Annotated in this window: 204 protein-coding genes and 1 pseudogene; 100 read left to right on the plus strand and 105 right to left on the minus strand. The window is 72.8% G+C overall.

Translation table 11 applies throughout. The features are described from left to right. Window positions 1-164: 164 nt before the first annotated feature. Window positions 165-1436, plus strand: coding sequence for an AMP-binding protein (locus ACIBTU_RS18965; protein WP_399127406.1), 1272 nt, complete (start codon window positions 165-167; stop codon window positions 1434-1436). A gap of 24 nt (window positions 1437-1460) precedes the next feature. Here the strand turns inward: ACIBTU_RS18965 and ACIBTU_RS18970 are convergent, their stop codons facing one another. Together ACIBTU_RS18970 and ACIBTU_RS18975 are read right to left on the minus strand one after the other, a co-directional pair. Further along, window positions 1461-2513, minus strand: coding sequence for an isopenicillin N synthase family dioxygenase (locus ACIBTU_RS18970; protein WP_399127407.1), 1053 nt, complete (start codon window positions 2511-2513; stop codon window positions 1461-1463). Window positions 2514-2841: 328 nt separating this feature from the next. After that, on the minus strand, window positions 2842-3426 hold the full coding sequence (locus ACIBTU_RS18975; protein WP_399127408.1) for a TetR family transcriptional regulator: 585 nt from the start codon (window positions 3424-3426) through the stop codon (window positions 2842-2844). Window positions 3427-3671: 245 nt separating this feature from the next. On the opposite strand from ACIBTU_RS18975, the gene pucL reads away from it, so the two are divergent. Then, window positions 3672-4592 (plus strand): factor-independent urate hydroxylase, encoded by a 921-nt coding sequence (pucL, locus tag ACIBTU_RS18980; RefSeq protein ID WP_399127409.1) that lies wholly within the window; start codon window positions 3672-3674, stop codon window positions 4590-4592. Between the two features lie 123 nt (window positions 4593-4715). Then, entirely contained in the window at window positions 4716-5921 is a 1206-nt protein-coding gene (locus ACIBTU_RS18985) for an MFS transporter (RefSeq protein ID WP_399127410.1), read from the plus strand. Window positions 5922-5997: 76 nt separating this feature from the next. On the opposite strand, the gene ACIBTU_RS18990 is transcribed toward ACIBTU_RS18985, so the two are convergent. The 6 genes from ACIBTU_RS18990 to ACIBTU_RS19015 are packed head-to-tail and all read right to left on the minus strand — an operon-like array spanning window position 5998 to window position 12481. Next, on the minus strand, window positions 5998-6837 hold the full coding sequence (locus ACIBTU_RS18990) for an ABC transporter ATP-binding protein (RefSeq protein ID WP_399127411.1): 840 nt from the start codon (window positions 6835-6837) through the stop codon (window positions 5998-6000). Continuing rightward, window positions 6831-7883: an ABC transporter ATP-binding protein gene (locus tag ACIBTU_RS18995; protein ID WP_399127412.1), complete on the minus strand. Its 1053-nt coding sequence runs from the start codon at window positions 7881-7883 to the stop codon at window positions 6831-6833. The genes ACIBTU_RS18990 and ACIBTU_RS18995 overlap by 7 nt, the downstream gene beginning before the upstream one ends. Next, on the minus strand, window positions 7880-8719 hold the full coding sequence (locus ACIBTU_RS19000; protein WP_399127413.1) for an ABC transporter permease: 840 nt from the start codon (window positions 8717-8719) through the stop codon (window positions 7880-7882). Before ACIBTU_RS19000 ends, ACIBTU_RS18995 begins: the two co-directional genes overlap by 4 nt. Next, entirely contained in the window at window positions 8716-9636 is a 921-nt protein-coding gene (locus tag ACIBTU_RS19005; protein ID WP_399127414.1) for an ABC transporter permease, read from the minus strand. Before ACIBTU_RS19005 ends, ACIBTU_RS19000 begins: the two co-directional genes overlap by 4 nt. A gap of 26 nt (window positions 9637-9662) precedes the next feature. After that, window positions 9663-11288 (minus strand): ABC transporter substrate-binding protein, encoded by a 1626-nt coding sequence (locus ACIBTU_RS19010; protein ID WP_399127415.1) that lies wholly within the window; start codon window positions 11286-11288, stop codon window positions 9663-9665. Further along, a complete protein-coding gene (locus tag ACIBTU_RS19015) occupies window positions 11285-12481 on the minus strand; it encodes an amidohydrolase (RefSeq protein ID WP_399127416.1) in 1197 nt (398 codons plus the stop codon). The genes ACIBTU_RS19010 and ACIBTU_RS19015 overlap by 4 nt, the downstream gene beginning before the upstream one ends. 195 nt (window positions 12482-12676) lie before the next feature. Between ACIBTU_RS19015 and ACIBTU_RS19020 the strand changes: the two genes are divergently transcribed. Next, a complete protein-coding gene (locus tag ACIBTU_RS19020) occupies window positions 12677-13318 on the plus strand; it encodes a FadR/GntR family transcriptional regulator (protein ID WP_399127417.1) in 642 nt (213 codons plus the stop codon). Between the two features lie 740 nt (window positions 13319-14058). Here the strand turns inward: ACIBTU_RS19020 and ACIBTU_RS19025 are convergent. Further along, window positions 14059-14925 (minus strand): maleylpyruvate isomerase N-terminal domain-containing protein, encoded by an 867-nt coding sequence (locus ACIBTU_RS19025; RefSeq protein WP_399127418.1) that lies wholly within the window; start codon window positions 14923-14925, stop codon window positions 14059-14061. Window positions 14926-15055: 130 nt separating this feature from the next. Between ACIBTU_RS19025 and ACIBTU_RS19030 the strand changes: the two genes are divergently transcribed. After that, window positions 15056-15553: a nuclear transport factor 2 family protein gene (locus tag ACIBTU_RS19030; protein ID WP_399127419.1), complete on the plus strand. Its 498-nt coding sequence runs from the start codon at window positions 15056-15058 to the stop codon at window positions 15551-15553. A gap of 13 nt (window positions 15554-15566) precedes the next feature. Here the strand turns inward: ACIBTU_RS19030 and ACIBTU_RS19035 are convergent, their stop codons facing one another. Continuing rightward, on the minus strand, window positions 15567-16415 hold the full coding sequence (locus ACIBTU_RS19035) for a TetR family transcriptional regulator C-terminal domain-containing protein (RefSeq protein ID WP_399127420.1): 849 nt from the start codon (window positions 16413-16415) through the stop codon (window positions 15567-15569). Between the two features lie 14 nt (window positions 16416-16429). Beyond that, window positions 16430-17845: a flavin monoamine oxidase family protein gene (locus ACIBTU_RS19040; protein WP_399127421.1), complete on the minus strand. Its 1416-nt coding sequence runs from the start codon at window positions 17843-17845 to the stop codon at window positions 16430-16432. 194 nt (window positions 17846-18039) lie between these two features. Here ACIBTU_RS19040 and ACIBTU_RS19045 point away from each other — a divergent pair, with 194 nt between their 5' ends. From ACIBTU_RS19045 to ACIBTU_RS19070, 6 genes are all read left to right on the plus strand, one after another. Beyond that, complete coding sequence (locus ACIBTU_RS19045) at window positions 18040-19608, plus strand: APC family permease (RefSeq protein ID WP_399127422.1); 1569 nt, start codon at window positions 18040-18042, stop codon at window positions 19606-19608. A gap of 47 nt (window positions 19609-19655) precedes the next feature. Then, complete coding sequence (locus tag ACIBTU_RS19050) at window positions 19656-20822, plus strand: acyl-CoA dehydrogenase family protein (RefSeq protein ID WP_399127423.1); 1167 nt, start codon at window positions 19656-19658, stop codon at window positions 20820-20822. Then, the gene (locus tag ACIBTU_RS19055) at window positions 20819-22933 is read left to right on the plus strand and encodes an acetate--CoA ligase family protein (RefSeq protein WP_399127424.1); all 2115 of its coding nucleotides are present in this window, start codon (window positions 20819-20821) and stop codon (window positions 22931-22933) included. The genes ACIBTU_RS19050 and ACIBTU_RS19055 overlap by 4 nt, the downstream gene beginning before the upstream one ends. A 63-nt stretch (window positions 22934-22996) precedes the next feature. Next, window positions 22997-23218 (plus strand): hypothetical protein, encoded by a 222-nt coding sequence (locus ACIBTU_RS19060; protein ID WP_399127425.1) that lies wholly within the window; start codon window positions 22997-22999, stop codon window positions 23216-23218. Beyond that, a complete protein-coding gene (locus ACIBTU_RS19065; protein ID WP_399127426.1) occupies window positions 23208-23966 on the plus strand; it encodes a 2-phosphosulfolactate phosphatase in 759 nt (252 codons plus the stop codon). Before ACIBTU_RS19060 ends, ACIBTU_RS19065 begins: the two co-directional genes overlap by 11 nt. 31 nt (window positions 23967-23997) lie before the next feature. Further along, window positions 23998-24459, plus strand: a complete 462-nt coding sequence (locus ACIBTU_RS19070) for a nuclear transport factor 2 family protein (RefSeq protein ID WP_399127427.1) — start codon at window positions 23998-24000, stop codon at window positions 24457-24459. A 24-nt stretch (window positions 24460-24483) separates the two neighbouring features. Here the strand turns inward: ACIBTU_RS19070 and ACIBTU_RS19075 are convergent, their stop codons facing one another. The 6 genes from ACIBTU_RS19075 to ACIBTU_RS19100 all read right to left on the minus strand — a co-directional run bounded on the left by ACIBTU_RS19075 (window position 24484) and on the right by ACIBTU_RS19100 (window position 28290). Next, entirely contained in the window at window positions 24484-24834 is a 351-nt protein-coding gene (locus tag ACIBTU_RS19075; RefSeq protein ID WP_399127428.1) for an ArsR/SmtB family transcription factor, read from the minus strand. 112 nt (window positions 24835-24946) lie between these two features. Further along, window positions 24947-25339, minus strand: coding sequence for an STAS domain-containing protein (locus tag ACIBTU_RS19080; RefSeq protein ID WP_399127718.1), 393 nt, complete (start codon window positions 25337-25339; stop codon window positions 24947-24949). 56 nt (window positions 25340-25395) lie between these two features. Further along, complete coding sequence (locus ACIBTU_RS19085; protein ID WP_399127719.1) at window positions 25396-25800, minus strand: ATP-binding protein; 405 nt, start codon at window positions 25798-25800, stop codon at window positions 25396-25398. A gap of 17 nt (window positions 25801-25817) precedes the next feature. Continuing rightward, window positions 25818-26234 (minus strand): pyridoxamine 5'-phosphate oxidase family protein, encoded by a 417-nt coding sequence (locus ACIBTU_RS19090; RefSeq protein ID WP_399127429.1) that lies wholly within the window; start codon window positions 26232-26234, stop codon window positions 25818-25820. Further along, window positions 26231-27952, minus strand: coding sequence for a SulP family inorganic anion transporter (locus ACIBTU_RS19095; protein ID WP_399127430.1), 1722 nt, complete (start codon window positions 27950-27952; stop codon window positions 26231-26233). The genes ACIBTU_RS19090 and ACIBTU_RS19095 overlap by 4 nt, the downstream gene beginning before the upstream one ends. Further along, entirely contained in the window at window positions 27949-28290 is a 342-nt protein-coding gene (locus tag ACIBTU_RS19100; RefSeq protein ID WP_188340635.1) for a metalloregulator ArsR/SmtB family transcription factor, read from the minus strand. The genes ACIBTU_RS19095 and ACIBTU_RS19100 overlap by 4 nt, the downstream gene beginning before the upstream one ends. Before the next feature lie 148 nt (window positions 28291-28438). Between ACIBTU_RS19100 and ACIBTU_RS19105 the strand changes: the two genes are divergently transcribed. From ACIBTU_RS19105 to ACIBTU_RS19120, 4 genes are all read left to right on the plus strand, one after another. Further along, window positions 28439-28801, plus strand: coding sequence for a zinc ribbon domain-containing protein YjdM (locus ACIBTU_RS19105; protein ID WP_399127431.1), 363 nt, complete (start codon window positions 28439-28441; stop codon window positions 28799-28801). 18 nt (window positions 28802-28819) lie between these two features. Continuing rightward, the gene (locus tag ACIBTU_RS19110; RefSeq protein ID WP_399127432.1) at window positions 28820-29635 is read left to right on the plus strand and encodes an alpha/beta hydrolase; all 816 of its coding nucleotides are present in this window, start codon (window positions 28820-28822) and stop codon (window positions 29633-29635) included. Between the two features lie 22 nt (window positions 29636-29657). Further along, a complete protein-coding gene (locus tag ACIBTU_RS19115) occupies window positions 29658-31085 on the plus strand; it encodes a PLP-dependent aminotransferase family protein (RefSeq protein ID WP_399127433.1) in 1428 nt (475 codons plus the stop codon). 74 nt (window positions 31086-31159) lie between these two features. Beyond that, the gene (locus tag ACIBTU_RS19120) at window positions 31160-32521 is read left to right on the plus strand and encodes a choice-of-anchor A family protein (protein WP_399127434.1); all 1362 of its coding nucleotides are present in this window, start codon (window positions 31160-31162) and stop codon (window positions 32519-32521) included. 16 nt (window positions 32522-32537) lie between these two features. Here the strand turns inward: ACIBTU_RS19120 and ACIBTU_RS19125 are convergent, their stop codons facing one another. After that, complete coding sequence (locus ACIBTU_RS19125) at window positions 32538-33428, minus strand: oxygenase MpaB family protein (protein WP_399127435.1); 891 nt, start codon at window positions 33426-33428, stop codon at window positions 32538-32540. Between the two features lie 139 nt (window positions 33429-33567). On the opposite strand from ACIBTU_RS19125, the gene ACIBTU_RS19130 reads away from it, so the two are divergent. Further along, window positions 33568-33939, plus strand: a complete 372-nt coding sequence (locus ACIBTU_RS19130) for a VOC family protein (RefSeq protein ID WP_399127436.1) — start codon at window positions 33568-33570, stop codon at window positions 33937-33939. On the opposite strand, the gene ACIBTU_RS19135 is transcribed toward ACIBTU_RS19130, so the two are convergent. Continuing rightward, window positions 33936-34997 (minus strand): enoyl-CoA hydratase/isomerase family protein, encoded by a 1062-nt coding sequence (locus ACIBTU_RS19135; RefSeq protein WP_399127437.1) that lies wholly within the window; start codon window positions 34995-34997, stop codon window positions 33936-33938. The two genes, ACIBTU_RS19130 and ACIBTU_RS19135, sit on opposite strands and share 4 nt — an antisense overlap. 194 nt (window positions 34998-35191) lie before the next feature. Between ACIBTU_RS19135 and ACIBTU_RS19140 the strand changes: the two genes are divergently transcribed. After that, complete coding sequence (locus ACIBTU_RS19140; RefSeq protein WP_399127438.1) at window positions 35192-35788, plus strand: hypothetical protein; 597 nt, start codon at window positions 35192-35194, stop codon at window positions 35786-35788. Window positions 35789-35854: 66 nt separating this feature from the next. Continuing rightward, window positions 35855-38131 carry a protein translocase subunit SecD gene (secD, locus tag ACIBTU_RS19145; protein ID WP_399127439.1) on the plus strand — a complete coding sequence of 759 codons (2277 nt, stop codon included), beginning with the start codon at window positions 35855-35857 and terminating at the stop codon, window positions 38129-38131. 265 nt (window positions 38132-38396) lie between these two features. On the opposite strand, the gene ACIBTU_RS19150 is transcribed toward secD, so the two are convergent. Further along, window positions 38397-39410: an NAD-dependent epimerase/dehydratase family protein gene (locus tag ACIBTU_RS19150; RefSeq protein ID WP_399127440.1), complete on the minus strand. Its 1014-nt coding sequence runs from the start codon at window positions 39408-39410 to the stop codon at window positions 38397-38399. 133 nt (window positions 39411-39543) lie between these two features. Then, window positions 39544-40005 (minus strand): hypothetical protein, encoded by a 462-nt coding sequence (locus ACIBTU_RS19155; RefSeq protein ID WP_399127441.1) that lies wholly within the window; start codon window positions 40003-40005, stop codon window positions 39544-39546. Window positions 40006-40212: 207 nt separating this feature from the next. Between ACIBTU_RS19155 and ACIBTU_RS19160 the strand changes: the two genes are divergently transcribed. Continuing rightward, the gene (locus ACIBTU_RS19160; protein WP_399127442.1) at window positions 40213-41895 is read left to right on the plus strand and encodes a translation initiation factor 2; all 1683 of its coding nucleotides are present in this window, start codon (window positions 40213-40215) and stop codon (window positions 41893-41895) included. A gap of 6 nt (window positions 41896-41901) precedes the next feature. Here the strand turns inward: ACIBTU_RS19160 and ACIBTU_RS19165 are convergent, their stop codons facing one another. The 3 genes from ACIBTU_RS19165 to ACIBTU_RS19175 form a co-directional block, all read right to left on the minus strand. Then, a complete protein-coding gene (locus ACIBTU_RS19165; protein WP_399127443.1) occupies window positions 41902-42552 on the minus strand; it encodes a dihydrofolate reductase family protein in 651 nt (216 codons plus the stop codon). 83 nt (window positions 42553-42635) lie between these two features. Then, a complete protein-coding gene (locus tag ACIBTU_RS19170; RefSeq protein WP_399127444.1) occupies window positions 42636-44651 on the minus strand; it encodes a tetratricopeptide repeat protein in 2016 nt (671 codons plus the stop codon). Window positions 44652-44815: 164 nt separating this feature from the next. Further along, window positions 44816-46504, minus strand: coding sequence for an amidohydrolase (locus ACIBTU_RS19175; protein ID WP_399127445.1), 1689 nt, complete (start codon window positions 46502-46504; stop codon window positions 44816-44818). A 164-nt stretch (window positions 46505-46668) separates the two neighbouring features. Between ACIBTU_RS19175 and ACIBTU_RS19180 the strand changes: the two genes are divergently transcribed. After that, complete coding sequence (locus ACIBTU_RS19180) at window positions 46669-47274, plus strand: TetR family transcriptional regulator C-terminal domain-containing protein (RefSeq protein ID WP_399127446.1); 606 nt, start codon at window positions 46669-46671, stop codon at window positions 47272-47274. Window positions 47275-47470: 196 nt separating this feature from the next. After that, on the plus strand, window positions 47471-47836 hold the full coding sequence (locus ACIBTU_RS19185; RefSeq protein ID WP_399127447.1) for an anti-sigma factor antagonist: 366 nt from the start codon (window positions 47471-47473) through the stop codon (window positions 47834-47836). Between the two features lie 516 nt (window positions 47837-48352). On the opposite strand, the gene ACIBTU_RS19190 is transcribed toward ACIBTU_RS19185, so the two are convergent. Then, window positions 48353-48613 carry a hypothetical protein gene (locus ACIBTU_RS19190; RefSeq protein WP_399127448.1) on the minus strand — a complete coding sequence of 87 codons (261 nt, stop codon included), beginning with the start codon at window positions 48611-48613 and terminating at the stop codon, window positions 48353-48355. Window positions 48614-48702: 89 nt separating this feature from the next. Between ACIBTU_RS19190 and ACIBTU_RS19195 the strand changes: the two genes are divergently transcribed. After that, on the plus strand, window positions 48703-49572 hold the full coding sequence (locus ACIBTU_RS19195) for a hypothetical protein (protein ID WP_399127449.1): 870 nt from the start codon (window positions 48703-48705) through the stop codon (window positions 49570-49572). Window positions 49573-49588: 16 nt separating this feature from the next. Here the strand turns inward: ACIBTU_RS19195 and ACIBTU_RS19200 are convergent, their stop codons facing one another. The 4 genes from ACIBTU_RS19200 to ligA form a co-directional block, all read right to left on the minus strand. Further along, entirely contained in the window at window positions 49589-50041 is a 453-nt protein-coding gene (locus tag ACIBTU_RS19200) for an iron chaperone (RefSeq protein WP_399127450.1), read from the minus strand. Between the two features lie 64 nt (window positions 50042-50105). Continuing rightward, window positions 50106-50447, minus strand: a complete 342-nt coding sequence (locus ACIBTU_RS19205; protein ID WP_399127451.1) for a helix-turn-helix domain-containing protein — start codon at window positions 50445-50447, stop codon at window positions 50106-50108. A 26-nt stretch (window positions 50448-50473) separates the two neighbouring features. Then, window positions 50474-50884, minus strand: a complete 411-nt coding sequence (locus ACIBTU_RS19210) for a VOC family protein (RefSeq protein ID WP_399127452.1) — start codon at window positions 50882-50884, stop codon at window positions 50474-50476. Between the two features lie 109 nt (window positions 50885-50993). After that, a complete protein-coding gene (gene ligA, locus ACIBTU_RS19215) occupies window positions 50994-53087 on the minus strand; it encodes an NAD-dependent DNA ligase LigA (protein WP_399127453.1) in 2094 nt (697 codons plus the stop codon). A gap of 68 nt (window positions 53088-53155) precedes the next feature. On the opposite strand from ligA, the gene ACIBTU_RS19220 reads away from it, so the two are divergent. The 3 genes from ACIBTU_RS19220 (at window position 53156) to ACIBTU_RS19230 (ending at window position 55591) form a co-directional block, all read left to right on the plus strand. Continuing rightward, window positions 53156-53611 (plus strand): GNAT family N-acetyltransferase, encoded by a 456-nt coding sequence (locus tag ACIBTU_RS19220; RefSeq protein ID WP_399127454.1) that lies wholly within the window; start codon window positions 53156-53158, stop codon window positions 53609-53611. A gap of 201 nt (window positions 53612-53812) precedes the next feature. Further along, window positions 53813-54418, plus strand: a complete 606-nt coding sequence (locus ACIBTU_RS19225) for a hypothetical protein (protein WP_399127455.1) — start codon at window positions 53813-53815, stop codon at window positions 54416-54418. 150 nt (window positions 54419-54568) lie between these two features. Then, entirely contained in the window at window positions 54569-55591 is a 1023-nt protein-coding gene (locus ACIBTU_RS19230) for a metallophosphoesterase family protein (RefSeq protein WP_399127456.1), read from the plus strand. Window positions 55592-55626: 35 nt separating this feature from the next. Here the strand turns inward: ACIBTU_RS19230 and ACIBTU_RS19235 are convergent, their stop codons facing one another. From ACIBTU_RS19235 to ACIBTU_RS19245, 3 genes are read right to left on the minus strand one after another with little or no spacing between them, the layout of a single operon-like run. After that, window positions 55627-56730 carry a C45 family autoproteolytic acyltransferase/hydolase gene (locus ACIBTU_RS19235; protein WP_399127457.1) on the minus strand — a complete coding sequence of 368 codons (1104 nt, stop codon included), beginning with the start codon at window positions 56728-56730 and terminating at the stop codon, window positions 55627-55629. Window positions 56731-56782: 52 nt separating this feature from the next. Continuing rightward, window positions 56783-58390 carry an amidohydrolase gene (locus tag ACIBTU_RS19240; RefSeq protein WP_399127458.1) on the minus strand — a complete coding sequence of 536 codons (1608 nt, stop codon included), beginning with the start codon at window positions 58388-58390 and terminating at the stop codon, window positions 56783-56785. 44 nt (window positions 58391-58434) lie between these two features. Next, window positions 58435-59880 carry a purine-cytosine permease family protein gene (locus tag ACIBTU_RS19245; RefSeq protein WP_399127459.1) on the minus strand — a complete coding sequence of 482 codons (1446 nt, stop codon included), beginning with the start codon at window positions 59878-59880 and terminating at the stop codon, window positions 58435-58437. Between the two features lie 88 nt (window positions 59881-59968). On the opposite strand from ACIBTU_RS19245, the gene ACIBTU_RS19250 reads away from it, so the two are divergent. The 3 genes from ACIBTU_RS19250 to ACIBTU_RS19260 are packed head-to-tail and all read left to right on the plus strand — an operon-like array spanning window position 59969 to window position 62398. Continuing rightward, window positions 59969-60637 (plus strand): TetR/AcrR family transcriptional regulator, encoded by a 669-nt coding sequence (locus ACIBTU_RS19250; protein ID WP_399127460.1) that lies wholly within the window; start codon window positions 59969-59971, stop codon window positions 60635-60637. 58 nt (window positions 60638-60695) lie between these two features. Beyond that, complete coding sequence (locus tag ACIBTU_RS19255; RefSeq protein WP_399127461.1) at window positions 60696-61721, plus strand: endonuclease/exonuclease/phosphatase family protein; 1026 nt, start codon at window positions 60696-60698, stop codon at window positions 61719-61721. 11 nt (window positions 61722-61732) lie between these two features. Next, complete coding sequence (locus ACIBTU_RS19260) at window positions 61733-62398, plus strand: class I SAM-dependent DNA methyltransferase (RefSeq protein ID WP_399127462.1); 666 nt, start codon at window positions 61733-61735, stop codon at window positions 62396-62398. A 118-nt stretch (window positions 62399-62516) separates the two neighbouring features. Here the strand turns inward: ACIBTU_RS19260 and ACIBTU_RS19265 are convergent, their stop codons facing one another. Then, complete coding sequence (locus tag ACIBTU_RS19265; RefSeq protein WP_399127463.1) at window positions 62517-64442, minus strand: choice-of-anchor P family protein; 1926 nt, start codon at window positions 64440-64442, stop codon at window positions 62517-62519. Between the two features lie 593 nt (window positions 64443-65035). On the opposite strand from ACIBTU_RS19265, the gene ACIBTU_RS19270 reads away from it, so the two are divergent. Further along, window positions 65036-66844: a serine/threonine-protein kinase gene (locus ACIBTU_RS19270; protein WP_399127464.1), complete on the plus strand. Its 1809-nt coding sequence runs from the start codon at window positions 65036-65038 to the stop codon at window positions 66842-66844. Window positions 66845-66846: 2 nt separating this feature from the next. On the opposite strand, the gene ACIBTU_RS19275 is transcribed toward ACIBTU_RS19270, so the two are convergent. Beyond that, window positions 66847-68130: a low temperature requirement protein A gene (locus ACIBTU_RS19275; protein ID WP_399127465.1), complete on the minus strand. Its 1284-nt coding sequence runs from the start codon at window positions 68128-68130 to the stop codon at window positions 66847-66849. A 152-nt stretch (window positions 68131-68282) separates the two neighbouring features. Between ACIBTU_RS19275 and sph the strand changes: the two genes are divergently transcribed. From sph to gap, 3 genes are all read left to right on the plus strand, one after another. Next, entirely contained in the window at window positions 68283-69266 is a 984-nt protein-coding gene (gene sph, locus ACIBTU_RS19280) for a sphingomyelin phosphodiesterase (RefSeq protein ID WP_399127466.1), read from the plus strand. A 51-nt stretch (window positions 69267-69317) separates the two neighbouring features. Beyond that, window positions 69318-70280, plus strand: coding sequence for a GlxA family transcriptional regulator (locus ACIBTU_RS19285; protein WP_399127467.1), 963 nt, complete (start codon window positions 69318-69320; stop codon window positions 70278-70280). Between the two features lie 121 nt (window positions 70281-70401). Continuing rightward, a complete protein-coding gene (gap, locus tag ACIBTU_RS19290; protein WP_399127468.1) occupies window positions 70402-71400 on the plus strand; it encodes a type I glyceraldehyde-3-phosphate dehydrogenase in 999 nt (332 codons plus the stop codon). Window positions 71401-71436: 36 nt separating this feature from the next. On the opposite strand, the gene ACIBTU_RS19295 is transcribed toward gap, so the two are convergent. After that, window positions 71437-71796 (minus strand): hypothetical protein, encoded by a 360-nt coding sequence (locus ACIBTU_RS19295; RefSeq protein WP_399127469.1) that lies wholly within the window; start codon window positions 71794-71796, stop codon window positions 71437-71439. 171 nt (window positions 71797-71967) lie between these two features. Between ACIBTU_RS19295 and ACIBTU_RS19300 the strand changes: the two genes are divergently transcribed. Continuing rightward, complete coding sequence (locus tag ACIBTU_RS19300) at window positions 71968-72654, plus strand: SsgA family sporulation/cell division regulator (RefSeq protein ID WP_399127470.1); 687 nt, start codon at window positions 71968-71970, stop codon at window positions 72652-72654. A gap of 199 nt (window positions 72655-72853) precedes the next feature. Here the strand turns inward: ACIBTU_RS19300 and ACIBTU_RS19305 are convergent, their stop codons facing one another. Then, on the minus strand, window positions 72854-74896 hold the full coding sequence (locus ACIBTU_RS19305) for a SpoIIE family protein phosphatase (protein ID WP_399127471.1): 2043 nt from the start codon (window positions 74894-74896) through the stop codon (window positions 72854-72856). Between the two features lie 132 nt (window positions 74897-75028). On the opposite strand from ACIBTU_RS19305, the gene ACIBTU_RS19310 reads away from it, so the two are divergent. From ACIBTU_RS19310 to ACIBTU_RS19325, 4 genes are all read left to right on the plus strand, one after another. Next, entirely contained in the window at window positions 75029-77128 is a 2100-nt protein-coding gene (locus ACIBTU_RS19310) for a SpoIIE family protein phosphatase (protein ID WP_399127472.1), read from the plus strand. A 184-nt stretch (window positions 77129-77312) separates the two neighbouring features. After that, window positions 77313-79289: an ATP-binding protein gene (locus ACIBTU_RS19315; RefSeq protein WP_399127473.1), complete on the plus strand. Its 1977-nt coding sequence runs from the start codon at window positions 77313-77315 to the stop codon at window positions 79287-79289. Window positions 79290-79302: 13 nt separating this feature from the next. Then, window positions 79303-80088 (plus strand): sigma factor-like helix-turn-helix DNA-binding protein, encoded by a 786-nt coding sequence (locus ACIBTU_RS19320; RefSeq protein WP_399127474.1) that lies wholly within the window; start codon window positions 79303-79305, stop codon window positions 80086-80088. 38 nt (window positions 80089-80126) lie between these two features. After that, window positions 80127-80612, plus strand: a complete 486-nt coding sequence (locus ACIBTU_RS19325) for a nucleoside deaminase (protein ID WP_399127720.1) — start codon at window positions 80127-80129, stop codon at window positions 80610-80612. Between the two features lie 81 nt (window positions 80613-80693). Here the strand turns inward: ACIBTU_RS19325 and ACIBTU_RS19330 are convergent, their stop codons facing one another. The 4 genes from ACIBTU_RS19330 to ACIBTU_RS19345 are packed head-to-tail and all read right to left on the minus strand — an operon-like array spanning window position 80694 to window position 86038. Beyond that, the gene (locus ACIBTU_RS19330; RefSeq protein ID WP_399127475.1) at window positions 80694-82049 is read right to left on the minus strand and encodes a cytosine permease; all 1356 of its coding nucleotides are present in this window, start codon (window positions 82047-82049) and stop codon (window positions 80694-80696) included. Between the two features lie 34 nt (window positions 82050-82083). Then, entirely contained in the window at window positions 82084-83541 is a 1458-nt protein-coding gene (locus tag ACIBTU_RS19335; protein WP_399127476.1) for a DUF1116 domain-containing protein, read from the minus strand. Continuing rightward, window positions 83538-85088: an acyl-CoA synthetase FdrA gene (fdrA, locus tag ACIBTU_RS19340; protein WP_399127477.1), complete on the minus strand. Its 1551-nt coding sequence runs from the start codon at window positions 85086-85088 to the stop codon at window positions 83538-83540. Before fdrA ends, ACIBTU_RS19335 begins: the two co-directional genes overlap by 4 nt. Beyond that, window positions 85085-86038 (minus strand): DUF2877 domain-containing protein, encoded by a 954-nt coding sequence (locus tag ACIBTU_RS19345; protein WP_399127478.1) that lies wholly within the window; start codon window positions 86036-86038, stop codon window positions 85085-85087. Before ACIBTU_RS19345 ends, fdrA begins: the two co-directional genes overlap by 4 nt. A 115-nt stretch (window positions 86039-86153) precedes the next feature. Between ACIBTU_RS19345 and ACIBTU_RS19350 the strand changes: the two genes are divergently transcribed. Together ACIBTU_RS19350 and ACIBTU_RS19355 are read left to right on the plus strand one after the other, a co-directional pair. Continuing rightward, entirely contained in the window at window positions 86154-87083 is a 930-nt protein-coding gene (locus tag ACIBTU_RS19350; protein ID WP_399127479.1) for a carbamate kinase, read from the plus strand. 116 nt (window positions 87084-87199) lie between these two features. Continuing rightward, entirely contained in the window at window positions 87200-88471 is a 1272-nt protein-coding gene (locus ACIBTU_RS19355) for an MFS transporter (RefSeq protein ID WP_399127480.1), read from the plus strand. A gap of 26 nt (window positions 88472-88497) precedes the next feature. Here the strand turns inward: ACIBTU_RS19355 and ACIBTU_RS19360 are convergent, their stop codons facing one another. Then, window positions 88498-89163, minus strand: a complete 666-nt coding sequence (locus ACIBTU_RS19360) for a GntR family transcriptional regulator (RefSeq protein WP_399127481.1) — start codon at window positions 89161-89163, stop codon at window positions 88498-88500. A 264-nt stretch (window positions 89164-89427) separates the two neighbouring features. Here ACIBTU_RS19360 and ACIBTU_RS19365 point away from each other — a divergent pair, with 264 nt between their 5' ends. After that, window positions 89428-90633, plus strand: coding sequence for an amidohydrolase family protein (locus ACIBTU_RS19365; protein WP_399127482.1), 1206 nt, complete (start codon window positions 89428-89430; stop codon window positions 90631-90633). Between the two features lie 83 nt (window positions 90634-90716). On the opposite strand, the gene ACIBTU_RS19370 is transcribed toward ACIBTU_RS19365, so the two are convergent. The 7 genes from ACIBTU_RS19370 to glsA form a co-directional block, all read right to left on the minus strand. Continuing rightward, window positions 90717-91706: an ABC transporter ATP-binding protein gene (locus ACIBTU_RS19370; RefSeq protein ID WP_399127483.1), complete on the minus strand. Its 990-nt coding sequence runs from the start codon at window positions 91704-91706 to the stop codon at window positions 90717-90719. Further along, on the minus strand, window positions 91703-92755 hold the full coding sequence (locus ACIBTU_RS19375; RefSeq protein WP_399127484.1) for an ABC transporter ATP-binding protein: 1053 nt from the start codon (window positions 92753-92755) through the stop codon (window positions 91703-91705). Before ACIBTU_RS19375 ends, ACIBTU_RS19370 begins: the two co-directional genes overlap by 4 nt. Further along, window positions 92752-93645: an ABC transporter permease gene (locus ACIBTU_RS19380; protein WP_399127485.1), complete on the minus strand. Its 894-nt coding sequence runs from the start codon at window positions 93643-93645 to the stop codon at window positions 92752-92754. Before ACIBTU_RS19380 ends, ACIBTU_RS19375 begins: the two co-directional genes overlap by 4 nt. Continuing rightward, window positions 93642-94616, minus strand: a complete 975-nt coding sequence (locus tag ACIBTU_RS19385) for an ABC transporter permease (protein WP_399127486.1) — start codon at window positions 94614-94616, stop codon at window positions 93642-93644. Before ACIBTU_RS19385 ends, ACIBTU_RS19380 begins: the two co-directional genes overlap by 4 nt. Next, entirely contained in the window at window positions 94616-96229 is a 1614-nt protein-coding gene (locus ACIBTU_RS19390) for an ABC transporter substrate-binding protein (RefSeq protein ID WP_399127487.1), read from the minus strand. Before ACIBTU_RS19390 ends, ACIBTU_RS19385 begins: the two co-directional genes overlap by 1 nt. Window positions 96230-96457: 228 nt before the next feature. Next, window positions 96458-97693 carry a 4-hydroxybenzoate 3-monooxygenase gene (locus ACIBTU_RS19395; protein ID WP_399127488.1) on the minus strand — a complete coding sequence of 412 codons (1236 nt, stop codon included), beginning with the start codon at window positions 97691-97693 and terminating at the stop codon, window positions 96458-96460. 25 nt (window positions 97694-97718) lie between these two features. Next, window positions 97719-99512 (minus strand): glutaminase A, encoded by a 1794-nt coding sequence (glsA, locus tag ACIBTU_RS19400; protein ID WP_399127489.1) that lies wholly within the window; start codon window positions 99510-99512, stop codon window positions 97719-97721. Window positions 99513-99646: 134 nt separating this feature from the next. Here glsA and ACIBTU_RS19405 point away from each other — a divergent pair, with 134 nt between their 5' ends. After that, a complete protein-coding gene (locus ACIBTU_RS19405; protein ID WP_399127490.1) occupies window positions 99647-100234 on the plus strand; it encodes a DinB family protein in 588 nt (195 codons plus the stop codon). Between the two features lie 26 nt (window positions 100235-100260). Here ACIBTU_RS19405 and ACIBTU_RS19410 read toward each other — a convergent pair whose 3' ends face one another. After that, complete coding sequence (locus ACIBTU_RS19410) at window positions 100261-102288, minus strand: hypothetical protein (protein ID WP_399127491.1); 2028 nt, start codon at window positions 102286-102288, stop codon at window positions 100261-100263. A gap of 374 nt (window positions 102289-102662) precedes the next feature. On the opposite strand from ACIBTU_RS19410, the gene ACIBTU_RS19415 reads away from it, so the two are divergent. Next, on the plus strand, window positions 102663-102833 hold the full coding sequence (locus ACIBTU_RS19415) for a hypothetical protein (protein WP_188340582.1): 171 nt from the start codon (window positions 102663-102665) through the stop codon (window positions 102831-102833). Here ACIBTU_RS19415 and ACIBTU_RS19420 read toward each other — a convergent pair. After that, on the minus strand, window positions 102822-103304 hold the full coding sequence (locus tag ACIBTU_RS19420) for a hypothetical protein (protein WP_399127492.1): 483 nt from the start codon (window positions 103302-103304) through the stop codon (window positions 102822-102824). The two genes, ACIBTU_RS19415 and ACIBTU_RS19420, sit on opposite strands and share 12 nt — an antisense overlap. Window positions 103305-103599: 295 nt before the next feature. Here ACIBTU_RS19420 and ACIBTU_RS19425 point away from each other — a divergent pair, with 295 nt between their 5' ends. From ACIBTU_RS19425 to ACIBTU_RS19440, 4 genes are all read left to right on the plus strand, one after another. Then, window positions 103600-103998, plus strand: coding sequence for a Ser-Thr-rich GPI-anchored membrane family protein (locus tag ACIBTU_RS19425; protein ID WP_399127493.1), 399 nt, complete (start codon window positions 103600-103602; stop codon window positions 103996-103998). Window positions 103999-104035: 37 nt separating this feature from the next. Further along, a complete protein-coding gene (locus tag ACIBTU_RS19430) occupies window positions 104036-104692 on the plus strand; it encodes a DUF6629 family protein (RefSeq protein ID WP_399127494.1) in 657 nt (218 codons plus the stop codon). A gap of 73 nt (window positions 104693-104765) precedes the next feature. Continuing rightward, window positions 104766-106319, plus strand: a complete 1554-nt coding sequence (locus tag ACIBTU_RS19435) for a substrate-binding domain-containing protein (RefSeq protein ID WP_399127495.1) — start codon at window positions 104766-104768, stop codon at window positions 106317-106319. Window positions 106320-106418: 99 nt separating this feature from the next. After that, complete coding sequence (locus ACIBTU_RS19440; protein WP_399127496.1) at window positions 106419-107240, plus strand: LppX_LprAFG lipoprotein; 822 nt, start codon at window positions 106419-106421, stop codon at window positions 107238-107240. A gap of 16 nt (window positions 107241-107256) precedes the next feature. Here ACIBTU_RS19440 and ACIBTU_RS19445 read toward each other — a convergent pair whose 3' ends face one another. After that, entirely contained in the window at window positions 107257-107814 is a 558-nt protein-coding gene (locus ACIBTU_RS19445; protein ID WP_399127497.1) for a helix-turn-helix domain-containing protein, read from the minus strand. Window positions 107815-107961: 147 nt separating this feature from the next. On the opposite strand from ACIBTU_RS19445, the gene ACIBTU_RS19450 reads away from it, so the two are divergent. Next, entirely contained in the window at window positions 107962-109209 is a 1248-nt protein-coding gene (locus ACIBTU_RS19450; protein WP_399127498.1) for a benzoate/H(+) symporter BenE family transporter, read from the plus strand. On the opposite strand, the gene ACIBTU_RS19455 is transcribed toward ACIBTU_RS19450, so the two are convergent. Continuing rightward, window positions 109204-109947 (minus strand): type 1 glutamine amidotransferase, encoded by a 744-nt coding sequence (locus tag ACIBTU_RS19455; RefSeq protein ID WP_399127499.1) that lies wholly within the window; start codon window positions 109945-109947, stop codon window positions 109204-109206. The genes ACIBTU_RS19450 and ACIBTU_RS19455 overlap by 6 nt on opposite strands. Before the next feature lie 104 nt (window positions 109948-110051). On the opposite strand from ACIBTU_RS19455, the gene ACIBTU_RS19460 reads away from it, so the two are divergent. Beyond that, window positions 110052-111134, plus strand: coding sequence for a dihydrodipicolinate reductase (locus ACIBTU_RS19460; protein WP_399127500.1), 1083 nt, complete (start codon window positions 110052-110054; stop codon window positions 111132-111134). Beyond that, window positions 111131-111610, plus strand: coding sequence for a carboxymuconolactone decarboxylase family protein (locus ACIBTU_RS19465; RefSeq protein ID WP_399127501.1), 480 nt, complete (start codon window positions 111131-111133; stop codon window positions 111608-111610). Before ACIBTU_RS19460 ends, ACIBTU_RS19465 begins: the two co-directional genes overlap by 4 nt. A gap of 51 nt (window positions 111611-111661) precedes the next feature. Here the strand turns inward: ACIBTU_RS19465 and ACIBTU_RS19470 are convergent, their stop codons facing one another. After that, entirely contained in the window at window positions 111662-113305 is a 1644-nt protein-coding gene (locus tag ACIBTU_RS19470; protein ID WP_399127502.1) for a GMC oxidoreductase, read from the minus strand. A 269-nt stretch (window positions 113306-113574) separates the two neighbouring features. Here ACIBTU_RS19470 and ACIBTU_RS19475 point away from each other — a divergent pair, with 269 nt between their 5' ends. Then, entirely contained in the window at window positions 113575-113832 is a 258-nt protein-coding gene (locus ACIBTU_RS19475) for a Rho termination factor N-terminal domain-containing protein (protein ID WP_399127503.1), read from the plus strand. Between the two features lie 77 nt (window positions 113833-113909). Here the strand turns inward: ACIBTU_RS19475 and ACIBTU_RS19480 are convergent, their stop codons facing one another. Both ACIBTU_RS19480 and ACIBTU_RS19485 read right to left on the minus strand, forming a co-directional pair. Beyond that, window positions 113910-114626, minus strand: a complete 717-nt coding sequence (locus tag ACIBTU_RS19480) for a ribonuclease H (RefSeq protein ID WP_399127504.1) — start codon at window positions 114624-114626, stop codon at window positions 113910-113912. An 81-nt stretch (window positions 114627-114707) separates the two neighbouring features. Next, entirely contained in the window at window positions 114708-115100 is a 393-nt protein-coding gene (locus tag ACIBTU_RS19485; protein ID WP_399127505.1) for a nitroreductase/quinone reductase family protein, read from the minus strand. 305 nt (window positions 115101-115405) lie between these two features. Between ACIBTU_RS19485 and ACIBTU_RS19490 the strand changes: the two genes are divergently transcribed. Beyond that, complete coding sequence (locus tag ACIBTU_RS19490) at window positions 115406-116239, plus strand: endo alpha-1,4 polygalactosaminidase (protein WP_399127506.1); 834 nt, start codon at window positions 115406-115408, stop codon at window positions 116237-116239. Between the two features lie 12 nt (window positions 116240-116251). Beyond that, entirely contained in the window at window positions 116252-116560 is a 309-nt protein-coding gene (locus tag ACIBTU_RS19495; RefSeq protein ID WP_399127507.1) for a hypothetical protein, read from the plus strand. A 27-nt stretch (window positions 116561-116587) separates the two neighbouring features. Here the strand turns inward: ACIBTU_RS19495 and ACIBTU_RS19500 are convergent, their stop codons facing one another. Continuing rightward, window positions 116588-117508: an SDR family oxidoreductase gene (locus ACIBTU_RS19500; protein WP_399127508.1), complete on the minus strand. Its 921-nt coding sequence runs from the start codon at window positions 117506-117508 to the stop codon at window positions 116588-116590. A 196-nt stretch (window positions 117509-117704) separates the two neighbouring features. Here ACIBTU_RS19500 and ACIBTU_RS19505 point away from each other — a divergent pair, with 196 nt between their 5' ends. Both ACIBTU_RS19505 and ACIBTU_RS19510 read left to right on the plus strand, forming a co-directional pair. Further along, window positions 117705-118271: a rhodanese-like domain-containing protein gene (locus tag ACIBTU_RS19505; RefSeq protein ID WP_399127509.1), complete on the plus strand. Its 567-nt coding sequence runs from the start codon at window positions 117705-117707 to the stop codon at window positions 118269-118271. After that, complete coding sequence (locus ACIBTU_RS19510; RefSeq protein WP_188340563.1) at window positions 118268-118540, plus strand: metal-sensitive transcriptional regulator; 273 nt, start codon at window positions 118268-118270, stop codon at window positions 118538-118540. Before ACIBTU_RS19505 ends, ACIBTU_RS19510 begins: the two co-directional genes overlap by 4 nt. Window positions 118541-118626: 86 nt before the next feature. On the opposite strand, the gene ACIBTU_RS19515 is transcribed toward ACIBTU_RS19510, so the two are convergent. Continuing rightward, window positions 118627-119283 carry a maleylpyruvate isomerase N-terminal domain-containing protein gene (locus tag ACIBTU_RS19515; RefSeq protein WP_399127510.1) on the minus strand — a complete coding sequence of 219 codons (657 nt, stop codon included), beginning with the start codon at window positions 119281-119283 and terminating at the stop codon, window positions 118627-118629. Between the two features lie 69 nt (window positions 119284-119352). On the opposite strand from ACIBTU_RS19515, the gene ACIBTU_RS19520 reads away from it, so the two are divergent. Both ACIBTU_RS19520 and ACIBTU_RS19525 read left to right on the plus strand, forming a co-directional pair. Next, window positions 119353-119874: a GNAT family N-acetyltransferase gene (locus ACIBTU_RS19520; RefSeq protein WP_399127511.1), complete on the plus strand. Its 522-nt coding sequence runs from the start codon at window positions 119353-119355 to the stop codon at window positions 119872-119874. Continuing rightward, a complete protein-coding gene (locus ACIBTU_RS19525) occupies window positions 119871-120341 on the plus strand; it encodes a pyridoxamine 5'-phosphate oxidase family protein (RefSeq protein WP_399127512.1) in 471 nt (156 codons plus the stop codon). Before ACIBTU_RS19520 ends, ACIBTU_RS19525 begins: the two co-directional genes overlap by 4 nt. A 92-nt stretch (window positions 120342-120433) precedes the next feature. On the opposite strand, the gene ACIBTU_RS19530 is transcribed toward ACIBTU_RS19525, so the two are convergent. The 3 genes from ACIBTU_RS19530 to ACIBTU_RS19540 all read right to left on the minus strand — a co-directional run bounded on the left by ACIBTU_RS19530 (window position 120434) and on the right by ACIBTU_RS19540 (window position 123652). Then, window positions 120434-122044 carry an MDR family MFS transporter gene (locus ACIBTU_RS19530; protein ID WP_399127513.1) on the minus strand — a complete coding sequence of 537 codons (1611 nt, stop codon included), beginning with the start codon at window positions 122042-122044 and terminating at the stop codon, window positions 120434-120436. Between the two features lie 92 nt (window positions 122045-122136). Continuing rightward, the gene (locus ACIBTU_RS19535; RefSeq protein WP_399127514.1) at window positions 122137-122775 is read right to left on the minus strand and encodes a TetR/AcrR family transcriptional regulator; all 639 of its coding nucleotides are present in this window, start codon (window positions 122773-122775) and stop codon (window positions 122137-122139) included. Between the two features lie 82 nt (window positions 122776-122857). Beyond that, a complete protein-coding gene (locus ACIBTU_RS19540; protein ID WP_399127515.1) occupies window positions 122858-123652 on the minus strand; it encodes a TetR/AcrR family transcriptional regulator in 795 nt (264 codons plus the stop codon). Window positions 123653-124068: 416 nt separating this feature from the next. On the opposite strand from ACIBTU_RS19540, the gene ACIBTU_RS19545 reads away from it, so the two are divergent. From ACIBTU_RS19545 to ACIBTU_RS19565, 5 genes are all read left to right on the plus strand, one after another. Beyond that, window positions 124069-124449, plus strand: coding sequence for a hypothetical protein (locus ACIBTU_RS19545; RefSeq protein ID WP_399127516.1), 381 nt, complete (start codon window positions 124069-124071; stop codon window positions 124447-124449). Window positions 124450-124454: 5 nt separating this feature from the next. Further along, complete coding sequence (gene galE / locus ACIBTU_RS19550; RefSeq protein WP_399127517.1) at window positions 124455-125549, plus strand: UDP-glucose 4-epimerase GalE; 1095 nt, start codon at window positions 124455-124457, stop codon at window positions 125547-125549. Continuing rightward, window positions 125540-126868, plus strand: coding sequence for a UDP-glucose dehydrogenase family protein (locus tag ACIBTU_RS19555; protein ID WP_399127518.1), 1329 nt, complete (start codon window positions 125540-125542; stop codon window positions 126866-126868). Before galE ends, ACIBTU_RS19555 begins: the two co-directional genes overlap by 10 nt. Then, window positions 126865-127842, plus strand: a complete 978-nt coding sequence (locus tag ACIBTU_RS19560; protein WP_399127519.1) for an NAD-dependent epimerase/dehydratase family protein — start codon at window positions 126865-126867, stop codon at window positions 127840-127842. Before ACIBTU_RS19555 ends, ACIBTU_RS19560 begins: the two co-directional genes overlap by 4 nt. 189 nt (window positions 127843-128031) lie before the next feature. After that, entirely contained in the window at window positions 128032-131055 is a 3024-nt protein-coding gene (locus tag ACIBTU_RS19565) for a putative bifunctional diguanylate cyclase/phosphodiesterase (protein ID WP_399127520.1), read from the plus strand. On the opposite strand, the gene ACIBTU_RS19570 is transcribed toward ACIBTU_RS19565, so the two are convergent. Beyond that, complete coding sequence (locus tag ACIBTU_RS19570; RefSeq protein ID WP_399127521.1) at window positions 131007-132734, minus strand: glycoside hydrolase family 15 protein; 1728 nt, start codon at window positions 132732-132734, stop codon at window positions 131007-131009. The genes ACIBTU_RS19565 and ACIBTU_RS19570 overlap by 49 nt on opposite strands. Window positions 132735-132848: 114 nt before the next feature. Here ACIBTU_RS19570 and ACIBTU_RS19575 point away from each other — a divergent pair, with 114 nt between their 5' ends. Beyond that, window positions 132849-133409 carry a DUF4232 domain-containing protein gene (locus tag ACIBTU_RS19575; protein WP_399127522.1) on the plus strand — a complete coding sequence of 187 codons (561 nt, stop codon included), beginning with the start codon at window positions 132849-132851 and terminating at the stop codon, window positions 133407-133409. A 35-nt stretch (window positions 133410-133444) separates the two neighbouring features. Here the strand turns inward: ACIBTU_RS19575 and ACIBTU_RS19580 are convergent, their stop codons facing one another. Further along, window positions 133445-134668, minus strand: a complete 1224-nt coding sequence (locus ACIBTU_RS19580; protein ID WP_399127523.1) for an MFS transporter — start codon at window positions 134666-134668, stop codon at window positions 133445-133447. 80 nt (window positions 134669-134748) lie between these two features. On the opposite strand from ACIBTU_RS19580, the gene ACIBTU_RS19585 reads away from it, so the two are divergent. Continuing rightward, window positions 134749-135636: a LysR family transcriptional regulator gene (locus ACIBTU_RS19585; protein ID WP_399127524.1), complete on the plus strand. Its 888-nt coding sequence runs from the start codon at window positions 134749-134751 to the stop codon at window positions 135634-135636. Between the two features lie 126 nt (window positions 135637-135762). Beyond that, window positions 135763-138174 carry an ATP-binding protein gene (locus tag ACIBTU_RS19590; RefSeq protein ID WP_399127525.1) on the plus strand — a complete coding sequence of 804 codons (2412 nt, stop codon included), beginning with the start codon at window positions 135763-135765 and terminating at the stop codon, window positions 138172-138174. 495 nt (window positions 138175-138669) lie between these two features. On the opposite strand, the gene ACIBTU_RS19595 is transcribed toward ACIBTU_RS19590, so the two are convergent. After that, entirely contained in the window at window positions 138670-140115 is a 1446-nt protein-coding gene (locus ACIBTU_RS19595) for an MFS transporter (RefSeq protein ID WP_399127526.1), read from the minus strand. A 99-nt stretch (window positions 140116-140214) separates the two neighbouring features. Here ACIBTU_RS19595 and ACIBTU_RS19600 point away from each other — a divergent pair, with 99 nt between their 5' ends. Further along, entirely contained in the window at window positions 140215-141117 is a 903-nt protein-coding gene (locus tag ACIBTU_RS19600; RefSeq protein ID WP_399127527.1) for a TIGR03619 family F420-dependent LLM class oxidoreductase, read from the plus strand. 281 nt (window positions 141118-141398) lie between these two features. Continuing rightward, window positions 141399-142796 (plus strand): SpoIIE family protein phosphatase, encoded by a 1398-nt coding sequence (locus ACIBTU_RS19605; RefSeq protein WP_399127528.1) that lies wholly within the window; start codon window positions 141399-141401, stop codon window positions 142794-142796. A gap of 61 nt (window positions 142797-142857) precedes the next feature. Here ACIBTU_RS19605 and ACIBTU_RS19610 read toward each other — a convergent pair whose 3' ends face one another. Next, complete coding sequence (locus tag ACIBTU_RS19610; RefSeq protein WP_399127529.1) at window positions 142858-144348, minus strand: hypothetical protein; 1491 nt, start codon at window positions 144346-144348, stop codon at window positions 142858-142860. A 232-nt stretch (window positions 144349-144580) separates the two neighbouring features. Between ACIBTU_RS19610 and ACIBTU_RS19615 the strand changes: the two genes are divergently transcribed. Together ACIBTU_RS19615 and ACIBTU_RS19620 are read left to right on the plus strand one after the other, a co-directional pair. Beyond that, a complete protein-coding gene (locus ACIBTU_RS19615; protein WP_399127530.1) occupies window positions 144581-145732 on the plus strand; it encodes an aminoglycoside phosphotransferase family protein in 1152 nt (383 codons plus the stop codon). Between the two features lie 423 nt (window positions 145733-146155). Further along, window positions 146156-148135, plus strand: coding sequence for an N-acetylmuramoyl-L-alanine amidase (locus ACIBTU_RS19620; RefSeq protein ID WP_399127531.1), 1980 nt, complete (start codon window positions 146156-146158; stop codon window positions 148133-148135). A gap of 80 nt (window positions 148136-148215) precedes the next feature. Here the strand turns inward: ACIBTU_RS19620 and ACIBTU_RS19625 are convergent, their stop codons facing one another. Next, window positions 148216-148713: a hypothetical protein gene (locus ACIBTU_RS19625; protein ID WP_399127532.1), complete on the minus strand. Its 498-nt coding sequence runs from the start codon at window positions 148711-148713 to the stop codon at window positions 148216-148218. 45 nt (window positions 148714-148758) lie between these two features. Further along, window positions 148759-149400: a CGNR zinc finger domain-containing protein gene (locus ACIBTU_RS19630; RefSeq protein WP_399127533.1), complete on the minus strand. Its 642-nt coding sequence runs from the start codon at window positions 149398-149400 to the stop codon at window positions 148759-148761. An 80-nt stretch (window positions 149401-149480) separates the two neighbouring features. Here ACIBTU_RS19630 and ACIBTU_RS19635 point away from each other — a divergent pair, with 80 nt between their 5' ends. Beyond that, window positions 149481-150209 carry a leucine-rich repeat domain-containing protein gene (locus tag ACIBTU_RS19635; RefSeq protein ID WP_399127534.1) on the plus strand — a complete coding sequence of 243 codons (729 nt, stop codon included), beginning with the start codon at window positions 149481-149483 and terminating at the stop codon, window positions 150207-150209. Between the two features lie 6 nt (window positions 150210-150215). Here the strand turns inward: ACIBTU_RS19635 and ACIBTU_RS19640 are convergent, their stop codons facing one another. The 6 genes from ACIBTU_RS19640 to ACIBTU_RS19665 all read right to left on the minus strand — a co-directional run bounded on the left by ACIBTU_RS19640 (window position 150216) and on the right by ACIBTU_RS19665 (window position 155830). Further along, window positions 150216-151142, minus strand: a complete 927-nt coding sequence (locus tag ACIBTU_RS19640; RefSeq protein WP_399127535.1) for a universal stress protein — start codon at window positions 151140-151142, stop codon at window positions 150216-150218. A 151-nt stretch (window positions 151143-151293) separates the two neighbouring features. Next, window positions 151294-151536 carry a DUF397 domain-containing protein gene (locus ACIBTU_RS19645; RefSeq protein ID WP_399127536.1) on the minus strand — a complete coding sequence of 81 codons (243 nt, stop codon included), beginning with the start codon at window positions 151534-151536 and terminating at the stop codon, window positions 151294-151296. A gap of 84 nt (window positions 151537-151620) precedes the next feature. Continuing rightward, window positions 151621-152799, minus strand: coding sequence for a thiolase domain-containing protein (locus ACIBTU_RS19650; protein ID WP_399127537.1), 1179 nt, complete (start codon window positions 152797-152799; stop codon window positions 151621-151623). Continuing rightward, window positions 152796-153860 carry a thiolase domain-containing protein gene (locus ACIBTU_RS19655; protein WP_399127538.1) on the minus strand — a complete coding sequence of 355 codons (1065 nt, stop codon included), beginning with the start codon at window positions 153858-153860 and terminating at the stop codon, window positions 152796-152798. The genes ACIBTU_RS19650 and ACIBTU_RS19655 overlap by 4 nt, the downstream gene beginning before the upstream one ends. 1 nt (window position 153861) lies before the next feature. After that, the gene (locus ACIBTU_RS19660) at window positions 153862-154824 is read right to left on the minus strand and encodes an OB-fold domain-containing protein (protein ID WP_399127539.1); all 963 of its coding nucleotides are present in this window, start codon (window positions 154822-154824) and stop codon (window positions 153862-153864) included. Window positions 154825-155029: 205 nt separating this feature from the next. Continuing rightward, on the minus strand, window positions 155030-155830 hold the full coding sequence (locus ACIBTU_RS19665) for a crotonase/enoyl-CoA hydratase family protein (protein WP_399127540.1): 801 nt from the start codon (window positions 155828-155830) through the stop codon (window positions 155030-155032). A gap of 191 nt (window positions 155831-156021) precedes the next feature. Here ACIBTU_RS19665 and ACIBTU_RS19670 point away from each other — a divergent pair, with 191 nt between their 5' ends. The 3 genes from ACIBTU_RS19670 (at window position 156022) to paaK (ending at window position 159883) form a co-directional block, all read left to right on the plus strand. Further along, on the plus strand, window positions 156022-157644 hold the full coding sequence (locus ACIBTU_RS19670; RefSeq protein ID WP_399127541.1) for an acyl-CoA synthetase: 1623 nt from the start codon (window positions 156022-156024) through the stop codon (window positions 157642-157644). A gap of 50 nt (window positions 157645-157694) precedes the next feature. Beyond that, entirely contained in the window at window positions 157695-158498 is an 804-nt protein-coding gene (locus tag ACIBTU_RS19675; protein WP_399127542.1) for a GNAT family N-acetyltransferase, read from the plus strand. A gap of 77 nt (window positions 158499-158575) precedes the next feature. After that, the gene (gene paaK, locus ACIBTU_RS19680; protein ID WP_399127543.1) at window positions 158576-159883 is read left to right on the plus strand and encodes a phenylacetate--CoA ligase PaaK; all 1308 of its coding nucleotides are present in this window, start codon (window positions 158576-158578) and stop codon (window positions 159881-159883) included. A gap of 30 nt (window positions 159884-159913) precedes the next feature. On the opposite strand, the pseudogene ACIBTU_RS19685 reads toward paaK, so the two are convergent. Beyond that, window positions 159914-161420: pseudogene (locus ACIBTU_RS19685) on the minus strand (acyl-CoA synthetase). A 117-nt stretch (window positions 161421-161537) separates the two neighbouring features. Between ACIBTU_RS19685 and ACIBTU_RS19690 the strand changes: the two are divergent. After that, window positions 161538-163952 (plus strand): penicillin acylase family protein, encoded by a 2415-nt coding sequence (locus tag ACIBTU_RS19690; protein WP_399127544.1) that lies wholly within the window; start codon window positions 161538-161540, stop codon window positions 163950-163952. Window positions 163953-164029: 77 nt separating this feature from the next. Here ACIBTU_RS19690 and ACIBTU_RS19695 read toward each other — a convergent pair whose 3' ends face one another. After that, the gene (locus ACIBTU_RS19695) at window positions 164030-165595 is read right to left on the minus strand and encodes an acyl-CoA synthetase (RefSeq protein ID WP_399127545.1); all 1566 of its coding nucleotides are present in this window, start codon (window positions 165593-165595) and stop codon (window positions 164030-164032) included. 243 nt (window positions 165596-165838) lie between these two features. Beyond that, window positions 165839-166939 carry an NAD(P)H-dependent flavin oxidoreductase gene (locus ACIBTU_RS19700; RefSeq protein ID WP_399127546.1) on the minus strand — a complete coding sequence of 367 codons (1101 nt, stop codon included), beginning with the start codon at window positions 166937-166939 and terminating at the stop codon, window positions 165839-165841. 178 nt (window positions 166940-167117) lie between these two features. Here ACIBTU_RS19700 and ACIBTU_RS19705 point away from each other — a divergent pair, with 178 nt between their 5' ends. Further along, window positions 167118-168914 (plus strand): serine hydrolase, encoded by a 1797-nt coding sequence (locus ACIBTU_RS19705; RefSeq protein WP_399127547.1) that lies wholly within the window; start codon window positions 167118-167120, stop codon window positions 168912-168914. Between the two features lie 114 nt (window positions 168915-169028). Further along, on the plus strand, window positions 169029-170270 hold the full coding sequence (locus ACIBTU_RS19710; RefSeq protein WP_399127548.1) for an FAD-dependent oxidoreductase: 1242 nt from the start codon (window positions 169029-169031) through the stop codon (window positions 170268-170270). A 48-nt stretch (window positions 170271-170318) separates the two neighbouring features. On the opposite strand, the gene ACIBTU_RS19715 is transcribed toward ACIBTU_RS19710, so the two are convergent. Further along, window positions 170319-170933, minus strand: coding sequence for a TetR/AcrR family transcriptional regulator (locus tag ACIBTU_RS19715; RefSeq protein ID WP_399127549.1), 615 nt, complete (start codon window positions 170931-170933; stop codon window positions 170319-170321). Window positions 170934-171037: 104 nt separating this feature from the next. Further along, window positions 171038-172090, minus strand: a complete 1053-nt coding sequence (locus tag ACIBTU_RS19720; protein WP_399127550.1) for a LacI family DNA-binding transcriptional regulator — start codon at window positions 172088-172090, stop codon at window positions 171038-171040. 263 nt (window positions 172091-172353) lie between these two features. Here ACIBTU_RS19720 and ACIBTU_RS19725 point away from each other — a divergent pair, with 263 nt between their 5' ends. Genes ACIBTU_RS19725 through ACIBTU_RS19770 form a run of 10 tightly spaced genes read left to right on the plus strand, consistent with a single transcriptional unit; the run spans window position 172354 to window position 185198 of the window. Beyond that, complete coding sequence (locus ACIBTU_RS19725) at window positions 172354-173625, plus strand: extracellular solute-binding protein (RefSeq protein ID WP_399127551.1); 1272 nt, start codon at window positions 172354-172356, stop codon at window positions 173623-173625. A gap of 11 nt (window positions 173626-173636) precedes the next feature. Further along, window positions 173637-174593: a carbohydrate ABC transporter permease gene (locus tag ACIBTU_RS19730; protein WP_399127552.1), complete on the plus strand. Its 957-nt coding sequence runs from the start codon at window positions 173637-173639 to the stop codon at window positions 174591-174593. Continuing rightward, the gene (locus ACIBTU_RS19735) at window positions 174580-175488 is read left to right on the plus strand and encodes a carbohydrate ABC transporter permease (RefSeq protein ID WP_399127553.1); all 909 of its coding nucleotides are present in this window, start codon (window positions 174580-174582) and stop codon (window positions 175486-175488) included. The genes ACIBTU_RS19730 and ACIBTU_RS19735 overlap by 14 nt, the downstream gene beginning before the upstream one ends. 54 nt (window positions 175489-175542) lie before the next feature. Further along, complete coding sequence (locus ACIBTU_RS19740; RefSeq protein WP_399127554.1) at window positions 175543-176307, plus strand: SDR family NAD(P)-dependent oxidoreductase; 765 nt, start codon at window positions 175543-175545, stop codon at window positions 176305-176307. Beyond that, entirely contained in the window at window positions 176295-178094 is a 1800-nt protein-coding gene (locus tag ACIBTU_RS19745) for a heparinase II/III family protein (RefSeq protein ID WP_399127555.1), read from the plus strand. Before ACIBTU_RS19740 ends, ACIBTU_RS19745 begins: the two co-directional genes overlap by 13 nt. A 1-nt stretch (window position 178095) precedes the next feature. Further along, entirely contained in the window at window positions 178096-180105 is a 2010-nt protein-coding gene (locus ACIBTU_RS19750; protein WP_399127556.1) for a hypothetical protein, read from the plus strand. Further along, window positions 180102-180716 carry a DUF624 domain-containing protein gene (locus ACIBTU_RS19755; RefSeq protein ID WP_399127557.1) on the plus strand — a complete coding sequence of 205 codons (615 nt, stop codon included), beginning with the start codon at window positions 180102-180104 and terminating at the stop codon, window positions 180714-180716. Before ACIBTU_RS19750 ends, ACIBTU_RS19755 begins: the two co-directional genes overlap by 4 nt. Next, window positions 180716-181831, plus strand: a complete 1116-nt coding sequence (locus tag ACIBTU_RS19760) for a DUF1565 domain-containing protein (RefSeq protein ID WP_399127558.1) — start codon at window positions 180716-180718, stop codon at window positions 181829-181831. The genes ACIBTU_RS19755 and ACIBTU_RS19760 overlap by 1 nt, the downstream gene beginning before the upstream one ends. Next, window positions 181828-184221, plus strand: coding sequence for a polysaccharide lyase 8 family protein (locus tag ACIBTU_RS19765; protein ID WP_399127559.1), 2394 nt, complete (start codon window positions 181828-181830; stop codon window positions 184219-184221). Before ACIBTU_RS19760 ends, ACIBTU_RS19765 begins: the two co-directional genes overlap by 4 nt. A gap of 2 nt (window positions 184222-184223) precedes the next feature. Beyond that, entirely contained in the window at window positions 184224-185198 is a 975-nt protein-coding gene (locus tag ACIBTU_RS19770; protein ID WP_399127560.1) for an acetylxylan esterase, read from the plus strand. Window positions 185199-185231: 33 nt separating this feature from the next. Here ACIBTU_RS19770 and ACIBTU_RS19775 read toward each other — a convergent pair whose 3' ends face one another. The 5 genes from ACIBTU_RS19775 to ACIBTU_RS19795 all read right to left on the minus strand — a co-directional run bounded on the left by ACIBTU_RS19775 (window position 185232) and on the right by ACIBTU_RS19795 (window position 190697). Then, a complete protein-coding gene (locus ACIBTU_RS19775) occupies window positions 185232-187460 on the minus strand; it encodes a tetratricopeptide repeat protein (RefSeq protein WP_399127561.1) in 2229 nt (742 codons plus the stop codon). A gap of 18 nt (window positions 187461-187478) precedes the next feature. After that, entirely contained in the window at window positions 187479-188381 is a 903-nt protein-coding gene (locus ACIBTU_RS19780; protein WP_399127562.1) for an oxygenase MpaB family protein, read from the minus strand. Window positions 188382-188447: 66 nt separating this feature from the next. Beyond that, complete coding sequence (locus ACIBTU_RS19785; RefSeq protein WP_399127563.1) at window positions 188448-189008, minus strand: hypothetical protein; 561 nt, start codon at window positions 189006-189008, stop codon at window positions 188448-188450. A gap of 180 nt (window positions 189009-189188) precedes the next feature. Continuing rightward, entirely contained in the window at window positions 189189-190367 is a 1179-nt protein-coding gene (locus ACIBTU_RS19790) for an acyl-CoA dehydrogenase family protein (protein ID WP_399127564.1), read from the minus strand. A gap of 159 nt (window positions 190368-190526) precedes the next feature. Beyond that, entirely contained in the window at window positions 190527-190697 is a 171-nt protein-coding gene (locus tag ACIBTU_RS19795) for a hydrophobic protein (protein WP_399127565.1), read from the minus strand. 180 nt (window positions 190698-190877) lie between these two features. On the opposite strand from ACIBTU_RS19795, the gene ACIBTU_RS19800 reads away from it, so the two are divergent. Then, on the plus strand, window positions 190878-192011 hold the full coding sequence (locus ACIBTU_RS19800) for a hypothetical protein (protein ID WP_399127566.1): 1134 nt from the start codon (window positions 190878-190880) through the stop codon (window positions 192009-192011). Between the two features lie 79 nt (window positions 192012-192090). Here ACIBTU_RS19800 and ACIBTU_RS19805 read toward each other — a convergent pair whose 3' ends face one another. Beyond that, window positions 192091-192726 (minus strand): HdeD family acid-resistance protein, encoded by a 636-nt coding sequence (locus ACIBTU_RS19805; RefSeq protein ID WP_399127567.1) that lies wholly within the window; start codon window positions 192724-192726, stop codon window positions 192091-192093. A 128-nt stretch (window positions 192727-192854) separates the two neighbouring features. Between ACIBTU_RS19805 and ACIBTU_RS19810 the strand changes: the two genes are divergently transcribed. Then, window positions 192855-193247, plus strand: coding sequence for a DUF488 domain-containing protein (locus ACIBTU_RS19810; RefSeq protein WP_399127568.1), 393 nt, complete (start codon window positions 192855-192857; stop codon window positions 193245-193247). Window positions 193248-193262: 15 nt separating this feature from the next. Here the strand turns inward: ACIBTU_RS19810 and ACIBTU_RS19815 are convergent, their stop codons facing one another. The 7 genes from ACIBTU_RS19815 to ACIBTU_RS19845 form a co-directional block, all read right to left on the minus strand. After that, entirely contained in the window at window positions 193263-193673 is a 411-nt protein-coding gene (locus ACIBTU_RS19815; RefSeq protein ID WP_399127569.1) for a helix-turn-helix domain-containing protein, read from the minus strand. An 82-nt stretch (window positions 193674-193755) separates the two neighbouring features. Continuing rightward, window positions 193756-194331, minus strand: a complete 576-nt coding sequence (locus ACIBTU_RS19820; protein ID WP_399127570.1) for a dihydrofolate reductase family protein — start codon at window positions 194329-194331, stop codon at window positions 193756-193758. A gap of 98 nt (window positions 194332-194429) precedes the next feature. Next, window positions 194430-194798, minus strand: a complete 369-nt coding sequence (locus tag ACIBTU_RS19825; RefSeq protein ID WP_399127571.1) for a luciferase family protein — start codon at window positions 194796-194798, stop codon at window positions 194430-194432. A gap of 42 nt (window positions 194799-194840) precedes the next feature. Beyond that, a complete protein-coding gene (locus tag ACIBTU_RS19830; protein ID WP_399127572.1) occupies window positions 194841-195641 on the minus strand; it encodes an SDR family oxidoreductase in 801 nt (266 codons plus the stop codon). Further along, window positions 195638-196858, minus strand: a complete 1221-nt coding sequence (locus tag ACIBTU_RS19835) for an acyl-CoA dehydrogenase family protein (RefSeq protein WP_399127573.1) — start codon at window positions 196856-196858, stop codon at window positions 195638-195640. The genes ACIBTU_RS19830 and ACIBTU_RS19835 overlap by 4 nt, the downstream gene beginning before the upstream one ends. Before the next feature lie 31 nt (window positions 196859-196889). Continuing rightward, window positions 196890-197528, minus strand: coding sequence for an HAD family hydrolase (locus ACIBTU_RS19840; protein ID WP_399127574.1), 639 nt, complete (start codon window positions 197526-197528; stop codon window positions 196890-196892). Then, a complete protein-coding gene (locus ACIBTU_RS19845; RefSeq protein ID WP_399127575.1) occupies window positions 197525-198337 on the minus strand; it encodes an SDR family oxidoreductase in 813 nt (270 codons plus the stop codon). Before ACIBTU_RS19845 ends, ACIBTU_RS19840 begins: the two co-directional genes overlap by 4 nt. A 190-nt stretch (window positions 198338-198527) precedes the next feature. Here ACIBTU_RS19845 and ACIBTU_RS19850 point away from each other — a divergent pair, with 190 nt between their 5' ends. Together ACIBTU_RS19850 and ACIBTU_RS19855 are read left to right on the plus strand one after the other, a co-directional pair. Then, window positions 198528-199469 carry an alpha/beta fold hydrolase gene (locus ACIBTU_RS19850; protein ID WP_399127576.1) on the plus strand — a complete coding sequence of 314 codons (942 nt, stop codon included), beginning with the start codon at window positions 198528-198530 and terminating at the stop codon, window positions 199467-199469. Between the two features lie 149 nt (window positions 199470-199618). Continuing rightward, the gene (locus tag ACIBTU_RS19855; RefSeq protein ID WP_399127577.1) at window positions 199619-200284 is read left to right on the plus strand and encodes a TetR/AcrR family transcriptional regulator; all 666 of its coding nucleotides are present in this window, start codon (window positions 199619-199621) and stop codon (window positions 200282-200284) included. Here the strand turns inward: ACIBTU_RS19855 and ACIBTU_RS19860 are convergent. Beyond that, window positions 200245-200844 (minus strand): PadR family transcriptional regulator, encoded by a 600-nt coding sequence (locus ACIBTU_RS19860; protein WP_399127578.1) that lies wholly within the window; start codon window positions 200842-200844, stop codon window positions 200245-200247. The genes ACIBTU_RS19855 and ACIBTU_RS19860 overlap by 40 nt on opposite strands. A gap of 80 nt (window positions 200845-200924) precedes the next feature. Between ACIBTU_RS19860 and ACIBTU_RS19865 the strand changes: the two genes are divergently transcribed. Then, complete coding sequence (locus ACIBTU_RS19865) at window positions 200925-201320, plus strand: nuclear transport factor 2 family protein (protein ID WP_399127579.1); 396 nt, start codon at window positions 200925-200927, stop codon at window positions 201318-201320. Between the two features lie 11 nt (window positions 201321-201331). On the opposite strand, the gene ACIBTU_RS19870 is transcribed toward ACIBTU_RS19865, so the two are convergent. Both ACIBTU_RS19870 and ACIBTU_RS19875 read right to left on the minus strand, forming a co-directional pair. Next, window positions 201332-201700 carry a Zn-ribbon domain-containing OB-fold protein gene (locus ACIBTU_RS19870; protein WP_399127580.1) on the minus strand — a complete coding sequence of 123 codons (369 nt, stop codon included), beginning with the start codon at window positions 201698-201700 and terminating at the stop codon, window positions 201332-201334. Window positions 201701-201875: 175 nt separating this feature from the next. Then, window positions 201876-202550, minus strand: a complete 675-nt coding sequence (locus tag ACIBTU_RS19875; protein WP_399127721.1) for a TetR family transcriptional regulator — start codon at window positions 202548-202550, stop codon at window positions 201876-201878. Between the two features lie 180 nt (window positions 202551-202730). On the opposite strand from ACIBTU_RS19875, the gene ACIBTU_RS19880 reads away from it, so the two are divergent. From ACIBTU_RS19880 to ACIBTU_RS19910, 7 genes are all read left to right on the plus strand, one after another. Further along, window positions 202731-203513 (plus strand): electron transfer flavoprotein subunit beta/FixA family protein, encoded by a 783-nt coding sequence (locus ACIBTU_RS19880; protein WP_399127581.1) that lies wholly within the window; start codon window positions 202731-202733, stop codon window positions 203511-203513. A 23-nt stretch (window positions 203514-203536) separates the two neighbouring features. Next, complete coding sequence (locus ACIBTU_RS19885) at window positions 203537-204499, plus strand: electron transfer flavoprotein subunit alpha/FixB family protein (protein WP_399127582.1); 963 nt, start codon at window positions 203537-203539, stop codon at window positions 204497-204499. 173 nt (window positions 204500-204672) lie between these two features. Beyond that, complete coding sequence (locus tag ACIBTU_RS19890; RefSeq protein WP_399127583.1) at window positions 204673-205857, plus strand: acyl-CoA dehydrogenase family protein; 1185 nt, start codon at window positions 204673-204675, stop codon at window positions 205855-205857. A 63-nt stretch (window positions 205858-205920) separates the two neighbouring features. Then, window positions 205921-207117, plus strand: a complete 1197-nt coding sequence (locus ACIBTU_RS19895) for an acetyl-CoA C-acetyltransferase (protein ID WP_399127584.1) — start codon at window positions 205921-205923, stop codon at window positions 207115-207117. A 34-nt stretch (window positions 207118-207151) separates the two neighbouring features. Next, window positions 207152-207607 carry a MaoC family dehydratase gene (locus tag ACIBTU_RS19900; protein ID WP_399127585.1) on the plus strand — a complete coding sequence of 152 codons (456 nt, stop codon included), beginning with the start codon at window positions 207152-207154 and terminating at the stop codon, window positions 207605-207607. Window positions 207608-207682: 75 nt separating this feature from the next. After that, complete coding sequence (locus ACIBTU_RS19905) at window positions 207683-208453, plus strand: SDR family oxidoreductase (RefSeq protein WP_399127586.1); 771 nt, start codon at window positions 207683-207685, stop codon at window positions 208451-208453. A 45-nt stretch (window positions 208454-208498) separates the two neighbouring features. Beyond that, complete coding sequence (locus ACIBTU_RS19910) at window positions 208499-208882, plus strand: hypothetical protein (RefSeq protein ID WP_399127587.1); 384 nt, start codon at window positions 208499-208501, stop codon at window positions 208880-208882. Between the two features lie 169 nt (window positions 208883-209051). On the opposite strand, the gene ACIBTU_RS19915 is transcribed toward ACIBTU_RS19910, so the two are convergent. Both ACIBTU_RS19915 and ACIBTU_RS19920 read right to left on the minus strand, forming a co-directional pair. Further along, window positions 209052-209669, minus strand: coding sequence for a TetR/AcrR family transcriptional regulator (locus tag ACIBTU_RS19915; protein ID WP_399127588.1), 618 nt, complete (start codon window positions 209667-209669; stop codon window positions 209052-209054). A 126-nt stretch (window positions 209670-209795) separates the two neighbouring features. Further along, window positions 209796-210401 (minus strand): TetR/AcrR family transcriptional regulator, encoded by a 606-nt coding sequence (locus tag ACIBTU_RS19920; protein WP_399127589.1) that lies wholly within the window; start codon window positions 210399-210401, stop codon window positions 209796-209798. Window positions 210402-210717: 316 nt separating this feature from the next. Here ACIBTU_RS19920 and ACIBTU_RS19925 point away from each other — a divergent pair, with 316 nt between their 5' ends. Next, on the plus strand, window positions 210718-212373 hold the full coding sequence (locus ACIBTU_RS19925) for an amidohydrolase (RefSeq protein ID WP_399127590.1): 1656 nt from the start codon (window positions 210718-210720) through the stop codon (window positions 212371-212373). A 95-nt stretch (window positions 212374-212468) separates the two neighbouring features. Next, on the plus strand, window positions 212469-213938 hold the full coding sequence (locus ACIBTU_RS19930) for a purine-cytosine permease family protein (protein ID WP_399127591.1): 1470 nt from the start codon (window positions 212469-212471) through the stop codon (window positions 213936-213938). Window positions 213939-214760: 822 nt separating this feature from the next. On the opposite strand, the gene ACIBTU_RS19935 is transcribed toward ACIBTU_RS19930, so the two are convergent. From ACIBTU_RS19935 to ACIBTU_RS19960, 6 genes are all read right to left on the minus strand, one after another. Further along, a complete protein-coding gene (locus ACIBTU_RS19935; protein ID WP_399127592.1) occupies window positions 214761-215546 on the minus strand; it encodes an enoyl-CoA hydratase/isomerase family protein in 786 nt (261 codons plus the stop codon). Window positions 215547-215672: 126 nt separating this feature from the next. Further along, window positions 215673-217319, minus strand: a complete 1647-nt coding sequence (locus ACIBTU_RS19940; protein WP_399127593.1) for a class I adenylate-forming enzyme family protein — start codon at window positions 217317-217319, stop codon at window positions 215673-215675. Then, the gene (locus ACIBTU_RS19945) at window positions 217316-218470 is read right to left on the minus strand and encodes a CaiB/BaiF CoA transferase family protein (protein ID WP_399127594.1); all 1155 of its coding nucleotides are present in this window, start codon (window positions 218468-218470) and stop codon (window positions 217316-217318) included. The genes ACIBTU_RS19940 and ACIBTU_RS19945 overlap by 4 nt, the downstream gene beginning before the upstream one ends. Beyond that, complete coding sequence (locus ACIBTU_RS19950; RefSeq protein WP_399127595.1) at window positions 218467-218727, minus strand: hypothetical protein; 261 nt, start codon at window positions 218725-218727, stop codon at window positions 218467-218469. Before ACIBTU_RS19950 ends, ACIBTU_RS19945 begins: the two co-directional genes overlap by 4 nt. 321 nt (window positions 218728-219048) lie before the next feature. Further along, window positions 219049-221211 (minus strand): acetate--CoA ligase family protein, encoded by a 2163-nt coding sequence (locus ACIBTU_RS19955; protein WP_399127596.1) that lies wholly within the window; start codon window positions 221209-221211, stop codon window positions 219049-219051. A gap of 46 nt (window positions 221212-221257) precedes the next feature. Beyond that, window positions 221258-222601 (minus strand): MFS transporter, encoded by a 1344-nt coding sequence (locus tag ACIBTU_RS19960; RefSeq protein ID WP_399127597.1) that lies wholly within the window; start codon window positions 222599-222601, stop codon window positions 221258-221260. 304 nt (window positions 222602-222905) lie between these two features. Here ACIBTU_RS19960 and ACIBTU_RS19965 point away from each other — a divergent pair, with 304 nt between their 5' ends. Further along, complete coding sequence (locus ACIBTU_RS19965; protein WP_399127598.1) at window positions 222906-223817, plus strand: LysR family transcriptional regulator; 912 nt, start codon at window positions 222906-222908, stop codon at window positions 223815-223817. Window positions 223818-223879: 62 nt separating this feature from the next. On the opposite strand, the gene ACIBTU_RS19970 is transcribed toward ACIBTU_RS19965, so the two are convergent. The 4 genes from ACIBTU_RS19970 to ACIBTU_RS19985 form a co-directional block, all read right to left on the minus strand. Then, the gene (locus ACIBTU_RS19970) at window positions 223880-224089 is read right to left on the minus strand and encodes a hypothetical protein (protein WP_399127599.1); all 210 of its coding nucleotides are present in this window, start codon (window positions 224087-224089) and stop codon (window positions 223880-223882) included. A gap of 363 nt (window positions 224090-224452) precedes the next feature. Then, window positions 224453-225445, minus strand: coding sequence for an NAD(P)H-dependent flavin oxidoreductase (locus tag ACIBTU_RS19975; RefSeq protein WP_399127600.1), 993 nt, complete (start codon window positions 225443-225445; stop codon window positions 224453-224455). A gap of 82 nt (window positions 225446-225527) precedes the next feature. Continuing rightward, complete coding sequence (locus tag ACIBTU_RS19980; protein ID WP_399127722.1) at window positions 225528-225731, minus strand: hypothetical protein; 204 nt, start codon at window positions 225729-225731, stop codon at window positions 225528-225530. A gap of 4 nt (window positions 225732-225735) precedes the next feature. Next, window positions 225736-225927: a hypothetical protein gene (locus ACIBTU_RS19985; RefSeq protein ID WP_399127601.1), complete on the minus strand. Its 192-nt coding sequence runs from the start codon at window positions 225925-225927 to the stop codon at window positions 225736-225738. Window positions 225928-226249 lie beyond the last annotated feature (322 nt).

Genomic DNA, 226249 nt, shown 5'->3' on the forward strand with positions numbered 1-226249 from the left:
CCCCCCCCCCCCCCCCCCCCCCCCCCCCCCCCCCCCCCCCCCCGCCCCCCCCCCCCCCGCCCCCCCCCCCCCCCCCCCCCCCCCCCCCCGCCCTCGTGGGAACGGCGGCTTGCGCGCCCTCGTGCCGACGGCTTGGACTGCCGGGGTCACGAGGGAGGAAGCGCATGACACCCATGCTCGACGGTTGCACGCCCTGGCCCGAGGAGTTCGTCGACCGGTACTGGTCCGTCGGGCACTGGCGCGGCGTCACGCTCGACAACCTGCTGGGCGACACGGCACGGCGGCAGCCGGCGCGCACGGCACTGGTGCACGATGCGACGCGGCTCACGTACGGACTGCTGAACCGGCGGGTGGAGCGCACGGCCGCCGGATTCCGGCTGCGCGGGCTGCGGCCGGGACAGCGGGTCGTGCTGCGGCTGCCGAACGTGCCGGAGGCCGTGATCACCCTGTTCGCGCTGCTGCGGGTGGGCGCGGTGCCGGTGGTGTGCCCGGTCGCGCTCGGCGGCCGGGAGCTGGCACACGTGGTCCGGGTCAGCGAGGCGGCCGGTCATGTCGGCACGGCCGCGCACCGGGCCGAGGTCGCGGCGATCGCGGCCGAAGGGCCGTTCCTGCGGCGGGCGTTCACCTACGAGCCGCCCGGCGAGGCATCCCCGTACGGTGGCATGTCGATCGATTCCTCGGGGTGTCACTTCTTTCCGCTCGGGTCGGTGGACGCGGCGCCCGAGCCGGCTCCGGTGCGCGGCGCGGGCGAGGTGGCGTTCCTGCTCGTCTCCCCGGGCCCCGACGGGACGCCCCGGCTCGTGCCGCGCACCCACGACGCGTACGCGTACCAGGTGCGGGCCTCCGGTGCGGCGGTGCGGTCGGGCGCGGAGGACGTCCATCTCGCGGCGCTCCCTGCGGAGTCGCTGCTCGCGTCCGGCTGCCCGGGGATCGTGGGCACGCTGCTGTCCGGCGGCACGGTCGTCCTCGCCGAGGATCCGGGGCCCGGCGCCTGCCTCCCGCTCGTCGCGCGGGAGCGGGTCACCGTGGCCACGCTCGCACCGGCCGATCTGACGGCGTGGCTCGACGCGGGGGCGGGCCCGCTCGAGAGCCTGCGGCTCGTGCTCACCCCTGCGACGGATCTGCCCTCGGCCGACGCCGCCCGGTTCGGGCGTGAACTCGACTGTGAGACACGGCAGTTCCTCACCCGGCCGGAGGGCGTGGCCGCGCTCACCGGAACCGGAGGGGCCGCCCTCCACCCGCTCACGTCCGACGACGAGTTCCGTGTGGACGCGGACGGCGACTCCGGCGAACTCCTCGTCCGGGGACCGTCGGTGACACGCGGCTACTACCGGGCGCCGGACGCCGACGCCGAGGCCTTCACCTCCGACGGCCGGTTCCGTACGGGAGTGCCGGTGCGGCGCGGCGCCGACGGCGGGCTGGTGGTGACGGGCTGATCGTGACGGGCTCCGGAACGCGGCTCACGCCGGGGTGAGGAGCTCCGCGTGGTGCCGCTCGGCGACCAGCGGGTGGGCCCGGAGCTTGCCCTTGAGCTCGTTGTAGCCGTAGTCGGCGAACAGCTGGTTGTCGGGGGACTCGGAGACACCGGGGGCCGCCGAGGCGTAGGGGAACGCGAGGGGCTGGACATGGGCGTCCAGGCGGGGGTTGTAGAAGAACGGGACGGAGAACCGCTCGGTGGCGCCGGAAGGCGAGACGACCCGGTGGTTGGTCGCCATCAGGTAACCGTTGGTGGCGACTTCGAGGAGCTCTCCGAGATTGACGACGAAGGCGCCGGGGATCGGCGGCACGTCGTGGAACAGTCCGTCGTCGCGCTGGACCTGCAGGCCCCCGACCTGGTCCTGGAGCAGCAGCGTCAGGAAGCCGTAGTCCTTGTGCGCGCCGACCCCTTGACCGGCGCCGTCCCCGGAGCCGCCCGGGTAGCGGACGAGCTTGAGGTGCGGGTGGGCGTGTCGGCCGAAGATGCCGTCGTAGAAGGCGGGGTCGGCACCGATCGCGGTGAGCAGTTCGCGCAGCAGCTTCTCGGCGACACCGCTGAGCCGCTCGACCCACTGGAGGGCGGCCGTGCGCAGCTCCGGCAGGGCGTCCGGCCACTGGTTGGGCCCCTGGAGCCACCAGTACGGGGGCTCACCGGGGGCCGGGACGTGGGCCGGGCGTTCGGCGCCGATGTCGAGCTGGTCGCGCCAGTCCTGGCGGCCGCCGGTGCGCTCGTCGCCGGTGCGGGTGTAGCCGCGGAAGTGCGGCGAGTTCACGTTGTCGATCGCCAGCCGCTGCTCCTCGGGCAGCGCGAAGAAGCGCCGCATCGCGGTGAGCAGGAGCCGGGTCTCCTCGTCGGTGACCCCGTGCCCGATCAGCTGGAAGAACCCCACGTCGTGCGCGGCACTGTGCAGCTGTGCGTGCAGCAGGGCCCGCGCCTCGGGGCCGCGATCGGCGGCGGAGAGGTCGATGATCGGGAGCTGCCGGTTCGACGTGTGCGTCGTCGTGGTCTCGGTGGTGGTCGTCGATACGTTCGTCATGGTGCATCCGCGGGGTGTACGGGGTGCCTGTGCGCGGCCGGGGTGTGGCGGGGCACAGGTGCCTGATGGGAGAGAGACGTACGGCTGGGAAAAGCGGCCGGAACGGCACCGTGAAGAAGAGAAAAGGTGGGGCCGGACCGCTCAGAAGGAGCGTCGACAGCCCGTGCTCGTGACGCGGACGTAGTCCACGTGGCGGCGGCGAACGAGCGGGATCATGGGTTCAGCATACTGCGCACCCCGGCTTACGGACGTGACGCAGGTCACGCGCAGCCGGACCGGTCCTGTTGCGCCGCCCACTCCGCTTGCGCCGCCCACTCCGCGCAGGCGGTCAGTCGCGGGTCGCGTCCAGTACCGAGGTCAGCTCGGCGAGGACCTCCAGGAACAGGCCGGGCAGTTCGCGATCCTTCTCGCCGGAGCGCCCGATCGCCATCCACTCCGCGTAGGCGATCTTGAACGCGGCGGTGCCGGCCTCGGCGGCCAGGGTCGCCGTCCGGGGCGCGACCCCGCGCTCGCGCAGGGCGCCGGCCATCGCCAGGGAGAAGGCGTCGAGCTTGACCAGCTCGCGCTCGCGCAGCTCGGCACTGGCGGACACCACGGCGTCCCGGTTGCGGGCGCGCTGCGGGTCCTCCTGGAAGAAGGCGCCGAAGGCCTGGAGCGCACCGCTCACCGCGACCATGGGCGAGGCCGACTCGGGCGCCCCGGCGACGGCGCGCGTGACGAGGTCGAGCGCCGCCTCCGCCCCGTAGAACAGCACCTCGCGCTTGTCCGTGAAGTGCCGGAAGAAGGTGCGCTCGGTGACGCCGACCGACGCGGCGATCTCCGCGACCGTCGTCCGGTCGAAGCCCTGCTCGGCGTACAGCCTGAGCGCGGCCTCGGCCAGTCGGCCGCGCGCGTTCGGCTCCCATCTACCCATGCGGCGATCCTACGTGACGTCAGTCCATGACATCAGCCGGTTCCGGGGGCCGGTTCCTCGGCCTGTGACATCCCTTGTCAGCGGCGCCGGGCGCGTGCTCAAATGTCGCCGACCTACGGACCGGGATGCTCGTCAGTCCCGGGGCGGCCTCCGCACGGGCCGAACGGCGGGGGGTGTCGTGGACGACGGCACCGGACGCCGGGCGTACGGGATGAGAACATCCACGTACCCGGAGGACCTGCTCCATGAGCAAGCACGTGCTCGCGCAGAACCAGTACGGCAAGGCCGAGAACCGCATCGTCAAGATCACCCGCAAGGGCAACGAAGGCACCTGGCACGACATCCGCGACCTGAACGTGTCGGTCGCGCTGCGCGGCGAGTTCCGCGACGTCCACCTGACCGGCGACAACGCCAACGTCCTGCCGACGGACACCACCAAGAACACCGTGTACGCCTTCGCCAAGGAGCACGGCGTCGAGTCCCCCGAGGCGTTCGGCATCGCGCTGGCCCGGCACTTCGTCAGCTCCCAGCCGGTGATCCACGAGACGCAGATCCGCATCGAGGAGTTCGTGTGGGACCGGCTGCCGGCGCCCACCCGGCGCGAGCAGCACTCCTTCGTCCGCTCCGGGCAGGAGGTGCGCACCACGCAGATCACCTACAGCGGTGACACCGGCCAACTGCAGATCGTCTCCGGGCTCAAGGACCTCACCGTCATGAACTCGACGGACTCCGAGTTCCACGGCTTCATCAAGGACAGGTACACGACCCTGCAGGAGGCCTACGACCGGATCCTCGCCACGAAGGTGACCGCCCGCTGGGCCTACGCGGCGTCCGCGGCGAGCGAGGCGGACACCGACTGGGACCAGATGTACAAGGACGTCAGGCGGCGGATGCTGGAGGCGTTCTCGGACACGTACAGCTACTCGCTGCAGCAGACGCTGCACGCGATGGCCGACCGGGTCCTCGACCACGTCCCCGCGGTCAACGAGGTCCGGCTCAACCTCCCGAACAAGCATCACTTCCTTGTGGACCTGGAGCCGTTCGGGCTCAAGAACGACAACGAGGTGTACTTCGCGGCGGACCGCATGTACGGCCTGATCGAGGGCACCGTCCACCGTGACGGTGTCGCGCCCGTCATCGCGACGAGCGACTGGGTCACGGCCTGAGTCCCGCCGCCGCGGGCCGCTCCCCCGTCCGGGACGGGCCGCGGTGGCGCGCGTGAGTGCGCACCTGCTATAACTCACACGTCGCCTTCGGCGCACCAAGCGGTGCGCTCGGAGGCTTTTTTCATGTCCACTCACACATCCTCATCCACACCGCACGGCTATCGCGCGCTGCTGCGCAACCGCGAGTTCGCCGGGCTCTACGTCAGTTTCCTGTTCACCGTCGCCGCGAGCACGTTCTCCGGATTCGCGCTCGGCACGCTCGTCGACCGGCAGACCCAGTCGCCGTTCCTCACCGCCGTCAGCATGTACGGGGCCACGCTCGCCACCGTGCTCGGGGCGCTGACCCTGATGTCGGTCGCGGACGGGGAGCGACCCCGGCGCACACTCGTCGCACTCGAGTGCCTCTCCCTCGCGGGAGTCGCCGCGCAGGCCGTGCCCGGGCTGCCGCTGGCCGCCCGCTTCGGGATCCTGGTGTGCCTCGGCTTCTTCCAGTCACTCGGCGGCGGCACCCGGATGGGACTGCTCGCCGAGGTCGTGCCGCACACCTCGTACGCGCTGGCCCGCTCTCTGATGAACATCACCTCGGGCGGCATGGCGATCATCGGGTACGCGGTCGGTGCAGCGCTCCTCCACTTCCTCAGCCCGCAGCAGGTGTTCGGGGTCGCGGCCGTGCTCACCGGGCTGGGGCTCGTGGTCGTCGCGGCGACCGTACGGGAGCGGTCGATCCGTCTCACCCGGCGGCCCGGGCTGCGGACGACCTGGACGACGAACATCTGGCTGTTCGCGCATCCGGGGCGGCGGGCGCTGCTGCTGAACCTGTGGGTGCCGAACGGGCTCGTCGTCGGGTGCGAGGCGCTGTTCATCTCCTACGACTCCGGGCACGCGGGGGTGTTCCTCGCGGCGAGTTCCGCCGGGATGCTGCTCGGGGACCTGCTGGTCGGACGGGTGCTCAGTGCCGCGGGTCGGCGGCGGTGGGCGTTCCCCCTGCGGCTCGTGCTCGCGGTGCCGTTCCTGATGTTCGCGGCGGGGCCGCCGGTGTGGGTGGCGGCGGTCGGGGTCTTCGTGGCGGGCGCCGGATTCGCGGCTACGTTGCCCTTGCAGGAGCAGTTGCTGGCGCTGACGGACGACGCGGTGCGCGGGCAGGTGCAGGGGGCCGAGTCCGCGGGCCGGTTGAGCTGGCAGGGGGTGGGGGCGGCGCTGGCCGGTGGGTTGGCGCAGATGGTGTCGCCCGGGGTCGCGATGACGGTGATGGCGGCGGTCTCGGTGGCGGTGACGGTGGGTTCCCGCCCGTTCGTGCTCCGCTCCGGCGCACCGGTCACGGCCAGTTGATGTGAACCGGGCCGAGCCCGGCGTCGCCGCCCCCCCCCCGGGGGGGGGGGCGGCACGCCGGCTCGAGAGGGGGCGGTCAGGCCGGCTGGGGGCGGCGGGACGGGGTCCAGCCGGGGCCGGGGACCGCGGCCCGGAGCTGGCGGGTGTAGGACTCCTGGGGGTCGGCCAGGATCTGGGCCGTGGAGCCCTGCTCGACGACCTTGCCGCCGCACATCACCAGGGCCCGGTCGCTGATCTGGTGCACGACGGCGAGGTCGTGCGAGATGAACACGTAGGCGATGTCCCGCTGTTCACGGATGTCGGCCAGGAGGTTGAGGATCTGGGCCTGGATGGAGACGTCCAGGGCGGCGACCGCCTCGTCGAGGACGAGGACGCGGGGCTCGACCGCCAGCGCTCGCGCGATGGCGACGCGTTGCCGCTGTCCGCCGGACAGTTGCGCGGGGCGCATGGTCAGGTGCCGCTCGGCCAGACCCACCGACTCCAGCAGCTCGGCCGCCCGCGTCCGCCGTTCCTCCGCGGGGAGCGGGAAGTGCAGCGCGAGCGCCGTCTCGATGACGTCGCCGACCTTCTGCAGCCGATCGAGCGAGGCGTACGGGTCCTGGAAGACGATCTGGATCTCGCGGGCGCGGCGCCGCCGCTCGCGGGAGGCGACGCGGCGAGCCGCGGGTCGCTCCCGTCCGCACACGGTGAGCGTGCCCGCGTCCGGCTTCTCGAGGCCGAGCAGCATCCGGGCGACGGTCGTCTTGCCGGAGCCGGACTCGCCCACCACGGCGAGGGACTCCCCCGCCGCGAGGGTGAACGAGACGTCGTCGACGGCGACCGCCTCGCCGTAGGTCTTGCGCAGACCGACGGCCTCCAGCACGTTCTCCTTCACGCGCTCCTTCACCTGCTCCTTCTCAAGGGGCTGGTTCACCATGCGGAGACCTCCTCGGCACGCAGGCACGCGACGCGCGTGCCGTCGGACAACTCCCGCTCCTCCGGCTGCTGTTGCTCGCAGTCCGGCTGGACGTGGGGACAGCGCGGGGCGAACGAGCAGCCGGGGCCCGCCTCCAGCGCCTCGAACGCGGCCACGGGCCGCCCGGGGATGACGGGGAGCCGGTTCACCCGCTCCTCCAGGCTCGGCCGGGACTTCAGCAGACCGACCGAGTACGGGTGCCGGGGGCGCTCGGTGAGGGCCTGGGCCGGCTGGGTCTCGACGGTGCGCCCGGCGTACATGACAGCGAGCCGGTCGCAGGTGGCGGCGGCCAGTTCGAGGTCGTGGGTGATGAGGAGCAGGGCCAGGCCACGCTCCTTGCGGGCCTCGTCGAGGATCGCCATGACCTCGGACTGGGCGGTGACGTCCAGGGCGGTGGTCGGTTCGTCGGCGAGCACGAGGTCGGGCTCGGCGGCGAGGACGGAGGCGATCATGACGCGCTGGAGCAGTCCGCCGGACAGTTCGTGCGGGTGCTGGCGCAGGCGCCGCGCGCCGTCGGGGATGCCCACGTCGGCGAGGAGGGCGACGACCTTGCGTTCGGCCTCGCGCCGGGCGACCCCGCGTTCGGTGACGAGGGCCTCGGTGAGGAAGTCGCCGATGCTGTGCACAGGATTGATGTGGGCCCGGGGGTCCTGGAAGATCATGGCGACGCGGCGGGCCCGCAGCGCGCGCAGTTCGCGCCGGCCGAGACCGGAGACGTTCTGCCCGTCGAAGACGATGTCGCCGTGGACGCGGGCGCCGGGCGGGGTGAGTCCGATGACGGCGCGGGCCGTCATGGACTTGCCGGAGCCGGACTCGCCGACGAGGCCGACGGCTTCGCCGGGGCAGATGGTGAGGTCGACGCCGTCGACGATGACCCGGCGTTCGGCGTCCTTGGGGCGCTGTCCTTCGGCGCGGTACGGGACGTCGAGGCGGAATCCGCGCAGGGCGAGCAGGGGCGTGCCCTCGGCGGGGCGCGGCTTCTGGGTGGAGGTGGTGGTGTCGGTCATCGGTTCTTCTCCAGCCGGTCGCCGAGGAGGTTGACGGCGCAGACCACGAGCGCGATGGCGGCGCCGGCCGCGACGGCCTCGATCGCGTTGCCGCGCATCGCGCTGTCCAGGCCGGACTTGACCATGAGTCCCCAGTCGGCGGTGGGCGGCTGGACGCCGAGGCCGAGGAAGGAGATCGCGGCCAGGTCGATGACGGCGTAGCCGAGCGCGGACACGGACTGGGCGATGACGATGGGCCGCAGGTTGGGCAGCAGGTGCCGCAGGCAGATGGTGAGGGCGGGCCGGCCCTGTACCCAGGCGGCGGCGATGTAGGGCAGGGCGCGCTCGCGCAGGGCGGCGCCGCGTACGACGCGGGCGACGTACGGGGTGTAGGCGACGGTGAGGCCGATGACGACCGGGGTGAGGCCGGGGCCCATCACGGCGACGGCGACGAGGGCGAACACGATGCCGGGAACGGCGAACAGGACGTCGAGGATGCGCGAGACGACGGTGTCGACCCAGCCGCCGCACCAGGCGGCGGTGATGGCGAGCGCGGTGCCGACGACGGCCGAGATCGCGATGATCAGGACGGGTCCGAGCAGGGTGGGGCGGGCGCCCCAGACGAGCCGGGACAGGACGTCGCGGCCGAGGGCGTCGCCGCCGAGCCAGTGCTCGGGGGTGGCGAAGGCGAGGGTGTTGAAGAGGTCGGGGAGGTCGGGGTCGTAGGGCGCGACGATCGGCGCGGCGAGGGTCAGGGCCACGACGAGGGCGAGCACGAGGGCGGCCGCCCGGGCCAGCGGGTCGCGCGGGACGACTCTGCGGGTCGCGGCGAGCTTCGAGGTCAGCACGGTGGTCATCGGGCCATCCGGGGGTCGAGGACGGAGTAGAGGAGGTCGACGACGAGGTTCACGACGACGAAGGAGCCGACGAGGACGAGGACGACGGCCTGGACGACGGCGAAGTCGCGCTGCATGATCGCGCGGACGAACAGGGAGCCGATGCCGTCGAGGGCGAAGACGTTCTCGACGACGACGGCGCCCGCGAGGAGGCCGGCCACGGTGAGGCCGATGACGGTGGTGACGGGCACCGCCGCGTTGCGCAGGACGTGCTTGCGCACGATGAGGGATTCGGCGAGGCCCCGGCTGCGGGCGGTCTCGACGTGTTCGCGGCCCATCTCCTCGCGTACGGAGGCGCGGGTGATGCGGGCGAGGTAGGCGGCCGAGCCGAGGGCGAGGGTGAGGGCGGGCAGGGTCAGGTGGTGCACCCGGTCGAAGAAGCCCTCTCCGGCTCCGAAGACAGGAAACCAGCCGAGTCCGCGGGCGAAGACGATGACGAGGACGACACCGATCACGAAGACGGGCGTGGCGAGGAAGAGGGAGGAGACGCCGCTGATCAGGGTGTCGGTGCGGCCGCCGCGCAGGGCGGCGAGGCTGCCGGCGGCGAGCCCGCCGACGACGATGAGCACGGAGGCGTAGGCGACCAGCCAGAGCGTGGTGGCGACCCGGCCGGCGAGCAGCGCGGTGACGTCCTGCCGGTAGACGAGGGAGCGGCCGAAGTCGCCGCCGAGCGCGTCACCGAGCCAGTTGAAGTACCGCACGACGAACGGGTCGTCGAGGTGGTACTGGGCGCGGATGGCCGCGATCTGTTCGGCGGTTCCGGTGCGGTTGCCGAGCAGGAAGGACATCGGTCCGCCGGGGACCAGGTACAGCAGCCCGTACACGAGGAACGAGGCCACGAGGAGCACGGCGGCGAGGCCGACCAGTCTCAGGAGCACGAATTTCACGGTGGCGTTCATAAGGGTCAGCGCCCTCCCAGTCCGGTGGCCCAGGGGTAGTACAGGTAGGGGAAGGACGCGACGGCGCCCGTCACGCGGTCGCTCATGTAGAGGATGACCGGCAGGTTGTTCATGGGCATCCAGGTCACGTCCTCGGCGACGGCGCGCTCGATGCGGGTGATGATCTCGGCGCGCTCGGCGGGGTCGGAGGCGGCGCGGGCCTTCTGGACGTCCTTGTCGACCTTGTCGAAGCCGCTGAAGTTCGTCCGGCCGCCGGCGAGGAAGACGGTGTACGCGTCGAGCGGGTCGGGCACGTTGCCGTACCAGGTGGAGAGGAAGGCGTCGATGCCGCGGCGGGACTTGGCGTCGCTGTAGAGGTTGCCGTACTGCTCGACGGGGATGACGCGGATCTCGATGTCCAGGCCGAGCTGTTTGCCGGTGGCCTTGATGAGGTTGCCGGTCTGTTCGTGGACGGCGGAGCTGCCCTGGACGCCGATGGTGATCTTGCCCTTGGCGGCGGGTCCGGCCTCCTTCACGAGGGCCTTGGCCTTGTCGAGGTCGGCCTTGCCGTGCGGCAGCGACTCGTAGGTCTTGCGGAAGGTCTCCTTCTCGTAGCCCCAGGACGGCGGGCCGGCGAGGGCGTGTTCGGCGGGGGCGGTGCCCTGGAAGACGGCGGAGCCGAGGGCGCCGCGGTCGAGGGCGGTGGAGAGCGCCTGGCGCACCTTGACGTTGCCGTACGGTCCGGACTTGGTGGCGCCGAGCAGGGCCCAGTAGGCCAGGGAGCGGCCGAGGGTGACGGTGCCGGTGGGCGAGTTCTGGAGCTGGCCGAGAGCGGCGGGCGGCAGGTAGAAGTACTGGCCGTCGACCTCGCCGGAGCGCAGCGCGTTCACGGCCGTGGTCTCGTCGGCGACGAAGCGGAACGTCAGCTTCTTGGACAGGGCGCGGTGCGCGCGGTCCCAGTAGTCGTCGTTGCGCGTGATGGTGAGGGAGTCGCCGGAGCGCCAGCGGGTGAACTTGAAGGGGCCCGTGCACATGACGCCCTGCTTCGGCGTCCCGAAGTCCTCGCCGGCGCGCTTCATCTGGGCCTTCTGCTCGACCGCGCCGGCGCCGGTGGCCATGGCCTGGTTGAACAGGGCGTCGGGCTGCTTGAGCGTGACGGTGACCTGGAGCGGACCAGTGGCCTTGATGGCGGACACGTTCTGGTAGTAGTCGCCCCACCAGGTGCCGAGCTTGGGGTCGAGGTGCCGGTTGAGGCTCGCGGCGACGTCCTCGGCGGTGAGCGGGGTGCCGTCCCAGAACTTCACTCCGTCGCGGATCGTGTAGACCCACTTCTTCGGGCTGGGGTTCTCCGCCTCGGTGGCGAGCCCGGGCTTGATCTCGAAGTCGGGGGTGAGGCGCAGCAGGCTGTCGCAGAGGTTGGCGAGGACCGTGTTCTCGGCGTAGTTGAAGGACTTGATGGGGTCCAGGCCCTGGGGCTCGTACGGCAGGTTCCAGGTGATGGAGTCCAGCGGCTTGGTGGCCTTGGGCGTGGTGGTCCTCAGGTCGAGGGCGACGGCCGGGCGCAGGTCGCCGGGGCCGCCGCCGCAGGCGGTGAGGGCGGCGGTGAGCAGGAGCGCGAGGGCGCCGGTGAGGATCGGACGGCGTCCGGTCATGCGGGGCCTCCTGGGAGGAGTGTGCCGTTACGGGCGATGACGCGTCCGGCGCGGACGACGACGCGGGGCGTCGTGCGGCGGACGATGGCCTCGGCGACGGAGGGTGCGTCGACGAGGACGAGGTCGGCGGGCTCGCCGGGCCGGAAGCCGACCCGCTCGAGTCCGAGCAGGTCGGCGCCCTGGTCGGCGACGAGCCGGTAGCAGGCGGCGACTTCGTCGTCGGTACGGGCGTCGGTGCGGTAGGCCAGCAGGTGGGCCCGGTCGAGCATCTCGGCGTTGCCGAAGGGGCTCCACGGGTCGCACACCCCGTCGGAGCCGACGGCGACGCGGGCTCCGGCGCGGGTGAGGGCGGCGTGCGGGACGACGGGGTCGGCGCCGAGGGCGCAGGTGGTGACGGCGACACCGGCGCCGGCGAGCAGTTCGGCCATGGCGGTGAGCTCGGGGCCTTCGAGTTCGGCGAGGGCGAAGGCGTGGCTGACGGTGACGCGTCCGGCGAGGCCGAGGGCGGTGGTGCGGCGGGCGATCTCGGTGATCTGGTCGAGGCCGGCCGCGCCGCCGTCGTGCAGGTGGATGTCGAGTTCGACGCCGCGTCGCTCGGCGATGCCGAAGAGGAGGTCGAGCTGGCCGTCGCGGTCGCCGTCGATGCCGACCGGGTCGAGTCCGCCGACGAGGTCGGCGCCCTCGTCGAGGGCCTTCTCCAGGAGGGCAGCGGTGCCGGGGGCCGTGACGACGCCGAGCTGCGGGAACGCGACGATCTGCACGTCGAGGAGGTGGGCGCGGGCGTCGGCGGCGGCGCGCAGTCCGCGCACGTTGTCCAGCCCGTACTGGGGGGCGACGTCGGCGTGGGCGCGCATGGCGCGGGTGCCGTGGGCGATCGCGTGGTCGAGCAGGGCGCCGGCGCGTTCGGCGACCGGGGCCATCTCCGCGCGGACCGAGGCGTCGTAGGCGATGAGCCCGGCGAGCGACTCGGCGGGTTCGCGGCTGAGCCAGGGGCCGCCCCAGGTGGTCTTGTCGGGGTGTATGTGGGCGTCGACCGGGGCGGGGAGCGCAAGCATCCCGCCACCGTCGAGCACCTCTTCCGTCGTGCCTGCGGTGGTGTCCCGGACGAAGCGTCCGTTGTGTATCACCAGGTCACGGGCGGTTTCCCCGAGGGGACGCACGCCTTTGATCCGCAGGTGGTGGTACCGCTCCATCCAGTCATCTCCCGTGTGTCTTCGCGGGGTTGCCGAGGTGACGGATAGAGTTATCAGATGTCTGATGTTTGGTGAAGAGGTTTCGCAGGCACTGTTCGGAACGTGGACGCGGGGACCGTCCGGAGCGTGGACGGGAGCAGGACGCATAATCACCTGAGGCGCCCCGGCGCCGGAGATCACGACAGGCGGGGAGACATGAAGAGCGTGGGACGCAAGTCCTTGGTGGACGCGGTGATCACCGAGCTGCGGCAGGAGATCACCAGCGGCCACTGGCAGGTCGGCGAGAAGATCCCCTCGGAGAGCTCACTGGCCCAGACGCTCGGGGTGAGCCGGCTCTCGGTCCGCGAGGCGGTGCGCGCGCTCGTGCACACCGGGCTGCTCGCGACCCGGCAGGGCGACGGCACCTACGTCACGGCGGCGGACGAGTCCGCGGTGGCGCTCGGCCGGATGCTCGCGGACGCCGCCGACCGGGACGTGGAGGAGGTGCGCCGGGGCCTCGATCTGGTGGCGGCGCGGCTCGCGGCGCAGCGCCGCACCGAGGCGGACGTGAAGGAGCTGCGCGAGATCGCCGAGCGGCGCCAACAGCACTTCGACGCCGGGGAGTTGAAGGAGTTCGTCGACGCCGACATCGACTTCCACCTGTGCGTGGCGCGGGCCGGACACAACCCCCTCCTGGTGGACCTCTACTCCCACCTGAGCACGGCCCTGCGCGACACGGTCCTGGCGGACGACATGCGCCACTCGACGACCGAGGCACACCGCGCACTCCTCGACGCGATCGCGTCGGCGGACCCGACGGCGGCGGACGCGGCGGCGAACGCGATCCTCGACGCCTGACGCACCCCGAGCCGGAACGCGACCGGGCGGCCGCCGCGGCGATCACCGACGCCCTGAGCCCGTCGCCGGCCGGCGCGCCCCGGACCACGGCGCGGCACGGGCGCCCCGCGACGGCCGCCTCTGACCGAACCGGGCCACGACACGGCGGCGATCCGGCGATGCCGACATCCCTCCGCGCCCGGCCTGCCGCCACCCTCGCCGATCCGCCCTGAAGCCCATCTCGGCACCGACGCCCCTCGACACCGACCCGAGCCCGAACGCGATCGGGCGGCCGCCGCCCGGGCCGCCGCGGCGCTCCTCGACGCCCCGTGCCCGCCGCCGGCCGGCGCGTCCCGACCACGACGCGGCGCGGGCGCCCGTCGACGCCCACCCCTGACCGAACTGGGATGCCGACACCCCTCCGCGGCTGGCCTGCCGCCGCTCCAGGGCGTCGCAGCGATCAGCGGCGCCCCGGGCCCGCCGCCGGGCAGCGTGTCCCTGACCACGTCACAGCGCGGCGCAGGCACCCTCGACCCCCGCGCCCCTGGCCGAACCGGGGGCGCCCCTCATTGCCGACCCGAGCCGGGGCACGCCGCGCCCGGCGGACGCCTCGACGCCGGCACTCCGCCCGAGACCGCGCCGGACAGCGCCGCGGCGGGCCCCTGCGGTGCCGACCGTCGTCGGCGTCCGTCCGGGGTGGCTCGCCCCGCGCCCGCCCGGTCGGATCAGGACGCGCGTGGGAGCGCCCGTGCGGGTTCGCCCTACGGCGTGCCGATCAGGTCGCCGAGGCGGGTGGCCAGCCAGGGGCGGCGGCCGCCCGCTCGCATGCGGCCGGTGGCCACCGCCTTCCAGATCGGGACGCGTCGGAACGAGACGAGCAGGAACATGACGGGGTCGGCCGTGATCCGGCAGTCGTAGCGGCGCGGCGGCGCGTCCCGGACGACGGTCGCGCTGCCGTCGTCGACGACTACGGCGAGCCGGGGGCCGCCCTTGAGCGCGAGGTCGAAGGCGATGCGCACGCCGCGCGCCTTCGCCGCGTCCACCGTCATCGGCATCACCGTCGGCATGAACTGGCCGAGCACGAGTGCGGCTTCGTGCGGGGCGATCGGCCACCGGGCGCCGGTGCCGCGCGTGAGGTCGAGCCCGTGCACGAGGCTCTCGCTGAGCATCAGACCGGTGACGGCCGAGAGCGGGAACGTGACGCCCTCCCCGTACCAGGGCGCGGCGACCGGGGTGTCCGGGGCGAGGCCCTCGGTGGCGCGCAGGAAGTCGGCGCCGCGGCGCGCCAGCAGGTCGGCGAGGCCGTCCCGCTCGGCGGGGTCGAGGAGCGCGACGGCCCGGGCGTTCAGTGCGGTGATGCGGTCGACGAGCGGGGCGTCGCCGGGTTCGTCGCCAGGCAGCACGGCGTTCCAGGGGATCTCCTCGCCGGTGAACGCGGCGCCGCAGGCCAGGTACACCGCCGCGAGATGCGCGCCGACGTCGCCGACGGTCCAGCCCGGCAGGCCGGAGGCGGCGTCCCGGTCGGGCGCGTCCCGCACGGCGGCGACCACGCGGGCGAGCACCCCGGTCAGCGCCGCGCGGGTCCGCTCGTGCTCGGCGACGGGATCGAAACGCGTGACCGTGTCCATACCACTCCCCCTGGTTGCGACCGGGCCCGAACATTACCGCCCGGTAGGCGAGAGCGTCAGGGGTTCGCGGGGTCCGGGACCCCTCAACTCCCGTGCACGACAGGCTGATAGGAGCTGATAGGAAAGGATCATGCCCGACTCGACAGCATCCGGTACCGACGCACTCGATCCCCTGACCCGACTGCTCGCCGAGCGCGCCTGCGAGCGCCTCGTGCTCGATCTCGTACGCCGTCTCGATCTCGGCGAACCGTCCACCGTCGCCGAGCTGTTCACCGAGGACGGCGTGTGGGAGTGGCCCTACGACGGACGGCGCGTCGCGGGGCGGGAGGCGCTGCGGGCCTACTTCGGCGGCCGCCCCGCCGACCGGCTCTCGCGGCGCCTGTGCACGAACGTCCTGGTGACCGTCGACTCCCCCGACTCCGCGTCGGCGACCACGTACTTCGCGACGTACCGCGTCGACGGGTACACGGAGGGCACGATGGTGCCGACCCGGCTGCCGTCGAACGTCGGGCACTACGAGGACCGGTTCCGCCGGGTCGACGGGAAGTGGCTGCTCGCGCACCGGGTGCTGGTGCTGCCGTTCGGCGGCGAGACGGAACACCTGGGCGGCCGCCCGGAGAAGGGCTGACGCGCGGGCCGGCTCAGCGCAGCGTGATGTGCGGTTCGAAGGCGTCCAGGAGGAGTTCGCGCATGCGGGCCGCGTCCATGTCGCCCGTACCGGCGAGTACTTGGATGGCGAGGCCGTCGACCAGGCCGGTGAAACGGGCGGCCAGCGCATCGGCGTCCGCGCCCCGCGCCATGCCCTCCGCCTGGCAGGTGCGGACGAGGTCGACGACGATCCGGCGCCAGCGCACGTACACGTCCCGCTGACCGGCCCGCAGGGTCGGGTCCAGGATCGCCTCGTTCCAGGACTGGACCCACACCGACCACTCGTCGATGTCCTCGTCGGTCGTCGTGAGCTGTACGTCGATGAGGCGCCGCAGCTTCTCGACGGTGCTGCCGGCCGTCTCGAACTCGGCCTCAAGGCGGGTGTGGAAGCGGTCCGCGTAGAAGACGAGGGCGGCCCGCAGCGCCGCGTCCTTCGTCGGGAAGTGGTAGTGCACGGTGCCGGTGCTGGTGCCGCAGGCGCGGGCGATGTCGGCGACCCGGACCTTGTGGAAGCCGCGCCGCGCGATGAGCCGGGCGGTCGCCTCCAGGATCTGCGCGCGACGCACGTCGGGCTCGACGGCGTCGGCCCTGCGGCGCGCGGCCGGTGCGCCCGCTCCCCCGCCGGGCGGCACGGGCGGCTTCCCCTCCCCGGTGCGCAGATAGCGCTGGGAGACCTTGCCGACCTGCGCGATGGCGGCGATCTCGGCGTCCCGCAGCCGGCGCGTGCCGCGCAGCGCCTTGGAGAGCGCGGTCGGGTCCATGCCGACCCGGTCGGCGAACTCCCGCTGGCTCATGGGGGCTGCGAGGACCACCTCACGGGCCCGGTCCTGGATCGACGTCATCGCGCTGGGTCCGTTCAGCCTTCCGCCGCAGGTGCCTGGAGTGCGGCCACGACCTCGTCGGCGGCGCGCCGGCCCGACGACAGGGCGCCGTCGATGTAGCCGTTCCACACACTAGCCGTCTCCGTTCCGGCCCAATGCAGCGTTCCGGTGACGGAGCGCCAGCCGGTGCGCCCGTACCCGGTCCAGCCGCCGGGCGTCACGTACGCCTCGTACCCGCCGCGGGCGTACGGGTCCTCGGACCAGATCTTCTCCGTGTAGTCGAGCGGCCGTGCGGCCCGCGAGCCGACGACGGAGCCGAGGCTCGTGAGGGCGGCGGCGCGGCGGGCCGCGGCGTCGAGGTCGCTCCAGGCGGAGAGGCGGTCGCCGTAGACGAAGCCGACGAGGACGCCGCGCGCCGCGTCGTGCGGGGAGTTGTCGAACACGACGCCGAGCGGCCCGTCGCCGTAGAGCGTGGCGATGCCGGACAGGCCCGCGTCGCGCCAGAAGGGTGTCTCGTACACGGCGTGGATCTTGGCGACGCGGCCCATGGGGCTGTGGGCGAGCCAGCCGTCGCGGGCCGCGGGGAGTTCGGGGGTGAAGCGCAGGGTGCGGACGGCTGGGGGCGGCAGGGCGAGGACGGCGCGGCGGGCCTCGTAGACGGTGCCGGCGGTGTGGACGCGTACGCCGTCCGCGTCGTGCTCGACGGACAGGGCGCGGGCGCCGAGCCGGACGCGGTCGCCGAGCAGTTCGGCGACGGCGCGGGCGGGTCCCGCCGCGCCGGTGACGAAGCGGCTGTCCTGGGCGCAGTCGCGGGTCTCCATCAGCTGCTCGTAGCCCCCGGCGGCGGCGATGTAGAAGAGCACGTGGAACAGGGAGATCTCGTACGGTTCCGCGCACCACACGCCCTGGACGGCGAGGGCGAGCCGGCGCAGGGCGTCGGGGTCGGCGGTCTGCGCGCGGAAGAACGACTCGGCGGTCTGCGCGTCCCATTCGGCGCAGCGGGGCGTGCGCCAGGGTGCGGCCGTGTCGACGGTCAGGGCGAGCGCGTCGAGGAGCTCGGTGACGCGTTGGTAGTCGGCGATGCCGGGGCCGTCGGCGGGGGCCGCGCCCAGGTAGGGCACTCCGGTGCCGTCGTGCCACACCTCGATGTGCTTTCCGGTCTCCCAGGTCGGGAAGGTGGCGCAGCCGAACCGGTCGGCGAGGGCGCGCAGCCGGGTCTGGGTCGGGCCGACCCACTGACCGCCGTGATCGACGGTGACCTCCGCACCCCCGGTGGCGCCGCCGCCCCGGGTCTCGGTGAGGACGCGGCCGCCGACCCGGCCGGAGGCTTCGACGAGGACGAAGTCCACGCCCTGGTCGTGCAGTTGGAGGGCGGCGGCGAGTCCCGCGTAGCCGCCGCCCACGACGACGACCTCGGTCTCGACCAGGTCCCATTCGCTCTGTTCCCACATGCCGACCGAGCATGGAGCAAGACTGAACGTTCCGTCAATCGTTGCGATGGAGCTTGTCCGGAAGCCTTGACAGGCCCGGCCGCTTCAGCATCATTGACCCACGCATCAGTCTTGCGATGTGTACGTGCGAAGCGCACTCCGGAGACACACCGCGCAAGCCACCCGGACATCTACCCCGGACAGGGGGTTCGACCATGGCAACCACTCCGCCCACGACGAACTCGTCGTCGGGCCGCGGCCTGCGGGCCGGCGCGCTCGGCATGACCGCGAGCCTCATCCTCTCGGTGGCCTCGGCCGCCCCCGCGTACAGCCTCGCCGCGACCCTCGCGTTCATCGTCGCGTTCGTCGGCTTCCAGGCCCCGTCCATCGTGCTCCTGGCCTTCGTGCCGATCCTGTTCGTCTCCTTCGGCTACGCGGCGCTCAACCGCCAGGAGCCCGACTGCGGGACGATCTTCACCTGGGCCACGCGCGTGCTCGGCCCGCGCGTCGGCTTCTTCGGCGGCTGGGCGATCATCAGCTCGTTCGTCCTGGTGATGGCGAGCCTCGCGCAGGTCGCCGGCCAGTACGTGTTCATTCTCTTCGGCGCCCGCGGCATCGGCGCCGACGCGTCGAGCCCCTGGGTGCTGCTCGTGGGCCTCGGCTGGATCGGCCTGATGACGGCCGTGTGCTACCGCGGCATCGAGGTCGCGGCGGCCGTCCAACGGGTCCTGCTCTTCCTCGAGTTCGGCATGCTCGCCGCCTTCTCCGTCGTGGCGCTCGTCCGCGTCTACGGCGGCCACGCGGGACCCGGCGCGCACCGGCCCAGCCTGTCCTGGCTCAACCCGTTCGAGATCGCCTCCCCCAGCGCCTTCGTGAGCGGCCTCGTCCTCATGCTGTTCATCTACTGGGGCTGGGAGACCGCCGTCACCGTCAACGAGGAGACCGCGGACCGGCACCGCACGCCCGGCCGCGCCGCGATCGCCTCCACGGTCATGCTGCTCGGGCTCTATCTCGTGGCGACCGTCGCGACGCTGGCGTTCGCCGGGACCGGCACGACCGGCATCGGGCTCGGCAACCCGGACAACTTCGGCGACGTGTTCTCGGCGATCGGCCACTCCGTCTTCGGCGACAGCGGCCTCGGCTCGCTCCTGTGGCACCTGCTCGTCCTGATGGTGCTGTCCTCGGCCGCCGCCTCCACCGAGACGACCGTGCTCGCGCTCGGCCGCACGCTGCTCGCCATGGGCGACCGCGGGGCCGCGCCGCGCGCCTTCGCCCGGGTGCACCCGCGCTACCGGATCCCGCAGGTCGCCACGCTGGCGACCGGCGTCGCGGGCGCGCTGGCCTACGTCGTCATGAACTTCCTCAGCGACGGCCTGGTCATCGGCGACGCCGTCTCCTCCTGCGGCCTCATGATCGCCTTCTACTACGGGCTCACCGGCCTCACCTCCGCCTGGGCGCACCGGGACCGGTGGCGCTCCGGCCCGGGCGATCTGTGGCTGCGGCTCGTGCTGCCCGGGCTCGGCGGCCTGATGCTCGTCGCGGCCGGGGTGTGGAGCCTGAAGAACGACTGGGACCCGGTGAACAGTTACACGTCGTGGACCCTGCCCGTGCCCCCGCACTGGCACATCGGCGGCGTCTTCGTCATCGGCGCGGGCACCCTGCTGCTCGGCCTGCTCCTGATGGGGGCCTACGCGCGGATCTCCCCCGGATTCTTCGCCCTCGAGGCCGGGGCACCGGTCCCGGAGCAGGAAAGGGAAGCCGCGCAGCCGGCCGTCCCCAACTGACCTCCGACGCCCCCTCTTCCGCCTTCTCTCGACCAGGGAGCCGCACCATGCCCTACACCGTCCGTGACGCACCCGAACTCTCCCCCGAACAGCGCGATCTGGTGCGGCTCGCCCGCGATTTCGCCGCCGCCGAGATCCGGCCGCGGGCCCGCGAGGTGGACGACGCGCAGACCGTCTCCCCGCTCGACCTGTGGGCGAAGGCCGCGGAGACCGGCCTGAGTTCCTTCATGATCCCCGCGGCGTACGGAGGCGGCGGCGTCACCGATCTGGTGACGCAGGCGCTCGTCCAGCAGGAGCTGTGCCACGGCGACATCGGCATCGGCAACCTCCTGACCTCCAGCGGGTTCTTCGCCGCCCCGGTCCTCGAACTGGGCACCGAGGAGCAGAAGGAGCGCTGGCTGCGCCCGCTGACGACGGACGCGCCGCCGCTCACCGCGCTCGCCGTCACCGAGCCCGACCGCGGCTCGGACGCGGCGGGCATCCGCACCCGGGCCGTCCGCAAGGACGACCACTACGTGCTCAGCGGGCAGAAGACGTGGATCTCCAACGCCCCTTACGCACAGCGGTTCGTGGTGTTCGCGACGGTCGACCCGGCGCTGCGGTCCCGTGGCGTGACGGCGTTCGTCGTGGAGCGGGACGCACCCGGGGTCACCGTGGGGAAGCCGATGCGCAAGATGGGGCAGCGGGCGATCGTCAACGCCGAGGTGTTCCTCGACGAGGTCGTGGTGCCGGTCGCGGACCGGCTCGGCGCGGAGGGCGAGGGCTTCTCGGGCCTGATGCGCACCTTCGACGCCTCCCGCGTCCTGATCGGCGCGTCCTGCACGGGCCTGTGCCGGGCCGCGCTCGACCTGGCCGTGGGGTACGCGCGGGAGCGGGAGCAGTTCGGGGTGCCGATCATCGAGCATCAGGCCGTCGCGTTCCGGCTCGCGGACATGGCGGTGCGCACGGACGGCGCGCATCTGGCGACGATGCGGGCGGCGCGGCTCTTCGACGCCGGTCAGCGGGTGACCGTCGAGGCGGCGACGGCGAAGCTCGTCGGCTCGGAGAGCGCGATGTTCGCCACATGGGCGGCGGTGCAGACACTGGGCGGCTGGGGGTACGCGCAGGAGTACCTGGCCGAGAAGTGGATGCGGGACGCCAAGCTGGAGGAGATCGAGGAGGGCACCTCGGACATCCAGCGGCTCATCGTCTCCCGCGCCCTCGCGAAGTCGTGAGCGGCCTCGGGGTGTTCCGCGATCCGCGCTCCGTGGCGGTCGTGGGGGCGAGCGAGCGGCCCGAGAAGTGGGGGCACTGGCTGGCCCGCGGTGCGCTCGCGGGCCGGCACCGGCGGCGGGTGCACCTGGTGAACGCGCGGGGCGGCGAGGTGCTCGGCCTCCCCTGTCACCGCGGTCTGGACGCGCTGCCCGAGGTGCCCGACCTGGTCGCCTTCGCGGTCCCGGCGGCGGCGCTGGCCGCCGGGGTCGAGCGGGCGACCGCCCTCGGGGTGCCGGGCCTGCTCGCGATCACCGCGGGCGTCCCGGACGAGGCGGCCCTGGCGGCGACCGTCGCGGCCCGGCACACGACGCGGCTGCTCGGGCCGAACTGTCTGGGCGTGTACGACGCGGCGGCCGAACTCTGCCTGGCCTGGGGCTCGTTCACTCCCGGCGGCCTCGCGGTGGTGTCGCAGAGCGGTCAGTTGGGCCTGGAGATCGCCGGGGCGGCGGCGTCGGCGCGGATCGGTGTGTCCCGGTTCGTGTCCGTCGGCAGCCAGCTCGACGTGACGGCGGCGGAGGTCCTCGACGACCTCGTCGACCACGACGCCACGCGGGTGGTCGCCCTCTACCTGGAGAGCTTCGGCGACGGCGAGCGGCTGCTCGGCACGCTCGACCGGCTGCGGCGCGCCGGCAAGCCGGTCCTCGTCCTCACCGTGGGCGCCAGCGGAGCCGCGCGGCGCACGGCCCTGTCCCACACCGGCTCGATGACCTCCGGCGTCGACGTCGTGGACGCGGCGTGCCGCGCGGTGGGCGCGGTCCGGGTCGACACCCCGGCCCAACTGGCGGACACGGCCCAGCTGTTGATCCGCTCCGGGCCGGTGCGCGGTCCGCGCGTGGCGATCGTGGCGGACAGCGGCGGTCAGGCCGCGGTCGCTGCGGACACGGCGTCCCGGCTCGGTCTCGAAGTGACCCTCTTCCCTCCGGCCCTACGGGACGACCTGGCCCGGCGCCTGCCGCCGCAAGCCGCCGTCGCCAACCCCGTGGACCTCGCGGGCGCGGGAGAGCAGGACCTCACCACGTACGCCGGCACCGTGGCGGCGACCGCCGCGGCCGGTGTCGCGGACGCCGTCGTGCTCAGCGGCTACTTCGGCAGCTACGGCCGGGACATCCCCGCGCAGCAGCCGGCGGAGTCCGCCTCCGCCCGCGAGCTCGGCGCCGCGGCGGCCGGGCACGGGGTTCCGGTGGTGGTGCACTCGATGGCCGAACGCACGCTCACCATCGAGGAGTTGCAGGCCGCCGGCGTGCCCACGTACCGAGACGTCGAGGGGGCGCTGCGGGCGGTGGCGACGGCACGGCGCCTGGCCGCACCGCCGCTGCGTCGGGCGCCGCTTCCTGAATCGTCGGGCGTGGACGCGGACCCGAGCCCAGACACAGATGCCGGCACCGGCGCGGCCCGCGATCCGCGCGTGGGTCCGGGCACGGACGTCGTCGGCGGCGGGTACTGGGCGGCGCGCCGCCTGCTCGACGGCGCCGGGGTGCCCTTCCCCCGGGCCGTCGCCCTGCCGCCGGGGACCACGGACCCCCGTCCGCTCGTCGCCGGTCTCGCCCCGCCCCTCGTCCTCAAGGCGGACTGGCTGGAGCACAAGACGGAGCACGGCGGTGTCGTCACCGGGCTGAGCGATGCGGCCGAACTCGCCGCCGCCCACGCCGAGATGGTGGACCGGCTGGGCCCGCACCGGTTCGTCGTGGAGGAGATGGACCGGCGCCCCGGGGTGGTGGAGCTGCTCGTGGCCGCGCGCAGGGACCCGTCGTTCGGGCCGGTCGTGGTGGTCGGCGCGGGCGGGGTCCGGGCCGAGCTCGACCCGGATCTGGCGCTCGAACTGGGTCCGTGCACGCCGGCGACGGCGCGGGCGATGCTGCGGCGGCTGCGCCTGCGCCCGCTGCTCGACGGGTGGCGCGGCGCCCCGCCGCTCGACGTCACGGCGCTCGCCGGGGTGATCGTGACGCTCTCCCGGCTGCTCGCGACCCGCCCCGGCCTCGCCGAGATCGAGCTCAACCCGGTGCGGGTGTCACCGGCAGGCGCCCTGGCCGTCGACGCCCTCATCGTCCCCTCGCCCCCGCACCACGGATAACGGCTCGCGCCCCGCGCACCGGCCCGGCACCATGGAACTCCGCGACAAGGGGGGTCCCGAGGCATGCCCGCACCGCAGGGTTTCGCGTACGAGGAACGGGCCGACGGCACCGTACGCATCACGCATCACCACCGCACGGCGACCGTGCTGCGCGGGGACCGCGCCGCGCGGTTCGTGCGGGAGGCCGAGAGCAGTGACGCGCAACTGGTGATGGCCCGCTGGACGGGCAACTACCGCAGAGGCAACGAGCGCACGGCCCGCGAGCACCCGCGTCATGCCCGCTGAGGCCGAACCGGCAGGGCACGGCGTGTACTTCGCGTGGGGCCCGGACGGCGCGGCCCGCCTCGCCCCGCGTGTCGCCTGCCTGGTCGTCGTCGACGTGCTGTCGTTCACGACGGCGGTGACCGTCGCCGTGGCGGCGGGGACACGCGCGTACCCCTACCGGTGGCGGGACGCGAGCGCGGCGGAGTTCGCGGAGCAGGTCGGGGCGCGTCTGGCCGTCGGGCGGAGCGCGCTCGGCGCCGGGACGCCATGGTCGCTGTCCCCGGCCTCGCTGCGCCGCGCGCCGTTCACCCCGCGCCTGGTGCTCCCGTCCCCCAACGGCTCGACCATCGCGGCCGCCGCCGGTCCCGGGACCCTGGTCGTCGCGTCCTGTCTGCGCAACGCGTCGGCGGTCGGCCGCCGGCTCACCGCCGAGGGCCTCGGCACGCCGGAGCGGCCGGTCGCGGTGATCGCGGCCGGCGAGCGCGCGGCCGACGGTACGCTCCGGCTCGCCGAGGAGGATCTGCTCGGCGCTGGCGCCACGATCGCCGCGCTCGACGGCCTCCGCCCGGCCCCGTCCGCGGTCCGGACCCGGGACGCCTTCCTCCACACCCCCGACGTCCGCGCGGCGGTCGCCGACAGCCCGTCCGCGCACGAGCTGTACGGCTACGGGTTCCTCGAGGACGTGGAGATCGCCACGGAACCCGACACCGCCCCGGTCGTACCGATTCTCATCGAGGGCGCGTTCACCGACGACGCCCCCGCTCACTGAACGCCCATCCATGGAACGGAGTCCCACTGCCATGCCGCACACCAGCTCGGCCGGTCTCGGCCCGCGCGAGGTCCTGGCCCGCTACCACCGGGCCATGCTCGACAAGTCCGCGGACGACCTGGCCGACCTGTACGAGGTCGACGCCGTCCACGAGTTTCCGTTCCTCTTCCCGGGCCTGCCCGAGCGCTTCCAGGGGCGTGAAGAGGTCCGCGCGGGCTACCGGGCGGCCTGGGGGGCGAGCCCGGCGCAGCCGCGGGAGATCCGCGAGGTCGTCGTGCACGAGAGCACCGACCCGGAGGTGATCGTCGTCGAGCAGGTGGTTTCAGGGACCTTCACCACGACCGGCAAGTCCTTCGACTTCCCCGGGCTGCTCGTGATCCGGGTCCGCGACGGCAGGGTCGTGCACGTCCGCGACTACATGGACGGGCTCGGGGTGGCGCACGCGACGGACCGGCTGGCGGCCGTGGCGGCCCGGCTCGGCGAGCGCTCCTGAGCCGCCGGCACCGGACGCGCCCGGCTAGACGGAACGCCCGCGCTCGCCCGGTGAGGAGCGCAGGTCCGCGAGGAGTTCGGCCTGGTTGCTGAGGACGCCGGAGAGGATGGTGCGGGCGACCCGGAGCAGTTCGGCCACGTGCGGGCTGGTCAGGGAGTAGTAGACGTTCGAGCCTTCCTTGCGGGTCACCACGAGGTTCGCCCGGCGCAGCACCGCGAGCTGCTGGGAGAGGTGGGCGGGTTCGATGCCCACCTCGGGGAGCATCTCGGCGACCGCGTGTTCGCGCTCGCTCAGCAGTTCGAGGACCCGGATGCGTGCCGGGTGGCCCAGCGTCTTGAAGAACTCGGCCTTGAGTTGGTACAGGGGTGTGCTCATCGCCGGCGCCCCCGGCTGCCACGGTCCCCGCGCCCAGAAATCGTCACCATGGGCCTATCTTCGCGCGTCGCGGCGGCCTCGTGGACCGGCCCCCCGGCCGCCGGGGCGCGCGTCAGCCGGCCCAGCCCTCGGTGCGCCACTCGTGCGGCTCGTCGGCGCCGTCGCCGCGGGGGGCGTGCGCGGCGAGCGCGGCGGGCAGGTCGCAGTGGACGGGGATGGCGGGGCAGTCTCCGCTCGGCACGAGCGAACCGTCCGGCGGGATGGCCGCGAGCTCCATGGCCCGGCCGCTGTCGGCGAGCCGGCGGGCGGCCGCGACGATGGCCAGCTGCCCTTCGGTGGACCAGCCGCGCAGTTCGGTCAGGTCGACGACGACGGGCCCGGTGCCGCGTGCCACGACCCAGCCGACCGCGCCGGTGAACCGGTGGGCGGCCTCCGGGCCGAGGTGCCCGGACACGGAGAGGATGCCCAGGTCCTGCTCGATGCGGTAACGCCATTCGATGGTCATCGTCCTCGTCCACTGCCTTTCGTACGCCGCCGCGACGGCGGGCCCCGGTGCGCGCGTCACAGGGGCAGGGTGATCCAGATGCTCTTGCCCTGGCCGTCCGCGTCGCCCCGGACGACGGCGCTGCCGCCCAGACCATGGGTCAGCTCCATGACGGTGCCCAGTCCGCCGTCGGGTGAACCGGCGGCGGTCCCGTGCAGCGAGGGCCGGTCGGGGTGCCGGTCGTGGACGCCGAACGCGAGGCAGTCGGCGCCGCCCGCGAAGACGACCGTGACGGTCGGCGCGAGCGCGGCGGCGTGCCGGACGCTGTTGGTGACGAGCTCGCTGAGGATGAGCAGGGCGGGGTCCACGGCGGGGTGGCCCGGGTTGACGCCCCATTCCGCGAGGACCATCTGCGCGGTCTCGCGGGCGAGGCGTACGGCGGAGCCCTCGGCGGGCACGGTGAGGGCGTGCCGCAGCGGCATGCCCCGGTTCGGCGTGTTCACCGGGCGGCTCCGGGGGCGGTGAGCCGGAATCCGGTGACGGTCTGCGGGCGGACGCGGAGCACGGCGTCGTGCGGTCCGTGCGCCCAGCCGGGCAGGACACGCCGGTAGTGGGCGGCCTCGTGGGGTTCGGTGACCGTGTCGACGGGCCCGGTCAGGGTGACGGTCCAGCCCTCGCCGGTCCGCTCGTCGACCTCGTCGACGTGGTACGAGACGGCGCCGGGCAGGGCGCCGACGGCGGCGGGCGCGCGCACGAGAAGTCGTCCCGTGCCCCACAGGTGCCGGGCGGGCCGGACGACGGCCTGGTCCCGGCGTACGTAGACGAGGCGTCCCCGGCTGCTGCCTTCGAGGAGCCAGAGGGCCTCCGCGCCGGAGACCTCGACCATGCGCGGTGTCGCGCCCTGTCCGGTGCTCATCGGACCGTCCCCTCGCCGACGGCGGCCGCGCGCGGGGCGGGCAGGACGCCGGTGTGCTCCAGGTGGGCGCGGGCGGCGGCGATGGCCTCGGGCGTCGTGGCGTACTCGTGGCCGTCGCCCAGGAGCAGGGGCAGCGCGCCGACGGACTCCAGGACGCGGCGGTGGCCGGGCCGGATGCCGGAGGCGAGGACGGTGATGCCGCGCCGGCCGAGTTTCTCGACGGCGTCCTTGAGGACGAGCGCGCCGGTCGCGTCCATCGTGGTCACGCGGCTCATGCGCAGGATGACGACGCGCACGTCGGCGACCTCGGCGAGTTCCAGCAGGAAGCGGTGGGCGGCGGCGAAGAACAGCGGTCCGTCGATGCGGTACGCCACGATGTGCTCGGCCAGCAGCGCGTGTTCCTCGGCGCTGTGGTCGCCCCGGTCGAGCGGCACCTCGTCGAGCCGGGCCTGGCCCGCGATGGCGCGCAGGGCGAGCAGTGCGGCGACGGCGAGCCCGATGAGGACGGCGTAGACGAGGTCGAGGGCGAGGGTGGCGACGGCGGTCAGGACGAGGATCACGGCGTCGGAGCGGGTGGCCCGGGCCATGGCGCGCAGGGAGCCGACCTCGACCATGCGGATCGCGGTGGCGAGCAGCACCCCGGCGAGCGCCGCGAGCGGGATCTTCGAGACGAGGGGCGCGGCCGCGAAGACGATCGCGGCGAGGACGGCGGCGTGGGTGAGCGCGGCGAGCCGTGATCCGGCGCCGGTGCGGACGTTGACGGCGGTGCGGGCGATGGCGCCGGTCGCGGGGACGCCGCCGAACAGGGGCGCGGCGATGTTCGCGAGGCCCTGGCCGAACAGCTCCCGGTCGGGATCGTGCCGCCGGCCGACCGTCATGCCGTCGGCGACGGAGGCGGAGAGCAGGGACTCGAGGGCGGCGAGCGCGGCGACGGCGAGCGCCGAGGGCAGCAGGGTGCCGAGCGCGCCGAGGTCGAGGAAGCCGAGCGAGGGCGCGGGCAGCCCGGAGGGCAGGTCGCCGATGGGCGGGGCCGCGTCGAGGTGCGCGAGCTGGGCCACGAGGGTCGCGGCGATGACGGCGACGATGGAGAAGGGGACGGTGGGCCGCAGCCGGGTGCCGACGAGCATGATCACGGCGACGCCGGCGGCGAGCCCGACGGCCGTCCAGTTCGGCGCGCTCAGGAACTCCTCGACGGCGCGCCAGGTGACGACGAGGACGCGGTCGCCCTCGGGTTTGGCGACGCCCAGCGCGTTCGGCACCTGCTGGAGCGCGATCACGCCGGCGATGCCGAGGGTGAAGCCCTCGACGACGGGCGCGGGCACGTAGCTCATGTACTTGCCGGCGCGGGCCAGGGCGAGCGCGACGAGCAGCAGTCCGGCGACGAGGCCGACGGTGAGCACGCCGCCGGGCCCGTAGCGGGCGGCGATCGGCACGAGGACGACGGTCATGGCGCCGGTCGGCCCGGACACCTGCAGATTCGATCCGCCGAAGACGGCGGCGAGCGCGCCGGCGACGACGGCGGTGGCGAGGCCGGCCTCCGCGCCGAGGCCGGAGGAGACGCCGAAGCCGAGGGCGAGGGGCAGCGCGACGATGGCGACGGTGAGCCCGGCGAGCAGGTCGCGGCGCGGATCGCGGCGCACGTCGGCCAGGTCGGCGCGGTTCGGCAGCAGGGCGGTGACCCGGCCCACGAGGGACCGGGCGCGACGGGTCGGGCTCATCGGGTTCCGACCTCGGACTCCTGCAGCTCGGCCAGGAGTTCGCCCTGTCCCGCGAGCATCTCGGTGAGGATCCGGCGGGCGGCCCGCATCAGGTCGGCGACGTCGCCGCCGGCGAGCGCGTACACGACGGTGGCGCCCTCGCGCCGGGAGCTGACGATGCCGGAGCGGCGGAGCACGGCGAGCTGCTGCGACAGCGCGGCGGGCTCGACCTCGATGGCGGCGAGCAGGTCGCGTACCGGTGTCGGGCCGTCCTGGAGGAGCTCGAGGACCCTTATCCGCACGGGGTGACCGAGCATCCGGAAGAACTCGGCCTTGGCCTGGTACAGCGGAACCGACACCTGACACCCTCCCCGGCTTCCCGGACTTCCGACACTTCCCGAACGTCCCGCACCTTCCGAAGTGCGGGAGCCTGCCGAGACGACCGCTTCACCATCTAACGAATTGCATAATTTCGCAATTCCGCGACTCCCTACCTACACTCCTCCGGTGACTGAATCGCTTCCGCCCTGCCCCCAGTGCTCCAGTGCCTACACCTACGAGATGGGCGCCCTGCTCGTGTGCCCCGAGTGCGCCCACGAGTGGTCCCCCGCCGCCGGCGACGCCGTGTCCGGCGGCGGTGACGCCGAGAGCGTCATCAAGGACGCGGTGGGCAACGTGCTCACCGACGGCGACACCGTGACCGTCGTCAAGGCCCTCAAGGTCAAGGGCAGCCCCTCGGGGATCAAGGCCGGCACGAAGGTGCGTAACATCCGCCTGGTCGCGGACGCCGTGGACGGCCACGACATCGACTGCAAGATCGACGGCTTCGGGGCCATGCAGCTCAAGTCGAGCGTGGTCAAGAAGGCCTGAGCCGAGAGGGGAGCCGGCATGGGGGACGCCGGGTCGTGGACGGAGCGCGTCGTCGTGCGCGACGGGGTGCGTCTGGTGTGCCGGGACCGGGGCGGCGACGGACGTCCCGTCGTGCTGCTGCACGGCCTGGCCGGGCACTCCGGCGAGTGGGACGCCCTCGCCGACGCGCTCGGCCCCCGGCACCGGGTGGTCGCCGTCGACCAGCGCGGGCACGGGGCCAGTGAGCGCCGCCCGGCGGACACCCGCCGGGCCGCGTACGTCGCGGACGTCGTCGCCGTCGTGGAGCAACTGGGCCTGGAGCGGCCGGTCCTGGTGGGCCAGTCGCTCGGCGGCCACACGGCGCTGCTCACGGCCGCCGCGCACCCGGACCTACCGTACGCGCTCGTCCTCGTCGAGGCGGGCGCGGGCGGTCCGAACGCCGGGGTGCAGGCCGAGATCGGCGGCTGGCTGGAGTCCTGGCCGACGCCCTTCCCGTCGCGGGCGGCCGCCGTGGAGTTCCTCGGCGGCGGCCCGGTGGGCGAAGGCTGGGCGCGGGGGCTGGAGGAGCGGGACGGCGGCTGGTGGCCGCGGTTCGACGCCGACGTGATGGTCGCGTCCCTCGCGGAGATCGCCGAGCGGGCGTTCTGGCCCGAGTGGTCGGCCGTCGCCTGTCCGACGCTCGTGGTGCTCGGGCAGCACGGCATCATCGCGCCCGGCGAGGCGGACACCCTGCTCGCGGCGCGACCGCACGCGCGGGCGCTGAGCGTCCCCGGCGCCGGCCACGACGTCCACCTCGAACACCCCGAGGTGCTGTACGACGCGATCCGCCGCTTCCTCGGCGAACTGGAGCCCTGACCGACCGATAGGGTCCGTGATCATGACAGAGACCAGGGAGACGGCGGCCCGCCCCGCGGCGCCCGAGGTCCCCGGTACGGATCTCCATCTGGAGCTGTCCGGGGACGGCAGTCTGCGGGTCCGGCTCATGCACGCGCTGCGCGAGGCCGTCCGCTCCGGGCGGCTCGCCCCCGGCACCCGCCTTCCCCCGTACCGCACGCTGGCCCGCGATCTCGGCATCGCCCGCAACACCGTCGCCACCGCGTACGCCGAACTCGTCGAGGAGGGCTGGCTGTCGGCCCGGCAGGGCTCGGGCACCCTGGTCGCGCCGCGCGGCACCCCGCACCGCGCCGCCCCGGCGCAGCGGCCGCACCGGGCCGAGCGGCCGCGGGTCCTGCACGACCTGATGCCCAGCTCGCCCGACGCGTCCTCGTTCCCCCGCTCCGCCTGGGCCACCTCGGCGCGCCGCGCCCTGGCGACGGCCCCCAACGACGCGTTCGGCGTGGGCGATCCGCGCGGGCGGCCCGAGCTGCGGACGGCGCTCGCCGAGTATCTGGGCCGGGCCCGCGGGGTGCGCACCGAGCCCGACCGGATCGTGGTCTGCTCCGGCTTCGCGCACGCCCTGTCCCTGCTGAGCGGCGTCCTGCGCGGCCCGCTCGCGGTGGAGTCCTACGGCCTCTCCTTCCACCGGGGCCTCGCCGAACGGGCCGGCCCGCGCACCGTCCCGCTGACCGTGGACGCGCACGGCGCCCGCGTCGACGAGCTGCCGGGCAGCGGCGCCGAGGCCGTGCTGCTCACCCCGGCGCACCAGTTCCCCACGGGCGGTCCGCTGCACCCCGAGCGCCGGGCAGCGGTCGTCGACTGGGCTCGCTCGCGCGGCGGACTCCTCGTCGAGGACGACTACGACGGGGAGTTCCGCTACGACCGCCAGCCGGTCGGCGCCGTCCAGGGCCTCGACCCCGACCGGGTCGCCTACCTCGGCTCCACCAGCAAGAGCCTGTCGCCCGCGCTGCGACTCGGCTGGATGGTGCTGCCGGGCCCGCTGGCCGAGGAGGTGCTGGCCGCGAAGGGGCCGCGCGAGATGTGGTCGGGGGTCGTCGACCAGCTGACCCTCGCCGACTTCCTGGCCTGCGGCGCGTACGACCGGCATCTGCGGCGGATGCGGCAGCACTACCGGCGCCGCCGCGACCTCGTCGTGCGGACGCTCGCCGAGCGCGCCCCGCACATCCGGGTGAGCGGCATCGCGGCCGGACTGCACGCGGTCCTCGAACTCCCGCCCGGGACCGAGGAGTCGGCGCTGCGTGCGGCCCGGCGGGCGGGCCTGGCCCTGGACGGGCTGCACGCCTACCGCCATCCGGACAGCACGATGCCCCCGCGCGACGGACTGGTCATCAGTTACGGCACTCCCCCGGACCACGGCTTCGCGGCCGCCCTGGACACGCTCTGCGAAGTCCTGCCCAAGGCGCCCTGAGCCACTGATCCGTTCCCGTGTCCTCACGGAGTGGCAGCCGCGGCCCCGGCGCGGACCGGCCGATTCTCGACCGTATGACTGTCCTCTCCACCGTTCTCACCTCGCGTCTCTCCCCGCGCGGGACGGCCTGGCGTTCCCGGGTCGGCGCGACGGGACTGGCGTGCGCGGTGCTCGCCGGGGCGTTCCCGGTCCTCGCGCTCGGCCCGGCCGCCGCGGCGGCCCCGCTGCCCGGCGGCCGTGACAGCGGCGTCGCTCTCTTCGCCGGGGGCGACTTCCTGGTCCGGGGCGGCGCCGCCGGGGCCGAGGGGCCCGCCGTCGTCCTCGGCGACTTCGACATGAACCGGTCCGACACGGGCCGGGCCTACGTCCTCGGGGCGCCCGGCACCGGCCCCGACCTCCTGACGACCGGCGGCGACGTGACCGTGGCGGGCGGGCAGCGCCTCCTGGCCGGGTCCGGTGCCGTGCGGCACGCCGGGGCCGTGACCGGCGAGGTCGACGCCCGGAACGTCGTACGGGACGCCGCCGCCGTCGCGCCGTACGCGCGGCTGCGCGACGAGTTCAGCGCGGTGAGCCGCTGCTACGCCCGGCCCGGCGGCACACCGCGTGCGACGACCGGCACGGCCGCGCGGGGCTCCGACGGGCGGATCGTCCTCACCGGCGACGGCAGCTCCCGCCTCCAGGTGTTCGACGTCGACTTCGACCTGGCCGGGGCGGACGACGGCCCGGCGGACCTGTCCTTCGCCCGGATCCCCGACGACGCGACGATCCTGGTCAACGTCCGCGGCGCACACCGCACGCTCCACACCGGCCGCTCCGACAGCGCCGCCGCCGGTCTCCACGCCCACCGTGACCGACTCCTGTGGAACTTCCCGGACGCCACCGACGTGACCCTGACGGGCGGCGGCCAGTTCCAGGGCAGCATTCTGATCGGCGAGCAGAACTCCATGGCCAGGGTGTCGGTCACCGGCGTCAACGGGCGCTTTCTCACGGCCGGTTCACTCACGCACACCGGCACGGAGAGCGCCGACGGCGGGCCGGAGTTCCACAGCCGGCCGTTCCTCGGCGAGCTCCCGGACTGCTCCGGGGCGGCCTACCGGGTGGGCCGGGTGAGCGTGCTCAAGAAGGACGCCGCGACCGGATTCGCGCTGCCCGGCGCCGAGTTCGAACTGTGGCGGGAATCCGGCGCGGCGGCCGGGCTCCAGACCTCCGGCGCCGCGCCCGACACGAAGGTCGGCGGCACCTGCACGACCGACGGCTCCGGCCTCTGCTCCAGCGCCGTCGGCCTCGGCACGTACTACTGGCGCGAGACGGCGGCCCCCGCCGGGTACGCGCCGTCCGGCACGCCCGTGTCGGGTCCGCTCGTCCTCACGGCGGGGAACGCACCGGACGGCGTCCGCGTCACCACGACGAGCCGGCTCGTCACCCAGTCCCCCTAGGCCGCGTCTTCACGGCCTAGGGAGTGTCCGAAGCCTGCTCCTCGCGCTCGTGCACCGGACAGCCGGTGGGGAAGGTGCCGAGCTCCGCGACCCGGTAACCGTTCGGGTAGCCGCGGACGTTGGAGCTCTGGCGGGCGAACCGCGGCGCGCGGCGCGGCGGGAACAGCCGGACGACGCGGCCGCGCAGCCGCATCCCGCCGCGCACGGTGCGCTCGAGCGCGGGCGGCGGGTCGGCGTATCCGAACGCGGCGCGCAGCGGGGCGTCCATCAGGCACAGCGAGGCCTTGCGCATCAGCGGGGCCAGCGGGCCGGGGTACCAGGAGGCCATCAGGTCCAGGGTCGCCTCGGAGATGGCGTACCCGCCGTCGTCGTAGGTGAAGTGGCGGCGCTCGTAGTCCTCCATGAGTTCCTCGAACTCCTCGAAGGTCTCCGGGATGTCGCGGATGTTCATGCGGGCGCCGAGGGCCCGGTAGTAGTTGGTCGCCGCCCGCACCTCGTGGCGCGAGTAGGGCCGCCAGCCGTAGTCGTCCATCCAGCGCTTGGGGACCACGACGAACGTGGCGAGCACGTACCGGAAGTCGTCGTTCGAGATGTCGTAGGCGCGGTGCATCTGGTTCATGCGGCGGATCGCCTCGCGGCCCTGCGGCGAGTCGAGGCCGTGCTCGCCCGGCGCGTCGAGGACCAGCACCGTGTCTTCGTAGCGCTTCTGCGGTCGGGCCGTGAACTCGCCGGTGTCGCGCAGGAGTCGGCCGATGCTCGGCACCGCGTACGTGCGGTACAGGGCGAAGCCGAGGGCCTGCATCGTGTCCCAGGGGAACTCGTGCGCGGTGCTGATGCGGTAGATCTCCTCGAAGTCCTTCTCCGGGTCGAGGCGGCGGATCTGCTGGAGCCAGTGGTCGCGGGGCACGGGGGTCCTCTCCTGGGGCCGGGACGGGCGACGGCGCCCCCATGATCCCGGCCCCGGGGCGCGCGGGTCCACCGGTGCGCGTGTCGGCCGTCCGGGGGCGTCGGTTTCCGGCCGCGCGTGCCGTGACAGGATCGCGTTCATGATCTCGGTGGTGCAGAACGTGGCGATCGACTGTGCGGACGCGTACGAACTGGCGCGGTTCTGGAGCGAGGTGACCGGCGGCCCGCTGGACCCGGAGGACGGCCCGGGCTCCCACGAGACCCGGGTGCTGCTCCCGGAGGGTCCGGCCCTGTACTTCAACCAGGTGCCGGAGCCCAAGACCGTCAAGAACCGGGTCCATCTGTGCCTGCGCCCCGACACCACGCGCGACCGCGAGGTGGACCGGCTGCTGGCCCTCGGAGCCACGCTCCTCGGGGACCGCCGCGAACCCGACGGCACGGGCTGGGCGGTCCTCGCCGATCCCGAGGGCAACGAGTTCTGCGTGCTGCGCAGTTCGGCCGAGCGGGGCTAGCCGAGGGCGCGGGCGAGGCCGAGTTCGCGCGGGCCGAGCGGGGCGAAGTGGCGCTCCACCTCGGCCTCGGTCACCTCGGCGAGCGTGGCCGGGGACCAGCGCGGGTTGCGGTCCTTGTCGATGATGCGGGCCCGCACGCCCTCGGGCAGGTCCGGCGTGGCGAGGGCCGCGCAGGCCACCCGGTACTCCTGGTCGAGGGCCTGCTCCAGGGTGTCGAAGGCGCGGGCCCGGCGCAGGGCGGCGAGGGTCACCTTGAGCGAAGTGGGCGACTGGGCGAGCAGTGTCTCGGCGGCCTCCTTGGGCACCGGGTCGCCGTACGCGTGCAGCCGGTCGACGATCTCCTCGACGGTGTCGGCGGCGTAGCAGGCGTCGATCCAGGACCGTTGACCGGCGAGGACGCCTTCGGGTGCGGGGCGGGCGTGGCGGGCCACCACCTCGGCGGCGGGCACCGTGGCGAGTTCGTCGAGGAGCCCAGGCAGCGCGGCGGACGGCACGAAGTGGTCGGCGAGGCCGCAGAGCAGGGCGTCGGCGGCGCCGACGGAATCGCCGGTCAGCGCGAGGTGGGTGCCGAGTTCGCCGGGGGCGTGGGCGAGGAGATGGGTCCCGCCGACGTCGGGGACGAAGCCGATGCCGACCTCCGGCATGGCGACGCGGGAGCGCTCGGTGACGATGCGGAGGCTGCCGTGGGCGGAGAGGCCGACGCCGCCGCCCATGACGATCCCGTCCATCACGGCGACGTACGGCTTCGGGTAGTGCGCGATCCTGGCGTTGAGGTGGTACTCGGCGCGCCAGAACGCCTCGGAGCGGGTGCCGTCGCCGCTGCGCGCGTCGTCGTGGAAGAGGCGGATGTCGGCGCCCGCGCACAGGCCCCGCTCGCCCGCGCCGGTGATCACGACGGTCTCGACGGCGGGGTCGTGCTCCCAGGCGTCGAGCGCGGCGGCGACGCTGTCGATCATCGGGGGCGTGAGGGAGTTCAGCGCGCGCGGCCGGTCGAGCGTGATGTGGGCGGCCCGGCCCCGGGTGCTGAGGAGTACGGGGGCGTCGGCTTCGGCGGTCACAGGCTGTCGTTCCTTCCGGTCACGCATGGTGCTGAACACCGCTATCCCTATCACCCGCCCCCGAGCCCCCGTCCCAAAGGCCCCCCGACGCGCCCTCCTTGACCGCCGCTCCCGGCGCTCCTCCGCGTCGCCTAGCCTGTCCGGAGCGGAACACCCACGGACGACCGGCCGAGACTACGAACGGGGAGGCGACGGTGCGCAGCCACGCCCCCTCCGCCCCCGTGCCCGTCCCGCACGTCAGCCGCCCAGCGGCCCTGCCCGAAACGCACCCGGGCCGACCGGCGAGCGACCCCGACGCGTGCACGTCGTCCGCCCGGCCGTCACGCACCGACCGGTCCTCTTCCAGGCGTGCGGGCGCGGCCGTACCCGGACCTCGTACGGCCCCGGGCCGCCGCTCGCGTGCCCGGGTCGTCGTCGCGCTCGCCTCGGCCGCGCTCCTGTCCCTCTTCGCCCTGCTCGTGCCGGGCACCGCGGTGCCCGCCGATCCGGGCCCCGGGCCGGGGGCGACGGCTGCCGCGTTCTCCTGGGAGGGGCACGGGCCGGACGGGTCCGGGTTCCATGCCGTGCTCTCGGGGCACGTCGCGCGGGGAACGCCGCCCGAGGTGCCCTGGCACCACAAGCCCGGGCTGATCACGTCCGCGGCCGGCGAAACCCCGGCGCACCGCCTCCCGGGGCGCACCGACGCCGGGACCGAGCCCGTCCCGCGCACGGCGCGGCACACGCACGACACGGCCGGGCCCCGCGCCCCGCCCGCACCTCCACGCAGTGATGTCACCCCAGGCCGCGCCTGACCTCACGGTCCGCCGCGCCTCACTTCTTCCTGCCGTGGAGCAGTCATGCCCCGTAAGCATTCCCGCATGCCCTTGTGGCGTGCGCTGATCGCCCTCGCGGTGATCGCGGCGTCCCTCGCCATCGCCCTCACCCAGTCCGCCCGCCTCGGCCTCGATCTGCGCGGCGGCACCCAGATCGTCCTGGAGACGAAGGACGCGCCCGACACGAAGCTCAAGGCCGACGCTGAGGCCACCGACCGGGCGCTCGAGGTGCTGCGCCGCCGGGTCGACGCGCTCGGGGTCGCCGAGCCGACTCTGTCCCGGTCCGGGGAGCGGCGGATCATCGTCGAACTGCCCGGGGTCCAGGACCCGCGCGAGGCCGCCGAGGTGATCGGCCGCACCGCCCAGCTCACCGTCCACGCCGTCACCGGCACCGCCGACAAGGCCGCGAAGGACGACCGGCGCACCCTGCGCGACCCCGACGGCGGGGGCGGTTTCCTCCGGCTCGCCGAACCGGCCCTGAGCGGCGACGGCGTGCGCGACGCCGAGGCCGTCCTCGACCAGCAGAGCATGGCGGGCTGGACCGTCGCCCTGGACTTCCGCAAGGACGCGACGGCCGCGTGGGCGCGGCTGACCGGCGAGGCCGCCTGCGCCCCGCAGGGCTCGCCCGAGCGGCGCGTGGCCATCGTCCTGGACGGCCGGATCGTCTCCGCGCCGGGCATGAACCCGTCCGTCCCCTGCCGCACCGGCATCACCGGCGGCGACACCCAGATCACCGGCGGGTTCACTCAGCAGCAGGCCCGGGACCTGGCCGCGCTGGTGAAGGGCGGCGCCCTCCCGGTTCCGGTCGACGTGGTCGAGCAGCGGACGGTCGGTGCGACGCTCGGCGCCGACGCCATCGAGGCCTCGACGCGCGCGGCCCTCATCGGCCTCGCCCTGACCGCTCTGTTCATCGTCGTCGTCTACCGACTCCTGGGCGCCCTCGCCACCGTCGCCCTCGCCCTGTACGGGCTGATCTCCTACGCGGCCCTGGTCGCCCTGGGCGCGACGCTGACGCTGCCCGGGCTCGCCGGGTTCGTGCTCGCGATCGGGATGGCGGTCGACGCGAACGTCCTCGTCTTCGAGCGGGCCCGGGAGGAGTACCTGGGCTCGCGCACGAAGTCGTCGGCGGTGCTGGACACGTCGGTGACGCGCGGCTTCGCCAAGGCGTGGAGCGCGGTCGTCGACTCGAACGTCACGACGCTGCTCGCGGCGGGCCTGCTGTTCTTTCTCGCGACGGGCCCGGTGAAGGGCTTCGGCGTGACCCTGTCGATCGGTGTCCTCGCGTCGATGGTGTCGGCGCTCGTCGTCACCCGGGTCCTCGCCGACTTCGCGCTGCGCCGCGCCGCCGTGCGCCGGCGCCCGTCCCTGACCGGCGTGACGACGACCGGCCGGGTCCGCGCCTGGCTGGCCCGCCGCGACCCGCGCCTGGTCCGCCGACGGCGCCGCTGGCTGGGCCTCAGCTCGCTGCTCGTGGTGGTCGCGGTCGCCGGGATCCTCGTACGGGGCCTGGACTTCGGCGTCGAGTTCACCGGTGGCCGGATGGTCGAGTACGGCACTTCGCGCGCCGTCGACGTGGACACAGCGCGTGCGGCGGTGGCGGACGCCGGGTTCCCGCGCGCCGTGGTGCAGGAGTCGGGCGACGGCGGCATCGCCGTACGGACCGGGGAGCTGTCCGACGACCAACAGCACGACGTGAAGGAGGCGCTGGCCCGGCACGGGGGCGAGGTCACCGTGGAACGGGACGAGATGATCGGCCCGAGCCTCGGGGACGAGCTGCGTACGAAGGCGCTGATCGCGCTGGGGATCGCGGTGCTCGCGCAACTGGCGTATCTGAGCGTCCGGTTCCGGTGGACGTTCGCGGCGGCGGCCGTGGCGGCGATGACGCACGACGTGCTGATCGTGGTCGGCCTGTTCGCGTGGCTGGGCAAGCCGGTCGACAGCGTGTTCCTGGCGGCGCTGCTCACGGTGATCGGGTACTCGGTCAACGACACGGTGGTCGTGTTCGACCGGGTGCGGGAGGCGCGGCGGCGTGACCCGCGCACGAGTCTGGAGCGGACCGCCGACAAGGCCGTGGTGCAGACGTTGCCGCGGACCGTGAACACGGGGATGGGGGCGCTGTTCGTCCTCGCCGCGCTGGCGGTGCTCGGGGGCGACTCGCTCGCGGACTTCTCGCTGGCGCTCATCGCGGGGGTCGTGGTCGGGATGGCCTCGACCGTGTTCACCGCGGTGCCCCTGGCGGTGACCCTGGAGTCCCGCGCCCCGGCGCCTGCTCCGCGGCGCGGGGCGCGGGATGTACGGGGCGGCACGGGGGCGGTGGTCTAGCTCTCCCCCAGTGGGGGCTGGCCGCGCAGTTCCCCGCGCCCCTGAGGTGCATGCCCTTCGGGCGCACCTCATAGATGAGGGCTGAGCAGCGCTGCTGCTCAGCCCTCATCGGGGAAATGCGGCGCGCAGCGCCAGGCATTTCAGGGGCGCGGGGCTGTGTCGATATGCGGCTCCGCCGCGGGGCGCGACCAGCCACGACGAAACCCGCACCCTCCCGGAGAGGGGCACCCGGCAGACGAATGGGCGCCCCCGCCCCGAGCGGAGCTCAGCCGGTCAGACCGACCTCCGCCAGAATCGCCGCCTCCTTGTCCGGCGCGATCCCGTGCCGCTCCCACCCCGCCTGCTGCCCGGCGACGGAATCCGCCCCGTCCCGCAGCCACGCCCACGTATCGGCCACGGTCCGATCCAGCGGACGGCACGTCAGCCCGGCCTCCAGCGCGGCACTCACATCGACCACACCGTCCGTCCCGGGCCACAGCGGCAACTCGGTCCGCCCCCGCACCCCGTGCCGCGCGAGCACCTCCTCCGAGGTCCACACGAGCCGCCCCTGATACCCCGTGGCGTCGAGGCAGGCCGTCAACAGGTCCCGCATCGTGGCGTGGCCGCGCGGCGCGGTCACGTTGAAGACCCCGGCCGGCGCGGACACCGCGAACGCGGCGACGTCCCGCGCGTCGATCGGCTGCACCGGACGGTCCGGTTCGCGGGGCGCGAGAATCTCGCCGCCGCGCGCGCACCGCCGCAGCCACCACGGCAGCCGCCCGATGTACTCACCGGGGCCGAGGATCGAACCGGGCCGCAGGATCGTGGTGCGGTCCGCGCCGAACGCCTCGGTCACCGCCCGCTCGCAGCCCGCCTTGCGCATCCCGTCCTGCACGGCGGCGTCGAGCCCTTCGTAGTACTCGGGTCCGGCGTCGGCCGGTGTGTCGTACGTGGCGGAGGACTCGGTCAGCGGGCCCGCGCCCCAGTCCCGGTAGACGCTGACGCTGGAGACGTAGATGTACCGGTCGGTGACCTCGGCGAGCGCCCGGGCGCCGGCGAGGACGTGGCGGGGCGCCGTGTCGGAGGCGGAGGTGTCGATGACGACGTCCCACGGGCCGTACCGGGCCAGTCGCTCGAAGTCGTCGGCGCTGGCGCGGTCGCCGTGGACCGCGAGGGTTCCGGGCAGATACGGGGTGCTCTGTCCCCGGTTGAAGGTCGTGACCTCGCAGTCGTTGGCGAGGGCGTGGCGGGCAACTGCTCTGCCGAGGAACCAGGTTCCTCCGAGAAGGAGTACGTGCATGTAACGATCCTGCCGGGCTGTGACGCTCGCCACCATCGCCCGTAGGACGTACGTGCGGGGGTTCGAAGTGATCACCGGAGTGATCAATAGGGTGAACCCATGGAGTGATCAACAGAGGACCGCACCCCGAACGCTACGGGGCCGCCGTGGCCAGAGCGGTCCGCGCGGCCTCGGTGAACTGCCGTTTCGCGTCCCGCAGATCGTCGGGCGAGGCGTGCCGGCGCAGCGCGGCGACCAGGGCGCGGGCGGCTCCCGCGACCTCGTCCGGGCCCTCCAGCTCGACGGCGCCCGCCGCCCGGTGCAGGGCCGCCTCGTCGCCGCCCTGCCCGCGCCCGGTGCGTTCGGCGAGCAGCCGGTCGTCCGCCGCGGCGAGGAACTCCGTGTACGTGCGCCGCCGCAGCTCCTGCGCGCGCAGCCGCGCCTCGCCGGACAGCGTGAGCCGTACCGACGCGAGCAGCGCGTCCGCCTGCCGTTCCCCGGCGTGCCGGGCCGCCTCGGCCTGCCGGATGCCCGCGGAGCGCCCGTACCAGCCGGTGACGACGCTGCCCGCGAGTGCCGCCCCCGCGGCGATCAGTGCGACTGCCCACTCACTCATGCGGCCATCCTCTCCGGCCGGCGCCCGGCCTCGCCCCGTTTTCCGTGATCGTGCGACGGTAGGATCGCCCCATGCCCCCGACCGACCCCGAGAAACAGCCTCTGACCTGCGAAAATGCTCCTCCTGGCGCGAATCCCCGCACTAGGATGGAGACTTGCGCGGGCGACGGGCGACGGGCGACGGGCGACGGGCGACGGGCACCGCACCGTGCTGCTCGCGGCCCGGTCCACGGTCGCACTGCACCGGCTCCTCGACGCGCTCCCGGCCCTCTCCGGCGACGACCGCATCACCCGTCTCTTCACCCTGATCCCGGGCTCGGAGTTCGGCACGGACGTGCTGTCCGCCGTCGAGGCCGTGGGCGGGCGCCTCCTGCCGTGGAGCGAGGCGCTCGGCCGTTCCTACGATCTCGTCCTCGCCGCCAGCCCGAAGGGTGAACCCGCGCGGCTGCCGGGCCCGCGCGTGCTGCTCCCTCACGGCGCGGGGTTCAACAAGGCGATCCCGTCCGAGGGTTCGGCCGACTCCGCGTCCGGGCTCGACCCCGCCTTCCTCGATCCGGCCCTTCGCGATCCGGCCTTCCTCGATCCGGCCGGCGACACGGCTCCGCTCGCCCTGTACGCGCTGGCCCACCCGGACCAGCTGACCCGGCTCACCGCCGCCGCCCCCGCGGCCGCACGACGCGCCAAGGTCATCGGCGATCCGACACTCGACCGCCTCCTGGCCTCACGCCCGCTCCGCGACCGCTACCGGGCGGCGCTGCGCACCGGCCCGCGCACCCTGATCGCCCTCACCTCCACCTGGGGCCCGCACTCCCTCCTGGGCCGCCACCCCGACCTCCCCGCCCGGCTGGCCGCCGAACTCCCCCACGACGAGTACCAGTTGGCCCTGATCGTGCACCCCAACGAGTGGAGCCGGCTCGGCCCGTACGAGCTCGGTCAGCGCCTCGAACCGGCTCTCGCCGCCGGACTCGTCCTGCCGCACCCCCGCGAGGAGTGGGGTGCCGCGCTGATCGCCGCGGACGCCCTCGTCACCGACCACGGCTCGACGGCCCTGTACTACGCGGCCGTCGGTGCCCGCCCCATGGCCGCCGCCGCGGGCCGAGGCTGCGGCGAGCTCATCCCGACCAGCCCGATGGGAAAACTCCTGGACGGTATACCGGAGTTGATCCGCGCCGAGGACCTCGTCGACACGCTCGCCGCCTGCCGCCTCGAACCCGTACGGGAAGCGGCGCGGGCGGCTTTCGCCCACGAGGGCGACGCCCTGCACCGACTGCGCGGGGAGCTGTACGAGCTGCTCGATCTCACCCCGCGCCCGGGACGGCGCGACGCCGCACCGCTGCCGGATCCCGTCCCCGCGCCCCGCGCGCCGACGGCCTTCGACGTGACCGCCGAGACCTGCGGCCAGGGCATTCGCATCGCACGCCACCCGGCCGGAGCGGGCCCGCCGGGCCATCACCTCGCGGCGGAGCACGGGGCCGCGACCGAGCGGCAGCTCCGGTCGGCGGGCCTGCTGTTCCGGCGCCGCGACCGTCAGCCCTCCGCCGGCCCGGCACGGGTCACGTGGACCGCGGACGGCTGGGCGCGGGAGACCCTCGACGAGCATCCGGGCTGCCGCACGGCCGCCGTCGAACTCTCCGACTCCGCCTGGCTGTTGCGGGTGCGCGGGCGGGAACACCCGTACGTCGTCGAGGTCGCTCCGCTGCCGGAGGGCGGGCGGCGGCTGGTGCGGGTCGATCCGGCCGCGGCGGTGTCGGCCGCACACGTGCGTCTGGTCGCGCACGGACGACCCCCGCTGACGACGGAGCCCGTCCACCTGACCTGCCTGATCGGTGAACGGACCTACCCCGTGCGGCTCAGAGCCGCGACGGACGCGGAGGCCCGCCAGGAGCTGTAGTGCCGGTCACTTGCGCCAGAACAGGTGGTGCGTCACGCCGCTCGGGCTGGGCACGACGTCGCAGTGGTAGCGGTCGAGGAGCTCGTCGGGTGACTCCCACAGGCGCGAGCCGGCGCCGAGCTTCACCGGGGAGACCGTCACGTGCAGGGTGTCGATGAGGTCGGCGTCCAGGAACGCGCGGATCGTCTGCGCACCGCCGCCGAGCCGCACGTCCTTGCCCTGCGCCGCCTCCTTGGCCTGCGCCAGCACCGTGGCCGGGTCCGCGTCGACGAAGTGGAACCTCGTGTCGGACAGCGTGATCGACGGGCGGACGTGGTGGGTCAGGACGAACACGGGGGTGTGGAACGGCGGCTCCTCGCCCCACCAGCCCTCCCAGTCCAGGTTCTCCCACGGTCCCCGCTGCGGCCCGAACTTGTTGCGCCCCATGATCTCGGCGCCCATGTTGTGGTGGAAGTCCCTGGTCAGATAGTCGTCGAGGCCGCGGCTGCCGCCGGGGTCCGTCCGGTTGGGCCAGCTCGCGGTGGCGCCGGCCCAGGCGAACATGCTCCCCGGATCGGCGTGGCCGAAGGGCCGCTCCAGGCTCTGGCCCTCCCCCGCTCCGTAGCCGTCGCTGGAAACGTTGAAGTTCTGGACCTTCAGGAGCTGCTGGTGCTGCACGGTGTTCCTTCCCTACGTACGGGTCAGGCGTGGCGGGCGTGACATGAGTACCGACCGCGCCCGGCGGCGAAACTCATCGGTGCTCATCGCTCCGGCTGCTCCAGGCCGTTGCACCGGCGGATCTCGTGGGCCCGGGCGCGGTGGCGCGCCGCGTCGTCACGTCGGCCCTCCGCGTCGTCGAGTGCGGCGAGCGCGTCGTGGACGCGGGCCACGTCGTGCACGGAGTTCCGGCCGCGCGCGCCTTCGAGCGAGGCCTCGTACAGCGGTCGGGCCTCGGCGTGCCGGCCCTGCCGGAGCAGTACCTCGGCGAGGGCGAAACCGGTGCGCCGCGTCATGCGCACGCGCCCCAGCTCCCGGGCCGTCGCATGGGCCTCGGTGAGGAGATCGCGGGCGGTGTCCAGGTCTCCGAGGTGTGTGTGGGCTTCACCCATCCGGTAGGTCTGGAGCATGGCGCCGTACGCGTTGTCGATGTCCCGGTGGATCTCCCGGGAGGCGGCGAAGCGGCCCAGCGCCTGCGTCCAGTCGCCGCGCAGCCCGGTGAGCAGGCCCTGGAACTCGATGACGGAGGCGGTCAGCTTCCGGTCCCGCCGCTCGGTCCCGTTCAGCAGCCCTGCCGCGGACTCGGCGTGGTCGAGTTCCTGTCCCGCCTCCTCGTGGGCGCCGGTCTCCCACAGGGCGCGGGCGAGCTGGCAGCGGGTGCGGACGATCCAGCGCGGGTTGCCGCTCCGTACGGCGGCGGCAACGGCTAGCCGTTGCACCTCGGCGACCTCGGTCTGGCCCGGGTGGTCGAGGGCGTACGTCCAGATCGCCTCGGAGAGGGCGACGGCCTCGGCGTCGTGGCCGAGCGCGTGCGCCAGGCGGAGGCAGCCGAACAGGGCGTGCCGCTCGGCGGCCAGCCGGCGCAGCGCCCCCTCCTTGCGGGCCGTGCGGTCGGCTTCGTCGACTGCTTGCGCGGGGTCGAGGAGGGACGCCGCGTCTGGCACGTCGGGCAGTACGTCCACCCAGTCGGCGACGATCAGGCGGGAACCGGCGCCGAAGCGGTCGGCCCGCTGAGCCTGCCGGGTGAACCAGCGCAGGGCGCGGATCTGCGCTTCCCGCACCTCGCCGGGCGGGGCGTCGCGGTGGGCGCGGCGCCGGGCGTGGGCGTGCAGCGGGCCGGGGAGCCGGAGGCGTCCGGCGGGGTCGCGCAGATCGAGCAGGCCGGCCCGGTCCAGCTCCTCCAGGGCCGCGAGGCAGCGGTCGGCGCCCTGGCCGAGCAGGGCCGTGGCGGACTCGGGGGTGAAGGCGGGCGCCGGGTGGTGAGCCAGCAGCCGGTAGAGCGCGGCGGCCGGTCCGGAGAGCGCCTCGTACGCGGTGTCCCAGATCCGCTCGACCTCGGGGAGGCCCCGCTCCGACCAGGTGCCGTGCAGTTCTCCTATGAGTCCGGACAGCGGGCGCAGTCGGTGGGCGCGGATCCAGCGGTCGGCGACATGCAGGGCGGTGGGGAGTCCTTCGCACAGGCTCAGCAGCGCCCGGAGCGCCGAGGGGTCGGCCGCGAGACGTTCGTCGCGCACGATCAGGCCGAGCAGTTCCTCGGCCGCCGCGTCGTTCAGCGGGCCGAGCGGCAGGTCGAGGGCGGCGCCGTCCTCGAGGTCGTAGAGCGGTCCGTGACTGGCGACGATCACGGTGGAGGTGCCGGAGGCCGGGAGGAGCGGGACGAGTTCGGAGGCGTGGCGGACGTCGTCGACGACGAGGACGAGACTGAGGTCCGCGGTCAGGCGCCAGTACTGGCGGCAGCGTGCCTTGTACCCGGCGGCGACCAGGCCCGGTTCGACGCCGAGCGATTCGAGGAGCTGGGCGAGGACGTCGCCGGGGTCGAGGACGCCGTCGAGCCGGTGGTCGTCGAGGTCGACGGTCAGGACGCCGTCGGGGTGCCGGTCGAGGACGGTCCGCGCGAGCAGGTAGGCGAGTTCGGACTTGCCGAGGCCGGCCGGGCCGCTGAGGGAGACGACGAGGGGCCGGGAGCGGCGGGTCCGCTCCGCGATCGCGCGCAGCGCCCGCTCGCGCTCGTCGTGCCGGTTGACGAAGTGGACGGGCTCCGGCGGGAGTTCGACCCTCATGCGCTTCCTTCCGTGCGGGCTGCGGCGCTGCTCCCCGTACCTTTGCGCACTTCAGGGGCGTGCGGCGCACCGTTGCGGAACTCCGGGCGCGTCGGACAGGTGATTGGCGCGAAACGCACGCGCGCCCGCCCCGGACAGGTGGCCGGGGGGGCGGGCGGACATGTTCAGCCGAGGTCGGTGCCCTCGTGGCGGTGGACCTCCTCGCCGCCGACGACGACGAGCTCGGGCACGGTGCCCGGGATGTCCTCGGGGGCGGCGTCCAGGATGTCGCGCGAGAGGATCACGAAGTCGGCGGCCTTGCCGACGGTGAGCGAACCGCGGTCGTCCTCGAGGAAGTTGGCGTACGCGGATCCCATCGTGTAGCCGTGGATCGCCGTGGCGACGTCGACGGTCTCCTCGGGGCGCCAGGGCTCTCCCCCGCCGAGCGGGCGGCGGGTGACGGCGGTGTAGATGCCGACCATCGGGTCCATCTCGGCGACGTTCCAGTCGCTGGAGAAGGCGAGTACGGCGCCGGCCTCGTGGAGGCTGCGCATCGGCCAGGCCTTGTGCCAGCGGTCGGCGCCCACGTTGTCGGCCCAGTCCTTGCCGGGGCCCGCGACCTCGGGGGCGCAGTGGCGGGGCTGCATGCAGGCGACGACACCGAGGGCGGCGAAGCGGGCGGTGTCGGCGGGGTCGAGGCATTCGACGTGGACCACCTGGTGGCGGGAGTCGCGGACGCCGTTGGCCTGACGGGCGTGTTCGAAGGCGTCGAGGACGACGCGGATGCCGCGGTCGCCGGTGGCGTGCACGAAGCACTGGAAGCCGCGCGCGTCGAGCTTCGCGAGGAGCCCGGCGAACTCCTCCGGCGGGTAGAACGTGTCGCCGCGGTGGTGCCGGCAGCCCGCGTACGGCTCCAGGAGGGCGGCGGTACGGGGCTCGACGACGTCGTCGATGTAGAGCTTGAGGGGGCCGACGCGCAGCCGGTCGTCGGCGTACCGGCGGGCCGCGTCGGCGAACTCGTCGAGGTCGGCGTCGGTGGTGCCGCGCGGGTGGAACAGGGCGGCGACCAGGCGGGAGCGGAGCCGGCCCTCGGCGCGGGCGCGCTCGAACAGGGCGAGGTCGTCGAGGGAGTTCTGCGGTTCGACGACGGTGGTGATGCCGTGGCCGATCGCGTCGTCGAGGGACTTGGCGAGGCGGCCGTACTGGCGCTCGGCCGAGGCCCAGGGGACGCCGAGTTCGCGCAGCGCGCGGTGGCCCTCGCGGGACAGGCCCTGGATGGCGAAGTTCTTGATGAACCCGGTGGGTTCGCCGGTCTCCGGGTCGGTCTGGGCCTCGCCGAACGGGAGGTGCGTGCGGTCGCGGGTGACGCCGAGGCGGTGCAGGGCGGCGGTGTTGAGCCAGGCGGTGTGGACGTCGTAGCTGAGGACGAAGGCGGGGGTGTCGCCGGTGACGGGGTCGAGGTCGGCGGCGGTGGGCATGCGGCCGCCGCCGAGCGCCGAGTAGTCGAAGGCCTCGGCCTCGATCCACTCGGCGTCCGGGTGGACGGTGTGCCAGGCGCGGATGCGCGCGTGGACCTCGTCGAGGGTGTCGGCGCCGGCGAGCTGGACGCAGGCGGCGTCGGAGCCGAGGCGGACGTGGTTGTGGGCGTCGATGAACCCGGGCAGGACGAGCCGCCCCCCGGCGTCGATCACCCGCGTGTCCGGCCCGGCCCAGGCAGCGGCGTCGCCGTCCTCCCCGATCCAGACGATCCGCCCGTCCCGCACGGCCATGGCCTGCGCCTCGGGCAGAGCGGCGTCGACGGTGTGAATCCGCGCGCCGCGCAGCAGCAGGTCGGCGGCGCGGTCCGCCTGGCCGTCGATACCGGTCCGGGTCATGAGGTCACTCCTTGGAGACTGCCGCTTTTAGAATGCCGTTCAAGTTTTTCGAACGGCATTCAAGATGCGGGGTGGAGCCGCGTCACGTCAAGCCCCCGGGCCACGCGATTCCAGCCGCACCGACCGCGGCGGATAGGCTCGGGGCACGGCGAGCGGAGGGGTGTGTGGTGGCGGTGGTGGTGCGGGAGCGCGGCGGGCGGCCCTCTGCGGAGCGGATCCTCGAGGAGGTCATGGCCACGGTCGCCGAGCACGGGCTCGCGGAGCTGACCATGGCCGCGCTGGGCCGCCGGCTCGGGATGAGCGGCGGGCACATCCTGTACTACTTCGGCAGCAAGGACCGGATCTTCCTGGAGGCGCTGCGCTACAGCGAGGGCCGCCTCGCGGACGAGCGCCGCGCGCTGCTGGCCCGCCGTGTCCCGGCCGGGCGCAAGCTGGAGCAGTTCATGGAGCTGTACCTGCCGCGCGGTCCGCGTGATCCGCGGTGGATGCTGTGGATCGAGCTGTGGGCCCGTACGCCCGGCGACGCCTCGCTCCGCGAGGCCCAGGACGAGCTGGACGCGGGCTGGCACGACGACCTGACGGCACTGCTCGCCCGGGGCGTCGGCCAGGGCCGCTTCGCCGAGCACGACCAGAACGCCGCGGCGGGTCAACTGCTGGCGCTGCTGGACGGGTTGAGCACCCGCGTGGTGCTGGGGCTGCGGGGCGCCGACGCCGCGAGTGCCCTGTCCGAGGCGAAGGCCGCGGCGCACGCGCTGATCCCCCGGACCTGAGCTCTCGCACATCCGAACTGACGGTCGTCTTGTCACCCACTCAGGAGAGCCGCGCGGTGCAGGCACGTTTCGCTTGACGCGGCTCCTTCTACCGTGGACGACGGTCGCCCCTGCCCCCGCCGACCAGCAGCGCCCTCCTGGGCGCTGCTCAGCGACGGCCTCGGGCAGACGGGGCCCCGTCCTCCGAGGGATGCCGATGACCTCCCTGTTCCACCTCTGCACGGCCTGCCCCCACGCCCAAGTCTCCCGCGACGTCCGCGACGGCCTCACCGTCGTGCGGATCCGCGGCGAGGTGGACATCGCCACCGCTCCCGAGATCCAGGCCCGCCTCGACGAGGCCACCCGGGCCACCGTGCCGCGCGTCCTGATCGACCTGACCGACGTGGAGTTCATGGACTGCTCCGGCCTGCGCCTGCTCGTGCGGGCCGAACGCCGGGTCCGCGAGCGCTCCGGCGAACTGCGCCTGCTCTTCCACCAGCCGGCGATCCACAAGCTGCTCCGCGCCGGAGGCCTGGCCGCCCGCTTCCGCACGGCCGCCCCGCCCTTGGAGCGCTCGCCGTGAGGGCGCCGCGGCGGGCATGATGCCGTCATGCACGACCAGATCACCGTCCAGTGGGTGCACACCGTCTGGACGAAGGAGTCCCGCGGCGGCGCGGCGGCGACCCGCAGGAACGCGGCACCGGTCGGCTTCGCGCTGCCGGCCGGGCCCCTGTCCGGCGCCCACGTGGTCCGGATGGACGAGAGCGACGGCTTCACGCCGTACGACACCGTGGAGGAGCGGGGCACCCTCGACCTCCGACTCGGCGTCGAGGACGGCCGGTTGCGGGTCCAGCCGCGCCTGCCGTCGGTCGGCCTGTACAGCCGCCGACGACGCCCGCCCGCGGTCCGCCTCCGGCCGGGCCAGTGGGTCCGCTGCCACCTCAACCACCGCTACAGCAGCGCCCTCGGCATCCGCGGCTGGACCTACTGGCTCGACACCTACAACGTCGCCTACGGGCCCGTCACCCCGGATGTCTTTCTCTCCACGCCGACCGTCCTGATCGACGAACGGACCTGGCTGCGCCGACGCCGGCCCCCGTCACGGCATGTCCCCCTTCCACCGGAAGCGCCCCGGTCCCGCCACCGCGTACAGGGCCCGGCCGCCCGCACCGTACGCGCCGAGCTCCGTGGGCAGCGCCACCTCCCCGGGCAGCTCCTGGCCCGGCGGGAGCGTCACGTCGAGCAGCAGTCCGTCCAGCGGGCCGCCCACCAGCTCCGCGTAGACCCGGCCCGGCTGCGGGCTCGCGTCCTCGTGGTCGGCCCCGTACACCCGGCCCCGCATGAATTCCTGCTCGTCCATGGTGTCGAGCCTCGCATCCGGCACTGACAACGCGGCCGGTCGGAGTACGCCGTCGCGCGCTCCCGGCGGGGTCCGCCGAGGCTGGAGGCGTGGAGTATCCCGTGGCCGTCGCCCTCAGCGAGACCGCCGACGAGCTGCCCGTGGGGCCCGGCTGGTGGTACGAGCCCGCGTTCGAGGGCGAGCGGCTCGTGGTGCACCGGTCCGCGCGGGCCGTGCGCTGCCAGTCCCGCTCCGGCCGGACCGTGACCACCGCGTGGCCCGATCTCGCGGCGGCGGCCCGAGCCGCGCTGCCGGCCGGCACCGTCCTGGACGGCGAGGCCGTGGTGTGGAGGGGCGGGCGGCTCGATCTCGCGGCGGCGCGGGCCCGTGCGGCCGCCGCGCCGCGCGGGGCCGTCGCCCTCGCCGCCGAACGTCCGGCCTCCTACGCGGTGTCGGACTGTCTGGCCCTGGGCGGCGAGGATCTGCGCGGGCGCCCGTACGCCGAGCGGCGGGCCGTGCTGCTCGATCTGCTGCACGACGTGCCGCCGCCGCTGCAGCCCGTCCCCGCGACGGACGATCCGGAGGTCGCCGGGGTGTGGCTGGAGGGGCTCGCCGCGCAGGGTGTCGACGGGGTCGTCGCCAAGCGGGCCTGCGATCCGTACCGCGCCGGGCGGATCTGGGTGACGGTGCGCGGCGGCGCCCGGGGCTCGGTCGAGGTGGAGGTCGTCGGGTACGTGGGGCCGCCGTCCCGGCCGCATCGGGCGGCCGTGCGCCTGCCCGACGGGTCGCGCGCGCTGTCGCAGGCGCTGACCGCGCCCGCCGCGGCGGAACTGGCCCGGCACGTCCGGGACGCGGGCCCCGGACGGCGGGCCCGGACCGCCGGGGGCGAGCGCTACACGACCACGGCGGGCGGGATGTTCGCCGAGATCGCGCTCGCCGCCGCGCGCGACGGCGGCTTCACCGTCGTCCGGCTGCGGTAGCCCGCCCTGCCCCGGCTCAGCCCGCGGCGCGCTTCACGAGGTCCGCGACGCGTGCCTCGACCTCCGGGGTGAGCTCGGTGAGGGCGAACGCGGAGGCCCACATGGCGCCCTCGTCGAGCCGGGCCTCGTCGCTGAAGCCGAGCGTGGCGTAACGGGACTTGAACTTCTGCGCCGACTGGAAGAAGCAGACGACCTTTCCGGCCCGCGCGTAGGCGGGCATGCCGTACCAGGTCTTCGGCGCGAGGTCCGGGGCGTTCTCCTTGACCAGGACGTGGATCCGCTCGGCGAGCACCCGGTCGGCGTCGTCCATCTCGGCGATCTTCGCGAGGACGTCGGCCTCGGGGTCCGCCTTGGTGGCCCGCTTCCGGCCGGCCTTGACCTCCTTGGCACGCTCCTTCATCGCGGCGCGCTCGTCGTCGGTGAAGCCCTGCTCCGTGTCCGCCGTGCCGGTCTTCTTCGTGGTGGCCATGACGTCGTCCCCTTGTGAGCCGTGGTGCTGGATACAGGTGCGGATATGACAGAAGTCGTGCTGGTCAGACGGTGCTCCGGGCGCGGACCCAGCGGTCGAACACGCCGCGGGTCGGCGCGCCGACGAGCCGGTGCAGCTCGGCCGCGGACACGTCGGTGCGGTGCAGCAGCACCGTCGCGCGCTCCACGCGCCGGGCGCCCAGATACGCGTACGGGGACGTCCCGTAGGCGAGCCGGAACTGCCGGGTCAGTTCGCGCGGCGGCAGGTCCGCGGCGCGGGCCAGCGCCTCGACGTCGAGCGGTCGTGCGTACTCCCGGTCGATGCGGTCGCGGACCCGGCGCATCCGGGCGAACCGTTCGAGCCGCCACGCCGCGGTGCGGGCGCGGGCCCATCCTGGACGGCACATGCGAAGCCCCCTCCTGTGCCGGTGCGTCAGCGCAGCTCTTGGATGCGGACGAGGTTGCCGGCGGGGTCGCGGAAGGCGCAGTCGCGGATGCCGTAGGGCTGGTCGACGGGCTCCTGGACGACCTCCGCATCGGTGGCCTGCACCTTCTCGAAGGTCTCGTCGAGGTTGCGGGTGGCGAGGAGGATCCAGCCGTAGGTGCCCTTGGCCATCATCTCCTGGATGGTGCGGCGCTCGTCCTCGGTGATGCCGGGGTCGGCGGCGGGCGGCGCGAGGAGGATGGAGGTGCCGGGCTGGTCGACGGGGCCGACCGTGATCCAGCGCATCTTCCCCTCGCCGACGTCGCTGCGGACCTCGAAGCCGAGGGAGTCCCGGTAGAACGCGACGGAGGCGTCCGGGTCTTCGTGCGGAAGGGCCGTGGTGTGAATGGTGATGTCCATGGCCGTAACGGTAGGCGGGGCGGGGCGGGGGCGCTTCTCGATTCCTGATCGCTCCGGCCCCGCTCGCTCAGGCATCGAGAAGCGGAACCCGCGCCACCGCCCGGCGCCTTCAGTCCAGCAGGGCGGACACCATCTCGGCGAACTCGTCCGGGGTGGCCAGGCGGATGCCGAGGTCCTCGGCCTTGGCGCGCTTGGATCCGGCGCCCTCACCGGCGACAACCAGGCTCGTGTTCTTCGAGACGCTGCCCGAGGACTTGCCGCCGGCGCGCTCGATCAGCTCGTTCATCTGGTTGCGGGAGAGCTTCTCCAGGGGGCCGGTCATGGCTCCGGTGACGACGACCTTCATGCCGGCGAGGGGGCCCGCGTCGTCCGTGGCGGCGCCGTCCGTCTCCTCGGTGCCCTCGGCGGGCGGCGGGGTGGCGCCGGGCTCGGTCATGCTCAGGCCCGCCGCGGCGAGCCGGTCGATCTGCGCGGCCAGCTCCGCCAGTTCGGCGACGATGACCGGGGCCTTCTCGGCGCCGATCCCGTCGACCCGCTGCATGGCCTCCGCGTCGGCCGCCCGGATGTTCTCCATCGTCGCGAAGTAGCGGGCGATGCGGCGGGACATGGAGCGGCCGGTGCCGCGCACGCCGAGGGCGCACAGGACACGCGACAGAGGCTGGGCCTTGGCCCGCTCCAGCGCCGTCATCAGGTTGTCGGTGCTGGTCTCGCCCATGCGCTCCAGGCCGAGGAGCTGCTCACGGGTCAGCCGGTCGAACAGGTCGGGCAGGCTCTCGACGAGGCCCGCCTCCACGAGCTGGACGACGCGGGTCTGGCCGAGGCCCTCGATGTCGAGCTGGTCGCGGCCCGCCGCGTAGCTGATCGAGGCGACCACGTGGCAGTTGCGGCCGCGCTCGCAGCGCCAGCGCTGCTCGCTCGTGTCGATGCCGGAGCCGCACTGCGGGCACTCGGTCGGGAAGACGATCTCCTGCTCCTCGCCGGTCCGCAGATGGGCGACGGGCGCCTCGATCCTCGGGATGATGTCTCCCGCCTTGTAGACCATGACCTGGTCGCCGAGGCGCAGTCCGCGGCGGGTGATGTCGGCGGGGTTGTGCAGCGTGGCGTACGTGACGGTGGAGCCGTCGAGCTCGACGGGCTCCAGGACGGCGCGCGGGGCGATGATGCCGGTGCGCCCCACGTTCCACTCCACAGCCAGGAGCTGAGTGATCTTCTCGACGGCCGGGAGCTTGAAGGCGACGGCCCAGCGCGGGGCACGGGTGCCGGAGCCCGCCGTGGCCTGGTCGGCGGCGAGGTCGGCCTTGACGACGATGCCGTCGATGCCGAAGGGCAGGTCGGCGCGGAGTTCGGCGATCGCCTTGACGCGCTCCAGGACCTGCTCGACGGAGGTGAGGACGACACCCGGCACGTCCGTACTCGCCGGGGTGTTGATCCCGAGCGCGGCCGTGCGGTCCATGAGCGCGCCGTGCGCCTCCTCGGCGAGCTGCCCGGTGAGGGTCTCGTCGGTGCCGGGCAGCGGGAGCAGTCCGTAGCCGAAGAAGGTCATCGGGACCGTGTAGGCCCGGTCCTTGGCGCGCAGGGTGCCCGCCGCCGCGTTGCGCGGGTTCGCGAAGGGGTCGCCGCCGTGCTCGGTGCGGACCTCGTTGGCGTACTCGAACTGGGCGGTGGTCATGAGGACTTCGCCGCGCACCTCGAGGGTGACGGGCTCGGTGAGCTCGGCGGGCAGGCCCTCGATCGTGCCGACGGCGTGCGAGACGTCCTCGCCGGCGGTGCCGTCGCCGCGGGTGACGAGGCGGACGAGGCGCCCCTCCTCGTAGCGGGCGGCGATGGCGAGGCCGTCCAGCTTGGGCTGCACGTTCCAGCTCGCGACCTCGCGGCCGATCCTGCGCTCCAGGGAGGCCGACCAGGTGGTGAACTCCTCGTCCGAGAACACGTTGTCCAGGCTCAGCATCGGGACGGTGTGCGGGACGTCGCCCTCGACCGCGCCGCCCGCGACCTTGCCCGAGGGAGAGTCGGCGAGGACCTCGTCCGGGTGCTCCGTCTCGTACACGGTGATGGCCCGCACGAGCCGGTCGTACGCGTCGTCGTCGAGCGTGGAGGTGCCGCCCTCGTAGTACGCGGCGGAGGCACGCCGGGCGTCCGCCACGGCCTGGGCGTAGGCGGCGGCGTCGGGCAGCGCGAAAGGAACGGCAGAAGTCGTCGTCATGCCCTCCATCCTGCCTCCCACCACTGACAATGCCGGTCCGGCGGCCTCGTGGCGGGCCGCATGACGGGGTGACGCGCCCGAAGGTGGACCACACGCTGAAGGGCCGGGAGCGCGGGGCGTACGCGGAGCCGGCGCCGGGGGTGTTCGCGTACGACGGGGACGTGCCGGTGGGCTGGGCGGCGGTGGCGCCCCGCGCGCAGACCTCGTACGCGCGCAGTCGTGTGATCCCGCACGTGGACAAGCTGCCGGTGTGGTCGCTGTGGTGTCTGCGGGTGCGGCCGGGGCACCGGAAGAAGGGGGTCTCGCACGCGCTGATCGAGGGCGCGGTCGCCTACGCGCGGGAGCGGGGCGCGCCGGCGATCGAGGCGTATCCGCTGGACAACGGGGAGACGCGGGTCGACACGACGATGGCATACGTGGGGATGCGGCGGAACTTCGAGCGGGCCGGGTTCACGTTCGCGGCCGGGACGAAGTCGAAGCTCGTCGGGCTGCCCCGGATCGTGATGCGGCTCGATCTGCGCTGAGGCGCGCCCGCCCGGTGACGAACCGGGCAGTGACGAAGCCGTGACACAAAGGGGGCAACTGCCGCGTGGCCCCGCGGGTCGTACGGGGCGAGGGCGGGAGACGGCGGGCGGGTGAGCGCGCCGCCGTGTCGCCCCTCGCCCGGGCCGGCGTGCCGTACGGTCCGGGCCACCCGGCAGGCCGACCGACATGGGGGAACGACGATGAACGTACGAGTACACCGAGGCACGGCGGCGATCGCGGCGGCGGTGGCCGTCGCCGCGATCGGGGCGCTGGCCGCACCGGCGGGCGCGGCGGGCACCCCGCGCTTCCTGTCCCCGTCCCAGCTGCCGCCGCACCCGTCGTCGGCCTGGTACGCGGGCCCGGTGACGGCCGGGCAGCCCGACCCGCTGCCGATGTGCGTGGGCGACGCCCTGCCGTCGACCTCCGTGCACCGCGCCTACTACACGGACCTGGACACCACCGCGCTCCAGGTGACGGTCGTCGAGCGGGACGCCCAGCACGCGAAGGCCTTCGCGGCGCTGCTCCGCAAGCATCTGGACAGCTGCGCGAAGGACGTCATGGCCGAGTACCCGGACGTGACGGCCCGCCAGAAGTACTACGGGAAGCTTCCGGTGGAGGAAGGCGCCGTGGTCTACGGGGTGAACACGCGGACCACGTGGGGCGCGACGGACATCAACCTGTTCTCGGTCGGCCGGGACGGGCGGATCGTCACCGTGGTGCGCTGGGGTCAGATGGGCGGTTTCCGGGACGCGCCCGTGGCCGCGTTCAAGAAGACGACGGTGACCGCGGTGAACAAGCTGCGCTGACGGGTGGCCGAAACGCGCGGGGCGGTCCCACGGATCGTCCCGCGCTGTTCATTCCCCCGCCCCTTCGGTCGCGTAAAGATAACGGGTCTGGTCCGAAGTGCCGTGCGCCGTGGGGGTGTCCGGCACCGTATGGGGAAGGAACCCACGATCGTGCGACGCAGATCCCTCATCACCGCGACGGCCGGAGCCGTCACACTCGGCGGCCTGACCTCGCTGCCCGCCGAGGCGGCGGCTCCGTCCGGGGCGCAGAACGGAGGCAGGCCGGTGACCACGTTCGACGTCATCAGCGACATCCAGGGCGACCTCGGCGACCTGGCGGTCGCGCTGCGGGACATCCGGGCGACGAACCCGCACGGTTCGGGGCTCGCGGTGGCCGGGGACATCACGCCCCGCGGGTACGACGCCGAGTACGCCGAGGTCCGGAAGGTCCTCGCGCGTGAGCCGCGGCCGCGCGAGATCGCGTGGGCGATCGGCAACCACGAGTTCTACGTGCCGAAGTGGGCGGACCCGCAGACGCTCGCGCAGGCCACCTGGCCGAACGGGACGACGGAGGACTCCCTCTTCCGCTCCTTCTACACGTTCGCGGAGCGCGGGCGGGTCTACGCGGAGACGACGTTCGGCGGGATACCCGTGCTGACCATCGGCACGGAGCGGTACATGCACTACCACGACCCGAAGCTGTGGGACGAGGTGTGGCTGAGCGAGGCGCAGTTCCAGTGGCTGGAGGAGCGGCTGCGGTACTGGGCGGGGCGGCGCAAGCCGGTCATGGTGATCACCCACCACCCGCTGCCGAACACGGTCTCGGGGACCCGCAACAAGCTCTACCTGAGCGACTACCTCCAGGCCGACCGCCTGCTCGGCCTCCTCGGCCGGTACCGGGACGTGTTCCTGTTCAGCGGTCACACGCACTGGGACCTGGGCCTGTCCGACTGGTACGTGCGCCGGGTGGTGCCCGGCACGGCGAACCTGGAGGGCTTCTCGGTGGTCAACACGGGCGCCGTGCAGACCGGGTTCACGGACAACGGGCAGGGCGGCGAGAACACGGTGCCCGGCGCCTTCAACCAGGGCCTCCAGGTGGAGGTGTACCGGGACCGAGTCGTCGTCAAGGCCCGTGACTTCGCGTCCGGCACCTGGCTGAAGCAGGTGACGGTGCCCCTCGCCACGAGGATCTGAGCGAGGGGGCCCGGGGCGCGGCCGTCGTCCGTCCGTCAGACGGCGGTCGCGTCCAGCACCCGCCAGTCGCGGCTGCCGAGGTCGGCGGGGGTGCCGTCCAGGACGCGGGCGGTGCGGGTCACCGGGTCGAGGGCGACCGTGGCGAGGCTGCCCCAGCGCTGGCCGAGCGGCTTGTCGAGATCGGGCAGGCAGGTCACGGCGGGCTCGCCGGCGCCGGTGACGAGGACGGCCGCGAGGTCGTCACTGGTGCGCACGGTCCGGCCGTCACCGAGGCGGGCCTTGACGAAGTCCCGGCGCTCTCCCGAGTCCGGCTGGTACAGCCACGACTTCTCGTCGGCGGTGAGCCGGGCGGTGAGGAAGTGGTTGGTGCGGATGAAGGTGTCCTCCTCGTGACCGACGGCGAAGACACCGGCCGGGCTGAGGTCGAGGAGCGTCGCGTCCTGCTCGTCGAAGAGCGTGAACGAGCCCGACGAGGTGATCGGGGCGGAGCGTACGAGGTCGACGGCCTCGGCGACGCTGCCCGCCTCCTCCAGGACGATCGCGGCGAGGACGTGCATGGGGATGCCGCCGACGCCGTCGCGGACGTGGCCGAGGATGTTGAAGTGCAGGGCGAGGCCCGCGCTGTTGACGCCGATCTTGCCGAGGATGCCGTCCTCGGTGAGGCCCGCGTAGTCGTACCGGCCGCCGCGCGACTCGACGGTGTGCCACATGGCGTTCAGCTCGACGTGCCAGTCCCAGGTCTGGACGCCGAAGGGGTGCGGGGTCTCGGGCGTGGGCCTGCGGACCAGGGTGGTGCACTCGCCGGGGGTGACGCCGACGCTGCGGGCCAGGATCTCGGTGCGGGCGTTGAGCGCGGCGATCCGCCAGAGGTCGGCGCCGCTGCCGGCGGCGATGCCCTCGATCTGGGCGCGGGCGCCCGGCCGGAATTCGCCGATGACGTCGAGGGCGCGCTCGGCGTCGGCGCGGACCTGCTCCAGGGGGACCTCGCCGAGCGCGAAGAGCCGGTCGTAGACCTCGATCGCGGCGGGGACGGCGTCGCGCAGCTGCTCGCCCCGGGTGACGCCGCGCTCGTACGGGTCGGCCGCGGCCGCGACGATGTGGCGGCGGTGTTCGGGGCGGGGAATCGGGGTCGCGGTCACGAGGGGCCTTTCGAGGTGGTGCGGGTGCGGGGGTGGGTACGGCCGGGGGCCGTCAGGAGTGGCGCTGGACGACGCCGTCGACGACGGTCGCGAGGACCGCGTTGCCGGGCTGGTCCTCGGGCGTGAGGTCCAGCGGGTCGGCGGCGAAGACGGTGAGGTCCGCGCGGAAGCCGGGCGCGATGCGGCCGGTCTCGTCGGCGGTGCCCGCGGTGTGGGCGGCGGCGACGGTCATGCCGAGGTAGGCCTCGCGGGCGGTGACGGCCTGCTCGGGCTGGACCGGCGCCTTGCCGGGTTCCTCCACGGGCCGGCGCAGCTGGCAGTCGGCGAGGGCGACGCGGGGGTCGCCGGGTCCGATGGGCCAGTCGGAGCCGAGCGCGACGACGGCGCCGTGGTCCAGGAGGTCACGGGTACGCCAGCCGCGGGCCGCGCGCTCGGGGCCGATCCGTGTCGACCAGTTGTCGGTGGCGTCGGCGCGGGTGTGCCGGGTGCCGTGCACGGGCTGGAGGCTGGCGACGACGCCGAGCTCGGCGAACCGGTCGAGGAGGTCGTCGGGCAGGGACTCGATGTGCTCGATGCGGTGCGGGGCGCGTCCGGCGGGCCCGGCCTCCTCGAGGACGTCGAGGGCGAAGCGCACGGCCTGGTCCCCGATGGCGTGGGTGGCGGTGGGGATCCCGCGCTCGGTGAAGAAGTGCACGGCGGTCCGGTACGCCTCCACGTCGCGCCAGAGCGGTTCGCGGTTCTCCCCGTGGATGTCGGGGTGGTCGAACCAGGCGGTGCCGTTGTCGGCGGTGCCGTCGAGCATGAACTTGGCGCCCTCGACGTGCCAGCGGCGGCCGCGGCGGCCCTGGAGGTCGGCGATCTCCTGCCAGACCTCGGGCGCGGAGTCGGCGGGGACGAGCGGCGAGCAGCGGATGCGCAGCGGCAGGTCGCCGTGCTCCTCGATGTGCCGGTAGACGTCCTCGGAGGGGTCGGTGAAGTCGAGGGCGTGCAGGCCGGTGAGTCCGGCGGCCGCGAGCCGCTCCAGTTCGTCGCTGACGTGTCCGGCGGCGGTGGGGACGGGGATCTCGGGGTGGTGGGCGAAGACGAGGTCCATGGCCTGGAGTTCGACGACGTATCCGGTCGGGCGGCCGTCGGGGCCGGTCTCGACGCTGGAGGCGTCGGTGAAGGTCTCCGTGCCGGTGAGGCCGCAGACCTCGACGGCGCGCGGGCTGAGGACGAGGGCGTGCGCGTCGGCGGTCATGAGGGAGACCGGGGTGCCGGGGAAGCGGTCGGCGAGGAAGTCGCCGGCCGGGTCGCCGTCGAAGGCGTTGACGTTCAGGTCGTAGCCGAGGATCCAGTCCTCGGTCTCCTGACCGGCGGCGGCCTTGTCGAGACGGGCGCAGATCTCGTCGAGGCTGTCGGCGCCGCGCAGGTCGACCCCGCTGCCGATGGAGATCGAGCCCCAGACGGGGTGGGCGTGCACGTCGACGAGACCTGGCAGGATCGTGGCGCCGGGGAAGACGTGCACGGCGGTGTCGGGCCCGCGCAGCGGTTCGAGGTCAGCGGCCCGGCCTACGGCGACGATCCGGCCGCCGGTGACGGCAACGCTGTCGGCCGGGGCGGTGGGTTCGTCGGTCAGGGGCTGGACGTGCTGGGCTTGCACGATGACATCGGCGTGCACGGTGTTCCTTCGGCTCGTCGTACGGATGCTCGGCGGGGGTGCGCTCAGGCGCGCGGGATGGAGCGCAGGGCGCGGGTCGCGGCCCAGTAGACGGCGGCGGCGACGATCATCCCGGAGGGGATCGCGAGGTCGACGCCGCCGAGAACGGTCGCGACCGGGCCGGTCCAGAAGGTGGTGCTGACCCACGACGCGGAGGTGAGGCCGCCGACGACGAGGGCGAGGATCCCGGCCCAGTGGACGCCGCCCCGGTACCAGAAGGGGCCGCCGCGACGCTGTTCGAGCAGGTCGGCGCCCTGGTAGCGGTTGCGGCGCAGGATCAGGTCGGTGACGGCGACGGCCATGGCCGGGCCGGTGACCGCGACGACGAGCTGCAGCATCGTGTTGACGCTGGTCAGGAAGTCGAAGACGAGGATCGCGTAGAGGGTCATGGCGGTGCCGAGGACGCCGATGATGAGCACGGCGGGGATGCGGGCGAGGCGGACGCCGACGGACTGGATGGCGAGGCCGGCGCTGTAGGCGGTCATGCCGTTGTTGGTCATGGTGTTGACGACGACGGCGATGACGAAGACGGGGATGAACCAGCCGGGCAGGATGCTCTCCAGCGCGCCCTCGGGGTCCGTCATGTCGAGGCTGGTGGCGGCGAGCGCGCCCACGGTGGTGAAGACGACGCTGGGCAGGTACGCGCCGAAGGCGGTCCAGCCGGCGACCGCGACGGGGCTGGAGTCGCGGGGCAGGTAGCGGGCGAGGTCGGGGCTGTTGCCGTACGACAGCGGCGTGGAGGCGATGATCGTGAAGGCCACGCCGAGCGTCGCGGCGAGCGCGGCGCCCTTGAGGGGCTCGGCCGGCGCGTAGGAGAAGTCGGCCTCGGCGAGCACGTAGCCGGTGACCACGACGAAGACGACGGTGAGCAGGACGCTGAGCGCGGTGTAGAGCCGGACGATCAGCGCGTAGCCGAAGATCGCGATCAGGACCGTGCAGGCCGCGATGGCGATGATGATCGCCGCGTCGACGGCGCTGTTCCGCGGCAGCCCGAAACGGTCGGCAAGGCCGATGGCGGCGACGGAGGCCGCGGACCAGTTCAGGGCGAGGTAGGCGGCGGCGATCAGCCAGCCGGTGAGCACGAGGACGAACTTGTTGCCGACCACGCCGTACATGGCGCGGGAGATCACCGAGCCGCTGGTGCCCGCGACCGGGCCGCTCGCGGCGACGATGCCGGTGCAGATCCAGAGCAGGTTCCCGGCGAGGATCACGCCGACGGCCTGCGGGAGGCTCAGGCCCATGAGGATCATGGTGGCGCCGACGACGAAGCTCAGATAGCTCACGTTCGGCGCGGCCCAGACGGCGAAGAGCCGGTGGGGCCGGCCGGTGCGCTCGTCGCCGGGCACCAGCTCGATGCCCCGGGTCTCCATCCGGCCGTTCTCCCGCCCCGCGCGCTCCTGCCCAACCTCTTCGGCGGGCGGCGCGGCGGCGGTGTCGTTCGTCGTCGTCATCGGGTCCTCTCAGGGCCTACGGCACCATCGCCGTTATTGGCCATCTGACCAACACGCTATTGGTCGCACATCCAATAACGTGGATCCCATGACGTCAAGGGTTCGCTCGACCAACTCGGCACAGGTCACCACCGCGGCTCCGGCGCACGCCAGGAAGCCGCCGGGCGAACGGCGCGCGGAAATCCTGCGGACCGCCGCCCGGATCGGCCTGGAGGAGTCGCTGGAGCGCATCACGCTGCGCCGCGTCGCGGACGAGCTGGGCGTCCGGCCCGGCCTCATCGGGCACTACTTCCCGGCCGACGACCTCGTCAGCGAGGCGTTCGCCCACGCGGCCGGCCATGAGCGCGACTCCCTGCTGCCCGCCGCCGAGCGCGCGCTGCCGCCCCTGCGGCGGCTCGCCCGCTTCCTCGTCCGCCTCACGGGCGACGACTGCCTGGACCTCGGCCGGCTCTGGCTCAACGCACGCCACCTCAGCCGGTTCAAGCCGGGCCTGCGGGCCGCGGTGAGCGCCCAGGAGGCCGCGACCCGGACCGCGCTGACCGAGCTGATCGAGGAGGGGGTGCGGGCCGGCGCGTTCACGGCCGACGACCCGCTGGGCGTCACCGTGCAGATCCTGGTGACCGTCGACGGCCTCGGCTCCTACGCCAACGCGGACCCCGAGCTCGACCATCCGGTGCTCGCCGACATGGCCCTCGCCACCGCCGAACGCCTGCTCGGTCTCGCCGCCGGGACGCTGCGCGCCCAGGCCCGCAACTGATCACCCCCGCCCTGTCGTCCTGTCGGGCGTGGACGAGACGAGCGGAGGCGCGGCCCCGATGACGCAGGTGGAAAGCGGTACGGAGCCGACCCCGGCCCCTGACCCGGCCGTACGGTGCGGGCGGCGCGGCTCGTGGTGGACGCGCGGCCGCGTACTCGCCGGGCTCGCCGCGTTCACGGCCGCGCTGCTGCTCGGCCACCGCCTGGTGCCGAACACTCCGGGACGGCTCGGCAGCCTCCTGGAGGCGTTCCTGCCGTGGCTGGGTGTCGTCGTGGTGGTGCTGCTCGGTGCGGCCCTGCTGCGCAGGTCGGCGACCGCGCTGCTCGCCCTGCTGCTGCCGGTGGCGGCCTGGGCGTACCAGTTCGGCGGGCTGCTGCTGCCGGCGGACGCGCAGACGCGGGCCGGGCTCGACGTGGTGCAGCACAACGCGAGCGACGAGAACGCCGACCCGGCGGCGACCGCCCGCACCCTCGCCGCCGCGGGCCCCCGACTCATCGCCCTGGCGGAGCTGCTGCCCTCCGCCGTTCCCGCGTACGAGAAGGCGCTGGGCCGCGCGTATCCGTACCACGCGGTGCGCGGGACGGTCGGGCTGTGGTCGAGGGATCCGCTCACCGGGGTGCGGGCCGTCGACATCAAGCCGCACGACATCGCCGACGACTGGCGGCGCGGGCTGCGCGCCGTGGCGCGGACGCCGCACGGCGAGGTCGCGGTGTACGTGGCCCATCTGCCGTCCGTCCGGCTCGGCGCGGGCGGTTTCGGTTCGGCCCGGCGCGACGAGAGCGCGCGGCTGCTCGGCGACGCGCTGGCGGCCGAGCGGACCCGTGCGGTGGTCCTGCTCGGCGACCTCAACGGCACGGTGGACGACCGCGGTCTGCGTCCGCTGACCTCCCGGCTGAAGGTGTCGGAGCGCGGCTTCGCGTTCAGTTACCCCGAGGCGTTCCCGGTGGCGCGGATCGATCAGATCATGGCGCGCGGCGGGACCGTCGGGCGGATCCGCACCCTGCCCGCCACCGGCAGCGACCACCTGCCGATCGCAGCGCGGATCACCCTCGCCCGACCACCCGTTGTCAGTGGCCACCCCTAAAGTCCTCCCCCGTGACAGACATCTCCGCGACCGCGGCCACCGACACCCAACTCGCCACCACCGCACGGGCCTACGACCACTGGGCCGAGCCGTACACCGAGCTGGTCCGCACCGAGTTCGACCGACTCCCCCTGGACCGGGCGATGTTCGCCGCGTTCGCGGACACCGTGCGGGCGGAGTCCGGCGGGCCCGTCGTCGAGCTGGGCTGCGGGCCCGGGCGGCTCACCGCGCATCTGCGGGACCTGGGGCTCGACGCCTCGGGGATCGACCTGTCCCCGGTGATGATCGACATCGCCCGGCGGACCTATCCGGACCTGCGCTTCGAGGTCGGCTCCATGCACGCGCTCGACCTGCCCGACGGGTCCCTCGCCGGGGCCGTGTCCTGGTACTCGGTCATCCACGCGCTGCCCGAGGACGTGCCCGGCTACTTCGGCGAGTTCGCGCGGGTGCTCCGGCCGGGCGGCCATCTCCTGGTCGGGTTCTTCGAGTCGGAGGGCGGGCCCGTCACCCCGTTCGACCACAAGGTGACGACGGCGTACCGGTGGCCGGTCGACGAGGTGGCGCACGTGGCGGCGGAGCAGGGCTTCACGGAGATCGGCCGCATGCTGCGCGAGCCGCGCGAGGGCGAGCGCTTCCGACGCGGCCATCTGCTGCTGCGCAAGGGGGACTTGGGCTGAGAGGGGCGGGGCCATCGACCTCAGGGCACCCATCGGGCCCGCACGCAGAGCGCGGCCACGACCCGGAGGTCATGGCCGCGCCTGATCGGAACTCAGTCAGGAGCTCAGGAGTTCCGGGTCACTCCGCGCAGTTGTGAGCCGCGGAGCGGGCGGCGCCGATCGTCACGTCGATGCCGGTCGCGCTGGTGAGGTGGACGGCGGTCACCTCGATGCCGTCGGCCGTCTTCTTCTGCTCGTTCACGACGAGCCGGGCCAGGCCCAGGTCGATCACCTGGCCGGGCGTGTCCGGCACCTCGACCACGGCACCGGCGATCTTCAGGGTGAGCGAGGTGCTGCCGGTCTGCCGCGCGCAGCTGCTCGTCGCGGTGGTGGTCAGGCCGGACACCTCGACGACGGGCAGTCCGGCGATGCCGATGCGCGCCTTCTCGACGGAGGCGGTCGCCGTCGCCGTGCTCGGGCCCGTCCTCGTGTCGACCTTCGCGCAGAGCGTGTCAGCGCTCAGGACGAGCGTCGACACGGACGCGGTGCAGGGCGGCGCCTTGCTGCCGGCGCCCGCCGTGCGGACGTCGCCCGTGTCCGGGGTCGGGTCGATCTTGACAGAGAGTAGGGGCAGCGGGACGTTCGCCGACAGGCCGAAGGCCCGGCCGGTGACGTACTGGAGGCTCACGGTGGCGGCGGTCTTCGACGCCTTGTACGCGTCGTCGCCCGCGAACTCGGCGGCGACGGGCACGGTGGCGTCCGCCGTGAGCGGCTGGTCGACGGAGGCGACCGTGCAGGCGGCCCGGCCCTGGTCGTCGGTCTTCGCCGCACACTTCTGCGCCGCGTCGCCCGCCCCGAGGGTCAGGGTGACCTCGCGGCCGGTGACGGCGGCGCCGCCGTCCTTCTCGGTGAGGGTGGCGGCCAGTTCGGCCGGGGCCCCGTTCGAGACGGTCTTCGCGCCGGTGTACGCGAGCTGCGTGTCCTTCTGGACGGGCGGCTGCGGGCCGCCCGCGCCGACGTCCAGCTGGTTGGCGTCGATGTTGAGCGTCACGCCGCCGTGGGACTCCGTGAGGTCCCCGGAGTACTGCTTGATGCGCTGGTGGTCGGCCCACAGCGCGGCGGGGATCTTCGGCTCGTCGGTGGTGGCGTTGTCGTCCCACTTCGCGAAGTCGATGACGTCGGGGGCGAGATAGCCGCCGCCCTGCGCCGCGTCGGCGAGGTCGGTGATCAGCGAGGACAGACTGCCGTACGCGCCGGAGCGGTAGCCGAGTTCGTGGACGGTCCGGGTCCAGGACTCCAGGAACGCGGTGACGACGGCGCCGTGCTGCCCGTCGTAGTGCTCCATGTTGTAGTAGAGCACCGAGCCGGCGGGCAGCCCGAGAGTGCCGGCCGCCCGGACGGCGTCGCGGGCCGAGTCCGCCCCGTCCGCGACGGGGTCGTCGATGACGTCGCAGGTGCCGTTGCAGCTGCCCGCGTCCGCCGAGGCCTGCGGGCCGACGTAGATCGGGAAGTACTTCCAGCCCGCGTCGTACTGGGCCTGCATCCAGCCCGCGTCGACGGTGACGCCGCAGCCCGCGTTCACGCCGCCGATGTAGACGCCGACGGCGCCGTACGGCGAGGCGCCCTTCCAGGCCTGCATCTGGGCGGCGGACGGCGCCGCGCAGCGGTCGAAGCCCTTGCCCTGGAAGGACGTCGGATCGCCCGGCAGAGCGGCGGCGGCCGCGGTCCGGCCGCCCGGCGCCGCGGACCGGACCGTCCTGGCCTCGGACACGGGCAGGTCGGCGCTGCCCAGGACGCGCTCGACGTCCTTGCGGTCGCCGCTGTAGGTGGCGGTGATCTCGAGGCCGGGCGCCGTGGCCCGGTAGGAGTGGTCGGTCGTGTTGCGGGTGACGCGGGTGGTGGACGCGGCCCCCTCGCGCGTCCGGTCGGCGGGCTGGACGAGCATGGCCTCGGTGCGGCCCAGTGCCTTGGCCGGACAGTCCTGCCGCGCGCCCGGCGTGCCGAGGTACACGGCGTGCCGGTCGAAGCGGACGCAGGTGTCCGGGTGTCGGTCGAGGTCGATCACGTCCCAGGTCGCGGGAACGGTGAACGTACGCCCTTTGTAGGTGACTTGGGACGGCTCCGATGATCCCCCGGTCGGTCCGGCCGCCTGGGCGGCCGTGGCGGTGCCGAGTGTCCCGGCGGTGAGCGCCGCGGTGGCGGCGCAGGCGAGCAGGGCGCTGCGCAGGGTACTGCGCGCGCTGCGAAGTGGTCTGTGCCGAGTGATGGTTCCCCCTGAACCCGGCGCCGGCCGTGCGTGGCCGGCGCAACTCCAGCGTTGACCCACGGGAGACTGCGGGACCGACGCGTCACCCGTCAATCACCGGCCGGGGGCACCCCGGGGGAACCGGACGCCGCGCCAGGGTCCGCGCCCGCCCCGGGTGTCACCCTTACCGGGAGTAGTACGCGCAACGTGTTCGAAATGTGGTGCGGGCGGGCCGAGAAGGGCCGGGTCAGGCCCGCCACCCCTTGCGCGGCCCACACACGTACGCACACCAGGCACACGCCGTCTCCACGGCCACCGGTTGTCCTGATCGCGCCCTCGGGCCCGCGCCACGGTCAACGCCCTCTATTGTTGCGCGAGTTGAACGTCAGCACCGAACGGGGGACACGTCCGGCATGCCCAGGAGTCACGGCGGCGCGAAGCGCGGCGCGGCCCTCGTAGAACCGCTGGAAGCGACGGATCCGCAGCGTGTGGGCCCGTTCCAGTTGCTCGGCCGGCTCGGCGCCGGCGCCATGGGGCGCGTGTATCTCGCGCGGTCCGGGAGCGGCCGTACGGCGGCGGTGAAGGTCGTGCACGAGGAGCACACCTCGGACCGCACGTTCCGGGACCGGTTCCGCCGCGAGATCGAGGCCGCGAGCCGTGTCGACGGCGGGTACACCGCACGGGTCCTCGACGCCGACCACGAGGCGTCCCGCCCCTGGATCGCCACCGGCTACGTTCCCGGCGTGCCCCTCGAACAACTGGTCCGGGAGAACGGGCCGTTGCCCGCCGGCACCGTCAAGGTGCTGGCGCACGGCCTCCTGCGGGCGCTGCGCTCCGTCCACGACGCCGATGTGGTGCACCGCGACCTCAAGCCGTCGAACGTGATGGTGACCGTCGAGGGCCCCCGCGTCATCGACTTCGGCATCGCCCGCGCCCTCGAGACGTCCGCCGAACCGCGCCTGACCGGCACCGGCATGGTGGTGGGCACGCCCGGTTTCATGGCGCCCGAGCAGGTGCGCGGGGACAAGGTCGGTCCGAAGGCCGACGTGTTCGCGCTGGGCTGCGTCCTGACCTGGGCGCTCACGGGGCGCCTCCCGCACGGGGAGCCGACGAGCAACAACCACTCCCTGATGTACACGATCGTCCACGACGCACCGAAGCTGTCGCTGATCGAGGACGACGAGCTGCGGGCGTTCGTCGCGCGCTGCCTCGTCAAGGACGCCGGCGAACGGCCCGATGTCGAAGCCCTGCTGGCCGACTTCCCCTGGCCGGAGGACGGCGCGGGGGACGGCGCGTGGCTGCCGCCGGCCGTGGTGGTGCGTCTGGCGCGGCAGACGGCCCTGCTGCTCGAGATCGAGACGCCGCAGGACGTGCCACCCGCCCCGGACACCGACACCGACACCGACACCGACTCCGGCTCCGGCTCCGGCTCCGGCTCCGACGCCTCCGTCCCCGGTGGCGAACCCGCACCTCGCACGACCACCACCACGACCGCGTCCGGTCACAACAAGACCGCCTGGATCGTGCTCGCCGCCGTCCTCGCCGTCCTGATGACGAGCGGCACCGTGTACTACTTCGTCAGCCAGCGCCCCGACAGTTCGGACCTGGCCGAGGGCCCGTCCGGCACGGCCACCCCGTCGGCCGGGGCGTCGACGGGCACCGCGTCACCGTCGGCGAGCGCCACGAAGGCCGCCGGCGAGAAGAAGGACAAGCCGAACGGGGCACGGAGCGACGCCCCCGAGGACGGCGGGGCCGGTCCCACCGCGCACCCCGCGGATGCCGCCGACGGCGACGGGGCGGACGCTCCGGCGGGCGGCGCGAAGAACGGCGGCTCCGGCGCGGCCGACGACAGCGGTTCCTCCTCCGCGAACGCTGTGCCCTCGTACTTCGTCGGTACCTGGAAGGCGAACCTTCCCTCGTACGGCGGCTGGCCGCCGGACAGCATCGTGATCCGCAAGGCCGCGAAGGGCGAGCAGGCGGTCACCTTCACGACGACCAACGGCTACCCCAACTGCACCTACGTGGCGCGGCTCGTCTCCGTGCAGAACGGCGGGAAGCGGCTCGTCCTCGGCGAGGGGAACCCGGACGAGGCCCGCTCCGGGACGGGCTGCCAGACGATCGCCGCCTCGTACGTGGACGCCGACGCGCCGTCCAGCATCGACTACTTCCAGAACCAGACCCAGACCGCGCCGGGCAACGCCGGGAAGTACACCCGCTCCTGACCTCAGGCACCCGCCCCGCGCAGCGCGTCCAGCATGCGCCGCTGGTGCCGGTGCCCGACCGTCTCGTACCCCACCACGGTGACGAACGGCGCCAGCATCACCACGAGAAGGCACACCGCCACCGGGACCCCCGCGGCCGCCAGCAGCACCGCGAGGGTCAGCGTCGCGAGCGTGAGGGTGATCAGCAGGATGTGGAAGCGGTCGGCGGCGGACAGCAGCAGGGTGTGCAGCAGATAGATCGTCAGGAGGTAGATCCCGACGGGCAGGGCGAGGGACAGGACGACGGCGGCGTGGCCGATCTCCGCGTGGTGCTCCAGGGCGAGGCCCGCGACGTGGAGTCCGGCACCGGCGCCCGCGATTCCGGCGAACAGCGGGATGTGTCCGTACCCGAAGAGGTAGCCGCGCTCGCGCCGGTGCACCAGGATGTCGCCGAACGGGGTCGAGAAGTACACCCACCACATACCGAAGGTGAGGCCGACGCCGGCGACGACGACGGCGACCGCGTTCCACGTCCACTCCGTGCCGTCCGCGCCGCCGAGCAGGTCACCCGAGGAGGCGACGGTGCCGACGACGCCCTCGCCGAGCGTGATGATGGCGAACAGGCTGTACCTCTCGGCGACATGGTGCGGGTGCCAGGGCGTGCCGCCGGCCCGGCCCTGGGCGATGACGGGAAGGCCCAGTTCCAGGGCGCCCAGCACGACGAAGGAACCGAACACGGCGGGCAGCGGCAGGTGCGAGAAGGCGATCGCGACCCAGCCGATCTGGACGATGACGATCCAGCGGATGTTGGCCATGCCGACCTTGCGGTACTCGGGTGACTCCTTGGCCGCCCGCCACCACTGGAGCACCATGCCGACGCGCATGACGACGTAGCCGAGCACCATCACCCGCAGTTCGAGGTGGTCGCCCTCCTCGACGGAGTGGAACATCGCCGGGATGCCCAGCGAGAACACCACCACGCCGATCATCGTGACCATGGTGAGGACGCGGTGGAGCCAGTCGTCGGTGCCGAACGCGGAGGCGAACCAGCTGTAGCTGATCCACGCGACGCTGATCGCGAACATGGCGAGCACGAACGCGGTGACGGCCTGCCAGGCGTGCCCCTCGGCGACCATCTCGGCGAAGCGGGAGGCCGCGGTGCCGACCGCCACCACGAAGGTCAGGTCGAACAGCAGCTCGAGGGGGGTGGAGACGCGCTCCCGCTCCCCCGGGTCCCGGCCGGTCATCGGCACCCGGCTGTGCGCGAGTCTGCCCCGCCCGGGCTCTCGGTGATCGAAGTCGCTCATGGGCAGCATGATGCCGCACCGGCGGATCTCCTCAACCCGGTGTCGCGCGCGCCGCGCGGGCGCCATACTCACCCCGGCAGAGTTGACATGTCCTCAGCTTTTAGCCTGCGCGCGTTCATTTCACCGACTTCTCCCACCCCCCAGGAGTTCTCATGGCGCATGTCGCGCTCCCCCGGCTCACCCGCGTCGCCGTCACGGCCGCCCTCGCGCTGGCTGGTCTCGCCACCACGATGCCCGCGGCGCACGCCGAGTCGGCGACGCCGAGTCTGCGCGTCCTCACCTACAACACGTTCCTGATGAGCCGGAACCTCTACCCGAACTGGGGCCAGGAGCACCGGGCCGCCGAGATCCCGAAGGCCGACTTCTTCCGCGGCCAGGACGTCGTCGTCCTCCAGGAGGCCTTCGACAACAGCACGTCGGACGCACTGAAGCAGGCGGCGTCGGCGCAGTACCCGTACCAGACGCCGGTGGTCGGGCGCAGCACGAGCGGCTGGGACGCGACGGGCGGGGCGTACTCGTCGACGACTCCGGAGGACGGCGGGGTGACGCTGCTCAGCAAGTGGCCTATCCTGCGCAAGGAGCAGTACGTGTACAAGGACGCGTGCGGCTCCGACTGGTACTCGAACAAGGGGTTCGTGTACGCGGTCCTGAACGTGAACGGCGCCAGGGTGCACGTCGTCGGCACGCACACCCAGTCGACGGACTCCGGGTGCAAGGCCGGGGAGGCGCAGGCGGACCGGGCCGCGCAGTTCCGGGCGATCGACTCCTTCCTCGCCGCGAAGAACATCCCGGCGACGGAGCAGGTGCTGGTGGCCGGTGACCTGAACGTGGACAGCCGCAGCGCCGAGTACGCGTCGATGCTCGACAACGCGAACCTGGCGCCGGCGGACACGCGCACCGGGCACCCGTACTCCTTCGACACCAAGGAGAACTCGATCGCCCGGTACCGGTACCCGGACGACCCGCGCGAGGACCTCGACTACGTGCTGTTCCGCGAGGGACACGCGCGGCCCGCCGGGTGGACCAACACGGTGGTGCAGGCGCCGAGCGCGCCGTGGACCGTGTCGAGCTGGGGCACGAGCTACACGTACACCGACCTGTCCGACCACTACCCGCTGGTGGCCTCGGCGGGCTGACCTGCCCGTACGGTGGCGCGCGGGCCGGGGCGGGCCACGTAGGCTCGTTCCGTGCCCGCCCCGTTCCCCGCCCTGCGCCGTGTCGCCGTCCTCGTGCTCGAAGGAGCCAAGCCGCTGGACGTCGGCATCCCCGCGCAGGTGTTCACGACCCGCGCGAGCATGCCGTACGAGGTCCGGGTGTGCGGGGCCGCGCCCGGCCTGGTGACCGGCGGCGACGGGCTCGCGTACTCGGTGGCGCACGGTCTGGAGGCGCTGGGCTGGGCGGATCTGGTGTTCATCCCGGGCTACCGGTTCCCGGACCGGGATGATCCGCCGCAGGCCGTGCTCGACGCGCTGACCGCGGCGCACGAGCGGGGCGCGCGGCTCGCGGCGATCTCGACGGGAGCCTTCGCGCTGGCGGCCACGGGCCTGCTGGACGGCCGGCGGGCCACGACGCACTGGCACTACACGCGGGCGCTGGCCGCCCGGCATCCGCAGATCCGGGTCGACGAGAACGTGCTGTTCGTCGACGAGGGCAGCGTGCTCACCTCGGCCGGCGCCGCGTCCGGCATCGACCTGTGCCTGCACGTCCTGCGCGGCGAGCTGGGTGTGGCGGCGTCGAACCACGCGGCCCGGCGCCTGGTCGCGGCGCCCTATCGCAGCGGCGGTCAGGCGCAGTACGTGCCGCGGAGCGTGCCGGAACCGCTCGGCGAGCGGTTCGCGGACACCCGCGAGTGGGCCCTGCACCGGCTGGGCGATCCGCTCACCCTCGAAGTGCTGGCGCAGCACGCGGCCGTGTCGCCGCGCACCTTCTCGCGGCGGTTCCTCGCGGAGACCGGGTACACGCCGATGCAGTGGGTGATGCGGGCCCGGGTCGACCTGGCACGCGAGCTGCTGGAGCGTTCGGAGCGGGGTGTCGAGCAGATCGCCGCCGATGTCGGGCTCGGTACGGGCGCGAATCTGCGGCTGCACTTCCAGCGGATCCTGGGGACGACGCCGAGCGAGTACCGGCGGACCTTCGCGCGCGGCGAGTAGCGGGCGCGTCGCGGGGGCGTTTCGCGCATGTGTCGCGATCCTTGCGGATCGTGGCGATCATCGCCCTGTTCGCTGCGGGCGCCGGGCGCGAGTCTTGGGGCGGACGAAAGGACTTCCTCACATGACCCGCATCGCCATCAACGGATTCGGCCGCATCGGACGCAACGTGCTGCGTGCCCTCCTGGAGCGCGACACCGACCTCGAGGTCGTCGCCGTCAACGACCTGACCGAGCCGAAGGCGCTCGCCCAGCTCCTCGCGTTCGACACCACGGCCGGCCGGCTCGGCCGCCCGGTGAGCGTCGACGGCGACACCCTGGTCGTCGACGGGCACCGCATCAAGGTCCTCGCGGAGCGCGAGCCGGTCAAGCTGCCCTGGCGCGAGCTCGACGTCGACCTCGTCCTGGAGGCCACCGGCCGCTTCACCTCGGCCGAAGCCGCGCGGGACCACCTGACCGCGGGTGCCCGCAAGGTGCTGGTCGGCGCCCCGTCGGCGGGTGCGGACGTGACGCTGGCCTACGGCGTCAACACCGACGCGTACGACGCGGCGGCGCACACGATCGTCTCGAACGCGTCCTGCACCACGAACGCGCTGGCCCCGCTCGCCTCCGTCCTCGACAAGCTGGCCGGCATCGAGCACGGCTTCATGACGACGGTGCACGCCTACACGCAGGAGCAGAACCTGCAGGACGGTCCGCACCGCGACCCGCGCCGGGCCCGCGCGGCCGGCGTGAACATCGTGCCGACGAGCACGGGCGCCGCCAAGGCGATCGGTCTGGTGCTGCCGCAGCTCGACGGCAAGCTGTCGGGCGACTCGATCCGCGTGCCGGTGCCGGTGGGCTCGATCGTCGAGCTGAACGCGACGGTGTCCCGCGAGGTCACCCGCGACGAGGTGCTGGCCGCCTACCGCGAGGCCGCGCAGGGTCCGCTGGCCGGGGTCCTGGAGTACTCCGAGGACCCGCTGGTCTCCGCCGACATCGTGGGCAACCCGGCGTCCTCGATCTTCGACTCGGAGCTGACCCGTGTCGACGGCAAGCACGTCAAGGTCGTCGCCTGGTACGACAACGAGTGGGGCTTCTCGAACCGCGTGGTCGACTCGCTCACGCTGCTCGCCCAGGGCTGAGCCTCGCATTCGCCGAACGGCGCCCGGTCGTCTACGTCACGACTGGGCGCCGTTCAGTCTGCGCAGGGTGTCGTCGAGGCCGCCCTGGACGTCCGTGGAGGCGGGGGCGACCGCCGCGTCCGGGGCGATGACGCCGATCACGTGGTCGTCCGCGTGCACGACGACCGTGCACGGGGGCTCCACCTGCCGGGCCTGGTGGACGACGGTCGCCGAGTCGGGCGCGAACATGGCGCTCAGGTCGATCACGAACACGTCGGGCAGCAGGATCCTGGCCCGGGCGAGCGCGAGGGTGCTGTCGTGGGTGTGGGACAGCACGTGCACCTCGGACACGCTCTCGGCCTGCGCGATCAGGCGGGGCGCCCGCGCGACCGAGGCCAGGACGAGGACAGTGAGCACCCGACCATTCTTCTCCTCTTTCGCCGGGCCCGGTCCGGCGCCACGCACCCCATGATGTGATGCAGGTCACATAATCCGATGAGGAAACCGGCGTAATGCCAGGCCACAGGAGTGCTCTCACACCCCGACGGTCACACCCGGCCGACGCCGCACCCACATCGGAGCCCCCTCATGCACGTCTCCCTGGAAACGCCCATCGGAGCCCGTCTGTTCACCTCGGACGGCCAGGAGTACGCCACCCCGGTCACGCTGCGCCACACCTCGGCCGACCCCGAGGTCGTCCTGCTCGCCTTCCCGCCGCATGTCACGCTCGACGGCCGGGCGGCCGTGTGGACGGTCGCCCGGGACCTGCTGGCGGACGGGCTCGAGTCACCCGCCCGGCACGGCAACGTCCGGGTGCTGCCGCACGGCAGAGACCACACCGTCATCGAGTTCGGCTCGCCGGAGGGTCTCGCCGCGCTCCGCTTCGACACCCAGGTGCTGCGCCGCTTCGTCGCCCGGACCCGCACGGTCGCCGCGAGCGCCGTAGCGGGCGCGCGGGAGGCGCCGCTGCCCCGGCCGCGCGCCGAGGACGTGGTCGTGCCGCTGAACAGCCGCACCCAGCAGGCCCGCCTCCTCGGCCTGCGGCTGCGCGAGATGCGCCAGGAGCAGGGGGTCGCGCTGACGCACGCGGCGGCGGCGGCCGGCCTGTCCCGGCTGTGGGCGGCGCAGATCGAGAGCGGCGAGATCCTCGACCTCGACACCGTGTCCCGCTACGCGAGCGGCCTCGGCGCCCGGGTCACGCTGTCGGTGGAGTACGCGACCGAGCGCACCGGCGTCCAGGTCGCCCGGCGCCGGACCTCGCAGTGCACCGGTTAGTCCGCGCCCCCGTCCCGGGGTCAATCCGCGTCCCCCGCACCGCTCGTACGCATGGCAGGTCCCCGCCCCGGCGCAACCCCGGCGGCGGGGACGCGTTGGTCCGGCGGGTGCACGGAGCGGCCGCCGCGCCCGGGATCGGGAGAAGCGGGGCCCGGTGGCCGCTCTCCCTCCCCCTCTCTCCTCTCCGGGTGAGCCCGGTTCAGCCGTCCGGGGCCTCGAAGTCGCACCACACCGCCTTGCCCTCGCCGCGCGGCTCCACGCCCCAGCGCGAGGCGAGCGCCTCGACGAGCATCAGGCCCCGCCCGGAGGTCGCGGTCTCCCCCGGCGAGCGCCGGTGCGGGCGGGCGCTGGAGCGGTCCTTCACCCACAGCCGTACGTGCCGGGGCGCCTCGGGGAGCACTTCGAGGGTGAGGATGGCGCCGCCCTCGGTGTGCACGAGGGCGTTGACGAGCAGCTCGCCCGCGGCGACCTCGACGTCGTCGGCGACCTCGCCCAGGCCCCACGCCGTGAGGTGCTGGCGCAGCGCCTGCCGGGCGTCGGCCAGGCCCTCCGGGTCCGCCTGGTGCACATAGCGGTGGATGCGGGGCGCCTTCGGGGTGCCGGGGTCGGGGACGCGGCGCAGCACGAGCAGGGCCACGTCGTCGCCGCTCCCCCAGGTCTCCCACAGGGTGCGGGAGAGGTGGTCGGCGATGTCCTCGGCGCGCTCGGGGCCCGAGCTCAGCGCGGTGGAGAGCGCGCCCATGCCGGCGTCGAGGTCGAGCCCCGGTTCCTCCACGAGCCCGTCGGTGCACAGCACCAGGGTCTCGCCGGGCACGAGGTCGAGACGGGTCTCGGGGAAGTCCTCCAGGGCGAACTCGGTGGCGAGGCCCAGCGGCAGCCCGCCGGGCAGCCGGGGGATGCCGACCCGCCCGTCGACATGGCGCACGAGCGGGGGCAGATGCCCGGCGCGGACCGCGCGGACGATGCCGGTGGCGGGGTCGAACTGGGCGTAGGTGCAGGTCGCGAAGCGTTCCGTGTCCAGTTCTGCGAGGAAGCGGGAGGCACGGGAGAGCACCGTGGAGGGCGGGTGCCCCTCGCCGGCGAAGGCACGCAGCGCGATGCGCAGCTGCCCCATGATCGCGGCGGCGTGGGTGTCGTGGCCCTGGACGTCACCCACGACGAGACCGATGCGGCCGCGGGGCAGCACGACGACGTCGTAGAAGTCACCGCCGACGTCACGCCCGCCCCAGGCGGCGTGGTAGCGCACGGCGACCTCGGTGTCCGGCACCTGCGGGATGTCCCTGGGCAGCATGGTGTCCTGCAGGCTCTTGGCCAGGTCGCGTTCCTCGTCGAAGAGGATGGCCCGCTGCAGGGACTGGGCGACGATGCCGGACAGGCCGATGCACAGGTTGCGGTCGGAGTCGGTGAACTCCTTGCGGCCCCGGTAGAAGAGGGCGAGGCCGCCGATGGCCTGGTCCTGCGCCACGAGCGGCAGGAAGGCGGCGGAGTCCAGCCGGTGCTCGTCGATGTAAGGGCGCAGCCGGGTCAGGCGGTGCGCGATCTCGGGCAGCCGCTCGACGAACAGCGGCCGGCGGTGCACCACCGCGTCGGCGAGCGGCAGGGAGTCGTCGGTGTTCCGCAGCTTGAGCTCGTCGAGGGCCTGCATCGACTGGCCGACGAGCGCGACGAGCTTCAGGTCCTCGCCCTCTACGAGGCCGAGGACGAGCCCGTCCGCGGCGAACCGGTCGAGGCCGCCCGCGCCCGAGAGCACGGCCACGACGTCGTCGACCGTGACCGCCCGGGACAGTGCCTCGGTCGTGCCCTGGACCATGAGGGCGACGCGGCTGCGGCGGTCGCCCGCGTCGAGCCCGGCCAGTTCGGTCGGTTCGTGGACCGCGGCCCGCAGCAGGCCGACGACGCGGACGGCGCGCCCTTCGCCGTCGCGCAGCACGCGGCCCGAGGCGTGGCTGAGCCGCATCGTGCCGTCGCGCATCCGGGTGTGGAAGTAGATCCCGTAGGCGTCGGAGCCCGACTCGACCGCCGCGTTCACGGCCGAGGTGATGCGCACGGCCTCGGCCGGGCCGATCCGGCTGCCCAGGGACTCGACCGTGCCGCCGAACTCGGCGCGGGTCAGGTCCACGACGGCGAGGCAGTTGTCGTCGAGGCTGAGCGCCCCGTCCTCCAGGTCCCAGTCGAAGCTGCCCACGTCGTTGAGGCGCAGACGTTCCTCGAGGCTGATCTCCGGCTTCTCCGCAGGTCTCATGTGACTCTCCGTTGCACCGCCCGGCCACCATAACCGCGCCCCGGCGGCCCCGCACGACGTGCGTCGGCCGGGTCGTGCGCGGCGCCGGGCGGGGGGAGCATGGGAGGTGCCGCACGGAGGGAGGCCGCACACATGGGCGACGGCGCTTCGGATCCCGCGCGCCCCGGCCGGGGCGCGGATCGCTCCGTGATCATGCCCGCGGGCGTCCTGCTCGACCTGCTGGGCGTGTGCGCGGTCGTACTCGACCACCGGGGCCGGATCGTGCTGTGGAGCCCGCAGGCCGAGGACGTGTTCGGCTACTCGGCGGAAGAGGCTCTCGGCCAGTACGCGGCGTCCCTGCTCGTGAGCGCGAAGGATCACGACCTCGTCAACGGGCTGTTCGCGCAGGTGATGACCACGGGGACGCCCTGGGCGGGCGCCTTCCCGGTGGTGCGCCGCGACGGCAGCCGCCGCTTGGTCGAGTTCCGCAACATGCGTCTGGAGGACGACGAAGGGGCCGTCTACGCGCTGGGGATGGCCGCCGACCAGTCGCAGCTGAGGGAGCTGGAGGCCGCGCTCGCGCTCTCGGACCAGCTCGTCTCCCAGTCCCCCGTCGGGCTCGCGCTGCTCGACCACGATCTGCGGTACGTCCTGGTCAACCCGGCGCTCGAGCGCATCAACGGCCGGCCGGCCGCGGACCACATCGGGCGCCATCCGCGCGATCTGCTCACCTCCCTCGACGTCGAGGAGATCGAGAACACGCTGCGCAGTGTCCTGGAGACCGGCGTCCCGGTGATGGACCGGCACGTGGTGGGCCGCACGGCCGCGGCGCCGGACGAGGACCACGCCTGGTCCGTGTCGTACTACCGGCTCGAAGGCGCGAACGGGCAGATCCTGGGGGTGGCGAACGCGGTGGTCGACATCACCGAGCGGCACCGTGCGGCGGCCGAGGCAGAGCGCGGCCGACGCCGTCTCGCGCTGCTGGCCGACGCCTCGACGCGGATCGGCACGACCCTGGAGGTCGAGCGGACGGCGCAGGAGCTGGCCGACGTGCTGGTGCCGGAGATCGCGGACATCGCCGCGGTGGACATCCTCGACGCGGCGCTGGAGCTGCGCCGCGGCGAGGAGGGCGAGGGGCCGCGCCGGTTCCGCGCGCTGGGGTTCGCGTCGGCGTACCCGAACCGGGTGGCCGCGGCGGCGGACCGCATCGGGAGCCTCGCCGCGTATCGGGCCGAGCGGCTGATCACGCGGTGCGCGACGACCGGCCGGCCGATCATGGTCACCCACACGGGACCGGAGGACCTGGCCCACATCGCCCGGAACCCGGAGGCGGCACAGCTGCTCGCCGAGGCGGGCGTGCACTCGTACCTCGCGGTGCCGCTGATCGCGCACAACCAGGTGCTCGGCGTCGTCGACCTCGTGCGGGCCCGCAATCCGGTCCCGTTCGACCAGGACGATCTGCTGCTCGCCGGTGAACTGGCGGCGCGGACGGCGATCGCGGTCGACAACGCGCGCTGGCACCAGAGCGTGCGCACGGCCGCCGAGACCCTGCAGCGCAGTCTGCTGCCGGGCCCGCTGCCGCCGCTGCACGGTCTCGCCGTGGCCTGCCGCTACCAGCCCGCGCAGTCCTCCTCGCAGGTCGGCGGCGACTGGTACGACGTGCTGCCGCTGGACGGCGGCCGGACCGCGCTGGTGGTGGGCGACGTCATGGGGCACGGCATCGACGCGGCGGCGGCGATGGGCCGGCTGCGCACCGCGACGCAGGCCTACGCGGATCTCGCGCTGCATCCGGCGGAGATCCTGCACCGGCTCGACCGCACCGCGTTCGACCTGGAGACGCACATCGCGACCTGTGTGTACGCGGTCTACGACCCGTACCGGCACGTGTGCCGGATCGCCAACGCGGGACACATGCCGCCGGTCCTGATCGCGCGGGGCGAGCCGCCGCGGCTCGTGCCGCTGCCGTCCGGGGTGCCGCTCGGGGTCGGGGGCGTGCACTACAGCACGACGGAGATCGCGTTCGGGCCCGGCGACCGGCTCGTCCTGTACACCGACGGGCTGGTGGAGACGCGGGGCGATCCGATCGACGACCGGCTGGAGCAGCTGCTGCGGCTGTTGAGCGAGCCGCAGGGCTCGCTGGACGAGGTGTGCACCCGGCTCCTGGAGGGGTTGAGCGGTCCCGGGGTCGCCGACGACGTGGCCCTTCTGATCGCCGAGGTGCCGGAGACGGACGGCGCGGACGCCCCCGCGTGAGCAGGACGCGGGTTCGAGGATTCGTCTCAGCGTGTGAACCGGGCGGCTCCGGCGCTACCGAGAGCGCACGGAACGCGTTGGGGATGCCGTGGCACCGATTGCAGTGACGGTTCTGCACAGCGTGCCGCACCAGTGCGGAGACCGGGGTCGCCCCGGACGGCAACAGAAGAACGGGGAGTTCAACGTGAGGCTACGTGCCGGCGGCGTGACGTCGCGGCCAGCGCCGGACCCGCGGGAGTCCGGAGGGCTCATCGGCCGGTCCCACGAGAGCGCTGCGCTACGGCATCTGCTCGGCGCCCACCGGCTGGTGACCGTCACCGGATTCGCCGGGATCGGCAAGAGCCGGCTCGCCGACTGCACACTCGGCTCCTGGGACGTCCCGCCCTGGAGCCGGATCGTCCGGGTCCGCTGGGACGCCGACGTGACCGGACCCGCCTCGCTCGCCGAGGCCGCCGCCGTGGCGCTCGGCGGCGCCCCGGGCGCGGACCTCGAACCCGCGGCGCTCGCCGACCTGTGCGCCACCGAGCGGACCCTGCTGCTCCTCGACGACGTCGACCCGGTCCAGGCCGAGTGCACCCGCCTCGTGCAGCAGCTCCTCATGGCCGTCCCCGGGGTCCGCGTCCTGGTAACCGCGCGGCGTCCACTCGGCCTCGGCGAGGAGCAGGTGCTGCGGCTGTCCGCGCTGCCCGTCGACGTGCCCGCGGGAGCCACGGGTCCGGCACCGGCGGTGCGCCTCTTCGTCGAACGGGCCCGCGACAGCGCGGAGGAACTCCTCGCGCGGGACACGGAGTCGGCGCGCGTCGAGGAGGTGTGCCGGCTCGTCGAGGGCGTCCCGCTCGCCATCGAGCTCGCCGCCGACCAGCTCGACCGCTACAGCCTCGACGATCTCGCCGCGCGGCTGCGCCAGGGCCAGGGCTGGCTCACCAGCTCCTACCCCGCGCTGCGCCGCCACCAGTCGGTGCGGGACGCGGTCGGCGCCAGTTACCAGCTGTGCGAGCGGGCCCTGCGCGTCGTCTGGGCCCGGGCCAGCGTCTTCACCGGCTCCTTCACCGAGGCCAGCGCCGTCGCGGTGGCCTCGGGCGGCGGCATCGACGCCCAGGTGATCCCGTCCTGCCTCGCCCAGCTGTCCGCGCTCGGCGTGCTCCGGGTGTCCGGCGACCCGGGCGGGGTGCGCCGGCCCCGCTACCGGATGACGCGCGCCGCACGGGAGTTCGGCGTCTCCCGGCTGACCGAGGCCGGCGAGTATCCGGTGGCCGCGTCCCGGCGCACCCAGCACTTCCAGCAGGTGGCCGCGCACGCCGGGCGCTGCTGGGACTCCGGCGACCAGCTCGGCGCGGTGCGTCTCGTACGCGACGAGCAGGACGATCTGCTGGCCACCGCGCACCACGCGCTGGAGCATCCGCACCCCGAGCACACCGACGCCGCGCTCGACACCATCGTCTCCGTCTGGTTCTGGTGGCTCGCCCACGGGCACGCCGTGACCGGCCTCGACCTGCTCGCCCGGCTCCTGCCGCTGTGCGAGCCCACGCGGCCCTCGGCGGTGCGCGGCACCTGGCTCGCCGCGTGGCTCGCGGTCGACACCGACCCGGCGGCCGCCCGGGCGTTCCTCGCCGCGGCCTGGCCGGGCGCCGTTCTGTCCGGCGACGACGTCACGCTCGGCCGCGTCGCCCATGTCGAGGGGATGCTGGCGCTGCGTCAGGGCGAGACCCGCGCGGCCGCGGCGCACTTCGCGGACGCGGCCGAACTGATCCCCGCGTACGTGCCCGGCGGCCCGTCCCCCGCCGTCAGCCTGTCCGCGCTGGCCCTGGTGCAGGCCGAGCACAGCCCGCGCGCGGCCCTGCGCGCCGCGCGGCGTGCCGTGTCCTGGCCCGGGGTGCGCGACGACGCCTGGGCGAACCTCCTCGCGAACTACGCCCGGGCCCGCGTCGACGCGAGCCGCGGCCACCCGGGACGCGCCTGGCACCGGGCCCGCCGCGCCCTCGACGCGGGCGCCGCCCCGGCCGGCCACCCCACGGGCCCCGGCCACACGGCGCTCCTGCACCTGATCGCCGAGCTCGAATCGGGCACCCCCGCGCGTCCCGTCCCCGACCCCCTCTTCGTCCCCCACCCCCGCCCGTCCCTCGGCGCCCTCCCGGCCGACACCGCCTCCCACCACTCCTAGGACGTCCCCACCCATGCGATCCCCCCTGGCCACGGCTCCCCCTCAGGAGCGCGAGGAACCGAGCGGGAAGGAGCCCCGGCGCGCATCCGCCCCCGACACCCGGGCGATACTCCTGCGCGCCCTCACCCTCGACACCGCCATCCCCGCCCAGCGCACCGGCGAGGACGACGTCCCGGCCCCCCGGGCGGAGCGAGCGCTCACGCCCGCGGCCGCCTTCGACGCGCTGTACGTCTACGCCGCCCCGGGCCTGATCCGCCAGGCCCATGTGCTGACCGGCAGCCGCCGGCTCGCGTTCGAGTCCGTGGAGTACGCCTTCCGCCGGGCCTGGGAGCGCTGGCCCGAGGTCGCCCGCGACACAGACCCGGTGGGCTGGGTGCGGGCCGAGTCGCACACGTACGCCCTGTCCCCCTGGCACCGGCTGCGCCGCCTGCCCGGGCGTCCGCTGCCCGCCCCCGAGGACCCCGTGGTGCGGGCGCTGCTCACGCTGTCGCCCCGGCAGCGCCGAGCGGTGCTGCTCTGCGACGGCCTGGGCCTGAGCCCGTCCGAGACCGCCGCCGAGACCGAGGCCGGGACGGCCGCCACGAACGGCCGCCTGCGCAACGCGCGCGCCGCGCTCGACGCGTTCGGCGCCCCGGACCTCGCGGCGCTCCTCGACGAGGAGTCGGCGCGCACCGTCGCCCAGCCCTGGTCCGTGCGCGAGTCCACCGAACGCCGTGCCGTGGCGCTGACCCGCACCGTGTGGGCGGTCCTCGCGGCCTTCTCCGCACTCGTCGCGGTGGTCATCGTCGTAACCTCGTGAACGGGCTTCGACACGGCGTACCGGACCTGGAAGGGGCCATGATGGACGAGCGGGAGCTGGCGCATCTGCGCCGGTGCGTGGAGCTGGCGGAGGAGGCCCTCGAGGCCGGGGACGAGCCGTTCGGCTCGGTGCTCGTGGACGGTTCGGGGAAGGTCCGGTCCGAGGACCGCAACCGTGTCGCGGGCGGTGACTCCACCCGCCACCCCGAGTTCGAGCTGGCCCGCTGGGCCGCCGAGCACCTGTCCCCCGAGGAGCGGGCCGGTGCCACGGTCTACACCTCCGGCGAGCACTGCCCGATGTGCTCGGCCGCGCACGCCTGGGTCGGGCTCGGCCGGATCGTGTACGTCGCCTCCTCGGCCCAGCTGTCCGAGTGGCTGACGCGCTGGGGCCGGCCGCTGGGCCCGGTCAATCCGCTGCCCGCCCAGGAGATCGCGCCGGGCGTCACGGTGGAGGGCCCGGTCGACGAGCTGGTGCCCGCGATCAAGGAGTTGCACCACCGGTTCGCGCAGCGCGCCGAGCAGTAGAACCAAAGCAGAACGAGGGCGCGCCCCCGACCCTGTGCCGGTCGGGGGCGCGCCCTCGTTCTCCTGTGTACTTCGCCGCGGCTAGGCGGCCGCAGCGGGCTCCGGCTCGGCCTCGGCCACGGGCTCGCGGGCGAGCGTCCGCTCGAACACCGCGTAGGCGACGATCGCGACGACGAGTCCGGTGACCGCGTCGGACAGCTGCGGCGCCCACCAGTGGGCGACACCGCCGGCCGCCGCGCCGACCGCCCAGGCCACGAAGGCCGTCGGACGGACCGTCACGGTGGGACGCCGGTCCATCGCGCCGCGGCCGCCGCGAGCGAAGAACATGTCGGCGATGAGCACACCGCCGAGCGGCGGCACGAACACGCTCAGGATGACCAGCCAGCTCAGGAAGTGGTTCCAGACGCCCGCGAGCGCGGCGGCCGTGCCGATGAGACCGAGGACGATCGTCATCAGGCGCATCGTCGTGCCGGTCAGGTGCGACCAGCCCAGGGCGCCGTTGTACAGGCAGTGGCTGCACACGGAGCCGAGGTTGACGAAGACGAAGACGGCCGCGATCACGTTCAGGATCCCGGAGTGCTCGCCGGTCAGGATGGGCAGGAAGTCGCCGCCCGCGGTGCCGGCCGAGGCGATGGCGCCCGCGGCGACGACGAGACCGCCGGTGACCTGGGCGACGAGGCTGGCGATCGGGAACGCGCTGATGGTCGCGAGGACGGCCTGCCGGCCGTTCTTCGACCAGCGGGTGAAGTCCGCGGTCATCGTGCCCGAGTCGGCGAACGTCGCCATGATCGTGGAGACGGCCGCACCGAAGGTGAGCGCGGACGCGCCGCCGACACCCTTGTACGAGAACACCGAACCCAGGTCGTGGTCCCGGGCCACGATCACCAGGGCGATGACACCGGCGATGACGAACAGCGGCGCGGCGACCGCGCCGAGCCAGGACAGCGCCTTGATGCCCAGGTAGGTCAGGCCTATGAAGCCCAGGCCCGCGAGCACGGTGACGAACTGCTCGTGCCAGCCGAACGACGCGTGCAGCGTCGCACCGGTGGCTCCGGTGTTGAACGCGAACCAGCCGACCACGATCGTGGCCAGGAACGCGGAGGCGACGATGTAGCCGCCGCGGCCGAAGGTGCGCGTGGCCTGCAGCGAGAAGCTCTCGCCGGTGGATCCGGCGCGGTGGCTGAGGATCCCCACGTACAGGAGCATGACGAGGTTGGCCACGAGGATGGCCGCGAGCCCGCGCCAGAAGCCCAGCAGGGCGACGACCACGCCGCCGGGGATGGCGTTGGTCAGGATCATCGGGAATCCGAACCAGACGGCCGAGACCGTCAGGAGCGATTTCCGGCGGTCGGCCGGTACCGGGCTGTGTTCGAACTCGTCGTCGAGTTCCCGGTCCGTGGACGTGTCCGTCTCCGCGGCGGAGCGGTTTGTTTTCATCGTGAGTGGGCTTCCGGGTGGGCGCTCTCGCGCGTCAGGAGGAGGAGCCGCCGAACGCCTCGGCGAGGGCGGTGGCGGCCTTGGTGAACGCCTCGGCCGGCGGGTGGGTGATGCCGGCGCCGATCATGCCGATGCCCGCGTCCTTGTGGGCGATGGCGGTGTTGATGATCGGGAGGATGCCGGTGTCGAGGACCTTGCGGACGTCGATGCCGGTGGGCAGGCCCTGGAAGTCGAGGGCCGGGATCGTCACGTTCGGGTTCTGCGCGGTGGTGATCTCACCCATGTCGCGGGTGTAGCCCATGGCCTCGGCCACGGTGCCGCCGACGAGGGCGACGATCGCGGGCGCGGCCGACATGGCGAAGCCGCCGAAGCCGTACGTCTCGGTGATGGCGCTGTCGCCGATGTCGAGACCGGAGTCCTCCGGCTTGTAGCCGGCGAACATCGGGCCGACGACCTTCTGCGCCGGCCCGGTGAACCACTGGCCGGGCAGACCGGCGACGCGGATGCCGAAGTCGACGCCGTTGCGGGCCATCGTCGTGACGACGGTGGAGTTCTCCACGCCGTTGGCGGCGTCGAGGGCGGCCTTGGCCATGGCCATCCAGGTCGGGCCGGAGAAGTAGTCGGAGGACGCGACGAAGTCGAAGACCTCCTTCTTCTGCTCGGTCGTGAAGGACGACTGGAGCAGACCCGCGGAAAGGGCCTGGAAGAGGAGCAGGGTGCCGGCGCCGTTGCGGTTGTGGCACTCGTCGCCCATGTGGAGGGCCTGCGAGAGCAGCAGACGCAGGTCGACGGGGCCGGTGAACTCGACGGCCTCCTTGAGCATGGGGCCGAAGACGTCGCGCATCCAGACCAGGCGGTCGATGACGCTCTGGTCGTTGGCGCCCATCCGCAGGATCTTCGCCATCTGCTCGGACAGGTTGGTGTACGCGATGTTGCCGTGCGTCTCGTTCTTGACGATGTGCACGTACATCGACGCGGAGGTGACACCGGCCATGGAGCCGACCGAGTTCGCCTCGTGGCAGGGGCGGAAGGTGATCTGCCCGGAGGCGGCGACCTCGGCGGCCTCGTCGAGGTCCTTGGCCAGGCCCTCGAAGACGATGGCGCCGGTGACGGCGCCCTTCATCGGGCCGTTCATCCGGTCCCAGGTGATGGGCGGGCCAGAGTGCAGGATCGTGGTGGGCGTCATGCCGGGGACCACGTCGAGCGCGCGGCCGAAGCCGATGAGCATCGGGCGGGCGGCCATGATGCGCTCGACGGCCTCGGCGTTGGCGGCGTCGATCTTCGCGGTGAGCTCGGGGCTCGCCTCGAGGGCGTTCAGCGCGCGGGCGGCGTCGGGGTTGCCGCCGCCGGGCGGGGTCCAGTCGAGGGTGGAGACCTTGGCGTTCTGGGCCTTGATGTCCTCGTCGAACATCGCGAGGCCGACGTTGACGACGCTGAGGTCGCCGGCGAACAGCGCGGCGGCGGGCGTCAGTTCGGTGTTCTCGGTGCTCATGCCTGTGCCTTCTTCGCGATCTCACGGGCGAACTGGCCCGTCTCGGTGGAGCTGAGGGTGACGGTCACACCGGCCGCGCGCAGGGCGGCGGTCTGGGCGGCGACCGAGGGGGTGTCCAGGTCGGTGCCGAGGACGTAGGCGACGACCTCCAGGTGGCGGCCGGCCTCCTTGGCGACGCGCTGGGCCTCCTCGATGGCGGGGAGCGTGGTGCCGACCGGGTCCTCGTGGGAACCGAAGCCGAGGACGAAGTCCATGACGAGGGCGGCGACCTCGGGATCCTTGGCCTCCTCGACGATGCGCTCGATGCGCAGGGCCGGGTCGATCATCGGGTGCGGACGGCCGTTGGTGAAGTCGTCGTCGCCGAAGTCGAGGAAGGTGTGGCCGCGCGAGGCGGAGCCGGCCGGGAGGCGGAAGTCGGCGTTCTTCTGGATGTTGGACCAGACGTCGAGACCGGCGTCGCGCACGGCGTACATGGTCTCGTCGCACAGGGTGCCGCCGCAGAACAGGCCGCGGACGTACTTCTGGCCCTCGGCTAGGCGGGCGACGACGGCGCCGGCCGCGGCCTCGGCGTCGAAGTCCTCGACGGCGGCCGGGGCGAGGCCGGCGAGCTCGACGGCCTTGGTGGCGGCCTGGAGGCTGCCCGCGGCGAAGTGGCCGCCGGCGGCGGTGACCGCCTCCTCGGAGCCGTCGATGAACCAGACGACGACGGGCTTGCCCGCGGCGGCGACCTCGGCGAGGACCTTCTTCTCGACGGAGGGGGCCGGCGGCTTGGAGACCAGGACGATGACGTCGGTGGCCGGGTCCGCGGCGAGCGCGCGGATGCCGTCGACCATCATGATGCCGCCGACCTGCTCGGACAGGTCGCGGCCGCCGGTGCCGATGAGCTGCGAGACGCCGCCGCCCAGCGCGTGCACGCGGACGGAGACCTCCTGCGAGCCGGTGCCGGACGCGGCGACGATGCCGACGTTGCCGGGGCGGACCTTGTTGCCGAAGCAGAGCGCGATGTTGTTGATGATCGCGGTGCCGCAGTCCGGGCCCATCATGAACAGGCCCTTGTCGTGGGCCAGGCTCTTGAGGGCGATCTCGTCCTCGACGGCGACGTTGTCGCTGAACATCATCACGTGCAGGCCGGACTCGAGGGCCTTGCGGGCCTCGCGGGCGGCGTAGGAGCCGTTGACGGCGATGACGGCGAGGTTGGCGCCGGCGATGCCCTCGGCGGCGGAGGTGATGGTCCGGTAGGTGACCTGGCCGCCGTCGGCCGAGGCGGGGGCCTTGCGGGTGAGCAGGCCCTCGATCTCGGCGAGGAGCGCCTCGGTGTCGGCGCCGTCCTCGGCGACGAGGACGACCATCAGGTCACCGCTCTCGGCGGCCTTCAGTTCGTCGGTGAGCAGGCCCAGGTTGTCCAGGACGCCCTTGTTCATCTCGGTGCCCATGGCGGTGAACGCCTGCTCCACCCCGTCCAGGGCGTTGGCCTTGGTCGAGACGGACATCAGGGACACGGAGTCGAAGTACGTGTTCTTACGTACGACGGCTGTGGTGGTACTCACAGCGAACCTCGCAGTTCTTCTTCCAGGTGGAGTCCGGCCACGAGGCCGGACAGGGTGTCGCTGCCCGAGGTGTGGCCGAAGGCCAGCACGCGACGGGCAGGATCGTTCAGGTCCCACGGCGGCGGACTGTCCGCCAGGTGCCGCAGTACGTCGATGAGTTCGGCGCGCGCCCGGCCCTCGGCGGCCTCGGCGAGGGTGGCCGCGGCGAGGTCGGTGGTGCATCCGCGGTGGTCGTCGAGGACGGTGCGGACGGCGGTCGGGAGCGGTGCCAGGGCGCTGCCGGGGAGGGCGGCGACCAGGGTGAGGCCGGCGAGGAAGTCGTCGCCGGCGGGGGTGAGGCCGGGGCCGAGGCCGTGCAGCGCGAGGATGCCCTGCACTGTCTCGACGGGGTCGCCGGCGCGCAGCGCGTCGAGCAGCCGGGTGCGTCCCGCGTCGAGGGCGCGGGCGACGGCGCTCTCCATGAGGCCCGCGCCCGGGGCCGCGCCGAGCATGCCGCCGGGGGCGCCGTGGGCGTGGTTGTACGCGTCGAGGGCGTCGGCGGCGCGGGTGAGGTCGCCGGGGGCGAGGTGCGCGAGGGAGGGGCCGGACGGGTCCCAGGGGCGGGCGTTCGCGGTGGTCAGGTGCACGGGGCGGCCCGGAGCGCCGAGAATGAGACGGCCAGTGTCGAACATCACGCTTTGTCCGGCGTCGAGACCGGTGCCGGTCCAGTCGGGGACGTCGACGACGAGGGTGCGCGGGGCGTCGCCCGCGTCGCGGGAGGCGAGGGCGATGAGCAGGCCGTCGGGGGTCAGCAGATTGACGACGTGGGTGAAGGCGGAGTGGACCGTGCCGGCGCCCTGGAAGCCGTACGGGCCGGTGCCGGCGGGCCCGGGAGCGGGCGCGTGCAGGCGCGCGAGAAGGCGCGCGTCACCGGAGTGCGCGCGCAGCCCGAGGGGCTCGCCCTGGCACATCGTCGTGCCCTCCTCACTGCCGCTGCCGGTCTTGTCGTCCGGCTCGTTCTGACCTACCCGTATTGGTATACCATTCTGCGTCCGGTAAGCGAACATTCAGAACAAGGGACTTCACATGCGCATCGTCGTCGCCCTCGGAGGGAACGCACTGGCCAAGCGCGGGGAGCCGATGACGGCCGACCGCCTCCGCGCCAACGTCCGGGGCGCCTGCCAGGCCCTGGCCGGTCTGGCCCGCGAGCACGAGGTCGTCATCACCCACGGCAACGGCCCGCAGGTCGGTCTGCTCGCCCTGCAGAACCTGGCCTACCAGGACGTCGCGGCGTACCCGCTGGACATCCTCGGCGCGGAGACCCAGGGCATGATCGGCTACGTCATCCAGCAGGAGCTGTCCAACGCCCTGGTCGGCGAGCGCGAGGTCGCCGCGATCGTCACCACGACCGAGGTCGACGAGAACGACCCGGCCTTCGAGCGTCCGACGAAGCTGATCGGCCCGACCTACTCCGCCGAGGACGCTGCCGAGGCCGCCGCCGAGTACCGCTGGACGATCGCCAAGGACGGCGGCGCCTACCGCCGCGTCGTGCCCTCGCCGCACCCGCTGCGCATCATGCAGGCCCCGCTGGTCTCCACCCTGCTCGACAACGGCACCCTGGTGGTCTGCGTGGGCGGCGGCGGCGTGCCGGTGCGCACGGACTCGAAGGGCCGTCAGATCGGCATGCAGGCCGTCGTCGACAAGGACGCCGCGAGCGCCGCGCTCACCGCGGACCTGGGCGCCGACATGCTGATCATGCTCACCGACGGCGACTTCGTCAGCGAGAACTGGGGCACCCCGGAGCAGCGCGACATCCTCACCGCCTCCCCCGAAGGCCTGGCCACGATGAAGTTCGCCGAGGGCTCCATGGCGCCGAAGGTGGCCGCCGCGGTGCGCGTCGCCGAGGCCGGCGGCCGTACGCTCATCGGCCCGCTGGACCGTCTCGACGACCTGCTGGAGCGCAAGGTCGGCACCGAGATCCGCTCCGACGTCGAGGGCGACATCGTCTTCGTCTGACGTTCGCACGGTTTCGGTATACCATTCGGGCAACCCCTTGCCACCGCCGTCGCAACGCGGCGGTGGCGAGGCGGCCCAGCGGGCCGAGAACCGTACAACGGAAGAGGAGTTCGACCGTGCCGCGGGAGACGCCGACCGACGCACCCCCGTCTCCTCCTCGCGTCCGCTCCGGCCCGCTCGCCTCGCTGCGCGACAGCCGGGCCTTCCGCGCACTGTGGATCTCGAACGTCTTCTTCTTCGGCGGCGCCTGGACCCAGACGATGGTCCTGGGCTGGATCGTCTTCGACACCACCGGCTCGGAGTTCCTGCTCGCCGTGTTCACCTCGGCGCGGCTCGCCCCGATGCTGCTCGGCCCCTTCGCCGGGGTCCTGTCCGACCGTCACGACCGCGTACGGCTGTTGAGCATCGCCTGCGGCTGGGCACTCACCGCCGCCGTCGCCGTGTCCGCACTCGAATCGGCCACGGACGCCCCGTACTGGGTGCTCGTGCTCGCGGGTCTGGCCACCGGACTCGCGCAGTCCCCCTCGCAGCCCGCCCGCTCCTCGCTCGTCCTCGAACTGGTCGGCCGGCGCAACCTCAGCAACGCCAACGCGCTGAACGCGATGGCGATGAACATGACGCAGGTCGTCGGTCCCGCTCTGGGCGGCGCGATGATCAGCGCGTTCGGCTCCTCCGTCGCCCTGTGGATCTCCACCGGCTGGTTCGCCCTGTCGCTGGTCGCGCTGTGGCCGCTGCGCCACGCGGACACGGCGGGCGCCTCACGGCGGGCCGCGCCGGAGCCGGTGGCCGCCCTGCTGGTCGGCGGCATCCGGACGATCCTGCGCAACCGCCTCGCCGCCGGCGTCCTGGGCGTCACCCTCGCCGCGAACATCCTGCTGTGGCCGGTGTATCAGGCGTTCATGCCGGTCTTCGCGAAGGAGTCGCTCGGGCTGGACGCGGACGGACTCGGCCGGCTGCTCACGTGCAGCGGTGTCGGCGGCCTCACCGGCTCCCTGGTCATCGCCGCGCTCGGCGACTTCCGGTTCAAGGGCGCCCTGTTCGTCTACGGGACCGCGGCCTGGGGCGCGCTGTGGGCGCTGTTCGCGCTCTCCCACCAGGTGGCCGTGTCGTTCGCGCTGATGGCGTTCATCGGCCTGCTCAGCGCCTCGTTCGGGGTGCTCCAGACCACGCTGCTCCTGATGACGACGGAACCCTCGGTCCAGGGCCGGGCGCTGGGCGTCCAGGAACTCGCCATCGGTGTCATGCCGCTGTCCTCGCTGTGCCTGGGCTTCTCGGCGCAGCACGTCGGCGTCGCCACGACGACCCTGCTGAGCTCACTGCTCCTCGTCGCGTTCCTCGCCGTGCTCGCCCTGCGCCTGCCCGGGCTGCCCCGCTACCGCGGGGTCTGACCCGCCTGACCCACCCCGCCCGCCGGTCAGCTCACGGCGGCGTGCCGGTGGTGCGCGTCCGCCTCGGCCTGACTGGTCGCCAGGTGCGCCACCGCCAACTCCCCCACCGACTCCACGTCCCGGGCCTCGATGGCGCGGTACAGCTCCTCGTGCTCCTCGGCGACGGCGGTGAAGTCGTCGTGCTGACCGAGCAGCCAGCGCATCCGGCTGCGGAGCGTCAGATCGAGCTCGCTCAGCAGGGCGTTGTCCGCGAGCTCGGTGACCGTCTCGTGGAAGTCGGCCGCGAAGCGGCGCGCGGCGGCGCCGTCGCCCTCGGCCGCGGCGGCCTGCTCCGCGTCGAGCTGGGAGCGGAGCTTGGCGAGACCCGAGCGGGTGCGGCGCTGCGCCGCGAGCCGGAAGCCCAGGGTCTCCAGGGCCGACCTGATCTCGCTGAGGTCCGAGATGTCGGACGGGCTGAACTCGCGGACCACGGCCCAGGTGCGCGGCCTGGGCGTCACCAGGCCCTCGTTCACCAGATCGCGCAGCGCGTCGCGCACCGGCAGCCGGCTCACGCCGAGCTCGGCGGCGAGCTCCCGCTCCACCAGCTTGCTGCCGGGGGCCCGGGAGCCGTCGATGATCTGGTCGCGCAGGGTGCGCACGACCCGCTCCGACTCGGGGGTGAATTCCTCGGCGTCTGCCGTTGCGCCTGTCATTCCCCCATTTTCGCATCGGAGTTCAGGCGTTCGTGCCGCACCCCTCGCACGGTCCGAAGCATTTCGGCCGCCCGGTATACCGGGTCGCCGGGAAATCAACGCACACTCACCTCCCCTTGACTGAAATTCGCCTTAAAACCCCCATAACTGACGCGGTAATGCAGAGGGTAATTTCATTTGGTATGCCAAGTGTTAGGGTCACGGTGGCCTCGACCACGGTCCGTCCGAGGCGTTCCGTCCGCCTTCCCGCAAGGAGTCACGCCCATGCTCATCAGGAACGTCCGCCCGTGGGGTGGCGACGCCTCCGACCTCCAGATCCTGGACGGCAGGATCGCGGCCGTCATGCCGCACGACCCGGCGCGCGCCGACGACGGGTCGAGCGTCCACGGGCGGGGCCGGCTCGCCATGCCGTCGTTCTCCGACGTGCACTGCCACCTGGACTCCAACCGGGTCGGCCTGCCGTTCCGCCCGCACACCGGCAAGCCCGGCGTGTGGGGCCTGACCATGAACGACCGTGAGCACTGGCGCGAGGACCCGCCGGTCGCCGAGCGCACCACCGCCCTGCTCGGCCGCATGATCGAGCGCGGCACGACGCGGGTGCGCAGCTACGCGCAGATCGACGCGGACAGCGGCCTGGAGCGCTTCGAGGGCGTGCTCGCCGCCAAGGAGGCCCACAAGGACCGGGCCGAGGTCGAGATCATGGCCTTCCCGCAGGCCGGTCTGCTCCTGGAGAAGGGCGTGCCGGAGCTGATGGACCAGGCGCTGGCGTCCGGTGCGGCCGTGGTCGGCGGCATCGACCCGTGCACCCTCGACAAGGACCCGGTCAAGCACCTCGACATCGTCTTCGGCCTCGCCGAGAAGCACCAGGCGCCGGTGGACATCCACCTCCACGAGCCGGGCCACCTCGGCGTGTTCAGCACCGACCTGATCCTGGAGCGGACCCGTGCGCTCGGCATGCAGGGGAAGGTGACGCTCTCCCACGCCTACGAGCTGGGCAACGTCGACGAGGCCACCACGCGCCGCCTCATCGAGGAGTTCGCCGACCTCGACATCTCGATGGCGACGATCGCGCCCGCGCAGCAGATGCACGCGCTGCCGCTCGCCGAGCTGACCCGCGCCGGGGTCCGGGTGGGTCTCGGTGAGGACGGGCAGCGGGACTACTGGTCGCCGTACGGCAACGGGGACATGCTCGACCGGACCTGGCAGCTGGCGTTCACCAACCGGTACCGGCCGGACGAGCTGATCGAGCACTGCTGGGCCGTCGCGAGCCGGGGTGGCGCCGCGATCCTGGACCCGTCCCTGGAACGCCTCACCTCCACGGCCGACCGCCCCGGTGTCTCGGTCGGCGACGCGGCGGACCTCATTCTGGTCGACGGTGACACCGTCGCCGCCGCCGTCATGGACCGTGGCACGGACCGCACGGTCCTCCGCGCGGGCCGCGTGGTCGCGGACCAGCTCCAGCTGATCTGACCCTCAGTCACCAGCGCGGCAGAAAAGTCCCCTGGCCCGGAATTGCGTTCCGGGCCAGGGGACTTCGCGTACTCCGGGTCGAGTCAGGATGACTTCGCGTCCGGGGCCGTGCCGTCCTCGGTGACGAGGTGGCAGGCCACCTGGCGGCCGTCGGGGAGGGTGCGCAGGGCCGGGGATTCCGTACGGCAGCGGTCCGTGGCGAGGGGGCAGCGCGTGTTGAAGTGACAGCCGGGCGGCGGGTCCAGAGGGCTCGGCAGGTCGCCGCCGAGCACGATCCGGGAGCGTTCGCGCTGCTCCTGCGGGTCCGGAACCGGCGCGGCCGAGAGCAGCGCCTGCGTGTACGGGTGCTTGGGGTCGGCGAACAGCTCGACGGCCGGGGCCAGTTCGACGATCCGCCCGAGGTACATCACGGCGATCCGGTCCGCCAGGTACTCGACCGCGGCCAGGTCGTGCGTGATGAACAGGCAGCCGAAGCCGCGTTCCTTCTGCAGGTCGGCGAGGAGGTTCAGGACGGACGCCTGCACCGACACGTCGAGCGCGGACGTGGGCTCGTCCGCGATGAGCAGCGCCGGCTCGACGGACAGGGCCCGCGCGATGGAGACGCGCTGGCGCTGACCGCCGGAGAGCTGGTGCGGGGTGCGGTCGGCGAGTTCGGGCCGCAGACCGACCTGGCGCAGCAGTTCGTCGACGCGGGCGGAGGCCTCGGCCCGGTTGGCCAGACCGTGCAGCCGCAGCGGCTCGGCGATGATCTGGCGGATCGTCATGCGCGGGTTGAGCGAGGAGGACGGGTCCTGGAAGACCAGGTGGACCTTCTTGCGCAGCGGCCGCATGGCGCGCGGGGACAGCGTGGTGACGTCGGTGCCGTCGATGACGACCTCGCCGCCGGTGGGGGTGTCGAGGCGGACCACGCAGCGGCCCACGGTCGACTTGCCGCTGCCGGACTCGCCGACGAGGCCGACGACCTCGCCGGGGCCGATGGTCAGCGAGACGCCGTCGACGGCCTTGACCGTGCCGGACGCGGACGGGAAGTGACGCTGCAGGTCACGGACCTCGAGGACGGGGGTCCCGCTCATCGGGCGACCTCCTCTGACGTGGACGCGGACGCGGTGACGAGCGCGGGCTCGTCCCCGGCCGCCGGGTGGTGACAGGCGATCCGGTGCGTGCCGGACAGGGTCCGCAGCGCCGGACGGCCCCCGCGGCAGTCGTCCTGGGCGAACGTGCAGCGCGGCGCGAACGAGCACGCGTCGGGCTGCTTCCGCAGGTCGGGCACGAGTCCGGGGATCTCGTTGAGCCGGGCGCGCCCCTCGGCGGTCCGGCTGCCGGGACGGAGCACGGCGCCGAGCAGCCCGCGCGTGTACGGGTGGCCGGGGTGCGCGAACAGCTCGTCGGCCGGGGCCTGTTCGACGGGCCGGCCCGCGTACATGACGAGGACGCGGTCGGCGGTCTCGGCGACGACGCCGAGGTCGTGCGTGATGAGCACGATCGCGGTGCCGAGCCGGTCGCGCAGCGACTTGAGCACGTCGAGGATGCCCGCCTGCACGGTGACGTCCAGGGCGGTCGTCGGCTCGTCGGCGATGAGGACGGCCGGGTCGCAGGCGACCGCGATGGCGATCATGACGCGCTGGCGCATGCCACCGGAGAGCTGGTGCGGGTACGCGTCGACCCGCTTGGCGGGGGCCGGGATGCCGACGAGGTCGAGGAGTTCGATCGCGCGGGCGCGGGCCTCCTTCCTGCTCAGCTTCTGGTGGTGGATCAGCACCTCGGTGATCTGCCGCCCGACGGTGAGCACCGGGTTCAGCGAGGTCATCGGCTCCTGGAAGATCATGGAGAGCCGGCGGCCGCGCAGCGAGCGCCAGGTGCGTTCGCTCGCGCCGACGAGTTCCTGGCCGTCGAGGGTGACGGAGCCGCCGATGCGGGCGGTGGGCGGCAGCAGGCCCATCACCGCCATGGACGTGACGGACTTGCCGCAGCCGGACTCGCCGACGACGGCGAGGACCTCGCCGGGGTGCAGGTCGTAGGAGACGCCGTCGACGGCGTGGACGGTGGAGTCCGGGCCGTGGAAGTCGACAGTCAGGTCACGGACGCTGAGGACCGGCTCGGCCGGCTGATGGGTGGCGGTCACCGGGAGCCTCCACGGGGGTCGAGGATGTCGCGGACGCCGTCGCCGAGCAGGTTGAACGCCAGGGTGGCGAGCACGATGACGAGGCCGGGGAAGACGGCCATCCAGGGGGCGTCGGCGATGAACGGCTGGGCGCTGGAGAGCATGACGCCGAGCGAGGGCGACGGGGGCTGGACGCCGAGGCCGAGGAAGCTGAGCACGGCCTCGCCGATGATCGCCGACGGGATGCCGACGGTCGCCTGCACGAGGAGCGCGGAGGTCGCGTTCGGCAGGATGTGGCGGAACAGGATGGTGCCGTTGCCCGCTCCGTTGGCGATGGCGGCGCCCACGTAGTCGAGGTGCTTGAGGCGCAGCGTCTCGGCGCGGGTGATGCGCACGATCGCCGGGATCTGCGAGATGCCGATGGCGATGGTGGCGTTCTTCAGGGACGGGCCGAGGACGGCGGCGAGGCCGACGGCGAGCACCAGGAAGGGGAACGCGAGCATCGTGTCGGTGAGCCGCGAGACGACGGTGTCGGCGAACTTGCCGAAGTAGCCGGCGAGCAGGCCGAGCGGCACGGCGACCACGAAGGCGAGCACGACGGCGAGGACGCCGACCTGCATCGACGCGGTGACGCCGACGAGGACGCGGGACAGCTGGTCGCGTCCCAGGTCGTCGGTGCCGAGCCAGTGGGCGCCGCTGGGCGCGGCGAGCGCGTTGTCGAAGTCGGGCTGCGCCGGGTCGTACGGGGTCAGGATCCCCGAGAGGAGCGCGACGAGCACGAACAGCGCGGCGAGGATCGTGCCGGTGAGGGCGAGCTTGTTGCGGCGCAGTCGGCGCCACAGGCTCGCGGCGCGCCCGGGGGTCTTCTCCCGGGTGAGCACGGGCGCGGCGGCGGAGTCGAGGGCCGTCATCGGGAGCCTCCCAGCCGGATGCGGGGGTCGACGACCGAGTAGAGGAGGTCGACGAGCAGGTTGATCAGGATGTAGGCGGCCGAGGTGAAGAGCACGACGCCCTGGACCATCGCGTAGTCGCGGGTGAAGACCGCGTCGATGGTGAGCTTGCCGAAGCCGGGCAGGACGAAGACCTGCTCGGTGACGACGGCGCCGGAGATGAGCATGCCGAGCTGCAGGCCGAGCACCGTGATGACGGTGACGAGCGAGTTGCGCAGGGCGTGGCGGCCGATGACGGTGCGCGCGGAGAGGCCCTTGGCGCGGGCGGTGCGCACGTAGTCGGAGGACAGGGCGTCGAGCATCGCGGCGCGGGTCTGGCGCATCACGACGGCGGCGAAGCCGGAGCCGAGGACGATCGCGGGCAGCACGAGGCGCCGGATGTTCTCGACGGGGTCCTGGCCGAACGGCACGAAGCCGGAGGCGGCGAAGACCGGCATCGCGATGGCGAAGGCGAGCACGAGGAGCATGCCGAGCCAGAACGTCGGGACGGACATGCCGAGCAGGGCGACGGCGTTGGCGAGCCACTCCTCGGGCTTGCCGCGGCGCACGGCCGCGACGATGCCGGAGCCGATGCCGACCACGACGGCCAGCAGCAGGGCGAGCGCGGCGAGTTCGAGGGTGATGGGCAGCGCGTCGAGGATCGAGTCGAGGACGGGCAGTCCGCTGCGCGCGGAGGTGCCGAAGTCGCCCATGACGGCGTGCCGTACGTAGTTCCAGTACTGCACGACGATGTTGTCGTTGAGGCCGTACTCCTCGCGGATGGCGGCGAGGACCTCGGGCGAGGACTGTTCGCCGGCCATCGCCTGGGCGGTGTCGCCGGGCATGGCGCGCACGCCGGCGAAGACCGTGATCGAGACGAGGACGAGGGTCAGCAGGGACTGTCCGACGCGGCGCGCCGGGTAGGAGCTCAGGAATCCGCGGACGGAGCCCATCACTTGTCACCGCCCTTCACGTATCCGGCTTCCTTCATGCGGATCAGACCGTCGCCGGACAGGGCGATGCCGCTGATGTCCTGGGCGGCGACCGCGTAGTTGATGTTGCGGTAGGTGTAGATCACCGAGTGCTGCCGGTTGATCGCCTCGGTCAGCTCGCGGTAGATCTTCTTGCGCTTCGCCGTGTCGGACGTGGAGCGTCCCGCGGCGATGAGGCGGTCGATCTCGGGGTCGGAGAGCTGGCCCTGGTTGTTGCTCCCCCGGGTGCCGACGAGACTGTCGATGTTGCCGGCGGGGTCGGGCTGGCCGCCCCAGCCGCCGGTGCGGGCCTGGAAGTCGCCGGCGTAGGTGCGCTGCAGGCCGGTGGCGAACTCGGTGGGCTGGAGCCTCACGTCGAAGCCCGCCTCCTTGGCCATGGCCTGGACGACCTGGCCGAACCGGGCGTCCTCGGGCGTGGTGTTGATCATCAGCTCGAGCGGCACGGGTGTCTTGACGCCGGCCTGCTTCAGGAGCTTCTTCGCCTTCGCCACGTCCCGCTTCCGGCAGGTGGTCGGCGTGGACAGCGGGGTGCCGGGCGGGACGGGCCCGCAGGCGGGCGCGTACATGCCCTGGAAGACGACCTTGTTGATCAGTTCGCGGTCGAGCGAGAGGTCGAAGGCCTCACGGACGCGGACGTCCTGGGCGAAGGGGGTGTCGACCTTGCCGGGCTTGCCGTCGATGCCGTTGTCGTTGCCGACGTTGATCGTGATGGCCATGTAGCCGAGCGAGGGCGTGTTGAGGACCTGGAGGTCCTTGTCGCCGAGGGCGCTGCGCACCTCGACGGGGCCCATCTGATCGCCGATCTGCACATCGCCCGAACGCAGGTTGGCCAGGCGGATGTTGCCGTCGGTGATGGTCTTGTAGACCACGCCGTCGAGGTGGACCTGGTCCGCGTCGTAGTAGAGCGGGTCCTTCTTGAGCTCGATGCGGTCGCCGATGACGCGCTTCTCGTACTTGAACGGCCCGACGCACGACGGGTGCGTGGCGAAGTTCTTGCCGTACTTCGCGATGGCCTTGGGCGACATGATGAGGCCCGCGGTGTTGGCGAGCCGGCCGAGCAGCGGGGTGTCCGCGTGCTTGAGCTTCAGGCGCACGGTGTACGGGCCGATCGCCTCGACCTTGTCGACGGAGTCGATCTCGGAGGCGCGTCCGGAGCCCTTGAGGTGGAGGTGCCGGTCGAGCGAGGCCTTCACGGCCTTCGCGTCGAGCTTGGCGCCGTCGCTGAAGCGGGCGTCCTCGCGCACGTCGAAGGTGAGGGTGCGGCCGCCGTCGGTGATCTTCGGCATCGAGGAGGCCAGCTGGGGCACGACCCGGTTGTGCCGGTCGACGTCGTAGAGCTGCTCGCACATGGACGTGAAGACGGTGCGCGCGACGAGCGTGCCCGTCAGGCTCGGGTCGAGCATGTCGGGGTCCGACTTGAGCCCGACGACAGCGGTTCCGCCGTCGCGGACCGGCCGGTCGTCGACGAGACGGGGAGCGGCGGCGCTCTGTTCACCGGGCGGGGCGAGTGAGCCGCAGCCTGTGGCGAACGTCAGCAATGCGGCCGCCGCGAGCACGGCGGGTAGGCGACGCACGGGACCACACCTCCTTACACGGATGGGGTGCGCGCCCGGCCGGGTCGCGCTGGGGCGACACGGTATACCAGCGACTGTCTCACTCCCTGGACACCTTCACCACGAAAGCGGCCCCCACCTCCGAATTTCTCGACAAAATACGGGCATTGTGCGCGAGCCCGCGGGATGCGATCGTTACGAATCCGAGCCGTTGGTATACCGGAACGCGTTCTGTATCCCGAGTGCCCGTCAGTAGCGCTCGGCGGTTCCGAGGTACTGCTCGGCGAACGCGGCGGCGGCCCGCGGCGAGGTGAACAGGCGGCGCAGCCGGGCCACGGCGGTACCCGCGCGGAACGGGTCCCCGACGGCCGCCCCGTGGTACACCTCCGACAGCCACTGCGAGAACTCCTGGTAGTCCCACACCCGCCGCAGGCACGCCCCCGAATAGCCCCCGAGCGCGGCGCCTTCGGGGTCGGCGCCGGTGAGGCGGGCGGCGAGCGCGTCGCCGAGGAGGAAGGCGTCGTGCAGCGCCAGGTTCATGCCCTTGGCCGCGATGGGCGCGACGAGATGGGCGGCGTCCCCGGCGAGGAACAGCCGGCCGACGGCCATCGGTTCGACGACGTAGTCGTGCAGGTCCAGGACCCGCTTCTCGACGAGCCGCCCCTCGGCCGGCGGCGGCGCGCCGTCGGCGGCGAGGCGGCGGCGCAGCGCGGCCCACACCCGCTCGTCCGGCCAGGCCGCGGGGTCGTCGCCGGGCGGGACCTGGAGGTAGTACCGGGTGACCTCGGGGCTGCGCGGCATCTGGCCCGCGAACCCGTCCGGATGGACGCCGAACAGGACGCAGTCGGCGGACGGCGGCGCCTCGGCGAGCAGCGCCAGCCAGCCGATGCCGTAGTCGTGCCGGGCGATGCGCACCCGGCCCTCGGGCAGGGCGGCGCGACTCACCCCGCGGGCGCCGTCGCAGCCCGCCACGTACGCGCAGCGCAGCAGCCGGCGCCGCCCGGTGCCGGGGCAGAGGTAGGAGATCGACGGCCGCTCAGACTCGATGTCGTGCAGCCGCACGTCGCGCACCCCGCACCGCAGATCGCCGCCGCGCTCGTCCACGTAGGAGCGCATGAGGTCGGTGACGAGGAGGGGCTGCGGGTAGACGTGGTGCCGGCTGCCCGCCAGTTCCTCGTACGGGAAGCGGTGCCGCTCCCCCGCGAGGCGGAACTCGCAGGCGGTGTGCCGCTCCGCCGCCAGCAGGTGCGCGGAGGCGAGCCCGCGGCGGTCGAGGCCGCGCACCGCCCACTCCTCGATGACTCCCGCGCGGGGCCGGCGCTCGATGAACTCCCGGCTCTCGCACTCCAGGACCACGCAGTCGACACCGGCGGCGCGCAGGAGGTTCCCGACGGTCAGCCCGGCGGGCCCCGCGCCGATGATCACCACCGAAGTGTCCTCGGCGGAAAGGGAATTGGAATCTATGAGTCCGGTCACTCGGGTCATTGAAGCGAGCGGCCCGGACGGGGCGTCAGGCGGTGTCCGCCCGGTCGACGGTCTCCGCGCCCTCCAGCGGGGCCCGCTCCAGGACCGCGACCGCCTCCGGCACGCGGGCCCGCAGCCGCATGAGGCCCTCGGCGGTGAGCGTGCGGCACACCGTGTCGCGTTCGGCGAGGACCTGGCGGGACATGCGGGCGGGGAAGTCGGCGGGGGTGAGCGCGGCGCCAGGCCCGGCGGACCAGGTGCGGACCGTGGAGACGGAGTCGGCGCAGACGGCGAGCCGGCCCGACTCGACGTACCAGAGCACGATGCGGCCGCCGAGCCGGGCGCCCGGCGGCTCGACGATCTCGCCCTCGGGAAGGCGCAGGGTGTCGAAGGCGTCGGCGAGGGCGGCACGGACCCGGGCGTCGGCGCGGCCGAACAGGTCGCAGTCCGCGAGCGGCACGGGCGCGTCCGGGTCGAGCCCGAGTTCGGCGAGCAGTCCGTCCTCGCAGGACTCCAGGGCGCGGCCGAGGTCGGGGAACTCGTCGGCAGGGCGGGCCATGGCCTGGCGCTCGTCCGGGTCCGCGAGCACCATGCGGGTGCCCCGGGCGGGCAGGTCCTGGCCGAGGGCGCGCAGCAGGTCGGCGGCGACGGTCTCGACGCGGCCGACGCGGGTCAGGTCGAGGACGAACCAGGAGACGGCGGCGGGCAGTTCGCGCGCGGCCCGCAGAGTCTGCTCGGCGGTCGCGAAGTCCAGGTCGCCCTGGAGGACGTGCACCTGGATGCGGTCCGGGCGGGCGTCGAGGGCCTCGCGCTGGGAGCGCGGGCGGTGGCGCAGCGAGCGCAGCGGCGCGGGGTGCAGGGAGCGCGGCGGCAGCGGCCGGCGCTGCGGCACGGTGGCCCGCATCAGGTGCAACCCGAACTGGTCGGAGATGAGGTGACAGGCGGCGATGCCGCGCACGCTGTTCCCCTTCTCCTCCAGCGGCGGGCTGAACACGCCGATGCCGAACTGGCCGGGCAGCGCCACGCCGATCGCGCCCGAGACACCGCTCTTGGCGGGCATCCCCACCTGGAGCATCCACTGGCCCGAGGCGTCGTACATGCCGCAGGTCGCCATCACGGCGAGGACGTGCTGGGCGTGGCGCGGGGCGACGACGCGGTCGCCGGTGACCGGGTTGACGCCGCCGCCCGCGAGCGTCGCGTGCATGACGGCGAGGTCCTCGCAGGTCACGAGGACGGAGCACTGCCGGAAGTAGACGGCGAGCTGCTCCTCCACGTCGCCGGTGAGGGAGCCCGCGTTGTGCATGAGGTAGGCGAGGGCGCGGTTACGGTCGCCGGTCGCGCGCTCGGACGCGAAGACGGCCTCGTCGACCTTGAGCGGGCGGCCCGCGAAGGCGCTCAGGCCTTCCAGGATGCGGGCCGAGCGCTGGCCGGGGGTGTCGCCGGAGACGAGCGAACTGGTCACGATGGCCCCGGCGTTGACCATCGGGTTCGGTGGCCGCCCGGTGACCGGCTCCAGGCGGATGGAGTTGAACGCCTCGCCGCTGGGCTCGGCGCCGACCCGGGCCAGCACGTTCTCCAGACCGTGGTCGGCGAGCGCGAGGGCGAACACGAACGGCTTCGACACCGACTGCACGGTGAACGGCGTGGTGGTGTCACCGCTGGCGTACACCTGCCCGTCGAGCGCGCACAGGCTCAGCCCGAACAGGTCGGGGTCCACACGGCCCAGTTCCGGGATGTACGAGGCGGGCTCGCCGTCGTCGAGGTCGCGCAGCCGCAGCCGCACCTGGTCGAGAAGGGCGGTCAGGGGGTCGCCGGGCCGGTCCTGCTGCTCGTTTCCCATGCCTCCCATCGAAACGCATCCGTCCGGGCGGCGCGTGCGGTACTGGTCCGTCCGTAAGGGCCGGGCCCCTCGCTCCCCGGTCCCACCCGCGAAAGAGCTTGATCGTCCCGAGCGGCGGCCAGCAGACTGCCCCCATGAGCGAATCCGAACAGAAGGCCGACCTGCACCGCTATCTGCAGGAGGCCCGTGACTCCCTCCTCTGGAAGCTGGAAGGGCTCTCGGACTACGACGTGCGGCGCCCCCTGACGCCCACCGGCACGAACCTGCTGGGTCTCGTCAAGCATCTGACCTATGTGGAACTCGGCTATCTCTGCGCCACGTTCGGCCGCGAGCACGGCGAGGCCCTGGACGATCCCGAGCAGGACATGTACGCGGCCGCCGACGAGTCGCGCGAGGAGATCGTGGCGCGCTACCGGCGCGCCTGGGCCCACTGCGACGCCGCCATCGAGGAACTCACCCTGGACACCGTCGGCACCGTCCCCTGGTGGCCGAAGGAGCGCGCCGAGGTCACCTTCCACCACGTACTGGTCCGTGTGCTCGCCGACGCCCAGCACCACGCGGGCCACGCCGACATCCTGCGCGAGGGCCTCGACGGGGCGGTGGGCTGGCGCCGGGACAACGACGCGCTGGGGACGACCGACCTCGACGAGCGGGCCGCGTACCACGCCCAACTGGAGGAGATCGCCCGCCGGGCGGACCCGTCGTCGGCGCCGCCCCGCTGACTTTTCGGGCGCCACCCGGCTGAGGCTCAGGCCCCGCCGGGGTCGTGGCGGTCCAGCCATTCCCGGGCCGCCGCCCGCTCGGCCTCCGTCGGTACGGGACGCATCTGGTCGGGGTAGGTCATCACATGGTGCTGTCGGGCGATCCCGAGGGCGATCTCCCGGGCCCGCCCGGAGACGCCGGGATGCTCGGCGACCTCGACGGCGCGCTGCCACCAGCCCCTGCTGCGCGGGTCGACGCTGTAGTGCCACAGCGGCTGCGCGGGGTCGGCGACCCCGAGCAGCACGCGGTGCAGCACGTAGTCGCGCAGACCGGGCGTCCCGATGAGCCGGTCGGCCACGAGCAGGGGATGCTCGCCGTCGAGGCGGGCTCGGACCAGCACCCAGGTCATCAGCTGGCCCACGTCATGGGCGGGCGAGGTGACGAAGTCCCACAGCTCGGCGGCCTTGGCCTCGTCGGGTGCGCCGAGGTGGGTGAGCAGCCGCTGCTGGTCCTTCCACACCGGGCGCTTCCCGTTCCACCAGGCGACCAGTTTCGCGGCGGCCGGGTGGTCCAGGTCGAGGGCTAGGCAGGTCAGGGTGACCAGCGGGTGGCGCCACTCGGTGTAGGTGGTCTCGTACTTCTTGGTGAGCTCCTTGAGGCGGCGCGGCAGCAGCGCCTCGACGTCCGCTCGCGTGGCGCGGCCGTGGGCGAGGAGCAGTTCGAGGCAGAAGCCGAGGCCCTGCAGCTCCGTGTCCGGGTCGGCCACGCGCGCGTGCAGCCAGGCTTCGTCGGCGTCGGTGAGCGTCCGGTACCGGTGCCAGACGTCGCAGAGCGCGCCCTGGTACGCGCCGAGGTCGGGCCCGGTGCCGGCCAGCAGCTCTCCCACGGCCTCTTCGTAGCGTGCGAGGTCGGCCAGGACCTCGGCGGTGTCGACTCCGGTGAACACGGAGCCTTCCGGTCGCAGGGCCGCCTCCCGTACGAGGTCCACCCGGTCGCGGACGGCGCCGGCGGCGAGGACCCGCAGCTCGCGGGGCAGGCGCGGGTCGGTGGCGCAGCGGACGTCCATGAGGTCGGCGTAGAGCTGCTGGATCCGGTATCCGGCGCCGGTCTCCTCGCGCCAGTCGCCGGTGAGCGCGCCGGTCAGCGCCCTGCGCAGCGAGCGCAGGGACGCCTCGGGGGCGTCGTGCGCGGCCAGTTCCGCCGCGATCCGGACGGCCGCGCGGACCGCGTCCGGTTCCTCGAACGCCCGGAGCAGCGTGAGCCAGTCGCGAACCGCACTTGGCTCACCGGCGAGGGCGAACTCCCGTACCGCGGCGAGTCCCCGCTCGGACGGAACCTCGGTGAGGGTGTCCGACGCACGGGCGCCGAGGGCGTCGACGGTGGGCCAGGCCTGCGCGTGGTCCTGCCGCAGCAGCGCGTGCAGCAGGTCGCTCCACGCCTCCCAGTCCGCGAGCCGGCCCTCGTACCCGGCCCGCCAGGCGCGCAGCAGCCGCTCCGTCTCGTCGGGGGTCAGTGCGTCGCGCCGCTCCAGCGAGACCGCGAACGGGGTGGCGGCCACGAGGCCCAGGGGATCGGCGAGCCGGGCGTGCAGCCAGTCCGCCTGGGCCGGGGAGAGCGGCCGGTACGTGTACGGGAGCCGGCTGCGGTCCAGCGGCTCGTCCAGCTCCTTCAGGAACTGGCGTACGCCGTCGGGGTCCGCGGGGTCGGGCAGGCCCGCGGCGTCCCGCCGCGTGATCCGGTCCAGGACGAAGGCACCCTGGGGGCCGCCGTTCACCAGGCGGTATCCGGTCGGGCCCGCGCCCAGCCCCGCGGTGACGGCGGTGTGGTCGCCGCCCCAGTGCAGCAGCAGTTCGCCGGTCAGGGCGCCGGAGCGGTCGAAGGCGCGCTCGTGGGACTGCCAGTGCCAGTAGGCGAACGAGACGGGGTCCGGGAGTCCCTGCTGCGCGCGGAGCTCGGCGGCGTCCTCGTGGCCGTCGAACTGGGTGTACCGGCCCCGGCCGGGTGGGGGCAGGACGAGGAAACCGTCGGTGCCCAGGTGTTTCCACCAGGTCTTGATCGCGGCCAGATCTGACACGTGCGGGTCCCCCGGGGTGCTGCGGTACCGATATCGTCCCGGGTCACCCTGCCACAGGGGGCTGACAACGCCCTTCGCGTCTGCGGGGTGCCCCTTGCCGGGCGGGTGCGGGCCGGTGGGGGCTGGTCGCGCAGTTCCCCGCGCCCCTGAGATGCGCACTTCGTGCGCGATCTCATCGGGCCCTTGCGCGTCGGGGAAATGCGACGCGAAGCGTCTGCATTTCAGGGGCGCGGGGAACTGCGCGACCAGCCCCCACCGGGCCGGCACCCGCCGACGAGACGGAACCCGGCACACGAGAACGCTCCGCATGCGCGACCCTCCGCCTCAAGCGATCATGAGGCCGAAGCCGGTTCCCCTGCGGAAAGGACTCAAGCGTGCTGATCTACATCTCGATGGTGCTCGGCGCGGTGAGCGTCCTGTGCATAGGCGTCACCGCCAAACGCCTGGCGACGGACGAGGTGAAGCTGGGTGCCCCCGCCCTGGCCCTCGTGACCGCCTTCACGGCCGTGGCCCTGATGCTGACGGCGACCGCGTCAGGGCAGTGACTCGGGCTCGACCTCCTCGGCCATGTCGTGCTCGGCCGCCTGATGGGCGACCTCGTCCACCTCTTCCTCGGCGTCGCCCCCCTCACCGACCGTCACGATCCGCCGCCCGGACCGCCACCGTCCCGACTCCTCGTCGTACGGCTCCGCGTCCTCGTCGCGCAGACCGTCGTCGTCGTCCCCGTCCCCCTCGTCGCTCTCCAGCGCCTCGAGCAGCTCCAGGACCGTGTCGGGCTGCTCCTCCGAGAGGCGCTCGTCGAGGGTCTCCCCCGCCTGCCGCTCGGCCGCGGTGACGCCCGTGTGCTCCACGCCGAGGGGGCGCTCCGGCGGCGACCAGCCCGCGTCGTACGGGTCGACGCCCCGGTCGTAGAGGGTGTCCTCCGCGTCCAGGATGCCCTGGTCCTCACGGGCCTCCGGGTCCCCCGGCTGGTAGACCTCGTCGCCCATGGCCGCGTCGTCGCTGCGCTCCGTCATCCGGGTCACCTCGTCTCGCCGTTCCCGGCTCCCCCTCACGTATCCAGCGTGCCCCCGCGCGGGCGCACCGGCACCTCGTCCCGCGGCCTGGTCGCGCCCGCGCGGGCGCGAGGATGCGCCTGGGCGGCGGCCCTGTCCTGCCGAGCCCGCCGCTTCGGGGAACGAGGGCTACCCCATGGAGTGGGCTTCGGCCCGCGCCCTTTCACGATCTTGTACGGGTGGCAGGGCTCTCTGTGCGGGCCCTCGCCCGCCCCGTCCACCCCGAACCCCTACCTGCTCGGAACGAGGTCGTCGCATGCGCCGCACCGGATTCCTGTCCCTCGTCGCCGCTCCCCTGCTGGCCCTGGCCCCGCCACCGGGGCCGGAACAGGCGGTGTCCGTGACCGCCCCGGCCGCCGCCTCGGTGCATCCGGCGGGCGGCACGCTGTTCGTCGCCTGGCGCAACGCCACGGGGCAGGAGCTCGACATGTGGCTGGTCCGGGGCGAGACGGAGCGGGTGGTGCGGCTCGCCTCGAAGCTGTCCGACGCCCCGGCGGGCGAGACCGCGACCGTGCTGCCCCCGGTGCCGGACGGCGACGGCTACGCGATCGAGCTGGTGAGCCGGGACGGTTCCGGACGGGCCTACAGCGCCACGTTCGCCGTGGGCCCCACGGTGCGCGGCCTGTCGGCTCGGCGGCCTGGCGGCTCCGGCTGACGGTGCCGGGCGCGCCCGGGGACCGTAGCGTGGCCGCATGTGCTGGAGTGCGACGGCCGATCTGGTGGCGGGCGGTGCGATCACCGCGGTCGGGGTCGCGTGCGTGGCCCGTGCGGCGCGGGTGCGGCCGCGGGCCGTGCCCCTCGCCGCGCTGCCGCTGCTGCTCGGCGCGCACCAGTTGATCGAGGCCGCGGTCTGGCACTCCGGCGGCGGCACGGGTCCGGCGACCCGCGCCTGGGCGGTGATCGCGCTGCCGCTGCTGCCGCTGTGGGTGCCGCTCGCGGTGTGGTGCGCGGTGGCGGGCGCGGCCCGGCGCCGACTGTGGCTGCCGGTGGCCGTCGGGGTGGTGACCTCGATGATCCTCGCGGGGGTGCTGGCCACGCACACGGTGACCGCCGAGATCCGCGGCCACACCATGGCGTACGCGATCGGCCTGCCGCACGCCGCCTGGCTGATCGGCGGCTATCTGGTGGCGACGATCGGCGCCCTGCTGCTGTCCGGTGAGCGGGCGCTGGTGCTGCTGGGTGCTCTGGTGGGGGCCGGTGCGGCGGTGTGCGCGGCGCTGTGGCGCTGGGAGTTCGTCTCGACGTGGTGCGCGTGCGCGGCGCTGTGCTCGGTGCTGCTCCTCGGCTGGGTCCGGCGCGGGGTTCCCGCGTCAAGGAGCGCGAACTCCCCTCCCGTACCCCGTAGTTGAACGCCCGACGAACAGTGGGCGAAGCTCCCCGTCGTCCGGCCGGAGCGGCGCCCTCGATCCGTACCGTCACCCCATGGGCTGGCTCGAGATCACCTTCACCGCCGCGGGCCTGCTGCTCGGCGTCGTCTCGATCATCACGCCGTTCGCCGCGGACCGCAGGGCGCGGCGCAGCAGACGCATCGGCTTCCGCAAGCAGATGGACATCGCGATAGGGCACAACGGGACCGCCCCGGCCACCGGGCAGGCGGATCCGCCGCTGCTCGGGCTCTTCAACGACCTGCCCGAGATGCGGGATGCGACACTCGTGCTGCTGCGGATCGAGAACGACGGTTCGCGGCACATCGAGGAGTCCGACTATCTCGACTCCTCACCGCTGTACGGGCTCACCGCCGAGTTCCCGGGGCGCACGGTCCGCGCCCACGACGTCACGCTGCCCGGCGAACACACCAATCTGATGGGGTACTTCGAACATCAGCCGGGCCTGCACGTGGCGGGGCCGAGCACGCTGCGGATCCCGCGCGTGCCGCTGAAGCCGGGCGCGTACTACAAGATCCTGGTGCTGCTCAACGGGGGCGCGGAGGGTGACCGGGTCGCCGTGACCGGGGATCTGAAGGACGGTTCGCTGCACGAGAACCACAGTCTGACGCCGGACGAGAAGCCGCCCGTGTTCAGCCGGCAGGCCCGCTGGACCACGGTCGTCCTGGGGCTCGCCCTGATGGCCGCGGCCGTCCTGCCGCTGACGCTGCCCGCGCCGCTGCCGGACGACTGCGAGACGGGCACGCTGCGGCTCACGGGCTCGACCGCGTTCACGCCCGTGCTGACGGAGCTGGCGCACAAGTACGAGGAGCACTGCGGCGACGAGCCGCGGATCACGGTCGCGGCGCACGGAAGCCGCACCGGGGTACGGGAGTTGGCGCTGTCGGACGGGAAGCCGCAGGACGGTGCGCCGGCGGTCGCGTTCTCTGACGGGCCGCGTCCGGCGAGCTACACGCAGTTGAGCGAGAGCCGGATCGCGGTGTCCCTGTTCACGCTGGTCACGCACGACGAAGTGAAGCTGACGAATCTGTCGGTGGCGGACGTGCGGCGCGTCTACCGCGGGGAGATCGGCAACTGGAGCGAGTTGGGCGGCCCCGATCTGCCCGTCGTCCTGGTGAGTCGCACCTCGGGCTCCGGCACCCGGTCCGCGCTGACCGAGCGGGTGCTCGGCGGCCGGGACGAGCCGCAGGCCTCCTCCGACGACTGCGTGAACCGCACGGTGCGCGACGCGCCCGTCCTGCGCTGCGAGCTCGACTCGACGGAGCAGGTGCTCGACACGGTGGCCCGCACGCCGGGCGCGCTCGGCTACGCGGAGCTGCGGGCCGCGTCGCCGCCGGACGCGCCGCACGGCCTGCACCGGCTCACGCTCGACGGCCGGGCGCCGAACCCGGACCGGCTGGACACCGGCGGCTACCCGTACCGGGAGATCGAGTACGCGTACACGTACGGGCGGCCGCCCGCGGACTCGCTCGCGTCGAGCTTCCTCGCGTACGCGGTCGACAACGGGACGGGCAAGGGCGTCGTCGCGACGCACGGGCATCTGCCGTGCGGGACGCCGGTGGGGCTGCGGGTGTGCGGGAAGGCCGACTGAGCGTCCCCGGCCGCTCGGCGCGGCATCCGTCGGGCGGCGAACGTAGACTTTATGGGGGTTTTGGGGCGCACGATGCGCCTGGGACGGCGAGGTGAGGTCATGGCCGGACAGTCCTCGAACAGGCCGCGCGCCTGGCGCACGGCGGCCCGCGCGCCGGTGGCCGCCGCCTTCGTCTGCGCGAGCGTGTTCGCCGCCGCGGGCCCCGCCCTCGCCGACGACGCCTCGGACATGTCGGCGCAGGAGCTGGCCGACGCGGCGAAGAAGGAGCTCACGGACGCGAAGTCGGTGCACGTGAGGCTGACCGAGCGCACGGACGAGCGGGAGCTGCGCACGCCCTCCTCGTTCGATCTCCGTCTCGACGAGGACGGGAACTGCACGGGGTCGCTGACGATGGGCACGGGCGGCGCCGACGGCGGCAGCCTCGACCTGGTCAAGCGGGGCGACGAGGTCTGGATGAAGCCGGACGCGACGTTCTGGAAGGCGCAGGTGCCGGGCGGCGCGGGCGAGCTGGCCGCGCAGCTGTTCGACGGCCGGTACGTGCACGGGACGACCGACGACCCGATGCTCGACGGCCTGTCCGACGTGTGCGACCTGGACTCCTTCCGCGGCGAGCTGGAGAACGGCTCGGGCGACTCGGGACCGGAGAACCTCACCAAGGGCGACGAGACGACGGTGCGCGGCACCGATGTCGTGCCGCTGACCGGGCGCGAGCACAGCAAGGACTTCACCCTGTACGTGGCCTCGGACGAGCCGCACCAGCTCGTGCGGGCCACCGTGAAGGGCTCGGGCGAGTCGGTCACGATGACGCTGACCGACTACGGCAAGCCAGTGCCGGACAAGACGCCGTCCGCGGACCAGTCGGTGGACATCTCGAAGCTGCGCGACATGGCGCCGGGAGAGACGCCGGGGACCGGCGCCTGACACGGGCGCCCGAGGTTCAGGCCTCCGGCTCGGCCGGCGGGCTCTTCGGGTAGCGGACGAACAGGACGCCCTGGACCTCGCCGTGCGGCGCGCCGTACACGTGCGGGCTGTCGGCCCGCCAGGTGGCGTGTCCGCCTGGGCCCGCGGTCTGCGGGGCGGCGGGCAGGCCCACGACGGCGGTGCCGGAGAGCACCATCAGGCTCTCGGTGGTGTGCGCGACGTGGGCCGCGGATTCCTGGACGGCGCCGTCGGCGATGGTGATCCGGAAGACGTCGGTGGCGGCGTCGGCGTCCTCGTACCGTTCGAGGAGGACCGCGGTGACGGCGCTTCCCGACACCCCGCCGGACGCGGCGGTGACGCCCGGCGGCGGGTCGTCGAGGACGGCGCTGAGCGGGCGGCCGAGTGCGGTGGTCAGCGCGTAGAGGGTCTCCAGGGTGGGATTGCGCAGGCCGCTCTCCAGCTCGGAGAGGGTGCCCTTGCCGACGCCGGAGCGGCGGGCCAGCTCGGACAGCGTCAGGCCGTCGGCCCGGCGCAGTTCCCTGAGCCGGCGCCCCACCTCGTCGTTCAGACCCATGCGCCCTCCGCGGAAGTGTGTTGACGGTTCACGGCCCGCGTCTCTAGTGTTCCATAAACAGAACGTTCTATTTATGGAACGCCTCTTCATGGAACGAGCCGTACCGCACCCCTGCGCCCCTCCCGGAAGTCCGGAAGTGATGCCCCCATGTCCTCGCTCGCCCGTCTCCGCGCGCTCGCCCCGCCTTCCGCGGTGGCGGCCGGGCTGATCGCGGTCACCGTCGGCGTGACCAGTTCGGCGGCCCTCGTGTTCACGGCGGCCCGGGCCGCCGGAGCGGACGCGCGGGAGATCTCCTCGTGGATGCTGGCGCTCGGCGTCGGCCTCGCCGTCACCTGCGTCGGCCTGTCGCTCCGCTTCCGCGCACCGGTGGTCACGGCCTGGTCGACGCCGGGCGCGGCGCTGCTGGCGACGAGCCTGGCCGGGGTCCCGATGGCGCAGGCGATCGGCGCGTTCCTCTTCTGCGCCGTGCTGATCCTGCTGAGCGGGCTGACCGGATGGTTCGCCCGGGTCATGGACCGGATCCCGGTGCCGCTCGCCTCCGCGCTGCTCGCGGGCGTGCTCCTCCAGTTCGGGACGGGTCTGTTCGCGCAGATGGAGGGCGGCTTCGCCGTCGCGTTCACGGTGTTCGCGCTGTATCTCGCGGCGCGCCGTCTCCTGCCCCGGTACGCGGTACTGCTCGCCCTGGCGGGTGGGGTCGTGGCGTCGGTCCTGGCCGGCGGCTGGCACCTCGACCGGCTCCGACTCTCCCTCGCGCACCCGGTGTTCACGGCCCCCGAGTTCGACTGGAAGGTGCTGATCAGCGTCGGCGTGCCCCTGTTCGTCGTGACGATGGCCTCGCAGAACCTGCCCGGGGTCGCGGTGCTGCGGGCCTCCGGGTACGACGTGCCGGTGTCGCCGCTGCTGACGTGGACGGGCGCGGCGCAGGCGGTGCTGGCCCCGTTCGGCGCGTTCGGTCTGAACCTCGCGGCGATCACGGCCGCGATCTGCACGGGCGAGGAGGCACATCCGGACCGGGAGCGGCGCTATCTCGCGGCGGTCTGGGCGGGCGTCTGCTACCTCTGCGTGGGCCTGCTCGGTGCGACGGTCGCCTCCCTGCTGAGCGCGATGCCGCACGTCCTGGTCCTGTCGGTGGCCGGAGTAGGCCTCCTGGCGACGATCGAGTCCTCCCTGTCGACGGCCCTGTCCGACCCGCGCTCCCGCGAGGCGGCGGCCGTGACCTTCCTGGCCACGGCCTCCGGCGTCACCCTCCTCGGCATCGGCTCGGCGTTCTGGGGCCTGCTCGCGGGTGTCCTGACCAGCCTGATCTCCACCGCCGGCCGGCGCCGGGCCACCGCCCCGACCCCTGAGCCACGGGAGGCGGTCGCCGCCGGCGCGTCCCCGCGCACACCTTCATGAACGCGTCCGGCACACCTGCGCGAAGCGGCGCGTGAACGTCGACCAGACCGCCACCGCCTCCGGCTCGGCGGCCTCCGCGCGGGCGAGGACGTCAGCGGGGTCCAGGCCGTGGGCGGTGAGGCCGGACGGGGCCCAGGCGGCGATGCGCGCGGCCGCCGCCTCGGGGTGGAACTGGGTGCCCCAGGCGCACGGGCCGACCCGGAACGCCTGGTACGGGCATGCTTCGCTGGAGGCCAACCAGACGGCGCCGTCCGGCAGTTCGGTGATCGTGTCGACATGTCGCTCGATCGCGGGGACCGTGTCACCGAGCCCGCGCAGCAGAGGGTCCCCGGCCGCCTCGGGCCGCAGCCGGATCGCCGTGCTCCCGAGTTCGGGGCGCCCGTACGCCGCCCTCACGGTGCCTCCGGCGACGTGGGCGAGCAGTTGCCCGCCGAGACAGATACCGAGGAAGGGTGTCCCGGTGTCGAGGGCCTGCCGGGTCAGCCGGCGGGTGTCCGGCAGCCAGGGGGCGCGCGCGTCGTCGTCCGGCATGAATCCGCCACCGAGCACGATCATCGCCCGGCCGTCGAGCTCGCCGGGCAGCACGTCCGCGTCGAACGGCCGCGCCACCTCCACGTCGAGACCGGCCCCGCGCAGCCACTCCCCGACCCGCCCGGGCCCGCCACCCGGGGTGTTCTGCACGACGAGCACCCCGGCGCCGGACCGCGAGCGCTTCCCGTACGGACCCTTCGCCACCATCCGGCCTCCCTCGCCCCGCCCGTACCCACCAGCCATCCCGCGTACGCCTTCTACGGTCGACGCACCCCTATGAACTGACGGTCCATCAGGTTACCCTCCGGCGCATGACTTCCACGGTGGTGTGGGGCACCGGGAACGTGGGGCGGGCGGCCATCCGGGCCGTCGACGCCCATCCCGGGCTCGAACTGTCGGGCGTGCTCGTGCACGATCCCGCGAAGGCCGGCCGCGACGCGGGCGAGCTCGCGGGGCTCGCCCACACACTCGGCGTCACGGCGACGACCGACATCGACGCGCTGCTCGGCACCCGGCCGGGCGCCGTCGTCTACGCCGCGTCCGGCGAACTGCGTCCCGACGAGGCCCTGGACGACATCTGCCGCGCCCTGCGCGCCGGCGCGGTCGTCGTCTCCCCGGCGCTCTACCCGCTCTACGACCCGCGCGGCGCGCCGCCCGAGTTCACGGACCCGGTGCGCGCGGCGATCGCGGAGGGCGGCGGCTCCCTCTTCGTGTCCGGCGTCGACCCCGGCTGGGCCAACGACATCCTGCCGCTCCTGGTCAGCGGCCTCGGCTCGCACATCGATGTCGTGCGCTGCCAGGAGATCTTCGACTACTCCACGTACGACCAGGAGGACTCGGTCCGCGACCTGGTCGGCATGGGTCATCCCATGCACTACGCGCCGCTGATGCTCGCCGAGTCGATCCCGACGATGGTGTGGGGCGGCCAGATCCGGCTGCTCGCGCGGGCGCTCGGGCTCGAACTGGACGAGATCCGCGAGACCTTGGAGCGCCGCCCGCTGGAGTCGGACGTGACGACGGCGACGATGGGGGACTTCGCGCAGGGCACCCAAGGCGCGGTCCGCTTCGAGGTGCAGGGTGTGGTCGACGGCGTCGTCCGCCTCGTCGTCGAGCACATCACCCGGATCCACCCCTCCTGCGCCCCCGACTGGCCGCTGCCGCCGGGCGGTGGCGCCGGGGCGCACCGCGTGATCGTCGAGGGCCGCCCGCACATCGAGGTGACGGTGCAGGCGACCGACGAGGACGGCAACCACTCGGCGGGCGGCAACGCGACCGCCGTGGGCCGCCTGGTGAGCGCGATCGACTGGCTCACCACCGCGCCGCCCGGACTGTACGACGCACTGGACGTGCCCCTGCTCCCCGCGGCCGGCCGGATCGGAAGGAAGCAGCCATGATGATCGACATCCCCGAGGGCGAGGAACCGATCCCGTACGTGTGGGGCGAGATGGTGCCCGGCATCGGGCCGGTGGCCGCCCAGTTCTCCATGGCGGTCTACGACCACTCCAAGCTCGGGCTGCGCGAGTTCGAGGCGGCGCGGCTGCGGATCGCGCAGATCAACGGGTGCCTGTTCTGCCTGGACTGGCGCACCGAGCGGGACGGGGTGAAGGTCGAGGAGTCGTTCGCGGACGCGGTGGAGCAGTGGCGGACCACCGACGTCTTCGACGAGCGGACGCGGCTTGCCGCCGAGTACGCGGAGCGGTACGCGCTGGACCACCACGGGCTCGACGACGCGTTCTGGTCGCGGATGACCGCGCACTACAGCCAGGCGGAGATCGTGGAGCTGAGCATGGCGATCGGCTCGTGGCTGGCGTTCGGCCGGCTCAACCATGTGCTCGGCCTCGACGCGGTGTGCGTCCTGCCCAAGTCCTGAACACCCCTCACGCCCTCAGGACTTGGGCAGGCACTCACCACCGGGCGATCCTCACAGGTCGGTGGCGACGATCTTCTCGATGTTGCGCTCGGCGAGCGCGGTGATGGTGACGAACGGGTTGACGCTGGTGTTGCCCGGGATCAGGGCACCGTCGATCACGTAGAGCCCCGGATAGCCGTGCAGGCGGCCGTAGTTGTCGGTCGCCTTGCCGAGCACGGCGCCGCCCAGCGGGTGGTACGTGAGGTGGTCGCCCCAGATCTTGTAGGCGCCGAACAGGTCGGTGCGGTAGATCGTGCCCTCCGTCGAGTTGATGCGGTCGAAGATGGACTTCGCCATGGTGATGGAGGGCTGCTTCCAGGCGGTCTGCCAGTTCAGGTCGACCGCGTTCGTGGTCGGGTTGTAGGTGAACTGGGCCCGGTTGGGGTTCCTGGTGATCGACAGGTAGAAGGACGCGTAGGTCTCGATACCGGTGGGCAGCGGGGCGACCTCGGCGAAGGCGCCGCCGCCGGCCCAGTTGTCGATGCCGCCGGTCGGGATGGAGGACTGGAGGGCGCCGGTCGGGTCCCACATGTGGTTGGCGCGGCCGCACATGACGTTGCCGTTGTCGCCCCAGCCCTTGCCGATCTCCCCGTTGAGCCCGGGGAGCGCCCCGGTGGCCTTGAGCCGGGTGAGCAGCTTGCTGGTGCCGACGCTGCCCGCGGCGAAGAAGACGCGTTCGGCGCTGATCTCCTTGGTGGCGGTGACCTTGCCCTCGGTGTCGAGCTGGTCGATCCGCACGGTGTAGCCGCCGCCGGAGGCCGGGGTGACCGAGGTGACCTTGTGGAGCGGGGTGACGGTGACGCGCCCGGTGGCGGCGGCCCGCGCGAGGTAGGTCTTCTGCAGGGACTTCTTGCCGTAGTTGTTGCCGTAGAGGATCTCGCCGGCGAGCGCCGACTTCGGGACCGACCCGGCCGCCTCCTTCTCCATGTAGTCCCAGTCGTACACGTCCGGCACGAACACGAACGGGAAGCCCGAGCGCTGTGCGTGCTTACGGCCCACGCGCGCGTACTGGTACGCGTCGGCCGTCTCGAACCAGTCGGGGTCGATGGTCGCGGTCCCGAGGCCCGCGTTCGCGCGCGGGTAGTAGGTGGCGTACATCTCGGCCGCGTCGACCGTCGGCAGGATCGCCCCGAAGTTCTCCCGCTTGGGCGTGACGGCCATGCCGCCGTTGACGAGCGAGCCGCCGCCGACGCCGCGGCCCTGGTAGACGATGATGCCGCCGAACTCCTCGGCGTCGAGGATGCCGGTGTGACAGGGCACGTCTTTGTCGAGCGGGAAGCCGAGGAAGTCGCTGATCGGCTGCTTGGTTCTGGTGCGCAGCCAGAACGATCTGTAGTCGGGTTTCGTCGTGTTGGCGAAGATCTTGCCGTCCGAGCCGGGCGTGTCCCAGGACATGCCCATCTCGACCATCGTGACGTCGACCCCGGCCTCGGCGAGGCGCAGCGCGGCGACGGAGCCGCCGTAGCCGGAGCCGACAACAAGAGCGGGCACGCTCGCGCCGTCGGCGAGCGGGGCGAGTGCCGGGGCGGCGGAGCGGGCGGCCGCGGCGGCCGGCCCGGCCAGTACCACGGCACCGAGAAGAGAACCTGTTCCTGCGAGGAAGCCACGCCGGGACAGTCCGTTACGAGCCACTTCAGTGGGGGTTGCGGCAGTCATTCCGAGTTCCTATCTCTCGACGGAATCGAAACGAGTTCTACTGTTGATCGCCAACAAGGTGAATGGAAACCGTTCGGTAACCTACGTACGGATCATGAGCTTTCCGAGGTTCCTGTACATCTTTTCGGAAATGCCGATCTTGTTCCATGGCGACGACGCTCGGCTGCTCGCGCCCGATCGCCTGTTTCACCTGGCAGGTCCTGCGCACCCGGGACAGGCAGGAAGGGGGCACACCCGTCACCGACCGACCCTTCCCGGAGGTGGTTCCTGTGCCCAGAGCACAGATCAAGGACGAGAAGACGTACCAGGCGCTGCGCCGCGAGGGCGCGGGCAAGGAGAAGGCGGCGCGCATCGCCAACGACGCGTCCCGCTCCTCGCGCTCCGCGACCGGCCGCAAGGGCGGCAAGGCGGGGCCCTACGAGGACCGGACGAAGGACGAGCTGTACCAGCAGGCCAAGAAGATCGGCATCGAGAGGCGGTCGCACATGTCGAAGGACGAGCTGATCAAGGCGCTGCGCCGGCGCTGAGCCCGGCCCTTGCACGGCTGAGGCCCGGACGGGGTGATCCGTCCGGGCCTCAGCCGTGCAAGGGGTGGCGCCGCCGGTCAGGCGGAGGCGCGGCAGTCGGGGTGGCCCCAGCCGTCGGGGTTCTTCGCGATCAGCTCGCCCGCCGCGTACGAGCGGCCGCAGCGGCAGCGGCCGGGGAACTTCGCCTTGAGGGTGCGCGAGGAGCCGCCCGAGGCGGAGGCGCCGGATCCGGACGCGCCGCCGGACGCTGGCGCGGTGCGCTTGCGGGCGCGGGCCGGGGAGGCGGACGTGGGCGAGGGCGGCGGCTCCGGGGAGCCGAGCGCCGTGCCCGCCGCCTCCTGGACCACGGCCGCCTGGCTGGCCGCCCGGTCGGCGAAGTCGTTCAGCGGGTCGCCGTCGACCTGGTGCGCGGGCACGTACTTGAACTCGACCTTGCGGCCGTCGAGGAGCGCATCGATGCGCGCGACCAGCTCCTGGTTGGCCACGGGCTTGCCCGCGGCCGTCTTCCAGCCCTTGCGCTTCCAGCCGGGCAGCCAGGTCGTGACCGCCTTCATCGCGTACTGGGAGTCCATCCGGACCTCCAGCGGCACGGCCGGGTCCATGGTGGTCAACAGCCGCTCCAGCGCGGTCAGTTCGGCGACGTTGTTCGTCGCCGTGCCGAGCGCTCCGGCCTCCCAGCGGACGGGCTTCTCGTCCCCGTCGGCGACGACCCACGCCCAGCCCGCGGGCCCGGGATTTCCCTTCGACGCGCCGTCACACGCGGCGATCACACGTTCTGCCATGCCCCCGATCATGCCAGGGCGCACCCCGTGCCGAAGAACCGATCACTCCGCGGGGATCCGATCACGGGTCACGGAGCCGGTCGACGGAGCCGGTCAGTCGAGGTCGACGCGGATGGTGAGGAGGTCGATCCCGAAGGCCCGCACCGCCGAGCTGTTCATCCGGGGCAGGGCGCGCAGCCGGGCGCGCGCGTCGTCGTCCGGGAGCAGTTGGGCGGTGCCCTCGTACCAGCGACCGCGGATCCGGACGCGGACCTTCGGGTCCGCCTGGATGTTGCGCACGTACTGGGATTTGAGTCCGAACTCCGAGACGAACCAGAAGCTGTCCCCGATGCGCCGCCCGCCGACGGGGGTGCGCCGGGGCAGTCCCGAGGTGCGGCCGGTGGTCTCCACGAGGACCTGGCCGGGCAGTTTGAGGGAGAGCGGATTGGCGACCCGCCGCTGGAAGGTCGTGACGATCCGGTGCTTGGTGTCGCGGTCCAGTCCCATGGCGTCGACTCTAATGCGGGGCGCCGCGCAGGTGGAGGGGTGGTCAGGCCCGGAAGAAAGTCCGGCCCGGAAAAAGGGAAAGCCCCGGCCGTGACGGGGGACCACGGCCGGGGCGGCTCTGGGATGGGCGCGGATGGCGGTCGCCTCCTGGCGGGGGCTCCACAGGGCTTCAGCCGAACGATCTTCCCTGCAGGCGAAGGAGATGAGGCCCGGGGACACAGTTCCATCCGCGTCCACGATCGGTTCAACGTGCGCGGGCCCACCCTTGTTCCCGCCGGTGACGCACGACACCTTAGGGTTCCCGGGTGATCTTCGATGCGGCCGCCGCCCGCCTGCGCCGAACCCTCGTACCGGTCCTGGCCGCCGCCGCGCTGGCCGGGTGCTCCGCGAGGCCGGGCGCCCCCGACGCACCCGACGGCCGGGTCACGCGGCCTCCGGCCGGCGCCGGATTCGACTACCAGCTCGGCGGCCCGTACCCGCCGCCGGACGGGGTCCGGGTCGTGGCCCGCGACCGCACCGAGCGGCCGGTGCGCGGGCTCTACAACATCTGCTACGTCAACGCCTTCCAGGCCCAGCCCGACGCGACGCGGTGGTGGCGCCGCGAGCGTCCGGAGCTGCTGCTGCGGGACGCGGACGGACGGCTCGTCGTCGACGAGGACTGGGGCGAACCGCTGCTCGACATCTCGACGGCGGGCAAGCGGTCCTCGCTCGCCCAGATCGTCGGCCGCTGGATCGACGGCTGCGCCGACTCCGGCTACCAGGCCGTCGAGCCCGACAACCTCGACTCCTACACCCGCTCGAAGGGACTCCTGAAGAAGTCCGACGCGCTCGCCTTCGCGCGGCTGCTCGCCTCCCGCGCCCACGCGGCCGGGCTCGCCGTCGGCCAGAAGAACACCACCGAGCTGCTGCCCGAGGGCGCGCACGCCGGATTCGACTTCGCGGTGGCCGAGGAGTGCGCGCGCTACGACGAGTGCGGCGCGTACGCCGAGGCCTACGACGACCGGGTCTACGTGATCGAGTACCGGGCCCGGGACCTCGCGCGGGCCTGCGCACGCTGGGGCGGCCGGCTCTCGGTCGTGCTGCGCGACCGTGACGTACGGCCGGCCGGGACGAAGGGGTATGTGCGCCGCGCCTGTTGATCACGTCCGGCCGTGGACCGGCGGGCACGCGTCCTGCCGTACCGGGTGCGCGGCGCCCGCCGGACCACCAAGCTGGGGGGCATGGACGGACTCGACGGATACCCCTCAGTTGTCGTGCACGCCGCTCAGCCCGGCGGGCGGCGGGTCACCATCCGCGGCGAGGACGCGGGGCTCGCGCACTCGCTGGCCGACGTGGTGGAGTTCCTGCGCCGCGCAGGCCTGGAGGACGCGCCGCTGCACGACCCGGACTTCATCGAGTGGCGCGGCGGCGGTTCGGCGATCTGGCCCGCACACCTGGACGACCCCGACGGCGGGATCTGACCGGCGCCGCCACCGCCCCCACCGCCTCTACCGGTATCCGGTGACGTCGGCGGGCTTACCGGTGTCCTGGACCTCCACGAGATAGCGCCAGGCGTCCGGCCGGCTGCCGTCGAGGTCCGTGTGGCCGTAGACGGCGGCGAGGCCCCCGCTGGACTGCGAGGTGCCGTTGAACCGGGCGACGTCGGGGTCCGCGGCCAGCGCCGCGACGGCCCGGCCGGTGTAGCGCGGGGTCTCCGAGATCGCGAAGTGCGGCTGGGCGGGCAGCGCCTCGCGCCAGGTCTCCTCGGTGACGCCGAACGCGTCCAGCATGATCTCCGAGCGCATCCAGCCCGGGGTGAGCGCCAGGGCGGTGGCGCCGCGCGGGCCGAGTTCGTGGCCGAGCGCGAAGGCCATGCGCAGCACGGAGGTCTTCGCGAGGTCGTAGAAGAAGGAGTTGCGGTAGCGGGTTCCGTTGTACTCGGCCGTGCCGTCGGTGACCTCCACGACGAGGCCGCCGGGGTGGCGCAGCAGCAGCGGCAGCGCGTAGTGGCTGGTGATGGCGTGGGTCTCCACGGCGAGCCGGAGCAGGCGCAGCCCCTTGTCGAGGTCGTGCTCCCAGACGGGCACCTCCCAGCCGAAGAGGTGCTCGCCGCCCCAGATGTCGTTGACGAGGACGTCGAGCCGCCCCTCTTCCGCGGCGATCCGGTCGACGAGGGCGCGGACCTGGTCCTGCTCCAGATGGTCGGTGGGGACGGCGATGCCCCGGCCGCCCGCCTCGGTGACCAGGTCCGCCGTGTCCTCGATGGTCTCCGGACGGTCGTACTCGGAGCGGTGGGTGCGGGTGCTGCGGCCGGTGACGTAGACGGTGGCGCCCGCCGCGCCCAGCTCCACGGCGATGCCGCGGCCCGCGCCTCGGGTGGCGCCCGCGACGAGGCAGACCTTGCCGTGCAGCCCCTGGGGACGGCTCATGCTCACATCGACTCCTGTTCCCTGTGCCCGCACGCGTGCCGCGCAGGCGTTCTTCGTACGGTGTCGAGCTTTCCCGGGAATCCGGACATCCTCTGTCGGTGTTGATACGAACGATGCCTCGCCTCGATACCCCTTGGGGTATATCTGATACCCTCGGGGGTATCAGATGAGCCGCGCCGTCTCACTTGGGAGAAGCATGAGCGCCACCCTGGCCCCCGCCGAGCTGCACGCCCGGCCTGCCGACAGCACGCTGGTCGTCGACGTCCGCGCCCCCGGTGAGTTCGCCGCGGGCCATGTACCGGGTGCGATCAACGTGCCGGCGGAGCACCTCGACGACCTGCTCCCCGACCTGCGCGCCGCCGCGGAGCACCGCCACATCGTCGTCGTGTGCGCGGCGGGCCAGCGCTCGGCCGCGGCCTGCGCCAAGCTCGCGGACGCCGGGGTCGAGGCCGTGGGCCTCGCGGGTGGCACGCAGGCGTGGAGCGCCGACGGGCTGCCCGTGCACACGGTGGACCGGCCCGGCCGCTCCGTGTGGGCCATGGACCGCCAGGTCCGCTTCGCCGCGGGTTCGCTCGTGCTGCTGGGCCTCGCGCTCGGGCGCCGCGCCCCCAAGGTCCGGCTGCTCGCCGCCGGTGTCGCGTCGGGCCTCGTCTACTCGGGCGTGAGCAACACGTGCGGGATGGCCGTGATGCTCGGCAAGCTCCCCTTCAACCGCCCCGAGCCCGGCGCTCTCGACTCGGCCCGCGCGGCCCTGCGCGCATGAAGGGCACCGACAACCCCGAGGCGATGGACGCGGTCCTCAAGCGACTGCGCCGCGCCCAGGGCCAGTTGGCCGGGGTCATCGCGATGATCGAGGCGGGCCGGGACTGCAAGGACGTGGTGACCCAGCTGGCCGCCGTGTCCCGCGCCCTGGACCGCGCCGGCTTCAAGATCATCGCCTCCGGCATGCGGGACTGCATGAACGCGGCGGACGGCGAACAGCCCCCGCTCAGCGAGGAGGAGCTGGAGAAGCTCTTCCTCTCCCTGGCCTGAGCCCTGCTGGCTCGAGACCCGAGACCTGAGACGCCGGCTTTGCCGAGAGGGCCCGTACGACACCGTGCGGGCCCTTTCGCGTGCGGTCAGCCCAGGGCCATGGGGAGGCGGGAGGCGAGGGGGCCCAGGGCTGTGGATTCGAGCGGGGTCGGAGGGCGGCGGCCCGTGGTGACGAGGAGGGCCGCGCGATCGTCCAGGGACGAGGGCAACGGGGCCCCCACGATGCGTTCCAGGAGGGAGCGGGTCGCCGCGAGGGACTCCGGGGCGGGGCCGGGGACGTGCGGGAGGCGGGCTGTCAGGTCGAGGTGGTGCAGGGTCCATTCCAGGACGTAGGCGCCGAGGTAGTCGCGGGCCGTGAGCACCATGTCCTGGGTGCTCACGCGGGCGTCGGGGTCGGCGAGTTCGGCCGCCCGGCCCGCCGCCGAGCCCACGTCGTCCAGGTGGAAGGTGAGCAGGGCCGGGTCCTCGTACGCCGCGGCGAGCCGGACGGTCAGCGCGTCGAGCGGGTCGTCGCCGGTCGGCGGCTCCTCCCCCACGTGCCAGTAGGTCGCCGCGTCGGCCGTCGGCTCCGCGTCGGCCGGGGTGACGAGGGTGATCAGGACGTCCTGCGCGTCGATGACGAGATGGCAGACGAGGTCGCGGACCAGCCATCCGGCACAGCCCGACGGCCGGGCGAAGTCCTCGGGGGCGAGCCCCGCGACGGCGGAGCGCAGGTCGGACCATGAGCGCACGAAGAGTTCCACGCGGGCACGGTACCCGGCGCCGGGCGGGCAGCCGCGTGGTTCGATGCCCCGATGGAGTGGAGCGATCAGGTGAGCGGTCACGTAGTGGTGGACGCGCGGGACGACTCGGATCTCGCGGAGTGCGCCGAGGTGCTCGGCGCCGTGCACCGGGCGGACGGCTATCCGGTGAACTGGCCCGCCGATCCGGAGGGTTGGCTGCGGGTGGACGGAGCGGTCGGAGCGTGGGTGGCACGGCTCGACGGGCGGGTGGCCGGGCATGTCCTGCTGGCCCGGCCGAGGCCCGTTGACGTGGCGCCCCGTCTCGCGCCGCCGGAGCGGCCGACGTGTGTCGTGGGTCGGCTGTTCGTCGCACCGGCGGCGCGGGGGCGGCGGATCGGGGCGCGGTTGCTGGAGCGGGCGGCGCGCGAGGCGGCGCGGCGGGGCGGGGCGCGGGCCGTCCTGGACGTGGTGCCGCGGGACGTCGCCGCGGTCGCGCTGTACGAGCGGGCGGGCTGGACGTTTCTCGGCGCGGGGCAACAGGAGTGGGGGCCCGGCGAGTTGGTCGACGTACGGTGTTACGCGGCATCCCCGAAGAGCGAGGAAACCCCATGACCGAGACCGCGCCGCCCCGTTCGGCGAAGCAGCGCAAGCAGGACACGCTCCGGCGCCTCGAGGAGGACGTCGACGCGTGGGTGGCGACGGCGGGGCCGGAGGGCGGGGCGCCGTACATGATGCCGCTGTCGTTCCTGTGGCGGGACGGACGGCTGTACGTGTCGACCCGGGCCTCCAATCCCGTGGCCCGGAATCTCGTCGCCGGGGGCCAGGTCCATCTGGGCATCGGGCACACCCGGGATGTCGTGCACGTGGAGGGGGTCGCGGAGGCTCTGGGCGACGATGCGGTCGACGAGGAGCTGCGGCGGGAGTTCGCGGCGAAGACCGGCTTCGACCCGGGCGGGATCGAGGGGCAGCGGTATGTGTACTTCCGGGTGCGGCCCGTACGGATTCTGGCGTGGCGGGAGGTCGACGAGCTGGCGGAGCGTGAGCTGATGCGCGACGGCGCCTGGCTCGTGGCCGACTGACCCGCTGACCGGCTGAGACCGGCTGACCGGCTGACCGGCAGCGGGCCCCGGCGCTCCAGGAGCGCCGGGGCCCGCAGGCACGACAGGGAGGGTCAGGCGACCGGCGTCGGGGTCTGGGCGGCGTCGTCCGCGGGGGCGTTCTCCGCGTGCCAGTCGGCGGTGTCGGCCAGCGGCTTCTCCTTCAGGACGAAGGCGAGGACGAGACCGACGGCGAAGACGGGCACCAGGTACAGGAAGATCGGGACCAGCGCCTCCTGGTAGGAGTTGACGACCGTCTCCCGCAGATCCGCCGGCAGCGCCCGCACCAGCGCGGGCGTCAGCGAGTCGCTGTCCCCCACCTTGGCCGCGGCCTCCGGGGGAATGCTCGCGGCGAGCTGATCGGTGAGTCGGCTCGCGAACACCGCGCCGACGACGGCCGTGCCGAGCGTCGCCCCGATCTCCCGGAAGAAGTTGTTCGCCGAGGTGGCCGTGCCGACCTCGCTCGCCGGGAAGTCGTTCTGCACGGCGAGCACGAGCGTCTGCATCATCAGACCGACACCGGCGCCCGCGAGACCGACGTAGACGCAGACCAGCCAGACCGGGTCGGAGACGTCGAGGGTCGACATCAGGTAGGCGACGAGCATGATGATGACGGTGCCGACGATCGGGTAGATCTTGTACTTGCCGGTCTTGGACATGACGGCGCCGGACGGCAGCGCCGTGGCCATGATGCCGACGACCATGGGGATCAGCAGCAGTCCGGACTCCGTGGCGGACTTCCCGTAGACCATCTGCAGGTACGTGGGCATGTAGCCGACGATCGCGAACATGCCGAGGCCGATCACGATCATGCCGAGCAGGGTCGCCACGTTGAAGATCGGGCTGCGGAAGAGGTGGAGCGGGATGACCGGCTCCTTCGCGCGCTTCTCCGCGACGAAGAAGAGCACCCAGGCGAGGACCGCGCCGACGCCGAGCCCGATGACCAGCGGGTCGGACCACTCGTACTGGGTGCCGCCCCAGCTGGCGAACAGGACGGTGCAGGTGACGGCGGCGGCCATCAGGGCGGTGCCGAGGTAGTCGAGCGTGACCTGGACGGCCTTGCGCGGCAGCTTGATGGCGACGGCGGCGACGAAGAAGGCGAGGACGCCGAGCGGCAGGTTGATCCAGAACGCCCAGCGCCAGGAGTGCTCGTCGGTGAACCAGCCGCCGAGCAGCGGCCCGACGACGGAGGACAGGCCGAACACGGCGCCCATCGGGGCCATGTACTTGGCGCGCTCGCGCGGCGGCACCAGGTCGGCGATGATCGCCTGCGAGGTGATCATGAGGCCACCGCCGCCGAGGCCCTGGAGGGCGCGGCCCGCGATGAGCGTGCCCATGTTCTCGGCGAGGCCGCAGACCACGGAGCCGACCAGGAACAGGGCGATGCCGGTGAGGAAGATGTTCTTGCGGCCCATGAGGTCGCCGAGCTTGCCGTAGACGGGCATGCCGACGGTGGCCGCGAGGATGTACGCGGTGGTGATCCACGCCATGTGCTCGATGCCGTTGAGTTCACCGACGATGGTCGGCAGGGCGGTCGAGACGATGGTCTGGTCGAGGGCACCGAGCAGCATCGTCAGCATCAGCGCGGCGAAGATGAGGCCGAAGTTGGCCGGCTTGGCGATGCTCTCGTCGGCCGCCGCGGCGGCCGCCTCGTCGATGCCCTCGGGTGCGGGGGCGTGCGTCATTACGGGGTTCTCCGATGGATGAGGTCGTGCGGACGGCCCGCTCGAACGTCGAGGTGACCGCACAGGGGGAACCGATCACACGGGCGGGGCCGTTACTGCACGGCGGCCCGCCCGAACAGGGCGCGCAGCGCCGTGAACGCCTCGCGGACGGAGGCGGCCGGACCCGCGCTGTGGTCGCTCTGCTGCGACCACCGTTTGAGCCCGCTGCGGACGGTCGCCATGGCGAGCCCCGCGAGCAGTTCCGCGTCCGCGCCGTCGGCCGGGGTGCCGGTACGCAGGGCGATGACGCGGGCGAGATCGCGCTCCACGGCCTCGCACTGGGCGAGGAACGTGGCGAGCACCGAGGGCACGCCCTCGGCGATCCGCAGGATGTCCTCCAGCTCCCGGGGGCTGGGGGCCGCCTCCTGGAGATGGTCGGCGAGCACGTCGCCGAGGTCGCGCAGCACGGCGTCGGTGTCCTGGCCCGTGCCCTCGGCGAAGCGGTCGGCGAGGGGGGCGGGCAGGGCGCCGGGCAGGGCGAAGAGCGCGGCTTCCTTGCTGGGGAAGTAGTTGAAGAAGGTGCGGGGCGAGACCCCGACCTCGGTGCTGATCATCTCGACCGTGACCTTCGCGAACCCCAGCTCGCGCACCAGGCGCAGGGTCGCGGCGTGCAGGTCGGCGCTCGTCTTGCGGCGTCGGCGTGCGCGCAGCCCCTCGGCGGGGGCGCTGGGCCGGGGGTCGGTCGTGGTCACGGCCGAGATTCTTGCACACCGTGCAAACTTGCGGTCACTGCACCCCCGGGCCCAGGTCCGCCCCCTCTGGCCCCACCAGCCCCTACGACCCCTCTGACCCCTCCGACTCCCCCTGCTCCTCGGACCTCTCCGGCCCTTCCGACCCCTCCGGCTCCTCCCTCGCCAACCGGCGCAGCAGCGCGTCGAGCCCGGTGCTCAGCTGATCCTCGCCGTCCCGCTCGGCCATGAGGGGGGCGAGCTCGCGCAGCCGGGGCAGTTCGCGGGCCGGCAGCCGGTGGAGTCCGAGGCGGTACGCGGGGTCGGGCTCGTCGGGGTCCGCGTCCATGGCGCGGAGTTCGACGATGAGCGAGCCGAGCAGCCAGGCGGTGAAGGCGCGGTGCAGCCGGACCGCCTTCGCGCCGTCGAAGCCCGCGTCGACGAGCAGCGCGAGGATCCGCTCGTCGGCGCGCAGGACGGCGAGCGGGCGGGCGGCGAGCGGGGTGGAGAGCAGGCGGGTGGCGAGCAGCGGAACGACGTTCGGGTGGCGCAGGGCGACGGCGTGGGCGGCGCGGGCGATCCGGTCGAGCTCGGCGCGCCAGCCGCGCCGGGCGGGTGCGACGTCGAGCCCCGCCTCCAGTTCGCCGAAGAAGGCCTCGACGAGTCCGTCCAGGAGGGCGCCCTTGCCGTCGGCGTAGCGGTACAGGGCCATGGCCTCCACGCCCAGTTCGGCACCGAGCCCGCGCATGCTCAGGCCCTCCAGCCCGTCCCGGTCGACGACCTCCAGGGCGGCGGCGAGCACCCGCTCCCGGTTCAGGCGGCCGTACTTGCCCCGGTCGGAGGCGCGGCGGGCGGGGGCGTCGCCGCTGCCGTCCGAGGTTCGTGCGGAGCTCTCCGGCATCGCTCGTTCCTTTCGCCCGGTCCCCACTTGACGCAGCTCCACCATAGGCGCAAAGTCATACATATACGCCGTAAGCATACGGCGTCTGCATCCATCGCAGGAGCGTACGGCCATGACGTACCGCGAGCCGCTTCCCGCCATCTCCCCGGCAGGGGATGTGTGCGGGCGGGCGCCGCACCCGTCGCACCTCTCCGGTGGAATTGCCGTGCGGGTGGCTCCCGACGGCCCCTTCTCCGGGCGGCCGCACCGGCTCGCTCCTCCCTCACCTCCCCGGCCCGTCGGCCTGGTTCTTCGCCACGGCTCCGCGGCCGCACCACGTGAACCCGTCGCTCGCGATTCCCTCGCTGCCGGTCGCGTTCGTCGTCACGCGGGCGCCCTCGGAGCCGTGGCCTTCCCCACTCAGCGCCCTGGAGGCGATGCCCGCGCACAGCGACGGACTCGCCCCGATGCGCATCGGCTCGCACCACGCCGTGCGCACCGGCCCCCTGCCGCTGCGCCACGCGCCGCTCGTTCCCGCGGGCCCGGCCGGCGCCGTACGCCAGACGCCGCCGCCCCGGCAGGGCGCCTCGGTCTCCGCGCACGGCGAACCGGCGAGCCCCGCCGTCGGCCGCGTCTGCGCCTGCGTCTTCCTGCTCCTGCTGCCGGGCGCGACGTACGCGCCGGCGGCGATCGCCGTGCCGCTGCGGACCCTGCTCGCCACCGCACGCGTCCCCCTTCCGACAGCGATCCCGGCGGCGACCGTCGCGACCGGCGTCGTCCCCCACCCGGCCTGCAGGGCCGCCGTCCCCGGCTGGTGAGCTCCGTGTCCGAACGCCCCAGCGCCCCCTCCACCGTCCTCGTCACGGGCGGCGCCGGCTTCATCGGCAGCCACGCCTGTGTCGAACTCCTCGACCACGGCTACGAGGTGATCGTCGTCGACGACTACTCCAACAGCAGCCCGCGCGTGTTCGCACGGGTCGAGCGGATCGCCGGCCGCTTCGTCGGCGCCGTGTACGAGCTGGACATCCGTGATCGGCGCGCCCTCTCGGCCGTATTCGACCGTCACCCAGTGGACGCCGTCGTGCACTTTGCCGCGCACAAGGCCGTGGGCGAGTCGACACGGATGCCCGTCACCTACTACGACGTCAACGTCGGCGGGACCACGGCCCTGCTCCACGTCATGGCCGAACACGGCGTGCGCAGCCTGGTGTTCGCCTCCGCCGGCTCGGTGTACGGAGAGGCGGGAGCGGCCCCCCTCGTCGAGGACACCCCGCACCGGCCGAACAATCCGTACGCGTCCTCGAAGGCCCTGTGCGAGGCGGTCCTCACCGACGTCTGCCGCACCGACCCGCGCTGGACGGTGCTGTGCCTGCGCTACTTCAACCCGGCGGGCGCGCACCCCAGCGGTCTGCTCGGCGAGGACCCGCACGGCACCCCCGACAATCTCTTCCCCTACCTCGCCCAGATCGGCATCGGCAGACGGCCCCGGCTGCGGGTGTTCGGCGCCGACTGGCCGACCCCGGACGGCACCGCGATCCGCGACTACCTGCATGTGATGGACACCGTGGAGGCGCACCGGATCGCCCTCGACCAGCTGGCCGCCAGCTCCGGCATGACGGTGTTCAACCTCGGCCGGGGGCAGGGGAGTTCGGTCCTCGAGGTGCTCGCCGCCTTCGAGCGGGCGAGCGGACGCACCATCCCCCACGAGATCACGGAGCGCCGCGCGGGCGACGTGGCCGCGCTCGTGGCGGACCCGGGCGCGGTGGCGCGCGCCTGGGGCTGGCGCCCCACGCGGGACCTGGCCGACATGTGCCGGGACGCCTGGCGCTTCCAGCAGCTCAACCCCGACGGTCTCCAGGGTGAGCCACGGCGGCCGGGCACCACCACGCAGTACGAAGGAGCGGGACCATGCGGATGACGGTCATCGGCACGGGATACGTCGGCACGGTGCACGCGGCGTGCATGGCGGACATCGGGCACGAGGTGCTCGGCGTCGACGTCGACGCCGAGCGGGTCGCGTCCCTGACGGTCGGCCACGCCCCGCTGCACGAAGAAGGCCTCGACCCGCTGCTCGCGCGCGGCGTCGCGTCCGGCCGGCTCCTGTTCTCCACGTCGCTCGCCGAGGCGGCACGCTTCGCCGACCTGCACTTCGTGTGCGTGGGCACGCCGCAGCGCCCCGACGGCGAGGGCTGCGACCTGCGCTTCGTCGACGCCGTGGTCGAGGAGCTCGGGCCGCCGCTGCGGCCGGGCTCCCTGGTCGTCGGCAAGTCGACGGTGCCGGTCGGCACGGCCGCCCGGATGCAGCGCCGCCTTGCCGAGCTCGCGCCGGACACGGAGGTGGCCTGGAACCCGGAGTTCCTCCGGGAGGGCGCCGCGGTGGCCGACACGATGCGTCCCGAGCGGCTGGTGCTCGGCACGTCCTCGGCCTGGGCGGACGAACTGCTGCGCGAGGTGTACGCGCCGATGGTGCGGGCCGGGGTTCCGGTGTTCTCCGCGGACCCGGCCACGGCCGAGCTCGTCAAGGTCGCCTCGAACGCCTTCCTCGCCACGAAGATCTCCTTCATCAACGCGATGGCCGAGGTGTGCGAGGCGGCCGGCGCCGACGTCACCGTCCTGGCCCGCGCGATGGGCGCGGACACCCGGATCGGGCCGCGCTTCCTGGAGCCGGGCCTCGGCTTCGGCGGCAGCTGCCTCCCCAAGGACATCCGCGGCTTCGCGGCCCGGGCCGAGGAGATCGGCGCCGGCCGCGCCGTCGCGTTCCTGCACGAGGTCGAACGGATCAACACCCGGCAGCGCACCCGCACCGTGGACCGGGCCCGCGCCCTGTTGGGCGGTGACTTCACCGGCCGCCGGATCGGCGTGCTCGGTGCCGCGTTCAAGCCCGGCAGCGACGACGTACGCGACTCGCCGGCCCTCACCGTCGCGGCGGCCGTCGCGGCGGAGGGCGCGACGGTCCGCGTCCACGACCCACAGGCCCTCGACAACGCCCGTTCGGTGCGCCCCGAACTGACGTACGTGCTGGACGTGCCGAAGGCATGCGAGGGCGCCGACCTGGTGCTGCATCTGACGCAGTGGCCGGAGTACCGCGTCCTGTCCCCCGCGGCCCTGGCCGCGGTCGTCCGCACCCCGCTGATCCTCGACGCCCGCAACTGCCTGGACGGGCGGGCGTGGGGTGCGGGCGGCTGGACGTTCCACGCACTCGGCCGTCCGGCACCGACCACCGGAGGTGTGTCATGAGAGTGGTGGTCACGGGAGGCGGCGGATTCCTCGGCTCCCATCTGTGCGAGGCCCTGGTGTACCGGGGCGACACCGTGTGGTGCCTGGACAACTTCTGTACCGGCGCCCCCAGCAACGTCACGCACCTGCTGCCCGAGCCGCGCTTCCGGCTCGTGTCCTGCGACGTGACCGAGCCGTTCGACGTGCCCGGCCCCGTGCACGCGGTGGCCCATCTGGCGAGCCCCGCCTCGCCGCCCGACTACCACCGGCTGCCCCTCGAGACGCTGTCGGTGGGCAGCCGGGGCACGGAGAACGCGCTGCAGTTCGCGCTGCGCCGCGGTGCCCGGTTCCTGCTGGCGTCGACGAGCGGGGCGTACGGCGACCCGGAGGTGCACCCACAGCCGGAGGACTACCGGGGTCATGTGAACCCGGTGGGTCCGCGCAGCGTCCACGACGAGGCGAAGCGGTACGCGGAGGCGCTGACGACGGCCTACCGCCGCTCGCTCGGCGCGAACACGGGCATCGTGCGGATCTTCAACACGTACGGTCCGCGGATGCGCCCGCACGACGGCCGAGTCGTCTCCACGTTCCTGCGCCAGGCCCTCACCGGACGCCCGCTCACCGTCTTCGGCGACGGCTCCCAGACCCGCGGCTTCTGCTACGTGGACGACCTGGTGCAGGGCCTGACGGCGATGCTCGACAGCTGCTCCGACGGCCCGGTGAACCTGGGCAACCCCGGTGAGTTCACGGTGTGGGAGCTGGCCGACCTGGTGCTGAAGGTGACGGGTTCGCCGTCGTCCGTCGAGTACCGGCCGCTGCCCGTGGACGATCCGTGCCGGCTCCACCCGGTCATCGACCGGGCGCGAGCGGATCTCGGCTGGAGCCCGACCGTCCCGCTTGAGGAGGGGCTGCGCCGCACGGTGGCGTGGTCCAGGTCCCGTGCGGCGGACGGGGCGGTGCCCACCGCCCGGGACCGCAGGCCCGTGCACGTGTGAGCGCGCCGCTCCGGGCTCGCCCGGAGCGGAGAACCGCGGGTCGGAGCGGTCGTGTCGCGCTGAGATGCACGTCGCGCCACGCCGTGCCTACGATCGACTCGGAGCGAGGCCCAGGATCTACTGCGTGAACGCGACCCGGTGTCCCCGACGCGGGGAGGCGTGTGTCCAGTGCTGCGAGCTCATCGGCTGATGGCCTTCTACACCGCCTTCGCGGTGGCCGTCACCGTCGTGTACGTCACCGTTCCGGCCGCGTACATGCCGGTGTGGGCGGTGATAGGCCTCTCCTCGGCGGGCGCGGTCCTCCTCGGGGTCCAACTGCACGGTCCCGCGCACCGCTGGCCCTGGTACGTGCTGGCGGGGGCGCTCCTCTCGTTCACCGTCGGCGACGCGTACTACAGCTTCCAGGTCCAGTACCTCCACGCGGCCATTCCGTTCCCGTCCCCTACGGACGGCTTCTATCTGCTGACGTACCCGCTGCTGGCGCTCGGCCTCTACGGGCTGGCGCGGTACCGGTGGGCGGGGCACGATCTGCCCGCACTGCTCGACGCGTTGCTGTTCACGGCGGGGCTCGCGCTGCCGGTGTGGGTGTTCCTCGTCCAGCCGCTGACGCGGGCCGCGAACATGACCTGGGAGCAGCGGGCGGTGAGTCTCGCGTACCCGCTCGGCGACGTGCTCGTGCTCATGCTGCTCGCGCGCCTGATCGCCGCGGGGCCGGGGACACGGGGCAACCGCTCGCTCCAGCTGCTCATGGTCGGGACCGTGGCGCTGCTCGGCGTCGACATCACGTACGGCATCCTGCGGCTGAACGGCACCTGGCAGGCGGGCACGGCGCTCGACGTGGGCTGGATCGTGTTCCACGCCGCGTGGGCGCTCGCCGCGCTGCACCCGTCGATGGCCGAACTGACGGCGCTGCGCCCGCGCGAGCCGTCGCTGCTGCCGGCCCGGCCTCGCCTGGTGATGCTGGGGCTCGCGACGCTCAGCGCTCCCGTGGTCCTGCTGCACGAGGCACTGTCCGGAGGGACGCGCGACGGCGCGGCGATCGCGGCGTTCAGCGCCCTGATGTTCCTGCTGGTGCTGCTGCGGCTCGGGGGGATGGTCGTGGCGCACCGGACGGCGGTGGCGCGCGAGCAGACCCTGCGCACGGCGACGGGGGCGCTGGTGGCGGCCCAGTCTCCGCGGGACATCGCGGCGGCCTGCGACCGGGCCGTGAGCACTCTGTTCGGGCCGGACTCCGCGCACGCCTCGGCGCTGATGCCGGCGCTGCCCGACACAGCGCACGGTCCGCAGCGCGCGGCGACGCGGATCGTGTCCGTGGCGGAGCTCGGGCCGGCTGCGGCTGCCCGGCTGCGCGGGCTGGACACGGCGCTGGCCTGCCCGATGGTGCCTCCCGACCGGCCGCCGGGAGGCGATCTCCCGGGTGTCCTGGTGGCGGCCGGGCCCCTGAAGCGGCTCACCGAGATCCAGGGCCCGCTGGAGAGCCTCGCCGCACACGCGGGCCTGGCGATGGAGCGGATCGGGCTGCGCGAGGAGGTCAGCCGCAGGGAGAACGAGGCGTACTTCCGGACGCTGGTGCGCAACACGTCGGACGTGATCCTCATCGTCGACGACGACGACACGGTCCGGTACGCGAGCCCGTCGGCGCGCGCCGTGTTCCGGGTGGAACCCACCGGTGCCGTCCTGCCCGAGCTGGTCGGGTCACGCGACCGGGAACGTGCGCGGCAGGCGCTGGAGACGCTGCGCGCGGACGGGTCGCCGGAGACGCACGACCACTGGTGGGTGACGCGGGACAGCGCACGGACGGAGGTGGAGGTGCGGTGCAGCGACCTGCGGTCCGAACCGACCGTCGCGGGCATCGTCGTGACGCTGCGCGACGTGACCGAGCAGCGCCAGCTGGAGCACGAGTTGACCCAGCGCGCCTTCCACGACGCGCTGACCGGGCTGCCCAACCGCACGCTGCTGCTGGAGCGGGTGGAGCGCGCGCTGCTGCGTGGCCGGCGCGAGCCGGCGCTGACCTGTCTGCTCTTCATCGACCTCGACGACTTCAAGATGGTCAACGACACGCTCGGGCATCCCGCGGGCGATCTGCTCCTGATGGCGGTCGGCGAGCGGCTGTCGGGGACGCTGCGGCGCACGGACACGGCGGCCCGGCTGGGCGGCGACGAGTTCGCGGTGCTGATGGAGGACGCCCACGAGCCGGTGGACGCGGAGCTGCTGGCGGCGCAGATCCTGCAGACGCTCAGCCGTCCGGTGCGTCTCCTGGAGGACTCGGTGAGCGTGTCGGCGAGCGTCGGGGTGGCCACCGCCCTGGACAGTTCGAACGCGGACGAGCTGCTGCAGCACGCCGACCTCGCGCTGTACGCGGCGAAGGCGGCGGGCAAGCGGCAGTGGCGGCGGTTCCGGCCGCCGCTGCACGAGCGGGTGGTGCGCCGGCACGAGCTGCAGGAACGGATGGCCGCGATCGTCGGCAACGGCGGATTCGCGCTGCGCTACCAGCCGGTGGTGGACCTGGCGACGGAGGAGGTGGTCGGGTTCGAGGCGCTGTTGCGCTGGCCGGATGATCCGCGCGGCACGGTGCCCACGGAGCTGTTCGTCGCCCTGGCCGAGGAGACGGGGCAGATCGCGTCGCTGGGTGCGTGGGTGCTGCGCAACGCGGCGGCGGGCGCGGCCGGGCTGCAGGCGTCGGCCTCGGGTCCGGCGCCGTACATCAGTGTGAACGTGTCGGCGCGGCAGTTCCGTGAGGCGGACTTCGTGGACCAGGTACGGGCGGCACTCCACACCCCCGGGCTGCGGCCCGGGTCGCTCCAGCTGGAGTTGACGGAGACCGTGTTGATGCGGCGGGACAAGCAGATCGACTCGGTGGTGCAGGCGGTGAAGGATCTCGGGGTGCGGATCGCCGTGGACGACTTCGGCACGGGCTTCTCGGGGCTGCGCTATCTGCGGGAGTTCCCCGTCGACGTCCTGAAGATCGACAAGTCGTACATCGACGACATCACCGCGGACGCGCGGCAGTTCGCCCTGGTGGAGGGCATCGTGCGGATCGCGGACACCCTCGGCCTCGATGTCATCGCGGAGGGCATCGAGACACCGGAGCAGTGGGCGATGCTGACCGCGATGGACTGCCGGTTCGGCCAGGGCTTCCTCTTCTCGCGGCCGCTGGTGTCCGATCAGGCCGCCGCCCTGCTCGAGGGCCCGCCGCCGGGGCGCGGGCCCTGAGCCGTCCGCACCGCGTCGAAGAGCGTCAGGGCGGTGCCGACGAGCGCGAGGTGGGCGGCGGCGCTCGGGGCGTTGCCGAGGGGGATGCCGGTGCCGGGGTCCCAGCGTTCGGCGAACAGGCCTACGTCGTTGCGGGCGGCGAGGATCCGCTCGAACGCGGCCACCGCGGCGGTCCGCCGTCCCGCCTCCGCGAGGACGCGGACCCGCAGCAGCGCGTCGGTGACGGCGGGCGCGGGGTCGTCGTGCGCGGCGGCGAGGGCGCGGCGCACCCGGGGGTCGGCGGCGGGCAGCAGTCCGGCCTCCGACATCAGCAGGGTGATGCGGGGCGGCAGCCGGGGCGCGGCGACCAGGCGGCGGCGGATCGTGTCGCGCAGGACGGCGCTGTCCGCGTCGACGGCGCGGCCGAGCCGGCCGGCGATGCGCAGGCCTCGGTCGAGCGCCACCCACGTCATGAGGTCGGCGGCGCCCGGCGGGGGCGCGGCGGTCCACAGGAGCCCGGCGTGCCGGGTCAGCTCGGCCGCGAGCCGCCCGGAGTCGAGGCCGCCGGTCAGGCCCGCGCACAGGGCGAGGTGCAGGGCATCGAGGACCTCGCCGTGCGCGGCCGTGCGCAGCGCGCCGGCGGGGTCGGTGCCGAAGCGCACGGGGCGGTCCGGCGGCCGCCCGGGGAACCAGGGCGCGGCAACGCTGCGCAGCCCACGCTCTCCGGCGGGCCCGTAGACGTCCTGGAGTGCGGCGGGGTCGCCGGCGGTGGTGCGCAGCAGCCAGTCGACGCGGTGGGCGGCCTCGGCGCGCAGGCCGCAGCGCATCAGGGTGGCGAGGGCGGGGCGCAGGCCGTCGAGGCGGCAGACACGGCCGTCGCCGTCGTGGGCGCCGTCGGGGCCGTGCGGGAGGGAGGTGGTGGGGGCGGCGAGGACGGCGCCGGTGGGGGCGTGGGTGAGCGCCTTCCAGGTGATCAGGGAGCGCAGGACGGCGGGGCGCCAGGGTCCGTCGTAGGTGCAGTGGGCGGCCCAGCGGCGCCAGAAGGCGAGGGTCTCCTTGAGCTGGGTGCCGGCGGGTACGGCGAGTTCGGGCGGGGGTTCGGTCAGGTGCGAGGGGGCCCAGACGAGGGTGACGGCGCAGCGCTGGCCGGGGGTGAGGGCGGCGTCGAAGCCGAGGGTGGCGCCGGCCGGGTCGGGGGTCTCGCGGACCGGGCCGTCGGCGCGTGTCCATACGGCGTCGGGTCCGGCGAGCGCGACGGTGCACGGGTCGTGGCGCAGCATCCAGGGGACGACGCGCCCCTGGTGGAAGCGGAGCCGCAGCAGGCCGTGGACGGGCACGGTGCCGGTGAGGCCCTCGACGCAGCGGATCAGGCAGGGGCGGGTGGCCCGCGGGGGCATGAAGTCGGTGATCCGGACGGCGCCGTCGGGGGTCCGCCAGACCGTGTCGAGGACGAGGCTGTCGGGCCGGTAGGCGCGCTCGGCGCGGGCCCGCGGGTCGCGGGGAGCCAGCCGCCACACGCCGTGGTCCGGGGTGCCGAGAAGCGCGGCGCAGGCGGCGGGCGAGTCGAAGCGGGGCAGGCAGAGCCAGTCGACGGACCCGTCGCCGCCGACCAGCGCGGCGGTCTCCAGGTCCCCGAGGAGGGCGTGGTCCGCGATCTGGAGGTCCATGATCGAAACTACGCCGTCGTACACGAGCCGCACTTCCAGGATAGGCTCATATGTCCGCATTGCGAGCCCCTCGCGGGGTGCGCTCCACGGGACGCGAAAAGCACGACCGACGACAGAAGCACCACCGACGACGGACTGGAACTGCCGATGCGCGCTCGTCACCTCACGGCGGCCACCACGGCCGCCCTCGCCCTGGCCGCCCTCACCGTCCCGGCCGCGTCGGCCTCGACGCGGGCGGCCCCCGCCGCGGATCTCCCGCGCTGCGCCGAGAAGGACCTGACGCTGCGGGCCGACCCGTCCGACGACGACGGCGACGTGCTCGAACTGCGCCTGCGCAACGACTCGGGGAAGGCCTGCCTGGTCGACCGGGTCCCGACCGTCACGTACGGGGATCTCGACGGGGCGGCGCTGCCGCTGCCCGCCGTGCCGCACGCGGGGCGCACGCTCGCCGCGCACGGCACCGTCTACGCGGCCGTCCGCTCGGTGTCGGACTCGGACGACGCCGGGAAGGAGGTGCGGACCGTCATGTACGTGACGGTGGCCGCCGTGCCCGATCACGACGGCAGCCGCTTCCAGGCGCTGACGCTCGGGGCGCCGGCCGGGGTGCGGGTCTGGGAGCCGATGACGACGCTGTGGCAGCCCTCGGCGAAGCAGGCGGCGAAGGTGCTCTACGAACAGACGACGGGCCGGAGTCAGTTCGAAGCCTGACTCCGGCCCGCTCGCCGTCACCCCCCGCCGTACGGTCAGTGGTCACGCCCCGTGAGCCACACGACCAGGCCCAGGGCGGCCAGCCCCGCGCCGAGAGCCGCGATCCCGGTCCAGCCGGCCACCGCCCAGACGACCGCGGCGAGGGCCGAGCCGGTGGCGCCGCCGAAGAAGAAGGACGTGGAGAAGGCCGAGTTGACGCGGCTGCGGGCCTCGGGGCGCAGTCCGTAGATGACGGTCTGGCTGCTGTTGAGGACGGCCTGCTGGCCGATGTTCAGGGCGATGACGCCGACGACGAGCCAGATCAGCGAGTGGGCACCGAAGTAGAGGGCCGGCCAGCCGAGGAGCAGCAGGGCGACGGCGGTGCCGGTGACCAGGGAGACCCGGCCGCGGTCGGCGAGCCGCGCGGCGAAGGTCATGGTGAGCACACCCACGGCCCCGATCAGCCCGAACAGTCCGATCGCGGGCGCCGACCAGTGGTACGGGGCGCCGCTGAGCAGGAAGGTGATGGCGGTGAGCTGCACGCTGTACGAGGCGAAGGACAGGCCGCCGAGCAGGGCCCGCCGGCGCAGCACCGGCTCCTCGCGGAGAAGGGCGAGGGTGGAGCGGAGCAGGGCCGGGTAGCGCAGGTCGGTGCTGTCGAACAGGCGCGGCACGTACCGGTGCAGGACGACGGCCATCCCGGCCATGAGCACGGCGAGCACCCAGTACGCGGTGCGCCAGCCGCCGATTCCGGACAGACCACCGGCTGCGGTGCGGGCCAGCAGACCGCCCAGCAGCACCCCTGACATCACCGTGGCGACAGCCCTGCCGCGGGTCTCCGCGGTGGCGAGGGCGGCGGCGTGGGCGACGAGGACCTGGGCGCCGACCGAGGTGAGGGCCGTCAGGATCGTGCTCGCGAGGAGCACGGGGCCGCTCGGGGCGAGCGCGGAGACGGTGAGGAAGAGGGCGGTGGCCGAGAAGAGCGTGACCGCGAGGCGCCGCCGGTCGAGCACGTCGCCGAGCGGGATGATCAGCATCAGACCGAGCGCGTACCCCGCCTGCGCGGCGGTGACGACGAGGCCGGTGAGCACGCTGCCGAGGCCCAGGTCGCGGGAGATGAGGTCGAGCAGGGGCTGCGCGACGTAGTTCCCGGCGCAGGACAGGCCGGTGGCGACGGCCATGAGGAGCAGCAGGCTGCGGCGCGGTCCGGCGTGCTTCTCCTGGAGCGCGGTGCCGGGGGTGCCGGCGGGGCTTGCGGTGCGAAGCTCTGTCTGTGTCATGCCAGGAAGACTGCTCCCGCACCCACCTATGAGTCCAACACATCCTTGTCATCCGAACGATCGCGGATCACGATGGATCCATGGAGCTGCAGCAGTTGCGCTATGTCGTCGCCGTCGCCGAGACCGGCGGGTTCACCCGGGCCGCCGAGCGGTGCCTGGTCGTGCAGTCGGCGCTCAGCCATCAGATCGCCAAGCTGGAGAAGGAGTTGGGGGCGCGGCTCTTCGAGCGGACCAGCCGGCGGGTACGGCTGACGGCCGCGGGCGAGGCCTTCCTGCCGGCCGCCCGGCAGGCCCTGGAGGCGGCGGAGCGGGCCCGCGCCGAAGTGGCCGCGGCCTCCGGGGAGATCCGCGGCCGGCTCGCCGTCGGCGCGATCGCCACCGTCACGGCGGTGGACGTGCCGGATCTGATGCGCACCTTCCACGACCGCTATCCGCAGGTCAGGCTGAAGCTGATCGACGGCATGAGCGAGACGCTGGCGGACACCGTGCGCGAAGGAGGACTGGACCTCGCGATCCTCGGCGTACCGCCCTCGTTCCGTACGGACCGGCCCGGACTCGGCACCCGGACGCTCGCCGTCGACCACCATGTGGCGGTCATGGCACCCGGGCATCCGCTGGCCCGGATCCGGCGCGGCACCGTGCTGCCGCTGGAGCGCCTGGCGGACGAGGCGTTCGTGGACTTCCCGGCGGGCAGCGCGGCGCGGGCGCAGACCGACGAGGCGTTCCAGGCGGCCGGACTGCACCGCGAAGTGGCGTTCGAGGCCCGGTTCCTGGGCTTCCTGGCCGATCTGGTGCGGGGCGGGCTCGGCATCTCGCTGCTGCCGTCCCGGCTCGTCCCGCGCCTGCCGGGGCTCACGGCGGTGCCGGTGCGCGGCGGCCCCGTGCGCGAGGAGCGGCTCGTGTGGAACGAGGCGCGCCGCTCCCCCGCCGCGGCCGCGTTCCTGGACATGGTGACCGCGCCGGAGTGACCGCGCGGCCCCGACTCGCCTGCGCACAGGGCGCGTTCCTCGCCGATGGGCCCCTTCGCCGGGCCCGTTGCCGATAGCGTGGGACGGGATCGGTCCCGTCGTCGCCCGCACGGAGTGAGCCCTTCCATGAACCGCAGTTCCGGTCCCCGCACCCCGGGCGACCTGCCCGCCGAGGCCACCAGTTTCGTCGGCCGGCGGCTCGAACTGGCGCAGGTGTCCGAGCTGTTGACCCGGGCCCGGCTCGTCACGCTCACCGGCCCCGGGGGCGTCGGCAAGACCCGTACGGCGGTGCGCGCGGCGCACGAGGCGCGCGGCGCGTTCTCGTCCGGTGTTCGGATGGTCGAGCTGTCCGCGCTGCGCGACCCGGAGCTGCTCGCCAACACGGTGGCCGCCGCGCTCGACCTGCCCGAGCAGACCGCGCGGCCCGCGCTCGAGGTGGTCGCCGACCATCTGGAGGACCGGGAGCTGCTGTTGCTGCTGGACACCTGCGAGCACCTGGTCGACGCGTGCGCGGTGCTCTGCGACGAACTGCTGCGCGCCGCGCCCCGGCTGCGCATCGTGGCCACCAGCCGGCAGCCCCTGGACGTGCCGGGCGAGCACGTCCTCGCGATCGGCCCGCTGGGCGTGCCGGAGGCGGCCGCGCCGCGGGACGGGGAGGAGTGCGACGCGGTGCGCCTGTTCGCGGACCGCGCCTCGGCGGCCGTGGCCGGGTTCACGGTCGGCGACGACAACCGCTCGGACGTGCTCGCCCTGTGCCGCCGGCTCGACGGCATCCCGCTGGCCATCGAACTCGCCGTGTCCCGGCTGCGGGCGGTGTCCCTGGACGAGATGCTCACCCGGCTCGACGACCGGTTCCGGCTGCTGACGGGCGGGCGCCGCACCTCGGTGCCGCGGCACCAGACCCTGCGTACGGCGATCGGCTGGAGCCACGACCTGTCGACCGAGCCGGAGCGGCTGCTGTGGGCCCGGCTGTCCGTGTTCGCGGGCGAACTGAGCCTGGAGGCGGCCGAGTCGGTGTGCGCCGACGACCGGGCCCTGCCGGTGGACGACGTCCTCACCTCGCTCATCGCCCTCGTCGAGAAGTCGGTCGTCGTCCGCGTCGAGACCCCCGAGGGCACCCGGTACCGGATGCTCGACACCATCCGCGAGTACGGCCTGGAGCGGCTCGCCGCGTCGGGCGACGAGGAGCGCACCCGCTGCCGGCACCTCGCGTACTTCCTGGACGTGGCGCGCGCATTCGACGAGGAGTGGACCGGGGACTCGCAGATCCCGCTGCTGCGCGCCCTGGTCCGCGACCGGGCGAACGTCCGGGTCGCGCTGGAGTACTGCGTGACCACGCCCCGGCTGCACGGCCGGGGCCTGGAGATGGCGACGGCCCTGTGGGGCTACTGGCACGCCACCGGCCTGCTGACCGAGGGCCGGTACTGGCTGCGGCGCACCCTGGACGGCTGCCGGGACGAGACCCCGACCCGGGTCAAGGCACTCTGGCTGACCAGCTGGTACATGGACATCCAGGGCGAGCGCGGGGGCAACGAGGAGCTGCTCGCGGAGGCCGAGCGGATCGCCGCCCGCATCGAGGACCGCATCGGCGCCGCGTGGACGCTCGCGTTCCAGGCGCACCGCCGGTACTTCCTGGGCCGCATGGAGGGCTGCGCCGCGGACTTCGAGGAGGCCCGCACCCGGATGACGGCCCTCGGCGACGACACGGGCCTGCGCATGCTCGGCTTCTACGGCGGCCTGATGCTGATCCTCTCCGGGGAGCACCAGCGGGGGATCGACTGGTGCGACGACTCGCTGGCCCGGGGTGCCGCACAGCCCGCGGAGCAGTGGGCGCGCAGTTGGGCGCTGTGGGTCAAGAGTGTCGGGCTGTGGCTCAGGGGCGAGCACGAGGCGGCGGTGGAGTGCGCGCGGGACGGGCTGCGGGCGAAGGCCGCGCTGCACGATCTGATGGGGCTCGCGCACTTCCTGGAGGGTCTCGCCTGGCACGCGGCGCGACTGCGGCACTTCGAGCGGGTGGCCCTGCTCCAGGGCGCGGCGGACGCGCTGTGGCGCAGGGCCGCGAAGGAGGCCCGGTTCGGCATCCCCGTCCTGCACGAGCTGCACGGGGACGCCGCGGGGCCGGCCCGGGCGGCGCTCGGCGCCGACGGATACCACGACGCGTTCACCGAGGGCGCCGGTCTGCCGCTCGACACGGTGGTGGACCTAGCGCTGGACGACGAGTCGGCGGCGCCCGACGTGCCGGTGCCGCGCTCGGGTCCGGCGGACGGGCTCACGCCGCGCGAGCGGCAGGTCGCGGCGCTGGTCAGCGAGGGCCTGACGAACCGTGAGATCGCGGCGCGGCTCGTGGTGTCGAAGCGGACCGTCGACTCGCACGTCGAGCACATCCTGACCAAGCTCGGCTTCACCTCCCGCTCCCAGATCGCGGCCCTGCACACGGACGCCGCCTCCCGTGCGCGCACGGGCGAGGCGCCTCCGACGCGTGCCGCCACACCCCGCGCCACCGCGCCGCGCGCTCCGTCGGCCGTGCCGAAGGTCTGACGTTCACGCGGAACCACGCCACGCCGCCGCCGCTTCCATGGTCTCCGGCACGGGCCGTCGTGCCGTACAGCGCAGGACGAGCACCCCGCTGGCGGCGACGAACACCGAGGCAGCCGTGGCGCGCGCTCTGTCGGCCGCACCCAAGGCCTGACACTCACACGGAACCGCACGACACCTCCACCGCCCCCGAAGTCACCGGAACGGGCGGTCGTGCCGTCCGGCGCAGGAGGAGCGCCGCACCGGCGGCGACGAACGCATGCCGAGGCAGCCGTGGCGCGCACCGCCCAAGCCGCGCACCCCGTCGGCCGGGCCAAAGGCCTGACACTCACACGGAACCACGCGACACCTCCGCCCCCCGAAGTCACCGGCACGGGCCGTCGTGCCGCACGGCGCAGGAGGAGCGCCGCGCCGGCGGCGACGAACACCGAGGCAGCCGTGGCGCGCACGCATCGCCCGCGCCGCGCACCCCGTCGAACCGCACCCAAGGCCTGACACTCACGCGGAACCGCGCGACACCTCCGCCACCCCCGAAGTCACCGGCACGGACGGTCGTGCCGTACGGCGCAGGAGGAGCGACGCGCCGGCGGCGACGAATGCCGAGGCGGCGGCGACGTACCAGCCGTGGCGGAACGCGTCGAGCGCGGCCGAGGCCGTGGCGGGCTGTCCGAGCAGGGTCACGGTGACGGCGACGCCGAGGACCGAACCGGTCTGCCGCGCCATGGTGGTGACGGCGGATCCGGTGGCGAAGCGGTCCGGCGGCAGCGCCGCGGCGGCGGCCCCGACCAGGGTCGGCAGGGCGAGTCCGACGCCGATGCCGGTGACGAGCATGCCGGGCAGCAGTCCGGTGGCGTAGTGCGGGGCGGGGTCGGCGCTCAGCGCCCACCACACGAGTCCGAGCCCGAGCAGCACACAGCCGAGCGCGGCGGTGCGGCCCGCCCCGATCCGGCGCACCAGCGGCCCCGAGCTCAGAGCGAGCACGGGCACGACGAGCGGGCCGGGGGCGATGGCGAGGCCGGTGCGGATCGCCGAGTAGCCCCACACCTGGCGGCACCACAGGACCGAGGTGAGCAGCAGGCCCGCGAACGCCACGGTGAACAGCAGCGCGGCGCAGGTCGCGACCGAGAACGCGGGGATGCGGAGCAGCGGCAGTTCGATCACCGGCGCCGGATGGCGGGCCGAGCGCCACCAGAACGCGGCGGCAAGCAGCACGGCGGCCGCGAGGGCGCCGATGGTGCGGCCCGAACTCCAGCCCCAGACATCCGACTTGACGAGTCCGAGGGCGAGGACGCCGATCGCGCCGGTGAGCAGGACGGCGCCGGCTAGGTCGGGCAGCGGGCCGCTGCGGTCCGGCCGGTCGGCGGGCAGCAGCCGCGCACCGAGCAGCAGTCCGGCCACCCCGACCGGCACGTTCACCAGGAACACCCACCGCCAGTCGAGCTCGACCAGCAGGCCTCCGGCGACGGGGCCGAGCCCGGCGGCGATCCCGCCGATCGCCGCCCAGCCGCGCACGGCCCGGGTGCGGCGCTCGGCGGGCGTGGCGACGAGCAGCAGCGCGAGGGAGGTGGGCATGAGGGCGGCGGCGCCGGCGGCCTGGAGGGCGCGCGCGGCGCTGAGCCAGCCGACGCCCGGGGCGAGCGCGCACAGCGCGGACGCGAGGGTGAACACGGCGAGCCCGAGCAGGAATCCGCGCCGGTGACCGAACCGGTCGGCGAGACGCCCGGCGGGCACGAGCAGCGCGGCGAACACGATCGCGTACGCGTTGAGGACCCAGGACAGGGAGGCGAGCGAGGCGCCGTCGAAGGAGGCGCCGAGCGCGGGCACGGCCACGTTGACGACGAAGAGGTCCAGGTTCACGACGAAGACGCCGACGGAGACGATCCAGGCGGTGGCGCGCGCCGACGGTCCGGAGCGGACGAGTGGGTTTGATATTCCAACGGACATGGGCGTGAAGGTAGCGGTCGCAAGCGCCCCCTGACAACCACGGCTTGAAATCGATCACGGGTTTGGCCGGAGCGAACAAGATCATCGAGACTGCGCCCCATGCGATACGGCGTGAATCTCCTCAACTTCGGCTCCGGCACGACCCCCGAGAGCCTCGTCCGGCAGGCCACGGACGCGCGTGACCTCGGCTTCACCTTCGCGATGATCTCGGACCACATCGCGGTGACCCCGGACGTGCACGCGGTCTACCCGGCCCCCTTCTACGACCAGTTCGTCCTCGCGGCTCATCTCGCGGGCCGGGTGCCTGGCCTGACGCTCGGCACGACCATCACCGTGATCCCCTACCGGCACCCGCTGCAGACCGCGCGACTCGCCGCCAACATCGACCAGTTGAACGAGGGCCGCTTCATCCTCGGCGCGGGCGTCGGCTGGTCGGCCGCCGAGTACGAGGTGCTCGGCGTGCCGTTCGCGGAGCGCGGGGCCATCACCGACGAGTACCTGACCGCGATCCGGGCCGCCTGGACGCAGGACCCGTGCAGCTTCGAGGGCCGCTACGTCTCCTTCGAGGACGTCCGCACGGCACCCGCGCCGGCCACCGCCCCGCACGTCCCGGTCTGGGTCGGCGGCGACTCCCCGGCCGCGCTGCGCCGGGCCGGGCGCCTCGGCGAGGCCTGGCATCCGTTCCGGGCCACGCGGGCCGCGCTGGAGCGGCAGCTGCCGCGGCTCGCCGAGGAGGCGGAGCGGGCGGGGCGCGCGGTGCCGGAGTTCGCGCCGCGCGTCCAGATCGTGGTCGCGGACGTGCCCGACACCGAGGACCGGCCGCTCGGCCACGGCAGCGTCGACCAGATCCGGGCCGACGTCGCGACCCTGGCCGAACTCGGCGCCCGGCACATCCTGTTCGACACCTACCCCGGCGACCCCGCCCTGTGGCAGGGCCCGGACGAGGACCGCCGGATCCTGGAGCTCCTCAGGGACAAGGTCCTGGCGCCCGCCGAACTGTAGGCACCACCGGACCGGGGCCGACGCGTCCGACACGGCGTAGCCGTCCCTACGCCGTTCGACGCAGCCGGGGCCATACACCTCACCAGGGCGGCATACGCCAGGATCGGCCACTCGTTCGACCAGGACCCACGGAAGACGCGTCCTGGAGGACTCGGGCATATGTCAGAAGCACCACCGCATCGTGTATGGCCAAATCCCTTACGGGGTCCCGCACCCTGTGCCAGAGTCTTAACCGGTCCTTCCGTCCGCCTCGGCCTTCTGCGCCTGCATCGGAGTTCGTCATGTCCCCCCATGTCTTCGCGGACCGCCCCGCCGGCCAGTCGCCGGAGCGTGGCACCGTCGACGCGCTGATCTCGCAGACTCGCCGTCTGCTCGGCGACGTCGACGCGGTGCGCCGTGACACCGTGGGCGACGCCACCGACGCCGCCGACCCCGAGGCGCGCTGGCAGCGCGCCCTGTACGAGCTGGCCGTGCACCAACTCAGCGATCTCGACAAGCACTTGGCGCAACTGCGCGAGGGCCCGGCGGGCGCCCGCGACGGACGGCCCGCCCAGCGGGCCGCGGGCTCCCTGCTCAGCCGGGTCGGCAGCGCCGAGTGGGATCTGCTGACCGACGAGGCCAGCTGGTCCGAGGAGTTCTTCCAGATCCTCGGCCGCGACCCGTCCGTGCCCGCCCTCACGCTCGACGAGCTGCCCTCCGTGGTGCACACCGACGACCAGCCGAAGCTGACCTCGATGGTCACCGACTGCCTGATCGACGGGAAGCCGATCGACGGCGAGTTCCGTGTCGTGCGTCCGGACGGTTCGGTGCGCACGGTGCACATGATGGGCGAGCCCGTGCTCGACGCCGACGGTGCGACCGCCTCCATGTGGGCGGTCGTCCGGGACGTGAGCGAGCTGCGCCGCAGCCAGCGCACGGTACGCGAGACCCGTGACTCGCTCCGGCGCCGACCCGTCGCGCAGCCCGCCCCGCAGGAGGCCGCGCCCCCCGCGTGGCGCGGCTCGCTCCAGGTCCCGCCCTCCTCCGCCGGGACACCCGGCGGACTCGGTATCGCCGCGCTGCGCCTCCCCGCCGCGACCGGCGCACCCTCGGGCGGCGACTGGTACGACGCGCTCGAACTGGCCGACGGTGCCACGCTGTTGACCGTCGGCGATCTGTCGGGGCACGGCCCCTCCGTCACCTCGACCGTGGCGATGCTGCTCGGCGCCGCCCGCGGCATGGCCCTGTGCGGTACGGATCCCGCCGGGCTGCTGTCCCGGCTGAACCACCTCCTCGACGTCCCCGCCCAGCCGCGGCTGGGCAGCGCTCTGTGCTGCCGGTACGACCCGGTGGCCCGGGTGCTGTCCTGGGCCTCGGCCGGCCACCCCGCCCCGCTGCTGTTCCGCGACGGGGCCGGGCGCGCCCTCACGCCTCCGGCGGGCTCGCCCCTGGGCGCCCCGGCCGGCACGGCGTACGGGCAGGCCGAGGAGACCCTGCGCGCCGGTGATCTGCTGCTACTGGGCACCGACGGCCTGGTGCCACGCCGCGGGGCCACCGCGACGGCGGGCCGACTGCTCGCCCTGGCCCCGCGACTCACCGCCGCCCGGGACCCGCAGGAGTGCCTGCGTGTGGTCTCGGACGAGCTCGGCGGGGACGAGCGGGAGAACGACGGCTGCGTCCTGGTCGCCCGGGTCAATTAGTGCAGTGAGTGATCGTCGCCGGGAGCGGTTGCCCCCGTACGTGACTGCGCCTGGTGCCTGACTACGCCTGGAGCCTCTTCCCCGGGGTCCGGGGCAGCGCCAGCTTGATTTCCTCGCGCAGGTCCTCGATCTTCGGGTAGTCCGCGTAGTGCCCGGTCAGCCGGTACATCTCGCGGAGCCGGTCCCAGGTGCGGTGCGAGGAGTTCGACCCCATCGAGGAGAGCGCCAGACGTGCGTAGCGGTCCGCCTGTTCGGGATCGTCCGCGATGAAGCAGGCCGAGGCCAGGGACAGATGGTCGAAGATCTTCGACCGGTCACGGCCGCCGGCCCGCAGGGCCAGGGCCTCGTGGGCGTGCCGCTGCGCGATGACGGCGGCACCGGGCTCGTGCTCGGCGAGGGTGCGGTACGCCAGGGCCTGCATCCCGTGCAGGTCCGCCTCGTCGAACATCTGCATCCAGCTGGGCGGCGGCACATCGCCCTTGTCGGAGACGAAGAGGTCCTCCGCCTGACCGAGGGTGCGGCGCATCGCCTGGCCCTTGCCCATGGAGGCCTGGGCCCAGGCTTCGATGGTGAACAGCATCGCCCTGGTCCGCGGCAGCACCTCGTCGCCGGAGCCGGACTTGGCGAGCTTCATCAGGTCGAGCGCGTCGTCGGGCCGGCCCAGATGCACCATCTGGCGCGCCGCTCTGGACAGGGCCTCACCGGCGCGCGGCCGGTCCCCGCCCTCGCGCGCGGCGTGCGCGGCGATGACGAAGTACTTCTGGGCCGTGGGCTCCAGGCCGACGTCGTGCGACATCCAGCCCGCGAGGACGGCGAGATTGGCGGCGACACCCCAAAGGCGCCGCTGCAGATGGTCGGGATGACGGTAGGAGAGCATCCCACCGACTTCGTTGAGCTGGCCCACCACCGCCTTGCGCTGGAGGCCGCCGCCCCGGGAGGCGTCCCAGGCCCGGAACACCTCTACGGAACGCTCCAGTTCCTCGATCTCCTGCGACCCGATGGGGGCGGCCTCGTAGCGGTCGAACCCAGCGGGGTCGGCGTGCAGGGGATCGGTGGTCCTGGGGGCGTCGGCCGCGAGGGCCGGGTCGGCGTGCAGCCAGTCGTGCATGGCGGTGCTGAGTGCGGATCCTGCGGCGAGCGCGGCACCCGCGCCCACCAAGCCGCGTCGGTTGAGCATGAGGTCCATTCCCGTGAATTCGGTGAGGACCGCAGCTGTCCGTTCGGGCGCCCACGGCACTCCGTCGGGCCCCTGTCGTTCCAGGCTCCCGCCGCCCTGCCGTTTCCCCACGCGCCCGTGCCGGACGAGACCGAGATCCTCGATGGTCACGACACGGCCGAGTCGCTCGGTGAACAGCGCCGCCAGCACCCGGGGCACCGGATCGCGCGGGATCTCTCCCATGTCGATCCACCGCCTCACCCGCGAAGTGTCCGTCGCCAGCTGCGGGTGGCCCATGGCCGCCGCCTGCCGGTTGACGAGTCTCGCGAGTTCACCCTTGGACCAGCCGGCCAGGCCGAACAGGTCGTTCAGGCGGGAGTTGGGTTGTCCGCTCACGTAAGCCCCCAGGTTCTCGGCTGCAATCGACAGTAGCCCTCTGTCAGTTGCAGAGCGACTATTCGCCAGGGTTCGCCAGGGTGCGCCAGCTGCCACGCTCGTAGCCCTCGGGTGTCAGGTAGGAATGCGCCACCCCGACCCGGTCACCGCAGGGCATTCCCCAGGGTGATCCGAAGGGGCCGGGTGGGGCGGCGCAGCAACTCGTCGGCACACGAAGGGATCTGTTTCGCCCATGTACGCAGCATCGTCCTCCGTGTCCGCCCCGCCTCGGCCGCTGCGCTCCGCCCGCCCGGCGGTGGCGGGCAGCGGCCCGTACCTCGACCCCGCGCGGCCCGCGGCCCCGACGCTCAACGGCATCGGCCGGCCGCGTCGCGCCCCGGGGGCGGGTACCCAACCGCTCAGCGGGAGACTCGACTTGTCCGGCCCCCAGGGCGACCGGCTGCGCACGGCGATCGCCTCGGTGCACCGCATCTGCCCGGAGTTCCATCCGGTCCAGGTGCTGCGCCGCAGCCAGCGGTCCGTGCTGCTGGTCGGCACGACCGGACGCAGCACCGCGGTCGCGAAGTGTTTAGTCGACCACTCCCCCGCGTGGGCCGAGCAGGTGCGGCACGAAATAGCCGCATACCGTTCGTTCGTCCGGCACCGGCCCCCTGTGCGGGTGCCGCGGCTGATCGCCGCGGACCCCGACAACGGGACGCTGGTGATCGAGCGGATGCCCGGCCGGCCTGCGGCTCTGCAGCGCCACCCGGTCGAGGCACCGCCGCGGGCGGACGTACGGGCCGCGCTCGGCGCGATCTGCCGGCTGAACCAGTGGCGGCCCCCGGCGGGCACGTTCGGGGCGCCCCTGGACTACGCGGAGCGGATCAACCGGTTCCATGACCTCGGTCTGCTGACCGACCGGGACATGGGTGACCTGCAGAAGCTCCTGCACGGCATCGCGCACACCTCGGGCCGCGCGGGCATGGGCCAGTTCTGTCACGGCGACGCCCTGCTGTCGAACGTGCTGCTGTCCCCCGCCGGTCCGGTGCTGGTGGACTGGGAGCACGCGGGCTGGTACCTGCCGGGCTACGACCTGGCGACGCTGTGGGCGGTCCTCGGTGACGCCCCCGTGGCGCGCCGGCAGATCAGCCAGCTCGCCCAGTCCGGCGGTCCGGCGGCCCGCGACGCCTTCCTGGTCAACCTGATGCTCGTCCTGACCCGGGAGATCCGCACCTACGAGACGGCCGTGCAGCGCTCGCTGCAGGAGCCGGCCCCGGCGACGCCGGGACAGGCCCCGGCCGGTGCCGTGCCGTCCGGTGAGGAGCAGCGGCTGCTGCTGCGCCGACTGCACGACGACTGCAACATGGCGCGGAAGGCGGTGCGCGCGGCCGTCGGCACGCGCTGACGATGGAAAGGATCCGCGGGGGGGGGGGGGGGGGGGGGGGGGGGGGGGGCGGGGGGGGCGCGGGCGGGCGGCCGGGGGGGGCCGGGGGGGGGCGCCGCCGGCCGCCCCCCCCCCCCCCCCCCCCCCCCCCCCCCCCCCCCCCCCCCCCCCCCCCCCCCCCCCCCCCCCCCGCGGATCCTTTCCATCGTTCTCCCCTTGGTCCTCCCATTGGTCCACTCCACTGACGCGTCGCAGGCGGCCGCACCACCGCGCGGGAAAACCGGCCCAAGAGGTCGGCCACACGCCCGCTGACATGGGAAATCCCTGGAAACTCCGTTGCCCGTCGGATGATTGACGGATCGTCGGGGAGCCGATACCACTGACCACGATCGGCCCCGCACGCATCGCGCACCATCCCGGCTCCGTCGTTCCCAGGAGGCACCGTTGCATCGTTCTCCCCGTTCCCTCACCGGTCGTGTTGCGCGCGTCAGGGCGGCGGGCACGCTCGCGACGGCGGGGCTGCTGCTCCCGCTGCTCGGGGCGGCGCCCCCGCAGGACGCCGGGGCACCGGCCGCGGCGGACCAGAAGCTGCAGGGCGTGTTCGCGTCGGCCGCGGCCGAGTACCACGTACCGCAGAGCGTGCTGCTCGGCGTCTCGTACCTGCAGTCGCGCTGGGACACGCACGCCGGCGCGCCGAGTGTCTCCGGCGGCTACGGCCCCATGCATCTGACGGACGCGCGTACGGCGCTGGCCCGCACGGTGCGCTACGACCATGCCGAGGGCGACGCCCGCGGTGACGATGCGCGTGCCCCGCTGAAGGCGACACCGGCGCTGCCGGAGGGCGGCGAGCTGCCGGCCCGGCTCACCACGCTGGTCCGGGCGTCGGAGCTGTCCGGGATCCCGGCCGAGCAGCTGCGCAGCGACCCGGCGGCGAACGTGCGGGGCGGCGCGGCTCTGCTCGCCGCCGCGCAGAAGCGGCTCGGCGAACCGCTCACGTCCGAGCCGTCCGACTGGTTCGGCGCGGTCGCCACGTTCTCCGGCGCGGACGACGCGGCGAGTGCTGCGACGTACGCCGACGATGTCTTCGCGGTGATCCGTGACGGTGAGCGGCGCACCAACGACGCGGGGCAGGACCTCGCGCTCATCGCCGACCCGGCGGCCGAGCCGCAGCCCGGGCAGCTGACCCGGGCGGGCCTGCGCAGGGCGGACGCGGACGGGGCGGAGTGCCCGCGGACGGTGTCCTGCGAGTGGATCCCGGCGCCGTACGAGGAGTTCGGCGACGGCGACTACGGCAACCACGATCTCGCGGACCGCCCGAAGGACCAGAGCATCGACTACATCGTCATCCACGACACGGAGGCGACGTGGGAGCAGACGCTGAAGCTGGTCCAGGACAAGACGTATCTGGCCTGGCACTACTCGCTGCGCTCGACCGACGGGCACATCGTGCAGTCGGTGAAGGCGAAGGACGTCGGCTGGCACGCGGGCAACTGGTACATGAACGCGAAGTCGGTCGGTCTGGAGCACGAGGGTTTCCTCGCGCAGCCCGACTCCTGGTACACGGAGGCGATGTACCGCTCGTCGGCGCGGCTGGTGAAGTACCTGTCGAAGCGGTACGACATCCCGCTGGACCGGCAGCACATCCTCGGCCACGACACGGTGCCGGGTCCGACGGGCGGAACGATCCCGCAGATGCACACGGACCCGGGCCCGTACTGGGACTGGGCGCATTACTTCGCGCTGCTCGGCAAGCCGTTCCACCCGACGGCGGGGCCGGACGGCGGTCTGGTGACGATCGACCCGGAGTTCGCCGCGAACCAGCCGGTGTACACGGGCTGCACCAAGTCCGGTGAGCCGTGCGCGCCGCACGGGTCGAGCGCGGTGCGGCTGTACACGGCGCCGAGCGAGGACGCCCCGCTGGTCAAGGACATCGGACTGCGCCCGGGTGGCCAGGACTCGACGACGGGCGTCAACGACATGGCGTCCCGTGCCTCGACGGGCCAGCAGTACGCGGTCGCGGGACGCGAGGGCGACTGGACGGCGATCTGGTACCTGGGCCAGAAGGCCTGGTTCCACGACCCGGCGGAGCAGCCGGCCTCGGTGAGCGCCAAGGGCCTGGTGATCACGCCGAAGGACGGCGCCTCGGACATCCCGGTGTACGGGCGCGCGTACCCGGAGAAGGCGGCATACCCGGCGGGCATGACCCCGCAGGCGATCTCGCCGCTGCCGTACAAGCTGCTCGCGGGGCAGCGGTACGTGGTCGGTGGGCGGACGACGGGCGAGTACTTCTACTCGCCGACGTTCGACACCTCGTCGCACCGGGTGGTGCGGGGTGCGGACGCGTACTACGAGATCCAGTTCGGTCACCGGGTCGCGTACGTGCGGGTGGCCGATGTGCGGGTGCTGCCGTCGACGGTGTCCTGACCGTCGGGTCCTGCCGGTACGACTCGGGCCCGGTCCGCCGTGGAGGCGGACCGGGCCCGGGTGCGTGAAGAGGGGCGGGCTCAGCCCTGCTGGAAGAGCTCCGCGGGCAGCGGCTTGAGCAGCGCGTAGAGGTCGTCGGTGATGGGGCGGTCCCAGGAGGCGATCGTCACGAGCACCTGGTCGCTGCGGTCGAACTGGACGCAGGAGATGCGGGTCTCCGACAGCTTGAGGCGGCGCACGATGAGGAGGTTGTCGCCCTGCATCACGGGGACGTCCTCGACGTCGGTGACGGTGACCTCCTCGTCGTTCTCCAGCGCGATCAGGAGCTGGGCGACCTCGAAGGGGATCTCGCCCTCGGCGGTCTCCCGGGCCGGGGAGCCCTCGGGCAGGTTGCCGATGATCATCGCGGGGCCGCGGCCGCCGAACAGGTCGTAGCGCAGGAACACGCCCTGGCAGGAGCCGTCGGGGGCGGGCAGCAGGCCGGCCCCGAGATTACCCGGCCAGTCACCCGGGTCCATGGCCAGGACGTCGAAGTCGGGGCCCGCGGGGGTCGCTGCGCGGCGGCGGAGAAAGGACATGCGGTCCATCGTACGTCGACTCGGCGACTCGCCCCGTGTCGGGGTTCACTCGCTGTGAGGTGCCGGTCCCGTGCGGGAGTTGTGCCGCTCGTGGTGGCGGGCGACCCGTGCGCGGTTGCCGCAGGAGGGCTTGCACCACTCCTGGCGGGGGTGCTCCTTGAGGAAGTAGCGCACGCAGCGCGGGGCGTGGCAGGCCCGCAGCCGGGTCCGGTCCTCGCTCGCCAGGAAGGCGGTCGCGGAGCGGGCCAGCGCGGCGACGAGGAGGTCGCCGGGCGGCGCGTCCCGCGGGCCGCGCTCTCCGGCCACGGGTGCCGCGCCGTCGGCGGCGTCCCAGGTCAGCACCGGCACGACGGGGCACAGGGCGGTTGCTTCGTTCAGCCGGGCGAGCGCCTCGGGCACGGGCAGCAGGCGGCGGGCGTCGGCGGGGCTCGGCTCCCCCGGGCGCACGGCGCGGGCGAAGAGGGCGCGGACGGCGGCGCGCAGATCCCGGACCCGGTCGAGGGCGGGGTCGTCGGCGCGGAACGCGGCGTCGACGGGGAGCGCGTCGACGTGCTCGCGGACCCAGGCGGTCAGGCCCTCGGGGGTGGTGAGGTCGTCGGCGACGCCGCCGTGGCCGTCGTGACGGACGGTGAGGGCGAGGTCGAGGGCGAGCCGGGTGCTGTCGGAGGCGGCGCCGGTGTGTGGCATGCGGCCATCATAGAGCCCGCGCTAATGATAGATTCCGCGCCGACCATTAGCCGGGTGGCGCGTGGGGACAGGGGGCTGCGATGACCGTGGACGGATCGGTGCTGAACTACTGGCGGGCCGGTCTGCACGCCGTGCCGGACGAGGTGTGGCGCCACCCGGAGGCGGAGGTGCTGCTCCTCCCCGACAACCACCTGACCGCGATCTCCGAGCGGATCGGCGATCTCACCCGGCTGCACACGATCGACCTCGGCCACAACCTGCTGACGTCGGTGCCCGCGCGGATCGGCACGCTGCCGCACCTGACCCGCTTCCTCTACCTGCACGACAACCGGCTCACCGAGCTCCCGGACACGCTCGGGGCGCTCGACCGGCTCGCGTACCTGAACGTCGGCGAGAACCCGCTGACGGCGCTGCCGTCGACGCTCGCCGCGATGACCGGCCTCGTCGAGCTGCGCGCGCAGCACAATCGCCTGACGGCGCTGCCCGACGGGATCGGCGCGCTGTCCGCACTGCGCGAACTGTGGCTCCGCGGCAACGCGCTCACCACCCTCCCGGACTCGGCGCGCGACCTCACGGAACTGCGCGAGCTGGAGCTGCGGGAGAACGCGTTCGCGGCCGTGCCCGAGGCGCTGCGCGGGCTGCCGCGGCTGCGCCGCCTGGACCTGCGCGGCAACCGGCTGCGCGAACTGCCCGCCTGGATCACGGAACTCCCCGCGCTGGAGAAGCTCGACCTGCGCTGGAACGGCACACGTATCGCACCCGCCCTGCTCGCCGAGCTGACCGGGCGCGGATGCGTGGTCCTGCGCTGAAGCCCGTCAGGCGGTTTCGTCCTCCTGCGGCGCGGGCGGGACGACCGCCACCGGGCTCGCCGCGTGCAGCAGCACCGCGTGCGTGACCGAGCCGAGCATCGGGGCGGGGCGGGTGAGGCGGCGGCGGTGGCGGCCCACGACGACGAGTTCCGCCTCGCGGGACGCGTCGACGAGATGGCCGGCCGCGTCGCCCGGCGCGACGTACAGCTCGACCTCGACTTCAGGGTGAGACTTCCGCGGGTCCACCAGCGCGTCGTTGGCCATGTTCAGCGTCTCGCGCTCGGCCGCCTGCTGGTCCTGGACCGACGGTGTGAAGTCGCCGAACGCGCTCCAGGCCAGTACGGGCCACGGGTACGCGGCGACGACCTGGAGCCGCGCCCCGGTGCGCGAGGCGTGGGCGAAGGCGAAGGCCAGGGCCGTCTCGTCGGGGTCGTCGGTCTGCAGGCCCACGACCACGCGCGGGCCGGCCGGCACCGGCACCTCGGAGTCGATCCGGCGACCCGGCCGGGGCACCACGACGACGGGGCAGTCGGCGTCCCGGGCCGTCGCGACCCCGTTCGACCCGAGCAGCAGACTGGCGAAGCCGCCGCGTCCGCGCGAGCCGAGCACGAGGAGTTGCGCGCCCGCGCTCTCCTCGGGCAGCAGGGCGGCCGGGATCCCCTCACGGCCGACGTACTCCACGGGCGGCAGCTCACCACCGCGCGCCGCGAGCGAGGCGCGCACACCTTCCAGCACCTGGTCCTGGCGCTCGGGCGGCTCGCCCCCGGCCACAAGGACCCCGGGCTGCACGGCCGGCGCGTACTGCCGCACGTGCAGGACGCGCAGCCCCGTGCGGCGCCGGGACGCCTCGGCGAGGGCCCAGTTGAGGGCTCTGCGGCTGTCGTCGGATCCGTCGACCGCGGCGACTACGGGCTGGGCGTGCGGCGTGCTCATGACTGGTTTCGCCTCCGACACCGGGCACGGTGTCCGTGCCCTGTTTAGACCGGCTGTTCCTGCGGCCAGGCTTTCGCATGCGCGCGCCGCAGGACAGGGCCGAAGGTCACGTGTCGAAGGGAATTCAGCGAACGAAACCAAGGACGACGGGCTACGTCAGATCGAACTCGCCCTCGCGGGCGCCGTGCACGAACGCACCCCACTCGGCGGGGGTGAAGATCAGCGAGGGGCTCTGCGGGCTGCCGCTGTTGCGCATCGCGACGAATCCCTCGACGAAGGCGATCTGGACGTCGCCTCTGCCGTTGCTGCTGGACTGCCAGTCCGCCGCGCTCAGGTCCAGATCCGGCTTGTCCCACCCCGTGAGCGGGTGCTGGTCGATGGTGCTCTCGGCCACGTCCGTGCTCCTCCCGGTTCGTCGTCCGTGCGCCAGCGTAGCGACCGGGCCGGGCCCCGCACAGGCCGCGCGGCACGGCAGTGCTCAGCTCGTGGGCGGCTCCGCGCCGACGAGCCACATGGAGAAGAACTGGGCGCCGCCGCCGTAGGCGTGCCCGAGGACCTTGCGGGCCCCGTCCACCTGGTGTTCCCCGGCCTGGCCGCGGACCTGGAGGGCCGCCTCGGCGAAGCGGATCATGCCGGAGGCGCCGATCGGATTCGTGGAGAGGACGCCGCCCGACATGTTGACGGGGAGGTCCCCGTCGAGCTCCGTGACCCCCGATTCGGTGAGTTTCCAGCCCTCGCCCTCGGCGGCGAAGCCGAGGTTCTCCAGCCACATCGGCTCGTACCAGGAGAACGGCACGTACATCTCGACGGCGTCGATCTCGCGGCGCGGGTCGGCGATGCCCGCCTGCCGGTACACGTCGGCGGCGCAGTCCTTGCCGGCCTGCGGCGACACGAAGTCCTTGCCGGCGAACAGGGTCGGCTCGCTGCGCATGGCGCCGCCGTGCAGCCAGGCGGGCGGGCGCGGGGCGCGGGCCGCTCCGGCGCGGTCGGTGAGGATCATCGCGCAGGCGCCGTCGGAGGAGGGGCAGGTCTCGGAGTAGCGGATCGGGTCCCAGAGCATGGGTGCGGCCTGCACCTTCTCCAGGGTGATGTCGTGCTCGTGGAGGTGGGCGTAGGGGTTCTTGAGGGCGTTGCGGCGGTCCTTGTAGGCGACGAGGGAGCCGACGGTGTCGGGGGCTCCGGTGCGCCGCATGTAGGCGCGGACGTGCGGGGCGAAGAAGCCGCCGGCGCCGGCGAGGAGCGGCTGCTGGAAGGGGATCGGCAGGGACAGGCCCCACATGGCGTTGGACTCGGACTGCTTCTCGAAGGCGAGGGTGAGGACGGTGCCGTGGACGCGTCCCGCGATCAGGTTGGAGGCGACGAGCGCGGTCGAGCCGCCGACGGATCCGGCGGTGTGGACGCGGAGCATGGGCTTGCCGACGGCGCCGAGCGCGTCGGCGAGGTACAGCTCCGGCATCATGACGCCCTCGAAGAAGTCGGGCGCCTTGCCGATGACGACGGCGTCGATGTCGGCCCAGGTCAACTCGGCGTCGTCCAGGGCCCGTTTGGCGGCCTCGCGGACGAGTCCGGCGAGGGAGACGTCGCGGCGGGCGGCGACGTGCTTGGTCTGGCCGATGCCGACGACCGCGACCGGTTCCTTGTGCGTGGCGGTGCTCATCGCTGGTCCTCCCCTTCGAGTACGGCGACCAGGTTCTGCTGGAGGCAGGGCCCGGAGGTGGCGTGGGCGAGGGCGCGGTGCGAGTCGCCCCGGTGGATGCGGGCGGCGGCCTCGCCGATGCGGATGAGGCCGGCGGCCATGACGGGGTTGGCGGCGAGGGCGCCGCCGGACGGGTTGACGTCGACGTCGTCGCCGAGTCCCAGCGCCTTGCGCAGGACGACCTCCTGCGAGGTGAAGGGGGCGTGCAGCTCGGCGGTGTCGACGGGCCGTTCGAAGGCTCCCGCGCGTTCGGCGGCGAGCCGGGTGGAGGGCGAGTCGGTGAGGTCGCGCACGCCGAGGGAGTGGGCCTCGATGCGGTGGTCGATGCCGCGGATCCAGGCGGGCCGCTCGCACAGTTCGCGGGCGCGGTCACCGGCGGCGAGGATCACGGCGGCCGCGCCGTCGCCGACGGGCGGGCAGTCGCCGGTGCGCAGCGGCCGGACGACGTAGTCGCCCTGCGGGACACCGGCGCCGCGCAGTTGGGCGTGGGGGTTGGCCTCGGCGGCGGTGCGGCTGCGGGCGGCGACCCCGGCGAGGGCCTTCTCGTCGGTGTGGCCGGCGTCGACGAGCGCCTGTGCCTGGAGCGCGGCGAGGGCCACGGAGTCGGGCCAGAGCGGAGCGACGTAGTAGGGGTCGAGCTGGCGAGTGAGCACGTCGCGCACGGAGCCGGGCGAGGACTTGCCGTAGGAGTAGACGAGCGCGGTGTCGGCCTCGCCGGTCAGGAGTTTGGTCCACGCCTCGTACAGCGCCCAGGCGCCGTCCATTTCGACGTGCGACTCGGAGATCGGCGGCCAGGCGCCGACGCCGTCGAGCGCCATGGTGAACGAGAAGGCGCGGCCCGCGAGATAGTCGCTGGAGCCCGAGCAGGTGAAGCCGATGTCGCTGGTCTTCAGGCCGGTGGCGTCGAGGACCTGGTGCAGCACGGGCATCAGCATCTCCACCTCCGACACCTCGTCGGTGGTGCGCCGGTGGTCGCTCTGCGCGAAGGCGACGACGGCGATGTCCCGGATCGGCGGCCGCATCTCAGATCAGCTCCTTGTACGTGTCGTAGTCGGCGTCCGGTTCGCCGGTCGGCCGGTAGTGGTCGGGGTAGCGCCCGCCCTCGGTCCAGACCGGTTCGACGCGCAGGCCCATGCGCACCTGGTCGTAGGGGATCCCGGCGATGCGGCCGTGCAGGGCGAGGTCGGCGCCGTCGAGCGCGATGTGCGCGTAGACGTACGGCACTTCGATGTCGAGGTTCTTCGCCTTGATGTTCACGATGCAGTACGTGGTGACGGTGCCGGCCGGGCCGACCTCGACCTGTTCCGTGGTAGCGACGCCGCAGGTGGGGCAGGCGCCGCGGGGCGGGACGTAGACCTTGTGGCAGGAGGGGCAGCGTTCGCCGACGGTGCGGCGGTCCGCGAGGGCGTTGATGTACCGGGTCTGGGCGCCGCCGGGGCTGTACTCGTAGTCGAGCCGGGCCGGGGTGACGATGCCGGTGACCATGGCGCCGAACTCGCCCTGGTGCGGGGTGGCCTGGGCGGGTTCCGTCGTGCTGTCGTCCGGTTCGAAGCAGGCGATGTCGGTGATGGCGCCCTCGCGCTCGGCCGCCCAGCGGATGCGGACGCGTTGTCCGGTGTGCACGGCGTCGGGGCCCGGGACGTCGAGGGCGTGCAGGAGTGCGGTGTCGGCGCCGTCGAGCTTGACCAGGACCCAGGCGAACGGGGTGCCGAGGGGGTGGCCGCGGCGCGGTGCGTGGTTCCAGGCCCAGGTGGTGACGGTGCCGGTGGTGCCGACCTCGACGAGGTCGCGCAGCTCGTCTGCGGTGTCCGGGTCGTACTCGACGGGTGGTACGAGGACCTTGCCGGTCGGGGTGCGGACGCCGAGGGTGACCTTGTTCCGGAGTCCGGTGAGGAAGGCGCTCTGGACGGGGCCCAGGGAGCGGGTGAACGGGAACTCCACGATCAGGGGTGCCCGGAGTATGTCTGGGCGGGGGGCTGTTGTCATCGCGCGGGTCTCCTTCGGTTCGGGTCGGGTCCTCGTCTGCGGGGTTCGCTGTCTCGTCGCCGACTGCGGGTCGCGTCATGGCTGGTCGCGCAGTTCCCCGCGCCCCTAGAGGAGGCTGCGCCTCATCGGGGAGATGCCACCCGAAGGGTGTGCATCTCAGGGGCGCGGGGAACTGCGCGAGAAGCCCCACCGGCCCGCAGCCGGATCACTCGCGACGGAAAACGGCGGGGCGGTGCTCCGCGAAGGCGCGAGCCCCCTCCTTCGCGTCGGCGGTGTCGAAGATGGGCCACCCGCGCTTGAGCTCCGCGGCGAGCCCGTCCGACTCGGAGAGCTCCGCGGACTCGTACACGGAGGCCTTCACCGCCTCGACGGCCAGCGGCCCGCACGCGTTGACCCGCTCGGCCAGAGCCAGCGCCGCGTCGAGCGCCGTACCGTCCGGCACCACACTCCCGACGAGCCCGATCGCCGCCGCTTCGGCCGCCGTGTAGGGCCGCCCCGTGAGCAGCATCTCCAGCGCGTGTGTGCGCGGGATCTGCCGGGGCAGCCGCACCGTGGACCCGCCGATCGGGAACAGCCCCCGCTTGACCTCGAAGAGCCCGAACATCGCCGACTCCCCCGCGACCCGGATGTCCGTGCCCTGGAGGATCTCCGTGCCGCCCGCGACACAGGCGCCCTCCACCGCCGCGATCACCGGCTTGCGCGGCCGGTGGTGGCGCAGCATCGCCTTCCAGTGCAGGTCGGGGTCGGCCTTCATGCGGTCGCGGTACTGCTGCCCGTCCATGCCCTTGCCGGCGAGCGCCTTGAGGTCCATGCCGGCGCAGAACGCGCCGCCGGCGCCGGTGAGCACGACGGAGCGGATCGCGTCGTCGGCGTCCGCCTCGAGCCAGCCGTCGTAGAGGCCGACGAGCATCGGCAGGGACAGGGCGTTCTTCGCCTCCGGCCGGTTGAGCGTGAGGACGAGCGTCGCGCCCTCACGCCGTACGTCGAGATGTTCGGTACCGCCCATGGCTGCCCTCCAGTCGACCGGAGCCCCGAGGTCCCGTGACCCTCGGAACGAGAACAGGTTGCAGGAGGGGGCGGACGGGCACAAGAGTTTTCTGACAGGTAGTCAGATTTCTTGCCGCGGCCTCTTCCGCCTTCCTTCCGACTCTGCTGTGATGACCGGCACACGAGACGGTGCCACGGTCAGGAGGAGCGGTGGAGTACAACCTTGCCGACCTGTTCGAGTCGGTCGTCGACGTGGTCCCTGACCGCGAGGCGCTCGTCCATGTCGATCACCCGGGCACCGGGGCGGAGCGCAGACTGACGTACGCGGAGCTGGACGCGGCGGCCAACCGCCTCGCGCACCATCTCGTCGACAGCGGCGTCCGGCCCGGCGAGCACCTGGGGCTCCACCTCTACAACGGGGTCGAGTACCTCCAGACCGTGCTCGCCTGCCTCAAGGCGCGCGTCGTGCCGGTGAACGTCAACTACCGGTACGTGGAAGAGGAGTTGGTCTACCTCTACCGCGACGCCGATCTGACCGCGCTGGTCTTCGACGCCGAGTTCACGGAGCGCGTCGCGGCGGCGCTGCCGCGGACGGAGAAGCTGCGGCACCTGATCCGGGTGGGGACCCCGGATCCGGCCGCGCCGCCACTGAAGGCCGTCGACTTCGCGGAGGCGGAGGCCGCCGGTTCGCCGGAGCGGGGCTTCGGGCCGCGCTCGGCCGACGACCAGTTCATCATCTACACCGGCGGCACCACGGGCATGCCCAAGGGCGTGATGTGGCGCCAGGAGGACCTGTTCTTCTCGGGTCTCGGGGGCGGCGCGCCGACCGGGGAGCCGGTGGCGCGGCCCGAGGAGCTCGCGGAGCGGGTCGCGGCGGGCGGCGACGGCATCACGTTCTTCCCGACGCCGCCCCTGATGCACGGCACGTCGACGCTCACCGCGTTCATCGGCTTCAACTTCGGCCAGCGCGTCGTGATCCACAGCAAGTTCGTGCCGGAGGAAGTGCTGCGCACGATCGAGAAGGAGAAGGTCACCAGCATGTCGCTGGTGGGCGACGCGATGCTGCGCCCACTGATCGACGCGCTGAGCGGCCCGCTGAAGGGCACCGACTGCTCGTCGATGTTCAGTGTCTCCTCGTCCGGCGCGATCATGTCGGACTCGGTGCGGGCCGCGTTCCAGGCGCTGGTGCCGAACGTGATGCTCCTGAACAACTTCGGCTCGTCCGAGTCCGGGTTCAACGGCACGGCGACCGACGGCTCGGGCGCGGGCCAGGGCTTCCGGCTGCGGGTCAACGCCCGTACGCAGGTGGTGGATCCGGCGACGCACCGACCGGTCGCGGTCGGCGAGGTGGGGCGGCTCGCGCAGCGCGGCCATGTGCCGCTCGGCTACTACAACGACCCGAAGAAGACCGCCGAGACCTTCTTCGAGTACGACGGGGCGCGCTGGGTGCTGCTCGGCGACATGGCGACCGTCGACGAGGAGGGCATCGTCACGGTCCTCGGCCGGGGTTCGCAGTGCATCAACACCGGGGGCGAGAAGGTCTATCCGGAAGAGGTGGAGCAGGCCCTCAAGTCGCATCCGGACATCTACGACGCGCTGGTCGCCGGGGTCCCGGACCCGAAGTGGGGCAATCATGTGGCGGCCGTGGTGCAGCTGCGCGACGGCGCCCCGGAGCTGACCCTGGACTCGCTCCAGACGCACTGCCGCACCCATCTCGCCGGCTACAAGATCCCCCGCCAGCTCGTCGTGACGGACCGCATCCAGCGCTCCCCCAGCGGCAAGGCGGACTACCGCTGGGCGCGCAGCGTGGCGGCGGACTCCGCGGCCGGCTAGGGCGCGCTAATCCGGTTGCCCCGGCATCGCGCCGGTGCTGGGGTGACCGCATGGATTCTGAAGCGGTACGGGACCTGTACGACCGGCAGATGCGGCGCGAGGCGCGGCCCGACGAGGCGGGCGCCGTCATCGAGCGGACCGGCGGCGTCGTGCGCCAGCTCGGCCCCGAGGGCGGCTGGAGCGCGGTGCTCTGGTCGGACCTCGACGAGGAGAGCGCCGACGCGGCGATCGCGGAGCAGGTCCGGTTCTTCGGCGCGGCCGGGCGTGACGTCGAGTGGAAGACGTACGGGCACGACCGGCCCGCCGATCTGCCCGCGCGCCTGACGGCGGCCGGGTTCACGGCCGAGGAGCGCGAGGCGCTGCTCGTCGCGGAGACGGCGGCGCTGCCGCTCGACGTGCCGCCGCCGGACGGGATCCGGCTGCTGCCGGTGACCGAGGAGGCGGACGTCGCGCTCGTCGAGAAGGTGCACGACCAGGCCTTCGAGGGCGGTCGCTCGGTCATCGGGCAGTTGCTGCGCAGCCAGCTGGCGCAGGATCCGGGCACGGTCGCGGCGGTCGTCGCGCTGGCCGGGGCCGAGCCGGTGAGCGCCGCGCGGCTCGAGCTGCACCCGGGCACGGACTTCGTGAGCCTGTGGGGCGGCGGCACGGTGCCGGCCTGGCGCGGGCGCGGGATCTACCGCTCCCTGGTGGCCTTCCGGACCCGCATCGCCGCCGAGCGCGGCTTCCGGTACGTGCACGTCGACGCCTCGCCGTACAGCCGGCCGATCCTGGAGCGCCTCGGCTTCGTCGCCCTGGGGACGACCACCCCGTACGTCCTGGAGGCGAGGGACAACCCGCACGCCCGTATCTCTTGACGTGGGTGGTCCCGGCTTGAATTACTGACGTCAACAGATCAACCGAATGATCGGTCGGGACTTCGGGAGTGCGGACGATGACGTCGAGGGCTTCGAACACACAGGGCTGGGACGCGGGCGAGCTGATGGGCCTGCCCGAGCTGCGGGCGCTCCAGGTGGAGCGGCTGCGGGAGACCCTGGCCCGTGTCTACGAGCGGGTGCCGTTCTACCGCGACGCCTTCGACAAGGCCGGGGTCCGCCCGCAGGACTGCGCCTCCCTCGCGGACCTGGCCCGCTTCCCGTTCACGACCAAGACGGACCTGCGGGACAACTACCCGTTCGGGATGTTCGCGGTGGACCGCTCGGACGTGCGCCGGCTGCACGCCTCCAGCGGTACGACGGGCCTGCCGACCGTCGTCGGGTACACGCAGGACGACCTGGACACCTGGGCGGACCTGGTGGCGCGGGCGATCCGCGCGGCGGGCGGCCGTCCCGGGGACACGGTGCACGTGGCGTACGGGTACGGCCTGTTCACGGGCGGTCTCGGCGCGCACTACGGGGCCGAGCGGCTCGGCTGCACGGTGATCCCGGCGTCCGGCGGGATGACCTCGCGCCAGGTGCGGCTCATCCAGGACCTGAAGCCCGAGATCATCATGGTCACGCCGTCGTACATGCTGACGCTGCTCGACGAGTTCGAGCGGCAGGGCGTGGACCCGCGCAGCTCCTCGCTGCGGGTCGGGATCTTCGGCGCGGAGCCGTGGACGGAGGAGATGCGGCGCGAGATCGAGGAGCGGGCCGGGATCGACGCCGTCGACATCTACGGCCTGTCCGAGGTCATGGGCCCGGGCGTCTCGCAGGAGTGCGTGGAGACCAAGGACGGGCTGCACATCTGGGAGGACCACTTCCTCCCCGAGATCGTCGACCCGATCACGGGCGAGGTGCTGCCCGACGGGGAGCAGGGCGAGCTGGTCTTCACCTCGCTCACCAAGCAGGCGATGCCGGTGATCCGCTACCGGACCCGGGACCTGACCCGGCTGCTTCCCGGCACGGCGCGGCCCGCGTTCCGCCGCATGGAGAAGATCACGGGCCGCAGCGACGACATGGTGATCCTGCGCGGGGTGAACCTGTTCCCGACCCAGGTCGAGGAGATCGTGCTGCGCACCCCGGCCGTCGCCCCGCACTTCCAGCTGAAGCTGACCCGCGAGGGCCGCATGGACGCCCTGACGATCCGCGCGGAGGCCCGCCCGGACGCGACCCCGGCCGAGCGGGAGGCGGCGGCGCGGGCCATCGCGGCGGGCATGAAGGACGGGGTCGGCGTGACGGTCTCCGTGGAGATCGTCGACCCCGAGACCCTGGAGCGCTCGGTCGGCAAGATCAAGCGCATCATGGACCTGCGGAACGTATGAGCCGGTTCACGGGCGGGTTCGCCCGCCCGCTCATCCGGCGGCGAAGCGGTCCCGCAGTTCGCGCTTGAGGATCTTGCCGCTCGCGTTGCGCGGGAGTTCGTCCACGAAGACGATCCGCTTCGGCGCCTTGAAGTGGGCGAGCTTCTCGCGGGCGTGGGCGAGGAGTTCGGCCTCGGTGACCTCGGCGCCGCGGACCACGACGGCGGTCACCGCCTCGATCCAGCGCTCGTCCGGGAGGCCGACGACGGCCGTCTCGGCGACGGCGGGGTGAGTGTAGAGGGCGTCCTCGACCTGACGGGAGGCGACCAGGACGCCGCCGGAGTTGATGACGTCCTTGACCCGGTCGACGACGGTGAAGTAGCCCTCGGTGTCCCGCACGGCGAGGTCGCCGGAGCGGAACCAGCCGTCGCGGAAGGCCTGTGCGGTCTCCTCGGGCTTGTCCCAGTAGCCGTCGCACAGCTGCGGCGAGCGGTAGACGACCTCGCCGGGCGTGCCGTCGGGCACGTCCTTGCCGTCCTCGTCGACGATCTTCGCCTCGACGAACAGGACGGGGCGCCCGCACGAGTCCATCCGGCCCTCGTGCTCGTCGGGGCCGAGGACGGTGGCGAGCGGCCCGATCTCGCTCTGCCCGAAGCAGTTGTAGAAGGCGAGCGAGGGAAGCCGTTCGCGCAGCCGTTCCAGGACGGGCACGGGCATGATCGAGGCGCCGTAGTACGCCTTGCGCAGGGCGCCGAGGTCGCGGGTGGCGAAGCCGGGGTCCTGGGACAGGGCGATCCACACGGTCGGCGGCGCGAAGAGGCTGTCGGCCTCGCCCGCCTCGACGAGGTCCAGGATCGGCCCGGGGGCGGGCGCGTCGAGCAGCGTGTTCGTGGCGCCGACCGCGAGATAGGGCAGCAGGAACACGTGCATCTGGGCCGAGTGGTAGAGCGGCAGCGCGTGCACCGGCCGGTCGGTCGCCTTGAGGTCGCGGGCGTGGATCGCGCTGACGTACTCGTGCACGAGGGCCCGGTGCGTCATGCGGGCACCCTTGGGCAGGGCGGTCGTGCCGGAGGTGTAGAGGAGCTGGACGAGGTCGTCGGCGCGCGGCGTCGGACCGTCGTACGGCTCCGCGGCGGGCAGCCGCGCGAGCAGCGAGTCGTCGGCGTCGCGCAGCGCCAGGGTGTCGGTGCCGTCGGGCAGGTGGCGGGCGAGGTCGGGGTCGGTGAGGACGAGGGTGCTGCCGGACGAGGTAGGTGAGGTCGTCGCCGGTCAGGTTCTGGTTGACCGGCACGTGCACGAGGCCGGCCCGCGCGCAGGCGAGGAAGCCGATCAGGTAGGCGTCCGAGTTGTGTCCGTAGGCGCCGACCCGGTCGCCGGCGGACAGGCCCAGGCCGCGCAGCACCCCGGCCGCGCGCGAGACGGCGTCGTCCAGCTCCTCGTACGTCCAGGAGCGCGGTCCGTAGCGCAGGGCGACCCGTGCCGGGGTGCGGCGGGCGCTGCGCCGCAGCACGCCGTCGACCGTGCTGCCCGTTGCCTCTGCTGCCGGTGAGCTCGTCATGGCGTGATCCTCAGCGGTGCGAAGCGCCGGGTCAAGAGGTCTACGCAAGGGCCTCGGCAGGCGACATACCCGTTGGTACGCTCAACCGCCCCTGTTTCCCCTCCAGTTGGGAGCACGATGCGCACCCGCCCGAGACGGCGGCCCCTCGCGGCCGTCGGGATCACTCTGCTGACCGTGCTCGGCAGCACGGCCGCGGCGCCCTCCGCGCAGGCCGGCCGCGCGGATCACCCGCACGGCGGCGGCCTGTCCGCCACCATCCGGTACACCGAGTACGGGATTCCGCACATCGTCGCGAAGGACTACGCGAGCCTCGGGTTCGGCACCGGGTGGGCGCAGGCCGCCGACCAGGTGTGCACGCTGGCCGACGGGTTCGTGACGGTGCGCGGCGAACGCGCCCGCCGGTTCGGGGCGGACGCGGCGCCGGACGGCTCCCTGTCCTCCGCGACCACGAACCTGGCCAGCGACCTGTACTTCCGCGGGGTCCGCGACAGCCGCACCGTGGAGAAGCTGCTCGCCACCCCGGCCCCGGCCGGCCCGAGCGAGGACGCCAAGGACGCGATGCGCGGCTGGGCCGCCGGGTACAACGCCTGGCTGCGGGACCACCCGGTCACGGACCCGGCCTGCAAGGGCGCCGGCTGGGTCGAGCCGGTGACGGCGCTGGACGTGGCGGCGCGCGGCTTCGCGATATCGGTGCTCGGCGGGCAGGGCCGCGGCGTCGACGGCATCACGGCCGCCCAGCCGCCCGCGCCCGGAGCCGCCGCCCCGCAGTCCCCGGACAAGAAGGAACTCGCGGACGCCGCACAGGAGTTGTTCGCGCAGGACGACGCGGACATGGGCTCGAACGCGGTGGCGTTCAGCGGGGACACGACGGCGAACGGGCGCGGCCTGCTGCTCGGCAACCCGCACTACCCGTGGCAGGGCGGCCGCCGCTTCTGGCAGTCGCAGCAGACGATCCCGGGCGAGCTGAACGTGATGGGCGGCTCGCTGCTCGGCACGACCGGCATCTCCATCGGCCACAACGCGCACCTCGCCTGGAGCCACACCGTCGCCACGGGCGTCACCCTCAACCTCCACCAGCTCACGCTGGACCCGGCCGACCCGACCGCGTACGTGGTCGACGGCAAGCGGGAGCCGATGACGCGCCGGACGGTCACGGTGCCCGTCAAGGGCGGCCCGGATGTGACCCGCACCCAGTGGTGGACGCGCTACGGCCCGGTCGTCACCTCGATGGGCGCGGGTCTGCCGCTGCCCTGGACGGCGACGACGGCGTACGCGCTGAACGATCCGAACGCGCTGAACCTGCGGGCCTCGGACACGGCGCTCGGCTTCAGCAAGGCCCGCTCGACGGACGACGTGCTGCGCGCCCTGCGCCGCACCCAGGGCATCCCGTGGGTGAACACGATCGCGGCGGACTCCGCGGGGCACTCCCTGTTCACGCAGTCGCAGGTGCTGCCGCGCATCACGGACGACCTGGCGGCGCGCTGCTCGACGCCGCTCGGCAAGGTCACGTACCCGGCCTCCGGGGTCGCGGTGCTCGACGGGTCGCGCGGGGACTGCGCGCTCGGCAAGGACGCGGACGCGGTGCAGCCGGGCATCTTCGGCCCGTCCCGGATGCCGGTCCTCAAGGACGCCCCGTACGCCGAGAACTCGAACGACAGCGCGTGGCTGGCCAACGCGGACCGGCCGCTGACCGGCTACGAGCGGGTCTTCGGCACGGTCGGCACGCCCCGCTCGATGCGGACGCGGGGCGCGGTCGAGGATGTGGCGGCGATGGCCGGACGCGGGAAGCTGACCGTGGCTGACCTCCAGCGCCAGCAGTTCGCGGACCGGGTGCCGGCCGGTGATCTGGCGGCGGCCGACACGGCGCGGGCCTGCGCGGCGCTGCCGGGCGGCACGGCGACGGGCAGCGACGGCAAGGCCGTCGACGTCGCGGAGGCGTGCCGGGTGCTGGCCTCCTGGGACCGCACCATGCGGACGGACAGCCGCGGGGCGCTGCTCTTCGACCGGTTCTGGCGCAAGCTGACGGCGAAGGTGCCGGCGGCGCAGTTGTGGAAGGTGCCGTTCTCGGCGGCCGACCCGGTCCGCACGCCGAACACGCTGAACACGGACGCTCCCGGCTTCGCGACGGCGCTCGCGGACGCGGTCGCGGAACTGCGCGGCGCGGGCATCCCGTCGGACGGCGAGCTCGGCCGCAACCAGTTCGTGGTGCGGGGCGGGGAGCGGATCCCGGTGCACGGCGGCACGGAGTCCCTCGGTGTGTGGAACAAGGTCGAGACCGCCTGGAACCCGGCGGGCGGCGGCTACACCGAGGTCGTGCACGGCTCCAGCTACATCCAGGCCGTGGGCTGGGACGGCGGCCGTTGCCCCGTGGCCCGTACGCTCCTGACGTACGGCCAGTCGTCGAACACGGCGTCGGCGCACTCCAGTGACCAGACCCGGCTGTTCTCGGGCGGGAAGTGGGTCACGGAGCGCTTCTGCGAGAAGGACATCCTGCGTTCGCCCGAGTTGAGGGTGGTGCGGGTGCACGACTGAGCCTCTTGAAGGCTCGGTGACGGTGAACGGGAAGGGGGAGGCCGGCCGGCCTCCCCCTTTCCTGTGCGCCGAGCGGTTCAGACGGCCCGGGTGCGGCCCTCCCAGTACGGGTCGCGCAGGCGCCGCTTGTACAGCTTGCCGTTCGGGTCGCGGGGCATCGTCTCGATGAAGTCGACGGTCTTGGGCCGCTTGTAGCCCGCGAGCCTCCGCTCGCAGTGGGCGAGGATCTCCGCCGCGAGCGGCTCCTCCGCGGTGTACCCCTCGGCGACCTCGACGACGGCCTTGACCTCCTCGCCCCAGTCGTCGTGCGGGATGCCGAACGCGGCGGCGTCGGCGACGGCCGGGTGGGCGAGCAGCTCGGACTCGATCTCGGCGGGGTAGATGTTCACGCCGCCCGAGATGATCATGTCGATCTTGCGGTCGCGCAGGAAGAGGTAGCCGTCCTCGTCGAGGACGCCCAGGTCGCCGACGGTGAAGAAGTCACCGATGCGGTTCTTGCGGGTCTTGCCCTCGTCCTTGTGGTACGCGAATCCGCCGGTGCTCATCTTCATGTAGACGGTGCCGAGTTCGCCCGGGGCCAGTCGGTTGCCGTCGTCGTCGAAGACCGCGAGCTCACTGATGGGCCAGGCCTTGCCGACGGTGCCGGGCTTCTTGAGCCAGTCCTCGGCGGTGGCGAACGCGCCGCCGCCCTCGCTCGCCGCGTAGTACTCCTCGACGCAGCCGCCCCACCAGTCGATCATGGCGCGCTTCACGTGGTCGGGACAGGGCGCGGCGCCGTGGATGGCGTGCCGCATGGACGACACGTCGTAGCGGTCCTTCACGTCCTGCGGCAGCGCGAGCAGGCGGTGGAACTGGGTCGGCACCATGTGCGTGTGCGTGCAGCGGTGGGTGTCGATGAGGCGGAGCATCTCCTCGGGCGTCCACTTGTCCATGAGGACGAGGGTGTGCCCGATGTGCAGTGACGCGCCCGCGAACTGGAGCACGGCCGTGTGGTAGAGCGGCGAGCAGACCAGGTGGACGTTGTCGTCGAAGGGTTTGATGCCGAAGATGCCGAGGAAGCCGCCGAGGTACGTCTCCTCGGGGAGCTTGCCGGACAGCGGGCGGCGGATGCCGCGGGGGCGGCCGGTGGTGCCCGAGGTGTAGTTCATGACCCAGCCGAGGGTGCGGTCGGCGGGCGGCTCCTCGCTCTGTCCGTCGAGGAGTTCGGCGTACGGGCGGAAGGTGTCGACGGCGCCGCCCACGGCGTAGCGGTGCGTGGGCGGGAGCTTCGCCTCGTCGGCGGCGGCGCGGGCCTGTTCGGCGAAGCGTTCGTGGGCGACGAGGACCTTGGCGCCGGAGTCGGCGACGATCCAGGCGATCTCGGGGCCGACGAGGTGGTGGTTGACCGGGACCAGGTAGAAGCCGGCCTGGGCTGCCGCGAGGTAGGCGGTGAAGAACTCGACGCCGTTCGGGAGGACCACGGCGAAGGCGTCGCCGCGCCGCATGCCGGTGGCTCGGAGTCCGTGGACGAGGCGGTTGGTGGCGGCGTGCAGTTGTGCGGCAGTCCATGCGGTGCCGTCCGGGGCGATCAGTGCGGGGCGGGCGGGATCGTGCGTGGCCTGGGCCCAGAAGCCGTTGGGTTGTTTCGCGGTGGGGTCGGGCATGGGGTCGGTCCTCTCTGGAGCGGGGTCGCGGCTTCTCGATGGGGGCGGGCGGTTTCGTCGCCGGGTGCGGCTTTCGTCGTGGCTGGTCGCGCAGTTCCCCGCGCCCCTGATGAGGCTGCACCTCATCGGGGAGATGCCACCCGAAGGGTGTGCATCTCAGGGGCGCGGGGCTGTGCCGCTATGCGGCTCCGCCGCGTGGGCGCGAGAAGCCCCACCGGGCCGCACCCGGCGACGAAACCGGAGTCACCTCCCCGCGATCCGGTTCAGGCGGGAAACGGCCTGCTCGAAGCCACGCGTCAGATCATCGAACACGGCCTGGACACTGCGTTCCTCGTTCATCCGCCCCACGATCTGCCCGACCGGCGTCCCGAGCAGCGGCTCGACCTCGTACTTCTGGATCCGCGAGACCGCCTCGGCGACGAGCAGCCCCTGGAGCGGCATCGGGAGCGTCCCGGGACCGGCCGGGTCGTCCCACGCGTCGGTCCACTCCGTGCGCAACTGCCGCGCCGGCTTCCCGGTGAGCGCCCGCGACCGCACCGTGTCCCCCGACCCGGCGGCGAGCAGCTTGCGGGTGAGCGCGGCGGAGTGGAGGTCGGCCTCGGTCGTCGTGAGCCAGACCGAGCCGAGCCACACGCCCTGCGCGCCGAGCGTGAGCGCCGCCGCCACCTGCTGTCCGCTGCCGATGCCGCCCGCGGCGAGCACCGGCAGCGGGGCGACCGCCTCGACCGCCTCGGGCGTGAGGACCATGGAGGCGATCTCCCCGGTGTGGCCGCCCGCCTCGTAGCCCTGGGCGACGACGATGTCGATGCCCGCCTCGGCGTGCTTACGGGCGTGCCGGGCACTGCCGGCGAGCGCGGCGACGAGGACCTCGTGCTCGTGGGCGCGGGCGATGACGTCGGCCGGGGGTGAACCGAGCGCGTTGGCGAGGAGTTTGATCGGATAGTCGAAGGCCACGTCGAGCTGGCTGCGCGCCACCTGTTCCATCCACCCGGTGATGCGCCAGCCGGACGCCTCGCCCTCGGCGAGTTCGGGGACGCCGTGCCGGGCGAGCGTCTCGCGCACGAACTCCCGGTGCGTGTCGGGGATCATCGCCTCGACCTCGGCCTCGCTGACGCCTTCGACCTTCTTCGCGGGCATGACGACGTCGAGTCCGTAGGGTCGTCCGTCGGCGTGCGCGTCGAGCCAGTCCAGGTCGCGTTTGAGTTCGTCGGGCGCCGTGTAGCGGACCGCGCCGAGCACGCCGAAACCTCCGGCGCGGCTGATGGCGGCGGCCACCGCCGGGAACGGGGTGAACCCGAAGACAGCGTGTTCGATACCCAGTCGTTTGCTCAGCTCCGTCTGCATGGGCGCAGGATGCCGCAGCGAACCGGCGGACGGAAGAGCTTTTCTGATGCCCCGTCAGATTTTCCGGTCACGGAACGGACGGCGACGGCACGGCCCGGATGGTTGACACACCCTCCGGCTGACATGAAAGTTTCATCCGTCGAGCGAGATCCCGAAAGATACTTTCAGGAGGCTGTGCATGAGATCGACGGAAGCGGGCGGCACACGGTCCGGTCTCACCCGGCGCCGGCTGGGCGCCGCGACCCTGGCACTGGGCGGCGCGCTGGCCCTCACCCCGTTCCCCGCGGGCCCCGCCGCGGCGGCGACCCCCGCCGGACCGGCGCGCCCCACCCTGCGCCGCGGCTCCCCGGAACGCGCGGGCCTGCTGGCGGGGCACCTGCGCCAACTGGTCGCCGACGCCGAGAAGTTCCTCGGCCCCTCCCCCAAGCACCCGTGGTACGCGGGCGCGGTGCTGCTCGCCGGGCGGGGCGACACCGTGGCGCTGCACCAGCCGATCGGCAAGGCGGTGCGGTACGCGCGCTACGACGCCACGACGGACACCGGCGTCGAGTTCCCGGCCGAGCAGCAGATCGACATGGCCGAGGACACGGTCTTCGACCTGGCCTCCGTCTCGAAGCTGTTCACGTCGATCCTCGCGGTGCAGGAGATCGAGCGTGGCCGCCTCGAACTGGAGGCGACGGTCGCCTCGTACCTGCCGGACTTCGCGGGGGCGGGCAAGCAGGACGTGACCGTGCGCCAGCTGCTGACGCACACCTCCGGGTTCCGCTCCTGGATCCCGCTCTACAAGGAGCCGACGCGGGAGCGCCAGATCGGGCTGATCTGGAAGGAGGCGCTGCAGCACGCTCCGGGCTCCACGTACCTGTACTCGGACCTGAACCTGATCTCGCTCCAGCTCGTCCTGGAGGAGCTGACCGGCACCCCGCTGGACACGCTGCTGCGCGAGCGGATCACGGGACCGCTCGGCATGACCCGTACCCGCTACAACCCGCCCGCCGACTGGAAGCCGAAGATCGCGGCGACGGAGGACGCGCGGGCGCCCTGGTCCGGGCTCGACCGGGGGCTGGTGTGGGGCGAGGTGCACGACGAGAACGCGTACGGGCTCGGCGGTGTCGCCGGGCACGCGGGCGTCTTCTCCACGGCCTGGGACCTGGCGGTCCTGGGGCGGACGCTGCTCAACGGCGGGGCCTACGGCAAGGCGCGGATCCTGTCGGAGGACTCGGTCGAGCTGCTGTTCACGGACTTCAACACCGCGTTCCCCGGCGACGAGCACGGGCTCGGCTTCGAGCTCTACCAGCACTGGTACATGGGTGCGATGGCGACGCCGCGCACGGCGGGCCACACCGGGTTCACCGGCACGTCGCTGGTGCTCGACCCGACGACCGACTCCTTCCTGATCGTGCTCGGCAACTCGGTGCACCCGGTGCGCTCCTGGCGGTCCGGCTCCGCACCCCGGGTCGCCGCGGGCAACAACATGGCGCGCGCGGTCGCCGTCCACCCCGCGCACGGGCGCACCGCCTGGTTCTCCGGCATGGCGAGCGCGACGTCTGCCACGCTGACCCTGCCGGACCTGCGGCTGAGCGCGCCGGACGCCGAACTCACCTGTGCGCTGTGGTGGGACACCGAGCCGGCCTCCGACTTCCTGTTCCTGGAGGTGTCGACGGACGGCGGGGCGAGCTGGAAGCCGCTCCCCTTCACCACGCGCCGCGACCGGGAGGACCCGCAGGACCACGGGTCCGGGTCGGTCGACGGCTGGTCGGGCCGCGCCTGGCACCGGCTGACGGCACCGCTGGGTGACGCCGGCTCCGCCTCCACCCGGGTCCGATGGCGGTACGCGACCGACCAGTTGTACGTGGGCCGTGGCGCCTACGTGGACGGGATCAAGGTCACCGACGGCCGGACCGTCGCCTTCGACGAGGCCCGCCCCGCGGACTCCTCCCGGATCGCGGCGACCGGCTGGACGGCCTCCCGGGACTGAGCGGGTTCATCGCCTGCGAGCCGCTTCTCCAACCGCTCGGTCAGATGTCTGACCGAGCGGTTAGACTCGCTCGCGTCGGCCTGCGGGACGGGACGCACGAGGGAGGACGGACGCGTGGATCGGACGACGTGCTGTGTGGTGGGCGGCGGCCCCGCCGGGATGATGCTGGGGCTGCTGCTCGCGCGGGCCGGGATCGAGGTGACGGTCCTGGAGAAGCACGGCGACTTCCTGCGCGACTTCCGCGGCGACACCGTGCACCCCTCGACGCTGCGGCTCCTGGACGAGCTCGGCCTCGGCGTGCGCTTCGCGGCGCTGCCGCAGCGCCGGCTGACCCAGATGCGGATGCACATCGACGGCGTCGAGGTGGTCGCCGGTGACCTGCGGCGCATCCCCGGCCCGCACAAGTACATCGCGATGGTGCCGCAGTGGGACTTCCTCGACCTGCTGGCGTCGGCGGCCCGCGCCGAGCCGTCGTTCACGCTCCGGATGCGCGCCGAGGTGACCGGGCTGCGCACCGCGCCCGACGGCCGGGTGTGCGGGGTGCGGTACGTGGACGAGGACGGCGGCGCGCACGAGCTGGCCGCCGATCTCGTCGTCGCCTGCGACGGGCGGGACTCCCGGGTGCGGGCGGCGGCCGGGCTCGAGCCCGAGTACCGGGACGTGCCGATGGACGTGTGGCAGGTGAGGGTGCCCGCGCCGCGCGACGCCGTGAAGGACGGACGGGTGTTCCTCAGCATCGGCGCGGGGCAGGTCGCCGCGACGATGGACCGCGGGGACTACTACCAGACGTCCTATCTGATCCGGCGCGGCGCCGACGCGGAGCTGCGCGCGGCGGGCCTCGACCGGTTCCGCGACCGGCTCGGCGCGCTGCTCGGCTGGGACCGCTCGGTGACGGCCGCGATCCGCTCCTGGGACGACGTGAAGCTCCTGGAGGTGACGATGGGCCGCCTCACCACATGGCACCGCGAGGGCCTGCTGTGCATCGGCGACGCGGCGCACATCATGTCGCCGACCGGCGGCGTCGGCGTCAATCTGGCGGTGCAGGACGCGGTCGCGACGGCCCGCATCCTGGCGGCCCCGCTGCGCGAGCGCCGGCTGACCCGCGCGGATCTGGCCCGGGTGCAGAAGCGGCGCCGGCTCCCCATGGCGGTGATCCAGAAGTCCCAGGAGGCCGAGCACGAGATGCTCCTGCGTCCCGCCCTCGCGGGAACCCTGCGCGGGGACCGTCTCCCGACCCCTCTGCGCCTGGTCCGCCGCGTCCCCGCCCTGCGCACCCTGACGGGCTACCTGGGCGGCGTGGGCATCCGCCCGGAACACGCCCCGCCCTTCGCCCGCCGGGCTCCGGAACGGGCCTGATCCCGTCCGACCCCGCCCGATCCGCCCGGCCCGGCCGGTTGACGGGAGTCAGTCGGCGACGGCCCGCAGCACGAAGGTCTCCACCTCGCCCGCGGCGGCGTCCAGGTCGAACTCCGGGTCCGCGAGCCAGTGGGCGACGACACCGTCGATCGCGCCGCCGATCACGAGGGCCACGGCCTTCACGTCGAACTCCCGGAACTGTCCCGCCCGTTGACCCGCTGCGAGCAGCTCGGCCAGCGCCTGCCAGCGGCCGCCGACGTCGTGCTGACCGGGGGCGCGGAAGCGGGTACCGCCGGCGTCGTCGAGCAGGGTCTCGGTGATGACCCGGACGTGCCGGCGGTGGTCCCGCTGGTAGCCGATCATCGCGCGGACGTACGCGACGACGGCGGCCCGGGGATCGTCGCCCCGCTCGGCGACGCGCTCACCGACGTACGCGGTGAACTCGTCGAGGACGTGGGCGAACGCCGCCTGCGTCAGGTTGTCCTTCGACGTGAAGTGGTAGAGCACGGCGGCCTTCGAGAGGCCGGCCCGCTCGGCGATGGCCGACAGGGACGCCGCGGCGAGCCCCTTCTCGGAGATCAGGTCGATGGTGCACTCGACGAGCTGCCGACGCCGGGCCCGCTCGGTGAAGGTGGGCGCACCGTCCGTGCGGCGGGGAGTCATGGGGCACCACCCGTGTTCGGATCCGGTAGTTCAAGGAGATCGAGCAGGTCGAGCAGGTCGAGCAACTCGACAGCCGACCGTACACCAGTGCGCCGGTGCTTCCCTCAGCGCGCGCCCGGGGCCGGCGCGGTCGACTCGCGGACCACGAGACGGGGTCTGATCAGCAGCGACCTGCCGTCGCCGCTGGACGTCTCGATCCGGGCGCGCAGTTGCTGGAAGGTCTCGGCGGCCATCTCGGGCAGCGGCTGGCGGACGGTGGTGAGCGGCGGCTCGAACAGCTCGGCGAGCAGGATGTCGTCGAAGCCGACCACCGACACCTCGCGGCCCGCGCTCACTCCAGCGTCCCGGGCGCCCCGGCACACCCCGATCGCGCACATGTCGTTGATGGCGACGAAGCCGGTGGGCGGCTCGGGTGCGGCCAGCAGTTCGCGGGCGGCGGACCGGCCCAGCTCGGCGGACTCCTTGTCGCCGAACTCGCTGGTGGCGGCGCCGGGCCAGACGATCGCGGAAGCGGGGTCCACCCCGCCCTCCTCCAGCGCGGCACGGAAGCCGCGCAGCCGCTCGCGGCGGTTGACGCTGCTGACCGAGCCGGAGACGAACGCCAGCCTGCGGTGGCCGAGTTCGAGGAGATGGCGGGTGGCGAGCTCGGCGCCCATCGCGTTGTCGACGCTGATGCTGGCGAGGGAGGCGGGGTCCCCGGACTGGGCCGCGCGGTCGAAGGCGACCATCTTCAGACCGCGCTTGAGCAGCGGCGCGACATGGTCGAGGGTCGGCAGCGAGGAGCACAGGACGACGCCGCTGACCCCGTCCGCGAGGAGCTCCTCGCCGTACTTCAACTCCCTGGCCGGGTCGCGCTCACTGTTGCACAGCAGCACGTGGTACCCCTCGGCGAGCGCGACGGCCTCCAACTCCCGGGCGAGCGCGCCCCAGAAGGGGTTGGCGACGGACGGGACGATCAGGCCGATGACCCGGATGCGGCCCGTGCGCAGCATGCGCGCGGCCCGGTTGGGGCGGTAGCCGAGCGTCTCGATGACCTGTTCCACCCGGGCGAGGGTCGCGGGCTGCATCCGGTCGGTCCGCCCGTTCAGCACATTGGACACCGTGCTCGCGGACACACCTGCCGCCTGCGCGACCTGATGGATCGTTACCCCGTTCAACGCGGTGCCACCTCCGGCTCGTCACGTCACTGTAAACACCAGTGTACCGATTTACTGAACGAGGATCACCGCCCCGCCCGAAAAGATTCTTGTGCACGGCCTGTTGACGCCCCAGGAGCGGCATTCCTAGCATCAGTGCATCGATTTACCGAAGGTCGAACCCACGCTGCCCCATGTCATGGGCTCTCATCTACCTTCACCCCACTGCATCGATACACAAAGCTCTCGACCATCTCGCTCCCTCACCTCTTAAGGGGTGTCCCATGGAACTCACGAGACGATCGCTGCTCGCCGCGCTCGGCGCGGGCACGGCAGCGGCGCTCACCGGCTGCGGCGCCGGGTCCGGCACAGGCGGCAAGGCCGGCGGACCGGCCCAGGGGGAGATATCCCTGCTCACCCCCATCTACGAGGGCTCGGACGGCAAGCAGCTCCTGGAGGGCGAGATCCTCCCCGCCTTCCGCAAGAAGCACCCCGACGTCACCGTGAACGTCGACTACACGAACTACACCCAGCTCAACGAGAAGATCACCACCGCGCTCGCCGGCGGCCTGCTCCCCGACGTGCTGATGATGGGCGTCGGCTGGATCCCGCCGTTCGCCGCGAAGAAGGTGCTGGCCGAGCTGCCCGACGAGCTCGCGGCCAAGTACGGCTACGAGGAGCGGGTGCTGGAACCCTCCCGGTACGGCGGCAAGCTGTACGCGCTGCCGACCGTGATGGCGACCCGCCTGGTCGCCTACCGCAAGGACCACTTCGCGGCGGCCGGCATCAAGAAGCCCCCGGCCACGCTGGACGAACTGCGCGCGATGGCCAAGGACCTGACCAAGGGCGACCGGATGGGCATGGACCCGTTCTCGATCGATCTGCGGCAGTGCTGGGAGACCTTCCTGTTCGCCGCCGGCGGCTCGATGTTCAGCACCGACGGCAAGAAGCCCACGTTCACCGGCGCGCGCGGCGTCGAGGCCCTGCAGTTCTTCAAGGACCTCCAGGCGGACGGCTCGGCCGACTACACGAAGAAGACGGAGGCCGACGCCGGGGCCTCGACCAATCTCCAGCTCGGCAAGGCCTCGATGATGATGACCGGCAGCGGCCTGTGGAAGCAGCTGCGGGAGCAGAGCCCCGAGCTCATCGAGAAGGACCTGATCGGCGCGTTCGTGCTGCGCGGCCGCCGGCCCGCGATGCTCACCGGCGGCACGCTGGTGTGCCAGTCGGCGCGCACGCAGCACGCGGCAGCCGCGCAGGCGCTCGTCGCCCACCTCGCCGCGCCGGACAACGTGCTCGCGGCGGCCAAGCAGCGGGAGACGGTGCCCGGCATCAAGGACCTGCGCTCGTCCTCGTACGTGAAGAGCAACAAGCTCGTCGACTTCTCGGTGCGGAACCTGGGCAGTGCCTGCGCGGAGGGCGGGACGCCCGCGTGGATGGAGATCCGCGAGAAGATCAAGCCGACGCTCGAGCCGGCGATCGTGAGCGGGAAGTCGGCGGCCTCCGCCGTCGCGGAGCTCGGTGAGCTGGCCCAGTCGGCCATCTCCCGGCTGTGAGGGCGCAGCCCGTGGGAGCCGTCTCCGTACTCAAGACCCGGCCGCCGGCCCCGCCGGCCGACCCGCCACGCCCCGCGCCCGCCCGGCCCCGCCGGGGTCCCGGGGCCCGGCGGCGCCGCGCGGGACTGCTGATGGTGCTGCCCGCGCTGCTGCACGCGGCGCTGTGGATCGGCGTGCCGGTGATCGCCGCCGTGTGCCTCGCGTTCACCTCGTACGACGTGCTGAGCTCGCCGCGGTTCGTGGGCCTGGACAACTTCCGGGAGATGCTCGGCGACGCGGTGTTCCGCAAGTCGGTCGTGAACACGGTGATCTACACCTTCTTCACGGTGCCGTTCGGCATGGTGCTCGGGCTGCTCCTCGCCCTCGCGCTCGACAAGGGGCTGCGGGCGCGCGGCGTGTTCCGCACCGCGATCTTCCTGCCGCAGGTCACCGCGACCGTGGCCATCGCGCTGGTGTGGCTGTGGATCTACAACCCGCGCAACGGCCTGTTCAACACCCTCCTCGCGATCTTCGGCATCGAGGGCCCGGCCTGGCTCGTGTCCACGTCGTGGGCGATGCCGTCGGTGATCCTCGTCGGCATCTGGCAGGGCATCGGCATGAAGATGCTCATCTACCTGGCCGCGCTGCAGAACCTGCCGAAGGAGCTGTACGAGGCGGCCTCCGTGGACGGCGCCTCACCGGTGCGGCAGTTCTTCTCGATCACGCTGCCGCTGCTCAAGCCCGCCACGTTCTTCGTCCTCATCACCTCTCTGATCAGCGCGTTCCAGTCCTTCGACCAGGTCTACATCCTCACCGACGGCGGCCCGGCCGGCTCGACGACGATGATGACGTACGAGATCTACAAGTCGGCGTTCCGCGAGTTCCGCGTGGGCTACGCCTGTGCCCAGTCGCTGGTGCTGTTCGTGCTCCTCATGGGGTTCACCCTCGTCAACCGGCGCATCATGGGAGGCACCCGTGGCCACGACTGAGACCCGGCCCGCGCCCGTGCGGGCGGCCGTCCGCACCCGGGTGAGGCCCGGCCGGATCGGTCTGTACGTGACGCTCTCGGTGGTGTCGCTGCTGATGGTGACGCCGTTCCTGTGGATGATCGTCACCTCGCTGAAGACGCCGCAGGAGATCGCGGCGCTGCATGCCGGACTGCTGCCCGCGCACTGGGACTTCGGCAACTACGTCGAGGCGTTCCGTGCGGCGCCGTTCGCCACGTACGCGCGCAACAGCTTCGTCATCGCCCTCAGCCACACCGTCCTGAACGTCGTCTTCGCGTCGATGGCCGGGTACGCGCTGGCCCGGATCCGCTTCCGCGGCAGCGAGTTCCTCTTCTACTGCTTCGTCGCCGCGCTGATGATCCCGACCTACACGAAAGTGCTGCCGGAGTTCCTGATCGTGCGGTTCATGCCGCTCGCGGGCGGCAACGACCTGTTCGGGCAGGGCGGCAGCGGCTGGCTCGACACGTGGTGGGCGCTGATCGTGCCGGGCGCGATCACCCCGTTCGCGGTGTTCCTGTTCCGCCAGTTCTACCTGGATCTGCCGGTCGAGCTGGAGGAGGCGGCGCGACTCGACGGGCTCGGCGAGTTCCGGATCTACGCCCGGATCATGACGCCGCAGGTCAAGCCCGCGCTGACGACGGTGGCGCTGCTGACCTTCGAGTCGTCGTGGAACAACTTCCTGTGGCCGCTGCTGGTGACCCGCACGGACAGTCTGCGCGTCATCCAGGTCGGCCTGTCCGTCTTCAAGACGGAGAACGGCACGCTGTGGCACTTCCTGATGGCCGGCACGACGCTCGCGACGCTGCCGATGGTGCTGCTGTTCCTGCTCGGGCAGCGCTACTTCGTCCAGGGGTTCGCGCACACCGGCCTCAAGTGACCCTCAGCGCACCCCACTTCGCTCTCCCCCGTTCTCGTGAAAGGTCCTCTCCGCATGTCCAGTGATCTTCAGGGTTCCCGCGCGCTCGTGACCGGCGCGGGCCACGGCATCGGCCGGGCCGTCGCCGTCGCCCTCGCCGCGGCGGGCTGCGACGTGGCCGTGCACTACCGCAGCTCCGCCGAGGAGGCGGGGCACACCGTGTCCGCGATCGAGCAACTGGGGCGGCGCGCCAAGGCGTTCCAGGCCGACGTCACGGTCACGGCCGAGGTGGACCGGCTCGTCACGGAGGCGACGGGCTTCCTGGGCGGGCTCGACGTCCTCGTGTGCAACGCCGGGCATCTGATCGGCCGCACCCCGGTCGCCGAGATGAGCGACGCCCACTTCGACCAGGTGATCGACGCGAACCTGACGTCGACGTTCCGTACCTGCCGGGCCGCGCTGCCGCATCTGACCGCGGCGCCCGCCGGGCGCATCGTGACGATGTCCTCGCTGGCCGCGCACAACGGCGGCGGCCCCGGTTCGGTCGCGTACGCCGCCGCGAAGGCCGGCATCCGCGGTTTCACGAAGGCGCTCGCCAAGGAGGTCGCGGCGTCGGGTGTCACGGTCAACGCCGTGGCGCCGGGCTTCATCAAGGGCACGGCGTTCCACGACACGTTCACCGCGCCCGAGGCGCAGGAGGCGATGACGGCGGGCATCCCGGTGGGGCGGCCCGGCACCCCGGAGGACGTCGCCGCGTCCGTCGTGCATCTCGCCTCGCCCGCGTCGGGCTTCCTCACCGGGACGACCCTGGACATCGACGGTGGCGTATGGCCGCGGTGAACGGCGCGATCCCGCGCGAGCGGGGCGGCTGGTGGCACGCGTACGTGTGTCCCGCGCACGGTGTCGAGCTGGACCACGGCGACCCGCTGTCCGGTGTCTTCCCGGCCGGCGGCGCCCGGTGCGCCCGGGGCTGCCGGGTCGACACGCCGGAGGTGCGGGGCGCGTGGACGGTCCTGTCCCACCAGACGTGGGCGCGGCACATCCGGGTCCTGGCGCTGCGCGGAGAGGACACGGAGGCCCTCCGGCTGCTCCTCGCCTACGCCGAGGTGTACCGGGAGTTGGCGGGCGAATCGCACGAGGGCGCGCAGGCGTGGATGCTGCGTGGGCGGCTGTTCCATCAGGCGCTGACCGACGCGATCTGGGCGGTGACCGTCGGGCACACCGTGTGGACGCTCGCCGAGCACGGCACGCCCGGCACGGACGCCCTGCTGCCGCTCCTCGACGAACTGGAGCGGGCGGCCCTCGACGCCCGGCACGTACTGGTCGACCGCGGCGACCTCGCGTCGAACTACACGACGTGGCTGACCGCTGCGGGGATCGCGACCGGGCGGGCGGCGGCGCTCGTGCGCGGCACGCCGTGGGACGGCGCCGAGCAGTGGCTGGAGGGGCCGCACGGGCTGTACGCCCAACTGCGGGCCTGCGTGTCGGCGGACGGCTGGGAGTGGGAGGGCAGCACCTACTATCACGGGTTCGTGCTGCGGGCGGCACTGCTCGCGCTGCGCGGCGTCGCCCCGGCGGACGTGCCCGCGGACGTCGCGGCGCTGCTGACGGGCATGGTCGACGTGCTCGCCGCGCTGGCGACGGACGGCGGGGTGCTGCCGGCGCTCAACGACGGGCCGTACCTGCGGGTGCCGCTCGCGCTGGAGTGGCTCGAACTGTGCGCGCTGGCCGACGGGTTCGCGCCCGCGCCCCGGCTCGCGGCCGTGGCCGCGCGGGCCCGGCTCGAGGCCGGTGACGCGGACGACGGCCTGGACCGGCTGCTCGGCCGGGGCTCCTGGTTCGCGGGGCCCGCACTGCCCGCACGCCCGGTGCCCGCGCCGGTGACGGTGTTCGAGACGGCCGGGTACGCGGTCGTCCGGGCGGCGGGCGCGCACGCCGTGCTCGCGTTCGGGCCGCACGGCGGCTCGCACGGCCACCGCGACAAGCTGGCCCTGTCGCTGTACGGGCAGGAGGCGTGCTGGCAGCCGGATCCCGGTGAAGTGCCGTACGGGCACAAGGAGTTCCGCGACCACTACGCGTCGACGGCGGCGCATCCGGCGTTCGCGGTCGACGGCGCCGAGCAGGCAGAGTGCGCGGGCCGGCTGCTCGCGCGGGACGCCACGTCCGTCACCGCCGAGGTGACCGGAGCGTATCCGGGGGTACGGGCGGTGCGCCGTGTCGAGGCCGCGCCGACCCATCTCGTCGACGTGCTCACCCTCGACGTGACGGACGGTGGACCGCGCCGCCTGACCGGGCAGTTGCGCCCCGGTGTCGCGCTCGACGTGCAGACGCAGGCCGAGGGCCCGCTGCGCACGACCTGGTACGGCGGGGACGAGGTGCTGCACGGCTGGCACGTGGCGTCCCCGCCGGTGCGGCCGGTGACGCGGCCGGGCCCCGGTCCGGCCGACGACCCGCAGGTGACGCGTACCTGGGTCGACCTGACGGCGCGCGCGTCGCGGCTCGTGCTGGTGTCCGTGTACCAGGCGGCTGCGCAGGGCCCCGCGGTGACGGGTGTGCGTCTGGCCGGGGGCGAGGTCGTGGTGGAGCTGGCGGACGGGACGCGCACCGGGCACGGGACGGGGGCCTGACATGCTGCTGTCCGCGACACCGCCCGCGGGGCCGCGCCCGGAGCAGGAGCGGCGGCTGCTCGACGAGGCCGCGCGCCACCGGGCGCTGACCCCGCCGGCCCGGCACCCGCGCGCGAGCATCACCTGGCTGGGCCCGGCCGCCGCGCACCCCGCGCTCGCGTACCGGATCACCGGCGCCCCGGCGCATCTCGCGGAGGCGGAACGCTGGATCGGTGCGGCGGTGCGGCTGCCGCACTGGGGGCGCGCCCATCTGCCCGACCATGACCTGGACGCGGGCTGGCTGCTGCACGGCCTGGCGCTCGCGGGGCACTGGCTGGGCGAGGCCCTCTCCCCCGACCTCACGGACCTGCTGCGGCACAAGCTGCTCGTGCAGGGCCGGCGCATGTACGAGTTCGCGGTGGAGACGGAGGGCCGCTGGTGGTCGTCCTCGTACTGGCAGAACCACAACTGGATCTGCCACGCGGGGCTCGCCACGGCCGGCTACGTGCTGGGCCGCGAACAGTGGACGGAGCGGGCGAAGGACAATCTGGGCCGGGTGCTCGACGCGCTGCCGGCGGACGGCTCTCACGCCGAGGGCGTCGTGTACTGGCGGTACGGGGTGCCGTGGCTGGCCGCCCACCTGGATCTGCTCGAGGAGCGCGAGGGGCTCGACTGGTGGGGCCGGGGCGGCTTCATGGAGCACACCTTCGGCTTCCGGCTGCACCAGTCGGCGCCCGGGTTCGCGGAGCAGGCCGGGCACGGAGACTGCCACGACCGGCGCAGCGGGCACAGCGTGGCCCTGTACCGGAAGCTGGCGGCACGCTTCGGGATCGGCGAGGCACAGTGGCTGGCCGATCTCGTGGACCATGAACTGCGCGACGACGAGACCGAGTTGAGCGGTGTGCGGCCGGGGATCCGGGCGGAGGCGTATCTCGAGTACCTGTGGCACGACCCTGCGGTGGCGTCGGTCGCGCCCGAGCGCACCCACGCGTACTTCCCCGATCTGGGGCTGCTGACCGCGCGCACGGGCTGGGACGGCGCGGCGACGTTCGTGTCGTTCAAGGCCTCGCCCGGGGGCGGTCACCAGGCGTGGGAGGCCAGTGCGCGGCACCGGACCGAGCACGGTTGGGAGACGCTGAACTGTGGTCACCACCACCCGGATTCAGGGTCGTTCGTGCTGGCTTCGCGAGGCGCGTTCCTCGCGGTGGACGAGGGCTACAGCAACCGCAAGCGGGCCGCCCACCACAATCTGCTGCTGGTCGACGGGCGGGGCTTCGCGGGCGAGGACCGGTACCACGTGTACGAGGGGCTGCCGTACGCGCGGCAGGCCCGGATGCGGGACGCGCTGGCGGAGGGCGGCTGGTTGCACGGCACGGCCGAGCTCGCGGCGATGTATCCGGACGGGCTCGGGGTACTGCGGCTGGACCGCACGCTGGTCTGCACGCCGTCGGGCCGGCTCGTCCTGCTGGACGAGGGGCTCGCGGACGCCCCGCGCACCTGGACGTTCCTGCTCCAGACGGACGCGCCGACGGTCGCCTCGCCCGGCGACGGCCGGGACCGGCTGATCGAGGCCGGTGACGCGCGAGCACTGGTGCGCCGCCTCGCACCCGCCGCCGTACGGACCGCTTCGGAACAGGCCCGGATCGAGGCCAACCCGACCGCCAGCACACCGGAGTTGAGCATCACCCGCGTCCAGCACACCCTGCGCCTGACCACGCCGGCCCTGCACCGGGCCCGGTTCCTGACCACGATCGAGCCCGGGGGCGGTCCCGGCACGGCCCGAGCGGTGCCGGGGGGCGTCGCGTTCGACACGCCCGACGGCCCGGAGACGGTGCTGCTGTCCCCCGAGGAGCACGGTCGGATCGAGGCGGGCGGCTGGGCGGCCGACGCGGCGGCGCTGCTGCTCGCGCCCGGCCGGGAGCCGTACGTGGTCGCGGCCCGTCGGCTCACCCGCGACGGGCGCGCCGTGCGGGAGTGGGACGAGCCGTACACGGGCCCGGTGCCCGCCCCGGACCGGGTGGTGTCGCGATGACGATGACCGCGTCCTTCGGCGCGCGCGGCCGGGGCCGGCTGCTCGGCCTGCTCGACCGGATCGCCCAACCGGCCGCCGCGGGCGCCGCGTTCACCGTGCTCGCGCTCGGCGTCGTCACCTGGCTGCCCGCCCTCGCGGCGCTCGCCCACACGCTCCAGCGGTGGCGCACGGACGGGGACAGCCGCGGCTTCACCGGCGTGTTCACCGCGTTCCCCCGCTACTGGCAGGCCCTGTGGCGGCACGGCCTCCTCGCGAGCGCGGCGGTCGGCGTGCTCGCCGCGAACTCCCTTTTCCTGAGCGGCCGTTCGAGCCCGTACGCGTTCGTGCTGCTCGCCGCGCAGGCCGGTCTCGCGGCCGCCCTGGGCGTGCACTGCACCGCGCTCGCCGCGCACGCCGGGCTCGACCCCTCGGGGGCCGCCGCGGACTGGCACCGGCGCGGGCTCGCCCTGGCCTTCGGCTCCCCCGCCCGCGGCACCGCGCTGCTCGGCGCGGCCGTGTCCGCGCTCGTCCTGACCCTGCCCGTGCCGCTCGGTCCGCTGCTGTTCGGCCCGAGCGTGCCCGTTCTGCTCGCCCTGCACCTCGCCGCACCACGATCGGAGAGGACCACCTGATGTCCCGACGGACCCTGTTCACCCTCGCACTCGGCGCCTGCGCCGCGCTCGCGCTGCCCGCCGCACCGGCCTCGGCCGCTTCCGCGTACTACGTCAGCCCGACCGGCAGCGACAGCAACACCGGCACGTCCTCGGGCGCGCCGCTCGCCACGATCCAGCGGGCGCTCGACCTGGCGCCCGAGGGGGCGACCGTGCACCTGGCGTCCGGCGCCTACCGCCAGGACGTCGTGACCCGCCGCGAGAACGTCACCCTGACCGGCCCGGCGAGCGCCGTCGTCAAGGGCGCTGGCGGGACCCGGATCGTGCAGGTCCAGCACGACGGGACGGTGCTCGACGGGTTCACCGTGGACGGCCTGTTCGGCTCGTCGTCCGACGTGTCGGGGTACCGCTCGAAGCTCGTCTACGTGATGAGCACGACGCCCGGCAACGGCGTCAACGCCCTGCGGATCACGGGCATGACGCTGAAGAACGCGGCCGACGAATGTCTGCGCCTGCGCTATCTGGTCACCGGCGCCGACGTGTCCGGGAACACGATCAGCGACTGCGGCGTCGCCGACTTCCGCTTCGGCGGGGGCGGCAAGAACGGCGAGGGCCTCTACCTCGGCACCGCGCCCGAGCAGCAGGGCGACAACGGGGCGCCCGACGCGGCCCCCGACGTCAGCAAGAACAACCGGATCCACCACAACACGATCGTCACGCGGGGCAACGAGTGCGTGGACGTGAAGGAGAACTCCACCAACAACTACGTGGAGTACAACGACTGTTCGCAGCAGCGCGACCCCAGTTCGGCCGGTCTCGACGCGCGCGGCAGCGGCAACATCTTCCGGTACAACACCGTGCACGACAACACGGGAGCGGGCGTCCGGCTCGGCGGCGACACCGCGACCGACGGCATCGACACCCAGGTGTACGGCAACACGATCACCGGCAACGCGGGCGGCGGCGTCAAGGTCATGCGCACGCCGCAGGGCCCGGTGTGCAGCAACACGATGAGCGGGAACACGGGCGGGAACGCGGTGGGCACGTACGGCGCCGACTACACGCCTGACGTGCCCTGCTCCGCCGTCACCGGGGCCAAGGCCTCCGGGGCCGAGGTCTCCGGGGCCGCGTCATGAGCGCCACCCGCCGCAGCGTCCTGGCCGGCACCGGGGCCGTGCTCGCGGCGACCTCGCTGCCCGGCCCGTTCCTGACCCCCTCCCACGCCGCCGGCACAGCCACCGCGGCGGACGCGTCCGTGGACCTGCTCACCCGCTGGCACACCCTGCTCACGGGCGGCCCGGGGCTCGACACGGCCGAGCCGCGGATCGCCGCCGCGATCGCGCGCATCGACCGGGCCGCCGTCTCGGCCCTCAAGGGCCTCGACCCGGGCCGCGCCGACGGCCTCTGGCCCGACCTGACCAGCACGTCCGTGTCGAACCACGTCACCACGTCGTTCAAGCGGCTCGCCACCGCCGCCACCGCGTGGGCCGTGCCCGGGACCACCCAGTACGGGGACCCGGCCCTGGCCGAGCTGCTGTGCCGGGGCGTCGACTGGATGCTGGAGCACCGCTACGGGCCCGGGCACGAGCGGTTCGACAACGACTGGGACTGGGAGATCGGCTGCGGCCTCGCGCTCGACGACACGGCCGTGCTGCTGCACGAGGCGCTGGGTGCGGACCGGCTGACCCGCGTCACCGACGCCGTACGGTACTACACGCCGGACCCGAACCTGTGGCGCGCCGACCGGCAGATCGCGACCGGCGCCAACCGCGTGTGGATCTGCACGGTCGTCGCCGTGAACGCGGTGCTGCGCGGCGACGGCACCGATCTCGCCCGGGTCCGTGACGCGCTGTCCGACGTGGCGGGCGGCGGCGCGAACAGCGTGCTCGCCTATCAGGACTCGGGGTCCGGCACGGGCGAGGGCTTCTACTCCGACGGCTCCTTCCTCCAGCACTACAAGCACCCGTACAACGGCGGCTACGGCAAGGAACTGCTCGGCAATCTGTCCCGGCTGCTGCATCTGCTCGACGGCACCGACTGGGAGGTCACCGACCCCGAGGTGGCCAATGTGCGGCAGTGGGTGACGGACGGCTTCGACCCGTTGATCGCGCGCGGGGACGTGCAGGCCGGAGTGTGCGGGCGGGAGATCGCCCGGTCCAGCAAACAGGGGCACGTGGCGGCGCAGACGGTGATCGAGGCCGTCCTACGGCTGCTGCCGGGGCTGCCGGCCGCGGAGGCCGACCGGTTCGGGGCGCTGGTCAAGCAGTGGATCACCGAGGACACGTTCCGGGACTTCCTCGGCGTCACGGACCTGGCCTCGCTCGTCGCCGCGCAGCGCCTGCTCGCCTCCGAGGTGAAACCGCGCGGCCCCCTCGTGACACACCGCCAGTTCCCGCGCATGGACAAGGCGATGCACCACCGCCCCGGCTTCACCCTCGGCCTGTCCGTGTACTCCAGCCGGATCTACAACTACGAGTCGATCCAGAACGAGAACCTGCACGGCTGGCATCTGTCCGACGGCATGGTCCTGCTGTACGACGAGGACCTCGGCCACTACAGCGAGGACCACTGGCCGACCGTGGACCCGCTGCGCCTGTCCGGCACCACCGTCGTCGCCGAGCGCCCCGCCGACGCGGCCGGGCAGCGCACGACGAGCACCGCCGACTGGGCGGGCGGCGCCGCTCTGCCCGGGACGACGCTCGGCGCGTACGGCATGGAGCTGCGGGCGTACGGCAGTTCGCTGCGCGCGTTGAAGAGCTGGTTCTGCCTGGACGACGTGATCGCGCATGTCGGCTCCGGCATCACGGCGGACGCGGGCCGCGTGGAGACGATCGTCGAGAACCGTAAACTCCGCGATGTGACGGCCGAGTTGAGCGTGGACGGCGAGCGCGCCCCGTCGGACGCCGGCTGGTCACACGCGTACGAGGAGGCGACCAGCCTCCACCTCACGGGCACCGGCGGCTACGTCTTCCCGCGCCCGACCGCGATCCGCGCCCTGCGCGAGCAGCGGACAGCGACCTGGCGGGAGATCAACATCAAGTACGGCACGGACACACCCGTAACCCGGCCGTACCTGACGCTGTGGCTGGACCACGGGACGGCCCCGTCCGGCGCCGGCTACTGCTGGCTGCAACTGCCGGGCGCCTCCGCCGAGCGCACCCGGCGCACCGCGCTCGCCCCGCCCGTGCGGACGGTCGCCGCGACGGAGGCGGTGCACGCGGTACGGCGCGGGGCGGACGGCCTGCTCGCCGCGAACTTCTGGGCGGCGGGCCGGGCGGAGGAGCTGTCCGCGGACGGGCCCGCGTCGGTGCTGGTCCGCCCGCACGACGGGCAGGTCGACGTGGCGGTGAGCGATCCGACGCAGCTGCGCGAGCGGGTCGTCCTGGACCTCGCCCTGCGCGGGTACACCGTGGCGCGGGCCGAGCCGGGCGTGAGCGTCGCCCGGACCTCCACCGGCACCCGGATCTCCGTCGACACCGCGGGCCGGCACGGCGCGACGGTGTCCCTGACCCTGACAAGGAGCTGACCTTGCTGTTCGACATGCCGCTCGACCGGCTGCGGGAGTACCGTCCCGAGCCGGAGGAGCCCGCCGACTTCGACGCGTTCTGGCGCAAGACCCTGGACGACGCCGCGCGGCACCCGCTGGACGCCCGCTTCGTCGCGCACGACGCGGGGCTCGCGACGGTGGACGTGTACGACGTGACGTTCAACGGGTGGGGCGGGCAGCCGGTGAAGGCGTGGCTGCTGCTGCCGCGCGGGCGCACCGGGCCGCTGCCCGCGGTCGTGCAGTACATCGGCTACAACGGCGGCCGGGGCATCCCGTACTCCTGGCTGGCCTGGAGCGCGCTCGGGTACGCGCACCTGGTGATGGACAACCGGGGGCAGGGCGGCGGCGGCAAGAACACCGCGGACACGCCGGACGTGGCGCCGGAGGGGCACGGTTCGTCCTCGCCCGGCTTCCTGACCCGGGGTATCGAGGATCCGCACCGGCACTATTACCGGCGGCTGATCACCGACGCGGTGCGGGCCGTCGACGCCGTCCGGGCCCACGAGGCGGTGGACGCGGGTCGGGTGGCGGTGCTCGGCGGCAGCCAGGGCGGCGGGCTCGCGCTCGCGGTGTCGGGGCTGCGCGACGACGTGGCGGCGACGATCGCCGACGTGCCGTTCCTGTGCCACTACCGGCGGGCCTCGCAGATCACCGACAACGGCCCGTACGCGGAGATCGCCCGCTTCCTGTCCGGTCACCGCTTCGGGGTGGAGGCCGCGATGGAGACCCTGTCCTACTTCGACGGGGTCAACTTCGCGGCGCGGGCGACGAGTCCGGGCTGGTTCTCGGTCGGCCTGATGGACAAGATCTGCCCCTCGTCGACGGTGTTCGCCGCGTACCACCGCTACGCGGGTCCGGCGTCCATCGAGGTGTTCCCGTACAACGGGCACGAGGGCGGCGCCGAGTACGACCTGCCGCGCAAGATCGGGGCGCTGCGGGGCGTGTTCGGCGACTGAGGCGACCGAGGCGTCGGGGCCGGGGCCCGCCGGTCAGCCGCGCGGGCGCAAGCCCTCCACCCGCCGGTACAGCTCGGCCGCCTCCGCCGTGCGGCCGAGCTGTTCCAGGCAGTGGGCCTCGTCGGTGCGGCTGGTGAGGGTGTCGGGGTGGGTCGCGCCGAGGACGCGTTCGCGGGCGGCGGCGACGGTGCGGTACGCGCCGAGCGCGTCGCGCCAGCGGCCGAGCCAACCCAGGCCGACGGCGACCTCCCGGTGGCTGATCAGGGTGTCGAGGTGCTCGGGGCCGAGGACCCGCTCGCGCAGCGCGCACACGTCGCGGGCCTCGGCGAGGGCTTCCTCCCAGCGGGCGAGGCGGCCGAGGTTGACGCCGAGGCCGTGCCGGGCGCGCAGCGTCTCGGGGTCCTCGGGCCCGCTGACCCGGGTGCGGTCGTCGACGAGGTCCCGGTAGAGGGTGAGCGCCTCGGCGCTGCGGCCGAGCCGGCCGAGGCCGACGCCCACCTCGTAGCGGGCGGCGAGCGTGTCGGGGTGGTCGGGGCCCAGGGCCCGGGCGCGTGCGTCGGCCACGTCCCGGTAGGTGCGCAGCGCCTCGCTCCAGCGGCCCAGCCAGCCGAGGGCGTAGCCGACTTCGCAGCGGGTCACGAGGGTGTCGGGGTGGTCGGCGCCGAGCACCCGGGCGCGGGCGGCGGCGACCTCGCTCGCCATCCGGTACGACTCCTCCAGGCGGCCGAGCCGGTTGAGGTTGAAGGCGAGGTTGTGGCGGCAGCGCAGGGTGTCGGGGTGGTCGGCGCCCATTGTGCGCTCGCGGGCGGCGAGGACCGCGGTGTACATCTGGTGGGCCTCGAAGTGCCGTCCCAATTGGTCGAGCACGTAGGCGACTTCCTGGCGGGCGCCGAGCGCGTCGGGGTGGTCGGCGCCGAGCACCCGCTCCCGGCCCTCGACGACACGCCGGTACGCGCGCAGGGCGTCGGTGGCGCGGCCGGTGCGACTGAGGGTGAGGGCGAGCTCGTAGTGGCTGGCGAGGGTGTCGGGGTGGTCGGGGCCGAGGGCGTGTTCGCGCGCCGCGGCGACCGCGCGGTGCGTCTCGCCGGCCTCGGTCCAGCGTCCCTGCCGGCCGAGAGCGAGTCCCGCGTCGTGCCGCGCGGCGAGCAACTCCACTTCGGGCGTGGGGCGTTCGGCCGCACCTACCGGTTTGGGGGCTTTGTCGATCCTCCGTGAGATCCACTCGGCGGCGAGCCCTCCGGCCGGGTCCGGCGGTGTCGCCCGCGGGCCCGATCCGCCGACGGCCTTGTGGCCGGTGGTCATGCCGCGGGTCCAGGACGGCAGCCTGGGCTCGCCCGAGGGCGCGGGCAGGCGGGCCTCCGGGACGGTCCGGGACAGCGCGGGGACCGCCGTGCCGGTCGGGCCCGCGGCGATGCGCGCGGCCAGTTCGGCGGCGTCGTGGGGCCGGTCGTCGGGGTCCTTGGCGAGCAGGTCCCGGATGATCCGGTCCAGGTGGCGGGGCAGGTCGGGGCGCAGGCTGCGGGGCGGCTCGGGCACGGTGTCGCGGTGTCCGACGAGCACGGCCCAGGCGTCGGCGAGGTCGAAGGGCGGGGCGCCGGTCGCGAGCTCGTACAGGACACAGCCGAGGGAGTAGAGGTCGCTGCGCCGGTCGACGTGGACGCCGCCGATCTGCTCGGGCGACATGTAGTGCGGGGTGCCCATGGCGATGCCGGTGCCGGTGAGGCGGGAGGTGAACCCGATGTCGTGGCCGAGCCGGGCGATGCCGAAGTCGCAGATCTTCGCGGTGCCGTCGGCGAGCCGCACGATGTTCGCGGGCTTGAGGTCGCGGTGCACGATGCCCTGTGCGTGGGTGTAGGCGAGGGCGGCGGCGACCTGTCCGGCGATGTCGACGATGTCGTCGACGGGCAGAGGCCGCTGCCGGTTGTCCTTCAGGAGCCGGCTGAGGTCGCGCCCCTCCAGGAGCTCCATCACCAGATACAGGACGCCTTCGTCCTCGCCGAAGTCGTGGACGACGGTGATGCCTCGGTGCTGGAGCCCGGCCGCGACCCGGGCCTCGCGGCGGAAGCGCTCGCGCAGCACCCGCGTGAAGTCCTGGTCGCGCTGCGGTCCGACGGGCTTGAGGCACTTGACGGCGACGTAGCGGCCGAGCGACTCGTCGCGGGCGCGCCACACCTCGCCCATGCCGCCGCGGCCGATCAGGTCGAGCAGCCGGTACCGCCCGTGGATCAGTCCGGTGTCCCGCGTCTCCCCCGACTCCCGCATGTTCCGCTGTCGCCCCCGTCAGCTCGCTGCGCCCTCCCCCGGCCCGTCCAGTATGGCCACCCTTCCGCCGGATTTGTACGGTGCCGGGCGGGTCTCGGGACCAAGTCGCGCCACGGCCCGCAGGACGTGCTTCGGGGGCAGTTGCCAGCGCAGCCGCGCGGGGACGAGGCGCAGGGCGGTGCCGGTGCGGCGCAGGCGGCGGGTGACGACGGCCGGGGCGGGTGCGGCCCTGCCGTACAGGGTGTGGGCGTACGGCGGCAGGGCGTCGTAGGCGAGGTTCGCGACGCGGCGCCACAGGAGGGCGCGGGCGGGGACCAGGAGCGGGTGGGTGGGCGGCCGGCGCAGGAAGTCGTCGACGACCCGGGCCTCGGGTCCGGCGGCGAGCTCGGGCCGCACGCTCTCGAAGTAGGCCGCGAGTTCGCGCTGCGAGCCGGGTACGCGGTCCGGGTCGAGGCCGACGAGCCGGGCGCTGGTGCGGTGCTCGGCGATGTAGCGGTCGGCCTGGGCGTCGGTGAGCCGGAATCCGGAGCGGCGTGCGACGTGGAGGTAGGAGTCGATCTCGGCGCAGTGCACCCAGAGCAGCAGCGCGGGTTCGTCGACGCCGTAGCGCTCGCCGGTGTCCGGGTCGGTGGCGCCGAGCCGGCTGTGGATCTTCCGGACCCGGGCCCCGGCCCGCTCGGCGGCCTCGGTGGTGCCGTACGTGGTCGTGCCGACGAAGCTCGCCGTGCGCATCAGCCGGCCCCAGGCGTCGCGCCGGAAGTCGGAGTTCTGCAGCACGCCGCGGACCGCGCGGGGGTGCAGGGCCTGGAGGTACAGGGCCCGCACCCCCGCGATCCACATCATGGGGTCGGCGTGCATCTGCCAGGTCACGGACTCGGGCCCGAACAGACCCGGATCCGGCACTTGCTCAAGGGAGCCCATGGGGCCAGTGTGCGAAGAATCCGACCAGGACACCAGGGCCGAACGGGACACCGGGGCCGGGCGGGATCACTTCCAGACGGCAAACGCCTCGTCGTCGCTGCTGCGGAGCAGGCCGCCCTTGACCCACTCGACCTTCTCGGGCGTCGCGTCGGAGCCCGCCTCCGAGAGGTAGACCGAGCACCCCTCGTAGCTCTCGCCCGCCGGGGCCTTCTCGAACTTCGCGGAGTCGTGCTCGTCGAGGCACTTGTCGAACTTCGGCGCGTCCTCGTAGCTGAGCTGTCCGTCGTCGCCCACGACCGGCTCGGGGAAGGCGGCCATGATGTCCAGCCGCGTCAGCAGGTCCCCGTCCGCGGTGACGTCGAAGGAGGGCCCGTCCACGTCGCCGGACTCGGCCTTGGTCACCTTGTAGTGGACGTAGTAGGGCGTGCGGCCCTGGTACTCGGAGGCGTCCTTGAGCACTGAGAGGTCCCCGTTGGAACCGGTCTCCACCCGGAGGACGCTGACCTCCAGGTTGTCCTTCGTCGCCTGGTCCCCGTAGGACAGCTCCTCGGTGTCGGAGCATCCGGTGAGGGCCAGCGCGGCGGCGACGGCTCCGAGGACGGCGAGTGATGCGGTGCGGCTGTTCAAGTTTCCCCCTGGGTGGTGATCATGCTCCGCGGGTCGACCCGCGGAGCATGTCTACCGCACGCCACTGACACAACGTCCAACAACTCCGCAACCGGAGACGGGGATCACAGGACGCTCACAGGAACACCGCCTCAACTCGCCCCGGCCCGGGGCGAGTCACCACCCTTGCCTCGCCGTGCCTCAGCGTCGTACGCGCGGCATCCCGAGGCCGATCCAGGAGATGATCTCGCGCTGGATCTCGTTGTTGCCGCCGCCGAAGGTGAAGATCACGGCGGAGCGGTAGCCGCGCTCCAGTTCGCCGTGGAGGACCGCGCCCGTGCTGCCTTCCTTCAGCGCGCCCGCCGCGGCGACGACCTCCATGAGCCAGGCGTACGCGTCGCGGCGGGCCTCGGAGCCGTAGACCTTGACGGCGGAGGCGTCCTGCGGGGTGAGGGTGCCCTGCTGGACGGCGTTCACCATCTGCCAGTTGAGGAGCTTCATCGCGTCGAGCTTGGTGTGGGTCTGCGCGAGGCGTTTCCTGACCCAGCCGAGGTCGATGACGCGCCGCCCGTCGGCGAGTTTGGTCTCCATGGCCCAGCGCTGGACGTCGTGCAGGGCGCGGATGGCCATGGTGCCGTGGGCGGCGAGGGTGACCCGCTCGTGGTTGAGCTGGTTCGTGATGAGCCGCCAGCCCTTGTTCTCGTCGCCGACCCGGCGGGTGACGGGGACGCGGACGTTCTCGTAGTAGCTCGCCGTGGTGTCGTGGGAGGCGAGGGTGTTGATGACGGTGCAGGAGTAGCCGGGGTCCGAGGTCGGGACGAGGAGCATCGTGATGCCCTTGTGGGGCGGCGCGTCGGGGTCGGTGCGCACGGCGAGCCAGACCCAGTCGGCGGTGTCGCCGTTCGTGGTCCAGATCTTCTGGCCGTCGACGACGTAGTCGTCGCCGTCGCGGACGGCGCGGGTCTTCAGCGCGGCGAGGTCGGTGCCGGCGTCGGGCTCGCTGTAGCCGATGGCGAAGTCGATCTCCCCCGCGAGGATCTTCGGCAGGAAGAAGTCCTTCTGCTCGTCCGTGCCGAACTGCATGATCGTGGGGCCCACGGTGTTGAGCGCCATCAGCGGCAGCGGGACGCCGGCCTGGGCGGCCTCGTCGAAGAAGATGAACTGTTCCATGGGTGTGAGCCCGCGCCCGCCGTACTCCTCGGGCCAGCCGACCCCGAGCCAGCCGTCCGCCCCGAGCCGGCGCACCGTCTCGCGGTAGAACCGCTTCTGCGCGGCGGGGTCCTCGTAGCGCGCGTACGCGTGCTCGGGGACCAGTTGGGCGAAGTAGGCGCGCAGCTCGGTGCGCAACTGCTGCTGCTCAGGCGTGTATTCGAGGTGCACGGCCCCTCCTGGCGGTCGACCGGGCTGCCTCGGCCCGGACTTCAGGCGCGGATGCGACGGCGCACACAGTAGAACGCGTTCCAGAAATAGGGAATGCCGTGGACTGACTGGATGTCAGATCATGCGACCCCCGAGCCTGTCCGGCTCAGGCGAGGGCTGTCACCACCGGTACCAGCGGGACCTCGACCCGCTCGCGGTCGTGCCACGGACGAGGAAGCCGAGCAGCCAGACGGCGAGCACGGCGAGGGCGACCCACCAGAGCAGCTTCACGGCGAAGCCTGCACCGAAGAGGATCAGGGCGAGCAACAGGACCAGCAGAACAGCGATCACGGTCAGTACCTCCTTGAACGCTCCGGGTTCCCCCGGCTCCGCGTCCTACACGGCGTCGGTGCGGATCCGGGGCGGTCGACCGCGGGCGGGCCGTGGCGACCCTCACACCCGGCACGGTCCCACCCGGCCCCCATTTCGTTGTACAGTACAACCACAAGCAAAGGTTGTATTTGCCAACTCATGGAGGTCCCGCCCATGTCCGCCGCGCGCAATCCGGCGCTGCGCCACGTCCTGACGCATCTGCTCACCCCCCTTCTGATGTGTGTCGGCATGGGCCTGGCCTACCTCGGCGCCTTCGCCTCGCCCGAGCCGCACCACCTTCCGGTCGCGGTGGTCGGCGCCGGGCCCGAGGCGAAGGTGTTCGCACAGACCGTGAAGGACAAGGCGGGCGACGCCCTCGACGTCCGTACGGTCGACAGCCGGGCGGCCGCGGTCGACCAGCTGATGACCCGGGACATCGACGGCGCGTACGTGGTCGGCGACTCCCCCGAGCTGATCGTCGCCTCGGCCGGGTCGGACACCACCGTGTCCGTCGTCGAGAAGATCTTCACGCCGGTCGCGGCCCAGCAGGGCGACCCCCTGAAGGTGACCGACGTGGCGCCGCCGGTGTCCGACGACCCGACGGGCCAGGGCCTGTTCTTCCTTCTCGTGGCGGTCAGCATCGGCTCGTACGCCTCGGTCGCCGTGATCGGCGGCGCGGGCGCCGTGCTGCGGATGCGGACCCGCGCGCTGCTCGTCGTCGGCGCCTCCGGCGTGGTCAGCCTGATCGGCGCCGCGTTCGCCGGGCCCGTCTTCCACCTGGCGCACGCCCACCTGTGGGGCCTGTGGGGCATGACGTGGCTGTACTCGGCGGGCATCCTGCTGATCGGCGTCGGTCTGCACACGTTCCTGAAGCGGTGGACGACGCTCGGCGTGATGGTCCTGTTCGTGATGCTGAACTTCACCAGCTCCGGCGGGATCTTCCGGCCCGAGCTCCAGAACGGCTTCTTCGGCAGCCTGCACGCGTTCTGGAACGGCGCCGGGTTCGTCGAGGGAGCCCGCAGCCTCCTCTACTTCGGCAGCCACGACCTGGGCCGGAACGTGTGGACGCTGGCCGCCTGGCTGCTCGTCGGCGCGGTCGTCCTCGGGATCGCCGCCCTGCACGAGCACCGGCAGGAGCGGAGCCTGGCCGCCGCGGGACACGGCGCCCACGCCGCGCCCGCCCACGCCGCGCCCAGCCATGCCGCCCCCGGTCACGCCGCCCCTGTCCGTGCCGAGCGCGTCGAGGACGCGGAGGACAGCGAGGAGGAGATGGAGGAGGCCGTCGGCGTCTGACCGGCCCCGCCCCGGAACGCACCGGTGCCCCGCGCTCGTCTCGAGGACGAGCCCGGGGCACCGGTGCGTCGTGCGCGGGTCAGGCTCCGCGCGGGATGTGCTTGGCACGGTTGCGGATCATGAACGCCTCCACGATCTCGACGACACCCATGGCCACCAGCCAGCAGCCGCCGACCAGCGTCAGGACCGCCACCGACTCGAACGGCGAGACGATCAGCACGATGCCGGCCATGGCGCTGACCACGCCGAGGAACGCCTGCCAGCCGCGGGCCGGCATCGCCGGGTCCGAGGCCGCCGCGACGGTCTGCGTGATCCCGCGGAACAGCCAGCCGATGCCGATCCACAGGGCGAGCAGCAGGATCGACTGCATCGCGCCGCGGAAGCAGAACAGGCCGAGGAGGACCGAGACAGCGCCGCTGATGAACGCCATGACGCGCAGCCCGGTCGTCACGTGCGTGCCGAACGCCGTGACCAGCTGGAAGACGCCGCTGACGACGAGGTAGACGCCGAACAGGACGCCGGCCGCCCACAGCGAGGCGCCGGGCCACACGAGGACGAGCACGCCCAGGATCAGCGCGGCGACACCTGCGAGGAGAACCGCCTGCCAGGCCATGTGGGCCAGCCGGCCGAGCGGACCCTCGGGGGGTGCCCCGGGCGCCTCCTTCTCGCCGGCGGCCCGGTGCGAGCCCTGCGGTTCGTAAGGTGTTTGGGTCATGTCCGAACTCTCCGTGCGGGCCACGCCGGGCGGCGACCGGTGATGAGCCGAACGGGTGACACACAGGAGGCGGCCGAACGACACTCGACGGAGTACGCAAAAGGCAAGAAAAGGCCACAATGGGTCCCATGTCTTCACAGCGCTCATCCGGCCGCCGGTCCGGCGGTTTCCCCGTGCGCCGGGTCTACGACCCGCCCACCGCCGACGACGGGAAGCGGCTGCTCGTCGACCGCCTGTGGCCGCGGGGCGTCTCGAAGGAGCACGCCGGCATCGACGAGTGGCTCAAGGACATCGCCCCGTCGAAGGAGCTGCGCACCTGGTACCACGCCGACAAGGACGACCGGTACGCCGGGTTCGAGGAGCGCTACCGGGCCGAGCTCGACGCGCCGGAGCGCGCCGAGCTGGTCGACCACGTGCGTGAGCTGGCTCGCGGCGGTCCGGTCACCCTCGTCACGTCGGTGAAGGACGTCGAGCACAGCCATGTGCCGGTGCTGGTGCGCCGGCTCGAGGAGCGGGACTGAGCCTCGCCCCGCGGGTCAGGCGGCGAGGCAGACCGTGCCGCGCCCCGTCGCCGCACCGCCCGCGCCCCGCGCCACGACGGCGGTGACGGAGCTGACCGAGGTGACGGACGTGACGGACACCGGGCGGCGGGTGCGGGCGGCCCGGGTGAGCTCTCCCTGGGCCAGCGCCAGGACGTCGACGAGTCCGAGCCCGAGCGCTCCGGCGACGGCGGCGAGCATCTCGGAGGACGCCTCCTTGCGGCCGCGCTCCATCTCCGAGAGGTAGGGCATGGAGATTCCGGCGGTGTCGGCGACGTCCTGGAGGGTCCGGCCCTGGGCCCGGCGCCTGCGCCGCAGCACGTCCCCGACGATGTGCCGCCACAGCGGCTCCTGCTCCGGTGCGGACCGGTGCGTGCGCGGGCCCCGGCTGCTCTCGTGGATGCTCATCGGGCCAGCGTAGGCGGCGTACGGCGGCCCGGGGCGGCGCTTCGCCCTCGGCGATATCCGGGCCGCCGAACGGCGCCGCGCGTCAGGCGGGGACGCGGGCGTGGCGCAGCAGGACGACCCCGTTGTCGAAGGTCTGGGTGCCCATCAGGCGCAGGACGCGCGGGGCGAACTCGGTGACGGGGAACAGCGGGCTGCCCGTGCCGATCAGGACGGGGTGCACATAGGTGTGGAACTCGTCGATCAGGTCGTGGGCGAGGAAGGTGGCGGCGAGGTCGGCGCCGCCCACGTTGAGGTCACCGCCGGGCTGTTCCTTGAGGGCGCGGATCGCCTCGGGCAGCACCTCGTTGACAACGGTGGAGTGGTACGGGGCGGGGCCCGGCGGCAGTGTCCGGGAGAACACGATCTTGGGGATGTCGTTCCAGAGGGCGGCGAACTCGACCTCTGTCGGGGTGCTCTCGGGGTCGGCGCCGGCCGCGGGCCAGTAGGACGCCATGAGTTCGTGCGTGACGCGTCCGGTGAGCAGGCCGCCGAAGGAGCGGACCTTCTCGTTCATGTGCCGGTGCAGCGCCTCGTCCACCTGGTGCCAGCCGATGTCCCGGCCCGGCCCCTCCGTGTACCCGTCGAGAGAGATGCCCATCATCAGGATGATCTTGCGCATGTCGGTCCCGCTCCTCGTCGCGCCCTCGTCCGGAACACCAGCATGCCCAAAGGCCTCGGCCCGTCGCAGTACCGCCACGGCCCGGATCGCAGGGCGCCCTACGAGGCCCGGGGGCGCTCCCAGTCGCACGGCGGGGCCGGGCGGGCGTGCGGCTCGCCGCCCGCCTGTTCCTTGAGGGCGACGCTCACCAGGCTGAGCAGGAGCTGCACGTCCGTGTCGCACTCCAGGAGCACCGTGATCCAGGACGCGCCGGGTTGCACGCGGACGGCGCTGGTCCGCCGCAGCTGCGGCAGCAGCCGCTGCACCGCCGGCGCGGTGAGATAGAGGTCGGCGCAGTCGTCGGAATGGAAGTGGACGAGGTCATGGCCCGCCGGGCCGAACGCGTGACCGATCGAGCACCGGGGCGGGCCGCTCACCAGGTGCGGCCATGTCCCGAGTTCGGTCATGGCGCGCTGGGCCGCGGTCATGACCCCATCCTGGCGCACCCTTCACCTCGGGGAGAACCCCCGTCAACTCCCCTGTTCCGGCGAGTTGCCGAGCACGCCCCCGGCGAGCAGCTGTCCGCCGTCGACGACGAGGGTCTCGCCGGTGATCCAGCGGGCGCCGTCGCCGGCCAGGAAGGCCACGGCCTCGCCGATGTCGACGGGTTCACCGATCCGGCCGAGCGGGGTGGCGCCCGCGACCCGCGCCTCGTGCTCCTGCCAGAGCGCCTCGGCGAGACGGGTCCGCACGATGCCGGGCGCGACCGCGTTGACCCGCACCTTCGGGCCGAGTTCCAGGGCGAGTTGCTTGGTGAGGTGGATGAGGGCGGCCTTGGATACGTGGTAGATGCCGACGTCCTGGGCGACCGAGAGTCCGCCGATGGAGGCGGTGTTGACGACCGCGCCGCCGTGCTCGCCCATCCACGCCTTGACGGCGAGGGACGTCCACAGGATCGGTGCCCACAGGTTGACGTCCATCGTCTTGGCGAAGCGGGCGTGGTCCTGGTCGATGACGGGGCCGTACGCCGGGTTGGTGCCCGCGTTGTTGACGAGGATGTCGAGCCGCCCGTGCGTGGCGACGGTGTGCTCGACGCAGGCGCGGGCCGCGTCCTCGTCGGTGGCGTGGGCGCCGAACCCGGTGACGCCCGCGCCGAGTTCACGGGCCGCCTCCTTGGCGCGGTCCTCGCTGCGGGAGGTGATCACGACCTGGGCGCCGCGGTCGCGCAGGGCGCCGGCCGCCGCGAGGCCGATGCCCCGCGACGCGCCGGTGACGACGGCGACCTTGCCGGCCAGGGACTCCGTGCCCGCCGGGGATTCCGCTGTGCTCATCGCTCTCCTCGTTCGGTCTCGCGGCGGCGCAGTTCGCGCCGGGCGATGGTCCGCTTGTGCACCTCGTCGGGGCCGTCCGCGAGGCGCAGGGTGCGCAGGTGCGCGTACATGCTGGCGAGCGGGAAGTCGTCGCTGACGCCGGCGCCGCCGTGGACCTGGATGGCGCGGTCGACGACCTTGAGGGCGACGTTCGGGGCGGCGACCTTGATGGCGGCGATCTCGGTGCGGGCCTGCTTGTTGCCGACGGTGTCCATCAGGTGGGCGGCCTTGAGGGTGAGCAGCCGGGCCATGTCGATCTCGATGCGGGACTCGGCGATCCAGTCCTGGATGTTGGCCCGCTCGGCGACCGGCGCCCCGAAGGTCGTACGGGACTGGGCGCGGTCGATCATCAGGTCCAGGGCGCGTTCGGCCATGCCGATGGCGCGCATGCAGTGGTGGATGCGGCCGGGGCCGAGCCGGGCCTGGCTGATCATGAAGCCGTCGCCCTCGCCGGCGAGCAGGGCGCCGGCCGGGACCCGTACGTTCTCGAAGAGGACCTCAGCGTGGCCCTCGCGGTCCTGGTAGCCGAAGACGGGCAGGCCGCGCAGGATCGTGACGCCGGGGGTGTCGACGGGGACGACCATCATCGACTGCTGGCGGAAGGCGGGACCGTCGGGGTCGGTCTTGCCCATGACGATGAGCACCTTGCAGTTCGGGTGCAGGGCGTTGGAGGTCCACCACTTGCGGCCGTTGAGGACGTAGTCGTCGCCGTCCCGCTCCATCCGCATCTGGATGTTGCTCGCGTCGGAGCTGGCCACGGCGGGCTCGGTCATGGCGAACGCGGAGGCGATCTCGCCGTCGAGCAGCGGCCTCAGCCACTTCTCCTTGTGCTCCTCGGTCCCGAAGAGGGTGAGGACCTCCATGTTGCCGGTGTCCGGCGCGTTGCAGTTCGTGGCCTCGGGGGCGAGGTGGGCGCTGCGGCCCATGATCTCGGCGAGCGGCGCGTACTCCAGGTTGGTGAGGCCCGGGCCCCACTCGGGGTGCGGGTGGAAGAGGTTCCACAGGCCGCGCTTCCTCGCCTCGGTCTTGAGGTCCTCCATGACCGGCGGGTGGAAGTGCGGGTCGCCGGACGCGGCCATCTGCTCGGCGTAGACGGCCTCGGCCGGGTAGACGTGCTCGTCCATGAAGGCGAGCAGGTCGGCCTGGTACCGCTTGGCCTTGTCGGTCAGCTCGTACACGGGTGTCCTCCGATGGTGGTCTCGTACGGTGTCATCGCGCGTCGGCGGGCCGCAACAGGCGCGCCAGGGCGGAAGCGGTGCTCGCGGCGTCGCGGTGCAGGACGCCGGCGAGGCCGATCCGGGCCGCGGCGTCGAGGTTCTGGCGCAGGTCGTCGACCATGACGGTCTCCTCGGGCGGAGCGCCGAGGCGTTCGCAGGCGAGGGCGTAGGCGCGGCGCGAGGGTTTGCGGACGCCGATCTCGCCCGAGATGGTGACGGCGTCGAACAGGGCGGGCAGGTCGAAGCCCGCGTAGCAGTCGTCGCCGAGGGAGTTGGACAGCAGCCCGACGCGGTGTCCGTCGGCGCGGAGCCTCGCGACGAGGGCGAGGCTGTCGGGGTCGGGGCGCAGGTGGGTCTGGAGCCGGGCCAGGAGTCCGGGGCCCGCGGCGGTGACGCCGTGCGCGCGCAGCCGGGCCGCGTAGCCGTCCTCGAACTCCCGCTGTCCGATGCGGCCCTCCTCGTGGGCGACGAGCAGGGCGCTGCTCTCCTCGTCCTTGGACAGGAGGCGCAGCAACTGGCCCGGTTCTGCGCCGAGTTCGCGTCCGACCTCGTCGAAGGCGTCGATCACGCTGGTGGTGAGCACGCCGCCGAAGTCGAAGAGGACCGCGGTGCGGGTCCGTTCGCCGGTCATCGCACGGCCTTCTGGTAGCGCCGCATGCCGCGCAGCCAGCGGTCGTAGTCGGCGCCCTTGTGGCGGTAGAAGTCGAGGACCTGGGGGTGCGGCAGGACGAGGAAGCGCTCGTCGGCGACAGCTTCGACGACGCGGTCGGCGACATCGAGGGGCTGGAGCAGTTCGCCGGAGTCGAGGACGGCCCGGGCGGCGGCGCGCTCGGTCGGGTCGGCGGAGCGGGTGCCGGCCATGAGCAGCTCGGTCTCGACGCCCTGCGGGCACAGGCAGCTGACGCGGACGCCCTGGTCGCCGTAGGTGACGGAGAGCCATTCGGCGAAGGCGACGGCGGCGTGCTTGCTGACGGAGTAGGTGGCGGAGCCGATCTGGGTGAGCAGTCCGGCCGCGGAGGCGGTGGTGAAGAAGTAGCCCTCGCCGCGCTCGACCCAGCCGGGCACGAGCAGCTTCGCGGCGCGGACGTGCGCCATCACGTTGACGTCCAGGGCGCGGCTCCACTCCTCCTCGCTCGCGTCGAGTCCGGCGCCGCCGCCGATGCCCGCGTTGGCGAAGTAGAGGTCGACGGGGCCGAAGCGCTCCTCGGCCAGGGCGAGGAGGGCGCTCAGGTCCTCGGTGTCGGCGGCGTCCGCGGCGCGTCCCGCGACCCGCTCGCCGTGCTCGGCGGCGAGCTCGCGCACGGTGGCGTCGAGGCGTGTGCCGTCCAGGTCGGTGAGCAGGACGCCGCGGGCGCCCGCCTCCAGGAGGCGCCGGGCGACGGCGGCGCCGATGCCGCCTGCCGCGCCGGTGACCACGGCGACCTTGTCGTTGATCAGCATGAGGGGTGACCGCTCCTTCGCTCGGCTGCGCCCTCACCGTATTTGAATCCGGCTTCAAGTTCAATGACAGGCGGCGGACCGCTCGGTATATTCGGATCCGACGTCAGGTTCAGGAACCGCGCCGGGAGCGACGGGTGTGCGGGCAGGGCCTGTCGGGGAGCGTGGCCGGACGATCCGAGGAGCCCTGGACATGACCGCACATCTGCCGATCGCCGACTGGGAGCGGGTCCCGGCACGGGACGTCGCGACGAACGGCATCACCCTGCGCGTGTACGAGGACGGGCCGCGCGACGCGGCGAAGCCGCTCGTCGTGCTGTGCCACGGCTTCCCCGAGCTGGCCTTCTCCTGGCGGCACCAGATCCGGGCCCTGGCCGCGGCGGGGTACCGGGTGCTCGCCCCGGACCTGCGCGGCTTCGGCCGCAGCGAACGGCCGGCCGATGTCGAGGCGTACGACGCGCCGACGGTGTGCGGGGACCTGGTGGGGCTGCTCGACGACGTGGGCGCGCGGGACGCGGTGTTCGTGGGGCACGACTGGGGCGCGTCGATCGTGTGGCACATGGCGTGGGCGCATCCGGAGCGGGTGCGGGCCGTGGTCGGGATGAGCGTGCCGGTGACGCCCCGCTCCCCCGTCGCGCCGCTGCCGGTGCTGCGCCGGCGCCTCGGCGAGGAGTTCTACATCGTGTGGTTCCAGGAGCGGGGCGTCGCGGACCGGGCGCTCGCCCAGGACGTGCGGCGCACGCTGACGGCACGCGAGATCTGGTCGGCGGCGTGGGCGGCCCGCGAGGAGCCGGCGGCGCCGCGCCCGCACTGGCTGAGCGAGGAGGAACTCGCCTTCTACGTGAAGACGTTCGAGGAGACGGGCTTCACGGGCGGGCTGAACTACTACCGCAATCTGGACCGCACCTGGGAGCTGACGGCGCCGCTCGACGGCCGGACCATCGACATGCCGTCGCTCTTCGTCACCGGCTCGAAGGACCCGGTGGCCCGGTTCATGCCGAGCGACCGCCTGGAGGAGGTGCTGACCGATCTGCGCGGCCGGGTCGTGCTCGACGGGGCCGGCCACTGGATCCAGCAGGAGCGGGCGGCGGAGGTCGACGCGGCACTGCTCCGGTTCCTCGACGAGATCGGATGACGGGCTCGGACGACGGCTTGGACGACGGCCTGGACGACAGGCTCGGACGACGGACCCGGCCGACGGACCCGGCTGATAGCATCCGCAGCCACCCGCGAGGCGGTCGCGGCCCCGCGACCGCCCGCACGAACGAGAGCGAATGGACCGCATTGCCTGCCCAGGCCGCGGCCGCCGACGGCGGTCAGAAGCAACCGATCACGCCCCGCAGCGCCCGCGGCGTCAGGACGCGCAACGCGCTGATCACCGCCGCGCGTGAGGTCTTCGAGCGCGACGGCTTCCTCGACGCGCGGATCACGGACATCTCCAAGGCCGCCCACGTCGCGTCCGGCTCGTTCTACACGTACTTCAACAGCAAGGAAGAGATCTTCCAGGCGCTCGTCGCGCAGGTGCAGGAGGAGATGCTCCATCCCCACCTGCGGGAGCGGACCGGCATCACCGACCCGCGCGAGCTGATCGACGCCTCGAACCGCGAGTACCTGCGCGCCTACAAGAAGAACGCCCGCCTGATGGCCCTGTTCGAGCAGGTCGCCCAGGTCGACGAGACGTTCAAGCAACTGCGCATCGAGCGCGGCGACGCGTTCGCCCGGCGCAACGCGAAGCTGATCCGCTCGCTCCAGGACGCGGGCGCGGCCGACCCGAGCCTCGACCCGCTGATCACGGCGCACGCGCTGTCCGTGATGGTGAGCCGCATGGCGTACATGGTGTTCGTGCTCGGCCAGCGCATCCCGTACGAGCGTCTGGTGACGACGCTCAACAAGATCTGGGAGAACGGGCTTCAGCTGCGCGCGCCGGAGGCGGACCCCGAGGACGACTGAGCGGCGCGGGCGGCGCGGCGCTCCAGGATGCCGAGGACGCGCCGCCCCCAGTCCACGTTGCCCTCCTCGAACCCGATGCCGGCCATCAGCGTCAGATAGGGGCCGATCCGCTCCCCCACCTCGAGGAACTCCTCCTCGGTGCGGCCGCCGAGGAGATGCTGCCGGATCCGCTCGTAGCGGGCGAGGCGGCCCTGCGCCCACGACACCCGCTCCTCGATGTGCGCGCGCACGGCGTCCAGGTCGCCGACGTCGACGGCCTGCACCTTCACCATCAGCTCGTCGCGCAGCGCCAGCGGCTTGGGCCGGCGCGCGGTGAACGCGGCGAGGTCCGCGTGCCCTTCGGCCGAGAGCGTGAACATCCGCTTGTTCGGCCGCCGTTCCTGCGGGACCACGCGGGCGTCGATCAGCCCCTCCGCCGCGAGGCGGTCCAGCTCCCGGTAGAGCTGTTGCGGTGTCGCCGCCCAGAAGTTGGACACCGACACGTCGAAGATCTTCGCCAGGTCGTATCCGGACGCCTCGCCTTCCAGGAGCGAGGCGAGGACGGCGTACTTGAGAGACATGTGGACACCCTACAAGGATGCGACTACTGTCACCCGCACCTAATCAACAAGTTTACTAATGAGTGAGTGAGGTGGCGTTCATGCATCCCTTCCGCGCGGCGGTGGAGAAGGGCGATCTGGCGGCGGTCGAGGCCATGCTGGCCGAGAACGTGGTGTTCACCAGCCCGGTCGCCTTCAAGCCGTACCCGGGCCGGGCGATCACGGCGGCGATCCTGCGCGGGGTGACGCGTGTCTTCGAGGACTTCCGGTACGTCCGCGAGATCGCCGGGGCCGACGGGCGCGATCACGCCCTCGTGTTCGAGGCGCGGGTCGGCGACCGGGCCATCACCGGCTGCGACTTCCTGCACTTCGACGAGGAAGGGCGCATCGACGACTTCATGGTGATGGTGCGCCCGCTGACGGCAGCGCAGGCACTGGCGGCCGCGATGGGGGCCGAGTTCGACCGGATCGCCCAGGAGGCGGCCGCCGGGGCCTGACCCCGGCCCGCTCAGCGGTAGTAGGCGTCGTCGCCGGCCGGTTCGCTCAACTCGAAGCAGACCTCACCGGCGTCCTCGGCCGCGCCGGGGGCCGTACGGACCTCGGCGCCGACCCACACCAGGTGCGGCGGCGTCCCGACGACCCGGCAGGGCACCACGAAGTCCTCGGGGAAGCGGACCAGCGACTCGTTGCGGGCGACGCCCGTGCCGCGGTGCACGACACGCGACTGCACGACGATCCCGGGGCCCGCGCTGCGCTGCGTCTCCAGGTCGCTCGACGCGCAGACCGGACAGAGCAGCCGGCGGAACGACGCGGTGCCGCACCAGCGGCAGCGCTTGAAGGTGAACCCCGTGCCGCCGTCGGCCTCGGCCGGCGTCATGACACCCGTCGCGCTTCCCGACAACCCCGCCCACTCCGACATCGCTCGGCCTCCCGCGCTCACCCGGTCCGCCGGGCTGAGGCTCCGGCGCCCGATCAGCGTATGACACTCAGTGCCGCGCGGTAAAGATACCGAGTACCCTCCGCATCGGAATTCTTGGGCGCCCGGGCCCGGTTCAGTCGTCCCGGAGCGCCGATTCGACCTGCTGGATGACCCGCCACATGGGCGCGCCCTTGGGGGCCATCATCACCACGACCTCCTCCTGGGCCACGGCCGGACCCGGCTCCCGCGCGGCCGACTCGCCCCACACCTGACGGACGAGTCCGAACGCGCGCTCCACCGCCGCCTCGGCGTCGCCCTCGCCGCCCGAACGCAGCCAGGTGCGCAGCGCGTTGTTGTGCGCGGCCACGACGGAGGCGGCGACGACCTCGGCCCGCAGACCCCCGTCCGGGACGGCCGCCCAGCGCCGGCGCAGATACTCGGCGAGCATGCGCTCGTAGCGCCGGACGACGGAGAGCTCGTAGGTCCGCAGACCCGGCACCTCGCGCGTCAACCGGTAGCGCTGCACAGAGAATTCGGGGTTCGCGGCATACATGCGCAGCACGAGTCCGGCCGCGTCGCAGACGACGTCGACGGCGTCCCGCTCGTCGCCCGCCCCTTCGAGGAACGCGGTCATGTCCGCGAGCACGCTCTCGTGGTCCGGGAAGACCGCGTCCTCCTTGGACGGGAAGTAGCGGAAGAACGAGCGGCGGCCGACCCCCGCCCGCGCCACGATGTCGTCCACGGTCGTCCGCTCGAACCCCCGCTCCAGGAACAGCTGGAACGCGGCCTCGGCCAGCACCTCCCGCATCGGGGCCTTCTTGACCGCCCCGTTCGATCCACTGCCCTCGCGTGCCTCGCTCATGCCGGGAACGTAACACCGGACGGACCCCTTTGGCACTACGTACCTTTACAGAGGGAACTGAGTGCCATACGGTGGCCGCAGTAGGCCTGAGAAGGCTGAGAAACGCTCTGAGCGAGGAGAGCCGGCGTGAGCTTGAGGATCGTTGTCACCGTGAAGTACGTGCCGGACGCGACCGGTGACCGGCATTTCGCTGATGACCTGACCGTGGACCGTGACGACGTGGACGGTCTGCTTTCCGAGCTGGACGAGTACGCGGTGGAGCAGGCGCTGCAGATCTCGGAGAACTCGGACGACGATGTCGAGATCACCGTGCTGACGGTGGGTCCCGAGGACGCGAAGGACGCGCTGCGCAAGGCGTTGTCGATGGGTGCGGACAAGGCGATCCATGTCGAGGACGACGATCTGCACGGCACGGATGCGATCGGTACGTCGCTGGTGCTGGCGAAGGCGATCGAGAAGGCGGGCTTCGACCTGGTCGTCTCGGGCATGGCGTCGACGGACGGTACGGCGGGGATCGTGCCGGCGCTGGTGGCGGAGCGTCTGGGTGTGCCGCAGGTGACGCTGCTGTCCGAGGTCGCGGTCGAGGACGGCAAGGTGTCGGGCCTTCGTGACGGTGATGCGGCGTCGGAGCAGCTGGAGGCTGCGCTGCCGGCGGTGGTGTCGGTGACCGACCAGTCAGGTGAGGCCCGTTACCCGTCGTTCAAGGGGATCATGGCGGCGAAGAAGAAGCCGGTCGAGTCGTGGGATCTGTCGGATCTGGGCATCGAGGCCGGCGAGCTGGGTCTGGAGGGCGCGTACACGAAGGTGGAGGCGGTCGCGGAGCGTCCGGCGCGTACGGCGGGCACGATCGTGAAGGACGAGGGCGGCAAGCAGCTGGCCGAGTACCTCGCGGGCCAGAAGTTCATCTGAATCACTGAGAGTTGGAAGAGATCATGGCTGAAGTTCTGGTGTACGTCGACCACGTGGACGGTGCGGTCCGCAAGCCCACGCTGGAGCTGCTGACGCTGGCCCGCCGGATCGGCGACCCGGTCGCCGTCGCCCTCGGTGCGGGTGCTGCCGACACCGCCGGTGTGCTGGCCGAGCACGGTGCCACCCGTGTGCTGACGCACGAGGCCGCCGACTACGCGGACTACCTCGTGGTGCCGAAGGTCGAGGCTCTCCAGGCCGCGGTCGCGGCTGTCTCGCCGGTGGCGGTGCTGGTTCCCTCGTCCGCGGAGGCGAAGGAGATCGCGGCGCGTCTGGCGCTGCGCATCGGATCGGGCATCATCACCGACGCCGTCGATCTGGAGGCCGGTGACAACGGTCCGGTCGCGACGCAGTCGGTGTTCGCGGCTGGTTTCACCACCAAGTCCGTCGTGGTCAAGGGCACGCCGGTCATCACGGTGAAGCCCAACTCGGCTCCGGTCGAGGCGGCCGCTGCCGCGGGTGCGGTCGAGGCGCTGGAGGTGTCGTTCTCGGAGCAGGCGCACGGCACGAGGGTCACCGCGCGTACGGCGCGTGAGTCGACGGGGCGTCCGGAGCTGACCGAGGCCGCGATCGTGGTCTCCGGCGGCCGGGGTGTGAACGGTGCGGAGAACTTCTCGATCATCGAGGCCCTCGCCGACTCCCTGGGTGCGGCCGTGGGCGCCTCGCGTGCCGCGGTCGACGCCGGCTGGTACCCGCACTCCAACCAGGTCGGCCAGACCGGCAAGAGTGTGTCGCCGCAGCTGTACATCGCCTCCGGTATCTCGGGTGCGATCCAGCACCGGGCCGGTATGCAGACCTCGAAGACGATCGTCGCGATCAACAAGGACCCTGAGGCCCCGATCTTCGACCTCGTCGACTACGGCGTCGTCGGCGACCTCTTCGACGTCGTCCCGCAGCTCACCGAAGAGATCAGCGCGCGCAAGCGCTGACGGGGACAGCCCGCGCCATTCGTGCCGGCGGCGCAACTGGCCGGTGGCTTCGGGCGAACGGGATGTCCCGTGGGCTGCGCCGTCGAGATTCACATGAGCCACGTTCCTGATCCACGCCCCATCGCTCTGCATGGCTGGGCGGGAGCGTGGCCCGAACAGAGGAAGGAAGGCCGATGCCCACATCTGCCGCAGAGGCGGTCAGTGCGGAGGAATTCGAGCAGATCCGTGCCCAGGTACGGGAGTTCGTGCAGGAGGAGGTCGTCCCGCGGGAGCGTGAGATCGCGGACGAAGACGCCATCCCCGATGACCTGCGACAGAAGACCGCGGCCATGGGCCTGTTCGGCTACGCCCTGCCGCAGGACTGCGGCGGACTCGGACTGAACATCGCCCAAGACGTGGAACTGGCCCTGGAGTTCGGGTACACGACGCTCGCGTTCCGCTCGATGTTCGGGACCAACAACGGCATCGCGGGCCAGGTTCTCGTCGGCTACGGCACCCCCGAGCAGAAGAAGCGCTGGCTGGAGCCGATGGCGGAGGGCGCTTGCGTGGCCTCCTTCGCGCTGACCGAGCCGGAGGCGGGATCCGACCCGTCGGGGATGCGGACCACCGCCACCTGGTCGGAGGACGGGTGGTCGATCAGCGGGCAGAAGAGGTTCATCACCAACGCGCCGCTCGCGGACCTCTTCGTCACGTTCGCCAAGGTCCGGGGCACCGAAGCCGAGGGCAAGGTGGCCGTGTTCCTGGTCCCCGCCGGGACGGAGGGGCTGACGATCGGCCCCAAGGACCACAAGATGGGCCAGCAGGGAGCCACCACGGCGGAGCTGTTCTTCGACAACGTGCGGGTCGGCCACGACGCCCTGGTGAGCGGAGAGGTCGAGACGGGCTACCGAGCGGCCATGACCGTGCTGGCCCGAGGGCGGGTGCACATCGCCGCACTTGCGATGGGACTCGCGCGGCGCGCACTGGAGGAGTCGGTCGCCCACGCCGCGCAGAACCGGCAGGGCGGCGTACCCATCGGCGACCGGCAGCTGGTGCAGGCCATGCTGGCCGAGCAGCAGTCGCTGGTGATGGCGGGCACGGCGCTGGTGCGTGAGGCCGCGCGCGACTACCTCGACGGATCCGACCGGCGGATCGCACCCTCAGCGGCGAAACTCTTCTGCACCGAGGCAGCCGGCAACGTCGCCGACCTCGCCGTCCAGATCCACGGCGGCATGGGCTACATGCGAGAGGTCGCGGTGGAACGGATCTACCGCGATGTGCGCGTGCTGCGGTTGTACGAGGGCACCAGCGAGATCCAGAAACTGATCATCGGCCGGGAACTCATGAGGCAGCAGCGTGACGGTGCCTCCCGCACCTGAGAGCCCTCACTCAGGAGAGGCACTTCATGTTCTACGTGATATCTAGGGGAAGGCCCTGAAGCCATGAGGCGAGCAGCAATCGTGAGCCCGGTGCGCACCCCTGTCGGTGCGTTCGGCGGAGCGCTCAGGACGGTGCCGGTCGAGGATCTCGCCGCCACCGTGATCAAGGCGGTGATCGAGCGGACCCAGATCGATCCGGAGCGCATCGATGACGTCGCCATGGCGCAGTCGTACGCCAGCTCGGAGACTCCCTGCATCGGCCGCTGGGCGGCCCTGCACGCCGGGCTCCCGCTGTCGGTGCCCGGCTTCCAGACCGACCGGCGATGCGCCGGCGGGCTCCAGGCTCTAGTCACCGCAGCGATGATGGTGCAGACCGGTGCCTGCGACGTCGTGCTCGCCGGTGGCGTGGAGAGCATGTCCAACATCGAGCACTACACGACCTCGATGCGCTGGGGAAGCCGCTCGGGCAACGTGACGATGTATGACCGCCTCGACCGTGGTCGGGAGCGCTCGCAGCCCGAACACCGTTTCGGCAAGATCTCCGGGATGCCCGAGACCGCGGAGAACCTGGCCCGGCGCTACGGCATCACCCGTGAAGCTGCCGACCGGTTCGCCGTCTCCAGCCATCAGAAGGCCGCTGCGGCCTGGGAGTCCGGGATCTTCAAGGACGAGGTCGTACCGGTCACCGTGCCGCAGCGGCGCGGCGAGCCGGTCGTTTTCGACAGGGACGAGGGCGTGCGCCCGGACTCGAGCGTGGAGGTCCTGGCCAAGCTGCGCACCGTCCTGCCCGACGGCACGGTCACCGCAGGCAACGCGAGCCAGCAGAACGACGCCGCTGCCGCGTGCCTGGTCGTGGCCGAGGACCAGCTGGAGTCACTGGGCCTGGAGCCCATCGGATTCCTGGAGGGCTGGGCGGCCGCCGGATGCGAACCGTCCCACATGGGCATCGGACCCGTGCCGGCCGTGGCCAAGCTGTTCGCCCGGACCGGGAAGTCGTTCGACGACCTGGACCTCGTCGAGGTGAACGAGGCGTTCGCCGTGCAGGTGCTCGCCGTGCTCGCCGAGTGGGGCTGGCACGACACCGACCGGCTCAACGTCAACGGCTCGGGCATCTCGCTCGGCCACCCGATCGGCGCCACGGGCGTACGGATCATGACCACGATGCTGCATGAGCTGCGCCGCCGTGGCGGCCGCTACGCCCTGGAGACCATGTGCGTCGGCGGCGGACAGGGCATGGCAGCCCTGTTCTCCGCCGCGTGACCACGACAATCCGACGACGCGACAGGACACCTCTATGACGAAGGTCTTCTCTTCCCCGGCCGCACTCGCCGCGGCCGCCGGTACCCATGTCGGGACCGGTGACTGGTTCACCGTCGACCAGCAGCGCATCGACGGATTCGCCGATGCGACAGGCGACCATCAGTGGATCCACGTCGACCCGCAACGCGCCGCCCAGGGACCCTTCGGCGCCACGATCGCGCACGGCTACCTGACGCTGTCGCTCCTGCCCACGCTGATGAAGCAGGTGTACCGGACCGAAGGCGTGACGATGGCCGTCAACTACGGCCTGAACAAGGTCCGCTTCATCAACCCCGTGCGCGTCGGCTCCAAGATCCGGGCGTCGGTCGACATCGTCTCCGCCGAACCCGTGCAGGGCGGCTACCAGGTGGTCTCCCGCGTGACCGTCGAGATCGACGGCGCCGAGAAGCCGGCCTGCGTCGCGGAGGCAGTCGTGCGCGTCTCCGGCTGACCGAAGCACGTTTCCGTCTGCGGAGTACCTGAGTAACTGAACCCCGTCATTCTCACCAACCTCAAGGAGCACAGCGTGTCCGAGTCCACCGCCGTCGTGCAGCGCGTCGCCATCGTCACCGGTGCAGCCCGTGGCATCGGCGCCGCCACCGCCCAGCGCCTGGCCCGTGACGGCTTCGCCGTCGCCGTCCTCGACCTCGACGAGGCGGCCTGCGCCGACACCGTCACCGCCATCGAGAAGGAGGGCGGCCGAGCGCTGGCCGTCGGCGTGGACGTGGCCGACGCCGAGCGCGTCGATGGCGCCGTCTCGCGCGTGGCCGCCGAACTGGGCCCGCCCGTCGTGCTGGTGAACAACGCGGGCATCACCCGTGACGACCTGTTGTTCAAGATGGCCGAGAGCGAGTGGGACGCGGTCATGGGCGTTCACCTGCGTGGAGCCTTCCTGATGAGCCGGGCCGCCCAGGCCCACATGACCAAGGCCGGCTGGGGCCGGATCATTAACCTGTCCTCCACGGCCGCGCTCGGCAATCGTGGGCAGGTCAACTACTCCGCGGCCAAGGCCGGTCTGCAGGGTTTCACGAAGACCCTGGCCATCGAGCTCGGCAAGTTCGGCGTCACCGCGAACGCCGTCGCGCCCGGATTCATCGTCACGGAGATGACCGCCGCGACGGCCGAGCGACTGGGCGTGCCCTTCGAGGAGTTCAAGGCGAAGCGGGCGGCCGTCACCCCGGTGCCCCGGGTGGGAATCCCCGACGACATCGCTCACGCCGTCTCCTTCTTCGCCAGTGAAGGCGCCGGCTTCGTGACCGGTCAGGTCCTCTACGTCGCGGGCGGCCCCCGGGGCTGACCGGGACTCGCTTGCTGTTGCGCGACTGCGGAGCCGGGAGATTGCATGCGCGTACCCATAGGACGGCGGGAGACGATGGGTGATTCCCTGCCGAGTCAGGTGGAGTTGAGCTTCCAGCGTTGTTCATGGTGCTCCACCGTGCTCTTCCACACCTGTTTGCTGTGTCCCGTCTGTGCGTCCACCGACCTGCGTCGGGAGAGCGGTCCGGTTACGGGAAGAATCGTCACCATCGAACAGCTGGGGCGACACGGGCACCCGGCCCGAACGCTCACCGTGGTGGAACTGCGCGACGGGGTGCGTGTCCGGTGCGAGGTGGAAGGCGTGCAGGCCGGCATCACGGAGCCGGGAACTCCGGTGAACGTCGTCGGGGTCGCGCCGAACGGCGTCCCCACGTTTCGCGTGACTCCGGTCAAGAGTGAGCGCTGGTGAGCCACGCGCACGCTCGTTGCTGCCTGACGCGGGCAGCAACGAGCGTTTCATCGAGAACGCGCGGGCAGAGCTGACGGACGCGGGATGTGCGCCACGTGCAGGCCGGCAGACGCGGGCGAGCGAGGACGCAGCCGAAGGGCCCCCGTCGGTAGCGGCTTCCCGTGGGGCGCTACAGCGAGGTGGGCACGGGCCTGCGTGGGGCGCGGGGCCGGTACTCGACGATGGTCAGGGCGAGGGACACATACCGCTCGACGAGGTCGTCCTCGGAAAGAACGCCGCCCGGTTCGTACCACTGCGCTACCGCGTTGCACATGGCCATGACGGCACGGCGGGCGTCGTCGGGGTAGGGGGTGAGGAACACCCCTTCCTTTACCCCGCGCTCGATGATGTCCCGGAACTGCCGAGTCGCCATGGCATGGTTCGCCCGATAACGCTCCAGGTGTTCCGGCTGGAGGCTGCGCTCCTCGGACAGCAGGATGTTGCTCTTGCTCGGGTGAGTGCTGCGGTAGCGGACCGTCGACTCGACGATGGCCGCCAACTGCTCGGCCGGATCCTCTCCTGCCCGGGCGAGGGCCTCCTGGCAGGAACTGAAGTAGGCATCGTGGGCGTCGTCCAGGATGGCCACGAGCAGTTCCTGCTTGCCCTTGTAGTAGTAGTACAGCGCCGACAGGCTCACTCCTGCACGCTGCGCGATGTCCCGGATCGAGGTCGCACCGTAGCCACGCTCGGCGAACTCCTCGCGGGCCGCCTTGACGATGGCCGCATGGCCTGGAGGGCGAGTGCTCACGGTTCTCCGATCACAGGGGTGCAGCTCGGCATTCCGACTGGCCTGTCCGAACGTTCGTACAGTACGCCCATCGTAGCTCTGTTTGATGTCGCTCGTCGGCGGCGTCGAGTCGGCGCGTGCCGGAACTCACTTCATGCCCAGGACTCCGGCAACGGCGGCACGCAGCATGGAGCCGCGGCTCTGGGAGTCGCCCCAGCGGACGAGGCTCTGCGCGTTCAGCCCGTCGACCATGCCCAGGATCTGCCATGCGGCGGCGACGGGGTCGAGGGGATGGAACTCGCCCGATGCCGCGCCACGCTGAACCACGGAGAGAAGCAGTTCCTGCCAGGCGTCCATCTCCGTGCGGACGGCGTTCGCAAGGGCTTCGTTACGCAGGCCGTGGGCCCAGGCCTCGACCCAGATCAGGGTCACGTCGTCCCTGCTCGGGTTGATCATCGCGTCCAGGAGGGCATGCATGCTCGCCGTGGCGCTGCCGGGTGCCGAAGCAAGGGCGGTCACCTCCCGGCGTTCGTCGGCGACGATCCGCTGGAAGGTCTCGGCGACGAGGCGGTCCATGCCGTCGATGTAGTGCGCGACGAGTGCGGGAGCGACCCCCGCGCGGCCGGCCACCGCACGCAGCGTCAAGGCGCCGATTCCGGCCTCGAGGGCGAGTGAGCACGCCGCGGCGATGATGTCGGCGGCCCGCTCCTGCGGAGACTTTCTGTGGGCGCGCGGGCGGTCGGCTGTTGACATGATGCGGCCACCCTACTACTTTCGGGCCCGTTATTGATCGTTCGATCAATTGCCGTCGTCACGGGCGCTGGAGCCGCCATCACCTGCGCTCCCGGCATGAAGCTCGCTGAGGGGCAGCGGCGGCGAGCCTGCCGGCGATCACGCTCGATCAGGACGCACCCCGATGTCCCTGACGGTCCCCCCGCAGAGAGCGTCACGCGCCCGCACGTCGTGGTGAGCGTCCACCGCCTGCCCCTTCGAAGACCGAGGACAGCCGCCCGACCGACTCGCATCGAGCAGTCGGTGTTCGATCAATTCGATCAAGAAGGATCCGCACATGCCCGAGAGCACTGTCTACGTCAATGCCGTCGTTTTCGATGGGCTCGGCGATGCTCCGCGTCACGACGCTTTCGCGGTACGTGGCGAGCGGTTCCTCGCCATCGGCTCCGCTGACGAGGTACGAGCCGCGGCGGGTGTGGACGCTACCGAGGTGGACCTCGACGGGGCGTTCGTGATGCCCGGAGTGATCGAGGCGCACGCGCACCTGTCGATGTTCGGGCACGCGCAGGGGAAGGTGCAGCTGCGCGACTGCACGACGGTCGAGCAGATCCAGCAGCGGCTCCTTGAGGCCCGGCGCGCGAACCCGGAGGCCACGCGGATCGAAGGGGTGAGCTGGCTGTTCGACGCGCTTCCCGAGGGCGTCGCTCAGCCGACCGCCGCGATGCTCGACGCAGTGATCGACGACATCCCGGTGTTCCTCGACGCGAACGACCTGCATTCCACGTGGGCGAACTCGGCGGCGCTGCGGGCTGTGGGCATCGACCGCAACACCGCCGATCCGATCGGCGGTGAGGTAGTGCGCGGCAAAGACGGTGAGCCGACCGGCTTCCTCCTTGAGACGGCGGCGTTGCGCCTTGTGCTGCCGTACCTCGACAGCATCGCCACAGACCATGAGCGGGACGCGTACCTGGCGCGAGCGTTCGACTCCTATCTCCAGGCCGGGGTGACCGGGGCCGTGGACATGGGGATGGGCGAGAGTGCTCTGACGACACTGCGCCGTCTGCTGGACCGGGACGGCCGCCTGCCGTTCCCCGTGTCCGCGCACTGGCTGATCGGTTCGACCGGCGACGCCACCGCCGACCTCGCGCAGGTGGAGCGGGCCGTGCAGCTGCGCGACGAGCTCGCCGCCGAAAGAACGCCGTGGCTGCGGGTCGTCGGTATCAAACTCATCCTCGACGGTGTGATCGATGCGTGCACCGCTGCCATGGTGCGTCCTTACGCCGACGGGACGAACGCGGATCCGATCTGGAGCCGTGAAGCGGTGATGCCGGTCGCGATCGCCGCGGATCGAGCGGGTCTGCAGCTCGCGATGCATGCGATCGGCGACGCGGCGAGTGCGCTCGCGGTCGACATCGCCGCCGCGTGCGAACAAGCGAACGGGGCGGACGCGTCGCGCCGGCCCCGCATCGAGCACCTCGAATCGGTGACCCCGGAGACGGTCGCCCGGATGCGCGCGCACGGCGTCGTCGCCTCGATGCAGCCGGTGCACTGCGATCCGGCGATCCTCGACAACTGGATGGCTGTACTCGGCGACCGGCGCGCGGAGAACGGATTCCCATGGAACTGGTTCCGGGACGATGAGGTGCCGCTCGCGCTCGGCACGGACGCCCCCACGGCGCCGCACGAGGCGCTGCACAACCTGTACATCGCCATGTCCGGTCGCTCGGCGCTCGACCCCAAGCTGGCGCCCTACCATCCCGAGCGCGCGTTCACTGCTGCGCAGGCGCTTGCCGCCGCCACCAGCGGAGCCGCGTTCGCCGGGCGGATGGACTCCGAGTACGGACGCATCGCCCCCGGGTTCTACGCCAACGCCGCGGTGCTCGACGTCGACCCGTTCTCCCGGCCGGCCGACGACCTGCTGTCCGCCTCCGTCCTCCTCACCCTCGTCCACGGCGATGTCGCCTACCGCGCACCAGCGGCACGCGACCGCTGAGGCCCCCGCCATCACCCCAGACCCACCCCCCCTGAACCACCAGCCCCTTACTCATCTGCATCGGCGCAGGCCGGAGAATTACTGGAAGGCACACCATGTCCGAGACATCTGCCAGTTCGGCCGATTCGCAGCAGGAATCCCACCCGCCCCGACACGAGTTCCTCGATGCGGCGACGGCGCCCGAGACTCGCGGCATCGAGATAGTTCAGGACGATGAGCGTCACGGCAAGGCACGCGACCTCTTCTTCGTCTGGTCCGCACCCAATCTCAGCGTGCTGAACCTGACCGTGGGAGCATCGCTGACGATCGTCCTCGGCCTTGAGATCTGGCAAGGCCTGCTCGTGCTGCTCGCCTCCTCACTCCTGGCGATCCTGCCGGGCATCGTCGCGATCTCTGGGCCCGCGGCCGGCACCTCCGGCTCGGTGATCCAACGCGCGCTCTACGGCATCCGCGGCAACAAGATCGTTATCGCCTTCTACGGGTGGTTCATCTCCGGCGTATTCCTGGCCCTCAACTGGGTCGCTGCCTCTTTCATGGGTGGCGAACTCCTCATGCGGTGGGGATTTCCCAACCACACGGTCGCGCTCATCCTCGTCGCCGTCGTCACCGCTGCGATCACCGTGCTCGTCGCCATCTACGGGCACGCCCTGATCCTGCGCGCCTACATGGGCATCGCGATCGTGCTGTCCGTGATCTTCGCCGCGGTTCTGGGGTTCCTCGCTCCCTCGATCGACTGGGCCTTCGCCCAGCCCGAGCCGTTGAGCGGCCTGCCGCTGTGGTCCAGCCTCACGATCGCGTTCGCGCTCTTCGCTGCAGCCCCGCTCTCCTTCAGCAACAGCGCCGACATGTCCCGCTACCTGCCCCGTGACACGAAGCCGTCACGCATCATCGCGGCCACGGCGCTGGGCAATGTGTTTCCCGCCATGCTCCTCACCGCCTTCGGGATCGTGCTCGGCGGCACCGTGGGAGCCGAGAGCCTCGAGAGCGGCATCGAGTACTCGCTGCTGGAGAAGCTGCCGATCTGGCTCGCCCCGGCCTTCGTCCTCGCGGTCATCGTGAACACGATCGCGCTCAACGGCATGACCACGTACTCCGCCAGCATGGCGCTGCAGTCCATCGGCGTGCCGATCCGGCGGATCCCGTCGGCCATCCTCATCGGCGTGCTCGGCACGGCCTTCACCATCGTCCTCGTGCTGTCGTCGAGCCTGATCGACGCGATCAACCTGATGCTCCAGTTCCTGCTCGTGATCTCAGCCCCCACGATGGCCGTGTACGTGGCCGACATCGTGCTGCGCCGCAACCGTTACGACGGACCCGAGCTGTTCGACGAACGCCCCGGCGGGAAGTTCTGGTACACCAAGGGCTTCAGCAGCCCGGGCCTCATCTCCGTCGTCGCCGGCGCGGTCGCCACCGCTCTGTTCCTCTCGACCACCGTCTGGACCGGACCGCTCGGCGCAGCACTCGGCCACCTCGACCTCTCCGCTCCCGTCGGCATGCTCGTCTCAGCTGGGCTGTACGCATTGCTGGCTGGTCCGACCATCCGCAAGCAGACGGCCTCAAGCTGACAGCGCCCCAAGGGGCTTCTTCACCCCATGGGCCCTCGCCACGGAATTTGAGTGGGCGAGCGGTCCATGGGGTCCTCCGCCCGGTTCTCTGCGGAGGCTGCCAGGGGCTCTCGTTCGGATCACCGTGCGGACCAGAGGAAGATGCCTGCGACGTGGAGCCCCGCCAGGTAGATGGCGGCTGTCTCCTTGTGGCGGGTCGCGATGCCGCGCCATTGCCTGAGGCGACGGAGCTGGTCCGCCCGCGTCGCAATCACCGTCTGAGTGCCGCGCCTGCGCAGGTGATCACGGATCGCGCGGGAGGAACAGGACTTGCCGGCCCGGACCCTGTCCGGTCCGATGCGCGGCCGCCCACGGTGCCGAGGGACCCGCAGACGGTCCTCGATATCTGTGCACGCGGGTGCGTCCGCGGCCTGTCCGGCGGTGAGGGCGAAGGCCCGCGCTGCGGCGAGGTCTTGGCCTGCGGCGGCGGCACGGGGAGTCCGGCTTCGTCCTCCAAGACGCCCTACCTCGTTGCCCCACCCGGCCACCGCCTCGTCGTCCCGGCCCGGTGACCGAAGGGCCGACGGACCGCCCTCAGTCCACATCCCCGCTCGGCGGCCCCCTTGAGCCGTAACTCCTTGCGGAAATGCTGCCGTTCGGTGGTCAGCCGGCCCCCTTGTGGGTACCTGGTATCCGTCCGCGCCGACAGCCAATGGCGCGGCACCGCCACCGGCTACGAGCGACCGCCGCCATCCATCGGGCCGCACGATGATCCGAATGAGGCCCCTGATTGCGAGGCTCAGCGGCCTCAGGCCACGATCAACCTGCGGTCCATGGCCACGATCACCTGACCGCCCATTCACCGGTGAACACGGGCTCACGCTTCTCGTTGAAGGCCGCGAACGCCGCTGGCGCGTCCACGGTGGCGTAGTTGACAGACTGAGCGCGCGCCTCACTCGCCAGCGCGTCACGCAGGGTCCGGTCCCCGCCCTCGTTGAGCAGAGCCTTGTTCTGTGCCAGGGCGACCGGTGGGCCCGCGGCCAGGCGCTGCGCGATGTCGTCGACGAACGCGTCCATGTCGGCCGGATCGATCAGCCAGGTCACCAGGCCGAGCCGGTGTGCTTCCTGCGCGTCGATCATCTCGGCGAGCAGCGCGAGTCGTTTGGCCTGCTGCAGCCCCACCAGCTTCGGCAGCAGCCACGAGCCGCCGAAGTCGAGGGAGAGCCCGCGGCGCGCGAAGATCTGGGAGAACTTCGACTGAGGCGTCGCGACCACCAGGTCGCAGCCGAGGGCGAGGTTCCAGCCGGCCCCGACCGCCACTCCGTCCACCTTCGCCACGGTCGGTACGGACAGCTCGTGCAGCGACAGGGCGACATCGTTGATGCTGCGCAAGCGCTGGAGCGGATGGCCGGACCGGCCGCCGGACAGATCGGCTCCGGCGCAGAATGCGCCGCCCGCTCCGGTCAGGACGACCACGCGCACATCGGGGTTGCTCTCCGCCGCCCGGAGCTCGGCCTCGAGAGCGCTCCACAGCTCCGCATTGATGGCGTTCTTGCGCCGGGGGCGGTTCAGGGTCAGCGTGAGGATGCCGCCGGTGTGATTGCTGAGCAGTACAGGCTCGTCGGCCATTACGTAGGCCCCGCCTTTCTCGCGATGGGAAGTGGTGCTGCCCTCGGCCCGGAATCCGGGCCGAGGGCGTATGAGAACGGGAATGGTTCGCTCGTGGCGTCGGACGCTGCTGACCTTTCGCTGCTCTCAAGGGGCTGGAGGCTGGCCCTGACCTGTGTGCCGTCCCCGCAGCTCGTTCTTAAGGATCTTTCCGGCCGCGGTGACGGGGAGCGCTTCGATGAAGTGGACTTCCCGCACGCGCTGGTACGGGGCGACGTGGTCCGCCACATACGCCATCAGCTCCTCGGCCGAGACGGATGCGCCGGGGCGGAGCACCACGTACGCGGTGGGGATCTCGCCGGCCTGGGCATGCGGCGTTCCGATGACCGCCGCGGTGGCCACCGCGGGGTGGCCGGCGAGTACGTCCTCGAGGTGCAGCGGGTAGACGTTGTAGCCCTTGTAGATGAGCATGTCCTTGGCCCGGCCCGACAGGAAGAGGAAGCCCTGTTCGTCGAGCCGGCCGATGTCGCCGGTGCGCAGCCAGCCGTCCTGGAACTGCTCTGCCGTCAGGTCGTCGCGGCCGTGGTAGCCGTCGGCGATCTGCGGCCCCCGGGCCCACAACTCGCCGGTCTCACCGACAGGCAACTCCCGCTCGGGGTCGAGCAGATCGCGGATCGAGAGTTCTGTGTCCGGGACGGCGCGGCCCACCGAGCCGGACGGGGTCTTCGTCTCGCTGTCGATCGGGTGCATCGCGAGCGCCATGGTGGCCTCGGTGCAGCCGTACCCCTCGGTGATCAGTGCGTTGGGGAACAAGCTGGAGAGGCGTCGCACGGTCTCGGGGTCGATGGGTGCGGCGCCGGAGTTGACGATCGTCACGGATTCCATCGTCTGTCCCTCCGACGCCGGTGCGGCGAGGAGCGCTCGGTACATCGTGGGCGAGCCGTTGACGAACGTGATCTGGTGCTCGTTCACGTCGGTGATGAATCGGGCCGGATCGAAACGAGGGGAGAGGACGATGGTGCTGCCCAGCAGGGTGTTGTAGACGAGGCTTACGAGCCCCAGGGCATGGAAGAGCGGCGCCACCGCGAGAGTGGATCCACAGCCGGGGGCCTGGTGCCACCGCGTGGCTGCTGCACTGTCCCGCTCGGCGTGGAGCAGACCGTCGGTGAGCACCGTGCGCGAGGCCCCTCGGGCCCATGTGATCTGCGTCGCGTTGGCCACGAGATTGCGGTGCAGCACGCGAACGGCCTTGGAGCGGCCGGTGGTTCCTCCGGTGTAGGAGAGATGAGCCAGATCGTCCGGGCGGCGGACGACGCGCTCCGTGACCTCGCTCCGGAGCAGGGCTTCGGCCGTGACGACGTCGTGCTCTGTGGTTGATTCCCCTGCGGTGGCCACCGTGAGTCGCAGGTTTGTGGCTCCGGCGGCCTCGACCGACGGCAATGACGTGGGGTCGGTGACGACGGCGTGGGCACCGGAGTCGGCGATCTGATCGGCCAGGGCCCGGGCGGGCTGCGCGGGATTGGCGGGGCTGACGACGGCCCCGGCGTACAGAGCCCCCCAGTAGGCCACCGGGAACCAGAGAGAGTTGGTGAGCAGCATGAGAACGGTGTCACCCGGCTGGATGCCGTGCTCACGCAGACCGCCGGCGAACCGCAAGGCCTGGTCGTGTAGTTGGCCGAAGGTCAGGCACTGCTCACCGTGGCGCACCGCGACGCGATGCTCGTATTGGTGCGCGGCTCCGGCGAGGACTGCGCCGACATCGACCGTCGGGTAGTCCAGAGTGGTACGGGTCATGCGATTACTCCTCGCGCGATCAGGCGGTCGAGCTCGTCTTCGGTCAGGCCTGCACCCGCCAGGACGCTGCGCGTATCCTCGCCGGCTTTCGGTGAGACCCGGGTGGCGGTGGCCGGAGTTGCGGAGAACCGTGGCGCGGGCGCCGGGCGCAACGGCCCGTCCTCCTGCAAGAAGGTGCCGCGGGCAGCATTGTGCGGGTGTGCGGGGGCCTCGGTCAGGGAGAGCACGGGGGTGACGCACGCCTGGGTGCCGGCGAAGTGTTCAGCCCAGGCATCCCGGGAGCGGGTCGCGAAGACCTCGGCAAACCGCTGCCGTACGGCGGGCCAGCTTCCCGGTGCCCGCTGCTGCACGGCGCACACCGGATCGTCGGCCAGGCCCAACCCCCGTACCAGCGCGGCGTAGAACTGTGGCTCGATGGCGCCGACCGCGACATGCTCGCCGTCCGCGCACCGGTAGGTGGTGTAGAAGGGCGCGGAGCCGCTGAAGAGGCTGGCGCCGCGCTCCTCGGGCCACTGGCCGGCGGCAAGGAAGCCGTGCGTCATGGCGAGCAGGAGCGCGCTGCCGTCCGTCATGGCTGCGTCGACGACCTGCCCCTTGCCGGTGGCCCGCGCGTGCAGCAGCGCGCTGACCACCCCGAGTGCCAGGAGCATGCCGCCGCCGAAGTCGCCGACGAGGTTGAGGGGCGGCACGGGGTCGCCCGAGGCTGGGCCGATGGCGTGCAGCACTCCGGTGAGCCCGATGTAGTTGATGTCGTGTCCGGGCGCCTGGGCGAGGGGCCCGTCCTGGCCCCAGCCGGTCATGCGCCCGTACACGAGGCGCGGGTTGCGGGCCAGGCACACGTCCGGTCCGAGGCCGAGTCGCTCCGAGACGCCCGGCCGGAACCCTTCGAAGAGAGCGTCGGCCGAGTCGATGAGGCGCAGCACGGCGTCCGCGCCCTCCGGTTGCTTGAGGTCGACGGCGACGGACTGGCGGCCGCGCAGCAGGATGGTGTTGGCGGCGCTGACCTGGGCGCCGGGCCGTTCGATCCGGATCACCTCGGCCCCGAGCCCGGCGAGCACCATGCCCGCGAACGGGGTTGGGCCGATGCCGCCCAGTTCGACGATGCGCACATCGCTGAGCGGGCCACGGGGTGGTATGGGGGTTTCGGTCATCGTCGGCCGGTCCCGAGGGAGGCGTGCCGCTCCGCGAAGGCGCGTGTCCCTTCCGCGGCGCCTTCGGGCCTGTCGGCCGGCTCCAGCAGAAACCTCTGGCACACGGCATCGTCGGCCGGCCGGTGAAGAGCCCCGGCCACGACGTCCTTGCCGACCCGCAGGGCGAGAGGGCCGTCGGTGGCCAGGGCGGCTGCGGCGTCCCGTGCTTCGTCCAGGACGCCACGGGTGACGAGAGCGGAAGCTCGATCGGTACGCATGAATTCCCCACGTTCTTCATTCTGTGGCGGAGAGCATCGCGGGCGGCTGTACAAACATGTGCGGCCTGCGTGCTTGTCCCGGAAGGGGAGTGCCGGTACCGCGACGGGCCTGATTTAACGATCGTTCGACAACTGCTGCGCCCAGGGAATCACAGGGCCCAGGCCGTGTCAACGGCGTGCCGAAGACCCCCTTGCCCGCGTCGAGCCGCGAGCGGATTCCTCCGGTGCCGCGTCGGCACCCAGGGCTTGCGGACGAGGCGGCACACCGATGTGGACGCCGCCTCGAGACCCGCTGCTTCTAGAGCTTCTTCGCTCTCCCGGTCATTCGGTGTCGTGGACGTCGGTCAGCACCGCCAGGGCGTCGACGGCAAGGGCACCCTGCTCCTGTGCGCCGACCAGCAGCGGGTTCACGTCGAGTTCGGCGATGTGGTCGGACAGATCGGCGGCCAGCCAGGACAGCCGGGCGATGACCTCCGCCGCCGCGTCGACGTCGCGCGGCGGATTGCCGCGGACCGCCCCGAACAAGCGGCTGCCGCGCAGCGACAGGAGCAGTCGTCGGGCGGTGCCGGTGTCGACGGGGGCGACGGCGACCTGGCTGTCGGCGAGGGCCTCGACGAGTACCCCGCCGAGACCGACCACGACGACCGGCCCGAACACGGGGTCGCGCTTGGTTCCGACGATCAGTTCGGTCCCGGGAGGTGCCATGCGCTGGACCAGCAGCCGGGCATCGTCGACACCTGCGCCGCGGGCGATGCGGAACAGATCGTCCGCCGCGTCCCGGACGGAGTCGGCGTCGTCGAGCCCGAGCCGTACACCGCCGATGTCGCTCTTGTGCCCGATCCGGTCGGAGAGGAGTTTGACCGCGACGGGCCCGCCGAGTTCCGCGGCGGCGGCCACCGCATCAGCAGCGGAGCCGACGGCGTGTGCCGCGGCACACGGCACCCCGTAGGCGGCGATCAGCTGGGTCGACTCGTGCTCGTCGAGCTGCACCCGGCCCGCGGCCCGTGCGCCGGCCAGCACCGCCCGCGCCGCGTCCGTGTCGATGTCTGCGGGCCGCTGGGGCGCGGGCAGCGCGGCCCGCAGGCTGTAGTCGGCGAGCAGACCGAGGGCGGCAGCGGCTTGCGCGGGGTCGGTGTAGCAGGGGACGCCGAGTTCGCGCAGGCGCTGACGGGGCCGTCCGCTGCCTCCGGTCCACACCACGACCAATGGGCGACCGGTGGACATGTGGGCCTCGGCGACGGCGTCGATGAGCTGTCCGGCGCAGTTGTCCGCGCAACCGAGCAGCACGGCGATCATGTCGGTGCCGGGGTGCTCGACAGCCACCCGCAGCGCGCGCCGCAAGATGTCCGGCTCGGCGACGAGCGTGCCGGTGAGGTCGACGGGATTGCGCGGCGACCCGTACGCGGGGATGGCCGCGGCCATCGTCCGCTGCCAGCTCTCCTCCCAGGCACGCACCTCGATGCCGTGAGCGGCGGCGGCATCGGCCATCAGGGCGCCGGCCCCGCCGGACACGGACAATGACGTGAGCCGGCGGCCGCGGGTCCGGCGGCCGGTGGCAAAGACCTGTGCGGCGTCGAGCATGGACTCGGGGCCGTCGACGCGGAGGACGCCGTACTGCCGGACCGCGCCGTCGAAGACCGCGTCCTCCCCGGCGAGGGAGGCGGTGTGGGACTGTGCCGCACGTGCGCCCGCCGCCGAGCGGCCGACCTTCACGGCGATGATCGGCTTGTCCCGCTCGTGGGCCTGCCGGGCTGCCTCCAGAAGTCTGCGACCGCCGGTGACGCCTTCGAGGTAGGCGAGCACCACCTGCGTCTGGTCGGTGCGCACCAGACCGTCGAGGAGTTCGGCCACCGACAGGTCCACCTCGTTGCCGGTGTTGAGGTAATGGGATATCCCGATGCCCAGGTTCTGCGCGGCGTTGAAGACGAAACCGCCGAACGCCCCGCTCTGGCTGAGGAACGCCACCGGCCCTTCGAGGAGTGGCACGTCCTCGTCGAGGGCTGAGCTGAACGTGGGAACGGCGCGGTCCCGCGAGGCGATCATGCCGAGGCAGTTCGGGCCGAGCACGCGTACCTTGCTCTCCTCGATGGCCGCCTTGAGGTCGCGTTGGAGCATGGTTCCCTCGCCACCGACCTCGGCGAATCCGGAGGCGCCCACAATGGCGGCGGGAATGCCCCGCTTGCCGCAGGCCCGTACGGCGTCGGCCGTCCGTTCCGCCGGCAGCATGATCATCGCCAGGTCGATGTCGCCGTCGATCTCGTCGAGGCTGCGGTAGGCCGACAGGCCCTGGACTTGGCTGCGCACGGCGTTGACCGGCAGAATCCGGCCCGCGAACCCGAAGCGCTTCAGGTAGTCCACTGGGCGGCCGGACAACTTGGTCGGGTTGTCCGAGGCCCCGAGGATGGCGATGGAGCGCGGGTGGAGCAGTTTCTGCAGGGCTTCGCTGTCGGAAGTGGAGTTGGCGCGTGAGGTGCTCTCGGGCACGGAGGCTCCTAGGGTTGCGGGACAGGGGAGTTCGGGAAAATCGGGGTCATGTGCCGGTGACGCCGCGAGGCGTGGGCGTTGCCCGGACGGTCGGCGCCGGCTCCTGCGCGGAGAGGCGTGCCGACAGCGTGAGGAACGCGCGGGCGGCGAGCAGTGAGACGGCACCCAGGACGACGACGAACGCGATCGGCAGCGCGATCGATCCCGAGGCGGCGAGCAGCGACTGCAGGATCACCGGTGCCAGGCCGCCGAGGACTCCGGCCAGTCCGTAGGTCGTCGAGATGGCGGTGTAGCGCACCTGGGCGGGGAACGCCTGGGCGAACATACCCGCGATGATCGCGTAGTACATGACGTCGGGGACTGTGGCGACGATCGCGCCGATCAGGGCGAGCGTCCAGCTGCCGGTGCGGATGAGGCCGAACATCATCGGGATGGTGGGGAGCTGGCACAGCAGGATCACCGTGACGGCTCTACGGACGCCCCATCGAGTGGCCAGTAGCGCCCCCAGGGGCTGCACGAAGAACTGCACCACGCTGGCGATCAGAATGATCGTCAGGAACGCCTGCCGGTCCATGCCCACCTCGGAGGTGGCCCAGGAGAGCGCGAAGGTGTCCCGCGCGTACACCACGGCGAACACGGTGAAGCCGGCCGCCACACCGAGCAGCACCATCTTGGTGTGCCCTCGGAACAGGCTGACCACCGGTACCTTCGCCGTCTGTCGCGAGGCCCGCAGCGCGACCACGGCCGGGGACTCCTCCAGGCTCAGCCGGATCACCAGGCCGATCACCACCAGGACCGCGGACGCCAGGAACGGGATCCGCCACGCCCACCCGAGCAGCGCCTGGTCGGAGAGCCGGCCCACCGCCAGGAAGGACAGCGTCGCCAGGATGCGACCGGTCGGCGAGCCCTGCTGGGCGAAGGCCCCGAACACGAACCCCCGTTCCTTCTTGGCGTGTTCGGTGGCGATGAGTACGGCCCCGCCCCACTCCCCGCCCAGCGCCACGCCCTGCACGGCACGCAGCAGCGTGAGCAGGAGCGGGGCGGCCACCCCGATCTGCTCGTACGTCGGCAGCAGACCGATGCCGACGGTGCTGATGCCCATCAGCAGCAAGGTCGCGACGAGCGTCTTCTTGCGGCCGAGCCGGTCGCCGAGGTGTCCGAAGAGAATCCCCCCGAGCGGGCGCGCCAGGAAGCCGATCCAGAATGTGGCGAAGGACAGCAGGACGCCGACCGAGTCCGGGACCTGGGAGAAGAACAGCGGGGCGAACACCAGCGCTGACGCGGTGCCGTAGACGTAGAAGTCGTACCACTCGATCGTGGAGCCCATGAAGGAGGCCCATCCCGCCTTGCGGGCCATCTTCTCGTCTGCGGGCAACCGTTGGGATCGCATGTCATCCATTCCTTCGGGTCAGCTGCGCGCGTCGTCGGCTCGCAGCGCAGCCGTGCAGGGCACGGCCGCTGGACGCGGGTGAGGAATTGCGGTGGTCCGTGACGGCTTGAACGCCGAATCCACGGTGTGATGTGACTCTCTTGGACGCTAAAGCGACGGACATGTTTCGTCTAACACCAAAGCGACGTACCGTTGATTCGCCTGCGCGACATAATTGGCTTCGACCTGCGCAGACGTGGAAGCTACGGCCAGCATCAGCGCCTCTGGCACCGATCCGGGGCCGGCCGGACCGAAGGCGGTGCTCATGGAGCTGAGGCATCTGCAGGCGTTCGTCACCGTCGCGGAGGAGCTCAGCTTCCGCCGTGCAGCGGAGCGGCTGCAGATGTCCCAGCCCCCGCTGTCACAGCAGATCAAACGGCTCGAACACGAGGTGGGGGTGCCGCTGCTGCGTCGGACCACGCGGCAAGTAGCCCTGACCACGGCCGGTTTGGCCTTCCTTTCAGAGGCCCGACGTGCTCTGAGAGCGGCTCAGGCCGCGCCCCAGGCAGCTCGCCAAGCGGCTGCCGGACAGACCGGCGTGGTCCGCCTCGGATTCAGCGGGCCGACCTCCCATGAGGTGTTGGTCCTCATGACCAGGAAGTTCCGCGAACGCCGGCCGCGTGTACGGCTGGAGGTCCATGGACCGGTCTTCGGTGGAGAGCTGGTCGATCGGCTCAACAGGGACGAGATAGACGCCGGCCTCATCAGGCTCCCGGTGGCGGGCTCGGGGATACGGGTGCGGGAGCTCACCCGGCATCCCATCGCCGCGGCCGTGCCCGCTGAGCATCCTCTGGCGACTCGCCGGGAAGTCGGTGTCCTCGACCTTCGCGACGAGCCCGTCGTCAGTCACCCCACGAACCGGGGCGCCGGTATCGTCTCGCTGATCCACAGCGCGTTCATGCAGCACGGATCCAGCCCGAACATCGTCCAGGAAGCGCCGGACACCCACACAATCCTGTCCATGGTCGGTGCAGGGGTAGGCGTCGGCTTCGTTCCTGTCTCCGCCGGACACCTGAAGGTGCCGGGCGTCGTGCTGCTGCCGGTGTCCGACATCCCACCGCTGCCGTTGGCGCTCGCCTGGCGCACAGAGGACCCGAACCCGGCCCTGCACGCATTGATCGACCTGCTCGACGAGATCGCCGCGGACTGCCGGACGCACGCTGATGATCCGCTCTAGCTGTTCTGTTCGGGCACGTTGGTGACGCTGCCCCGACCGACGTGCGGCCCGGGCGCGATGATTCAGACGATCGCGCTCCGTGGAGGCGTACGACGCTGCCGGAACCGCTGCTCCTGAGTGAGGTTTGCTCTGACGGCGCCGTCGGTGGAGGGGACTGCTCCGGTGTTCCCGCCGCGTCCGCCCGCCACCGCCTGCGGTACGAGGTCGAGCAGTACCCGGTCGTCGAGCCGCGCCGGGCGGTGGAGCCACACCACGTGGTCCAGGCGGCTCATCGCGCTTCCATTCCCGCCACGGAGGGGTGCGAGCCCGCCGAGCAGGTCAGGGCGGCGGCGTGGACCAACGGGGCGTCCCCGAGATCGGCGGTGCAGCGGACCCAGAACCGGGTCGGTCAGTGAGCCTCCGGGTACGGCTGCGGAGGCCAGCCGGGGGAGATCGTCCGGCCGCTCGCGATCAAGGCATGCGCGGCGCCCTGCCCGCCGAAGGGCGAGTACGGCTCGTCGTACACGACGTTCCCGCGGAACGAATCTTTGTCCAGGCTTTCGGATCGAGCAGCTCGGGCAACGCGAGCCCCGTTGGTGCGGGCAGTGGCAGCGGAGACTGGTGCGATGCCGAACCGCGGGTCTGCGTGATGCCGGTCACGACGCGGCGGCGGCAGGATGTGTCGTCATGGCGGCGAGCCGGCCCTCGATGATCTCGGCGGCTTCCCGGACGATCCGTCCGATGAGCTCGGAGCAGGTCGGGATGTCCCGGATGAGCCCCTGCACCATGCCGACGGTCCAGATGCCGTGATCCAGGTCGCCGGTCTCGTAGACCTTCACGCCGCGGACGCCTGCCACGAGGTGACGGATGGCGGCGAACTCGGCGCCGTCCTTGAGGCGTTGGACGACCTCGCGGCTGACCGCGTTGTCCGCGACGCGTGAGGTGTTCCTCAGCTGGCGGAAGATCAGTTGCGTGTCGCGTTCGCCCGCCTGGACGAGCCGGTCCTTGACGTTCTGGTGGATCCCGGATTCGACCGTGGCCATGAACCGCGTACCCATGTTGATCCCGTCCGCGCCGAGCGCCAGGGCGGCGACCAGGCCCCGCGCGTCCGCGAAGCCTCCGGAGGCGAGAACCGGGATGGTCAGGGCATCGGTGGCCGAGGGGATGAGGACGAGGCCGGGTATGTCGTCCTCACCCGGGTGTCCGGCGCACTCGAAGCCGTCGATGCTGACCGCGTCGACGCCCAACTGTTCGGCCTTCACCGCGTGCCGCACGCTCGTGCACTTGTGGATGACCTTGATCCCGTGCGCATGGAAGTGCTTCAGATGCTCCACCGGGTTCGCCCCGGCGGTTTCCACGATCGGCACCCCCGACTCGATGATCGCCTGCCGGTACTCGGCGTAGGGCGGGGGACTGATCGCCGGCAGGATCGTGAGGTTCACCCCGAACGGCTTGTCGGTCAGCTCCCGGCAGCGGGCGATCTCGGCACGCAGATCGTCCGGGGTGGGCTGAGTGAGGGCTGTGATGAATCCGAGCCCACCCGCGTTGGCTACGGCCGCAACCAGCGGCGCCCGCCCGACCCACTGCATGCCGCCCTGGATGATCGGGTGCTCGATGCCGAATTCCTCGGTAAACCTGGTTCTGATCACGCTCAGCACTCTCCAACTAAACGATCGTTCGACAAATATGCACTGTCGCAGTCGAGGGTGACGGTGTCAACGGCTGGGCGGTTCATCTGCCGGTCCGGTCGGCGGGCAAGTGGTGCGGCAGGTGGGTGGACAGAGACCTTACGATCCGCACCTCGACTCCCGGCAGCGGGGTTCCGACGGAGCCCATCTTCCGGCGCGCGTCCTCGGCCCGCAGCATGGTGGTGGGGCTCATCTCGGTCTGTACGAACGCGGAGTACGCGGGGGCCTGCGGGAAACAGTCGCGCAGCGCCTCAAGGACCGAGGGCGGCGCGCTGGGGGCGTCCCAGACGAGGGGTGCGCAGCGCGAGCTTACGGTCCTTGATCCCGGGAGCCGCGCACACCGCCTGGCACTGGCTCGGAACCAGAAAGCACGTGGTGATCTGCTCCTTCTCCAGCAGGTCGAGGAGGGCGACAGGATCGAAAGTGGGCGACGGGTCGATCACCCCCCGGCCTCCGTCGAGGAGGCCGCGCAGGATGGCAGCGGAGTACGGTCGGCTGGGTGTGCCGCAGACATCTCGGCACGGTACGCGACCCCGAACTGCGGGCCAGGCTCACTCCGACGGACCGACCGTTGTGCAAGCGGATCGTCTTCTCCGGCATGTTCTGCCGGGCTGTTCAACGGCCGGAGGTCGACCTCGTCACTCAGCCCATAGACCACATCGAACCGCGCGGACCGGTCACCTCCGACGGTCACCTCCACGCAGCCGACATCCTGGTGCTGGCAACCGGTTTCGACGCCCGCGCGTACCTTCGCCCCTTCGAAGT

It is taken from the genome of Streptomyces sp. NPDC050145, assembly GCF_044460245.1.
In the GTDB taxonomy this organism is placed as follows: Bacteria; Actinomycetota; Actinomycetes; order Streptomycetales; family Streptomycetaceae; genus Streptomyces.

Bases quoted from the DNA above. Each gene is read 5' to 3' on its own strand.
- ACIBTU_RS19590 (WP_399127525.1), top strand. From the start codon at position 135,763: ATGAACCGCAGTTCCGGTCCCCGCACCCCGGGCGACCTGCCCGCCGAG.
- ACIBTU_RS19245 (WP_399127459.1), bottom strand. From the start codon at position 59,880: ATGACGACGACGAACGACACCGCCGCCGCGCCGCCCGCCGAAGAGGTT.
- ACIBTU_RS19630 (WP_399127533.1), bottom strand. From the start codon at position 149,400: ATGCCACACACCGGCGCCGCCTCCGACAGCACCCGGCTCGCCCTCGAC.
- ACIBTU_RS19225 (WP_399127455.1), top strand. From the start codon at position 53,813: ATGAACGTACGAGTACACCGAGGCACGGCGGCGATCGCGGCGGCGGTG.
- ACIBTU_RS19745 (WP_399127555.1), top strand. From the start codon at position 176,295: ATGGCCGCGGTGAACGGCGCGATCCCGCGCGAGCGGGGCGGCTGGTGG.
- ACIBTU_RS19345 (WP_399127478.1), bottom strand. From the start codon at position 86,038: ATGTGCCAGGGCGAGCCCCTCGGGCTGCGCGCGCACTCCGGTGACGCG.
- ACIBTU_RS19455 (WP_399127499.1), bottom strand. From the start codon at position 109,947: ATGGTGGCGAAGGGTCCGTACGGGAAGCGCTCGCGGTCCGGCGCCGGG.
- ACIBTU_RS19910 (WP_399127587.1), top strand. From the start codon at position 208,499: ATGCGCGTACCCATAGGACGGCGGGAGACGATGGGTGATTCCCTGCCG.
- ACIBTU_RS19450 (WP_399127498.1), top strand. From the start codon at position 107,962: ATGTCCTCGCTCGCCCGTCTCCGCGCGCTCGCCCCGCCTTCCGCGGTG.
- ACIBTU_RS19370 (WP_399127483.1), bottom strand. From the start codon at position 91,706: ATGAGCGGGACCCCCGTCCTCGAGGTCCGTGACCTGCAGCGTCACTTC.
- ACIBTU_RS18985 (WP_399127410.1), top strand. From the start codon at position 4,716: ATGTCCACTCACACATCCTCATCCACACCGCACGGCTATCGCGCGCTG.
- ACIBTU_RS19660 (WP_399127539.1), bottom strand. From the start codon at position 154,824: ATGACAACAGCCCCCCGCCCAGACATACTCCGGGCACCCCTGATCGTG.
- ACIBTU_RS19395 (WP_399127488.1), bottom strand. From the start codon at position 97,693: ATGACCCGAGTGACCGGACTCATAGATTCCAATTCCCTTTCCGCCGAG.
- ACIBTU_RS19700 (WP_399127546.1), bottom strand. From the start codon at position 166,939: ATGCAGACGGAGCTGAGCAAACGACTGGGTATCGAACACGCTGTCTTC.
- ACIBTU_RS19565 (WP_399127520.1), top strand. From the start codon at position 128,032: ATGGCCTTCTACACCGCCTTCGCGGTGGCCGTCACCGTCGTGTACGTC.
- ACIBTU_RS19960 (WP_399127597.1), bottom strand. From the start codon at position 222,601: ATGCGATCCCAACGGTTGCCCGCAGACGAGAAGATGGCCCGCAAGGCG.
- ACIBTU_RS19545 (WP_399127516.1), top strand. From the start codon at position 124,069: ATGCCCGCGCACAGCGACGGACTCGCCCCGATGCGCATCGGCTCGCAC.
- ACIBTU_RS19330 (WP_399127475.1), bottom strand. From the start codon at position 82,049: ATGAAAACAAACCGCTCCGCCGCGGAGACGGACACGTCCACGGACCGG.
- ACIBTU_RS19920 (WP_399127589.1), bottom strand. From the start codon at position 210,401: ATGTCAACAGCCGACCGCCCGCGCGCCCACAGAAAGTCTCCGCAGGAG.
- ACIBTU_RS19010 (WP_399127415.1), bottom strand. From the start codon at position 11,288: ATGACCGGACGCCGTCCGATCCTCACCGGCGCCCTCGCGCTCCTGCTC.
- ACIBTU_RS19365 (WP_399127482.1), top strand. From the start codon at position 89,428: ATGCTCATCAGGAACGTCCGCCCGTGGGGTGGCGACGCCTCCGACCTC.
- ACIBTU_RS19585 (WP_399127524.1), top strand. From the start codon at position 134,749: ATGGAGCTGCAGCAGTTGCGCTATGTCGTCGCCGTCGCCGAGACCGGC.
- ACIBTU_RS19870 (WP_399127580.1), bottom strand. From the start codon at position 201,700: ATGACGCCGGCCGAGGCCGACGGCGGCACGGGGTTCACCTTCAAGCGC.
- ACIBTU_RS19965 (WP_399127598.1), top strand. From the start codon at position 222,906: ATGGAGCTGAGGCATCTGCAGGCGTTCGTCACCGTCGCGGAGGAGCTC.
- ACIBTU_RS19850 (WP_399127576.1), top strand. From the start codon at position 198,528: ATGACCGCACATCTGCCGATCGCCGACTGGGAGCGGGTCCCGGCACGG.
- ACIBTU_RS19560 (WP_399127519.1), top strand. From the start codon at position 126,865: ATGAGAGTGGTGGTCACGGGAGGCGGCGGATTCCTCGGCTCCCATCTG.
- ACIBTU_RS19420 (WP_399127492.1), bottom strand. From the start codon at position 103,304: ATGACGGAGCGCAGCGACGACGCGGCCATGGGCGACGAGGTCTACCAG.
- ACIBTU_RS19695 (WP_399127545.1), bottom strand. From the start codon at position 165,595: ATGCCCGACCCCACCGCGAAACAACCCAACGGCTTCTGGGCCCAGGCC.
- ACIBTU_RS19190 (WP_399127448.1), bottom strand. From the start codon at position 48,613: ATGGACGAGCAGGAATTCATGCGGGGCCGGGTGTACGGGGCCGACCAC.
- ACIBTU_RS19380 (WP_399127485.1), bottom strand. From the start codon at position 93,645: ATGACGGCCCTCGACTCCGCCGCCGCGCCCGTGCTCACCCGGGAGAAG.
- ACIBTU_RS19185 (WP_399127447.1), top strand. From the start codon at position 47,471: ATGACCTCCCTGTTCCACCTCTGCACGGCCTGCCCCCACGCCCAAGTC.
- ACIBTU_RS19170 (WP_399127444.1), bottom strand. From the start codon at position 44,651: ATGAGGGTCGAACTCCCGCCGGAGCCCGTCCACTTCGTCAACCGGCAC.
- ACIBTU_RS19875 (WP_399127721.1), bottom strand. From the start codon at position 202,550: ATGCGGGAGGTGCTGGCCGAGGCCGCGTTCCAGCTGTTCCTGGAGCGG.
- ACIBTU_RS19150 (WP_399127440.1), bottom strand. From the start codon at position 39,410: ATGCACGTACTCCTTCTCGGAGGAACCTGGTTCCTCGGCAGAGCAGTT.
- ACIBTU_RS19580 (WP_399127523.1), bottom strand. From the start codon at position 134,668: ATGACACAGACAGAGCTTCGCACCGCAAGCCCCGCCGGCACCCCCGGC.
- ACIBTU_RS19305 (WP_399127471.1), bottom strand. From the start codon at position 74,896: ATGAGACCTGCGGAGAAGCCGGAGATCAGCCTCGAGGAACGTCTGCGC.
- paaK (WP_399127543.1), top strand. From the start codon at position 158,576: ATGACGTCGAGGGCTTCGAACACACAGGGCTGGGACGCGGGCGAGCTG.
- ACIBTU_RS19425 (WP_399127493.1), top strand. From the start codon at position 103,600: ATGCGCCGCACCGGATTCCTGTCCCTCGTCGCCGCTCCCCTGCTGGCC.
- ACIBTU_RS19890 (WP_399127583.1), top strand. From the start codon at position 204,673: ATGCCCACATCTGCCGCAGAGGCGGTCAGTGCGGAGGAATTCGAGCAG.
- ACIBTU_RS19025 (WP_399127418.1), bottom strand. From the start codon at position 14,925: ATGGACACGGTCACGCGTTTCGATCCCGTCGCCGAGCACGAGCGGACC.
- ACIBTU_RS19555 (WP_399127518.1), top strand. From the start codon at position 125,540: ATGCGGATGACGGTCATCGGCACGGGATACGTCGGCACGGTGCACGCG.
- ACIBTU_RS19775 (WP_399127561.1), bottom strand. From the start codon at position 187,460: ATGCGGGAGTCGGGGGAGACGCGGGACACCGGACTGATCCACGGGCGG.
- ACIBTU_RS19765 (WP_399127559.1), top strand. From the start codon at position 181,828: ATGAGCGCCACCCGCCGCAGCGTCCTGGCCGGCACCGGGGCCGTGCTC.
- ACIBTU_RS19740 (WP_399127554.1), top strand. From the start codon at position 175,543: ATGTCCAGTGATCTTCAGGGTTCCCGCGCGCTCGTGACCGGCGCGGGC.
- ACIBTU_RS19205 (WP_399127451.1), bottom strand. From the start codon at position 50,447: ATGTGCCGTCCAGGATGGGCCCGCGCCCGCACCGCGGCGTGGCGGCTC.
- ACIBTU_RS19050 (WP_399127423.1), top strand. From the start codon at position 19,656: ATGCCCTACACCGTCCGTGACGCACCCGAACTCTCCCCCGAACAGCGC.
- ACIBTU_RS19360 (WP_399127481.1), bottom strand. From the start codon at position 89,163: ATGACAGGCGCAACGGCAGACGCCGAGGAATTCACCCCCGAGTCGGAG.
- ACIBTU_RS19270 (WP_399127464.1), top strand. From the start codon at position 65,036: ATGCCCAGGAGTCACGGCGGCGCGAAGCGCGGCGCGGCCCTCGTAGAA.
- ACIBTU_RS18975 (WP_399127408.1), bottom strand. From the start codon at position 3,426: ATGGGTAGATGGGAGCCGAACGCGCGCGGCCGACTGGCCGAGGCCGCG.
- ACIBTU_RS19045 (WP_399127422.1), top strand. From the start codon at position 18,040: ATGGCAACCACTCCGCCCACGACGAACTCGTCGTCGGGCCGCGGCCTG.
- ACIBTU_RS19750 (WP_399127556.1), top strand. From the start codon at position 178,096: ATGCTGCTGTCCGCGACACCGCCCGCGGGGCCGCGCCCGGAGCAGGAG.
- ACIBTU_RS19095 (WP_399127430.1), bottom strand. From the start codon at position 27,952: ATGAGCCCGACCCGTCGCGCCCGGTCCCTCGTGGGCCGGGTCACCGCC.
- glsA (WP_399127489.1), bottom strand. From the start codon at position 99,512: ATGGGAAACGAGCAGCAGGACCGGCCCGGCGACCCCCTGACCGCCCTT.
- ACIBTU_RS19715 (WP_399127549.1), bottom strand. From the start codon at position 170,933: ATGACTCCCCGCCGCACGGACGGTGCGCCCACCTTCACCGAGCGGGCC.
- ACIBTU_RS19805 (WP_399127567.1), bottom strand. From the start codon at position 192,726: ATGACCCAAACACCTTACGAACCGCAGGGCTCGCACCGGGCCGCCGGC.
- ACIBTU_RS19065 (WP_399127426.1), top strand. From the start codon at position 23,208: ATGCCCGCTGAGGCCGAACCGGCAGGGCACGGCGTGTACTTCGCGTGG.
- ACIBTU_RS19615 (WP_399127530.1), top strand. From the start codon at position 144,581: ATGTACGCAGCATCGTCCTCCGTGTCCGCCCCGCCTCGGCCGCTGCGC.
- ACIBTU_RS19640 (WP_399127535.1), bottom strand. From the start codon at position 151,142: ATGAGCACGCCGCACGCCCAGCCCGTAGTCGCCGCGGTCGACGGATCC.
- ACIBTU_RS19485 (WP_399127505.1), bottom strand. From the start codon at position 115,100: ATGGGACTGGACCGCGACACCAAGCACCGGATCGTCACGACCTTCCAG.
- ACIBTU_RS19120 (WP_399127434.1), top strand. From the start codon at position 31,160: ATGACTGTCCTCTCCACCGTTCTCACCTCGCGTCTCTCCCCGCGCGGG.
- ACIBTU_RS19500 (WP_399127508.1), bottom strand. From the start codon at position 117,508: ATGAGCCGTCCCCAGGGGCTGCACGGCAAGGTCTGCCTCGTCGCGGGC.
- ACIBTU_RS19825 (WP_399127571.1), bottom strand. From the start codon at position 194,798: ATGACCGCGGCCCAGCGCGCCATGACCGAACTCGGGACATGGCCGCAC.
- ACIBTU_RS19040 (WP_399127421.1), bottom strand. From the start codon at position 17,845: ATGTGGGAACAGAGCGAATGGGACCTGGTCGAGACCGAGGTCGTCGTC.
- ACIBTU_RS19445 (WP_399127497.1), bottom strand. From the start codon at position 107,814: ATGGGTCTGAACGACGAGGTGGGGCGCCGGCTCAGGGAACTGCGCCGG.
- ACIBTU_RS19300 (WP_399127470.1), top strand. From the start codon at position 71,968: ATGCACGTCTCCCTGGAAACGCCCATCGGAGCCCGTCTGTTCACCTCG.
- ACIBTU_RS19635 (WP_399127534.1), top strand. From the start codon at position 149,481: ATGACCGTGGACGGATCGGTGCTGAACTACTGGCGGGCCGGTCTGCAC.
- ACIBTU_RS19895 (WP_399127584.1), top strand. From the start codon at position 205,921: ATGAGGCGAGCAGCAATCGTGAGCCCGGTGCGCACCCCTGTCGGTGCG.
- ACIBTU_RS19760 (WP_399127558.1), top strand. From the start codon at position 180,716: ATGTCCCGACGGACCCTGTTCACCCTCGCACTCGGCGCCTGCGCCGCG.
- ACIBTU_RS19820 (WP_399127570.1), bottom strand. From the start codon at position 194,331: ATGCGCAAGATCATCCTGATGATGGGCATCTCTCTCGACGGGTACACG.
- ACIBTU_RS19540 (WP_399127515.1), bottom strand. From the start codon at position 123,652: ATGCCGGAGAGCTCCGCACGAACCTCGGACGGCAGCGGCGACGCCCCC.
- ACIBTU_RS19115 (WP_399127433.1), top strand. From the start codon at position 29,658: ATGACAGAGACCAGGGAGACGGCGGCCCGCCCCGCGGCGCCCGAGGTC.
- ACIBTU_RS19070 (WP_399127427.1), top strand. From the start codon at position 23,998: ATGCCGCACACCAGCTCGGCCGGTCTCGGCCCGCGCGAGGTCCTGGCC.
- ACIBTU_RS19335 (WP_399127476.1), bottom strand. From the start codon at position 83,541: ATGAGCACCGAGAACACCGAACTGACGCCCGCCGCCGCGCTGTTCGCC.
- ACIBTU_RS19255 (WP_399127461.1), top strand. From the start codon at position 60,696: ATGACGCAGGTGGAAAGCGGTACGGAGCCGACCCCGGCCCCTGACCCG.
- ACIBTU_RS19845 (WP_399127575.1), bottom strand. From the start codon at position 198,337: ATGCTGATCAACGACAAGGTCGCCGTGGTCACCGGCGCGGCAGGCGGC.
- ACIBTU_RS19530 (WP_399127513.1), bottom strand. From the start codon at position 122,044: ATGACGCACGCCCCCGCACCCGAGGGCATCGACGAGGCGGCCGCCGCG.
- ACIBTU_RS19865 (WP_399127579.1), top strand. From the start codon at position 200,925: ATGCATCCCTTCCGCGCGGCGGTGGAGAAGGGCGATCTGGCGGCGGTC.
- ACIBTU_RS19020 (WP_399127417.1), top strand. From the start codon at position 12,677: ATGAAGAGCGTGGGACGCAAGTCCTTGGTGGACGCGGTGATCACCGAG.
- ACIBTU_RS18995 (WP_399127412.1), bottom strand. From the start codon at position 7,883: ATGACCGACACCACCACCTCCACCCAGAAGCCGCGCCCCGCCGAGGGC.
- ACIBTU_RS19470 (WP_399127502.1), bottom strand. From the start codon at position 113,305: ATGACTGCCGCAACCCCCACTGAAGTGGCTCGTAACGGACTGTCCCGG.
- ACIBTU_RS19655 (WP_399127538.1), bottom strand. From the start codon at position 153,860: ATGCGGCCGCCGATCCGGGACATCGCCGTCGTCGCCTTCGCGCAGAGC.
- ACIBTU_RS19830 (WP_399127572.1), bottom strand. From the start codon at position 195,641: ATGAGCACAGCGGAATCCCCGGCGGGCACGGAGTCCCTGGCCGGCAAG.
- ACIBTU_RS19440 (WP_399127496.1), top strand. From the start codon at position 106,419: ATGGCCGGACAGTCCTCGAACAGGCCGCGCGCCTGGCGCACGGCGGCC.
- ACIBTU_RS19110 (WP_399127432.1), top strand. From the start codon at position 28,820: ATGGGGGACGCCGGGTCGTGGACGGAGCGCGTCGTCGTGCGCGACGGG.
- ACIBTU_RS19385 (WP_399127486.1), bottom strand. From the start codon at position 94,616: ATGGGCTCCGTCCGCGGATTCCTGAGCTCCTACCCGGCGCGCCGCGTC.
- ACIBTU_RS19810 (WP_399127568.1), top strand. From the start codon at position 192,855: ATGTCTTCACAGCGCTCATCCGGCCGCCGGTCCGGCGGTTTCCCCGTG.
- ACIBTU_RS19605 (WP_399127528.1), top strand. From the start codon at position 141,399: ATGTCCCCCCATGTCTTCGCGGACCGCCCCGCCGGCCAGTCGCCGGAG.
- ligA (WP_399127453.1), bottom strand. From the start codon at position 53,087: ATGACGACGACTTCTGCCGTTCCTTTCGCGCTGCCCGACGCCGCCGCC.
- ACIBTU_RS19860 (WP_399127578.1), bottom strand. From the start codon at position 200,844: ATGTCTCTCAAGTACGCCGTCCTCGCCTCGCTCCTGGAAGGCGAGGCG.
- ACIBTU_RS19705 (WP_399127547.1), top strand. From the start codon at position 167,118: ATGAGATCGACGGAAGCGGGCGGCACACGGTCCGGTCTCACCCGGCGC.
- ACIBTU_RS19460 (WP_399127500.1), top strand. From the start codon at position 110,052: ATGACTTCCACGGTGGTGTGGGGCACCGGGAACGTGGGGCGGGCGGCC.
- ACIBTU_RS19840 (WP_399127574.1), bottom strand. From the start codon at position 197,528: ATGACCGGCGAACGGACCCGCACCGCGGTCCTCTTCGACTTCGGCGGC.
- ACIBTU_RS19080 (WP_399127718.1), bottom strand. From the start codon at position 25,339: ATGACCATCGAATGGCGTTACCGCATCGAGCAGGACCTGGGCATCCTC.
- ACIBTU_RS19090 (WP_399127429.1), bottom strand. From the start codon at position 26,234: ATGAGCACCGGACAGGGCGCGACACCGCGCATGGTCGAGGTCTCCGGC.
- ACIBTU_RS19015 (WP_399127416.1), bottom strand. From the start codon at position 12,481: ATGGAGCGGTACCACCACCTGCGGATCAAAGGCGTGCGTCCCCTCGGG.
- ACIBTU_RS19940 (WP_399127593.1), bottom strand. From the start codon at position 217,319: ATGACCCGTACCACTCTGGACTACCCGACGGTCGATGTCGGCGCAGTC.
- ACIBTU_RS18990 (WP_399127411.1), bottom strand. From the start codon at position 6,837: ATGGTGAACCAGCCCCTTGAGAAGGAGCAGGTGAAGGAGCGCGTGAAG.
- ACIBTU_RS19000 (WP_399127413.1), bottom strand. From the start codon at position 8,719: ATGACCACCGTGCTGACCTCGAAGCTCGCCGCGACCCGCAGAGTCGTC.
- ACIBTU_RS19970 (WP_399127599.1), bottom strand. From the start codon at position 224,089: ATGAGCCGCCTGGACCACGTGGTGTGGCTCCACCGCCCGGCGCGGCTC.
- ACIBTU_RS19430 (WP_399127494.1), top strand. From the start codon at position 104,036: ATGTGCTGGAGTGCGACGGCCGATCTGGTGGCGGGCGGTGCGATCACC.
- ACIBTU_RS19250 (WP_399127460.1), top strand. From the start codon at position 59,969: ATGACGTCAAGGGTTCGCTCGACCAACTCGGCACAGGTCACCACCGCG.
- ACIBTU_RS19575 (WP_399127522.1), top strand. From the start codon at position 132,849: ATGCGCGCTCGTCACCTCACGGCGGCCACCACGGCCGCCCTCGCCCTG.
- ACIBTU_RS18970 (WP_399127407.1), bottom strand. From the start codon at position 2,513: ATGACGAACGTATCGACGACCACCACCGAGACCACGACGACGCACACG.
- ACIBTU_RS19525 (WP_399127512.1), top strand. From the start codon at position 119,871: ATGACCGAGACCGCGCCGCCCCGTTCGGCGAAGCAGCGCAAGCAGGAC.
- gap (WP_399127468.1), top strand. From the start codon at position 70,402: ATGACCCGCATCGCCATCAACGGATTCGGCCGCATCGGACGCAACGTG.
- ACIBTU_RS19665 (WP_399127540.1), bottom strand. From the start codon at position 155,830: ATGGGCGGTACCGAACATCTCGACGTACGGCGTGAGGGCGCGACGCTC.
- ACIBTU_RS19650 (WP_399127537.1), bottom strand. From the start codon at position 152,799: ATGAGCACCGCCACGCACAAGGAACCGGTCGCGGTCGTCGGCATCGGC.
- ACIBTU_RS19600 (WP_399127527.1), top strand. From the start codon at position 140,215: ATGCGATACGGCGTGAATCTCCTCAACTTCGGCTCCGGCACGACCCCC.
- ACIBTU_RS19815 (WP_399127569.1), bottom strand. From the start codon at position 193,673: ATGAGCATCCACGAGAGCAGCCGGGGCCCGCGCACGCACCGGTCCGCA.
- ACIBTU_RS19155 (WP_399127441.1), bottom strand. From the start codon at position 40,005: ATGAGTGAGTGGGCAGTCGCACTGATCGCCGCGGGGGCGGCACTCGCG.
- ACIBTU_RS19925 (WP_399127590.1), top strand. From the start codon at position 210,718: ATGCCCGAGAGCACTGTCTACGTCAATGCCGTCGTTTTCGATGGGCTC.
- ACIBTU_RS19690 (WP_399127544.1), top strand. From the start codon at position 161,538: ATGCGCACCCGCCCGAGACGGCGGCCCCTCGCGGCCGTCGGGATCACT.
- ACIBTU_RS19625 (WP_399127532.1), bottom strand. From the start codon at position 148,713: ATGTCCTTTCTCCGCCGCCGCGCAGCGACCCCCGCGGGCCCCGACTTC.
- ACIBTU_RS19175 (WP_399127445.1), bottom strand. From the start codon at position 46,504: ATGACCCGGACCGGTATCGACGGCCAGGCGGACCGCGCCGCCGACCTG.
- ACIBTU_RS19030 (WP_399127419.1), top strand. From the start codon at position 15,056: ATGCCCGACTCGACAGCATCCGGTACCGACGCACTCGATCCCCTGACC.
- ACIBTU_RS19435 (WP_399127495.1), top strand. From the start codon at position 104,766: ATGGGCTGGCTCGAGATCACCTTCACCGCCGCGGGCCTGCTGCTCGGC.
- ACIBTU_RS19950 (WP_399127595.1), bottom strand. From the start codon at position 218,727: ATGCGTACCGATCGAGCTTCCGCTCTCGTCACCCGTGGCGTCCTGGAC.
- ACIBTU_RS19310 (WP_399127472.1), top strand. From the start codon at position 75,029: ATGGGCGACGGCGCTTCGGATCCCGCGCGCCCCGGCCGGGGCGCGGAT.
- ACIBTU_RS19935 (WP_399127592.1), bottom strand. From the start codon at position 215,546: ATGGCCGACGAGCCTGTACTGCTCAGCAATCACACCGGCGGCATCCTC.
- ACIBTU_RS19035 (WP_399127420.1), bottom strand. From the start codon at position 16,415: ATGACGTCGATCCAGGACCGGGCCCGTGAGGTGGTCCTCGCAGCCCCC.
- pucL (WP_399127409.1), top strand. From the start codon at position 3,672: ATGAGCAAGCACGTGCTCGCGCAGAACCAGTACGGCAAGGCCGAGAAC.
- ACIBTU_RS19800 (WP_399127566.1), top strand. From the start codon at position 190,878: ATGGAGGTCCCGCCCATGTCCGCCGCGCGCAATCCGGCGCTGCGCCAC.
- ACIBTU_RS19275 (WP_399127465.1), bottom strand. From the start codon at position 68,130: ATGAGCGACTTCGATCACCGAGAGCCCGGGCGGGGCAGACTCGCGCAC.
- ACIBTU_RS19405 (WP_399127490.1), top strand. From the start codon at position 99,647: ATGAGCGAATCCGAACAGAAGGCCGACCTGCACCGCTATCTGCAGGAG.
- ACIBTU_RS19130 (WP_399127436.1), top strand. From the start codon at position 33,568: ATGATCTCGGTGGTGCAGAACGTGGCGATCGACTGTGCGGACGCGTAC.
- ACIBTU_RS19320 (WP_399127474.1), top strand. From the start codon at position 79,303: ATGCGATCCCCCCTGGCCACGGCTCCCCCTCAGGAGCGCGAGGAACCG.
- ACIBTU_RS19085 (WP_399127719.1), bottom strand. From the start codon at position 25,800: ATGCCGCTGCGGCACGCCCTCACCGTGCCCGCCGAGGGCTCCGCCGTA.
- sph (WP_399127466.1), top strand. From the start codon at position 68,283: ATGGCGCATGTCGCGCTCCCCCGGCTCACCCGCGTCGCCGTCACGGCC.
- ACIBTU_RS19480 (WP_399127504.1), bottom strand. From the start codon at position 114,626: ATGATCGGGGGCATGGCAGAACGTGTGATCGCCGCGTGTGACGGCGCG.
- ACIBTU_RS19675 (WP_399127542.1), top strand. From the start codon at position 157,695: ATGGATTCTGAAGCGGTACGGGACCTGTACGACCGGCAGATGCGGCGC.
- ACIBTU_RS19210 (WP_399127452.1), bottom strand. From the start codon at position 50,884: ATGGACATCACCATTCACACCACGGCCCTTCCGCACGAAGACCCGGAC.
- ACIBTU_RS19755 (WP_399127557.1), top strand. From the start codon at position 180,102: ATGACGATGACCGCGTCCTTCGGCGCGCGCGGCCGGGGCCGGCTGCTC.
- ACIBTU_RS19325 (WP_399127720.1), top strand. From the start codon at position 80,127: ATGATGGACGAGCGGGAGCTGGCGCATCTGCGCCGGTGCGTGGAGCTG.
- ACIBTU_RS19505 (WP_399127509.1), top strand. From the start codon at position 117,705: ATGAGCGCCACCCTGGCCCCCGCCGAGCTGCACGCCCGGCCTGCCGAC.
- ACIBTU_RS19945 (WP_399127594.1), bottom strand. From the start codon at position 218,470: ATGACCGAAACCCCCATACCACCCCGTGGCCCGCTCAGCGATGTGCGC.
- ACIBTU_RS18965 (WP_399127406.1), top strand. From the start codon at position 165: ATGACACCCATGCTCGACGGTTGCACGCCCTGGCCCGAGGAGTTCGTC.
- ACIBTU_RS19595 (WP_399127526.1), bottom strand. From the start codon at position 140,115: ATGTCCGTTGGAATATCAAACCCACTCGTCCGCTCCGGACCGTCGGCG.
- ACIBTU_RS19930 (WP_399127591.1), top strand. From the start codon at position 212,469: ATGTCCGAGACATCTGCCAGTTCGGCCGATTCGCAGCAGGAATCCCAC.
- ACIBTU_RS19900 (WP_399127585.1), top strand. From the start codon at position 207,152: ATGACGAAGGTCTTCTCTTCCCCGGCCGCACTCGCCGCGGCCGCCGGT.
- ACIBTU_RS19510 (WP_188340563.1), top strand. From the start codon at position 118,268: ATGAAGGGCACCGACAACCCCGAGGCGATGGACGCGGTCCTCAAGCGA.
- ACIBTU_RS19075 (WP_399127428.1), bottom strand. From the start codon at position 24,834: ATGAGCACACCCCTGTACCAACTCAAGGCCGAGTTCTTCAAGACGCTG.
- ACIBTU_RS19725 (WP_399127551.1), top strand. From the start codon at position 172,354: ATGGAACTCACGAGACGATCGCTGCTCGCCGCGCTCGGCGCGGGCACG.
- ACIBTU_RS19350 (WP_399127479.1), top strand. From the start codon at position 86,154: ATGCGCATCGTCGTCGCCCTCGGAGGGAACGCACTGGCCAAGCGCGGG.
- secD (WP_399127439.1), top strand. From the start codon at position 35,855: ATGCCCTTGTGGCGTGCGCTGATCGCCCTCGCGGTGATCGCGGCGTCC.
- ACIBTU_RS19780 (WP_399127562.1), bottom strand. From the start codon at position 188,381: ATGGGCTCCCTTGAGCAAGTGCCGGATCCGGGTCTGTTCGGGCCCGAG.
- ACIBTU_RS19885 (WP_399127582.1), top strand. From the start codon at position 203,537: ATGGCTGAAGTTCTGGTGTACGTCGACCACGTGGACGGTGCGGTCCGC.
- ACIBTU_RS19060 (WP_399127425.1), top strand. From the start codon at position 22,997: ATGCCCGCACCGCAGGGTTTCGCGTACGAGGAACGGGCCGACGGCACC.
- ACIBTU_RS19200 (WP_399127450.1), bottom strand. From the start codon at position 50,041: ATGGCCACCACGAAGAAGACCGGCACGGCGGACACGGAGCAGGGCTTC.
- ACIBTU_RS19465 (WP_399127501.1), top strand. From the start codon at position 111,131: ATGATGATCGACATCCCCGAGGGCGAGGAACCGATCCCGTACGTGTGG.